We start from the raw sequence: 230,686 nt of genomic DNA on the forward strand, positions 1-230,686 counted from the left end.
AAGGTGCGGTGGCTGGCCCATGGGGAGCTGGAGTTCCTCGGCCGCATCGACTTCCAGGTGAAGCTGCGCGGCTTCCGGATTGAGTTGGGCGAAATCGAAGCCGCGCTGGAGCAGGTGCCTCACGTCAGCCGCGCCGTGGTGCTCGCGCGCGAGGACGTGCCCGGCAATCCGCGCCTCGTCGCGTACCTCGTCACGCCCGAGGGGCGCGCGCTCGATACGGCGGAGCTTCGCACCGCACTGCTGCGCTCGTTGCCCGAGTACATGGTGCCCTCTGCCTTCGTCTTCCTGGAGGCCCTGCCCCTCAACACCCACGACAAGCTGGACCGCAAGGCCCTGCCCGCCCCCGAAACGGAAGCCAGCGCCACCTTCGTCGCCCCGCGTTCTCCCACCGAGACGCAGCTGGCTGCCATCTGGGCCGAGGTGCTGCATCTGGAAGCGGTCGGCGTCACCGATGACTTCTTCACCCTCGGTGGCCACTCACTGCTGGCCACGCAGGTCGTCTCCCGCATGCGCCGCGCCTTCGAGGTGGAGCTTCCCGTGCGCGCCCTCTTCGAAGCGCCCACCATTGCGGCCCTCGCCCCACGCGTAGAGGCCGCCCGGCAGTCGCGCGCAGGCGAGCAGTTCCCGCCGCTGATGCCCGTGCCACGCACCGGGCCGCTGCCGCTGTCCTTCGCCCAGCAGCGCCTCTGGTTCCTCGACCAGCTCCAGCCCGGCAGTGCTTCCTACAACCTGCCCACCGCGGTGCGCCTGACGGGAGCCCTGGACCTCACCGCGCTGGAGCGCGGCCTCGGCGCACTCATCGAGCGTCAGGAGTCCCTGCGCACCACCTTCACCCTGCGCGGCGAGGAGCCGGTCCAGGTCATCCACCCGGCCTGCGACTTCCCGCTGCCCCTGGTGGACCTGCGCGAGGTGGCGGAGGACCTGCGTGAGTCCGAGGCTCGCCGGCTGGCGGAAGCCGAGGCAGTGCGGCCGTTCGACCTGGACCACGGGCCGCTCCTCCGCGCCACGCTGTTGCGGCTGACACCCGACGAACACGTCCTGCTGCTGACGATGCACCACATCGTCTCCGACGGCTGGTCCATGGGCGTGCTCGTCCGCGAGCTGGCCGCCCTGTACCAGGCCGCCGCATCCGGTGAGCGCCCCCGCCTCACGCCGCTGCCCATCCAGTACGCCGACTACACCGCGTGGCAGCGGAGCTGGCTGCGCGGAGACGTGCTCGACACGTGGCTCGGCTACTGGAAGCAACAGCTCGCCGGGGCGCCCCACGCCCTGGAGCTGCCCACTGACAGGCCGCGTCCCGCCGTGCAGACCTTCCACGGCGCGACACACGATTTCTCGCTCTCGCCCGAGCTGTCCCGCGGCCTCGAAGCCCTCGCCCGCGAGCACCAGGCCACCCTCTTCATGGTGCTGCTGGCGGGCTTCAAGGCCCTGCTGCACCGGTACTCGGGCCAGGAAGACATCGTCGTCGGCTCTCCCATCGCCGGCCGCAACCGCGCCGAGACGGAGGGGCTCATCGGCTTCTTCGTCAACACCCTTGCCCTGCGCTCCCGCGTCTCCGGCACGGACTCGTTCGCCTCGCTGCTGGAGCAGGTGAAGGCGGCCACCCTGGGTGCCTACGAGCACCAGACGTGCCCTTCGAGAAGCTGGTGGAGGTGCTCCGCCCGGAGCGCGACCTGAGCCGCACGCCGCTCTTCCAGGTCGTCTTCACCCTGCAGAACCTGCCCGACACCCGGCTGTCGCTGCCGGGGCTCACGCTCTCCACGCTGGAGACAGGAGGCGATGTCGCCAAGTTCGACCTCATGCTGTCCATGCAGCATGGCGCCGAGGGCCTGCAAGGAGCGCTGAACTACAACACCGACCTGTTCAACACAGCCACCGTCGCCCGGATGTCGCACCACCTGCGCACGCTGCTGGAGGCTGTCTCCCGTCGCCCGGCCCAGCCCCTCTCCGCGCTGCCGCTGATGGACGCGGCCGAGCAGCGACGGGTGCTCGTGGAGTGGAACGACACCGCCTCGGACTTCCCTGGGGACGCCAGCCTCCACGGGCTCTTCGAGGCCCAGGCACGCCGCACTCCGGACGCCGTGGCCCTGCGCTTCGGCCAGGACTCCCTGAGCTACCGCGAGCTGGACGCTCGGGCCAATCAACTCGCTCACCACCTGCGCGCGCTGGACGTGCGTCCGGGCGCGTGCGTCGGCCTGTGCGTGGAGCGCTCGCTGGAGCTCGTCGTCGGCATGCTCGGCATCCTCAAGGCCGGCGCCGCCTACGTGCCGGTGGAGGCGCACCAACCGCCGGAGCGCCTCGCCTGGATGCTGCGCGAGACGGGCGCTCGCGTGCTCCTCACCCAGCAGTCCCTGCCGAGCGCGACGTTCGAGGGACACCGCGTCCCGCTGGACGCGGAGTGGAGCGCCATCGCCTCGCGGCCCACCACGCCCCTCGCCGAGGAGCCCGGTGCGGACACGCTGGCGTACGTCATGTTCACCTCGGGTAGCACCGGCCGTCCCAAGGGCGTCTGCGTGCCCCACCGGGGCGTGACGCGGCTGGTGCGCGGCAGCGACTTCATGCGCTTCGGCTCGGACGAAGTCATTCTCCAGCTCGCCCCAGCGGCCTTCGACGCCTCCACGCTGGAGGTCTGGGGCGCGCTGCTTCATGGCGCGACGCTGGTGCTCGCTCCTCCGGGGGCCCTCTCCCTCGACGAAATCGGTGAGCTGCTGTCGCGCGAGCGCATCACCACCCTGTGGCTCACGGCGGCCCTCTTCGAGCAGATGGTGCTGCACCAGGGCAGCGCACTGGCCCGCGTCCGACAGGTGCTCGCGGGCGGCGACGTGCTGCCCGTGCAGCGCGTGCGTGAGCACCTCTCGCGGCTGCCTCCAGGCGCCGTGCTCATCAACGGCTACGGCCCCACCGAGAACACCACCTTCTCCGCCACCCACACCCTGCGGGCCGGAGAGGAGCCGGGCCGCTCGGTGCCCATCGGCCGGCCACTGTCCAACTCCACCGCGTACGTACTGGACGCTTCGCTCCAGCCGGTGCCGCCGGGCGTTCCCGGTGAGCTGTACGTGGGCGGAGCCGGCCTCGCCTGGGGCTACCTCCACCGCGCGGACCTCACGGCCGAGCGCTTCGTGCCCCACCCCTTCTCCTCCACCCCCGGCGCGCGGCTGTACCGCACCGGTGACAAGGTGCGCTGGAGCGAGGACGGCACCCTCGAGTTCCTCGGCCGCATCGACTTCCAGGTGAAGCTGCGCGGCTTCCGAATTGAGCCGGGCGAGGTGGAGTCGGTGCTGCGCCACGCCCCGGGCGTCGAGGAAGCCGTGGTGGTGGTGCGCGAGGACGCTCCCGGCGACAAGCGCCTGGTGGCGTACGTGGCGGCCGCACCCGGCAGCCTGGACGCCGCGGGCCTGCGCGCCTCCACCCAGCGGACGCTGCCCGACTACATGGTGCCTTCCGCCTTCGTGGTACTGGACGCCCTGCCCCTCAACGCCAACGGCAAGGTGGACCGCAAGGCGCTGCCCGCGCCGGACGCGCCCGCGTCCACCTCCGAGTACGTGGCCCCGCGCACCCCGTTGGAGATGCAGCTCGCGGAGGGCTTCGCCAGCGTCCTGCGCGTGCCTCGCGTGGGCCTCACCGATGACTTCTTCGCGCTGGGCGGCCACTCCCTGCTGGCCGTCCAACTGGTGGCGCGCCTCCGCGAGAGCACCGGCGTCGCGGTGCCGGTGTCCGCCCTCTTCCAGGGCTCCACCGTGGAGCGGCTGGCCCGGTGGCTGGAGCAGCGGCACGACGGCACGACGCTCCCGACACCCAACCTGATGAGGCTGGACTCGAACGGCTCCACCCGGCGCCCCCTCTTCCTCATCCATGGCGGCGGAGGCGGGGTGCTGGGCTACGCGGAGCTGGTCCGCCACTGTGGCGCGGAGCGGCCCGTGTACGGACTGCAAGCCTCGGGACTGGAGGGTGGAGAACTACCTCCCGCGTCCGTCGAGACCCTCGCGACCTGGTACCTGACCCAGGTGCGCGCCGTGCAACCTCACGGACCCTACCTGCTGGGAGGCTGGTCCTTCGGCGGACTCGTGGCCTACGAGATGGCACGCCAGCTCCAGGCCGCGGGGGAGCGGGTGGAGCTGCTCGCGCTGCTCGACACCGCAGCCCCCGCGCTCCAGCCGCCACCGGATTCCCTCACCGAGCTGGCCACCTTCGGCGCCGTGCTGGGCCTGCCATGGCAGGAGCTGCCGCTGGACCGGGAGCGGCTCCTCCACCTCCAAGGTCGTGAGCAGCGGGCCTACCTGTTGGAACAGGTGCGGCGCTGGAGGCCGGGCGCGCTGGAGCTGGGCCTCGAGGCCCTGGAGCGGCTCTTCGCCGTCTTCCAGCGACTCTTCGAGGCACGCCGCACCTACCTGCCAGGTCCCTATGCGGGGCCCACGCTCCTCGTCCGGGCCGCCATGTCCTCCCAGGGTGGACCTCGCGCCGTGGACCTGGGTTGGGGCCCCTGGCTCACCGGTGAAATCACGGTGGTTGAAACACCAGGAGACCATTTCTCGCTGCTCAATTCCTCTCACGCACCCTACGTGGCGGAGCGGCTGATTCACTGGCTGAGAAATCTGGAACGCGGTGCCGCGTAACAAGCCCGTGGCCCAATCTCACGGGGAGTGCTGGCAGGCGAGCGTGGGGGGGATGTTGTAGAGGCCTTTGTGTCTACGTCATATGGCCGTTGGAGTACCGGACAGGGTACTTCCCACGCGCCCGCACGATAATTTTCCAAGCTCGCGCTGACTTCTGGATTCGGAGTACCGCAATGGCGCTCACCCCTGAGCAAAAGCGCGCACGGCTCGCCGAGCTGCTGCGCGACAAGGCCCGTCACTCCCGACGGGCGCCGGTGTCCTTCTCGCAGGAGCGCATGTGGCTCCAAGAGCGGCTGGAGCCGGGAAGCGCCGCCCTCAACATCCCCACCGCCGTGCGCCTGTCCGGCGAGCTGGATGTGGACGCCCTCCGCAACGCCCTCCAGGAACTGGTGCACCGCCACGAGGCGCTGCGCACCACCTTCGTCGAACAGCAGGGCCGGGTGCTCCAGCAGATCGTCCCCTCGCTGGACGTCGGGCTGCCCGTCGTCGCCGTCCATGACGGCCGGGAAGCGGAGGCGTGGCGCCGGCTGCACGCGGACGCGAGGCAGCCCTTCGATTTGGAGCAGGGCCCGCTGCTGCGCGCCGTGCTGTACCGCTGGGACACGCGCGAGCACCTGCTGCTGCTCAACCTGCACCACATCGTCTCCGACGGGTGGACGATGGGCGTGCTGGTGAAGGAGCTGGGCGCGCTCTACCCCGCGCTCGCGTCGGGCCAGCCGGCGTCGCTGCCGCCGCTGCCGTTGCAGTACGCGGACTTCGCCTCCTGGCAGCGGGACTGGCTGCGGGGCGAGACGCTGGACACGCAGCTCGGCTACTGGCGGCAGCAGCTGGACCCGAGCGCCGTGCTGGAGCTGCCCACGGACAGGCCGCGCACCGCGGACACCAGCACGCGAGGCGCACGGCAGACCCGGCTGCTGCCGCCGGAGCTGCTCGAGTCGCTCCAGGCGCTCGCGCTGCGCGAGGGCCGCACCCTCTTCACGCTGCTCCTGTCGGCCTGGCAGGTGCTGCTGTCGCGCTACAGCGGGCAGGACGACGTGGTGGTGGGCTCGCCCGTGGCCGGCCGCAACCGCGCGGAGCTGGAGGGACTGGTCGGCCTGTTCGTCAACACCGTGGCCCTGCGCGCGGACCTGTCCGGCGACCCGTCCTTCCTGGAGCTGATGGGCCGTGTCCACGAGAAGGTGCTGGGCGCCTTCGCGCACCAGGACCTGCCCTTCGAGAAGGTGGTGGAGGCGCTGAAGCCGGGGCGGCAGCTCGGTGTCTCGCCCCTCTTCCAGGTGCTGTTCGCCCTGCAGAACGCCCCCCTGGCCCCGCTGCACGTGCCCGGCCTGTCGATGGAGACCCACCCGGTGGACAGCGGCGCGGCCCAGGTGGACCTGACGCTGCTGGCCACCGAGCTGCCGCAGGGCCTGCGCACCGCCGTCGTCTACCGCACGGACCTCTTCGACGACGCGACGGTGACGCGGCTGCTGGCGCACTTCCACACGCTGCTGGAAGGCCTCGCCGCCCACCCGGAGCGCCGCCTGTCCGCGCTGCCCATGCTCTCCGGCGCCGAGCGCCAGCAGGTGCTGGTGGACTGGAACGTCACCACCGCCGGGTACCCGCGCGCCTCCACCCTGCCCGAGGTCTTCGCACGGGTGGTGGCCCGCTTCCCCGACAAGGTGGCGGTGGAGTCCGGTGAAGCGCGGCTCACCTACCGGGAGCTGGACGCGCGCGCCAATCAGCTCGCGTGGCATCTGCGCGAGCTGGGGGTGACGACCGACTCGCGCGTGGCCATCGCCGTGGAGCGCTCGCTGGAGCTGGTGGTGGCGCTGGTGGCCATCCTCAAGGCCGGCGCGGCCTACGTGCCGTTGGACCCGTCGTACCCGCGCGAGCGCCTGGTGGCCATGATGGAGGACGCCCGCCCGGGCGTGCTCGTCACCACCCGTGCACAGGTGGAGCGCCTCCCCGCCGAGGGCCTGTCCACCGTGGTGCTGGAGGACGTGTCGATCTCCTCGCGGCCGGCCACGCACCCGCCTCCGGCCGCGCTGCCGGACAGCCTCGCGTACATCGACTTCACCTCCGGCTCCACGGGCCGTCCCAAGGGCGTGGGCACGCCGCACGTGGCCGTGCTGCGCACGGTGTTCGGCGTCGACTTCGCCCGCTTCGGGCCGGAGGAGACCTTCCTCCTCCTCGCCCCCATCTCGTTCGACGCGTCCACGCTGGAGCTGTGGGGCGCGCTGCTGCATGGCTCGCGACTGGTGGTGATGCCGCCCCAGGCGCCCTCGCTGGAGGAGCTGGGGCAGGTGCTCCAGCGCACCGGCGTGACGACGCTGTGGCTCACCGCGGGCCTCTTCACGCAGATGGTGGACGGACACCTGGAGGGCCTGCGCACGGTGAAGCAGTTGCTCACCGGCGGCGACGTCGTCTCCGCCCCGCATGCCCGCCGCGTGCTCGAGACGTTGCACATCCCTGTCACCAACGGCTACGGGCCCACGGAGAGCACCGTCTTCGCCACCACCTTCCGCATGACGGACGCGGCGCAGGCAGGCGCGTCGCTTCCCATCGGCAGGCCGCTGGGCAACACGCGCGTCTACGTGCTGGACGCGCACGGCCAGCCCCTGCCCGTGGGTGTCCCGGGAGAGCTGTTCATCGGAGGCGACGGCCTCGCCCGGGGCTACGTGGAGCAGCCCGCGCTCACCGCCGAGCGCTTCGTCCCCGACGCCTTCTCCGGCCTCCCCGGCGCGCGCCTGTACCGCACGGGCGACCGGGTCCGCTGGAGCGCGGACGGCACGCTGGAGTTCCTCGGCCGTCTGGACGCGCAGGTGAAGCTGCGCGGCTTCCGCATCGAGCTGCCCGAAATCGAGGCGGCGCTGCTGAGCCACGCGGACGTGCGCGAGGCCGTGGCCCTGGTGCGCGAGGACGTGCCCGGTGACAAGCGCCTCGTCGGCTACGTCGTGGCCCCCGAGCCGCTCGACGTCGCCGCCCTGCGCACACACCTCAAGCAACGGCTGCCGGACTACATGGTGCCCTCCGCCCTGGTGCGGCTGGACGCCTTCCCGCTGACGGCCAACGCCAAGGTGAACCGGAAGGCCCTGCCCGCGCCGGACGCGGCGGCGTCCGGCCAGGACAAGGTCTACGTCGCGCCGCGCACCCCCACCGAGGAAGGGCTCGCCGCGCTCTGGACGGAGGTGCTGCGGGTGCCGCGCGTGGGCGCGCACGACAACTTCTTCGAGCTGGGCGGCCACTCGCTGCTGGCCACGCAGGTGGCGTCCCGCATCCGCTCCACCTTCGGCGTGGAGCTGTCCCTGCGCACGCTGTTCGCCGAGCCCACCCTGGAGGCGCTCGCCGCGCGCATCGACTCCGTGCGGGGCTCCACGACGGGGAGCCAGGCTCCCGCCATCGTCCCGGTGCCACGCACCGGACCCCTGCCGCTGTCCTTCGCGCAGCAGCGCCTCTGGTTCATCGACCAGTTGGAGCCCGGCAGCGCCACCTACAACATGCCCACCTTCGTGCGGCTGGAGGGGGCGCTGGACGTGGCCGCGCTCCAGCACGGCCTCACGGAGCTGGTGGCGCGCCACGAGGCGCTGCGCACCGTCTTCCGTCAGGAAGAGGGCCAGCCGCTCCAGCTCATCCTCCCGAGCGTGGAGCTGCCGCTGAACGTGGTGGACCTGAGCGGCCTGACGCCAGACGCCGCCCGGGAAGCGCTGGAGCAGCAGCTCCGCGAGGACACGCTGCGGTCCTTCGACCTCGCCACGGGTCCGCTCATCCGCGCGGGCCTCTGGAGGCTGGGCGCCTCCGAGCACGTGCTCGCCCTCAACATGCACCACATCGTCTCGGACGGCTGGTCCATGGGCGTGCTGGTGCGTGAAGTCGCGGCGCTCTACGAGGCATCCCTCCAGGGCCGTCCCGCCCCGCTGCCGCCCCTGCCGCTCCAGTACGCGGACTACGCCGTCTGGCAGCGCCAGTGGCTGCGGGGGCCGGTGCTCGCCGAGCAGCTCGCGTGGTGGCGCCAGCAGCTCGCCGGAGCGCCCCATGCGCTGGAAATGCCCACGGACAAGCCGCGCCCGGCCGTGCCGGTCTACCGCGGCGCCCAGGTGTCCGTCGTCCTCCCGGCCGAGGTCTCCAGCCGGCTCAAGGCGCTGAGCCAGCAGGAGGGCGCCACGCCCTTCATGGTGCTGCTGGCCGCCTTCCAGGTGCTGCTGTCGCGCTACTCGCGGCAGGACGACGTCATGGTGGGCTCGCCCATCGCCGGCCGCCAGCGGGGTGAGCTGGAGGGCCTCATCGGCTTCTTCGTCAACACGCTGGTGATGCGCGCGAAGGTGGAGGGACGCGCCTCCTTCCGCGAGCTGCTCCGCCAGGTGAAGGAGATGTCGCTGGGCGCCTACGCCCACCAGGACGTCCCCTTCGAGCGGTTGGTGGAAGAGCTGCAGCCCGCGCGGGACTTGAGCCGCACGCCGCTGTTCCAGGCGCTCTTCGCCCTGCAGAACGCGCCCGCGTCCTCTCCCCGCATGGAGGGGCTGGCCCTGCACACGCTGGAGGTGGAGCTCTCCACCGCCAAGTTCGAGCTGGAGCTCATCCTCACCGAGACGGCGGACGGCTACCGGGGAACCCTGCGGTATGACACCGGCCTCTTCGAGGCCGCCACCGTCCGGCGCATGGCGGAGAACTTCCGCGCGCTGGTGACGGGCCTGGTCGCCCGGCCCGAGGCCCCGCTGACCTCCGTCTCGCTGCTCTCCAGCGGCGAGCGCCGGCAGGTACTGGTGGACTGGAACGCCACCACCGTCGCGTACCCGCGCGACTCCACGCTGCCGGAGGTCTTCGCCTCCGTGGTGGCCCGCTTCCCCGACAAGGTCGCCGTCGAGTTCGAGGGAGCGAAGCTGACCTACCGCGAGCTCGACGCGCGCGCCAACCAGCTCGCGCACCACCTGCGCGGCCTGGGCGTGTCCACCGACTCGCGCGTGGCCACGTGCGTCGAGCGCTCGCTGGAGCTGATGGTGACGCTGGTCGCCGTCCTCAAGGCCGGCGGCGCCTACGTGCCGCTGGATTCGGCGTACCCGCGCGAGCGCCTGGCCGCCATGGTGGAGGATGCCCGCCCGCGCGTGCTCGTCACCACGCGGGCGCTGCTGCGGAAGCTGCCGCTGGAGGGCCTGACGCCGGTGGTGCTGGAGGACGCGCCGCTCTCCACGCAGCCCACCACCGCGCCATCTCCGGCCGCCCTGCCGGACAGCCTCGCGTACATCGACTTCACCTCCGGCAGCACCGGCCGTCCCAAGGGCGTCTCCATTCCACACCGCGGGGTGCTGCGCACCGTGTTCGGCGTGGACTACGCGCACCTCGGCCCGGACGAGACGCTGCTCCAGCTCGCCCCCATCTCCTTCGACGCCTCCACCTTCGAGGTCTGGGGCGCGCTGCTGCACGGTGCCCGCCTCGTCGTCTTCCCGCCGCACCCGCCCTCGGTGGAGGAACTGGGCCGGGTGGTGCGCGACGCACACGTCACCACGCTGTGGCTGACGGCCGGCCTGTTCACCCAGGTGGTGGAGTCCGGCCTGGAGGCGCTGCGCCCGCTGAAGCAGCTCCTGACGGGTGGAGACGTGGTGCCAGCGCCCCACGCGCGCCGCGTCCTGGAGGAGCTGGGCATCTCCGTCACCAACGGCTACGGCCCCACGGAGAGTACCGTCTTCGCCACCACCTTCCGGATGACGGACGCCTCGCAGCCGGGCACCTCGGTGCCCATCGGCGGGCCGCTGGCCAACACGTGCGTCTACGTGCTGGACGCGCACGGCCAGCCGGTGCCCGTGGGCGTCACCGGTGAGCTGTTCATCGGCGGTGACGGCCTCGCCCGGGGCTACGTGGAGCAGCCCGCGCTCACCGCCGAGCGCTTCGTCCCCGACGCCTTCAGCGGCGTGCCCGGCGCGCGCCTCTACCGCACCGGAGACCTGGTGCGCTGGCGGAGGGACGGCCTGCTCGACTTCGTGGGCCGCGCGGACGCGCAGGTGAAGGTGCGCGGCTACCGCATTGAACTGGCCGAAATCGAGACCGCCCTGCTGGCCTGGCCCGGCGTGGGCGAAGCGGTGGCCCTGGCGCGCGAGGACCGGCCCGGCGACAAGCGCCTGGTGGCCTACGTGGTGCCCGCGCCCGCGGACGGGGATGCGCCCCGGGCCCTGGACACCGCCGCGCTGCGCGCCTTCGTGGCGGGGCGGCTGCCGGACTACATGGTGCCGTCGGCGCTGGTGGTGCTGGACGCGCTGCCGCTGTCCGCCAACGGCAAGGTGGACCGCAAGGCCCTGCCCGCGCCGGACCTGATGGTGCTGTCCGCGGAGCACGTGTACGTCGCCCCGCGCACGCTCACCGAGGAGCTGCTCGCCGCCCTCTGGGCGCAGGTGCTGGGCGTCCCGCGCGTGGGCGCGGAGGACGACTTCTTCGCGCTGGGTGGCCACTCGCTGCTGGCCACGCAGGTGGTCTCCCGCATCCGCTCCACGTTCGGTGTGGCGCTGCCGCTGCGCGAGCTGTTCAAGGCGCCGGTCCTCTCCGCGCTGGCCCGGACGGTGGACGCGGCGCGCCTGGCGAGCCAGGGCCTGGAGGTTCCGGAGCTCGTCCCCGCGCCGCGCACGGGGGCGCTGCCGCTGTCCTTCGCGCAGCAGCGGCTGTGGTTCATCGACCAGCTCGATCCGGGCACGGTGACCTACAACATGCCCTTCGCGCTGCGCCTGGAGGGCGTGCCGGATGTGGCCGGCCTCCAGCAGTCCCTCTCCGAGGTGGTGCGGCGCCATGAGTCGCTGCGCACCACCTTCGCCTCGCGCGACGGCGAGCCCGTGCAGCTCATCCACGCCCCCGTCCCCCTGCCGCTCCCGGTGGTGGACCTGGGCGCCCTGCCCGCATCCGAGCGCCAGGCCGAGGCCCGGCGGCTGGCCGCCGAAGAGGCCCTGCGCCCCTTCGATTTGTCGAAGGGCCCGCTGCTGCGCACGGTGCTGCTGAGCCTGGGCGAGAAGGAGCACCTGCTGCTCCTGACGATGCACCACATCGTCTCGGATGGCTGGTCCATGGGCGTGCTGGTGCGCGAGCTGGGCTCGCTGTACGCGGCGCATGTCAACGGCACGGAGGCCAACGTGCCGCCGCCGCCCGTGCAGTACGCCGACTTCGCCGTGTGGCAGTTGGGCTGGCTGCGCGGGGAAGCGCTGGAGACGCGGCTGGACTACTGGAAGCAGCAGCTCGCGGGAGCGCCCGCGTTGCTGGAGCTGCCCACGGACAGGCCCCGTCCTTCTGTGCCGAAGTACCACGGCGCCCGGAAGCCCTTCGCCCTGGGCGCGCAGCTCTCCGAGGGCCTCAAGGCCCTCTCACGTCGCGAGGGCGTCACGCCCTTCATGACGCTGCTGGCGGCGTTCCAGGTGCTGCTGGCGCGCTACTCGGGCCAGGACGACATCGTGGTGGGCTCACCCATCGCGGGCCGCAACCGCGCGGAGACCGAGGGGCTCATCGGCTTCTTCGCCAACACGCTGGCCCTGCGCTCGCGCATCGACCCGCGCGCCTCCTTCGCCACCCTGCTGCATGGCGTGAAGGAGACCACGCTGGCGGCGTACGAGCACCAGGACGTCCCCTTCGAGAAGCTGGTGGAGGAGCTCAAGCCCGAGCGCAGCCTCAGCTATTCGCCCATCTTCCAGGTGATGTTCGCCCTGCGGAACATGCCCATGGGCCGGCTGGAGCTGCCGGGGCTGCACCTGCAATCCGTTCCCGAGGAGAACATCCACGCGCGGTTCGACCTGGACCTCTTCATGACGGACGGGCCCACGGGCTTCGTGGGCGCGCTCGACTACGACACCGGCCTGTTCGACGCCGCCACCGCCGCGCGTCTGGTGGAGCACTACCAGGTGCTGCTGGAGGGACTGCTGGCGCGCGCCGAGCAGCCCATCGAGTCCATTCCGCTGCTCACCCCCGAGGAGCGCCACCGGCTGCTGGTGGAGTTCAACGACACGCGCACCGTCCTCCAGCGCTCCATCGTCCCCCACCTCGTCTCCGCGCAGGTGGCCCGCACTCCCGACGCCACCGCTCTCGTCGTCGGCACCGAGCGCTTCACCTACTCGCAGCTCGATGCGCGGGCCAACCGCCTCGCCCATTACCTCCAGTCCCTCGGCGTCGGCCCCGAGGTGCGCGTCGCCGTCTGCATGGAGCGCACCGCCGACCTCGTCGTCTCCCTCCTCGCCGTCCTCAAGTCCGGCGGCGCCTACGTCCCCCTCGACCCGGCCTACCCTCGCGGCCGCCTCGACTACACCCTCTCCGACTCCGGCGCTCAGCTCCTGCTGTCCCACCAGCGCCTGCTCGCCTCGCTCCAGCTCGACACCCAGGGCCTGCGCACCGTCTGCCTGGATGCGCTGCCGGAAGGCTTCTCCCAGTGGCCCGCGTCCGCCCCGGCCTGCCATGCCGTGCCGGAGAATCTCTCCCACGTCATCTACACCTCGGGCTCGACAGGCAGGCCCAAGGGCGTGGCCATCACCCACGCCAGCTCCACCGCCTTCCTCGACTGGTCCCTGCGCACCTTCTCCGTGAGCAGCTCGCGGGCACCCTCGCCGCCACCTCCATCTGCTTCGACCTCTCCGTCTTCGAGCTCTTCGCGCCCCTCTCCTGCGGCGGCACCGTGCTGCTCGCCGCCAACGCGCTGGAGCTCGCCTCCCTGCCCGCCGCCTCCGAGGTGACGCTCGTCAACACCGTCCCCTCCGCCGTCGCCGAGTTGCTGCGGATGGGCGCCATTCCCCCCTCCGTCACCACCGTCAACCTCGCCGGCGAAGCCCTCCCCGGCACCCTCGTGCGCGGCCTCTACGCCACCGGCACCGTCCAGCACGTCTTCAACCTCTACGGCCCCACCGAGGACACCACCTACTCCACCTTCACCCGCGTCCCCGAGGGCCCGGGTGAGCCCACCATCGGCGTCCCCCTCCCCGAAACCTCCGGCTACATCCTCACCCCCAGCCTCCAGCTCCAGCCCATCGGCGTCCCCGGAGAGCTGTACTTGGCTGGCGCAGGCCTCGCCCGTGGCTACCTCGGCAGGCCCGACCTCTCCGCCGAGCGCTTCATGGCGGACCCCTTCAGCACCACTCCCGGCGCGCGCATGTACCGCACCGGTGACCTGGTGCGCTGGCGCGCCGACGGCCAGCTCGACTACCTGGGCCGCATCGACCACCAGGTGAAGGTGCGCGGCTTCCGCATCGAGCTGGGTGAAATCGAGTCCGGCCTGCGTCAGCACCCCACCGTGCGGGGCGCCGTCGTCATGGCGCGCCAGGACTCGCCCGGTGGCGACAAGCGCTTGGTGGCGTACGTCGTCCCAGCCGAGGGCGCGAAGATTGAAGTGGACGCGCTGCGCCGCCACCTGCGTCAGCACGTCCCCGAGTTCATGGTGCCCTCGGCCTTCGTCTCCCTGGACGCCTTCCCCCTCAACCCCAACGGCAAGGTCGACCGAAAGCTCCTTCCCGCTCCGGAGCAGGACACCGCGGGCAAGAACTACGTCGCGCCTCACAATCCCATCGAGGAGCGGCTGGCCGAGCTCTTCCAGCAGGTCCTGGGCCTGGAGCGCGTGGGAGTCACCGACAGCTTCTTCGAACTGGGTGGCCACTCACTGCTCGCCACGCAGCTCGTGTCCCGCGTGCGCACCGCGTTTGACGTGGAGCTGCCGCTGCGCGTCCTCTTCGAGGCGCCCACCGTGGCCAAACTCGCCGCGCGCATCGGGTCCGCCACGAACGGGCAGGGCTCCGAGGCCCCCTCGCTGGTGCCGGTACCTCGGACCGGCGGGATGCCGCTGTCCTTCGCACAGCAGCGGTTGTGGTTCATCGACCAGCTCGAGCCCGGCAGCGCCACCTACAACATGCCCACCTTCGTGCGGTTGGAGGGGGAACTGGACGTGGCCGCGCTCCAGCGGGGCCTCGTGGAACTGGTACAGCGACACGAGGCGTTGCGCACCGTCTTCACCCAGCGGGAAGGCCAGCCGCTCCAGATCGTCCTTCCGCCCGCCACGCTGCCGCTGAACACGGTGGACCTGGGTGACCTGACGCCGGAAGCCGCCCGGGAAGCGCTGGAGCAACAGCTCCGCGAGGACGCACTGCGTCCCTTCAATCTCGCCGCCGGCCCGCTCATCCGCGCGGGGCTGTGGAAGCTGGGCGCCACCGAGCACGTGCTCGCGCTCAACCTGCACCACATCGTCTCGGACGGCTGGTCCATGGGCGTGCTGGTGCGTGAAGTCGCCGCACTCTACGAGGCGTTCTCCCAGGGCCGTCCCTCGCCGCTGCCGGCACTGCCGCTCCAGTACGCGGACTACGCCGTCTGGCAGCGCAAGTGGCTGCAGGGCGCGGTGCTCGAAGGGCAGCTCACGTGGTGGCGCCAGCACCTGGCGGGCCTCTCCACGCTGGAGCTGCCCACGGACAGGCCTCGCCCGCCCGTGCAGACCTATCGCGGCGCCGAGATTCCCGTGGCCCTCTCCCGACCGGTCGCCGAGTCGGTGAAGGCCCTGTGCCAGCAGGAAGGCGTCACGCCCTTCATGGTCCTGCTGGCCGCCTTCCAGGTGCTGATGTCGCGCTACTCGGGGCAGGACGACGTCACCGTCGGCTCGCCCATCGCCGGCCGCCAGCGCGGTGAGCTCGAAGGCCTCATCGGCTTCTTCGTCAACACCCTGGCTCTGCGCGCGAAGCTGGACGGCAGGGCCTCGTTCCTCCACCTGCTGCGACAGGTGAAGGAGACGTCACTGGGCGCCTACGAGCACCAGGACGTCCCCTTCGAGCGCCTGGTGGAGGAGCTCCAGCCCACGCGGGACATGAGCCGCAGTCCCCTCTTCCAGGTGTTCTTCGTCCTGCAGAACGCGCCCGTGGCCGAGGCGCGCGTCTCGGGACTGGCGCTGCGCCCGCAGGAAGTGGAGAGCGCCACGGCGAAGTTCGAGCTGTCACTGACGCTGGGAGAGTCGCCGGACGGCTTCCGGGGCACCCTGCTCTACAACTCGGACCTCTTCGAGCAGGGCACGGCCGCACGCATCGCGGAGCATTACCGGGTGCTGCTGGAGGGACTGCTGGCGCGCGCCGAGCAGCCCATCGAGTCCATTCCGCTGCTCACCCCCGAGGAGCGCCACCGGCTGCTGGTGGAGTTCAACGACACGCGCACCGTCCTCCAGCGCTCCATCGTCCCCCACCTCGTCTCCGCGCAGGTGGCCCGCACTCCCGACGCCACCGCTCTCGTCGTCGGCACCGAGCGCTTCACCTACTCGCAGCTCGATGCGCGGGCCAACCGCCTCGCCCATTACCTCCAGTCCCTCGGCGTCGGCCCCGAGGTGCGCGTCGCCGTCTGCATGGAGCGCACCGCCGACCTCGTCGTCTCCCTCCTCGCCGTCCTCAAGTCCGGCGGCGCCTACGTCCCCCTCGACCCGGCCTACCCTCGCGGCCGCCTCGACTACACCCTCTCCGACTCCGGCGCTCAGCTCCTGCTCTCCCACCAGAGCCTGCTCGCCTCGCTCCAGCTCGACACCCAGGGCCTGCGCACCGTCTGCCTCGACGCGCTGCCGGAGAGCTTCTCCCAGTGGCCCGCGTCCGCCCCCACCTGCCATGCCGTGCCAGAGAATCTCTCGCACGTCATCTACACCTCGGGCTCGACGGGCAGGCCCAAGGGCGTGGCCATCACCCACGCCAGCTCCACCGCCTTCCTCGACTGGTCCCTGCGCACCTTCTCCCGTGAGCAGCTCGCGGGCACCCTCGCCGCCACCTCCATCTGCTTCGACCTCTCCGTCTTCGAGCTCTTCGCGCCCCTCTCCTGCGGCGGCACCGTGCTGCTCGCCGCCAACGCGCTCGAGCTCGCCTCCCTGCCCGCCGCCTCCGAGGTGACGCTCGTCAACACCGTCCCCTCCGCCGTCGCCGAGCTGCTGCGGATGGGCGCCATTCCCCCCTCCGTCACCACCGTCAACCTCGCCGGCGAAGCCCTGCCCGGTACCCTCGTGCGCGGCCTCTACGCCACCGGCACCGTCCAGCACGTCTTCAACCTCTACGGCCCCACCGAGGACACCACCTACTCCACCTTCACCCGCGTCCCCGAGGGCCCGGGTGAGCCCACCATCGGCGTCCCCCTCCCCGAAACCTCCGGCTACATCCTCACCCCCAGCCTCCAGCTCCAGCCCATCGGCGTCCCCGGAGAGCTGTACCTGGCTGGCGCAGGCCTCGCCCGTGGCTACCTCGGCAGGCCCGACCTCTCCGCCGAGCGCTTCATGGCGGACCCCTTCAGCACCACTCCCGGCGCGCGCATGTACCGCACCGGTGACCTGGTGCGCTGGCGCGCCGACGGCCAGCTCGACTACCTGGGCCGCATCGACCACCAGGTGAAGGTGCGTGGCTTCCGCATCGAGCTGGGTGAAATCGAGTCCGGCCTGCGTCAGCACCCCACCGTGCAGGGCGCCGTCGTCATGGCGCGCCAGGACTCACCCAGTGGCGACAAGCGCCTCGTGGCTTACGTCGTCCCAGCCGAGGGCGCGAAGATTGAAGTGGACGCGCTGCGCCGCCACCTGCGTCAGCACGTCCCCGAGTTCATGGTGCCCTCGGCCTTCGTCTCCCTGGACGCCTTCCCCCTCAACCCCAACGGCAAGGTCGACCGAAAGCTCCTTCCCGCTCCGGAGTCGGCGTCCTCCACTTCCGACGAGGCCTACGTCGCTCCGCGCACGCCCACCGAGGAGCAGTTGGCCGGCCTCTTCGCCCAGGTGCTTCGCGTGCAGCGAGTGGGCGCCACCGACAACTTCTTCGCACTGGGTGGCCACTCGCTGCTCGCCACCCAGCTCATCTCCCGCATCCGCTCCACCCTCGGCGCGGAGCTGCCCCTGCGTGCGCTCTTCGATGCGCCCACGGTGGCCGCGCTCGCGGAGCGCGTCCTGGCCTCCCGGAACGCGCACGGCACGAAGGCGCCCACCCTCGCCGCCGTGGGCCGCGACGGAGAGTGGCCGCTGTCGTTCGCACAGCAGCGGCTCTGGCTCATCACGCAGCTCGACCCCGACAGTCCCGCCTATGCGCTCCCCGCCGTCCTGCGCATCCGCGGCGTGCTGGCGGTGCCCGCCCTGTCCCGGGCCTTCACCGCGCTCGTCGAGCGCCACGAGTCGCTGCGCACCGTCTTCACCTCGCGCGACGGCGAGCCGATGCAGCGCATCCTCATGGCCTCGGACTTCACGCTGCCCGTGGTGGACATGGGCGGAGTGCCGGCGGGAGAGCGGGAGGCCCGGGCCCGAAAGCTGATCGCCGAGGAGACGCTGCGCCCGTTCGACCTGTCACGCGGACCGTTGCTGCGCGCGCTGCTGTTCCGGCTGGACGCGCGGGAACACCTGCTGATGGTGTCGATGCACCACATCATCTCGGACCGCTGGTCTCTCGGCGTGCTGATTCGGGAGGTCGCCACGCTGTACGGCGCCTTCGGCTCCGGGCTCGAGCCCCAGTTGCCCCCGCTGCCCCTGCAGTACCCGGACTTCGCCCTCTGGCAGCGCAAGTGGCTGCAGGGCGAGGTACTGGAGAAGCAGCTCGGGTACTGGCGCGAGCAGCTCTCCGGCGCGCCTCCGGTGCTGGAACTGCCCACGGACAAGCCCCGTCCCCCACGCCAGACGTTCCGGGGCTCGTACGTGCCGGTCCGCGTGCCGAAGCCGCGGTTCGACGCGCTCCTGGAGCTGAGCCAGCGCGAGGGGGGCACCCCCTTCATGACGCTGCTCGCCGCGTGGCAGGTGCTGCTCGCGCGCTACTCCAGGCAGGACGACATCGTGGTGGGCTCGCCGATTGCCGGCCGCACCCGCGCGGAGACGGAGGGCCTCATCGGCTTCTTCGTCAATACGCTGGTGCTGCGCACGCGCATCCGGCCCCAGGCCACCTTCCGTGAGCTGCTTGCCCAGGTGCGCGCCACCACCCTGGGCGCCTATGAGTACCAGGACATCCCCTTCGAGAAGCTGGTGGAGGAGCTGCAGCCGCAGCGCAGCTTGAGCCACTCGCCCCTGTTCCAGGTGATGTTCGGCCTGCAGAACACGCCGGACGCACCCGTGGAGATTCCCGCTGGACCGGGAGGCTCCGCGCCGCTGGAGCTGCGCGCGCTGAACATGGACTTCGACTCGGCGAAGTTCGACCTGAGTCTGGACCTGGCCCAGACTCCCGAGGGGCTGACCGGCGTACTCGTCTACAACACGGACCTGTTCGAGCCATCCACCGTCACGCGCATGGTGGAGCACTTCCTGGTGCTGCTGGAGGGACTGCTGGCCCGGCCCGACCAGCCCGTCGACGCACTCTCCCTGCTCACCTCCGAGGAGCGCCACCAGCTCCTGGTGGACTTCCAGGGCAGGCCCGAGGCGTACCCGCGCGACGTCTGCCTGCACACCCTCATCGAAGCCCAGGTGCGCCGCACTCCCGACGCAGAGGCCGTGCGCTTCGAGGACCAGGCCCTCTCCTACGCCCAGCTCGACGCCCGCGCCGACCAGCTCGCCGCCTACCTGCGCTCCCTCGGCGTCGGCCCCGAGATGCTCGTCGGCGTCTGCCTCGAGCGCTCCCTCGACATGATGGTGGCCCTGCTCGCCATCCTGAAGTCTGGCGCCGCCTACGTCCCGCTGGACCCGGCCTACCCGCGCGAGCGGCTGGCCGGAATGCTGGAGGACGCCGCCGCCCCGGTGCTCCTCACCCACCGGCGCTTCGTGGACGTGCTGCCTCCCCACGCCTCCCGCACCGTCTGCCTCGATGAGGATTGGGCCTCCTCCATTCCTCCCGCGTCCAAGCTTCCCGCGCCTGCCTCCAGCCCCGACGCGCTCGCCTACGTCATCTTCACCTCCGGCTCCACCGGCAGGCCCAAGGGCGCCACCAACGCCCACACCGGCATCGTCAACCGCCTCCTCTGGATGCAGCAGGAGTACGGCCTCACGCCCGCGGACACCGTGCTTCAGAAGACGCCCTTCTCCTTCGACGTCTCCGTCTGGGAGTTCTTCTGGCCCCTCATGACGGGCGCACGCCTCGTCTTCGCGAAGCCCGGCGGCCACCAGGACCCGGCCTACCTCGCGAAGCTCATGGCCGACGAGCGCGTCACCACCGTCCACTTCGTCCCCTCCATGCTCCAGGCCTTCGTCGAGGAGCCCGGCCTGGAAGCCCTCACCCACCTGCGCCGCCTCATCTGCAGCGGCGAAGCCCTGCCCGCTGAGCTGGTGCGCCGCGCCCACCAGCGCCTGCCCTCCACCGAGGTGCACAACCTCTACGGCCCCACCGAGGCCGCCGTCGACGTCACCTATTACGCCTGCCCTCGCGACGAGCTGGCCCGGGGCGTGCCCATCGGCCGTCCCGTCGCCAACACGCAAATCCACATCCTCGACGGCAGGGGCCAGCCGGTGCCGGTGGGCGTCGCCGGTGAGCTCTTCATCGCCGGCATCCAGGTGGGCCGCGGCTACTGGCGCAGGCCGGAGCTGACGGCCGAGCGCTTCACTCCGGACCCCTTCAGCACCACCCCGGGCGCGCGCATGTACCGCACCGGCGACGTGGCCCGCTGGAGGCTGGACGGCACGGTGGAGTACCTGGGCCGCGCCGACTTCCAGGTGAAGGTGCGCGGCCTGCGCATCGAGCTGGGCGAAATCGAGTCCGCCCTGCGCCAGCAGCCGCAGGTGCACGACACGGTGGTGGTGGCACGCGAGGACGTGCCCGGTGACAAGCGACTGGTGGCCTACGTCGTGGCCCGCGAGGGAAGCACCGTGGACACGGCGGCGCTGCGCTCCGCCCTGCTCAAGACGCTGCCCGAGTTCATGGTGCCCACCGCCATGGTGGTGCTGCCCGTACTGCCGCTCAACCCCAGCGGCAAGGTGGACCGCAGGGCCCTTCCCGCACCGGATGTCCGCGCCGGCGTGGCCACGCCCTGGGTGGCTCCGCGCACTCCGTCCGAGCAGCTGATTGCGGGAATCATGAGCCAGCTCCTGCGCGTCGAGCGCGTGGGCGCGGACGACAGCTTCTTCGCCCTCGGGGGGCATTCGCTGCTCGCCACCCAGCTCGCCTCCCGCCTCCGCTCCGCCTTCTCCGTGGAGCTGCCCCTGCGCGCCCTCTTCGAGGAGCTCACGCCCGCGGGGATGGCCCGGCGCATCGAGGCCCTCCAGCAGCAGAAGCGGTCCGACGTCCCCGCCCTCGTCCCGGTGCCGCGCACGGGCCCGCTGCCGCTGTCCTTCGCGCAGCAGCGGCTGTGGTTCATCGACCAGTTGGAGCCCGGCAGCGCCAACTACAACATGCCCGCCTTCGTGCGGCTGGAAGGGACGCTGGACGTCGCCGCGCTCCAGCGGGTGCTCACCGAGCTGGTGCAGCGACATGAGGCGTTGCGCACCCTCTTCATCCAGCAGGAGGGCGAGCCGCTCCAGTTCATCCTCCCCTATGCCGAGCTGCCGCTGAACGTGGTGGACCTGAGCGGCCTGACGCCGGAGGCCGCCCGCGAAGCGCTGGAGCCGCAGCTCCTCGAGGACGCGCTGCGCCCCTTCAACCTCGCCACCGGCCCGCTCATCCGCGCGGGGCTGTGGAAGCTGGGCCCCACCGAGCATGTGCTCGCGCTCAACCTGCACCACATCGTCTCGGACGGCTGGTCCAACGGGGTGCTGGTGCGCGAGGTCGCCGCCCTCTACGAGGCGTTCCTGCACGGCCGTCCCTCACCGCTGCCGCCCCTGCCGCTGCAGTACGCGGACTACGCCGTCTGGCAGCGCTCGTGGATGCAGGGGGCCGTCCTGAAGGAGAACCTCGCGTGGTGGCGCCAGGGGCTCGAGGGTGCGCCCCGCGCGCTGGAGCTGCCCACGGACAAGCCACGCCCGGCGGTGCAGACCTTCCGAGGCGCGGAGGTGCCGGTCTTCCTCCCGGCGGACGTCTCCAGCCGGCTCAAGGCGTTGAGCCAGCAGGAGGGCGTCACGCCCTTCATGCTCCTGCTGGCCGTGTTCCAGGTGCTCCTCTCCCGCTACTCGGGACAGGACGACATCACCGTCGGCTCGCCCATCGCCGGCCGCCAGCGCGGTGAGCTCGAAGGCCTCATCGGCTTCTTCGTCAATACCCTGGCCCTGCGCGCGAAGCTGGACGGCAGGGCCTCGTTCCTCCACCTGCTGCGACAGGTGAAGGAGACCTCACTGGGCGCCTACGAGCACCAGGACGTCCCCTTCGAACGACTGGTGGAGGAGCTGCAGCCCACGCGGGACATGAGCCGCGGCCCCCTCTTCCAGGTGCTCTTCGTCCTGCAGAACGCGCCCGTGTCCGCGGCGCGCGTCTCGGGACTGGCGCTGCGCCCGCAAGAAGTGGAGAGCGTCACGGCGAAGTTCGAGCTCGAGCTGGGGCTGGGAGAGGCGCCGGACGGCTTCCGCGGCATGCTGCAATACAACACGGACCTCTTCGAGCAGGACACCATCCTGCGCATGGCGGAGCACCTGCGCACCCTGCTCCGCGCGGCCGTGGACCATCCGGAGCTCCCCCTCTCCGCGTTGCCGCTGATGGACGAGGCCGAGCAGCGCCGGGTGCTGGTGGAGTGGAACGCCACCGCCGCGGACTTCCCCGCCGACGCCTGCATCCACCACCTCTTCTCCGCCCAGGCCGCGCGCACGCCGGACGCGGTTGCCGTCCTCTCCGATGCGGGCTCGCTCACGTACGCGGAGCTCGACGCACGCTCCGGCCTGCTGGCCGCGCACCTGCGCCAGCTCGGCGTGCGCCCGGACACCCTCGTGGCGCTCTGCATGGAGCGCGCGCTGGACCGGTCAGTCGCCGTGCTCGGAGTGCTCAAGGCCGGCGGCGCCTACGTCCCGCTGGACCCGGCCTACCCGCGCGAGCGACTGGCCTTCATGCTCCAGGACACCGCGGCCCCGGTGCTGATCACCCAGCAGCACCTGCGCGGACTGATGCCCGAGGGCCCCGCCGCCGTGGTGTGCGTCGACTCCGATTGGGCCGTCATCTCGCGCGAGGGAGCGACCCCGGTGAGCGTCCCGGTGCCGCCGGAGAGCGCCGCCTACGCCATCTACACCTCGGGCAGCACCGGCACGCCCAAGGGCGTCGTCATCTCCCACCGCTCGCTCGCCAACCATGCCGGGTGGATGCGCACCACGTTCGACCTGGGCCCCGGAGAGCGGGCGCTCCAGCTCGCGTCGCTGAGCTTCGACACCTCCGTCGCGGAGCTCTTCTCCGCCATCCTCTCCGGAACCACGCTCGTGCTGGCGCCGCCGGACGCGCAGCGCGACCCGGGCATCCTGCTCGACTGCCTCGTACGCCACGGCATCACCGTGCTCCAGTTGGTGCCTTCGCTGCTGCGCGTGCTGCTGGACGAGCCCGGCCTGAGCACCGCCACGCGGCTGCGCTGCCTCATCTCGGGAGGAGAGGCGCTCCCCCCGGAGTTGCCGTCACGCGTGCGCAAGGCCCTGCCCCAGGTCCGCCTGACCAACAGCTACGGCCCCACCGAGTCCACCATCGACGCCACCGTCTGGAGCGTGGAGGGCGACGTATCCGGACCGGTGGTCCCCATTGGCCGGCCCATCGCGAACACCCGGGCCTACGTGCTGGACGCGCACCTGCGGCCCGTCCCCACGGGCGTGCCCGGTGAGCTGTACGTGGGCGGCGAGGGCCTGGCGCGCGGCTACCTGAACCGCCCGCACCTCACCGCCGAGCGCTTCATCCCGGACGCCTTCGGCACCGAGCCCGGCGCGCGCCTGTACCGCACCGGCGACAAGGTGCGGTGGAAGGCCGACGGCACGCTCGACTACCTGGGCCGCATCGACTTCCAGGTGAAGCTGCGCGGCCAGCGCATCGAGCTGGGCGAAATCGAGGCCGCCCTCAAGCAGCAGCCCGGCGTGCGCGACGCCACCGTGCTGGTGCGCGAGGACGTGCCCGGCAACCAGCGCCTCGTCGGCTACGTCGTCCCCGCCGCCGCGGGCCAGGTGCTGGACGCGGGCGCCCTGCGCGCCGCCCTCCAGAAGAGCCTGCCCGAGTACATGGTGCCCGCCTCCTTCGTCACCCTGGAGGCCCTGCCCCTCACTCCCAACGGCAAGCTGGACCGCAAGGCCCTGCCCGTCCCGGAGTCGGGCGCCACCTCCGAGGCCTTCCTGGCTCCGCGCACGCCTACCGAGAAGGTGCTCGCGGACCTCATGGCCGCGCTGCTGAAGGTGGAGCGCGTGGGTGTGAACGACAGCTTCTTCTCCCTGGGTGGCCACTCGCTGCTGGCCACACAGCTCGTCTCGCGCATCCGCGCCACCTTCCGCGTCGAGCTGCCGCTGCGCGCCGTGTTCGAGGCGCCCACCCTCTCCGGACTGTCGCAACAGATTGCCTCGCTCCAGCAGGTCAGCGCGCCGAAGCACGAGGCGCCTCCCCTGCTGCCCGTGCCGCGCACCCAGGCCATTCCGCTCTCCTTCGCGCAGCAGCGCCTGTGGTTCATCGACCAGCTGGAGTCCGGCAGCTCCGCCTACAACGTGCCCACCGCCGTGCGCATGTCCGGCACGCTGGACGTGCCCGCCCTGGAGCGCGCCCTCAATGCGCTCATCGAGCGTCACGAGTCGCTGCGCACCACCTTCGCCGCGCGGGACGGCGAGGCCGGGCAGCGCATCCACCCCGCCTCCGCGGCGACGCTGCCGGTGGTGGACCTGAGCACCCTGCCCGCCGAGGCCCGTGAAGCCGGCGCCCGGCGGCTGGCCGTCTCCGAGGCGGGAGAGCCGTTCGACCTCGTCCGGGGGCCCCTCTTCCGCTTCACCCTGGCGCGGCTCACGCCCGACGAGCACGTGCTGCTGCTGACGATGCACCACATCGTCTCCGACGGCTGGTCCATGGGCGTGCTCGTCCGCGAGCTGGCCGCCCTGTACCACTCGGCCGCGTCCGGAACGGCGCCCCGCCTCGCGCCCCTCCCCGTCCAGTACGCCGACTACACGGTGTGGCAGCGCGACTGGCTGCGCGGAGAGGTGCTCGACGCCTGGCTCGGCTACTGGAAGCAGCAGCTCGGCGGGGCGCCGCACGCCCTGGAGCTGCCCACCGACCGGCCGCGTCCCGCCGTGCAGACGTTCCACGGCGCGTCGCACCCCTTCACCCTGTCACCCGAGCTGTCCAGGCAGCTCGAGGCGCTCGGCCAGGAGCACCACGCCACCCTCTTCATGGTGCTGCTCGCCGCGTGGCAGACGCTGCTCTCCCGGTACTCGGGACAGGACGACGTCGTCGTCGGCTCGCCCATCGCCGGCCGCAACCGCGCGGAGACGGAAGGGCTCATCGGCTTCTTCGTCAACACGCTCGCCCTGCGCTCCCGGTTCTCCGGCGAGGACACCTTCGTGTCCCTCCTGGAGCGTGTGCGCGAGACGACGCTGGGCGCCTATGCCCACCAGGAGGTGCCATTCGAGAAGCTGGTGGAGGTGCTCCAGCCGGAGCGGAACCTGAGCCGCCCGCCGCTCTTCCAGGTGATGTTCGTCCTGCAGAACCTGCCGGACTCGGAGCTGCACCTGCCCGGCTTGAAGCTCTCCATGCTGGAAGCGGAGAACAGCACCGCCAAGTTCGAGCTGACGCTGGCGATGATGAACACCGCCCAGGGGCTGGCCGGCACGCTGGAGTACAACACCGACCTGTTCAACGCCTCCACCGCGGCGCGCCTCGTCGAGCACTTCCGCACGCTGCTGGGAGCCATCATCACCCGCCCGCGTCAGAGCCTCTCGGCGCTGCCGCTGATGAGTGGGACGGAACAGCGCAAGCTGCTGCGGGAGTGGAGCACCACCGCGTCCAGCTACCCGCGCGAGTCCACGCTGCCCGAGGTCTTCGCCGGCGTGGTAGCGCGCTTCCCGGACCACGTCGCCGTGGAGTTCGGCGACTCGCGCCTCACCTACCGCCAGCTCGACGAGCGCTCCAACCCGCTCGCGCACCACCTGCGCCGCCTCGGCGTGGGGGCCGACTCCCGCGTCGCCCTCGCCGTCGAGCGTTCGCTGGAGCTGATTGTCTCGTTGGTGGCCATCCTCAAGGCCGGCGGCGCCTACGTCCCCCTGGACCCGTCCTACCCGCGTGAGCGGCTGGCCGGCATGGTGGAGGACACCGCTCCCCAGGCCCTCGTCACCACGCGCGCGCTGCTGGCGCGCCTCCCCGTGGACGGGCTCGCCACCGTCGTGCTGGAGGACGCCGCGCTCGCTTCCGAGCCGACGCATGCGCCGTCACCGATGGCGCTGCCCAATTCGCTCGCCTACGTGGACTTCACCTCCGGCTCCACCGGCAGGCCCAAGGGCGTGGGCACCACCCATCGCAACGTGTTGCGCACGTTGCTGGACGTGGACTTCGCCCACTTCGGCCCCGAGGAGACACTGCTGCAACTGGCCCCCATCTCCTTCGACGCGTCCACGCTCGAAATCTGGGGTGCGCTGCTGCACGGCGCCCGCCTCGTCGTCATGCCACCCCAGACTCCCTCCCTGGAGGAGCTGGGCCAGGTGCTGCGCGACGCTCGCGTCACCACCCTCTGGCTGACGGCCGGCCTCTTCGCGCAGGTGGTGGAAGGCAACCTGGACGTGCTGCGCCCCGTGAAGCAGCTCCTCGCGGGTGGCGACGTCGTGCCGGCGTCCCATGCGCGCCGCGTGCTCGAAGAGCTGCGCATCCCCGTCACCAACGGCTATGGCCCCACGGAGACCACCGTCTTCGCCGCCTGCTTCCGCATGACGGACCCGGCCCAGGTGGACGCTTCCGTCCCCATCGGCCGACCCATCGGCAGCACACGGCTGTACGTGCTCGACGCGCAGGGCCGGCCCGTGCCCGAGGGAATCATCGGGGAGCTGTTCGTGGGCGGAGACGGCCTGGCCCGTGGCTACATCGGCCAGCCCGCGCTCACCGCGGAGCGCTTCATTCCCGACGCCTTCAGCAGCGTCCCCGGCGCGCGCCTCTACCGCACCGGAGATCTGGTGCGCTGGCTGGAGGACGGCACGCTCGACTTCATCGGCCGCGCCGATGCGCAGGTGAAGCTGCGCGGCTTCCGCATCGAGCTCGGTGAAGTGCGCGCCGTCCTCGCCAGCCACCCCGAGGTCCAGGAGGCCGTCGTCCTCGTCCGCGAGGACCGGCCCGGAGACAAGCGCCTCGTCGGCTACATCGCTGCCCCCGAGTCCCTCGACCTGGCCGCCCTGCGCGACCTCCTCAAGCAGCGGCTGCCCGAGTACATGGTGCCCTCCGCGCTGGTGCGGCTGGACGCCCTGCCCCTCACGCCCAACGGCAAGGTGAACCGCAAGGCCTTGCCCGTCCCGGACGCCTCCGCCACCACCGCGGGCCAGTACGTCGCTCCGCGCACGCCCGCCGAGGAACAGCTCGCGGCGCTCTGGGCCGACGTGCTCGGCCTGCCGCGCGTGGGCGCCAAGGACAACTTCTTCGACCTGGGCGGCCACTCCCTCCTGGCGGCGCGCATGGTGTCCCGCCTCCAGAAGGACGTCCGGACGCACGTGTCGCTGGCCACGCTCTTCCAGCACCCCACCGTCGCGGCCCTGGCCGCCGTCCTGGACGCGCGGCGGGACGACGGGGCGGCCGCATCCAACCTGGTGCGCCTCAAGCAGGGACAGGACGGGCGCCGGCCGCTGTTCCTCGTGCACGGCGGTGGCGGCGGCGTGGCTGCCTACGCCGACCTGGCCCGGTTCCTCCCCGCGGACCGGCCCCTCTACGCCTTCCGCGCGTCCGGACTGGACGGTGGGGCGCTGCCTCCCTCCTCCGTCGAAACCCTGGCCGCGCACTACCTCCCGCAGCTCCGCGCGGTACAGCCTCACGGCCCTTACCTGCTGGGAGGGTGGTCCTTCGGCGGCCTCGTCGCCCACGAAATGGCCCGCCTGCTCCAGGCGAAGGGAGAAGCGGTAGAGCTGCTGGTGATGCTCGACACGCCCGCGCCCGAAGCCCGGCCCGCGCCGGAGCCGGACCTACTGGGTGAGCTCGCCACCTTCGGCCAGCTCCTCAAGCTGCCCTGGCGCGCCCTCACGCTGGACGTGGCGAAGCTCAAGCAGCTCGAGGGCCGGGAGCGCCTGGCCTGGCTGCTGGAGCAGGTCCGGCGACTGCCCACGGGCGCGCCCGACCTGGACCTGGATGAGACGGAGCGCCTCTTCCACGTCTTTCAGCGGCTGTCCGCGGCCATGCGGCACCACCGCCCGGGCCGCTTCACCGGCCCCACCGTGCTCGTCACGGCCACCGAGGGACTCACCCCCTCGGTCACCTCGGGTTGGACGGCGTGGCTTACCCAGGAGCCCCGGGTGCTGCCGGTGCCGGGCGACCACTTCACGATGCTCCAGTCGCCCCACCTTTCCGCCGTGGCGGAACGGCTCGCGGAGCTGCTGCGGGCCCTGGAACGCGACGCAGCCTGATCGCTCACAGGGGCAGTAACAGGACCAACCTGAATTGACTGAAAGAGGGCGTGAGCGCGACAGCTCCGCCCCTCTGTCTCCGTCAGACGGGATTGGAGAAAGGCTCGCGTCCAGGGCTATTCTCGCAATCGCGTAGTTATTTCGTTTCACTGTCCCCCTGCTGGAGATTCTCGTGGTTTCGCGTTCAGGCCGGCCTGGCTGGTGTCGCTTGCTGTCGAGCAGACGCCCCGAGGCCGGCACGCGCGACTCCCTGGAATACGCATAGCCCTATGGCGCTGACCCCTGAACAGAAGCGCGCGCGGCTCGCGGAGCTGCTGCGCGAGAAGAACCGTCAGTCTCGTCGTGCGCCGGTGTCCTTCGCGCAAGAACGGATGTGGTTCCAGGAGCGGCTCAACCCGGGCAGCGCGGCCTTCAACGTTCCCATCGCCGTGCGCCTGTCCGGCGAGCTGAACGTCGACGCCCTCCGCCGCGCGCTCCAGGAATTGGTGCAGCGCCACGAAGCGCTGCGCACCACCTTCGTGGAGCAGGACGGGCGCGTGTTGCAGCACATCGCCCCCTCGCTCGACGTCGCGCTGCCCGTCATCGAGGTGAAGGACGGCACGCCGTCCGAGCGCGAGGCCGAGGCGTGGCGCTGCCTGCATGCCGACGCGCAGCACCCCTTCGACGTGGAGAAGGGCCCGCTGCTGCGCACGGTGCTCTACCGCTGGGGCCCCAGCGAGCACCTGCTGCTGCTCGACGTGCACCACATCGTCTCCGACGGCTGGTCCCTGGGCGTGCTGGTGCGCGAGCTGGGCGCGCTCTACCCCGCGCTCGCCGCGGGTCAGCCCTCCCCGCTGCCCCCGCTGCGCATGCAGTACGCCGAGTTCGCCACCTGGCAGCGCGACTGGCTCAAGGGGGAGACGCTGGACGCGCAGCTTGCGTACTGGCGCAAGCAGTTGAATCCCAACGCCGTCCTGGAACTGCCCACCGACAAGCCGCGCCCCTCCATTGCCAGTACGCGCGGCGCCCGTCTCACGGTGATGCTGCCCCCCGCGCTGCTCCAGTCCCTCAAGGAGCTGGCCCGGCGCGAGGGCCGCACGCTGTTCCCCCTGCTGGTCGCCGCGTACCAGGTGCTCCTGTCGCGTTACAGCGGCCAGGACGACGTCGTGGTCGGCACGCCCGTGGCCGGCCGCAACCGCTCCGAGCTGGAAGGCCTCATCGGCCTGTTCGTCAACACGCTCGCCCTGCGCGCGGACCTGTCCGGGGACCCCACCTTCCTGGAGCTGATGACGCGCGTGCATGAGGCGTCGCTCGGCGCCTTCGCCCACCAGGAAGTGCCTTTCGAGAAGCTGGTGGAGGCGCTCCAACCCGAGCGCAGCCTGAGCACCTCGCCGCTGTTCCAGGTCAGCTTCACGCTGCAGAACGCGCCCCTGCCGCCGCTGCACGTGCCCGGACTGGTGTTGGAGGCCCAGCCAGTGGACAGCGGCACCAGCCAGGTGGACCTGTCGCTGCTCGCCACCGAACTGCCCCAGGGCCTGCGCCTCGTCACGCTGTACCGCACGGACCTCTTCGAGGAGCGCACGGTGCGGCGGGTGCTGGCGCACTTCCAGACCCTGCTGGAGTCCATCGCCGCGCACCCGGAAACGCGCCTGTCCGAGCTGCCGCTGATGGACGACGCCGAGCGCCGGCGCATGCTGGTGGACTGGAACGCCACCGCGACGGACGCCCCACCTGACGCGTGCATCCACCAGCGCTTCGAGCGGCAGGCCACGCTCACTCCCGACGCCACGGCGCTGGAGTTCGGGGACCAGCGCCTCACCTACGCGCAGCTCGACGCGCGGGCGAACCAGCTCGCGCACCACCTGCGTTCGCTGGGCGTGGGCCTGGACACCCTCGTCGCGCTCCATCTGGAGCGCTCCATGGACCTCGTCGTCGCCATGCTCGGCGTGCTCAAGGCTGGCGGCGCCTTCGTCCCGCTGGACCCGAGCTACCCCGCCGACCGCCTGGGCTACATGCTCACCGACGCGGCCGTCCCGGTCATCATCACCCTGGACCACCTCGCGGATGAGCTTCCCTCGCGCGGCGAGCAACTCGTGCTGATGGACGCGGACGCGCGCCAGCTCGAGCGGCAGCCCCGTACGCCGCCCGCGGCGGGAACGCTCGCGGACCACCTTGCCTACGTCATCTACACCTCCGGCAGCACCGGACGGCCCAAGGGCGTCACGGTGACGCATCGGGGCGTGCCCAACCTGGTGCAAAGCCAGGTGGCGCCCCAGGGCCTGGGGCCGGGCACCCGCGTGCTCCAGTTCGCCTCGCCCAGCTTCGACGCCGCCGTCTGGGAGGTCTTCACCGCCCTGCTGTCGGGCTCCACGCTGTGCCTGCCGACGAGCGAGGAGCGGATGCCCGGCTCCGCGCTGGCGGCGCTGCTGCGCACCCGTCAAATCAACGTCGCCACGCTGCCCCCCACCGCGCTCTCCGTCATGGAGCCCGAGGGCCTGGAGTGCCTGCGCACCCTCGTCTCCGCCGGTGAAGCCTGCTCCGCCGAACTGGTCGCGAAGTGGGCCCCGGGGCGCCGCTTCATCAATGCCTATGGCCCCACCGAGGCCACCGTCTGCGCCTCCATGGCCCTCTGCGCGCCGGATGGACAGAAGCCCTCCATCGGCGGGCCCCTGGCCAACATGCGCCTCTACGTGCTGGACGCTCACCTGCGCCCGGTGCCCACCGGCGTGCCCGGAGAGCTCTTCATCGGCGGCGTGGGCCTGGCGCGTGGCTACCTGCGCCGCCCGGAGCTCACCGCCGAGCGCTTCGTGCCCGACGCCTTCTCCGGCGTCCCCGGTGAGCGCCTCTACCGCACGGGAGACCTCGTGCGCTGGAAGCCCGACGGCACGCTGGACTACCTGGGCCGCACCGACTTCCAGGTGAAGCTGCGCGGCTTCCGCATCGAGCTGGGCGAAATCGAGTCCGCCCTCCGCTCCCACCCCTCCGTCGAGGACGCCGTGGCCGTGGTGCGAGAAGACGGAGCCGCCGGCCCCAGGCTCGTCGCCTATGTCGTGTCGCCCTACGGGGAGGACGAGGGCCCCGCACCGGACGCCCAGGTGCTGCGCACCTTCCTCACCGGGCGGCTGCCCGAGTTCATGGTGCCCTCGGCCTTCGTCGTCCTGAAGGCCCTGCCACTGACTCCCAACGGCAAGGTGGACCGCAAGGCCCTGCCCGCACCGGAGGCGGCGAGCCTGGAGCGCCAGGAGTACGTGGCGCCGAGGACGCCACTGGAGGAGCGCATCGCCGCGCTCTTCTCCGAGCTGCTGGGCACGCCGCGCGTGGGCGCCACCGACAACTTCTTCGACCTCGGGGGACACTCGCTGCTTGCCACGCAGCTCGCCTCCCGGCTGAACGCCGCGTTCCGCGTGGACCTGCCCCTGCGCGAGGTGTTCGAAGGCCCCACGGTGGAGGCCCTCGCCCGCCGTGTCGACACCGCCACCCGGGCGGGAGCCGTCGCCGCGCCCCCGCCCCTGGTGCGCGTGTCCCGCGAGCAGAAGCTGCCCGTCTCGTACTCGCAGCAGCGCGTGTGGTTCCTGTACCAGCTCGAGCCCGACAGCACCGCCTTCAACATCCCCGTCACGCTGGAGCTGGCCGGCATGCTGGACGTGGAGGCCCTGCGCCGCAGCCTGGAAGCCCTGGTTCACCGCCACGAAGCCCTGCGCACCACCTTCCGAGCCGAGGCCGACGGCGCCGTGCAGGTCATCCAGCCGCCTGCCCCGCTGGCGCTGCCCCTCATCGACCTGAGCAACCTCCCGCCCGAGCAGCGCAAGGAGGAGGCGCGGCGCCGCGTCTCCGACGAGGCCCTGTGCCCGTTCGACCTGCACACCGGCCCGTTGCTGCGCGTCTCACTGCTGAAGGTGGACGAGCACGAGCACCTGCTGCTCCTGACGATGCACCACATCGTCTCCGATGGCTGGTCCGCCAGCGTCCTGATGCGCGAGCTGACCGCGCTCTACCCGGCCTTCATCGCCGGGCACCCTTCCCCCCTGCCCGAGCTGCCGTTGCAGTACGCGGACTACGCGGCGTGGCAGCGCCAGTGGCTGGATGGCGAGGCACTGGAGCAGCAGCTCACCTGGTGGCGGAGCCAGCTCGACGGCGCGCCGCAAGACCTGGAGCTGCCCACTGACAGGCCGCGCAACTCCGACCCCAAACCCCCGGGCAGCAGGGCAACCGTGGTGCTGCCGCACGAACTGGCACGCGCGGTGGAAACGTTCTGCAACCGTGAAGGTGTCACGCCCTTCATGCTCCTGCTCTCCGCCTTCCAGGTGCTGCTGTCGCGCTACTCGGGGCAGGACGACATCTCCGTCGGCTCACCCGTGGCGGGACGCAACCAGGCCGAGCTGGAGGGGCTCGTCGGCTTCTTCCTCAACACCCTGGTGATGCGCACCCGCCTGGACGGCGACCCCACCGTGCGCGAGCTGCTGGGCCGCGTGCGCGACATGGCCCTGGGTGCGTATGCGCACCAGAACCTGCCCTTCGAGCAGCTGCGGCCCATGCGTGATTTGCACCAGGCGCCGCTGTTCCGGGTGATGTTCATCCTGCAGAACATGCCGCCCGCGAAGCTTGCCCTGCCAGGGCTCGCGATGCGCAGCCTTCCGGTGGAGGACGTCGCCGCGAAGTTCGACCTGACGCTCGCGCTGACGCGCACGAGCGAGGGGTTCGTAGGCGACCTGGACTATCGCGCCGACCTCTTCGACGCCTCCACGGCGGAGCGCATGGTGCGCCACCTGCACACGCTGGTGGAGGCCATGGTGGCCGATGCAGGCCGCCGCCTGTCCTCGCTGTCCATGCTCTCTGGCGAGGAGCGTCAGCGCATCCTCGGGGATTGGAGCGCCAACCCCGCGCCCTTCCCGGACGTGTGTCTGCACTCGCTCTTCGAGGACCAGGTGCGCCGCGCGCCGGACGCGCTCGCTGCCTCCTTCGAGGGGCAGCACCTCACCTACGCGCAGCTCGATGCGAAGGCCAACCAGCTCGCTCACGCCCTGCGCCGCCAGGGCGTCGGGCCCGAGGTGCGCGTCGCGCTCAGCGTGGAGCGCTCGCTGGACATCGTCGTCGGCCTCTTCGGCATCCTCAAGGCCGGCGGCGCCTGGGTGCCCGTGGATCCGCTGCTGCCGCGCGAGCGCCTGGCCTTCATGCTGGAGGACAGCGGCGCGGTGATGCTGGTGACGCAGTCTCCGCTGCTGGAGCGCTTCCCCGCGTCCTTTCATGCAAGAGCGCTCTGCCTGGACACCGGGCGGGAGGCGTTGTCACGCGAGAGCACCGAGGCACCGGTGACGGGCGTGGCTCCGTACCACCTGGCCTACCTGCTCTACACGTCCGGCAGCACCGGCACGCCCAAGGGCACCGCCGTCGAGCACCGCAGCGTGGCCAACCTCGTCACGCAGGAGATGGGCGTCTACGAGATTGGCCCGGGCAGCCGCGTGTTGCAGTTCGCCAGCCTCTCCTTCGACCTGTCGGTGGAGGAAATCTTCACCACGCTGTGCTCCGGAGGCGCGCTGGTGCTGGCGCCCATGGAGAAGCTGATGCCGGGCGCGCCGCTGCAGAAGCTGATGCGCGACGAGGCGCTCACCGTCATCAGCGTCACCCCGGCCACGCTGGCGGCCACGCCCGCCGAAGGCTACCCCGCCCTGCGCACCGTCATCTCCGGCGGTGAGGCCCTCTCCGCCGAAGTGGTGGCGCGCTGGGCGCCGGGCCGCACGTTCCACAACGGCTACGGCCCCACGGAGACGACGGTGGTGGTCACGCTGACCGTCTGCGAGCCAGACGGACGCGTGCCCTCCATCGGCCGTCCCATCGGAAACCTGCGCACGTACGTGCTGGACGCGCGCGGCGAGCCGGTCGCCGTGGGCGTGAAGGGCGAGCTTTACGTGGGTGGCGTGGGCGTGGCGCGCGGCTACGCGGGCCGGCCGGCCCTCACCGCCGAGCGCTTCCTCCCGGACGCCCTCTCCGGAGTGCCCGGCGCCCGCCTGTACCGCACGGGTGACGTGGTGCGCTGGCGGGAGGACGGCTCGCTGGAGTTCGTCGGCCGCGCGGACGCGCAGGTGAAGGTGCGCGGCTTCCGCATCGAGCTGGGCGAGGTGGAGTCCGCCCTGGCGAAGCTGCCCGCGGTGCGCGAGGCCGTCGTCGTCGCACGTGAGGACGGCCCCGCTGGCAAGCGGCTGGTCGGCTACGTGGTGGCGCACGAGGGCGCCCAGGTGGACGGTGCCACGCTGCGCGCGGCCCTCAAGGAGGCCCTGCCCGAGTACATGGTGCCCTCCGCCGTGGTGGTGCTGCCGGCGCTGCCGCTCACGTCCAACGGCAAGGTGGACCGCAAGGCCCTGCCCGCTCCGGACTTCACGAGCGACGCGAAGGACCACGTCGCGCCCCGCACGCCCACCGAGCAGCGCCTCGCGGAGCAGTGGTGCCAGCTCCTCGGCCTCGAGCGCGTGGGCGCCACCGACAGCTTCTTCGAGTTGGGTGGCCACTCGCTGCTGGCCACCCAGGCCATCAGTCGCATCCGCGCTGCCTTCAACGTGGAGCTGCCCCTGCGCGAGCTGTTCGTGGGCCCCACCCTCGAAGGAGTGGCCCAGCTGATTGACGCCGCTCTCGCGGGCGGGAGCACGCCCACGGCGCCCCGGCAGCGCGAGTCCCTTGCGCTGTCACTGCCGGTCCTCCCCCTGGAAGAAGTCGCCGCGCGCGAGCAGGCGCGTCCGCGTTCCGAGGCGCAGGTCAGCGACGCCACCGGGAGCCCCGAGCTCTCCGTCGAGGAGCGCCAGCGGGTGCTGGTGGAGTGGAACGCCACCGCCTCCGAGTACCCGCGCGGCTCCACCCTGCCCGAGGTCTTCGCGCAGGTGGTGGCCCGCTTCCCCGACAAGGTCGCCGTCGAGTTCGGAGACTCTCGTCTCACGTATCGCGAGCTCGACGCGCGCGCCAACCCACTCGCCTGGCACCTGCGCGGCCTGGGCGTGTCCACCGACTCCCGCGTGGCCCTCGCCGTGGACCGCTCGCTGGAGCTGGTGGTGGCACTGGTCGCCATCCTCAAGGCTGGTGGTGCGTACGTGCCGCTGGACTCGTCGTACCCGCGTGAGCGCCTGGCCGCCATGCTGGAGGACTCGGCACCGAGCGTGCTCGTCACCACCCGCGCGCTGCTGCCGAAGCTGCCCGCCCAGGGCCTCGCAACGGTGGTGCTGGAGGACGTGGCGCTCTCCGGCCTCCCCTCCCACGCGCCGCCCTCCACGGCCCTGCCCGACAGCCTCGCCTACATCGACTTCACCTCCGGCTCCACCGGCAGGCCCAAGGGCGTCGGCACTCTCCAGTCCGCCGTGCTGCGCACCGTCTTCGGCAACGACTACGCGCACCTCGGGCCGGACGAAACCTTCCTCCTCCTCGCCCCCATCTCCTTCGACGCCTCCACCCTGGAGCTCTGGGGCCCGCTGCTTCATGGCGCACGGCTGGCCGTCTTCCCGCCCCACTCCCCCTCGGACGTCTTCGAGTTGGAGCAGGTGCTGCAAAAGCACGCCGTCACCACCCTTCACCTCACCGCCGGCCTCTTCACCCAGGTGGTGGACAGCAACCTCTCCGCCCTGCGCAACGTGAAGCAGCTCCTCACCGGCGGCGACGTGGTGAGTGCCCCCCACGTCCGCCGCGTGCTGGAAGGAATGTTCATTCCGGTGACGGCCTGCTACGGCCCCACCGAGGGCACCCTCTTCACCTCCTGCCACCGCATGACGGACGTCGCCCACGTGGGCTCCTCCGTCCCCATCGGCCGGCCCATCGGCAACACCCAGGTGTACGTGCTCGACGCCTCCGGCCACCTCGTGGCCCCGGGCGCCATTGGCGAGCTGTTCATCGGCGGCGACGGCCTCGCCCGCGGCTACGTCGGCCAGCCCTCCCTCACCGCCGAGCGCTTCGTTCCCAACCCCTTCGCCTCTACTCCCGGCGCGCGCCTGTACCGCACCGGAGATTTGGCCCGTTGGCGGCAGGACGGCGTGCTGGAGTTCCTCGGCCGTGCGGACGCACAGGTGAAGGTGCGCGGCTACCGCATCGAGCTCGCAGAAGTCGAAGCCGCACTGCTCGCCTTCCCCGAGGTGCGCGAGGCCGTCGTGGTGGCCCGCGAGGACTCCCCCGGCGACAAGCGCCTCGTCGGCTACGTCGTCGCGACTCCTTCGCTGGACATGCATGCCCTGCGCGCCGCCCTCAAGGAGCGGCTCCCCGAGTACATGGTGCCCTCCGTCCTGGGGCGCCTGGACGCGCTGCCTCTCACCACCAACGGCAAGGTGGACCGCAAGGCGCTCCCCGCCCCCTCGGCATTCCAGGACCGCGTCACCACCCGCGCGCCCCGCACCGACTGCGAGCGCGAATTGGCGGCGCTCTGGGCCCGCGTCCTCCACCTGGACACCATCGGCGCGGAGGACGACTTCTTCGAGCTGGGCGGTCACTCGCTGACGGCCACGCAGGTGCTCTCGCGCATCCGCCAGCACTTCGGCGTGGAGCTGTCCTTCCGCGACTTCTTCGCCGCCCCCACCATCGCAGCCCTTGCCACGCGCATCGAGGCACTGGCCGACTCGCGACCCGCTTCGTCCCAGCCGCTTCTCCGGCCCCGAACGGAGGCCCGTCCACCGCCGCTCTCCTTCGCGCAGCAGCGCCTGTGGTTCTTCGCGAAGCTCGACCCCGAGAGCACCGCCTACAACCTTCCCTTCGCCGTGCGCCTGGAAGGCGCGCTCGACGTGCCCGCGCTCGCCACCAGCCTGCGCAAGCTGCTCCAGCGCCACGAGTCCCTGCGCACCACCTTCCACGAGCACGAGCACCAGCCCGTGCAGGTCATCAACCCCAGCCCCACCCTGCCCGCGGGCTTCGTGGACCTGGAAGCCCTGCCCGAGGCCTCGCTCCAGCGCGTCCTCGAGCACGAGGCCGGGCAGACCTTCAATCTGGAAACGGGCCCGCTCTGGCGCGTGCTCCTGGTGCGCCTGTCCGCGGAGCAGCACGTGCTGCTGCTCACCCTGCACCACATCATCGCGGACGGCTGGTCCATGGGCGTGCTCGTCCAGGAGCTCGCCACGCTCTACACGGCCCACGCCGAGGGCCGCCACGCGCGCCTGGAGCCGCTGCCGGTGCAGTACGCAGACTTCTCGCTCTGGCAGCGCGACTGGCTGCGCGACGAAGCGCTAGAGGCCCAGCTCGGCTGGTGGAGGCAGCAACTCCAAGGCGCGCCCCGCGCCCTCGCCCTGCCCACCGACAAGCCGCGTCCCACCACGCAGTCGACTCGCGGCGCAGGGCACCCGTTCCACTTCCCGCGTGAGCTGTCGGATGCGCTCGAAGCACTGTGCCGTCAGGAAGGGGCCACGCCGTCCATGGTGGTGCTCGCCGCCTTCCAGGCACTGCTGGCCCGCTACTCCGGCCAGGACGACGTCACCGTCGGCATGCCCATCGCCGGCCGCACGCACGCGGAGCTCGAGGGCCTCATCGGCTTCTTCGTCAACACGCTGGTGCTGCGCACGAAGCTGGATGGAGACCCCAGCTTCCGCGCGCTGCTCGGCCGCGTGCGCGACATGACGCTCGGCGCCTATGCCCACCAGGACGTGCCCTTCGAGAAGCTGGTGGAGGCGCTGCGCCCCGAGCGCGAGGCCGGACGCACCCCTCTCTTCCAGGTCATGCTCGCGTTCCAGAACGCGCCCATGCCCGAGATGATGGGCGCGGGGCTGAAGCTGAGCCCCCTCATGGCCGAGCACCGCTCGGCGAAGTTCGACCTCACCCTCGCCCTCACCGACCGGGGCGAGGGGCTCAAGGGCCAGCTCGAATACAGCACCGACCTGTTCAACGCCGCGACGGCAGCGCGGATGGTGGGGCACCTGCGCGCGCTGCTGGAAGGCGCGCTGGCGAATCCGGACCGCCCGCTCTCCCGCGTGTCCTTCCTCACCGAAGACGAGCGGCACCTGCTGTTCCACGCCTGGAGGCAGCCGGACGCCGCCACGGCCGCGGACGCCAGCCTGCACCGGCTCGTCCAGGCACAGGCGCGTCTCACGCCCGACGCGGTGGCCGCGGAGCATGACGGCCAGACGCTCACCTGGCACGAGCTGCACCAGCGCGCCCGCGAGGTCCACCGGGGCCTGCTCGCGCGCGGACTGGCGGAGCTGCCCGAGCCGCCTCCGCTCACGCCCGTCTCGCGCACGGGGCCGCTGCCGCTGTCCTTCGCCCAGCAGCGACTGTGGTTCATCGACCAGCTCGAGCCCGGCACGCCCGCGTACAACATCCCCATCGGCGTGAGGCTGGAAGGCGTGCTCCACGTGGACGCGCTCCAGCGCGCCCTCACCGAGCTCGTGCGCCGCCACGAGTCGCTGCGCACCACCTTCCGCGAGCACGAGGGCCAGCCCGTCCAGCACCTCGCCCCGGCGTACGAACTGCCCCTGCCCGTGGTGGACCTGAGCGCCCACGGGGAGGCCGCCTCTAACGAGGCGAAGCGCCTGCTGGCCCGTGAAAGCGCCCACCGCTTCGACCTGGGCACCGGCCCGCTGCTGCACACCCTGCTGCTACGGCTGGCTCCAGCCGAGCACGTGCTGGTGCTCAACCTGCACCACATCGTCTCGGACGGCTGGTCCATGGCCGTGCTGGTGCGCGAGGTGGCCGCGCTCTACGTCGCCTTCCGCCACGGCCGACCCTCACCACTGCCCGAGCTGTCCGTGCAGTACGCCGACTACGCCGTCTGGCAACGCGAGTGGCTCAAGGCGGAGGTGCTCGAAGCCCAGCTCGGCTACTGGCGCCGCCACCTCGCGGGCGCCGCGACGCTGCAGCTGCCCGCCGACAAGCCCCGCCCACCGGTGCAGTCCTTCCGGGGCGGCCAGCTTCCCGTCCACCTGCCGCGTGCCCTGGCCCAGACACTCAAGGCCCTCTGCCAGCGCGAAGGCGTCACCCCGTTCATGCTGCTGCTGGCCGCATGGCAGGCCCTGCTCGCGCGCTACTCCGGGCAGGAGGACATCAGCGTCGGCTCGCCGATTGCCGGCCGCAACCGCGCGGAGACGGAGGGCCTCATCGGCTTCTTCGTCAACACGCTGGTGCTGCGCACCCAGGTGCGCGGCGACACGTCCTTCCGCCACCTGCTCCAACAGGTGAAGGAGACGGCCCTGGGCGCCTACGCCCACCAGGACGTGCCCTTCGAGAGACTGGTGGAGGAACTGCGCCCCGAGCGGGACAGGAGCCGCGCTCCGCTCTTCCAGGTCCTCTTCACGTTGCAGAACGTCCAGGCCGCCGCAGCCCCTCAGCAGCTTCCCGAACTCGCCCTGCGCCCGGTGGAGGTGGAAGGCCGCGCCGTCAAGTTCGACCTGGAGCTGGGCCTGACGGAATCCCCGGAGGGCTACCAGGGTGAGCTGGGCTACAACACCGACCTCTTCGAGCCGGCGACCATCGACCGGATGGCGGAGCACTTCCGCACGCTCGTGGAAGCGCTCGTTGCCAGGCCCGAGGCGCCCCTCGCCTCCGTGTCCCTGCTGTCCGAGGCCGAGCGACACCAGGTCTTGGTGGAGTGGAATGCCACTGCCACCGACTACCCGCGCGGCTCCACCCTGCCCGAGGTCTTCGCACAGGTGGTGGCCCGCTTCCCGGACCATGTCGCCGTCGAGTTCGGGAACTCGAAGCTGACGTACCGGCAGTTGGATGAGCGGGCCAACCCGCTCGCGCACCACCTGCGGGGACTGGGTGTGTCCACCGATTCGCGCGTGGCCCTGTCCCTGGACCGCTCGCTGGAGCTGATTGTCTCCCTCCTCGCCATCCTCAAGGCCGGCGGCGCCTACGTGCCGCTGGACCCGTCCTACCCGCGTGAGCGCCTCACCGCCATGGTGGAGGACGCTCGCCCCACCGTGCTCATCACCTCGCGCGAGCTGCTCGCGAAGCTGCCCTCCGAGGGCCTGTCCACCGTCGTGCTGGGAGAGGTGTCCCTGGAAAGCCAGCCGACTTCGGCACCTCCTCTGGCCGCCCTGCCCCAGAGCCTCGCGTACATCGACTTCACCTCCGGCTCCACCGGTAGGCCCAAGGGCGTTGGCACTCCGCAGTCCGCCGTGCTGCGCACCGTCTTCGGCAACGACTACGCGCACCTGGGCCCCGATGAGACCTTCCTCCTCATCGCCCCCGTTTCCTTCGACGCCTCCACCCTGGAGCTGTGGGGCCCCCTGCTCCATGGCGCCCGTCTCGTCGTCTTCCCGCCCCACTCCCCTTCTGACTTGAAGGAGCTGGAGTCGGTGCTGGTGAAGCACGGCGTCACCACGCTGCACCTCACCTCGGGCCTCTTCACCCAGGTGGTGGACCACAACCTCGCAGCGCTGAGGAACGTGAAGCAGCTCCTCACGGGAGGTGACGTGGTGAGCGCCCCCCACGTCCGGCGAGTGGTGGAAGGAATGTTCATTCCGGTGACGGCCTGCTACGGCCCCACCGAGAGCACCCTCTTCGCCTCAACCCACCGGATGACTTCGGTGGAGCACGTCGGCACCTCCGTGCCCATTGGCAAGCCCATCGGCAACACGCGCGTGTACCTGCTGGATGCCTCTGGCCAGCCGGTGCCCGTCGGCGTCGTCGGTGAGCTGTTCATCGGCGGCGACGGCGTGGCCCGGGGCTACGTCGGCCAGCCCGCACTCACCGCAGAGCGCTTCGTTCCCGACTCCTTCTCCGACATCCCCGGCGCCCGCCTCTACCGCACGGGCGACCTGGCCCGTTGGCGCAACGACGGCGTGCTGGAGTTCCTCGGCCGCGCCGACGCCCAGGTGAAGGTGCGCGGCTACCGCATCGAGCTCGCAGAAGTCGAAGCCTCGCTGCTCGCCTTCTCCGACGTGGCCCAGGCCGTGGCCCTGGTGCGTGAGGACGTGCCCGGCGACAAGCGTCTCGTCGGCTATGTCGCCGCGCCTGACTCCCTCGACATGGCCGCCCTGCGCACCGCCCTCAAGCAGCGGCTGCCCGAGTACATGGTGCCCTCCGCACTCGTGCGCCTGGACTCCCTTCCCCTTACCTCCAACGCCAAGGTCGACCGCAAGGCCCTCCCCGCACCGGACGCCGCGCTCACCTCCACCGAGGACTTCGTCGCTCCTCGCACTCCCTCCGAGGAGAAGCTCGCCGAGCTGTTCGCGGCCGTCCTCCGGCTGCCCACGGTGAGCGTCACCGGCAACTTCTTCGAGCTGGGCGGCCACTCGCTGCTGGCCACGCAGCTCGTCTCCCGCATCCGCTCCACCCTCGGCGTGGAGCTGCCCCTGCGCGCCCTCTTCGAGGCGCCCACCGTCGCCGCACTCGCCCAGCGCTTCAGCGCCGCGGGGGCCTCCACCCAAGGGGCGGCGCCACCGCTCGTCCCGGTGCCGCGCACGGCCCCACTGCCGCTGTCCTTCGCGCAGCAGCGCCTGTGGTTCATCGACCAGCTCGAGCCGGGCAGCGCCTCCTACAACATGCCCACCTTCGTGCGCCTGGAGGGCACGCTCGACACGGACGCGCTGCGCCGCGCCCTCGCGGAGCTGGCGAGCCGCCACGAAGCCCTGCGCACCATCTTCACCCAGCAGGAGGGCCAGCCCTTCCAGCTCATCGCTCCTCACGGTGAGCTGCCGCTGGAGCGCATGGACCTCAGTGGCCTGGAGCCCCTGGCCGCCCGCGCCGAGCTGGAGCGACGGCTGCGTGAGGAGGCCCTGCGCCCCTTCAACCTCGCCACCGGTCCGCTGGTGCGCGCGCAGTTGCTGAAGCTGGGAGCTACCGAGCACGTGCTCGCCCTCGACATGCACCACATCGTCTCGGACGGCTGGTCCATGGGCGTGCTGGTACGCGAGGTCGCCGCGCTCTACGAAGCCTTCACCCAGGGCCAGCCTTCGCCGCTGTCGCCGTTGCCCATCCAGTACGCCGACTACGCCGCATGGCAGCGCCAGTGGTTGCAGGGCGCGGTGCTCGAGGAGCAGCTCGGTTACTGGAAGCATCAGCTCTCCGGTCTCACCCCGCTGGAGTTGCCCACCGACAAGCCGCGCCCGCCCGTGCAGACCTTCCACGGCGCCCACCTGCCGGTGGTCCTGTCGCGCTCCGCGTCCGAGGCCTTCAAGGCGCTCAGCCAGCAAGAGGGCGCCACGCCCTTCATGGCCCTGCTGGGCGCGTTTCAGGTCCTTCTCTCCCGCTACTCCGGACAGCAGGACATCGCCGTCGGCTCGCCCATCGCGGGACGCCAGCGCGGCGAACTGGAAGGGCTCATCGGCTTCTTCGTCAACACGCTGGTGCTCCGCACCCACGTGAAGGACGGCGCTTCCTTCGTCCACCTGCTGCGGCAGGTGAAGGAGTCCTCACTGGGCGCCTATGCCCATCAGGACGTGCCCTTCGAGCGACTGGTGGAAGAACTGCAGCCCACGCGCGACATGAGTCGCAGTCCGCTCTTCCAGGTCATCTTCTCCCTGCAGAACGCGCCCATGCCCGAGCTGCGCAGGCAGGGGCTGGCGCTGAGCGCGGTGGAGGTGGAGAACCCCACCACCAAGTTCGAGCTGCAGCTCAACCTCTCGGAGTCCCCGGAGGGCTACCGGGGCTTGCTGAGCTACAACACCGACCTCTACGAGCACGCCACCGCGCTACGCATGGCGAGCCACTTCCAGGTACTGGTGGAGGCGCTCGTCGCCCGTCCAGAAGCGCCCCTCTCCTCCGTCTCCCTGCTATCTCCGCTGGAGCGACAGCAGGTGCTGCGCGACTGGAGCGTCAGGTCCGCCGCCTACCCGCGCGAGTCCACCCTGCCCGAGGTCTTCGCCCAGGTGGCAGCGCGCTTCCCGGACCATGTCGCCGTGGAGTTCGGCTCCTCGCGCCTCACCTATCGCCAGCTCGATGAGCGCTCCAATCAGCTCGCGCACCACCTGCGGCGCCTGGGAGTCGGCGTGGATACGAGCGTCGCGCTCGCCGTCGAGCGCTCGCTGGAGCTCATCGTCTCCCTCGTCGCCATCCTCAAGGCCGGCGGCGCCTACGTGCCGCTGGACCCGTCCTACCCGCGTCAGCGACTGGCCGGCATGGTGGAGGACACCGGTCCCCAGGCACTTGTCACCACGCGCGCCTTCCTCTCCAAGCTGCCCGTGGACGGTCTCTCCACCGTGGTGCTGGAGGACGCCGCGCTCGACTCCGAGCCGACGCATGCGCCGTCGCCGGTAGCCCTGCCCGACTCGCTGGCCTACGTGGACTTCACCTCCGGCTCCACCGGACGGCCCAAGGGCGTGGGCACCACCCACCGCGGCGTGCTGCGCACCCTCCTCGGCGTCGACTACGCCCGCTTCGGGCCCGATGAAGTCCTGCTCCAGTTCGCGCCCATCCACTTCGACGCCTCCACCTTCGAAATCTGGGGCGCGCTGCTGCACGGTGCGCGCCTGGTGGTGATGCCGCCGCAGGCCGCGTCGTTGGAAGAACTGGGCCGCGTCATCCAGTCCTCGGGCATCACCACGCTGTGGGCCACCATTGGCCTCTTCACCCAGTTGGTGGACAACCCGCCTCCGGGCCTGAATACGCTGAAGCACGTCATGACGGGCGGCGACGTCGTGTCGCCCGCACACGTACGCCGCGCCGTGGACGGGCTGCGCCTGCCCGTCACCGCCTTCTACGGCCCCACCGAAACGACGGTGTTCGCCACGTCCTGGCCCGTGACACGCGCGGAGCAGGTGGGCAGCACCGTGCCCATCGGCCGTCCGACGCCAGGAACGCGGTTGTACGTCCTGGATGCGCACGGCCAGCCCGTGCCCGTGGGCGTCACCGGAGAGCTGTTCATCGGTGGCGACGGCGTGGCGCGAGGCTACGTCGGCCAGCCCGCGCTCACTGCCGAGCGCTTCATTCCCGATGCCTTCGGTAGCGAGCCCGGCGCCCGCCTCTACCGCACCGGCGACCTGGTCCGGTGGCGCAGTGACGGCGCGCTGGACTTCGTCGGCCGTGCCGACGCGCAGGTGAAGCTGCGTGGCTTCCGCATCGAGCTCGGCGAAGTCGAAGCAGCCCTCCTTGCGTTCCCTCAGGTGCGCGAGGCCGTAGCGCTGGTGCGCGAGGACGTGCCCGGCGACAAGCGCCTCGTCGGCTATGTCGCCGCTCCCGAGTCCCTCGACCTGGCCGCCCTGCGCACCGCCCTCAAGCAGCGGCTGCCCGAGTACATGGTGCCCTCCGCCCTCGTGCGCCTGGACGCCCTGCCCCTCTCTGCCAACGCCAAGCTGGACCGCAGGGCCCTGCCCGCTCCCGACTCGGCACTGATGTCGCCCGCCGAGACGTATGTCGCCCCGCGCACTCCCACCGAGGAGAAACTGGCGGAGCTGTTCGCGGGCGTCCTGCGCCTGCCCAGGGTGAGCGTCACCGGGAACTTCTTCGAGCTGGGCGGCCACTCCTTGCTGGCCACGCAGCTCATCTCCCGCATCCGCACCGCCTTCGGCATCGAGCTCCCCCTGCGGGCCCTCTTCGAGGCATCCACTGTGGCTGCCCTCGCGCAGCGCATCAGCGCCGCGGGAGCCTCCACCCAAGGGGCGGCGCCACCGCTCGTCCCGGTGCCGCGCACCGGTGAGCTGCCGCTGTCCTTCGCGCAGCAGCGCCTGTGGTTCATCGACCAGCTCGAGCCGGGGGGTGCCACCTACAGCATCCCCTCCTTCGTCCGCATGAAGGGGACGCTCGACGCGGACGCCCTGCGCCTCTCGCTTTCCGAGCTGGCGAGCCGCCACGAAACCCTGCGCACCACCTTCACCCAGCAGGAGGGCCAGCCCTTCCAGCGCATCTCCCCTCACGGTGAGCTGCCGCTGGAGCTCGTGGACCTCAGCGACCTGGAGCCCCACGCCGCCCACGCCGAGCTGGAGCGACGGCTGCGAGCCGAGCTCCTCCGCCCCTTCAACCTCGCCACCGGTCCGCTGGTGCGCGCGCGGTTGCTGAAGCTGGGCCCCACCGAGCACGTGTTCGCCCTCAACATGCACCACATCGTCTCGGACGGCTGGTCCATGGGCGTGCTGGTGCGGGAAGTCGCCGCCCTCTACGAGGCCTTCTCCCAGGGCCGGCCTTCGCCCCTGCCGCCACTGCCCGTGCAGTACGCCGACTACGCCGCGTGGCAGCGCCAGTGGCTCCAGGGCGCGGTGCTGGAGGAGCAGCTCGGTTACTGGAAGCGGCACCTCTCCGGCGTCTCCATCCTGGAGATGCCCACCGACAAGCCGCGCCCACCCGTGCAGACGTTCCACGGCGCCCACCTGCCAGTGGCCCTGTCGCGGTCCACGTCCGAGGCGCTCAAGGTGCTCTGCCAGCGCGAGGAGGCCACGCCCTTCATGGCGTTGCTGGCGCTCTGGCAGGTGCTGCTGGCCCGCTACTCTGGCCAGGACGACATCAGCGTCGGCTCGCCCATTGCTGGCCGCACCCGCGGGGAGACGGAGGGCCTCATCGGCTTCTTCGTCAACACGCTGGTGCTGCGCACCCACGTGGACTCGCGCGCCACCTTCCGCGAGTTGCTCACCCAGGTGCGTGCCACCACGCTGGGCGCGTACGAACACCAGGACGTCCCCTTCGAGAAGCTCGTCGAGGAACTGCGGCCCCAGCGCAGCCTCAGCCACTCGCCCCTCTTCCAGGTGATGCTCGTCCTGCAGAACGCGCCGACGACCACCCTGGAGGTGAAGGGCGGTGCGGAGGAGGGCAGCACGCCCCTGCGCCTGGAGCCTTTCGAATCCGGCACCCAGGCCACCAAGTTCGACCTGACGCTGTCCCTGGGAGAAACGCCGGCAGGGCTATCCGGCACGCTGAGCTACCGCACGGACCTCTTCGAGCCGGGCACCATTGCCCGCATGGTGGAGCACTTCTCCACGCTGGTGCAGGCCGCCGTGTCCGCGCCGGAAACCCGCGTGGGTGAGTTGCCGCTCCTTTCCTCCGCCGAGCGCACACTGCTGCTCGAGTCCTTCAACGCCACGGCGACGGGTCCCGCGCCCCAGGTCTCCGTGCCCGCCCTCTTCGAGGCCCAGGCCGCGCTTCACCCCTCTCGGCCCGCCGTCGCTTGCGAAGGGGAAGTCCTCACGTACGCGCAACTGGAGGCCCGCGCCAACCAGTTGGCCTGGCACCTGCGCTCGCTGGGCGTGGGGGCCGACACCTGCGTCGCCCTCTGCCTGGAGCGCGGCGTGGACATGGTGGTTGCCCTGCTCGCCGTCTGGAAGGCCGGAGGGGCCTACGTTCCGATGGACTCGGCCCAGCCCGCGCTGCGCCTCCAGGCGCTGGTACAGGAAGTCGCCGCTCCCGTGGTGGTGACGCATGCGCGGCATGCCGCCTCCTTCGCCGCCCTTCCCGTCGCGGTGGTGCGCCTGGACGAGGACGCCCCCATGCTGGAGCGACTGAGCACCAGCGCGCCCGCATGCGCGCCGCACCCGCAGCACCTGGCCTACGTCCTCTTCACCTCCGGCAGCACCGGCAGGCCCAAGGGCGTCGCCGTGGCCCATGGCCACCTGCTCACCTACGTCCACTCCGTCACCGACAGACTCGGCCTCGCCGACTGCTCCAGCTTCGCCCTCGTCTCCACCTTCGCCGCCGACCTGGGCAACACCGTCCTCTTCCCCGCCTTGTGCACCGGTGGCCTGCTCCACATCCTCACGCAGGAGCGCGTCGGCAGCCCCACCGACTTCGCCGAGTACTTCCGGCGGCACCCCATCGACTGCGTCAAGATCGTCCCCTCCCACCTGGCCGCCCTGCTGACTGCGGCAGAGCCCCACCTCGTGCTGCCTCGCAAGCGACTGGTGCTCGGCGGTGAGTCCTCCACACCCGCTCTGCTGGAAACGGTCCGCACGCTGGCGCCCGGGTGCGAAATCCACAACCACTACGGCCCCACCGAGACGACGGTGGGCGTGCTCGCAGGTCGCCTGCATGGGCCCGCCTCCGGCGATGTCTCTGCGTCGACCTCCAGCGCCGCACCTGCCTCGGCACCGCTGGGTCGGCCCCTGGCCCATACGCGCCTGTACGTGCTGGACGAGGCCCTGCAGCCCGTGCCTCTCGGCGTCCCCGGAGAGCTGTACGTCGGCGGCGCCCAGGTGACGCGCGGCTACCTGCACCGGCCCGACTTGACGGCGGAGCGCTACCTCCCCGACGCCTTCTCCCCTCTCCCCGGCGCCCGCATGTACCGCACCGGAGACCGCGTGCGCTGGCTGGCTGACGGCCGTGTCGACTTCCTGGGCCGCGCCGACTTCCAGGTGAAGGTGCGTGGCTTCCGTATCGAGCCGGGCGAAGTCGCCGCCGTCCTGCGTGAGCACCCGTCCGTGCACGAAGCCCTCGTCGTCGCTCGCGAGGACGTGCCCGGTGACAAGCGACTGGTCGCCTACGTCACTGCCGCGGCCGGCCCTCGCCCCGAAGCCGAGCCCTTGCGCTCCTTCCTCCAGCAGCGGCTGCCCGCGTACATGGTGCCTTCCGCCTTCGTCGTCCTGGAGGCGCTGCCCCTCACCCCCAATGGCAAGGTGGACAGAAAGGCGCTCCCCGTCCCGGACGCCGCCGCGCCGCGGGACGGCTACCTCGCCCCCCGCTCCTCCGTCGAGGAGCAGCTCGCCTCGCTGTGGGCCGAAGTCCTCCGCGTGCCTCGCGTGGGCGTGTCCGACAACTTCTTCGAGCTGGGCGGCCACTCGCTGCTGGCCACGCAGCTCGTCTCCCGCGTCCGCTCCACCTTCGGTGTGGAGCTGCCCCTTCGCGCCCTCTTCGAAGCCCCTACTCTGGAGGCCCTCGCCACTCGCATCGAGTCCGCCCAGCTGACGGGGCTTCCAAGCCAGGCGCCCGGCCTCGTCGCACTCTCGCGCGAGGGCGCTCTGCCCGTGTCCTTCGCCCAGCAGCGCCTGTGGCTCATCGACCAGCTCCAGCCCGGCAGCCCCGCCTACAACATGCCCGTCTTCGTGCGCATGGACGGCCTGCTCGACGTGGCCGCACTCCAGCGGAGCTTCGACGAGCTGGTGCACCGCCACGAAGCCCTGCGCACCTCCTTCACCCAGCAGGAGGGCCAGCCCTTCCAGCTCATCGCTCCCCACGGTGAGCTGCCGCTGAAGCTCGTGGACCTCAGTGGCCTGGAGCCCCACGCCGTCAGCGCCGAGCTGGAGCGCCGGTTGCGCGAGGAGGCCCTGCGCCCCTTCCACCTCGCCACCGGTCCGCTGATGCGCGCGCACCTGCTGAAGCTGAGCGCCACCGAGCACGTGCTCGCCCTCAACATGCACCACATCGTCTCGGACGGCTGGTCCATGGGCGTACTGGTGCGTGAAGTCGCCGCACTCTACGAGGCCTTCTCGCAGGGCCGGCCCTCGCCCCTGCCGCCGCTACCCATCCAATACGCCGACTACGCCGCATGGCAGCGCCAGTGGCTCCAGGGCGCGGTGCTGGACGAGCAACTCGACTACTGGAAGCGGCACCTCTCCGGCGTCCCCATCTTGGAGATGCCCACCGACAAGCCACGCCCGCCCGTCCAGACGTTCAACGGCGCGGACGTACCCGTTGCGCTCTCGCTCGCCGCCTCCGAGCAGCTCAAGGCGCTGTGCCAGCAAGAAGGCGCCACGCCCTTCATGGCGTTGCTCGCCGCCTTCCAGGTCCTTCTCTCCCGCTACTCCGGGCAACGGGACATCACTGTCGGCTCGCCCATCGCCGGCCGTCAGCGCGGCGAGCTGGAAGGCCTCATCGGCTTCTTCGTCAACACGCTGGTGCTGCGCACTCACGTGGAGGACGGCGCGTCCTTCGTCCACCTGCTGCGGCAGGTGAAGGAGTCCTCGCTGGGCGCGTACGCCCACCAGGATGTGCCCTTCGAGCGGCTGGTGGAGGAGCTCCAGTCCACCCGTGACATGAGCCGCAGCCCCCTCTTCCAGGTCATCTTCTCCTTGCGGAACACGCCCACGGCCTCGGCCCGGGGCAAGGGGCTGGCACTGCGTCCGCTGGAAGTCGACAACCCCACCATCAAGTTCGAGCTGCAGCTCACCCTCTCGGAGTCTCCGGAGGGCTACCAAGGCTTGCTGGGCTACAACACCGACCTCTTCGAGCGCGCCACCGCACTGCGCATGGCGAGCCACTTCCAGGTGCTGGTGGAGGCGCTCGCCTCACAACCCGAAGCGGCCCTCGCATCCATCTCCCTGCTGTCTCCGGTGGAGCGCCGACAGGTGCTGGTGGAGTGGAATGCCACCGCCGCCGATTACCCGCGCGGCTCTACCCTGCCCGAGGTCTTCTCGCAGGTGGTGGCCCGGTACGCAGACAAGGTCGCCGTCGAGTTCGGTGACTCGAAGCTCACCTACCGGCAGCTCGATGAGCACTCCAACCAGCTCGCGCACCACCTGCGGGGACTGGGCGTGTCCACCGACTCGCGCGTGGCCCTGGCCCTGGACCGCTCGCTGGAGTTGATTGTCTCCCTGCTCGCCATCCTCAAGGCCGGCGGCGCCTACGTCCCTCTGGACCCGTCCTACCCGCGCGAGCGCCTCACCGCCATGGTGGAGGACGCTCGCCCCACCGTGCTCATCACCTCGCGCGAGCTGCTCCCGAAACTGCCCGCCGAGGGCCTGTCCACCGTCGTGCTGGGAGAGGTGTCCCTGGAAAGCCAGCCGACTTCGGCACCTCCTCTGGCCGTCCTGCCCCTGAGCCTCGCGTACATCGACTTCACCTCCGGCTCCACCGGTAGGCCCAAGGGCGTCGGCACCCCTCAGGCCGCCGTGCTGCGCACCGTCTTCGGCAACGACTACGCGCACCTGGGCCCCGATGAGACCTTCCTCCTCATCGCCCCCGTTTCCTTCGACGCCTCCACCCTGGAGCTGTGGGGCCCGCTGCTCCATGGCGCCCGTCTCGTCGTCTTCCCGCCCCACTCTCCTTCTGACTTGAAGGAGCTGGAGTCCGTGCTGGTGAAGCATGGCGTCACCACCCTTCACCTCACCGCCGGCCTCTTCACCCAGGTGGTGGACCACAACTTCCCCGCCCTTCGTGGGGTGAAGCAGTTGCTCACCGGTGGTGACGTGGTGAGCGCGCCGCACGTGCGCCGTGTCCTCGAAGAGCTGCGCATTCCGGTGACGGCTTGCTACGGCCCCACGGAGACGACGCTCTTCGCGTCCACTCACCGAATGACTTCGGTGGAGCACGTGGGCACCTCCGTGCCCATTGGCAAGCCCATCGGCAACACTCACGTGTACCTGCTGGATGCCTCTGGCCAGCCGGTGCCCGTCGGCGTCGTCGGTGAGCTGTTCATCGGCGGCGACGGCGTGGCCCGGGGCTACGTCGGCCAGCCCTCCCTCACCGCAGAGCGCTTCGTTCCCGACTCCTTCTCCGGCATCCCTGGCGCCCGCCTCTACCGCACGGGTGACCTGGCCCGCTGGCGCAACGACGGCGTGCTGGAGTTCCTCGGCCGCGCCGACGCCCAGGTGAAGGTGCGCGGCTACCGCATCGAACTGGCAGAAGTCGAAGCCTCGCTGCTCGCCTTCCCCGCCGTGGCCCAGGCCGTCGCCCTGGTGCGCGAGGATGTCCCCGGCGACAAGCGCCTCGTCGGCTATGTCGCCGCGCCTGAGTCGCTCGACATGACCGCCCTGCGCACCGCACTCAAGCAGCGGCTGCCCGAGTACATGGTGCCCTCCGCCCTGGTGCGCCTGGACTCCCTTCCCCTTACCTCCAACGCCAAGGTCGACCGCAAGGCCCTCCCCGCACCGGACGCCGCGCTCACCTCCACCGAGGACTTCGTCGCTCCTCGCACTCCCTCCGAGGAGAAGCTCGCCGAGCTGTTCGCGGCCGTCCTCCGGCTGCCCAGGGTGAGCGTCACCGGCAACTTCTTCGAGCTGGGCGGCCACTCCCTGCTGGCCACGCAGCTCGTCTCCCGCATCCGCTCCACCCTCGGCGTGGAGCTGCCCCTGCGCGCTCTCTTCGAGGCGCCCACCGTCGCCGCACTCGCCTCTCGCATCGAGTCCGTCCGGCAGTCCGCGCCCGGCACCCCGGCGCTCGCCATCGTCCCCGTGCCTCGCACCGGGCCGCTGCCGCTCTCCTTCGCTCAGCAGCGCCTGTGGTTCATCGACCAGCTCCAGCCCGGTAGCGCCTCCTACAACATGCCCACCTTCGTGCGCCTGGAGGGCATGCTCGACGTCGAGGCCCTGCGCCGCGGCTTCGAGGCCCTCGTGCACCGGCATGAGGCCCTGCGCACCACCTTCACCCAGCAGGAGGGCCAGCCCCTCCAGCTCATCTCGCCCCAGGGTCATCTGCCCCTGGAGGTGACGAACCTCAGCAGCCTGGAGCCCCAGGCCGCGCGCGCCGAGCTGGAGCGCCGCCTGCGCGAGGAGTTGTTGACGCCCTTCAACCTCTCCACAGGCCCGCTGATGCGCGCCCGACTGCTGAAGCTGGGGCCTACGGACCACGTGCTCGCACTCAACATGCACCACATCGTCTCGGACGGTTGGTCCATGGGCGTGCTGGTGCGGGAAGTCGCGGCGCTCTACGACGCCTTCTCGCAGGGCCGTCCTTCGCCCCTGCCGCCGCTGCCGCTCCAGTACGCGGACTACGCCGTCTGGCAGCGCGAGTGGCTCCAGGGCGCGGTGCTCGATGAGCAACTCGGCTGGTGGCGCAAGCAGCTCTCCGGCCTCTCGACGTTGGAGCTGCCCACCGACAAGCCGCGTCCGCCCGTGCAGACCTTCCGTGGTGCGCACGTGCCGGTGGCGTTGTCCCGGGCCGCGTCGGAGAAGCTCAAGGCACTGTGCCAGCAGGAGGGCCTCACGCCCTTCATGGCCCTGCTCGCTGCGTTCCAGGTGCTGCTGTCCCGTTACTCCGGTCAGCCGGACGTCTCCGTCGGCTCGCCCATCGCTGGCCGCCAGCGTGGAGAACTGGAGGGCCTCATCGGCTTCTTCATCAACACGCTGGTGATGCGGGCCCGGGTGGATGACCAGTCCTCGTACCTGCACCTGCTGCGCGGGGTGAAGGAGACGGCGCTTGGCGCGTACGCCCATCAGGACGTGCCTTTCGAGCGACTGGTGGAAGAGCTCCAGACTGCTCGCGACATGAGCCGCAGCCCGCTGTTCCAGGTCCTCTTCGCCCTGCAGAACGCGCCCACGGCAGCGTCGATGCAAGGCCCGGAGCAGGCCCAGAAGTCCACACTGGCGCTGCGCCCGCTGGACGAGGTGAACAACCCCTCGATCCGGTTCGAGCTGGAGCTGAGCCTTTCCGAGACGTCTGAGGGCTTCCAGGGCCCCCTGCGGTACAACACCGACCTGTTCGAGCCCGCCACCGCCGCGCGGATGGCAGAGCACTTCCGCGTGCTGGTGGAGGCCCTCGTCGCCCGGCCGAACGCGCCCCTGGCCTCCATCTCCATGCTCACCACGGCCGAGCGCCGGCAGGTGTTGGTGGAGTGGAATGCCACCGCCACCGACTACCCGCGCGGCTCCACCCTGCCCGAGGTCTTCTCGCAGGTGGTGGCTCGGTACGCGGACAAGGTCGCCGTCGAGTTCGGTGACTCGAAGCTGACGTACCGGCAGTTGGATGAGCACTCCAACCAGCTCGCGCACCACCTGCGGGGACTGGGCGTGTCCACCGACTCGCGCGTGGCCCTGGCCCTGGACCGCTCGCTGGAGCTGATTGTCTCCCTCCTCGCCATCCTCAAGGCCGGCGGCGCCTACGTCCCTCTGGACCCGTCCTACCCACGTGAGCGCCTCGCCGCCATGGTGGAGGACGCTCGCCCCACCGTGCTCATCACCTCGCGCGAGCTGCTCCCGAAGCTGCCCTCCGAGGGCCTGTCCACCGTCGTGCTGGGAGAGGTGCCCCTGGAAAGCCAGCCGACTTCGGCACCTCCCGTGGCCGCCCTGCCCCAGAGCCTCGCGTACATCGACTTCACCTCCGGCTCCACCGGTAGGCCCAAGGGCGTCGGCACTCCGCAGTCCGCCGTGCTGCGCACCGTCTTCGGCAACGACTACGCGCACCTGGGCCCCGATGAGACCTTCCTCCTCATCGCCCCCGTTTCCTTCGACGCCTCCACCCTGGAGCTGTGGGGCCCCCTGCTCCATGGCGCCCGTCTCGTCGTCTTCCCGCCCCACTCTCCCTCTGACTTGAAGGAGCTGGAGTCGGTGCTGGTGAAGCACGGCGTCACCACCCTTCACCTCACCTCCGGCCTCTTCACCCAGGTGGTGGACCACAACTTCCCCGCCCTTCGTGGGGTGAAGCAGTTGCTCACCGGTGGTGACGTGGTGAGCGCGCCGCACGTGCGCCGTGTCCTCGAAGAGCTGCGCATTCCGGTGACGGCTTGCTACGGCCCCACGGAGACGACGCTCTTCGCCTCAACCCACCGAATGACTTCGGTGGAGCACGTGGGCACCTCCGTGCCCATCGGCAAACCCATCGGCAACACTCACGTGTACCTGCTGGATGCCTCTGGCCAGCCGGTGCCCGTCGGCGTCGTCGGTGAGCTGTTCATCGGCGGCGACGGCGTGGCCCGGGGCTACGTCGGCCAGCCCTCCCTCACCGCAGAGCGCTTCGTCCCGGACTCCTTCTCCGACATCCCCGGCGCCCGCCTCTACCGCACGGGGGACCTGGCCCGCTGGCGCAACGACGGCGTGCTGGAGTTCCTCGGCCGCGCCGACGCCCAGGTGAAGGTGCGCGGCTACCGCATCGAACTGGCAGAAGTCGAAGCCTCGCTGCTCGCCTTCCCCGATGTGGCCCAGGCCGTGGCCCTGGTGCGTGAAGACGTGCCCGGAGACAAGCGCCTCGTCGGCTATGTCGCCGCGCCCGAGTCCCTCGACATGACCGCCCTGCGCACCGCCCTCAAGCAGCGACTGCCTGAGTACATGGTGCCCTCCGCCCTGGTGCGCCTGGACTCCCTTCCCCTCACCTCCAACGCCAAGGTCGACCGCAAGGCCCTGCCCGCTCCCGACTCGGCGCTGCTCTCAAAGGCGGAGTCCTTCGTCGCGCCTCGCAATCCCACCGAGGAGCAGCTCGCCGCGCTCTGGACCCAGGTGCTCCGCGTGCAGCGCATCGGCGTCCACGACAACTTCTTCGAGCTCGGCGGCCATTCGCTGGTGGCCACACAGGTCATCTCGCGCATTCGCTCGACTTTCGAAGTGGAGCTGCCGCTGCGTGCCCTCTTCGAGGCGCCCACCGTGGCGGCCCTCGCCTCTCGCATCGAGTCCGTCCGGCAGTCCGCGCCCGGCACTCAGGCGCTCGCCATCATCCCCGTGCCTCGCACCGGGCCGCTGCCACTCTCCTTCGCTCAGCAGCGCCTGTGGTTCATCGACCAGCTCCAGCCCGGCAGCTCCGCCTACAACATGCCCTCTCCGGTGCGCCTCACCGGCACGCTGGACGTTGCGGCTCTGGAGCGCAGCCTCGGTGCACTCGTCGAGCGTCACGAGTCACTGCGCACCACCTTCGCTGCCAGCAATGGCGAGCCCGTGCAGGTCATCCACCCCGTCTCGGCCTTCCATCTGCCCGTGGTGGACCTGGGCGCGCTGACCACCGACGCGCGCGAGACCGAGGCCCGGCGTCTGGCCACCGAGGAGGGCGTCCGCCCGTTCGACCTCTCCGAGGGCCCGCTGTTCCGCGCCTCGCTGCTGAGGCTCGCGTCCGAAGAGCATGTGCTGCTCCTCAACCTGCACCACATCATCTCCGACGGCTGGTCGCTCGGCGTGCTCGTGCGCGAGCTGGCAGCCCTGTACCAGGCTCACGCCTCGGGCCAGCCGCCGAGGCTCGCGCCGCTGCCGACGCAGTACGCCGACTACGCGGTGTGGCAGCGGAGCTGGCTGAGCGGCGAGGTGCTGGAAGCGCAGCTCGGATACTGGAAGCAGCAGCTCGGCGGCGCTCCGCAGGCGATGGAGCTGCCCACCGACAGGCCCCGTCCGCCCATGCAGACGTTCCACGGGGCGACGCACCCCTTCGCGCTCCCCGCGGAGCTGGGGCAGCAACTGGAGGCGCTCGCCCGCCAGCACGACTCCACCCTCTTCATGGTGCTGCTCGCCGCCTGGCAGACGCTGCTCTCCCGGTACTCCGGACAGGACGACGTCGTCGTCGGCTCGCCCATCGCCGGCCGCAACCGCACGGAGACGGAGGGCCTCATCGGCTTCTTCGTCAACTCGCTCGCGCTGCGCGCCCGCGTGTCCGACGAGGACACCTTCGCGTCCCTGCTGGGACGGGTGCGTGAGTCCACGCTGGGCGCGTATGCCCACCAGGAGGTGCCCTTCGAGAAGCTGGTGGAAGTGCTCCAGCACGAGCGCGACCTGAGCCGCTCGCCGCTCTTCCAGGTCATGTTCTCACTGCAGAACCTGCCCGACTCCTCCATCTCCCTGCCGGGCCTGAAGTTGTCCACCGTGGAAGCTCCCACCCACGTCGCCAAGTTCGAGCTGACGCTGACGGTGACGCCGGGCCCGCAGGGGCTGTACGGCTCGCTGAACTACAACACCGACCTCTTCGACGCCTCCACCGTCGCGCGCCTGGCGGGCCACCTCCACACCCTGCTGGAGGCCATCACTGCCAACCCGCGCCAGCGCCTGTCCGAGCTGCCGCTGATGCGCGAGGACGAGCGCCGCCAGGTCGTCGAGCAGTGGAACGACACGGCCGCGCCCTTCGCGGACGGCGCCCGCTTCCACGAGATGTTCGAGGCCCAGGTGCAGCGCACGCCCGACGCCTCGGCCCTCCGCTTCGGCGAGCGCACGCTGAGCTACCGCGAGCTGGACGCGCGGGCCAACCAGCTCGCCCATGAGCTGCGCGCCCGGGGCGTGCGCCCCGACACACGGGTGGCGCTGTGCCTGGAGCGCTCGTTCGACGTGGTGGTGGGGCTGCTGGGTGTGCTCAAGGCCGGCGGCGCCTACGTGCCCATGGACCCGGCCTACCCCCGCGAGCGCCTGGACTTCATGCTCCAGGACTGCGGCGCGTCGGTGCTCCTCACCCACGCACGCCTGGGCGACATGCTCCCCTCCTTCTCGGGTGACGTGCTCGCGCTCGATGTCCTCGGGCCCGTCCTCTCGCGCCACCCGGTCACCGCACCGGCACGCGTCGGCACGGCGGACGACCTGGCGTACGTCATCTACACCTCGGGCAGCACCGGGCGTCCCAAGGGCGTCATGGTGAGCCACCGCGGCGTGCCCAACCTCGCGGCGGACATCGCCCGCGTCACGAGCCTGCGTGCGGGCCAGCGCGTGCTCCAGTTCGCGTCCTCCAGCTTCGACGCCTCCGTGTACGAGGTGACGCTGGCCCTGTTCCACGGTGCCACCCTGGTGATGGCATCGCGCGAAGACCTGATGCCCGGCCAGCCCCTGATGGAGGTGCTGCGCGGCCAGGCCATCGACCAGGTGCTGCTGCCACCCTCCGTGCTGGCCGTCATGCCGACCCAGGGGCTGGAGACGCTGGGCACCATCCTCTCTGGCGGCGAGGCCTGCTCGGCCGAACTGGTGGAGAAGTGGGCTTCCGGCCGACGGTTCTTCAATGCGTACGGCCCCACGGAGGGCACCGTCATCGCCAACATGCACCTCTGCGTCGCGGACGGACAGCGTCCGCCGCTGGGCCAGGGCCTCGCCAACACGCGGCAATACGTGCTGGATCGCCACCTGCGCCCGGTACCCGTGGGCGTGGCCGGCGAGCTGTGCATCGGTGGCGTGGGCCTCGCTCGCGGCTACCTCAACCGGCCGGAGCTGACGGCCGAGAAGTTCGTGCCGGACCCGTTCGCCACCGAGCCCGGTGGTCGCCTCTACCGCACGGGAGACCTCGTGCGCTGGAGGGCGGACGGCACGCTGGACTACGTCGGTCGCATCGACTTCCAGGTGAAGCTGCGCGGCTTCCGCATCGAGTTGGGTGAAATCGAAGCCGTGTTGACCTCGCACTCCGGCGTGCGGCAGGCACTGGTACTGGTGCGCGAGGACCGCCCTGGCGACAAGCGCCTGGTGGCCTACGCAGTCCCTGCTCCCGGCGTCTCCCTGGACGCGGAGGCGCTCCGGGCTACCGCGAAGCAGCAACTGCCCGAGCACATGGTGCCCTCGGCCTTCATGGTGCTGGAGGCGCTGCCGCTGACGCCCAACGGAAAGGTGGACCGCAAGGCCCTGCCCGTGCCCGAGGCTCGGACGTCCACGGCGGAGCACGTCGCCCCGCGCACCCCCACCGAGGAGCTGCTCGCGGGGCTGTGGGCCCAGGTGCTGGGCCTGGAGCGCGTAGGCGCGGAGGCGCAGTTCTTCGAGCTGGGAGGCCACTCGCTGCTGGCCACGCAGGTCATCTCGCGCATCCGCTCCACCTTCGGCGTGGAACTGCCCCTACGTGCCCTCTTCGAGGCGCCCATCCTCTCCGCGCTCGCGAAGCGGGTGGACGCGGCGGTGCACTCGCGCACCGTCCAGGCTCCGCCCCTGGTGCCCGTGCCGCGCACCGGTGAGTTGCCGCTCTCCTTCGCTCAGCAGCGCCTCTGGTTCATCGACCAGCTCCAGCCCGGCAGCTCCGCGTACAACATCCCCACCGCGCTGCGCATGCGCGGGCCTCTGGACGTGAGCGCGCTGGAGAAGGCCTTTGTTTCACTCGTCGAGCGGCACGAGGCACTGCGCACCACCTTCGGCGTCCATGACGGCGAGCCCGTGCAGGTCATCCACCCGCTGCCTCACTTCCCGCTGCCGGTGGTGGACCTGAGCGCACTGCCCGCCTCCGAGTGCGAGGCCGAGGCCCGCAGGCTGGCCGCGCAGGAAGCCCAGCGCCCCTTCGACCTGGCGCGCGGCCCCGTCTTCCGCGCCCTCCTGCTGCGCCTGGGCGAGCAGGACCATGTCCTCATCGGGACGATGCACCACATCGTCTCCGACGGCTGGTCCATGGGCGTGCTGGTGCGTGAGTTGACGGAGTTGTACGCGTCGCACTCCTTGGGCCGTGAGCCTCGACTGCCCGCCCTGCCGGTGCAGTACGCGGACTTCGCCGCCTGGCAGCGCGCGTGGCTGCGGGGTGAGGCCCTGGAGAAGCAACTGGGGTACTGGCGCCAGCAACTCTCCGGTGCGGCCCCCGTACTGGAGCTGCCCACTGACAAGCCTCGGCCCGCCGTCCAGTCCCACCGCGGCGCGTCGCAGCCCGTGCAGCTGTCCGCCCCCGTCACCGAGGCACTCCTGGCCCTGTGTCAGCGCGTGGGCGCCACGCCCTTCATGGCCCTGCTCGCCCTCTGGCAGGTGTTGCTGGCCCGCTACTCCGGACAGGACGACATCTCCGTCGGCTCTCCCATCGCCGGCCGCACCCGTGGGGAGACGGAGGGCCTCATCGGATTCTTCGTCAACACGCTGGTGCTGCGCACCCAGGTGGACGCACGCGCAACCTTCCGCGAGCTGCTCGCCCACGTGCGCACCACCACGCTCGGCGCCTACGAGCACCAGGACGTCCCCTTCGAGAAGCTCGTCGAGGAGCTGCGACCGCAGCGCAGCCTCAGTCACTCACCGCTATTCCAGGCGATGCTCGTCCTGCAGAACGCTCCGACGACCTCCATGGAGGTAAAGGGCGGTGCGAAGGACAGCACCCCGCTGGGCGTGGAGTCCTTCGAGTCCGGCGCGCAGGCCACGAAGTTCGACCTGACGCTCTCGCTGACCCAGCGGACCGAGGGTCTCGGCGGCGCCCTGAGCTACCGCACAGACCTGTTCGAGCAGGGCACCATCGCCCGCATGGTGGAGCACTTCACCACGCTGGTGCAGGCCGCCGTGTCCGCGCCCGAGACGCGAGTGGGAGAGTTGCCCCTGCTGCCCGCGTCCGAGCGCCAGCAGGTACTGATGCGCTGGAATGACACGCGCCAGGAATCGCACTGGGAAGGCGCCCTGCATGAGCGCTTCGAGCAGCAGGCGACTCGTACGCCGGATGCCGTCGCGGTGCTCGATGACTCCGCCTCGTTGTCCTTCGCTCAGGTCAACAGCCGCGCCAACCAGCTCGCTCATGTCCTGCGCCAGCGCGGCGTGGGGCCCGAGGTGCGCGTCGCCCTCTGCATGGAGCGCGGCGTCGACATGGTGGTGGCCGTCCTCGCCATCCTCAAGGCCGGTGGCGCCTACGTCCCCATGGACCCCGCCTACCCGCGCGAGCGTCTGGCCTTCATGCTCCAGGACTGCGGCGCACGGCTCGCACTCACCCAGCGCCACCTGAAGCCGCAGCTCGAGGGTGCCTCCGTGGAGGCGGTGTATCTGGACGACACTTCCACCACGCTGTCGCTCTCGCGCGAGTCCGAGGCCAACCCGCCTCGCGTCACCTCGCCCGAGCATCTCGCCTACGTCATCTACACCTCCGGCTCCACCGGCCGCCCCAAGGGCGTCATGGTTCAGCACGCCTCCGTGATGAACCTGCGCACCGCACTGGCCTCGGCTGTGTATGCCGGAGCGGAAGGCGCGCTGCGCGTCAGCCTCAACGCTCCTCTCGCCTTCGACGCCTCCGTGAAGCAACTCATCCAGGTGGCCGACGGCCATGCCCTCTGCGTCGTGCCACAGGCCGCACGTGAGGACGTAGCGCTGCTCAAGGTGTGGGTGGAGAAGCACCAACTCGACGTCCTCGACTGCTCGCCCTCCCACCTGCGCCTGCTGCTGGAAGAGGGCCTCGCGGCTTCCAGGCCGCTGCGCGTGTTGGTGGGCGGCGAGGCCGTGGACGAAGCCCTCTGGGCGAAGCTGTCCGCCCACCCCTTCATCCACTGCTTCAACGTCTACGGCCCCACCGAGTGCACCGTCGACACCACCGCCCGCTCCATTCGCGGCGCCTCCAGGCCCACCCTGGGCGGCCCGCTGGCCAACGTGCAGGTGTACGTCCTCGACGAGCGCATGCAGCCCGTCCCCACAGGCGTCCCCGGCGAGCTCTTCATCGGCGGCGCGGGTGTCGCTCGCGGCTACCTCGGCAGGCCCGAGCTCTCCGCGGAGAAGTTCGTCCCGGACCCGTTCGGTACGGTGGCCGGTGGCCGCCTCTACCGCACCGGCGACAAGGTGCGCTGGCTCGCCAACGGCGAGCTGGACTACCTGGGCCGCATCGACTTCCAGGTGAAGCTGCGCGGCTTCCGGATTGAGTTGGGCGAAATCGAAGCCGCCCTGGAGCAGGAGTCCACCGTCAGTCGTGCCGTCGTGCTCTCTCGCGAGGACGTCCCCGGCAACCCTCGCCTCGTCGCCTACCTCGTCACGCCTGAGGGAGGCGCTCTCGATACGGCCGCGCTCCGCACCTCGCTGCTGCGCTCGCTGCCCGAGTACATGGTGCCTTCCGCCTTCGTCTTCCTGGCGGCACTGCCCCTCAACACCCACGGCAAGGTCGACCGCAAGGCCCTGCCCACCCCCGACGCCTCCACCACCAGCGCCGCCTACGTCGCCCCGCGCACTCCCACCGAGGAGGCCGTGGCCGCCGTCTGGGCCGAAGTGCTCCACGTCGAGAAGGTCGGCGCCACCGACGACTTCTTCTCCCTCGGCGGCCACTCCCTCCTCGCCGTGCGCCTCATGGCACGACTCCGCGAGCGCATCGGAGTCGCACTGCCCGTGTCGGCCCTCTTCCAGGGCGCCACCGTGGAGCGCCTCGCACGGCGGCTGGAGCAGCGCGACGACGCCTCCACCTCCACCTCCAACCTCGTCCGCCTGGACGCAGGCACCGCCACCGGCCGTCCCCTCTTCCTCGTCCACGGAGGAGGCGGCAGCGTGCTGGGCTACACCGAGCTCGTCCGCCTGCTCGGCAGCAACAGGCCCATCTACGGCCTGTCCGCCTCCGGTATCGACGGGGGTGAGCTGCCCGCCGCCTCCATCGAAGTCCTCGCTCGCGACTACCTCGCCCAGCTCCGCGCCGTGCAGCCCCAGGGGCCCTACCTCCTGGGTGGCTGGTCCTTCGGTGGAATCGTCGCCTACGAGATGGCCCGGCTCCTCCAGCAGGCAGGCGAGCAGGTGGAGTTGCTCGCCCTCCTCGACAGCCACGCGCCCCAGGCGCAGCCCCGGCCTGACCCGGACGCCCTCACGCAACTGGCCGGCTTCGGCCGGGTGCTCGGGATTCCGTGGCAGTCACTGCCCCTGGACGTGGAGCACCTGCGGCGGCTCGACGTGCGCGGCGCACTCGCCTACGTGCTGGAACTGGCGCAGCGCGCACCCTCGGGCGGGCCCGCGCTGGACCTCGACGCGGCCGAGCGCCTCTTCCGCGTGTATCAGCGGCTCAGTCATGCCCAGCGCAACTACGTGCCCGCCAGCGTCTACACGGGGCCGGCCGTCCTCCTCCGGGCCGCCACGCCCCCGAACGGGGCGCCTCGCGCCGAGGACCTGGGCTGGAGTGCGTGGCTCCCGGGCGCACTCACCGTGCACGAAGTACCCGGCGACCACTTCACCTTGCTGACCGCACCCCACGTCACTTCGGTGGTGGAGCGGCTGGCCCACCACCTGCGGCTGCTGGAGCAAGACGCCGCATGACCGCTCCGGGCAGCGCACGCTGACGCTTGCACGCCGGAAGAAGCCCCCGCCGCGGGAGGGTCGCGCCACAGCGGGCGCGGCCCACCCATCAAATCGGGCCCTGGCGAAAATCCAGTGAGCGGCACCAGGCTGTTGCACCACGCCTGCATGCGCGCGTCCCGTCTTGGCCGGGCGGCTCGTGGAGCTTCCGCGGGGCCCTGGAACGCGACGCAGCCTGATCGCCCGCGGGGGTAACAACAGGAGCAACTTGAATTGCCGGAAAGAGGGAGTGAGCGCGTCAGCTCCGCCCCTCTGTCTCCACCGGACAGGGATTGGAGAATGGCTCGCCTCCGGGGCTATTCTCGCAACCGCGTAGTTGTTTCGTCTCACTGTCCCCCTGCTGGAGATTCCCGTGGTTTCGCGTTCAGGCCGGATTGGCTGGTGTCGCTTGCTGTGGAGCAGACGCCCCGAGGCCGGCACGCACGACTCCCTGGAATACGCATAGCCCTATGTCGCTGACCCCAGATCAGAAGCGCGCGCGGCTCGCGGAGCTGCTGCGCGAGAAGAACCGTCAGTCTCGTCGTGCGCCGGTGTCCTTCGCGCAAGAACGGATGTGGTTCCAGGAGCGGCTCAACCCGGGCAGCGCGGCCTTCAACGTCCCCATCGCCGTGCGCCTGTCCGGTGAGCTGAACGTCGACGCCCTCCGTCGCGCGCTCCAGGAATTGGTGCAGCGTCATGAGGCCCTGCGCACCACCTTCGTGGAGCAGGACGGGCGCGTGTTGCAGCACATCGCCGCCTCCGTCGACGTCGCGCTGCCCGTGGTGGACGTGACGGACGGAACGGCTTCGGAGCGTGAGGCCGCGGCCTGGAGCCTCCTGCACGCCGACGCACGGAAGCCCTTCGACGTGGAGAAGGGCCCGCTGCTGCGCACGGTGCTCTACCGCTGGGGGCCGGGCGAGTTCCTGCTGCTGCTCAACGTGCACCACATCGTCTCCGACGGGTGGACGATGGGCGTGCTGGTGCGGGAGTTGGGCGCGCTCTATCCCGCGCTCGCCGCGGGACAGGCTGCTCCGCTGCCCGCGCTGCCCATGCAGTACGCGGACTTCGCCACGTGGCAGCGCGACTGGCTCAAGGGCGAGACGCTGGACACGCAGCTCGGCTACTGGCGCAAGCAGCTGGACGCCGATGCCATGCTGGAGCTGCCCACGGACAAGCCCCGTCCTTCCGTGGCCAGCACCGACGGTGCCCGCCTCACGGTGATGCTGCCCCCGGCGCTGCTCCAGTCGCTGAAGGCGCTGGCCGGACGCGAGGGCCGCACCTTCTTCACCCTCCTGCTGTCCGCGTACCAGGTGCTGCTGTCGCGCTACAGCGGCCAGGAGGACGTCGTCGTCGGCACGCCCATCGCCGGCCGCAACCGCTCCGAGCTGGAGGGCCTCATCGGCCTGTTCGTCAACACGCTCGCCCTGCGTGCGGACCTGTCCGGAGACCCGTCCTTCCTGGCGTTGATGGCCCGGGTGCATGAGGCGTCGCTCGGCGCCTTCGCGCACCAGGACGTGCCCTTCGAGAAGCTGGTGGAGGCGCTCCAACCCGAGCGCAACCTGAGCACCACGCCGCTGTTCCAGGTGATGTTCGCCCTGCAGAACGCGCCCCTGCCGCCACTGCGGGTACCGGGGCTGTTGCTGGAGATGCAGCCGGTGGACAGTGGCACCAGTCAGGTCGACCTGACAGTGCTGGCCACCGAGCTGCCCCAGGGCCTGCGCCTCGCCGCGGTGTACCGCACGGACCTCTTCGAGGAGCCAACGGTGCGCCGGCTGCTGGCGCACTTCCAGACGCTGCTGGAGGGCATCGCCGCGCACCCGGAAGCGCGCCTGTCCGAGCTGCCGCTGATGGACGAAGCCGAGCAGCGACAGGTGCTGCGGGAGTGGAACGCCACCGCTTCCGACTACCCGCGCGAGTCCACCCTGCCCGAGGTCTTCTCGCAGGTCGTGGCCCGCCTCCCGGACCACGTCGCCGTGGATTTCGGCTCCACTCGCCTCACCTACCGGCAGCTCGATGAGCGCTCCAATCAGCTCGCGCACCACCTGCGCCGCCTCGGCGTAGGCGCGGACTCCCGCGTCGCGCTCTCTGTCGAGCGCTCGCTGGAGCTCATCGTCTCCCTCGTCGCCATCCTCAAGGCTGGCGGCGCCTACGTGCCGCTGGACCCGTCCTATCCGCGCGAGCGCCTGGCTGGCATGGTGGAGGACACCGCTCCCCAGGCCCTCGTCACCACGCGCGCGTTGTTACCGCGTCTGCCCGTGGACGGGCTCTCCACTGTCGTATTGGACGACGCCGCGCTCGCCTCCGAGCCGACGCATGCGCTGTCCCCGGCGGCCATGCCCGACTCGCTCGCCTACGTGGACTTCACCTCCGGCTCTACCGGCAGGCCCAAGGGCGTGGGCACCACCCACCGCAACGTCCTGCGCACGCTGCTGGACGTGGACTTCGCCCGCTTCGGCCCCGAAGAGACGCTGCTGCAACTGGCGCCCATCTCCTTCGACGCCTCCACCCTCGAAGTCTGGGGTGCGCTGCTGCACGGAGCCCGCCTCGTCGTCATGCCTCCCCAGCCGCCCTCGCTGGAGGAACTGGGCCAGGTGCTCCGCGATTCGAAGGTGACGACGCTCTGGCTGACCGCAGGCCTCTTCACCCAGGTCGTGGAGTCCCACCTCCAGGCACTCCGCCCAGTGAAGCAGCTCCTCGCGGGCGGCGACGTGGTGCCTCCCGCGCACGCACGCCGCGTGCTCGAAGAACTGGGCATCTCCCTCACCAACGGCTACGGCCCCACGGAGACCACCGTCTTCGCCGCCTGCTTCCGCATGACGGACGCGGCACAGGTGGGGGCCTCCGTGCCCATCGGCCGGCCCATCGGCAGCACGCGGCTGTACGTGCTGGACACGCACGGCCAGCCCGTCCCCGTGGGCGCCACCGGCGAGCTGTTCATCGGCGGCGATGGCCTCAGTCGCGGCTACATCGGCCAGCCCGCGCTCACCGCTGAGCGCTTCGTCCCCGACGCCTTCAGCGGCGTGCCGGGTGCCCGCCTCTATCGCACGGGAGACCGGGCGCGCTGGCGGGCGGACGGGCTGATGGACTTCCTCGGCCGCGCCGACTCCCAGGTGAAGCTGCGCGGCTTCCGCATCGAGCCGGGTGAAATCGAGTCCGCGCTCTCCGCGTACCCCGGCGTGTTGCAGGCCCTGGTGCTCGTGCGCGAGGACTCCCCTGGCGACAAGCGGCTGGTGGCCTACGTGGTGCCCGCCCCGGGTCAGTCGGTGAACACCGAGGCGCTCCGGGACGCCCTCAAGCAGCGACTGCCCGACTACATGGTGCCCTCGGCGTTCGTCTCGCTGGCGGTGCTTCCCCTCACGGCCAACGGCAAGGTGGACCGCAAGGCCCTGCCCGTTCCCGAGCTGGGCTCTGCCCCTGACCGGTACGTCGCCCCGCGCACTCCCACCGAGGAGAAGCTCGCGGCGCTCTGGGTCGAAGTGCTCCGCGTGCCACGCGTGGGCGCCGAGGACAACTTCTTCGAGCTGGGCGGCCACTCCCTTCTTGCCACCCAGGTGGTCTCCCGCATCCGCGTCAGCCTGGGCCTGGAGCTGCCCCTGCGCGAGCTGTTCCGGCTCCCGGTCCTCTCCGCGTTGGCTCGTCACGTGGACTCGGCGCTCCAGGGCCGGCAGCATGCGCGGCCCACCCCCGAAGTCCTCGTCGCGACTCCCGAGGACGCACCGCCCCTGTCCTTCGCACAGCAGCGGCTGTGGTTCATCGACCAGCTCGAGCCCGGCGGCACCGTCTACAACATGCCCTTCGCGCTGCGGCTGGAGGGCTCGCTGGACGTGGGCGCGCTGGAAGCGTCGCTGACCGAGGTGGTGGCCCGCCACGAGTCGCTGCGCACCACCTTCACCACGCGCGAAGGCCGGCCCGTGCAGCACATCCACCCGCCCGCGCCCTTCCGCCTGTCCCTGGTGGACCTGCGGGACGCGCCCGCCTCCGAGCGTCAGCCCGAGGCCCGCCGCCAGGCTGTCACCGAGGCCGCCCGTCCCTTCGACCTGGGGAAGGGGCCGCTGCTGCGCGCGGTGCTGCTGCGGCTCGATGACTCCGAGCACATCCTGCTGCTGACCCTGCACCACATCGTCTCCGATGGCTGGTCCATGGGCGTCCTCGTGCGGGAGATGGGAGCCCTGTACGCGGCGCGCATCTCCGGAGTGCCCGCGGCCCTGCCGCCCCTGCCCATGCAGTACGCCGGCTTCGCGAGCTGGCAGCGCAACTGGCTCCAGGGCGACGTGCTCTCGCGGCAGCTCGACTACTGGAAGCAGCAGCTCACCGGGGCGCCCTCCCTGCTGGAGCTGCCCACCGACAGGCCGCGTCCCTCCGTGCCGACGTACCGCGGCGCGAAGCAGTCCCTTTTCATCCCAGCGGACCTCACCGGCGCCATCAAGGCGCTGTCGAAGCGCCACGGCGTGACGCCGTTCATGACGCTGCTGGCGGCCTTCCAGGCGCTGCTTCATCGGTACTCGGGACAGGACGACGTCGTCGTCGGCTCCCCCATCGCTGGCCGCAACCGCGCGGAGACCGAGGGGCTCATCGGCTTCTTCGTCAACACGCTGGTCCTGCGCGCGCGGGTGACTCCGAGCACCACCTTCGCCCAGTTGCTGGAGCAGGTGAAGGAGACCACCCTGGGGGCCTATGAGCACCAGGACGTGCCCTTCGAGAAGCTCGTCGAGGAGCTGCGTCCCGCGCGCGATGCGAGCTACTCGCCCCTCTTCCAGGTCATCTTCGCCTTGCAGAACATGCCCATGGGGGCGCTGGAGTTGCCGCGGCTGCGCCTGGAGCCGCTCGACGCGGGCGAGGCTGGCTCCAAGTTCGACCTGGAGCTCAACTTCACGGAGACGCCCCAGGGCTATCAGGGCGCGCTCCGGTACAGCACGGACCTGTTCGACGACGCGACGGCGACGCGACTGCTGGCCCACTTCCAGACGCTGCTGAAGGACATCGCCGCGCACCCGGAGCAGCGCCTGTCCGAGCTGCCGCTGATGGACGACGCCGAGCAGCGACAGGTACTGCGAGAGTGGAGCGCCACCCCCTCCGACTACCCACGCGAGTCCACCCTGCCCGAGGTCTTCTCGCAGGTCGTGGCCCGCTTCCCGGACCACGTCGCCGTGGAGTTCGGCGATTCACGCCTCACGTACCGGCAGCTCGATGAGCGCGCCAATCAGCTCGCGCAGCACCTGCGCCGACTCGGCGTGGGGGCCGACTCTCGCGTTGCGCTCGCCGTCGAGCGCTCGCTGGAGCTGATTGTCTCGTTGGTGGCCATCCTCAAGGCCGGCGGCGCCTACGTCCCCCTGGACCCGTCCTACCCGCGTGAGCGCCTGGCCGGCATGGTGGAGGACACCGCTCCCCAGGCCCTCGTCACCACGCGCGCGCTGCTGGCGCGTCTGCCCGTGCAGGGGCTCGCAACCGTCGTGCTGGAGGACGCAGCACTCGCTTCCGAACCGACGCACGCGCCGGCCCCCGTCTCCCTTCCTGACTCGCTCGCCTACGTGGACTTCACCTCCGGGTCCACCGGACGGCCCAAGGGCGTCGGCACCACCCACCGCAACGTCCTGCGCACCCTCCTCGGCGCCGACTACGCCCGCTTCGGGCCCGACGAGGTCCTCCTCCAGTTCGCCCCCATCTCCTTCGACGCCTCCACCTTCGAAATCTGGGCCGCGCTGCTGCACGGCGCTCGCCTCGTCGTCATGCCTCCGCAGGCCGCGTCGCTGGAGGAACTGGGCCACGTCATCCAGTCCTCGGGCGTCACCACGGTGTGGGCCACCAGTGGTCTGTTCACCCAACTGGTGGACAACCCGCCTCCGGGGCTGAGCACCGTGAAGCACGTCATGACGGGTGGCGACGTGGTGTCGCCCGCCCACGTGCGTCGTGCCGTGGAGGGCCTGCGTGTCCCCGTCACCGCCATGTACGGCCCCACCGAGACGACGGTGTTCGCCACGTCCTGGCCGGTGACTCGCGCGGAGCAGGTGGGCACCTCCGTCCCCATCGGCCGTCCCATTGGCGGCACGCAACTGTACGTGCTGGACGCGCACGGCCAGCCGGTGCCCGTGGGTGTCATCGGAGAGCTGTACATCGGCGGCGACGGCCTCGCGCGCGGCTACCTGGGCCAGCCCTCGCTCACCGCCGAGCGCTTCGTCCCCGACGCCTTCAGCGACGTTCCCGGAGCCCGCCTCTACCGCACCGGCGACCTGGTCCGCTGGCTCGCGGGAGGCGTGCTCGACTTCGTCGGCCGCGCGGACACCCAGGTCAAGGTGCGCGGCTTCCGCATCGAGCTGGGCGAAGTGCAGGCCGTCATCTCCACCTTCCCGAGCGTCCGCGAGGCCGTGGTGGTGAGCCGCGCGGACGTGCACGGCGGCAAGCGCCTCGTCGGCTACCTCGCCGCCCCCGAGTCGCTGGACGTCGCCGCGCTGCGCGCGTTCCTGGTGGAGCGACTGCCCGAGTACATGGTGCCGTCCGTCATGGTGCGGCTGGACGCCCTGCCCCTCACCGCCAACGGCAAGGTGGACCGCAAGGCCCTGCCCGCCCCCGAGTCGATGGCCGCGCTCGCCTCGGCGGCCTACGTCGCTCCGCGCACTTCCACCGAAGAGCGGCTCGCGGTGCTGTGGGCCGAGGTGCTCGGTCTGCCGCGCGTGGGCGCCGAGGACAACTTCTTCGAGGTGGGCGGCCACTCCCTGCTGGCCACCCGCGTCGTTTCCCGCATCCGCGCGTCCTTTGGCGTGGAGCTTCCGCTGCGCGACCTCTTCCGGGTGCCCACCGTCGCCACGCTCGCCGCGCGCATCGATGCGGCCGTGAGCGCCGGTGAAGCCGGAACACTCCCGCCCATCGAGCGCGTGCAGCGCGCGCAGAAGCTGCCCCTCTCGTACTCGCAGCAGCGAGTGTGGTTCCTGGATCAGCTCGAGCCCGGCAGCGCGGCCTTCAACATGCCGTTCACCCTGGAGATGGCCGGCACCCTCGACACCGAGGCAATGCGGCGGGCCCTGGAAGCCCTGGTGCACCGCCACGAGTCCCTGCGCACCACGTTCCACGGCGAGGCCGAGGGCCCCGTGCAGCGCATCAACGCGCCCGCTCCGCTGGAGATGGCCCTCGTCGACCTGAGTGGCCTGCCTCCGGAGCAGCGCCAGGTGGAGGCGCGGCGGCGCATCAACGCGGATTCGCTGCGTCCCTTCGACCTCCAGGCCGGCCCGCTGCTGCGCGCCATGCTCCTGAAGCTCGGAGAGCAGTCGCACGTGCTGCTGCTCAACGTCCACCACATCGCGGCGGACGGCTGGTCCATGAGCGTCCTGGTGCGGGAGCTCGGCGTCGTCTACCCCGCGCTCACCGCGGGTCTGCCCTTCGTCCTGCCGGCGCTCCCGCTCCAGTACGCGGACTACGCCGCCTGGCAGCGCAAGTGGCTGGAAGGTGCGGAGCTGGAGAAGCAGCTCACGTGGTGGCGGCGCCAGCTCGACGGAGCGGCGCAGGACTTGGAGCTGCCCACCGACAGGCCGCGCAACCACGACGCCTCGCCTCCGGGGGCCCTGGCGCCCGTACAGCTCCCGCGCGAGCTGGCGGCGGCGGTGGAGTCCTTCTGCAACCGCGAGGGCCTCACGCCCTTCATGCTCTTCCTGGCGGCCTTCCAGCTCCTGCTGGCGCGCTACTCCGGCCAGGACGACATCTCCGTCGGCTCGCCCGTGGCCGGCCGCAACCGCGTCGAGCTGGAGGGCCTCGTCGGCTTCTTCCTCAACACCCTGGTGATGCGCACCCGCCTGGACGGCGACCCCACCGTGCGCGAGCTGCTGGGCCGCGCGCGTGAGATGGCACTGGGCGCCTACGCCCACCAGCACGTCCCCTTCGAGCGGCTCCAGCCGATGCGTGATTTGCGCCAGGCGCCGCTGTTCCGGGTGATGTTCATCCTGCAGAACATGCCGACCACGGAGCTGGCACTGCCAGGGCTCGCGATGCGCAGCGCGCCCCTGGGAGACCACACCGCCAAGTTCGACCTGACGCTGACGCTGACGCGCAGCGAGGAGGGCTTCGATGGTGCGCTGGACTACCGCGCCGACCTGTTCGAGGCGTCCACCGTGGAGCGGATGTCACGCCACCTGCGCACGCTCGTGGAGGCCATGGTGGCCGCTCCCGGGAAGCGCCTGTCCGAGCTGTCGCTGCTCGCCAGCGAGGAGCGGCAGCGGCTGCTGGTGGACTGGAACGCTACCCGGGCGGACTTCCCGGAGGCGTGCGTCCACTCGCTCTTCGAGGCCCAGGCGCGCCGCGCGCCAGATGCACGGGCGGCCTCTTTCGAGGGACAGCACCTGAGCTATGCGCAGCTCGACGCGAAGGCCAACCAGCTTGCGCATGCGCTGCGCCGCCAGGGCGTCGGGCCCGAGGTGCGCGTGGCGCTCAGCGTGGAGCGCTCGCTGGACATCGTCGTGGGCCTGCTCGGCATCCTCAAGGCCGGCGGCGCCTGGGTGCCCGTGGATCCGCTGCTGCCGCGTGAGCGCCTGGCCTTCATGCTGGAGGACAGCGGCGCGGCGGTGCTGGTGACGCAGTCCGCGCTGGTGGAGCGCTTCTCCGAGGCGCACCACGCCCGCGCGTTCTGTCTCGACTCCGAGAAGGACGCGCTCGCGCGTGAGAGCACCGAAGCGCCGGTGACGGGCGTGGCTCCGTACCACCTGGCCTACCTGCTCTACACGTCCGGCAGCACCGGCACGCCCAAGGGCACCGCCGTCGAGCACCGCAGCGTGGCCAACCTCGTCACCCACGAGGCGGTGGCGTACGGCATCGGCCCGGGCAGCCGCGTGTTGCAGTTCGCCAGCCTGTCGTTCGACCTGTCGGTGGAGGAGATCTTCACCACGCTGTGCTCCGGGGCCTCGCTGGTGCTCTCTCCCCTGGAGAAGCTGATGCCGGGCGCGCCGCTGCAGAGGCTGCTGCGTGATGAAGCCCTCACCGTCATCAGCCTCACGCCCGCGGCGCTGGCCGCCACGTCAGCGGAAGGACTGCCCGCGCTGCGCACCGTCATCTCCGGTGGCGAAGCCCTGCCCGCCGACGTGGTGGCGCGCTGGGCCCCGGGCCGACGCCTGCTCAACACCTACGGCCCGACCGAGGCCACGGTGATTGCGACGCTCACCGAGTGCGTCGCGGACGGGAGAGTCCCGTCCATCGGCCGACCCCTGGCCAACGTGCGCGCGTACGTGCTGGACGTGCGCGGAGAGCCGGTGCCCGTGGGCGTGAAGGGCGAGCTGTACGTGGGCGGCGTGGGCGTGGCGCGAGGCTACGCGGGCCGCCCCGCCCTCACCGCCGAGCGCTTCATGCCGGACCGCTTCTCCGGCGAGGCGGGTGCGCGCCTGTATCGCACGGGCGACGTGGTGCGCTGGCGCGAGGACGGCACGCTCGACTTCGTCGGCCGCGCGGACGCCCAGGTCAAGGTGCGTGGCTTCCGCATCGAGCTGGGTGAAGTGGAGTCCGCCCTGGCGAAGCTGCCGGGGGTGCGCGAGGCCGTCGTCGTCGCACGTGAGGACGGCCCCGCTGGCAAGCGGTTGGTGGGCTACGCCGTGGCGCACGAGGGCGTGCAGACGGACGGCGCCGCACTGCGCGCGGCCCTCAAGGAGGCGCTGCCCGAGTACATGGTGCCCTCCGCCGTGGTGGTGCTGCCGGCGCTGCCGCTCACGTCCAACGGCAAGGTGGACCGCAAGGCCCTGCCCGCCCCGGACTTCGCGAGCGACGCGAAGGACCATGTCGCTCCCCGCACGCCCACCGAGCAGCGCCTCGCGGAGCAGTGGTGCCAGCTCCTCGGCCTCGAGCGCGTGGGCGCTACCGACAACTTCTTCGACCTCGGCGGCCACTCCCTGCTGGCCACCCAGGCCATCAGCCGCATCCGACAGGGCTTCGGCGTGGAGCTGCCGCTTCGCGAGCTGTTCGTGGCCCCCACCCTCGAAGGGGTGGCCCGCCTGATTGACGCCGCCGTCGCGGGAGGCAGTACGCCCACCGCGCCCCGGCAGCGTGCGGCCCTCGCGCTGTCACTGCCCATCCTCCCCCTGGAGGAAGTCGCGGCACGGGAGAAGGCGCGCTCCCTTCCCGAGACCCTGGCCGTGCTCTCCACCGAGGAGCGCCAGCGCGTGCTGGTGGAGTGGAACGCCACCGCCTCCGAGTACCCCCGCGGCTCCACCCTGCCCGAGGTCTTCACTCGAGTCGTGGAGCGGTACGGCGACAAGGTCGCCGTCGAGTTCGGCGACGCGAAGCTCACCTACAGGCAGCTCGATGAGCGCGCCAACCCACTCGCCTGGCACCTTCGCGGCCTGGGCGTTTCCACCGACTCCCGCGTGGCCCTCGCCGTGGACCGCTCGCTGGAGCTGGTGGTGGCGCTGGTCGCCATCCTCAAGGCCGGTGGTGCGTACGTGCCGCTGGACTCGTCGTACCCGCGTGAGCGCCTTGCCGCCATGCTGGAGGACTCCGCCCCGAGCGTGCTCGTCACCACGCGCGCGCTGCTGCCGAAGCTGCCCGCCCAGGGCCTCGCAACGGTGGTGCTGGAGGACGTGGCGCTCTCCGGCCTCCCCTCCCACGCGCCGCCCTCCACGGCCCTGCCCGACAGCCTCGCCTACATCGACTTCACCTCCGGCTCCACCGGCAGGCCCAAGGGCGTCGGCACCCTCCAGTCCGCCGTGCTGCGCACCGTCTTCGGCAACGACTACGCCCACCTCGGGCCGGACGAAACCTTCCTCCTCCTCGCCCCCATCTCCTTCGACGCCTCCACCCTGGAGCTCTGGGGTCCGCTGCTTCATGGCGCACGGTTGGCCGTCTTCCCGCCCCACTCCCCCTCGGACGTCTTCGAGCTGGAGGCGGTGCTGCAGAAGCACTCCGTCACCACCCTGCACCTCACCGCCGGCCTCTTCACCCAGGTGGTGGACAGCAACCTCTCCGCCCTGCGCAACGTGAAGCAACTCCTCACCGGCGGCGACGTGGTGAGTGCCCCCCATGTCCGCCGCGTGCTGGAAGGAATGTTCATTCCGGTGACGGCCTGCTACGGGCCCACCGAGGGCACCCTCTTCACCTCCTGCCACCGCATGACGGACGTCGCCCACGTGGGCTCCTCCGTCCCCATCGGCCGCCCCATCGGCAACACCCAGGTGTACGTGCTCGACGCCTCCGGCCACCCCGTGGCCCCGGGCGCCATTGGCGAGCTGTTCATCGGCGGCGACGGCCTCGCCCGCGGCTACTTCGGCCAGCCCTCCCTCACCGCCGAGCGTTTCGTTCCCAACCCCTTCGCCTCTACTCCCGGCGCGCGCCTCTACCGCACCGGAGACCTCGCCCGCTGGCGGCAGGACGGCGTGCTGGAGTTCCTCGGCCGCGCCGACGCCCAGGTGAAGGTGCGCGGCTACCGCATCGAGTTGGCCGAAGTGGAAGCGGCCCTGCTCGCATTCCCCGACGTGCGCGAGGCCGTCGTGGTGGCGCGTGAGGACTCCCCCGGCGACAAGCGCCTCGTCGGCTACGTCGTCGCGACTCCTTCGCTGGACATGCATGCCCTGCGCGCCGCCCTCAAGGAGCGGCTCCCCGAGTACATGGTGCCCTCCGTCCTGGGACGCCTGGACGCGCTGCCTCTCACCGCCAACGGCAAGGTGGACCGCAAGGCGCTCCCGGCTCCCTCGGCATTCCAGGACCGCGTCACCACCCGCGCGCCTCGCACCGACTGCGAGCGCGAATTGGCGGCGCTCTGGGCCCGCGTCCTCCACCTGGACACCATCGGCGCGGAGGATGACTTCTTCGAGCTGGGCGGTCACTCGCTGACGGCCACGCAGGTGCTCTCACGCATCCGCCAGCACTTCGGCGTGGAGCTGTCCTTCCGCGACTTCTTCGCCGCCCCCACCATCGCAGCCCTGGCGGAACGCATCGAAGCCCTGGCCGGCTCGCGTCCCGCTTCATCCCAACCGCTGCTCCGGCCCCGGACGCAGAGTGGCCCGGCGCCTCTCTCCTTCGCGCAGCAGCGCCTGTGGTTCTTCGCGAAGCTCGACCCGGACAGCCCCGCCTACGACCTTCCCTTCGCCGTGCGCCTGGAAGGCGCGCTCGACGTGCCCGCGCTCGCCACCAGCCTGCGTGAGTTGCTCCAGCGCCACGAGTCCCTGCGCACCACCTTCCACGAGCACGAGCACCAGCCCGTGCAGGTCATCAACGCCAGCCCCGCCCTGCCCGCGGGGTGGCTGGACCTGGAGGCCCTGCCGGAGACAGAGCGCGAAGCCGCGCTCAAGCGCGCCCTCGACTACGAGGCCGGCCAGCCCTTCAACCTGGAAACGGGCCCGCTCTGGCGCGTCCTCCTCGTGCGCCTGTCGACGGAGCAGCACGTGCTGCTGCTCACCCTCCACCACGTCATCGCGGACGGCTGGTCCATGGGCGTGCTCGTCCAGGAACTGGCCACGCTCTACACGGCCCACTCCGAGGGCCGGACCGCGCGCCTGGAGCCGCTGCCGGTGCAGTACGCCGACTTCGCGCTCTGGCAGCGTGACTGGCTGCGCGACGACGCCCTGGAGGCCCAGCTCGGCTGGTGGAGGCAGCAACTCCAAGGCGCGCCCCGCGCCCTCGCCCTGCCCACCGACAAGCCGCGTCCCACCACGCAGTCGACTCGCGGCGCCGGGCACCCGTTCCACTTCCCGCGCGAGCTGTCGGATGCGCTCGAAGCACTGTGCCGTCAGGAAGGGGCCACGCCTTCCATGGTGGTGCTCGCCGCCTTCCAGGCACTGCTGGCCCGCTACTCCGGCCAGGACGACGTCGCCGTCGGCATGCCCATCGCCGGCCGCACGCACGCGGAGCTCGAGGGCCTCATCGGCTTCTTCGTCAACACGCTGGTGCTTCGCACGAAGCTGGACGGAGACCCCAGCTTCCGCGCGCTGCTCGGCCGCGTGCGCGACGTGACGCTCGGCGCCTATGCCCATCAGGACGTGCCCTTCGAGAAGCTCGTCGAAGCGCTGCGCCCCGAGCGCGAGGCCGGACGCACCCCTCTCTTCCAGGTCATGCTCGCGTTCCAGAATGCACCCATGCCGGAGATGATGGGTGCGGGACTGAGGCTGAGTCCCCTCAGGGCCGAGCACCGCTCGGCGAAGTTCGACCTCACCCTGGCCCTCACCGACCGGGGCGAGGGCATCAAGGGCCAGCTCGAGTACAGCACCGACCTGTTCAGCGCCGCGACGGCAGCGCGGATGGTGGGGCACCTGCGCGCGCTGCTGGAAGGCGCGCTGGCGAATCCGGACCGCCCGCTCTCCCGAGTGTCCTTCCTCACTGAAGACGAGCGGCACCTGCTGTTCCACGCCTGGAGGCAGCCGGACGCCGCCACGGCCGCGGACGCCAGCCTGCACCGGCTCGTCCAGGCACAGGCGCGTCTCACGCCCGACGCGGTGGCCGCGGAGCATGACGGCCAGACACTCACCTGGCGCGAGCTGCACCAGCGCGCCCGCGAGGTCCACCGGGCGCTGTTCAAGCGCGGGCTGGCCGAGCTGCCCGAGCCGCCTCCGCTGGTGCCAGTGCCACGCACCGCGCCCCTGCCGCTGTCCTTCGCCCAGCAGCGGCTGTGGTTCATCGACCAGCTCGAGCCCGGCACGCCCGCGTACAACATCCCCATCGGAGTGAGGCTGGAGGGCGTGCTCCACGTGGACGCGCTCCAGCACGCGCTCTCCGAACTGGTGCGCCGCCACGAGTCGCTGCGCACCACCTTCCGCGAGCACGAGGGCCATCCCGTCCAGCACATCGCCCCCGCGTACGAGCTGCCGCTGTCCGTGGTCGACCTGGCCACTCACGGCCCGGCCGCCCTCGACGAGGCGAAGCGCCTCGTGGCCCGGGAAGGCGCCCACCGCTTCGACCTGGCCACGGGGCCGCTGCTGCGCGCACTGCTGCTGCGGCTGGCTCCGGCCGAGCACGTGCTGGTGCTCAACCTGCACCACATCGTCTCGGACGGCTGGTCCATGGGCGTGCTGGTGCGTGAGGTCGCCGCCAACTACGAAGCCTTCCGCCAGGGCCGGGCCGCACCACTGCCCGTGCTGCCGGTGCAGTACGCCGACTACGCCGTCTGGCAGCGCGAGTGGCTCCAGGCGGAGGTGCTCGAAGCGCAGCTCGGCTACTGGCGCCGCCACCTCGCGGGCGCCGCGACGCTGCAGCTCCCCACCGACAAGCCCCGCCCGCCGGTGCAGACCTTCCATGGCGGCCAGCTTCCCGTCCACCTGCCGCGGGCCCTGACCCAGACGCTCAAGGCGCTCTGCCAGCGCGAGGGCGTCACCCCGTTCATGCTCCTGCTGGCCTCCTGGCAAGCCCTGCTCGCGCGCTACTCGGGTCAGGAGGACGTCAGCGTCGGCTCGCCCATCGCGGGTCGTCAGCGTGGCGAGCTGGAGGGCCTCATCGGCTTCTTCGTCAACACGCTGGTGCTGCGCACCCAGGTGCGCGGCGGTGAGTCCTTCCGCCACCTGCTCCAACAGGTGAGGGAGACGGCCCTGGGCGCCTACGCCCACCAGGACGTGCCCTTCGAGCGACTGGTGGAGGAGCTGCGCCCCGAGCGCGACAGGAGCCGCGCTCCGCTCTTCCAGATCAGCTTCGCGTTGCAGAACGCCGTGGCCGCCAGCTCCCAGCCGCATTCCGAGCTCGCCCTGCGTCCGTTGGAGGTGGAAGGCCGCGCCGTCAAGTTCGACCTGGAGCTGAGCCTGGCGGAGTTCCCGGATGGCTACCGGGGTGAGCTCGGCTACAACACCGACCTGTTCGACGGTGCCACCATCGAACGGTTGGCCGAGCACTTCCGCGTGCTGGTGGAGGCCCTGGTCTCCCGGCCCGAGGCCCCGCTGGATTCCGTCTCCCTGCTGACGGAGGCCGAACGGCACCAGGTTCTGGTGGAGTGGAATGCCACCGCCACGGACTTCCCCGGCGACACGTGCGTCCACCAGCGCATCGAGGCGCAGGCGCGGCGCACCCCGGACGCGCTCGCCGTGGAGTCCGACGACGCGCGCCTCACCTACCGCCAGCTGGACTCGCGCGCCAACCAGCTCGCGCATGCGCTGCGTGCCCGAGGCGTTCGCACGGGCGACCGCGTCGCGCTGTGCGTACAGCGCTCCCCCGACATGGTGGTGGGCCTGCTGGGCATCCTCAAGGCCGGCGCCGCCTACGTGCCCCTGGCTCCGGACTACCCGCGCGAGCGCCTGGCCTTCATGCTCCAGGACTGCGGCGCTCGCGTGCTGCTCACCCAGCAGTCCCTGCTCGGCCTGCTGCCCGAGGGCACGGACGTCCTGTGCCTCGACTCCGGCGGGGACACCTTCTCGCGCGAGGACACCGGTGCACCGGCCGTCACCGTCACCTCCGACGACGCGGCCTACGTCATCTACACCTCAGGCAGCACGGGCCAGCCCAAGGGCGTCGTCATCCCCCATGGCGCCCTCGTCAACCACATGGCGTGGTTCCTCTCCGCCTTCGGCCTCACCGCCGAGGACAGGGTGCTGCAGAAGACGCCGCTGAGCTTCGACGCCTCCGTCTGGGAGTGCTGGGCCTCGCTCATGGTGGGCGCGCCGCTCGTGCTCGCTCCACCCGAGGCCCATCGCGACCCGGCCGCACTGGTGGCCTGCGTCGTGCGCCAGCGCATCACCGTGCTCCAGGTCGTGCCCTCCATGCTGCGCTTCATGCTGGAGGAGCAAGGGCTGCGCGGCGCCACGCACCTGCGCTGGCTGTTCTGCGGCGGTGAGGCCCTGGCCTCCGAGCTGGCCCCGCGCCTGCGGGCGCTGCTCCCGCGGACGCGGCTCGTCAACCTGTACGGCCCCACCGAAACCACCATCGACGCCACGTCCGCGCTCGCCACGGGCCAGGAGCGCGGCACCACCGTGCCCATTGGCCGGCCGGTGGCCAATACCCGCCTCTACGTGCTCGACGGCCACCTGCGGCCCGTGCCTCCGGGCGTCCCGGGAGAGCTGTTCATCGGCGGCGCGCAGCTCGCCCAGGGCTACCTCGACCGGCCCGCGCTCACCGCCGAGCGCTTCGTGCCCGATGCGTTCGCCTCCACGCCGGGCGCACGCCTGTACCGCACCGGTGACCAGGTGCGCTGGCTGCGCGACGGCTCGCTGGAGTACCTCGGCCGCGCCGATTCGCAGGTGAAGCTGCGCGGCTTCCGCATCGAGCCGGGCGAAGTCGAAGCTGCCCTGCTCTCCTTCCCCGAGGTGACCCAGGCCGTGGCCCTGGTGCGCGAGGACGTCGCTGGCAACCAGCGACTCGTCGGCTACGTCGCCGCGCCCGCGTCGCTCGACCTGGCCGCGCTGCGTACCTTCCTCGTGCAGCGGCTGCCCGAGTACATGGTGCCCTCCGCCTTCATGGTGCTGGAGGCGCTGCCGCTGACGCCCAATGGCAAGGTGGACCGGAAGGCCCTGCCCGTCCCCGACGCGGCCTCGTCCGCCGAGTCCTTCATCGCTCCGCGCACTCCCACCGAGGAGAAGCTGGCGTCGGTCTTCGCGGCCATCCTCCGGCTTCCCCAGGTCAGCGTCACCGGGAACTTCTTCGAGCTGGGTGGCCACTCGCTGCTCGCCACGCAGGTCATCTCCCGCATCCGCTCCACCTTCGGCGTGGAGCTGCCCCTGCGCGTCTTCTTCGAGGCGCCCACCATCGCCGCCCTCGCCGAGCGCATCGACTCCACGGGAGCCTCCCACCCGGAGACGGCGCCCGCCCTCGTCCCCGTGCCGCGCACGGGCCCGCTGCCGCTCTCCTTCGCGCAGCAGCGCCTGTGGTTCCTGGACCAGTTCCAGCCCGGCAGCTCCACGTACAGCATGCCGGCCTTCGTGCGCATGGAGGGACAGCTCGACACGGATGCCCTGCGCCGTGCGCTTTCCGAGCTGGCCCACCGCCACGAAGCCCTGCGCACCACCTTCGCCCAGCAGGAGGACCAGCCCTTCCAGCGCGTCTCTCCTCACGGCGAGCTGCCGCTGGAGACGGTGGACCTCAGCGCCGTTCAACCCGAAGCCGCCCGCCCCGAGCTGGAGCGGCGGCTGCGGGACGAAGCCCTCCGTCCCTTCGACCTCGCCACCGGCCCGCTGGTCCGCGCCTTGTTGTTGAAGCTGGGGGCCACCGAGCACGTGTTCGCCCTCAACATGCACCACATCGTCTCGGACGGCTGGTCCATGGGCGTACTGGTGCGGGAAGTCGCCGCACTCTACGAGGCCTTCTCCCAGGGCCGGCCCTCGCCCCTGCCACCGCTGCCCATCCAGTACGCCGACTACGCCGTCTGGCAGCGCCAGTGGCTCCAGGGCGCGGTGCTCGACGCGCAGCTCGCCTGGTGGAAGCAGCACCTCTCCGGCGTCTCCACCCTGGAGCTGCCCACCGACAAGCCCCGCCCGCCCGTGCAGACCTTCCACGGCGCGCACGTGCCCGTGGGCCTGTCGCGGTCCACGTCCGAGCAGCTCAAGGCGCTCTGCCAGCAACAGGGCGCCACGCCCTTCATGGCCCTGCTCGCCGCCTTCCAGGTGCTGCTGTCCCGCTACTCGGGCCAGCAGGACATCTCCGTCGGATCGCCCATCGCGGGCCGTCAGCGCGGAGAGCTGGAAGGCCTCATCGGCTTCTTCGTCAACACCCTGGTCCTGCGCTCCCGCGTGGAGGCCCCGTCCTCCTTCGTCCACCTGCTGCGCCAGGTGAAGGAGTCGGCGCTCGGTGCCTACGCCCATCAGGACGTGCCCTTCGAACGGCTGGTGGAAGAATTGAAGCTCGTGCGGGACACGAGCCGCAGTCCGCTATTCCAGGTGTTCTTCGCCCTGCAGAACACGCCCACTGCCTCGGCTCAGGGCAGGGGGCTGACGCTGCGTCCGGTCGAGGTGGACAACCCGACCATCAAGTTCGAGCTGCAGCTCGACCTGTTGGAGTCCACGGAGGGCTACCAGGGGGCGCTGAGCTACAACACCGACCTGTTCGAGCCGGCGACCATCGGCCGGATGGCGGGGCACTTCCGCGCACTCGTGGAGGCGCTCGTCGCCCGGCCCGACGCCCCTCTCGCCTCCGTGTCCATGCTGTCCGAGGCCGAGCGCCGGCAGGTGCTGGTGCAGTGGAATGCCACCGCCTCCGACTACCCGCGCGACTCCACCCTGTCCGAGGTCTTCTCGCAGGTGGTGGCCCGTCACGCCGACAAGGTCGCCGTCGAGTTCGGTGAGGAGAAGCTCACCTACCGGCAGCTCGACGCTCGCGCCAACCAACTCGCCTGGCACCTGCGTGGCCTGGGCGTGTCCACCGACTCCCGCGTGGCCATTGCCCTGGACCGCTCGCTGGAGCTCATCGTCTCCCTCGTCGCCATCCTCAAGGCTGGCGGCGCCTACGTCCCGCTGGACCCGACGTATCCGCGTGAGCGCCTCGCCGCCATGGTGGAGGACGCGCGTCCTGGCGTGCTCATCACCTCGCACGCGCTGCTGGCGAAACTGCCCGCTGAGGGTCTGTCCACCGTGGTGCTGGGAGACGTGTCCCTGGAGGCCTGCCCGAAGTCGACGCCTCCGATGGCCGCACTGCCTCAGAGCCTCGCGTACATCGACTTCACCTCCGGCACCACGGGCCGGCCCAAGGGTGTCGGCACTCCGCAGGCCGCCGTGCTCCGCACCGTCTTCGGCAACGACTACGCGCACCTGGGCCCGGATGAGACGTTCCTCCTCATCGCGCCCGTCTCCTTCGATGCCTCCACCCTGGAGCTGTGGGGCCCGCTGCTCCACGGTGCCCGCCTCGTCGTCTTCCCGCCGCACTCGCCTTCTGACTTGAAGGAGCTGGAGTCGGTGCTCGTGAAGCACGGCGTGACGACGCTGCACCTCACCGCCGGCCTCTTCACCCAGGTGGTGGACCACAACTTCTTCAGCTTGCGCTCCCTCCGCCAGGTGCTGACGGGGGGGGACGTGGTGAGCGCGCCGCACGTGCGCCGCGTGCTCGAAGAGCTGCGCATCCCCGTCACGGCCTGCTACGGCCCGACCGAGACGACGCTCTTCGCCTCGACCCACCGCATGACGGACGTGGCACAGGTGGGCACCTCCGTTCCCATCGGCCGTCCCATCGGCAATACGCAGGTGTATCTGCTGGATGCCTTCGGTCAGCCGGTCCCGGTGGGAGTCGTGGGAGAGCTGTTCATCGGCGGCGACGGCGTGGCCCGGGGTTACGTCGGCCAGCCCGCCCTCACCGCTGAGCGCTTCATCCCCGACCCCTTCTCCGGCGTGCCCGGAGCCCGCCTCTACCGCGCGGGCGACCTGGCCCGTTGGCGCAACGACGGCGTGCTGGAGTTCCTCGGCCGTGCCGACGCGCAGGTGAAGGTGCGCGGCTTCCGCGTCGAACTGGCCGAAGTCGAAGCCGCGCTGCTTGCCTTCCCCGAGGTGGGTCAGGCCGTGGCCCTGGTGCGCGAGGACGTCCCTGGAGACAAGCGCATCGTCGGCTACGTCGCCGCGCCCGAGTCGCTCGACGTCACCGCGCTGCGTGCACAGCTGAAGCAACGGCTGCCCGAGTACATGGTGCCCTCCGCCCTGGTGCGGCTGGACGCCTTCCCACTGACGGCGAACGCGAAGGTGGACCGCAAGGCCCTGCCCGCCCCGGAGGCAGTGTCGTCCGCTCCGGACGCGGCCTACGTGGCCCCGAGGACACCCACCGAGGAGCTGCTGGCCGGGCTCTTCGCCCAGGTGCTGCGTGTGCCACGCGTGGGCGTGAACGACGGTTTCTTCGAGCTGGGTGGACACTCGCTGCTGGCCACGCAGCTCATCTCGCGCGTGCGCGCCACCTTCGACGTGGAGCTGCCCCTGCGCGTGCTCTTCGAGGCGCCAACGCTCGAGGCACTGGCCGCTCGTGTCGATTCGGCACGGGAGTCCGCTTCGGGGAACCTGGCGCCCGCCATCGTCCCCGTGCCCCGCACGGGCGCACTGACCCTGTCCTTCGCGCAGCAGCGGCTGTGGTTCATCGACCAGCTCGAGCCCGGCAGCCCCGCCTACAACATGCCCGCCTTCGTGCGCATGGACGGGCCGCTCGACGTGGCGGCCCTCCAGCGCGGCTTCGATGAACTGGTGCACCGCCACGAAGCCCTGCGCACCTCCTTCGCCCATCAGGAGGGCCAGCCCTTCCAGCTCATCTCTCCTCTCGGTGAGCTGCCGCTGGAGTTCGTGGACCTCAGCGACCTGGAAGCCCAGGCCGCCCACGCCGCGCTGGAGCGCCACCTGCGCGAGGAAACCCAGCGCCCCTTCAACCTCGCCACCGGTCCGCTGGTCCGCGCACGGTTGCTGAAGCTGAGCGCCACCGAGCACGTGCTCGCCCTCAACATGCACCACATCGTCTCGGACGGCTGGTCCATGGGCGTGCTGGTGCGTGAAGTCGCCGCCCTCTACGAGGCCTTCTCCCAGGGCCGGCCTTCGCCCCTGCCTCCACTGCCCATCCAGTACGCCGACTACGCCGCCTGGCAGCGCCAGTGGCTCCAGGGCGCCGTGCTGGAGGAGCAGCTCGGCTACTGGAAGCAGCACCTCTCCAGCCTCACCACCCTGGAGCTGCCCACCGACAAGCCCCGCCCGCCCGTGCAGACCTTCAACGGCGCGGACGTGCCCGTTGCGCTCTCTCTCGCCGCCTCCGAGCGACTCAAGGCCCTGTGCCAGCAGGAGGGCGCCACGCCCTTCATGGCGCTGCTTGCCGCCTTCCAGGTGCTCCTCTCCCGCTACTCCAGGCAGCAGGACATCACCGTCGGCTCGCCCATCGCCGGCCGTCAGCGCGGAGAGCTGGAGGGTCTCATCGGCTTCTTCGTCAACACCCTGGTGCTGCGCACGAACGTGGAGGCAGGCGCGTCCTTCATCCACCTGCTGCGTCAGGTGAAGGAATCCTCCCTGGGCGCCTACGCCCACCAGGACGTGCCCTTCGAGCGACTGGTGGAAGAGCTCCAGTCCACCCGCGACATGAGTCGCAGTCCGCTCTTCCAGGTGTTCTTCGCCCTGCAGAACGCGCCCACCGCCTCGGCTCAGGGCAAGGGGCTGACGCTGCGTCCGGTCGAAGTGGGCAATCCGGCCATCAAGTTCGACCTGGAGCTGGGCCTGACGGACTCGCCGGAGGGCTACCAGGGCTCGCTCGGCTACAACACCGACCTGTTCGAGCCGGCGACCATCGGCCGGATGGCGGGGCACTTCCACGCGCTCGTGGAGGCGCTCGTCGCCCGACCCGACGTCCCACTCGCCTCCGCGTCCATGCTGTCCGACGCCGAGCGCCGGCAGGTGCTGGTGCAGTGGAACGCCACCGCCACCGACTACCCGCGCGGCGCCACCCTGTCCGAGGTCTTCTCCCAGGTGGTGGCTCGTCACGCCGACAAGGTCGCCGTCGAGTTCGGTGAGGAGAAGCTCACCTACCGGCAGCTCGACGCTCGCGCCAACCAGCTCGCCTGGCACCTGCGTGGCCTGGGCGTTTCCACCGACTCGCGCGTGGCCATTGCCCTGGACCGCTCGCTGGAGCTCATCGTCTCCCTCGTCGCCATCCTCAAGGCCGGCGGCGCCTACGTCCCGCTGGACCCGACGTATCCGCGGGAGCGCCTCGCAGCCATGCTGGAGGACGCCCAGCCGCGCGTGCTCATCACCTCGCGCGAGCTGCTGGCGAAGCTGCCCGCCGAGGGCCTGTCCACCGTGGTGCTGGAAGACATGTCCCTGGACGGCCAGCCGACGCATGCGCCGCCTCGGGCCGCACTGCCTCAGAGCCTCGCGTACATCGACTTCACCTCCGGCACCACGGGCCGGCCCAAGGGTGTCGGCACTCCGCAGTCCGCTGTGCTCCGCACCGTCTTCGGCAACGACTACGCGCACCTGGGCCCGGATGAGACCTTCCTCCTCATCGCGCCCGTTTCCTTCGACGCCTCCACCCTGGAGCTGTGGGGCCCGCTGCTCCACGGTGCCCGCCTCGTCGTCTTCCCGCCGTACTCGCCTTCCGACTTGAAGGAACTGGAGTCGGTGCTGGTGAAGCACGGCGTCACCACGCTCCACCTCACCGCCGGCCTCTTCACCCAGGTGGTGGACCACAACTTCTCCGCCCTGCGCAACGTGAAGCAGTTGCTCACGGGTGGCGATGTGGTGAGCGCGCCGCACGTGCGCCGCGTGCTCGAAGAGCTCCGCATCCCCGTCACGGCCTGCTACGGCCCCACGGAGACGACACTCTTCGCCTCGACCCACCGAATGACTTCGGTGGAGCACGTCGGCACGGCCGTGCCCATCGGCAGGCCCATCGGGAACACGCAGGTGTACCTGCTGGATGCCTCCGGTCAGCCGATCCCCGTGGGAGTCGTGGGAGAGCTGTTCATCGGTGGCGACGGCGTGGCCCGGGGCTACGTCGGCCAGCCCGCCCTCACCGCAGAGCGCTTCGTCCCAGACGCCTTCTCCGGTGTCCCGGGTGCCCGCCTCTACCGCACGGGCGACCTGGCCCGTTGGCGCAACGACGGCGTGCTGGAGTTCCTCGGCCGTGCCGACGCGCAGGTGAAGGTGCGCGGCTACCGCATCGAGCTGGCCGAGGTCGAAGCCGCGTTGCTTGCCTTCCCCGAGGTGGGTCAGGCCGTGGCCCTGGTGCGCGAGGACGTCCCCGGCGACAAGCGCCTCGTCGGCTACGTCGCCGCGCCCGAGTCGCTCGACACGGCCGCCCTGCGTGCCGCGCTCAAGGAGCGACTGCCCGAGTACATGGTGCCCTCCGCCCTGGTGCGTCTGGACTCCCTTCCCCTCACCTCCAACGCAAAGGTCGACCGCAAGGCCCTGCCTGTCCCCGACCAGGCACTGCTGTCGTCCGCCGAGACGCACGTCGCGCCTCGCACCCCCACCGAGGAGAAGCTGGCGTCGGTCTTCGCGGCCATCCTCCGGCTTCCCCAGGTGAGCGTCACCGGCAGCTTCTTCGAGCTCGGCGGTCACTCGCTGCTGGCCACGCAGGTCATCTCCCGCATCCGCTCCACCTTCGACGTGGAGCTACCCCTGCGCGCCCTCTTCGAGGCGCCCACCGTCGCCGCACTCGCCCAGCGCATCGACTCCACGGGAGCCTCCCACCGGGGAACGGCGCCGCCGCTCCTTCCCGTGCCGCGCACGGGGCCGCTGCCGCTGTCCTTCGCGCAGCAGCGCCTGTGGGTCATCGACCAGCTCGAGCCGGGGGGTGTCACCTACAGCATGCCCACCTTCGTGCGCATGGAGGGGACGCTCGACGCGGACGCCCTGCGCCGCGCGCTCTCCGAGCTGGCCCACCGCCACGAAGCCCTGCGCACCACCTTCACCCAGCAGGAGGGTCAGCCCTTCCAGAGCATCTCCCCTCTCGGCGAGCTGCCGCTGCACCTGGCGGACCTCAGCGGCCTGGAGCCGCGGGCCGCCCGCGCCGAGCTGGAGCGCCACCTGCGCGAGGAAGCCCTCCGTCCCTTCAACCTCGCCACCGGCCCGCTGGTCCGCGCCCGGCTGCTGAAGTTGAGCGCCACCGAGCACGTGTTCGCCCTCAACATGCACCACATCGTCTCGGACGGCTGGTCCATGGGCGTGCTGGTGCGTGAGGTCGCCGCCCTCTACGGAGCCTTCGTCCAGGGCAGGCCCTCGCCGCTGCCGCCCCTTCCCATCCAGTACGCCGACTACGCCGTCTGGCAGCGCCAGTGGCTCCAGGGCGCGGTGCTCGACGCGCAGCTCGACTACTGGAAGCAGCAGCTCTCTGGCGTCTCCACCCTGGAGCTGCCCACCGACAGGCCCCGCCCGCCCGTGCAGACCTTCCACGGCGCACGCGTGCCCGTGGTCCTCTCCCGGACGGCCTCCGAGCAGCTCGAGGCCCTCTGCCAGCGGGAGGGCGCCACGCCCTTCATGGCGCTGCTCGCCCTCTGGCAGGTGTTGCTGTCCCGCTACTCGGGCCAGGACGACATCTCCGTTGGCTCGCCCATTGCCGGCCGCACCCGCGGGGAAACCGAAGGCCTCATCGGCTTCTTCCTCAACACGCTCGTGCTGCGCACCCAGGTGGACGCACGCGCCACCTTCCGCGAGCTGCTCGCCCAGGTGCGCGCCACCACCCTGGGCGCCTATGAGCACCAGGACGTCCCCTTCGAGAAGCTCGTCGAGGAATTGCGGCCCGAGCGCAGCCTCAGCCACTCGCCCCTCTTCCAGGTGATGCTCGTCCTGCAGAACGCTCCGACGGGCGCCCTGGAGGTGCAGCAGGGGGCCGAAGGCAGCACCCCGCTGAAGCTGGAGGGGTTCGACCCCGGCGCCCAGGCCACCAAGTTCGACCTGACGCTGTCGCTGGGCCAGTCGCCGGAAGGACTGTCCGGCACGCTGAGCTACCGCACGGACCTCTTCGAGCCGGGCACCATTGCCCGCATGGTGGAGCACTTCTCCACGCTGGTGCAGGCCGCCGTGTCCGCGCCGGAAACCCGCGTGGGTGAATTGCCGCTCCTGTCCTCCGCCGAGCGCACACTGCTGCTCGAGTCCTTCAACGCCACGGCGACGGGGCCCGCGCCCCATATCTCCGTGCCCGCCCTCTTCGAGACCCAGGCCGCGCTTCACCCCTCTCGGCCCGCCATCGCTTGCGAAGGGGAAGTCCTCACGTACGCGCAACTGGAGGCCCGCGCCAACCAGTTGGCCTGGCACCTGCGCTCGCTGGGCGTGGGGGCCGACACCTGCGTCGCCCTCTGCCTGGAGCGCGGCGTGGACATGGTGGTTGCCCTGCTCGCCGTCTGGAAGGCCGGAGGGGCCTACGTCCCGATGGACTCGGCCCAGCCCGCACTGCGCCTCCAGGCGCTGGTACAGGAAGTGGCCGCGCCCGTGGTGGTGACGCATGCGCGGCATGCCGCCTCCTTCGCCGCCCTTCCCGTCGCGGTGGTGCGCCTGGACGAGGACGCCCCCATGCTGGAGCGACTGAGCACCAGCGCGCCCGCATGCGCGCCGCACCCGGAGCACCTGGCCTACGTCCTCTTCACCTCCGGCAGCACCGGCAGGCCCAAGGGCGTCGCCGTGGCCCATGGCCACCTGCTCACCTACGTCCACTCCGTCACCGACAGACTCGGCCTCGCCGACTGCTCCAGCTTCGCCCTCGTCTCCACCTTCGCCGCCGACCTGGGCAACACCGTCCTCTTCCCCGCCTTGTGCACCGGTGGCCTGCTCCACATCCTCACGCAGGAGCGCGTCGGCAGTCCCACCGGCGTCGCCGAGTACTTCCGGCGGCACCCCATCGACTGCGTCAAGATCGTCCCCTCCCACCTGGCCGCCCTGCTGACTGCGGCAGAGCCCCACCTCGTGCTGCCTCGCAAGCGCCTGGTGCTCGGCGGCGAGTCCTCCACGCCCGCGATGCTGCAGACGGTGCGCACGCTGGCGCCCGGGTGCGAAATCCACAACCACTACGGCCCCACCGAGACGACGGTGGGCGTCCTCGCAGGCCGGCTGGAATGGGCCGCGGCTGGCGCGGCTCCTGCCTCGGCGCCGCTGGGTCGGCCCCTGGCCCATACGCGCCTGTACGTGCTGGACGAGGCCCTGCAGCCCGTACCCCTCGGCGTGCCCGGAGAGCTGTACGTCGGCGGCGCCCAGGTGACGCGCGGCTACCTGCGCCGGCCCGACTTGACGGCGGAGCGCTACCTCCCCGACGCCTTCTCCCCTCTCCCCGGCGCCCGCATGTACCGCACCGGAGACCGCGTGCGCTGGCTGGCCGATGGCCGCGTGGACTTCCTCGGCCGCGCCGACTTCCAGGTGAAGGTGCGTGGCTTCCGCGTCGAGCCCGCCGAAGTCGCCGCCGTCCTGCGCGAGCACCCCTCCGTGCACGAAGCCCTCGTCGTCGCTCGCGAGGACGTGCCCGGTGACAAGCGACTGGTCGCATACGTCACCCCGGCTTCCGGCCCGCGCCCCGAGGCGGAGCCCCTGCGCTCCTTCCTCCAGCAGCGGCTGCCCGCGTACATGGTGCCCTCCGCCTTCGTTGTCCTGGAGGCGCTGCCCCTCACCTCCAATGGCAAGGTGGACAGGAAGGCCCTCCCCGCCCCGGACGCCGCCGCGCCTCGGGACGGCTACGTCGCCCCCCGCTCCCCCGTCGAGGAGCAGCTCGCCTCCCTCTGGGCCGAAGTCCTCCGCGTGCCTCGAGTGGGCGTGTCCGACAACTTCTTCGAGCTGGGCGGCCACTCGCTGCTGGCCACGCAGCTCGTCTCCCGCATCCGCTCCACCTTCGGTGTGGAGCTGCCCCTGCGCACCCTCTTCGAGGCCCCGACCCTGGAGGCCCTCGCCACGCGCATCGAGTCCGGACGGCTGACGGGACTTCCAAGCCAGGCGCCCGGCCTCGTCGCCCTGTCGCGCACGGGCGCCCTGCCCGTGTCCTTCGCGCAGCAGCGGCTGTGGTTCATCGACCAGCTCCAGCCCGGCAGCCCCGCCTACAACATGCCCATCTTCGCGCGCATGGACGGGCCGCTCGACGTGGCCGCACTCCAGCGAGGCTTCGATGAGCTGGTGCACCGCCACGAAGCCCTGCGCACCTCCTTCACCCAGCAGGAGGGCCAGCCCTTCCAGCTCATCTCTCCTCTCGGTGAGCTGCCGCTGGAGCTCGTGGACCTCAGTGCCCTGGAAACCCAGGCAGCCCACGCCGCGCAGGAGCGCCACCTGCGCGAGGAAGCCCTGCGTCCCTTCAACCTCGCCACCGGTCCGCTGGTCCGCGCACGGTTGCTGAAGTTGAGCGCCACCGAGCACGTGCTCGCCCTCAACATGCACCACATCGTCTCCGACGGCTGGTCCCTCGGTGTGCTGGTGCGCGAAGTCGCCGCCCTCTACGAGGCCTTCTCCCAGGGCCGGCCTTCGCCCCTGCCGCCCCTGCCCATCCAGTACGCCGACTACGCCGCCTGGCAGCGCCAGTGGCTCCAGGGCGCCGTGCTGGAGGAGCAGCTCGGCTACTGGAAGCAGCACCTCTCCAGCCTCACCACCCTGGAGCTGCCCACCGACAAGCCCCGCCCGCCCGTGCAGACCTTCAACGGCGCGGACGTGCCCGTCTCGCTCTCTCTCGCCGCCTCCGAGCGACTCAAGGCCCTGTGCCAGCAGGAGGGCGCCACGCCCTTCATGGCGCTGCTTGCCGCCTTCCAGGTGCTCCTCTCTCGCTACTCCGGGCAGCAGGACATTGCCGTCGGCTCGCCCATCGCCGGCCGTCAGCGGGGAGAGCTGGAAGGCCTCATCGGCTTCTTCGTCAACACCCTCGTGCTGCGCTCCCAGGTGGAGGACTCCGCCTCCTTCACCCACCTGCTGCGTCAGGTGAAGGAGTCGGCACTCGGTGCCTACGCCCATCAGGACGTGCCCTTCGAGCGACTGGTGGAGGAGCTCCAGTCCACCCGCGACATGAGCCGCAGCCCGCTCTTCCAGGTCCTCTTCTCCTTGCGGACCACACCCACGGCATCGGCCCAGGGCAAGGGGCTGGCACTGCGCCCGCTGGAGATCGACAACCCGACCATCAAGTTCGAGCTGCAGCTCCACCTGGCAGAGACCTCGGAGGGCTACCAGGGGGCTCTGGGCTACAACACCGACCTCTTCGAGCGTGCCACCGCGCTGCGCATGGCGAGCCACTTCCAGGTATTGGTGGAGGCCCTCGCCGCCCGGCCCGAAGCGCTCCTCTCCTCGGTGTCCCTGCTGTCTCCGATGGAGCGCCAGCAAGTGCTACGCGACTGGAGCGCCACCGCTTCCAACTACCCGCGTGAGTCCACGCTGCCTGAGGTCTTCTCGCACGTCGTGGCCCGCTTCCCGGACCACGTCGCCGTGGAGTTCGGCGACTCGCGCCTCACCTACCGCCAGCTCGATGAGCACTCCAATCAGCTCGCGCACCACCTGCGCGGACTGGGCGTGGGTGCCGACTCTCGCGTCGCCCTCGCCGTCGAGCGCTCGCTGGAGCTGATTGTCTCGTTGGTGGCCATCCTCAAGGCCGGTGGCGCCTACGTCCCCCTGGACCCGTCCTATCCACGTGAGCGACTGGCCGGCATGGTGGAGGACACCGCTCCCCAGGCCCTCGTCACCACACGCGCGCTGCTGGCGCGTCTGCCCGTGGACGTGCTCTCCACCGTCGTGCTGGAGGACGCAGCACTCGCTTCCGAGCCGACGCACGCGCCGGCCCCCGTCTCCCTGCCCGACTCGCTCGCCTACGTGGACTTCACCTCCGGCTCCACCGGCCGCCCCAAGGGCGTCGGCACCACCCACCGCGGCGTGCTTCGCACCCTCCTCGGCACCGACTACGCCCGCTTCGGGCCCGACGAAGTCCTCCTCCAGTTCGCTCCCATCTCCTTCGACGCCTCCACCTTCGAAATCTGGGCCGCGCTGCTGCACGGTGCTCGCCTCGTCGTCATGCCTCCGCAGGCCGCGTCGCTGGAGGAACTCGGCCACGTCATCCAGTCCTCGGGCGTCACCACGCTGTGGGCCACCATTGGCCTCTTCACCCAACTGGTGGACAACCCGCCTCCGGGGCTGAGCACCGTGAAGCACGTCATGACGGGCGGCGACGTGGTGTCGCCCGCCCACGTGCGTCGTGCCGTGGAGGGCCTGCGCATCCCCGTCACCGCCATGTACGGCCCCACCGAGACGACGGTGTTCGCCACAGCCTGGCCGGTGACTCACGCGCAGCAGGTGGGCTCCTCCGTCCCCATCGGCCGTCCCATTGCCGCCACTCAACTGTACGTGCTGGACGCGCACGGCCAGCCGGTGCCCGTGGGTGTCATCGGAGAGCTGTACATCGGCGGCGACGGCCTCGCGCGCGGCTACCTGGGCCAGCCGTCGCTCACCGCCGAGCGCTTCGTCCCCGACGCCTTCAGCGACGTTCCCGGAGCCCGCCTCTACCGCACCGGCGACCTGGTCCGCTGGCTCGCCGGAGGCGTGCTCGACTTCGTCGGCCGCGCCGACGCTCAGGTGAAACTGCGCGGCTTCCGCATCGAGCTCGGCGAAGTCGAATCCGCCCTGCTCACCCACCCCGAGGTCGCCCAGGCCGTCGCCCTGGTGCGCGAAGACGTTCCCGGCGACAAGCGCCTCGTCGGCTACGTCGCCGCTCCCGAGTCCCTCGACATCGCCGCCCTGCGCACCGCCCTCAAGCAGCGGCTGCCCGAGTACATGGTGCCCTCCGCCCTCGTGCGTCTGGACTCCCTGCCCCTCACCAGCAACGCCAAGGTCGACCGCAAGGCCCTTCCCCCGCCGGATGCGGCGCTGTCCTCCACCGGGGACTTCGTTGCCCCACGCACTCCCACCGAGGAGAAGCTCGCGGAGCTGTTCGCGGCCGTACTGCGCGTGCCCCAGGTGAGCGCCACCAGCAACTTCTTCGAGCTGGGCGGCCACTCCCTGCTGGCCACGCAGGTCATCTCCCGCATCCGCTCCACCTTCGACGTGGAGCTGCCCCTGCGCGCCCTCTTCGAGGCGTCCACCGTCGCCGCACTCGCCGAGCGCATCGAGTCCACTCGCCTGACGGGTGGCTCGCTCCAGGCGCCCGCTATCGTCCCCGTTCCCCGCACGGGCGCCCTGCCTGTGTCCTTCGCGCAGCAGCGGCTGTGGTTCATCGACCAGCTCCAGCCCGGCAGCCCCGCCTACAACATGCCCATCTTCGTGCGCATGGACGGGCCGCTCGACGTGGCCGCACTCCAGCGAGGCTTCGATGAGCTGGTGCACCGCCACGAAGCCCTGCGCACCTCCTTCACCCAGCAGGAGGGCCAGCCCTTCCAGCTCATCTCTCCTCTCGGTGAGCTGCCGCTGGAGCTCGTGGACCTCAGTGGCCTGGAAGCCCAGGCCGCCCACGCCGCGCTGGAGCGCCACCTGCGTGAGGAAGCCCTGCGTCCCTTCAACCTCGCCACCGGTCCGCTGGTCCGCGCGCGGTTGCTGAAGTTGAGCGCCACCGAGCACGTGCTCGCCCTCAACATGCACCACATCGTCTCCGACGGCTGGTCCCTCGGTGTGCTGGTGCGCGAAGTCGCCGCCCTCTACGAGGCCTTCTCCCAGGGCCGGCCTTCGCCCCTGCCTCCACTGCCCATCCAGTACGCCGACTACGCCGCCTGGCAGCGCCAGTGGCTCCAGGGCGCCGTGCTGGAGGAGCAGCTCGGCTACTGGAAGCAGCACCTATCCGGCATCTCCACCCTGGAGCTGCCCACCGACAAGCCCCGCCCGCCCGTGCAGACCTTCAACGGCGCGGACGTGCCCGTCTCGCTCTCTCTCGCCGCCTCCGAGCAGCTCAAGGCCCTGTGCCAGCAGGAGGGCGCCACGCCCTTCATGGCGCTGCTCGCCGCCTTCCAGGTGCTCCTCTCCCGCTACTCCGGCCAGCAGGACATTGCCGTCGGCTCCCCCATCGCGGGCCGTCAGCGCGGAGAGCTGGAGGGCCTCATCGGCTTCTTCGTCAACACCCTGGTACTGCGCACAAACGTGGAGGCAGGCGCGTCCTTCATCCACCTGCTGCGTCAGGTGAAGGAGTCGGCGCTCGGTGCCTACGCCCACCAGGACGTGCCCTTCGAGCGACTGGTGGAAGAGCTCCAGTCCACCCGCGACATGAGCCGTGGCTCGCTCTTCCAGATCCTCTTCTCCCTGCTGAACACGCCCACGCCGTCGGCCCAGGGCAAGGGGCTGGCACTGCGCCCGCTGGACGTCGACAAACCCACCATCAAGTCCGAGCTGCAGCTCACCCTGTCGGAGACCCCGGAGGGCTACCAGGGGGTACTGGGCTACAACACCGACCTCTTCGAGCGTGCCACCGCGCTGCGCATGGCGAGCCACTTCCAGGTGCTGGTGGAGGCCCTCGTCGCCCGGCCCGAAGCGCCCCTCTCCTCCGTGCCCCTGCTCTCCGAGGCCGAGCGCCAGCAGGTGCTGCGCGACTGGAGCGCCACCGCTTCCAACTACCCGCGCGAGTCCACCCTGCCCGAGGTCTTCACCCAGGTGGCGGCCCGCTTCCCGGACCACGTCGCCGTCGAGTTCGGCTCCGAGCGCCTCACCTACAGCCAGCTCGATGAGCGCTCCAACCAGCTCGCGCACCACCTGCGCCGGCTTGGCGTGAGTGCCGACTCTCGCGTCGCGCTCGCCGTCGAGCGCTCGCTGGAGCTCATCGTCTCCCTCGTCGCCATCCTCAAGGCTGGCGGCGCCTACGTCCCCCTGGACCCGTCCTACCCGCGCGAACGACTGGCCGGCATGGTGGAAGACACCGCTCCCCAGGCCCTCGTCACCACGCGCGCACTGTTGCCCCGCCTGCCCGTGGAGGGACTTTCCACCGTCGTGCTCGAGGATGCCGCGCTCAGCTCCGAGCCGACGCATGCGCCGACACCCGTCGCCCTGCCCGATTCGCTGGCCTACGTGGACTTCACCTCCGGCTCCACCGGCCGCCCCAAGGGCGTGGGTACCACCCACCGTAACGTCCTGCGCACCCTCCTCGGCGCCGACTACGCCCGCTTCGGGCCCGACGAAGTCCTCCTCCAGTTCGCTCCCATTTCCTTCGACGCCTCCACCTTCGAAATCTGGGCCGCGCTGCTGCATGGTGCTCGCCTCGTCGTCATGCCTCCGCAGGCCGCGTCGCTGGAGGAACTCGGCCACGTCATCCAGTCCTCGGGCGTCACCACGCTGTGGGCCACCATTGGCCTCTTCACCCAACTGGTGGACAACCCGCCTCCGGGGCTGAGCACCGTGAAGCACGTCATGACGGGCGGCGACGTGGTGTCGCCCGCCCACGTGCGTCGTGCCGTGGAGGGCCTGCGTGTCCCCGTCACCGCCATGTACGGCCCTACCGAGACGACGGTGTTCGCCACCGCCTGGCCAGTGACTCACGCGGAGCAGGTGGGCACCTCCGTCCCCATCGGCCGTCCCATTGCCGCCACTCAACTGTACGTGCTGGACGCGCACGGCCAGCCGGTGCCTGTAGGTGTCATCGGGGAGCTCTACATCGGCGGCGATGGCCTCGCGCGCGGCTACCTGGGCCAGCCCTCGCTCACCGCCGAGCGCTTCCTCCCTGACGCCTTCAGCCACGTCCCCGGCGCCCGCCTCTACCGCACCGGCGATCTGGTCCGCTGGCTCGCCGGAGGCGTGCTCGACTTCGTCGGCCGCGCCGACGCCCAGGTGAAGCTGCGCGGCTTCCGCATCGAGCTCGGCGAAGTCGAATCCGCCCTGCTCTCCTTCCCCGAGGTCGCCCAGGCCGTCGCCCTCGTGCGCGAGGACGTCCCCGGTGACAAGCGCCTCGTCGGCTACGTCGCCGCGCCTGAGTCCCTCGACACCGCGGCCCTGCGCACCGCCCTCAAGCAGCGGCTGCCCGAGTACATGGTGCCCTCCGCCCTCGTGCGTCTGGACTCCCTGCCCCTCACCAGCAACGCCAAGGTCGACCGCAAGGCCCTCCCCCCGCCGGATGCGGCGCTGTCCTCCACCGAGGACTTCGTCCCCCCGCGCACTCCCACCGAGGAGAAGCTGGCGGAGCTGTTCGCGGCCGTCCTGCGCGTGCCCCAGGTGAGTGTCACCAGCAACTTCTTCGAGCTGGGCGGCCACTCACTACTCGCCACGCAGGTCATCTCCCGCATCCGCTCCACCTTCGACGTGGAGCTGCCCCTGCGCGCCCTCTTCGAGGCGTCCACCGTCGCGGCACTCGCCGAGCGCATCGAGTCCACTCGCCTGACGGGTGGCGCACTCCAGGCGCCCGCCATCGTCCCCGTGCCCCGCGAGAGCTCACGGCCCGTGTCCTTCGCGCAGCAGCGGCTGTGGTTCATCGACCAACTCCAACCTGGCAGCCCCGCCTACAACATGCCCGCCTTCGTGCGCATGGACGGCCCGCTCGACGTGGCCGCACTCCAGCTCAGCTTCGACGAGCTGGTGCACCGCCACGAAGCCCTGCGCACCTCCTTCACCCAGCAGGAGGGCCAGCCCTTCCAGCTCATCGCGCCCCGCGGTGTGCTGCCGCTGCAGCAGGTGGACCTCAGCAGCATGAAGCCCGAGGCCGCCCGCGTCGAGCTGGAGCGCCACCTGCGCGAGGAAGCCCTGCGTCCCTTCAACCTCGCCACCGGTCCGCTGGTCCGCGCACAGGTGCTGAAGCTGGGCGCCACCGAGCACGTGCTCGCCCTCAACATGCACCACATCGTCTCCGACGGCTGGTCCATGGGCGTGCTGGTGCGTGAAGTCGCCGCACTCTACGAAGCCTTCTCGCAGGGCCGGCCTTCGCCCCTGACGCCCCTGCCCATCCAGTACGCCGACTACGCCGCCTGGCAACGCCAGTGGCTCCAGGGCGCCGTGCTGGAGGAGCAGCTCGGCTACTGGAAGCGGCACCTCTCCGGCGTCTCCACCCTGGAGTTGCCCACCGACAAGCCTCGTCCTCCCGTGCAGACCTTCAACGGCGCGGACGTGCCCGTTGCGCTCTCGCTCGCCGCCTCCGAGCAGCTCAAGGCACTGTGCCAGCAAGAGGGCGCCACGCCCTTCATGGCACTGCTTGCCGCCTTCCAGGTGCTGCTCTCCCGCTACTCCGGGCAGAGGGACATCTCCGTCGGCTCCCCCATCGCGGGCCGTCAGCGCGGCGAGCTGGAAGGCCTCATCGGCTTCTTCGTCAACACCCTCGTGCTGCGCTCCCAGGTAGAGGACTCCGCGTCCTTCATCCACTTGCTGCGTCAGGTGAAGGAATCCTCGCTGGGCGCCTATGCCCACCAGGACGTGCCCTTCGAGCGACTGGTGGAAGAGCTCCAGTCCACCCGCGACATGAGCCGCAGCCCGCTCTTCCAGGTTCTCTTCTCCCTGGTGAATACGCCCACGCCGTCGGCCCAGGGCAAGGGGCTGGCACTGCGCCCGCTGGACGTCGACAAACCCACCATCAAGTCCGAGCTGCAGCTCACCCTGTCGGAGACCCCGAACGGCTACCAGGGGAAGCTGGGCTACAACACCGACCTCTTCGAGCACGCCACCGCGCTGCGCATGGCGAGCCACTTCCGGGTGCTGGTGGAGGCCCTCGTCGCCCGGCCCGAAGCATCCCTCTCGGCTATCTCCTTGTTGTCCGATGTGGAGCGCCAGCAGGTGCTGGGGGAGTGGAACGCCACCTCGTCCACCTACCCGCGCGAGTCCACGCTGCCTGAGGTCTTCTCGCACGTCGTGGCCCGCTTCCCGGACCACGTCGCCGTGGAGTTCGGCGACTCGCGCCTCACCTACCGCCAGCTCGATGAGCGCTCCAACCAGCTCGCGCACCACCTGCGCCGGCTTGGCGTGGGTGCCGACTCTCGCGTCGCCCTCGCCGTCGAGCGCTCGCTGGAGCTGATTGTCTCGCTGCTGGCCATCCTCAAGGCTGGCGGCGCCTACGTCCCCCTGGACCCGTCCTATCCGCGTGAGCGACTGGCCGGCATGGTGGAGGACACCGCTCCCCAGGCCCTCGTCACCACACGCGCGCTGCTCGCGCGTCTGCCCGTGGACGTGCTCTCCACCGTCGTGCTGGAGGACGCAGCACTCGCTTCCGAGCCGACGCACGCGCCGGCCCCCGTCTCCCTGCCCGACTCGCTCGCCTACGTGGACTTCACCTCCGGCTCCACCGGCCGCCCCAAGGGCGTCGGCACCACCCACCGCGGCGTGCTTCGCACCCTCCTCGGCACCGACTACGCCCGCTTCGGGCCCGACGAAGTCCTCCTCCAGTTCGCTCCCATCTCCTTCGACGCCTCCACCTTCGAAATCTGGGCCGCGCTGCTGCACGGTGCTCGCCTCGTCGTCATGCCTCCGCAGGCCGCGTCGCTGGAGGAACTCGGCCACGTCATCCAGTCCTCGGGCGTCACCACGCTGTGGGCCACCATTGGCCTCTTCACCCAACTGGTGGACAACCCGCCTCCGGGGCTGAGCACCGTGAAGCACGTCATGACGGGCGGCGACGTGGTGTCGCCCGCCCACGTGCGTCGTGCCGTGGAGGGCCTGCGCATCCCCGTCACCGCCATGTACGGCCCCACCGAGACGACGGTGTTCGCCACAGCCTGGCCGGTGACTCACGCGCAGCAGGTGGGCTCCTCCGTCCCCATCGGCCGTCCCATTGCCGCCACTCAACTGTACGTGCTCGACTCTCACGGCCAGCCCGCTCCCGTGGGTGTCGTCGGGGAGTTGTTCATCGGCGGCGACGGACTGGCTCGCGGCTACATCGGCCAGCCCGCCCTCACCGCCGAGCGCTTCGTCCCTGACGTCTTCTCCGGCATCCCCGGCGCTCGCCTCTACCGCACCGGCGACCTGGTCCGCTGGCTCGCCGGAGGCGTGCTCGACTTCGTCGGCCGCGCCGACGCTCAGGTGAAACTGCGCGGCTTCCGCATCGAGCTGGGCGAAGTCGAATCCGCCCTGCTCTCCTTCCCCGAGGTCGCCCAGGCCGTCGCCCTGGTGCGCGAGGACGTCCCCGGCGACAAGCGCCTCGTCGGCTACGTCGCCGCTCCCGAGTCCCTCGACATCGCCGCCCTGCGCACCGCCCTCAAGCAGCGGCTGCCCGAGTACATGGTGCCCTCCGCCCTCGTGCGCCTGGACTCCCTGCCCCTCACCAGCAACGGCAAGGTCGACCGCAAGGCCCTTCCCCCGCCGGATGCGGCGCTGTCCTCCACCGAGGACTTCGTCGCCCCGCGCACTCCCACCGAGGAGAAGCTGGCGGAGCTGTTCGCGGCCGTCCTGCGCGTGCCCCAGGTGAGCGTCACCAGCAACTTCTTCGAGCTCGGCGGCCACTCGCTGCTGGCCACGCAGGTCATCTCCCGCATCCGCTCCACCTTCGACGTGGAGCTGCCCCTGCGGGCCCTCTTCGAGGCGCCCACCGTCGCCGCACTCGCCGAGCGCATCGAATCCGCTCGCCTGACAGGAGGCTCGCTTCAGGCGCCCGCCCTCGTGCGCCGGGCAGCGTTCTCCGATTCGCTGCCGCTGTCCTTCGCACAGCAGCGCCTGTGGTTCATCGACCAACTCCAGCCCGGCAGCTCCGCCTACAACATGCCCTCGCCGGTGCGCCTCACCGGAGCCCTGGACCTCGCCGCCCTGGAGCGCAGCCTCGGTGCACTCGTCGAGCGTCACGAGTCACTGCGCACCACCTTCGCTGCCAGCAATGGCGAGCCCGTGCAGGTCATCCGCCCCGTCTCGGCCTTCCATCTGCCCGTGGTGGACCTGGGCGAACTGTCCACCGAGCAGCGCGAGTCCGAGGCCCGGCGTCTGGCCACCGAGGACGGCGTCCGCCCGTTCGACCTCTCCCAGGGGCCGCTGTTCCGTGCCTCGCTGCTGAGGCTCGCGTCCGAAGAGCATGTGCTGCTCCTCAACCTGCACCACATCATCTCCGACGGCTGGTCGCTCAGCGTGCTCGTGCGCGAGCTGGCAGCCCTGTACCAGGCTCACGCCTCGGGCCAGCCGCCGAGGCTCGCGCCGCTGCCGACGCAGTACGCCGACTACGCGGTGTGGCAGCGAAACTGGCTGAGTGGCGAGGTGCTGGAGGCGCAGCTCGGCTACTGGAAGCAGCAGCTCGGTAGCGCCCCGAAGGCGCTGGAGCTACCCACCGACAGGCCCCGCCCGCCCGTCCAGACGTTCCACGGGGCGACGCATCCCTTCGCGCTCCCCGCGGGGCTGGGGCAGCAACTGGAGGCGCTCGCCCGTCAGCACAACGCCACCCTCTTCATGGTGTTGCTCGCCAGCTGGCAGACGCTGCTCTCCCGGTACTCGGGACAGGACGACGTCGTCGTCGGCTCGCCCATCGCTGGCCGCAACCGCACGGAGACGGAGGGCCTCATCGGCTTCTTCGTCAACTCGCTTGCCCTGCGCGCCCACGTGACTGACGAGGACACCTTCGCGTCCCTGCTGGAGCGGGTGCGTGAGTCCACACTGGGCGCGTATGCCCACCAGGAGGTGCCCTTCGAGAAGCTGGTGGAGGTGCTCCAGCACGAGCGCGACCTGAGCCGCTCGCCGCTCTTCCAGGTCATGTTCTCACTGCAGAACCTGCCCGACTCCTCCATCTCCCTGTCGGGCCTGAAGCTGTCCACCGTGGAGGCGCCCACCCACGTCGCCAAGTTCGAGCTGACGCTCACGGTGACGCCGAGCCCGCAGGGGCTGTACGGCTCGCTGAACTACAACACCGACCTGTTCGATGCCTCCACCATCGTGCGCATGGCCGGCCACCTCCACACCCTGCTGGAGGCCATCGCCGCCAACCCGCGCCAGCGCCTGTCCGACATCCAGCTGATGCGCGAGGACGAGCGCCGCCAGGTCGTCGAGCAATGGAATGACACGGCCGCTCCCTTCGCGGACGGCGCCCGCTTCCACGAGATGTTCGAAGCCCAGGTGCAGCGCACGCCCGACGCCGCGGCCCTCCGCTTCGGCGAGCGCACGCTGAGCTACCGTGAGCTGGACGCGCGGGCCAACCAGCTCGCACACGAGCTGCGCACCCTGGGGGTTCGTCCCGACATCCTGGTTGCGCTATGCGTGGAGCGCTCGTTCGACCTGGTGGTGGGTCTGCTCGGCGTGCTCAAGGCCGGCGGCGCCTACGTGCCCATGGACCCGGCCTACCCCCGTGAGCGCCTGGACTTCATGCTCCAGGACTGCGGCGCGTCGGTGCTCCTCACCCACTCGCACCTGCGCGACACGCTGCCCTCCTTCTCGGGCGACGTGCTGAATCTCGACACCGCCGAGTCCTTCCTTTCGCGCCACCCGGTCTCCGCGCCGGCGCGCGTCGGCACGGCGGACGACCTGGCGTACGTCATCTACACCTCCGGCAGCACCGGCCGTCCCAAGGGCGTCATGGTGAGCCACCGCGGCGTGCCCAACCTCGCGGCGGACATCGCCCGCGTCACGGGCCTGCGCGCTGGGCAGCGCGTACTCCAGTTCGCGTCCTTCAGCTTCGACGCCGCCGTGTACGAGGTGACGCTGGCGCTGTTCCACGGCGCCACCCTGGTGATGGCATCGCGCGAGGACCTGATGCCCGGCCAGCCGCTGATGGACGTGCTGCGCGGCCAGGCCATCGACCAGGTGCTGCTGCCGCCCTCCGTCCTGGCACTGCTACCCACTGATGGATTGGAGACGCTGGGCACCATCCTCTCTGGCGGCGAGGCCTGCTCGGCCGAGCTGGTGGAGAAGTGGGCTCCTGGCCGGCGCTTCTTCAATGCGTACGGCCCCACCGAGGGCACCGTCATCGCCAACGTGCACCTCTGCGTCCCGGACGGACAGCGTCCGCCGCTGGGCCAGGGCCTCGCCAACACGCGGCAATACGTGCTGGATCGCCACCTGCGCCCGGTACCCGTGGGCGTGGCCGGCGAGCTGTGCATCGGTGGCGTGGGCCTCGCTCGCGGCTACCTCAACCGGCCGGAGCTGACGGCCGAGAAGTTCGTGCCGGACCCGTTCGCCACCGAGCCCGGTGGACGCCTCTACCGCACGGGAGACCTCGTGCGCTGGAGGGCAAATGGCACGCTTGACTACGTCGGCCGCATCGACTTCCAGGTGAAGCTGCGTGGCTTCCGCATCGAGCTGGGTGAAATCGAAGCCGTGCTGGCCTCGCACGCCAACGTGCGGCAGGCGCTGGTGCTGGTGCGTGAGGACCGCCCCGGCGACAAGCGCCTGGTGGCCTACACAGTCCCTGCTCCCGGCGTCTCCCTGGACGCGGAGGCTCTCCGGGCCACCGCGAAGCAACGGCTGCCCGAGCACATGGTGCCCTCGGCCTTCGTCGTGCTGGAGGCGCTGCCACTCACGCCCAACGGCAAGGTGGACCGCAAGGCCCTGCCCGTGCCCGAGGCGCCGGCTTCCACGGTGGAGCACGTCGCCCCGCGCACCCCCACCGAGGAGCTGCTCGCGGGCCTGTGGGCCCAGGTGCTGGGCCTGGAGCGCGTGGGCGCGGAGGCGCAGTTCTTCGAACTGGGCGGCCACTCGCTGCTGGCCACGCAGGTCATCTCGCGCATCCGCTCCACCTTCGGCGTGGAACTGCCCCTACGTGCCCTCTTCGAGGCGCCCACCGTCGCTGCACTCGCGAGGCGGGTGGACATGGCGGTGCACTCGCGCACCGTCCAGGCTCCGCCCCTGGTGCCCGTGCCGCGCACCGGTGAGCTGCCGGTGTCCTTCGCGCAGCAGCGACTGTGGTTCATCGACCAGCTCCAGCCCGGCAGTTCCGCGTACAACATCCCCTCCGCGCTGCGCATGCGTGGGCCCCTGGACGTGGGTGCGCTGGAGAAAGCCTTCGTCTCACTCGCCGAGCGGCACGAGGCGCTGCGCACCACCTTCGGCGTCCATGACGGCGAGCCCGTGCAGGTCATCCACCCCGTGCCGCACTTCCCGCTGCCGGTGGTGGACCTGAGCGCGCTGCCCGCCTCCGAGTGCGAGGCCGAGGCCCGCAGGCTGGCCGCGCAGGAAGCCCAGCGCCCCTTCGACCTGGCGCGAGGCCCCGTCTTCCGCGCCCTGCTGCTGCGCCTGGGCGAGCAGGACCACGTCCTCATCGGGACGATGCACCACATCGTCTCCGATGGCTGGTCCATGGGAGTGCTGGTGCGCGAGCTGGCGGAGTTCTACTCGGCGCATGCCATGGGCCGTGAAGCGCGTCTGCCCGCCCTCCCGGTGCAGTATGCGGACTTCGCCGCATGGCAGCGCTCGTGGCTGCGGGGTGAGGCGCTGGAGAAGCAACTGGGGTACTGGCGCGAGCAGCTCTCCGGTGCGGCGCCCGTGCTGGAACTGCCCACCGACAAGCCTCGTCCCGCCGTCCAGTCCCACCGCGGCGCGTGGCAACCGGTACAGCTCTCCGCATCCGTCACCGAGGCGCTCCTGGCCCTGTGCCAGCGCGAAGGCACCACGCCCTTCATGGCGCTGCTGACCCTCTGGCAGATGCTGATGGCGCGCTACTCCGGACAGGACGACATCTCCGTCGGCTCCCCCATCGCCGGCCGCACCCGTGGGGAGACGGAGGGCCTCATCGGCTTCTTCGTCAACACGCTGGTGCTGCGCACCCAGGTGGACGCACGCGCAACCTTCCGCGAGCTGCTCGCGAAGGTGCGCACCACAACGCTGGGGGCCTACGAGCACCAGGACGTGCCCTTCGAGAAGCTCGTCGAGGAGTTGCGGCCCCAGCGCAGCCTGAGTCACTCGCCGCTGTTCCAGGTGATGCTCGTTCTACAGAACGCTCCGACGACCTCCATGGAGGTGAAGGGCGGTGCGAAGGACAGCACCCCGCTGCGCCTGGAGTCCTTCGAGTCGGGCGCGCAGACCACGAAGTTCGACCTGACGCTCTCACTGTCCCAGCGACCCGAGGGCTTCGGCGGCACACTGAGCTACCGCACGGACCTGTTCGAGCAGGGCACCATCGCCCGCATGGTGGAGCACTTCTCCACGCTGGTGCAGGCCGCCGTGTTCGCGCCGGAAACGCGCGTGGGTGAATTGCCTCTGCTGCCCGCCTCCGAGCGTCAGCAGTTGCTCACGAGCTGGAATGACACCCGCCAGGAGGCCAGTTGGGACGGCGCGCTGCATGAGCGCTTCGAGGTGCAGGCTGCGCGTACTCCGGACGCCGTCGCGGTGCTCGATGACTCCGCCTCGTTGTCCTTCTCGCAGGTCAACCGCCGCGCCAACCAGCTCGCGCAGGTCCTGCGTCAGCGGGGTGTCGGGCCCGAGGTGCGCGTCGCCCTCTGCATGGAGCGTGGCGTGGACATGGTGGTGGCCGTCCTCGCCATCCTCAAGGCCGGTGGTGCCTACGTCCCCATGGACCCCGCCTACCCGCGCGAGCGCCTGGCCTTCATGCTCCAGGACTGCGGTGCGCGACTGGCCCTCACCCAGCGCCATCTGGCCGAGCGCATGGAGGGCTCCGGCGTGGAGCCCCTCTACCTGGACGATGCCTCCGTTGCTCAGGTGCTCGCGCGCGAGTCCGAGGCCAACCCGCCTCGCGTCACCTCGCCCGAGCATCTCGCCTACGTCATCTACACCTCCGGCTCCACCGGCCGCCCCAAGGGCGTCATGGTTCAGCACTCCTCCGTGATGAACCTGCGCGCCGCACTCGCTTCGGCCGTGTATGCCGGAGCCGAGGGCGCGCTGCGCGTCAGCCTCAACGCTCCGCTCGCCTTCGACGCCTCCGTGAAGCAACTCATCCAGGTGGCCGACGGCCATGCCCTCTGCCTCGTGCCCCAGGCCGCTCGCGAGGACGTCGCGCTGCTCAAGGCGTGGGTGGAGAAGCACCAGCTCGACGTCCTCGACTGCTCGCCCTCTCACCTGCGCCTGCTGCTGGAGGAGGGACTCGCGGCTTCCAGGCCACTGCGCGTGCTGGTGGGCGGTGAGGCCGTGGACGAAGCGCTGTGGGCGAAGCTGTCCGCCCACCCGTTCATCCACTGCTTCAACGTCTACGGCCCCACCGAGTGCACCGTCGACACCACCGCTCGCGCCATTCGTGGCTCCTCCAGGCCCACCCTGGGCGGCCCGCTCGCCAACGTGCAGGTGTATGTCCTCGACGAGCGCATGCAGCCGGTGCCCACCGGCGTCCCCGGCGAGCTCTTCATCGGCGGCGCGGGTGTCGCTCGTGGCTACCTCGGCAGGCCCGAGCTCTCCGCCGAGAAGTTCGTTCCGGACCCGTTCGGCGCAGCGGCCGGTGGCCGCCTCTACCGCACCGGCGACAAGGTGCGCTGGCTCGCCAATGGCGAGCTCGACTACCTGGGCCGCATCGACTTCCAGGTGAAGCTGCGCGGCTTCCGGATTGAATTGGGCGAAATCGAAGCCGCCCTGGAGCAGGAGCCCACCGTCAGTCGCGCCGTCGTGCTTGCTCGCGAGGACGTGCCTGGCAACCAGCGCCTCGTCGCGTACGTGGTGCCCGTCTCCATGGACAACACGCCGTCCACCACGGAGCTGCGTGCCGCCATCGGCAAGAACCTGCCCGAGTACATGGTGCCCTCCGCCTTCGTCTTCCTGGCGGCACTGCCCCTCAACACCCACGGAAAGGTCGACCGCAAGGCCCTGCCCGCGCCGGATGCGTCCTCCACGGGAGTCGCCTACGTCGCCCCGCGCACGCCCACCGAGGAAGCCATCGCCGCCGTCTGGGCCGAAGTGCTCCACGTCGAGAAGGTCGGCGTCACCGACGACTTCTTCGCCCTCGGCGGCCACTCCCTCCTCGCCGTGCGCCTCATGACCCGACTGCGCGAGCGCACCGGAGTCGCACTGCCTGTGTCATCCCTCTTCCAGGGCGCCACCGTGGAGCGCCTGGCTCAGCGGCTGGAGCAGCGCGACGAGTCCTCCCGCTCCTCCTCCAACCTCGTCCGGCTGGATGCGGGCACCGCCACCGGCCGCCCCCTCTTCCTCGTCCACGGCGGCGGCGGCAGCGTGTTGGGCTACACCGAGCTCGTCCGCCACCTGGGCACCGACAGGCCCCTCTACGGCCTGTCCGCCTCCGGCCTCGACGGAGGCGAACTGCCCGAAGCCTCCATCGAAGTCCTCGCCCGCGACTACCTCACCCAGCTGCGCGCCGTGCAGCCCCAGGGGCCCTATCTCCTGGGTGGCTGGTCCTTCGGCGGACTCGTCGCCTACGAAATGGCCCGCCTGCTCCAGGCCGCGGGGGAGAAGGTGGAGTTGCTGGCCCTCCTCGACAGCCACGCGCCTCAAACGCAGCCCCGGCCCGAGCCGATGCCCTCACGCAACTGGCCGGCTTCGGCCGGGTGCTCGGGCTGCCGTGGCAGTCACTGCCCCTGGACGTGGAGCACCTGCGGCGGCTCGACGTGCGGGGCGCACTCGGCTACGTGCTGGAGCTGGCGCGGCGCTCACCCTCGGGCGGGCCCGCGCTGGACCTCGACGCGGCCGAGCGCCTCTTCCGCGTGTATCAGCGGCTCAGCCACGCCCAACGCACCTACGTACCCGCCAGCGTCTACACGGGCCCGGCCGTCCTCCTCCGGGCCGCCACACCCCCGAGCGGGGCGCCTCGCGCCGAGGACCTGGGCTGGAGCGCGTGGCTCCCCGGCGCACTCACTGTGCACGAGGTACCCGGTGACCACTTCACCTTGCTGACCGCGCCCCACGTCACCTCGGTGGTGGAGCGGCTGACCCACCACCTGCGGCTGCTGGAGCAAGACGCCGAATGAGCACCACGAGCAGCGCACGCTGACGCTCGAACGCCGGAAGAAGCCCCCGCCGCGGGCGGGTCGCGACACACCGAAACGCGACCTCGCCTGCTCGCCCGCACGGGGGGCGACCAGACCTTCCTGATTTGCTTGCTTGGGGCGAGGGCGCATCCGCTTCGCCCTCGTAACTCCAGTGAACGGGGATTGGAGAAAGGCTCGCTTCCGGGGCTATTCTCGCATTCGCGGGCCTGTTTCATCCCCACTGTCCGCTGGAGATTCTCGTGGTTTCGCGTTCAAGCCGGATTGGCTGGTGTCGCTTGCAGTGGAGCAGACGCCCCGACGCCGGCATGCGCGACTCCCTGGAATACGCATAGCCCTATGGCGCTGACCCCAGATCAGAAGCGCGCGCGGCTCGCGGAGCTGCTGCGCGAGAAGAGCCGTCAGTCTCGTCGTGCGCCGGTGTCCTTCGCGCAAGAGCGGATGTGGTTCCAGGAGCGGCTCAACCCGGGCAGCGCCGCCTTCAACGTCCCCATCGCCGTGCGCCTGTCCGGCGAGCTGAACGTCGACGCCCTCCGCCGCGCACTCCAGGAGCTGGTGCAGCGCCACGAGGCCCTGCGCACCACCTTCGTGGAGCAGGACGGGCGCGTGGCCCAGCACATCGCCGCCTCCGTCGACGTCGCCCTGCCCGTCGTGGACGTGACGGACGTCACGGCCCCGGAGCGCGAGGCCGAGGCCTGGCACCGCCTGCACCTCCAGGCGCAACAGCCCTTCGACGTGGAGAAGGGCCCGCTGCTGCGCACGGTGCTCTACCGCTGGGGCCCCAGCGAGCACCTGCTGCTCGTCGACGTGCACCACATCGTCTCCGACGGCTGGTCCCTGGGCGTGCTGGTGAAGGAGCTGAGCGCGCTCTACCCCGCGCTCGCCGCGGGTCAGCCTTCCCCGCTGCCCCCGCTGCGCATGCAGTACGCCGAGTTCGCCACCTGGCAGCGTGACTGGCTCAAGGGTGAAACGCTGGATGCGCAGCTCGCGTACTGGCGCAAGCAGCTCGACCCCAACGCCGTGCTGGAGCTGCCCACCGACAAGCCGCGCCCCTCCATCGCCAGCACGCGCGGCGCACGCCTGACGGTGATGCTGCCCCCCGCGCTGCTCCAGTCCCTCAAGGACCTGGCCCGGCGCGAGGGCCGCACCCTCTTCCCGCTGTTGCTCGCCGCGTTCCAGGTGTTGCTGTCGCGCTACAGCGGACAGGACGACGTCGTCGTCGGCACCCCGGTGGCGGGCCGCAACCGCTCCGAGCTCGAAGACCTCATCGGACTGTTCGTCAACACGCTCGCCCTGCGCGCGGACCTGTCCGGCGACCCGACCTTCCTGGAGCTGATGACGCGGGTGCATGAGACGTCGCTGGGCGCCTTCGCGCACCAGGACATGCCCTTCGAGAAGCTGGTGGAGGCACTCCAGCCGGAGCGCAGCCTGAGCACCGCGCCGCTCTACCAGGTCAGCTTCACGCTGCAGAACGCGCCCCTGCCTCCACTACAGGTGCCCGGCATGCGGCTGGAGGCGCAGCCGGTGGACAGCGGCACCAGTCAGGCGGACCTGTCGTTCTTCGCCGCCGAGCTGTCGCAGGGCCTGCGCCTCGTCATGCTGTACCGCACGGACCTCTTCGTGGAGTCCACGGTGCGGCGGCTGATAGGGCACTTCCAGACGCTGCTGGAGGGCATCGTCGCGCACCCGGAAGCGCGCCTGTCCGAGCTGCCGCTGATGGACGACGCCGAGCGCCAGCGCGTGCTGGTGGAGTGGAACGGCAAGCGCATGCCCTTCCCGGACGGCGTCACCGTCCACGCGTGCATCGAGGCCCAGACCCGAAGCACTCCCGAGGCCACCGCCCTCCTCTACGGCGACACGTCGCTCACGTTTGGCGAGCTGGACGCGCGCGCCAACCAGCTCGCCTGGCACCTGCGCTCGCTGGACATCGGCCCTGAGACGCTGGTCGGTATCCACCTGGAGCGCTCCGTGGAGCTCGTCGTCGCCATGCTCGGCGTGCTCAAGGCTGGCGGCGCCTTCGTCCCCCTGGACCCCGGCTATCCGGCGGACCGGCTGGGCTACATGCTCGAAGACTCGGCCGCCCGGGTGGTCATCACCCTGAAGCCCCTGGCGGACAAGCTGCCCTCGCGCGGCGAGCAATTCGTGCTCATGGACGCGGACGCGGCACTGCTCGCGCGGCAGCCCCGCACGCCGCCCGCTTCTTCTGGCGTGTTGGCCGAGAACCTCGCCTACGTCATCTACACGTCCGGCAGCACCGGGCGTCCCAAGGGCGTGGCGGTGGCGCACCGGGGCATGCCCAACCTCGCGCTGGCCGAGGCGCGCACCATGGACATCGGGCCCGGCACCCGCGTCCTCCAGTTCGCCTCCCCCAGCTTCGACGCCGCCATCGCCGAGGTCTTCGACACCCTCCTCGTCGGCGGCACGCTGTACCTCCCGTCGAGCGAGGAGCGGATGCCCGGCCCCGCGCTGGCGGAGATGCTGCGCACCCGTCGAATCAACGTCGCCACGCTGCCGCCCACCGCGCTCGCCATCCTGGAGCCCGAGGGCCTGGAGTGCCTGCACACCATCGTCTCCGCGGGCGAGGCGTGCTCTGCGGAGCTGGTGTCGAAGTGGGCCCCGGGGCGCCGTTTCGTCAACGCCTATGGCCCCACCGAGGCCACCGTGTGCGCCTCCATGGCCACCTGCGCGCCCGACGGCCAGAAACCCTCCATCGGCGAGCCCCTGGCCAACTTTCGCCTCTACATCCTCGACGCGCACCTGCGCCCGGTGCCCACCGGCGTGCCCGGGGAGCTGTTCATCGGCGGCGTGGGTCTGGCCCGCGGCTACCTCGGCCGTCCGGAGCTCACCGCCGAGCGCTTCATCCCGGACGCCTTCAGCGGCGTGCCCGGGGAGCGCCTCTACCGCACCGGCGACAAGGTGCGGTGGCTGGCCAACGGCGAGCTGGACTACCTGGGCCGCATCGACTTCCAGGTGAAGCTGCGTGGCTTCCGCATCGAGCTGGGCGAAGTCGAGTCCGCCCTGCGCGCCCACCCGTCCGTCGAGGACGCAGTGGCCGTGGTGCGCACGGACGGCCCTTCCGGTTCGCGCCTCGTGGCCTACGTCGTCTCTTCAGCGGAGCAGGAGGGCCCACCGCCGGAGCTGCGCGCCTTCCTCACCGAGCGGCTGCCCGAGTTCATGGTGCCCTCGGCCTTCGTCGTCCTGAAGGCCCTGCCGCTGACGCCCAACGGCAAGGTGAACCGCAAGGCCCTGCCCGCGCCGGACGCAACGGACCTGCAGCGCCGGGAGTATGTGGCTCCGAGGACGCCGCTGGAGGAGCGGGTCGCGGCAGTCTTCTCCGAGGTGCTGGGCGTGCCGCGCGTGGGCGCCACCGACAACTTCTTCGAGATGGGGGGACACTCGCTGCTGGCCACGCAGGTCGTCTCCCGGCTGAACGCCGCGTTCCGCGTGAGCCTGGCACTGCGTGAGCTGTTCCAGGCCCCCACGGTGGAAGCCCTCGCCGGGCGAGTCGACATCGCTACCCGGGCGGGAGCGGTCGCCGCGGCCCCGCCCCTCGTGCGCGTGTCCCGCGAGCAGAAGCTGCCTCTCTCGTACTCGCAGCAGCGCGTGTGGTTCCTGTACCAGCTCGAGCCCGACAGCACCGCCTTCAACATCCCCGTCATGCTGGAGCTGTCCGGCACGCTGGACGTGGAGGCCCTGCGCCGCAGCCTGGAAGCCCAGGTTCACCGCCACGAAGCCCTGCGCACCACCTTCCGGGGCGAGACCGACGGCCCCGTGCAGGTCGTCCACCCGCCCGCCCCGCTGGTGCTGCCCCTCATCGACCTCAGCGACCTCCCGCCCGAGCAGCGGAAGGAGGAGACGCGGCGCCGCGCCTCCGCCGAGTCCCAGTGCCCGTTCGACCTGCACACCGGCCCGCTGCTGCGCGCCTCACTGCTGAAGGTGGACGAGCGCGAGCACCTGCTGCTGCTGACGATGCACCACATCATCTCCGACGGCTGGTCCGCGAGCGTCCTGGTGCGGGAGCTGAGTGCGCTCTACCCGGCCTTCATCGCCGGACGACCCTCCCCCCTGCCCGAGCTGCCGTTGCAGTACGCGGACTACGCGGCGTGGCAGCGGAAGTGGCTGGACGGGGCGGAACTGGAGCAGCAGCTCACCTGGTGGCGGAGCCAGCTCGACGGCGCGCCGCAGGATTTGGAGCTGCCCACCGACAGGCCACGCAACTCCGACCCCAAGCCCCCGGGCATCCGGGCGCCCCTGGTGCTGCCGCACGCGCTGGCCCGCGCGGTGGAGACGTTCTGCAACCGTGAAGGTGTCACGCCCTTCATGCTCCTGCTCTCCGCCTTCCAGGTGCTGCTGTCGCGCTACTCGGGGCAGGACGACATCTCCGTCGGCACGCCGGTGGCCGGCCGCAACCAGGCCGAGCTGGAGGGGCTCGTCGGCTTCTTCCTCAACACCCTGGTGATGCGCACCCGCCTGGACGGCGACCCTACCGTGCGCGAGCTGCTCGGCCGCGTGCGCGACATGGCCCTGGGCGCGTATGCGCACCAGAACCTGCCCTTCGAGCAGCTGCGGCCCATGCGTGATTTGCACCAGGCGCCGCCGTTCCGGGTGATGTTCATCCTCCAGAACACGCCTCGTTCGGACCTGTCGCTCCCCGGACTGACGATGCGCAGCCTCCCGCTGGAGGACTACACCGCCAAGTTCGACCTGACGCTGACGCTGACGCGCACGAACGAGGGCTTCGTCGGCGACCTGGAATATCGCGCCGACCTCTTCGACGCCTCCACGACGGAGCGCATGGTGCGCCACCTGCACACGCTGGTGGAGGCCATGGTGGCCGATGCAGGCCGCCGCCTGTCCTCGCTGTCCATGCTCTCCAGCGAGGAGCGTCAGCGCATCCTCGGGGACTGGAGCGCCAACCCCGCGCCCTTCCCGGACGTGTGCCTGCACTCGCTCTTCGAGGACCAGGTGCGCCGCGCGCCCGACGCGCTCGCCGCCTCCTTCGAGGGACAGCACCTCACCTACGCTCAGCTCGATGCGAAGGCCAACCAGCTCGCCCACGCCCTGCGCCGCCAGGGCGTCGGGCCCGAGGTGCGCGTCGCGCTCAGTGTGGAGCGCTCGCTGGACATCGTCGTGGGCCTCTTCGGCATCCTCAAGGCCGGCGGCGCCTGGGTGCCCGTGGATCCGCTCCTGCCCCGTGAGCGCCTAGCCTTCATGCTGGAGGACAGCGGCGCGGTGATGCTGGTGACGCAGGCTCCGCTGCTGGAGCGCTTCCCCGCGTCGTTCCACGCGCGCGCGCTGTGCCTGGACACCGGGAGGGAGTCGCTGTCGCGCGAGAGCACCGAGGCACCGGTGACGGGCGTGGCGCCGTATCACCTGGCCTACCTGCTCTACACCTCCGGCAGCACCGGCACGCCCAAGGGCACCGCCGTGGAGCACCGCAGCGTGGCCAACCTCGTCACCCAGGAGAAGGGCGTCTACGAGATTGGCCCGGGCAGCCGCGTGTTGCAGTTCGCCAGCCTCTCCTTCGACCTGTCGGTGGAGGAAATCTTCACCACCCTGTGCTCCGGAGGCGCGCTGGTGCTGGCGCCCATGGAGAAGCTGATGCCGGGCGCGCCGCTGCAGAAGCTGATGCGCGACGAGGCACTCACCGTCATCAGCGTCACCCCGGCCACGCTGGCGGCCACGCCCGCCGAAGGCTACCCCGCCCTGCGCACCGTCATCTCCGGCGGTGAGGCCGTCTCCGCCGAGGTGGTGGGCCGCTGGGCACCGGGCCGCACGTTCCACAACGGCTACGGCCCCACGGAGACGACGGTGGTGGCCACGCTGGCCATCTGCAAGCCGGACGGGAGCGCGCCCACCATCGGCCGCCCCATGGGCAACATGCTCACGTACGTGCTGGACGCGCGCGGCGAGCCGGTGCCCGTGGGCGTGAAGGGCGAGCTTTACGTGGGTGGCGTCGGCGTGGCGCGAGGCTACGCGGGCCGGCCGGCCCTCACGGCCGAGCGTTTCCTGCCGGACCCGTTCTCCGGAGTGCCCGGCGCCCGGCTCTACCGCACCGGCGACGTGGTGCGCTGGCTGGCCAATGGCGAGCTGGACTACCTCGGCCGCGCCGACGCCCAGGTCAAGGTGCGCGGCTTCCGCATCGAGCTGGGCGAGGTGGAGTCCGCGCTGGCGAAGCTGCCCGCCGTACGCGAGACCGTGGTGGTGGTGCGCGAGGACGGCCCCGGTGGCAAACGCCTCGTGGGCTACGTGGTCGCACACGAGGGCGTCCAGGTTGAAGGGGCCACGCTGCGCGCGGCCCTCAAGGAGGCCCTGCCGGAGTACATGGTGCCCTCCGCCGTGGTGGTGCTGCCGGCGCTGCCGCTCACGTCCAACGGCAAGGTGGACCGCAAGGCCCTGCCCGCCCCGGACTTCGCGAGCGACGCGAAGGACCATGTCGCTCCCCGTACGCCCACCGAGCAGCGCCTCGCGGAGCAGTGGTGCCAGCTCCTCGGCCTCGAGCGCGCGGGCGCTACCGACAACTTCTTCGACCTCGGCGGCCACTCCCTGCTGGCCACCCAGGCCATCAGTCGCATCCGCGCTGCCTTCGGCGTGGAGTTGCCCCTGCGCGACCTGTTCGTGGCCCCCACCCTCGAAGGAGTGGCGCGACTGATTGATGCCGCCGTCGCGGGAGGCAGTACACCCGCGGCGCCCCGGCAGCGCGAGGCCCTCGCACTGTCACTGCCGATCCTCCCCCTGGAGGAAGTCGCCGCACGGGAGAAGGCGCGGCCTCCTCCCGAGACGCAGGCCGTGCTCTCCGCCGAGGAGCGCCAGCGGGTGCTGGTGGAGTGGAACGACACCGCCACCGAGTACCCCCGCGGCTCCACCCTGCCCGAGGTCTTCACGCGAGTCGTGGAGCGGTACGGCGACAAGGTCGCCGTCGAGTTCGGCGACTCGAAGCTCACCTACCGGCAGCTCGATGAGCGGGCCAACCCACTCGCCTGGCACCTTCGCGGCCTGGGCGTTTCCACCGACTCCCGCGTGGCCCTCGCCGTGGACCGCTCGCTGGAGCTGGTGGTGGCGCTGGTCGCCATCCTCAAGGCCGGTGGTGCGTACGTGCCGCTGGACTCGTCGTACCCGCGTGAGCGCCTTGCCGCCATGCTGGAGGACTCCGCCCCGAGCGTGCTCGTCACCACGCGCGCGCTGCTGCCGAAGCTGCCCGCCCAGGGCCTCGCAACGGTGGTGCTGGAGGACGTGGCGCTCTCCGGCCTCCCCTCCCACGCGCCGCCCTCCACGGCCCTGCCCGACAGCCTCGCCTACATCGACTTCACCTCCGGCTCCACCGGCAGGCCCAAGGGCGTCGGCACCCTCCAGTCCGCCGTGCTGCGCACCGTCTTCGGCAACGACTACGCCCACCTCGGGCCGGACGAAACCTTCCTCCTCCTCGCCCCCATCTCCTTCGACGCCTCCACCCTGGAGCTCTGGGGTCCGCTGCTTCATGGCGCACGGCTGGCCCTCTTCCCGCCCCACTCCCCCTCGGACGTCTTCGAGCTGGAGCAGGTGCTGCAAAAGCACGCCGTCACCACCCTTCACCTCACCGCCGGCCTCTTCACCCAGGTGGTGGACAGCAACCTCTCCGCCCTGCGCAACGTGAAGCAGCTCCTCACCGGCGGCGACGTCGTCAGCGCCCCCCATGTCCGCCGCGTGCTGGAAGGAATGTTCATTCCGGTGACGGCCTGCTACGGCCCCACCGAGGGCACCCTCTTCACCTCCTGCCACCGCATGACGGACGTCGCCCACGTGGGCTCCTCCGTCCCCATCGGCCGGCCCATCGGCAACACCCAGGTGTACGTTCTCGACGCCTCCGGCCACCCCGTGGCCCCGGGCGCCATTGGCGAGCTGTTCATCGGCGGCGACGGCCTCGCCCGCGGCTACGTGGGCCAGCCCTCCCTCACCGCCGAGCGCTTCGTCCCCAACCCCTTCTCCTCCGTCCCCGGCTCACGCCTCTACCGCACCGGAGATTTGGCCCGTTGGCGGCAGGACGGCGTGCTGGAGTTCCTCGGCCGCGCCGACGCCCAGGTGAAGGTGCGCGGCTACCGCATCGAGTTGGCCGAAGTGGAAGCGGCCCTGCTCGCCTTCCCCGACGTGCGCGAGGCCGTCGTGGTAGCGCGCGAGGACTCCCCCGGCGACAAGCGCCTCGTCGGCTACGTCGTCGCGACCCCTTCGCTGGACATGCACGCACTGCGCTCGGCCCTCAAGGAGCGGCTCCCCGAGTACATGGTGCCCTCCGTCCTGGGACGCCTGGACGCACTACCTCTCACCGCCAACGGCAAGGTGGACCGCAAGGCGCTCCCGGCTCCCTCGGCCTTCCAGGACCGCGTCACCACCCGCGCGCCCCGCACCGACTGCGAGCGCGAATTGGCGGCGCTCTGGGCCCGCGTCCTCCATCTCGACACGGTCGGCGCCGAGGATGACTTCTTCGAGCTGGGCGGTCACTCACTGACGGCCACGCAGGTGCTCTCACGCATCCGCCAGCACTTCGGCGTGGAGTTCTCGTTCCGCGACTTCTTCGCCGCCCCCACCATCGCGGCCCTGGCGGAACGCATCGAGGCGCAGGCGGGCACGCGGACCTCCACCTCCCAGCCCCTGCTCCGTCCTCGCAAGGACGGTGGCCCCCTGCCGCTCTCCTTCGCGCAGCAGCGCCTGTGGTTCTTCGCGAAGCTCGACCCCGAGAGCGCCGCCTACAACCTCCCCTTCGCCGTGCGCCTGGAGGGTGCGCTCGACGTGCCCGCGCTCGCCACCAGCCTGCGTGAGCTGCTCCAGCGCCACGAGTCCCTGCGCACCACCTTCCACGAGCACGAGCACCAGCCCGTGCAGGTCATCGACGATGGGGCCGTGCTGCCCGCGGGATGGGTGGACCTGGGGGCCCTGCCCGAGGACGAGCGCGAGGCCTCGCTGCGGCACGCCTTGGAGCACGAGGCCGGCCAGCCCTTCAACCTGGAGACGGGCCCGCTCTGGCGCGTCCTCCTGGTGCGCCTGTCGGCGGAGCAGCACGTGCTGCTGCTCACCCTCCACCACGTCATCGCGGACGGCTGGTCCATGGGCGTGCTCGTCCAGGAGCTCGCCACGCTCTACACGGCCCACGCCGAGGGCCGCCCCGCGCGCCTGGAGCCGCTGCCGGTGCAGTACGCCGACTTCGCCCTGTGGCAGCGCGACTGGCTGCGCGACGAAGCGCTGGAGGCCCAGCTCGGCTGGTGGCGCGAGCAACTCCAAGGCGCGCCCCGAGCCCTCGCACTACCCACCGACAAGCCGCGTCCCACGACACAGTCGACTCGCGGCGCCGGACACCCGTTCCACTTCCCGCGCGAGCTGTCGGAGGCGCTCGAAGCACTGTGCCGCCAGGAAGGGGCCACACCGTCCATGGTGGTGCTCGCCACCTTCCAGGCGCTGCTGGCCCGCTACTCCGGCCAGGACGATGTCACCATCGGCATGCCCATCGCCGGCCGCACGCACGCGGAGCTCGAGGGCCTCATCGGCTTCTTCGTCAACACGCTGGTGCTTCGCACGAAGCTGGATGGAGACCCCAGCTTCCGCGTGCTGCTCGGCCGCGTGCGGGACATGACGCTCGGCGCCTATGCCCACCAGGACGTGCCCTTCGAGAAGCTCGTCGAAGCGCTGCGCCCCGAGCGCGAGGCAGGACGCACTCCGCTCTTCCAGGTCATGCTCGCGTTCCAGAACGCGCCCATGCCGGAGATGATGGGCGCGGGGATGAAACTCAGTCCCCTCATGGCCGAGCACCGCACCGCGAAGTTCGACCTCACCCTGGCCCTCACCGACCGGGGCGACGGACTCAGGGGGCAGCTCGAGTACAGCACCGACCTGTTCAACGCGACCACCGCAGCGCGGATGGTGGGGCACCTGCGCGCGCTGCTGGAAGGCGCGCTGGCGAATCCGGACCGCCCGCTCTCTCGCGTGTCCTTCCTCACCGAAGACGAGCGGCACCTGCTGTTCCACGCCTGGAAGGCGCCAGACGCGGGCACGGCCGCGGACGCCAGCCTGCACCGGCTCGTCCAGGAGCAGGCCCGCCTGACGCCCGACACAGTGGCCGCGGAGCATGACGGCCAGACACTCACCTGGCGTGAGCTGTACCAGCGCGCCCGCGAGGTCTACCGCGCCCTGCTCGCGCGCGGGCTGGCGGAGCTGCCACCTCCTCCTCCGCTCGTGCCCGTGCCGCGCACGGGGCCGCTGCCGCTGTCCTTCGCCCAGCAGCGACTGTGGTTCATCGACCAGCTCGAGCCCGGCAGCTCCGCGTACAGCATCCCCATCGCACTGCGCGTCCAGGGGGCGCTGGATACCGAGGCCCTGCGCCGGAGCCTCGAAGCCCTCGTGCACCGTCACGAGTCCCTGCGCACCACCTTCCGGGAGGACGCGGGGAGCGCGGTCCAGTTCATCTCGCCGCCCGCTGACCTGGGACTCGAGGTCGTCGACCTGCGCTCCGTCGCCGCCGAGCAGCGTGAGTCGGAGGCGCATCGGCTCGTGTCCGCCGAGGCGATGAAGCCCTTCGACCTCGCCTCGGGCCCGCTGCTGCGCGCCTCGTTGCTGGTGCTCGATGCACGGGAGCACGTGCTGCTGCTGACGGTGCACCACATCGTCTCGGATGGTTGGTCCACCGGCGTGCTGGTGGGGGAGTTGGTCTCCTTCTACGCGGCCTTCGCCTCGGGCCAGCCGCCCCACCTGGCGGCCCTGCCCATCCAGTACGCGGACTTCGCCGCGTGGCAGCGTGCGTGGCTGCAGGACGAGGTCCTCCAGAGCCAGGTCGACTACTGGAAGCAGCAGCTCTCGGGTGCGCCCGCGCTGCTGGAGCTGGCCACCGACAGGCCTCGCCCCGCCGTCCAGTCCCAGCGGGGCGCCTTGCTTCCCGTCCAGTTGTCGCCTTCGCTGGACGCGCCGCTCGCCGCCTTCTGCCAGCGCGAGGGCGTGACGCCCTTCATGGCCCTGCTGGCTGTGTGGCAGGTGTTGCTGGCGCGCTACGCCGGGCAGGAGGACGTCAGCGTCGGCTCGCCCACGCGGGACGAACCCGCGAGGAGACCGAGGGACTCATCGGCCTCTTCGTCAACACGCTGGTGCTGCGCTCGCGCGTGCGGCCTCGGGCCACCTTCCGCGAGCTGGTTGCGCAGGTGCGCACCACCACGCTGGCCGCGTACGAGCACCAGCATGTTCCCTTCGAGAAGCTCGTGGAGGAGCTGCAGCCGCAGCGGAGCCTCAGCCACTCGCCCCTCTTCCAGGTCATGCTGGTGGTCAACAACGCCCCCACGGCCGCGGTGTCGCTGCCGGGACTGTCCTTCGTCGGGCTGGAGCGTGAGAGCGAAGCAACGAAGTTCGACCTGAGCCTGTCGCTGGGACAGACGCGAGAGGGACTGTCCGGAACGCTGAGCTACCGCACGGACCTGTTCGAGCGGAGCACCATCTCCCGGATGGTGGAACACCTGAGCACGCTCCTGGAGGCCGCGGTCTCCACGCCGGATGCGCGCGTGGGTGAGTTGCCCCTGCAGCCCGCGTCCGAGCGCCAGCAGGTGCTGGTGCGCTGGAATGACACGCGCCAGGAGGCCAGCTGGGACGGCGCGCTGCACGAGCGCTTCGAAATGCAGGCTGCGCGTACGCCTGACGCCGTCGCGGTGCTCGATGACTCCGCTTCGCTGTCCTTCTCACAGGTCAACCGCCGCGCCAACCAGCTTGCCCGCTGGCTGCGCTCCCGCGGTGTCGGCCCCGAGGTGCGCGTCGCCCTCTGCATGGAGCGCGGCGTCGACATGGTGGTTGCGGTCCTCGCCATCCTCAAGGCCGGTGGTGCCTACGTCCCCATGGACCCCGCCTACCCCCGCGAGCGCCTGGCCTTCATGCTCCAGGACTGCGGCGCACGGCTCGCCCTCACCCAGCGCCACCTGAAGCCGCAGCTCGAAGGCGCTTCCGTGGAAGCGATGTCTCTGGACGACGCTTCCACCACGCAGACGCTCTCGCGCGAGTCCGGGGCCAACCCGCCTCGCGTCACCTCGCCCGAGCACCTCGCCTACGTCATCTACACCTCCGGCTCCACCGGCCGCCCCAAGGGCGTCATGGTTCAGCACTCCTCCGTGATGAACCTGCGCGCCGCACTGGCCTCGGCTGTGTATGCCGGAGCCGAAGGCGCGCTGCGCGTCAGCCTCAACGCGCCTCTCGCCTTCGACGCCTCCGTGAAGCAGCTCATCCAGGTGGCCGACGGCCATGCCCTCTGCGTCGTGCCCCAGGCCGCACGTGAGGACGTCTCGCTGCTCAAGGCGTGGGTGGAGAAGCACCAGCTCGACGTCCTCGACTGCTCACCCTCCCACCTGCGCCTGCTGCTGGAAGAGGGCCTCGCGGCTTCCAGGCCGCTGCGCGTGCTGGTGGGCGGCGAGGCCGTGGACGAAGCCCTCTGGGCAAAGCTATCCGCCCACCCCTTCATCCACTGCTTCAACGTCTACGGCCCCACCGAGTGCACCGTCGACACCACCGCTCGCGCCATTCGCGGCGCCTCCAGGCCCACCCTGGGCGGCCCGCTCGCCAACGTGCAGGTGTATGTCCTCGACGAGCGCATGCAGCCGGTGCCCACCGGCGTCCCCGGGGAGCTCTTCATCGGCGGCGCGGGTGTCGCTCGTGGCTACCTCGGCAGGCCCGAGCTCTCCGCCGAGAAGTTCGTTCCGGACCCGTTCGGCGCAGCGGCCGGTGGCCGCCTCTACCGCACCGGCGACAAGGTGCGCTGGCTCGCCAATGGCGAGCTCGACTACCTGGGCCGCATCGACTTCCAGGTGAAGCTGCGCGGCTTCCGGATTGAATTGGGCGAAATCGAAGCCGCCCTGGAGCAGGAGCCCACCGTCAGTCGCGCCGTCGTGCTTGCTCGCGAGGACGTGCCCGGCAACCCGCGCCTCGTCGCCTACCTCGTCACGCCCGAGGGCCGCACTCTCGACACGGCCGGGCTGCGCACCTCGCTGCTCCGCTCGCTGCCCGAGTACATGGTGCCTTCCGCCTTTGTCTTCCTGGCGGCACTGCCCCTCAACACCCACGGAAAGGTCGACCGCAAGGCCCTGCCCGCACCCGAGGCGGAAGTCAGCGCCTCCTTCGTCGCACCGCGCACCCCCACCGAGACTCAGCTCGCCTCCATCTGGGCCGAGGTTCTTCATCTGCAAGCGGTCGGCGTCACCGACGACTTCTTCTCCCTCGGCGGCCACTCCCTTCTGGCCACCCAGGTCATCTCCCGCGTCCGCAAGGCCTTCGAAGTAGAGCTGCCCATCCGTGCCCTCTTCGAGGCGCCCACCGTCGCCGCCCTCGCCGAGCGCATCGTTTCAGCGAGTGGCTCCAGCCGGGGAACGGCGCCCGCGCTCGTCCCCGTGCCGCGCACCGAACCGCTGCCGCTGTCCTTCGCCCAGCAGCGCCTCTGGTTCCTCGACCAACTCCAGCCCGGCAGCGCGTTCTACAGCATGCCCGCCTTCGTGCGCATGGAGGGGCCGCTCAATGCAGACGCTCTTCGCAGCGCTCTCTCGGAGCTGGCCAGCCGCCACGAGGCCCTGCGCACCACCTTCACTCAGCAGCGAGACCAGCCGCTTCAGCGCATCGCCGCGCACGGCGAGCTGCCGCTGGACGTCGTGGACCTCAGCGGCCTGGAGCCTCAGGCCGCCCGCGCCGACCTGGAGCGACGGCTGCGAGAGGAAGCCCTCCGTCCCTTCAACCTCGCCACCGGCCCCCTGGTGCGTGCGCAGTTGCTGAAGCTGGGCGCCACTGAACACGTGCTCGCCCTCAACATGCACCACATCGTCTCGGACGGCTGGTCCATGGGCGTGCTGGTGCGTGAAGTCGCCGACCTCTACGAAGCCTTCGTTCAGGGCCGGCCCTCGCCCCTGTCGCCCCTGCCCATCCAGTACGCCGACTACGCCGTCTGGCAGCGCCAGTGGCTCCAGGGCGAAGTGCTCGACGCACAGCTCGGTTTCTGGAAGCAGCGCCTCTCCGGCCTCACCACGCTGGAGCTGCCCACCGACAAGCCCCGCCCACCCGTCCAGACGTTCAACGGCGCCCACCTGCCCGTGGTCCTGTCTCGCTCGACGTCCGAGGCACTCGAGGCGCTCTGCCGGCAGGAGGGCGCCACGCCCTTCATGGCGCTGCTTGCCGCCTTCCAGGTGCTGCTGTCGCGCTACTCAGGCCAGCCGGACATCGCCGTCGGCTCGCCCATCGCCGGCCGCCAGCGGGGTGAGCTGGAGCGCCTCATCGGCTTCTTCGTCAACACGCTGGTGCTGCGCTCTCACGTGGAGGACGGCGCCTCCTTCGTCCACCTGCTGCGCCAGGTGAAGGAGTCTTCGCTGGGCGCCTTCGCCCATCAGGACGTGCCGTTCGAGCGCCTGGTGGAGGAGCTCCAGCCCACTCGCGACATGAGCCGCAGCCCGCTCTTCCAGGTCATCTTCTCTCTGCAGAACACGCCCACGGCCTCGGCCCAGGGTAGGGGACTGGTGCTGAGCGCGGTGGAGGTGGACAACCCCATCTCCAAGTTCGAGCTGCAGCTCACCTTGTCGGAGTCCGTGGACGGCTACCAGGGTGCGCTGAGCTACAACACCGACCTGTTCGAGCACACCACCGCGCTGCGCATGGCGAGCCACTTCCAGGTGCTGGTGGAAGCCCTTGTCGCTCGGCCCGAAGTGCCGCTCACGGCGGTCTCCCTGTTGTCCGCGGTGGAACGCCGGCAGGTGCTGGTGGAGTGGAACGCCACCGCCACCGAGTACCCGCGCGGCGCCACGCTGGCCGAGGTCTTCGCGCAGGTCGTCTCCCGCTTCCCCGACAAGGTCGCCGTCGAGTTCGGCGACTCGCGCCTCACCTACCGCCAGCTCGATGAGCGCTCCAACCCGCTCGCCTGGCATCTGCGCGGCCTGGGTGTGTCCGCGGACTCGCGCGTGGGCATTGCGCTGGACCGCTCGCTGGAGCTCATCGTCTCCCTCGTTGCCATCCTCAAGGCTGGCGGCGCCTACGTCCCGCTGGACCCGAGCTACCCGCGCGAGCGCCTCGCCGCCATGGTGGAGGATGCCCGTCCCGGCGTCCTCGTCACGTCGCGTGAGCTGCTGGCGAAGCTGCCCACGGAGGGCCTGTCCACCGTGGTGCTGGGAGACGTGTCGCTCGCGGGTCGGCCGACGTCAGCACCTCCGCTGACCGCGCTGCCCCAGAGCCTCGCGTACATCGACTTCACCTCCGGCTCCACCGGCCGGCCCAAGGGCGTCGGCACTCCGCAGGCCGCCGTGCTTCGCACCGTCTTCGGCGTCGACTACGCGCACCTCGGACCGGATGAGACCTTCCTCCTCATCGCGCCCGTTTCCTTCGACGCTTCCACCCTGGAGCTGTGGGCTCCGCTGCTCCATGGCGCGCGGCTCGTCGTCTTCCCGCCCCACTCGCCTTCCGACCTGAAGGAGCTGGAGTCGGTGCTGGTGAAGCACGGCGTCACCACGCTTCACCTCACCGCCGGTCTCTTCACCCAGGTGGTGGACCACAACCTCGCCGCACTGAGGAACGTGAAGCAGCTCCTCACCGGTGGCGATGTGGTCAGCGCCTCGCATGTGCGCCGCGTCCTCGAAGAGCTGCGCATCCCCGTCACGGCCTGCTACGGCCCCACCGAGAGCACCCTCTTCGCCTCCACGCATCGCATGACGGACGCGTCCCGGGTGGGCACCTCCGTGCCCATCGGCCGTCCCATCGGCAATACACAGGTGTACCTGCTGGATGCCTCCGGTCAGCCCGTGCCCGTCGGCGTCGTGGGCGAGCTGTTCATCGGTGGCGACGGCGTGGCCCGGGGCTACGTCGAGCAGCCCGCCCTCACCGCCGAGCGCTTCATCCCCGACTCCTTCTCCGGCGTGCCTGGCGCCCGCCTCTACCGCACGGGGGACCTCGCCCGCTGGCGCAACGACGGCGTGCTGGAGTTCCTCGGCCGCGCCGACGCTCAGGTGAAGGTGCGCGGCTACCGCATCGAGCTCGCAGAAGTCGAGGCCGCCCTGCTCGCCTTCCCCGATGTGGCCCAGGCCGTGGCCCTGGTGCGTGAGGACGTGCCCGGAGACAAGCGGCTCGTCGGCTACGTCGCCGCGCCCGAGTCCCTCGATACGGCCGCGCTGCGTGCCTCGCTCAAGCAGCGACTGCCCGAGTACATGGTGCCCTCCGCCCTGGTGCGGCTGGATGCCCTGCCCCTCACGGCCAACGCCAAGGTCGACCGCAAGGCCCTGCCCGCTCCCGACTCCGAGCTGATGTCGTCCGCCGCGACGTATGTCGCCCCACGCAACGCCAGCGAGGAGAAGCTGGCCGAGCTGTTCGCGGCCGTCCTGCACCTGCAGAAGGTGAGCGTCACGGGCAACTTCTTCGAGCTGGGCGGCCACTCGCTGCTGGCCACACAGCTCGTCTCCCGCATCCGCTCCGCGCTGGGTGTGGAGCTGCCCTTGCGCGCCTTCTTCGAGACGCCCACCGTGGCAGCGCTCGCCGAGCGCATCAGCTCCGAGGGAGCCTCCGTCCAGGGGACGGTGCCTGCGATCGTCCCGGTGCCGCGCACGGAGCCACTGCCGCTGTCCTTCGCCCAGCAGCGCCTGTGGTTCCTCGACCAGCTCGAGCCGGGCAGCGCCTCCTACAGCATGCCCACCTTCGTGCGCATGGAGGGGGCGCTCGACGCGGACGCCCTGCGCCGTGCCCTCGCGGAGCTGGCAAGCCGCCACGAAGCCCTGCGCACCACCTTCACCCAGCAGGGAGACCAGCCGCTCCAGCTCATCGCCCCTCATGGTGAGCTGCCGCTGGAGCTCGTGGATCTCAGCGGCCTGGAAGCCCCGGCCGCCCACGCCGCGCTGGAGCGACAGCTGCGCGAGGAAGCCCTCCGGCCCTTCGACCTCTCCACCGGTCCGCTGGTGCGCGCACGGTTGCTGAAGCTGAGCGCCACCGAGCACGTGCTGGCACTCAACCTCCACCACATCGTCTCGGACGGCTGGTCCATGGGCGTGCTGGTGCGTGAAGTCACCGCCCTCTACGAGGCTTTTGCCCAGGGCCGGCCCTCGCCCCTCCCGCCCCTGCCCATCCAGTACGCCGACTACGCCGTCTGGCAGCGCCAGTGGCTCCAGGGCGCCGTGCTGGAGGAGCAACTCGGCTATTGGAAGCAGCAGCTCTCTGGCGCCTCCACCCTGGAGCTCCCCACCGACAAGCCCCGCCCGCCCGTGCAGACCTTCAACGGCTCGCACGTGCCCGTCTCGCTGTCGCTCGCCACTTCGGAGCAGCTCAAGGCGCTCGGCCAGAAAGAGGGCGCCACGCCCTTCATGGCGTTGCTCGCCGCCTTCCAGGTGCTCCTCTCCCGCTACTCCAGACAGCAGGACATTTCCGTCGGCTCGCCCATCGCCGGCCGCCAGCGCGGCGAACTGGAAGGCCTCATCGGCTTCTTCGTCAACACGCTGGTGATGCGCGCGCAGGTGGAAGACGACGCGTCCTTCGTCCACCTGCTGCACCAGGTGAAGGAGTCCTCGCTGGGCGCCTACGCCCACCAGGACGTGCCCTTCGAGCGGCTGGTGGAGGCGGTGCAGTCCGCCCGCGACCTGAGCCGCAGCCCGCTCTTCCAGGTCCTCTTCGCCCTGCAGAACGCGCCCATGCCCGCGGTGAGGCAACAGGGCCTGTCGCTGAGCACGGTGGAGGTGGACAACCCCATCTCCAAGTTCGAGCTGCAGCTCAACCTCGCGGAGACGCCGGACGGCTACCAGGGCTCGCTGGGCTACAACACCGACCTCTTCGAGCACGCCACCGCGCTACGCATGGCGAGCCACTTCCAGGTCCTGGTGGAGGCAATCGCCTCGAGGCCCGAGGCGTCTCTCGGTTCGTTCTCCCTGCTGTCCTCCATGGAGCGCCGGCAGGTGCTGGTGGAGTGGAACGCTACCGCCGCCGAGTACCCGCGCGGCTCCACCCTGGCGGGGGTCTTCTCGCAGGTCGTCGCCCGTCATGCCGACAAGATCGCCGTCGAGTTCGGCGACGCGAAGCTCACCTACCGTCAACTCGATGAGCGCGCCAACCTGCTCGCCTGGCATCTGCGTGGGCTGGGCGTGTCCACCGACTCCCGCGTGGCGATTGCGCTGGACCGCTCGCTGGAGCTCATCGTCTCCCTCGTCGCCATCCTCAAGGCCGGTGGCGCCTACGTGCCGCTCGACCCCTCGTATCCGCGCGAGCGTCTCGCCGCCATGGTGGAGGATGCGCGTCCGAGCGTCCTCGTAACCTCCCGTGAGCTGCTGGCGAAGCTGCCGGTGGAGGGCCTGTCCACCGTGGTGCTGGAAGACGTGTCGCTCGCGGGTCGGCCGACGTCAGCACCTCCGCTGACCGCGCTGCCCCAGAGCCTCGCGTACATCGACTTCACCTCTGGCTCCACCGGCCGGCCCAAGGGTGTCGGCACTCCGCAGGCCGCCGTGCTGCGCACCATCTTCGGCGTCGACTACGCGCACCTCGGACCAGATGAGACCTTCCTCCTCATCGCGCCCGTTTCCTTCGACGCTTCCACCCTGGAGCTATGGGCTCCGCTGCTCCATGGCGCGCGGCTCGTCGTCTTCCCGCCCCACTCGCCTTCCGACCTGAAGGAGCTGGAGTCGGTGCTGGTGAAGCACGGCGTCACCACACTGCATCTCACCGCCGGCCTCTTCACCCAGGTGGTGGACCACAACTTCCCCGCCCTGCGCAACGTGAGGCAGTTGCTCACCGGTGGCGACGTGGTCAGCGCGCCTCATGTCCGCCGTGTCCTCGAAGAGCTGCGCATTCCGGTGACGGCTTGCTACGGCCCGACGGAAACCACGCTCTTCGCGTCGACCCACCGAATGACCTCGGTGGAGCACGTCGGCACGTCCGTGCCCATCGGCAAGCCCATCGGCAATACACGGGTGTACCTGCTGGATGCCTCCGGTCAGCCCGTGCCCGTCGGCGTCGTGGGCGAGTTGTTCATCGGTGGCGACGGCGTGGCCCGGGGCTACGTCGAGCAGCCCGCCCTCACCGCCGAGCACTTCGTCCCCGACTCCTTCTCCGGCGTGCCCGGCGCCCGCCTCTACCGCACGGGCGACATGGCCCGCTGGCGCAACGACGGCGTGCTGGAGTTCCTCGGCCGCGCCGACGCTCAGGTGAAGGTGCGCGGCTACCGCATCGAGCTGGCAGAAGTCGAAGCCGCCCTGCTCGCCTTCCCCGACGTGGCCCAGGCCGTGGCCCTGGTGCGTGAGGACGTCCCCGGCGACAAGCGTCTTGTCGGCTACGTCGCCGCTCCCGAGTCCCTCGATACGGCCGCGCTGCGTGCCTCGCTCAAGCAGCGACTGCCCGAGTACATGGTGCCCTCCGCCCTGGTGCGGCTGGATGCCCTGCCCCTCACGGCCAACGCCAAGGTCGACCGCAAGGCCCTGCCCGCTCCCGACTCCGCGCTGATGTCGTCCACCGAGGCGTACGTCGCCCCGCGCAACGCCACCGAGGCGAAACTGGCCGAGCTGTTCGCGGCCGTCCTGCGCGTGCCCCAGGTGAGCGTCACGGGCAACTTCTTCGAGCTGGGCGGCCACTCGCTGCTGGCCACGCAGCTCGTCTCCCGCATCCGCTCCGCGCTGGGCAGGGAACTGCCCCTTCGCATCCTCTTCGAAGCCCCCACCGTCGCGGGCCTCTCGGAGCGAATCCTCTCCGCGAGTGGCTCCACTCCGGGAGCGGCGCCCGCGATCGTTCCGGTGCCGCGCACCGAGCCTCTGCCGCTCTCCTTCGCGCAGCAGCGCCTGTGGTTCATCGACCAGCTCGACCCGAGTGGCGCCTCCTACAGCATGCCCACCTTCGTGCGCATGGAGGGGGCGCTCGACGCGAACGCCCTGCGCCGTGCCCTCGCGGAGCTGGCGAGCCGCCACGAAGCCCTGCGCACCACCTTCACCCAGCGGGAGAATCAACCCCTTCAGCTCATCTCCCCTCACGGCGACCTGCCGCTGGACTTCGTCGACCTCAGTTCCCTGGAGCCCCAGGCCGCCCACGCCGAGCTGGAGCGACAACTGCGCGCCGAGATGCTCCGGCCCTTCAACCTCGCCACCGGCCCCCTGGTGCGTGCGCAGTTGCTGAAGCTGGGCGCCACTGAACACGTGCTCGCCCTCAACATGCACCACATCGTCTCGGACGGCTGGTCCATGGGCGTGCTGGTGCGTGAAGTCGCCGCCCTCTACGAAGCCTTCGCCCAGGGCCGGCCCTCGCCCCTGTCGCCCCTGCCCATCCAGTACGCCGACTACGCCGTCTGGCAGCGCCAGTGGCTCCAGGGTGAAGTGCTCGACGCGCAGCTCGGCTACTGGAAGCAGCAGCTCTCCGGCCTCACCACGCTGGAGCTGCCCACCGACAAGCCCCGCCCGCCCGTCCAGACGTTCAACGGTGCCCACCTCCCGGTGGCCCTGTCGCGCTCGGCGTCCGAGGCACTCAAGGTGCTCAGCCGGCAAGCAGGCGCCACGCCCTTCATGGCGCTGCTTGCCTCATTCCAGGTGTTGCTGTCGCGCTACTCCGGCCAGCAGGACATCTCCGTCGGCTCGCCCATCGCGGGCCGTCAGCGTGGAGAGCTGGAAGGCCTCATCGGCTTCTTCGTCAACACACTGGTGCTGCGCTCCCACGTGGAGGACGGCGCGTCCTTCCTCCACCTGCTGCGGCAGGTGAAGGAGTCCTCGTTGGGCGCCTTCGCCCATCAGGACGTGCCCTTCGAGCGCCTGGTGGAGGCAGTGCAGCCCACGCGTGACATGAGCCGCAGCCCGCTCTTCCAGGTCATCTTCTCCCTGCAGAACGCGCCCACGGCCTCGGCCCAGGGCAGGGGGCTGGTACTGAGCGCGGTGGAGGTGGACAACCCCACGACCAAGTTCGAGCTGCAGCTCAACCTCGCGGAGACTCCGGACGGCTACCAGGGCGCTCTGAGCTACAACACCGACCTCTTCGAACACGCCACCGCCCTGCGCATGGCTGGCCACTTCCAGGTCCTGGTGGAGGCGCTCGCCTCACGGCCCGAGGCGCCGCTCGCCTCCGTCTCCATGCTGTCTCCGGTGGAGCGCCAGCAGGTGCTGCGCGACTGGAGCACCAAGGGCTCCGACCATCCGCGTGAGTCCACGATGCCCGAGGTCTTCTCGCAGGTCGTGGCCCGCTTCCCGGACCACATCGCCGTCGAGTTCGGCTCCTCGCGCCTCACCTACCGCCAGCTCGATGAGCGCTCCAACCAGCTCGCGCACCACCTGCGCCGGCTGGGCGTGGGTACCGACTCCCGCGTCGCGCTCGCCGTCGAGCGCTCGCTGGAGCTCATCGTCTCCCTCGTCGCCATCCTCAAGGCCGGCGGCGCCTACGTGCCGTTGGACCCGTCCTACCCGCGCGAGCGGCTGGCCGGCATGGTGGAGGACACGACTGCCCAGGCCCTCATCACCACCCGCGCCAATCTCTCCAAGCTGCCTGCTGACGGACTCTCCACTGTCGTGCTGGAGGACGCCGCACTCGACTCCGAGCCGACGCAGGCGCTGTCCCTCGCGGCCCTGCCCGAGTCACTGGCCTATGTGGACTTCACCTCTGGCTCCACCGGCCGTCCCAAGGGCGTGGGCACCACCCACCGCGGCGTGCTGCGCACCCTCCTCGGTGCCGACTACGCCCGCTTCGCGTCCGACGAGGTCCTCCTCCAGTTCGCGCCCATCCACTTCGACGCTTCCACCTTCGAAATCTGGGCCGCGCTGCTGCACGGCGCTCGCCTCGTCGTCATGCCTCCTCAGGCCGCATCCCTGGAGGAGTTGGGCCACGTCATCCAGACTTCGGGCGTCACCACGCTGTGGGCCACCATTGGCCTGTTCACCCAATTGGTGGACAACCCGCCCCCGGGCCTGACCGCGGGCACGGTGAAGCACGTCATGACGGGCGGCGACATCGTGTCGCCTGCCCACGTGCGCCGCGCCGTGGACGTCCTGCGCCTGCCCGTCACCTCCTTCTACGGCCCCACCGAGACCACCGTCTTCGCCACGTCCTATCCGGTGACTCGCCCGGAGCAGGTCGGTACCACCGTGCCCATCGGCGGGCCCATCGGCGGCACCCGGCTGTACGTACTGGACGCTCACGGCCAGCCCGTCCCCGTCGGTGTCGTGGGTGAGCTGTTCATCGGCGGCGACGGCGTGGCCCGGGGCTACCTCGGCCAGCCCGCGCTCACCGCAGAGCGCTTCATCCCCGACGCCTTCGGTGACGCGCCTGGTGCCCGCCTCTACCGCACCGGAGACCTCGTCCGCTGGCGCGATGACGGCGTGCTGGACTTCGTCGGCCGCGCCGACGCCCAGGTGAAGCTGCGCGGCTTCCGCATCGAACTGGGTGAAGTCGAAACGGCCCTGCGCGCGCACCCGGACGTCACCCAGGCCGTGGCCCTGGTGCGCGAGGACGTCCCTGGAGACAGGCGGCTCGTCGGCTACGTCGCCGCGCCCGAGTCGCTCGACCTGGCCGCGCTGCGCACCTCGCTCAAGCAGCGGCTGCCCGAGTACATGGTGCCCTCCGCCCTGGTGCGCCTGGACGCCGTGCCCCTCACACGCAACGGCAAGCTGGACCGCAAGGCCCTGCCCGTCCCCGATGCGGCACAACTGGCCTCAGCCGGGACCTACGTCGCGCCCTCCAGCCCCACCGAGATTGCGCTCGCGGCGCTCTGGGCCGACGTCCTGCGCGTCTCGCGCGTGGGCGCGTCCGACAACTTCTTCGAGCTGGGTGGCCACTCCCTGCTGGCCACACAGGTCATTTCCCGCATCCGCGCCACCTTTGGCGTGGAGTTGCCCTTGCGCGCCCTCTTCGAGGCGCCCACCATCGCCGCCCTCGCCACGCGCATCGAGGCCGGTCGGCTCAAGGGGCCATCACGCCAGGCGCCCGAGCTCGTCGCCAGGTCTCGCGAGGGTGCGCTGCCCGTGTCCTTCGCACAGCAGCGCCTCTGGTTCCTCGACCAGCTCGAGCCCGGCAGCGCCTCCTACAACATGCCCATCTTCGTGCGCATGGACGGTGTGCTCGACATCGCGGCCCTGCAGCGGGGCTTCGATGAGCTGGTGCGACGTCACGAGGCCCTGCGCACCACCTTCACCCAGCAGGAGGGCCAGCCCCTCCAGCTCATCGCACCCACGGGCCACCTGCCCCTGGAGACGACGGACCTCAGCGGCCTGGAGCCGCAAGCCGCCCACGCCGAGCTGGAACGACGGCTGCGCGCCGAGCTGCTCCGGCCCTTCAACCTCGCCACCGGCCCGCTGGTGCGTGCGCAACTGCTGAAGCTGGGCGCCACCGAGCACGTGCTCGCCCTCGACATGCACCACATCGTCTCGGACGGCTGGTCCCTGGGCGTGCTGGTGCGGGAAGTGGCGGCCCTCTACGACGCCTTCTCGCACGGCCGGCCTTCGCCCCTGCCGCCCCTGCCCATCCAGTACGCCGACTACGCCGCCTGGCAGCGCCAGTGGCTCCAGGGCGCCGTGCTGGAGGAGCAGCTCGACTATTGGAAGCAGCAGCTCTCTGGAGCGTCCGCCCTGGAGCTGCCCACCGACAAGCCCCGCCCGCCCGTGCAGACCTTCAACGGCTCGCACGTGCCCGTCTCGCTGTCGCCCGCCACCTCGGAGCAGCTCAAGGCACTCAGCCAGCAGGAGGGCGCCACGCCCTTCATGGCCCTGCTCGCCGCCTTCCAGGTACTCCTCTCCCGCTACTCCAGGCAGCAGGACATCACCGTCGGCTCGCCCATCGCCGGCCGTCAGCGCGGAGAGCTGGAAGGCCTCATCGGCTTCTTCGTCAACACCCTGGTGCTGCGCACAAACGTGGAGGACGGCGCGTCCTTCCTCCAGTTGCTCCGTCAGGTGAAGGAGTCCTCGCTGGGTGCCTTCGCCCACCAGGACGTGCCCTTCGAGCGGCTGGTGGAGGAGCTGCAGCCCACGCGTGACATGAGCCGCAGCCCGCTCTTCCAGGTCATCTTCTCCCTGCAGAACACGCCCGCGGCCTCGGCCCAGGGCAAGGGGTTGGCGCTTCGTCCGCTGGAAGTCGACAACCCCACCATCAAGTTCGAGCTGCAGCTCACCCTCTCGGAGACGCCGGACGGCTACCAGGGCTCTCTGGGCTACAACACCGACCTCTTCGAGCACACCACCGCGCTACGCATGGCGAGCCACTTCCAGGTCCTGGTGGAGGCGCTCGCCGCACGGCCCGAAGTGCTCGTCTCTTCGGCCTCCCTGCTGTCCGTGGCGGAACGCCGGCAGGTGTTGGGAGACTGGAGCGCCCGGGCTTCGGACTACCCGCGTGAGGCCACGCTGCCCGAGGTCTTCTCGCAGGTGGTCGCCCGCTTCCCGGACCACATCGCCGTCGAGTTCGGCTCCTCGCGCCTCACCTACCGCCAGCTCGACGAGCGTTCCAATCAGCTCGCGCACCACCTGCGCCGACTCGGTGTGGGCGCGGATACGTGCGTTGCCCTCGCCGTCGAGCGCTCGCTGGAGCTCATCGTCTCCCTCGTCGCCATCCTCAAGGCCGGCGGCGCCTACGTCCCGCTCGACCCGTCCTACCCGCGCGAGCGACTGGCCGGCATGGTGGAGGACACGTCGCCACGGGCCCTCATCACCACGCGGGCCTTCCTCTCCAAGCTGCCTTCCGACGGGCTCTCCATCGTCGTGTTGGAGGATGCCGCGCTCGCCTCCGAGCCGACGCATGCGCCGACACCCGTCGCCCTGCCCGATTCGCTGGCCTACGTGGATTTCACCTCCGGCTCCACCGGCAGGCCCAAGGGCGTGGGCACCACCCACCGCGGAGTGCTTCGCACCCTCCTCGGCGCCGACTACGCCCGCTTCGGCCCCGATGAGACGCTGCTGCAACTGGCCCCCATCTCCTTCGACGCCTCCACCTTCGAAATCTGGGGTGCGCTGTTGCATGGCGCCCGCCTCGTCGTCATGCCTCCCCAGATTCCTTCTCTGGAGGAGCTGGGCCAGGTGCTCCTCGATTCGAAGGTGACGACGCTCTGGCTGACCGCCGGCCTCTTCACCCAGGTCGTGGAGTCCCACCTCCAGTCCTTGGGCCCGGTGAAGCAGCTCCTCACTGGTGGCGACGTGGTGCCCCCCGCGCACGCGCGCCGCGTGCTCGAAGCGCTGGGCATCTCCCTCACCAACGCCTACGGCCCCACCGAGACCACCGTCTTCGCCTCCTGCTTCCGCATGACGGACCCGACCCAGGTCGGCACCTCCGTGCCCATTGGCCGGCCCATCGGCAGCACGCGCCTGTACGTGCTCGACGCTCACGGCCAGCCCGTGCCCGTGGGTGTCGTCGGGGAGTTGTTCATCGGCGGAGACGGACTGGCTCGTGGCTACATCGGCCAGCCCTCGCTCACCGCCGAGCGCTTCGTCCCCGACGCCTTCAGCGACGTCCCCGGCGCACGCCTCTACCGCACCGGCGACCTGGTCCGCTGGACGGGTGACGGCGTGCTGGACTTCGTCGGCCGCGCCGATTCCCAGGTGAAGCTGCGCGGCTTCCGTGTGGAGCTGGGTGAAGTCGAAGCCGCCCTGCTCACCCACCCCGACATCGCCCAGGCCGTGGCGCTGGTGCGCGAGGACGCCCCCGGTGACAAGCGCCTCGTCGGCTACGTCGTCGCTCCCGAGTCGATGGACGCGGCTGCCCTGCGCGCCTGGCTCAAGCAGCGGCTGCCCGAGCACATGGTGCCCTCCGCGCTGGTGCGGCTGGATGCCCTGCCGCTCACCGCCAACGGCAAGCTGGACCGCAAGGCCCTGCCCGCGCCGGACGCGGTGGCCCCGGTCCGGAGCGAGGCCCATGTCGCTCCCCGCACCTCCACCGAGGAGAAGCTGGCGGAGCTGTTCGCCACCATCCTGCGGCTTCCCCAGGTGAGCATCACCGGCAACTTCTTCGAGCTGGGCGGCCACTCCCTGCTGGCCACGCAGGTCATCTCCCGCATCCGCTCCAACCTGGGCGTGGAGCTGCCCCTGCGCGCCCTCTTCGAGGCGCCCACCGTCGCGGCCCTCGCCGAGCGCATCAGCTCCATGGGAGCCTCCGGCCAGGGGACGGCGCCCGCGCTCGTCCCGGCACCGCGCACGGGGCCGCTGCCGCTGTCGTTCGCGCAGCAGCGCCTCTGGTTCATCGACCAGTTCGAGCCCGGCAGCCCCGCGTACAACATCCCCACCGCGCTGCGCATGCGCGGACCGCTGGACGTGGACGCGCTGGAGAAGTCCTTCGCCTCGCTCACCGAGCGGCACGAGGCGCTGCGCACCACCTTCGGCGTCCATGACGGCGAGCCCGTGCAGGTCATCCACCCGCTGCCGCACTTCCCGCTGCCCGTGGTGGACCTGAGCACCCTGCCCGCCTCCGAGTGCGAAGCCGAGGCCCGCCGGCTGGCCGCGCAGGAAGCCCAGCGCCCCTTCGACCTGGCTCGCGGCCCCGTCTTCCGCGCCCTCCTGCTGCGCCTGGGCGCGCAGGACCACGTCCTCATCGGGACGATGCACCACATCGTCTCCGACGGCTGGTCCATGGACGTGCTGGTGCGCGAGCTGGCGGAGCTCTACTCGGCGCACTCCAGCGGTCGTGAGGCGCGGCTGAATCCCCTGCCGGTGCAGTACGCGGACTTCGCCGCGTGGCAGCGCTCGTGGCTGAGGGGTGAGGCGCTGGAGAAGCAGCTTGGGTACTGGCGCGAGCAGCTCTCCGGTGCGGCCCCCGTACTGGAGCTGCCCACCGACAAGCCTCGGCCCGCCGTCCAGTCCCACCGTGGCGCGTGGCTGCCCGTGCAGCTCTCCACACCCGTTACCGAGGCGCTCCTGGCCCTGTGCCAGCGTGAGGGCACCACGCCCTTCATGGCCCTGCTCGCCCTCTGGCAGGTGTTGTTGTCGCGCTACTCCGGTCAGGACGACATCTCTGTCGGCTCCCCCATCGCCGGCCGCACTCGCTCGGAGACGGAGGGCCTCATCGGCTTCTTCGTCAACACGCTCGTGCTGCGCACCCAGATGGACCCGCGCGCCACCTTCCGCGACCTGCTCTCCAAGGTGCGGGCCACCACGCTGGGCGCCTACGAGCACCAGGACGTCCCCTTCGAGAAGCTCGTCGAGGAATTGCGGCCCCAGCGCAGCCTGAGTCACTCGCCCTTGTTCCAGGTGATGCTCGTCCTGCAGAACGCTCCGACGACCACTCTGGAGGTGAAGGGCGGTGCGCAGGACAGCGCCCCGCTGCGCCTGGAGTCCTTCGAGTCCGGCGCGCAGGCCACCAAGTTCGACCTGAACCTCTCGCTGTCCCAGCGGGCCGAGGGGCTCGGCGGTGCGCTGGCCTACCGCACGGACCTGTTCGAGCGGGGCACCATCGCCCGCATGGTGGAGCACTTCACCACACTGGTGGAATCCGCCGTGTCCGCGCCCGAGACGCGCGTGGGTGAGTTGCCCCTGTTGCCCGCGTCCGAGCGCCAGCAGGTGCTGGTGCGCTGGAATGACACGCGCCAGGAGGCCAGCTGGGACGGCGCGCTGCACGAGCGCTTCGAGATGCAGGCTGCGCGTACGCCTGACGCCGTCGCGGTGCTCGATGACTCCTCTTCGCTGTCCTTCTCGCAGGTCAACCGCCGCGCCAACCAGCTTGCCCGCTGGCTGCGCTCCCACGGTGTCGGCCCCGAGGTGCGCGTCGCCCTCTGCATGGAGCGCGGCGTGGACATGGTGGTCGCCGTCCTCGCCATCCTCAAGGCCGGTGGTGCCTACGTCCCCATGGACCCCGCCTACCCCCGCGAGCGCCTGGCCTTCATGCTCCAGGACTGCGGCGCACGGCTCGCACTCACCCAGCGCCACCTGAAGCCGCAGCTCGAAGGCGCTTCCGTGGAAGCGATGTCTCTGGACGACGCTTCCACCACGCAGACGCTCTCGCGCGAGTCCGGGGCCAACCCGCCTCGCGTCACCTCGCCCGAGCACCTCGCCTACGTCATCTACACCTCCGGCTCCACCGGCCGCCCCAAGGGCGTCATGGTTCAGCACTCCTCCGTGATGAACCTGCGCGCCGCACTCGCTTCGGCCGTGTATGCCGGAGCCGAAGGCGCGCTGCGCGTCAGCCTCAACGCGCCTCTCGCCTTCGACGCCTCCGTGAAGCAACTCATCCAGGTGGCCGACGGCCATGCCCTCTGCGTCGTGCCCCAGGCCGCACGTGAGGACGTCTCGCTGCTCAAGGCGTGGGTGGAGAAGCACCAGCTCGACGTCCTCGACTGCTCGCCCTCCCACCTGCGCCTGCTGCTGGAAGAGGGCCTCGCGGCTTCCAGGCCACTGCGCGTGCTGGTGGGCGGCGAGGCCGTGGACGAAGCCCTCTGGGCAAAGCTATCCGCCCACCCCTTCATCCACTGCTTCAACGTCTACGGCCCCACCGAGTGCACCGTCGACACCACCGCTCGCGCCATTCGCGGCGCCTCCAGGCCCACCCTGGGCGGCCCGCTGGCCAACGTGCAGGTGTATGTCCTCGATGAGCGCATGCAGCCGGTGCCCACCGGCGTCCCCGGCGAGCTCTTCATCGGCGGCGCGGGTGTCGCTCGTGGCTACCTCGGCAGGCCCGAGCTCTCCGCCGAGAAGTTCGTTCCGGACCCGTTCGGTACGGTGGCCGGTGGCCGCCTCTACCGCACCGGCGACAAGGTGCGCTGGCTCGCCAACGGCGAGCTCGACTACCTGGGCCGCATCGACTTCCAGGTGAAGCTGCGCGGCTTCCGCATTGAATTGGGCGAAATCGAAGCCGCCCTGGAGCAGGAGCCCACCGTCAGTCGCGCCGTCGTGCTTGCCCGCGAGGACGTCCCCGGCAACCCGCGCCTCGTCGCCTACCTCGTCACGCCTGAGGGAGACGCTCTCGATACGGCCGCGCTCCGCACCGCGCTGCTCCGCTCGCTGCCCGAGTACATGGTGCCCTCCGCCTTCGTCTTCCTGGCGGCACTGCCCCTCAACACCCACGGAAAGGTCGACCGCAAGGCCCTGCCCGCCCCCGAAGCGGAAGTCAGCGCCTCCTTCGTCGCCCCCCGCACCCCCACCGAGACTCAGCTCGCCTCCATCTGGGCCGAGGTTCTTCATCTGCAAGCGGTCGGCGTCACCGACGACTTCTTCTCCCTCGGCGGCCACTCCCTTCTGGCCACCCAGGTCATCTCCCGCGTCCGCAAGGCCTTCGAAGTAGAGCTGCCCATCCGTGCCCTCTTCGAGGCGCCCACCGTGGCGAGCCTCGCGACCCATCTGGACTCCGCACGGCGCGTCCGTGACGGCGTGCAGCTTCCCCCGCTGGTGCCCGTGTCCCACGCCGGGCCGCTGCCGCTGTCCTTCGCCCAGCAGCGCCTCTGGTTCCTCGACCAGCTCCAGCCCGGCAGCGCCTTCTACAACATCCCCACCGCGCTCCAGCTCGCGGGGCCGCTCGAGGTCTCCGTGTTGGAGCGCTCGCTCCAGGAGCTCGTCCGCCGGCATGGCGCCCTGCGCACCCGCTTCAGCACCAGCGCGGACGGAGAGCCCGTGCAGTACGTCCAGGAGGATGCCGGGCTGTCCCTGCGGGTCGTGGACCTGAGCCACCTGCCAGAGGCGGAAAGAGACGCGGAGGCCCTGCGACGGGCCGCCGCGGAAGCCCAGACGCCCTTCGACCTGACGCGAGCGCCGCTGCTGCGCGCCGCCCTGCTGCGCCTGTCCGAGCAGCGACACGTGTTGCTCGTCACCGTGCACCACATCGTCTCGGACGGCTGGTCCAACGGCATCCTCATGCACGAGGTGGACGCCCTCTACAGTGCCTTCTCGCGCAAGGTGCCTTCGCCGCTCGCGCCCCTGCGGCTCCAGTACGCCGACTACGCCGTCTGGCAGCGCGGCTGGCTGAAGGACGACGTGCTGGCCCAGCAGGTGGGCTGGTGGAAGCAGCACCTCGCTGGCGCCCCGCACGCGCTGGAGCTGCCCACCGACAGGCCCCGCCCCCCGGTGCAGACCTTCCGTGGCGCCAGCCTCCCGGTGCACCTGGACTCGCGGCTCACGTCCGCCCTCGTCGCACTGTGCCGCAAGGAAGGTGTCACGCCGTTCATGGTGTTGCTGTCCGCCTACGACCTGCTGCTGTCCCGCTATTCGGGCCAGGACGACCTCGTGGTGGGCTCGCCCATCGCCAACCGCCAGCAGACGGAGCTGGAGGGCATCGTCGGCTTCTTCGTCAACACCCTGGCGTTCCGCACCCGACTGACGCCCGGCCTCACCTTCCGTGGGCTGCTCGCCCAGGTGAGGGAGACCACCCTGGGGGCCTATGCTCACCAGGACGTCCCCTTCGAGAGATTGGTGGACGAGCTCCAGCCCGGGCGCGACCCGAGCCGCTCGCCGTTGTTCCAGGTGATGCTCGCCCTGCAGAACACCCCGCGGCAGCAGGCCCGTGAGGAGGGTGCCCCCAACGGCGGTGCCCTCACCTCGAGTGGACTGAAGGTGGACAGCACTACCGCCAAGTTCGACCTGTCACTGCTGCTCAACGACCACGGCGGAGAGATTTCCGGTCAGCTCGAGTACAACACCGACCTCTTCGACGCGCGGACGGTCCGGCGCATGGCGGGCCATCTGACGCGGCTGCTGGAAGCCGCCGTAGAGGACCCGGGCCAACTGCTCTCCTCTCTGCCGCTGATGGACGCGGCCGAGCAGCGGCGGGTGCTCGTGGAGTGGAACGACACCGCCTCGGACTTCCCCGGGGACGCCAGCCTCCACGGGCTCTTCGAGGCCCAGGCACGCCGCACTCCGGACGCCGTGGCCCTGCGCTTCGGACAGGACTCCCTGAGCTACCGCGAGCTGGACGCTCGGGCCAATCAACTCGCTCACCACCTGCGTGCGCTGGACGTGCGTCCGGGCGCGTGCGTCGGCCTGTGCGTGGAGCGCTCGCTGGAGCTCGTCGTCGGCATGCTCGGCATCCTCAAGGCCGGCGCCGCCTACGTGCCGGTGGAGGCGAACCAGCCCGCGGAGCGTCTCGCCTGGATGCTGCGCGAAACGGGCGCTCGCGTGCTCCTCACCCAGCAGTCCCTGCCGAGCGCGACGTTCGAGGGACACCGCGTCCCGCTGGACGCGGAGTGGAGCACCATCGCCTCGCGGCCCACCACGCCCCTCGCCGTGGAGCCCGGTGCGGACGCGCTGGCGTACGTCATGTTCACCTCGGGCAGCACCGGCCGTCCCAAGGGCGTCTGCGTGCCCCACCGGGGCGTGACGCGGCTGGTGCGCGGCAGCGACTTCATGCGCTTCGGCTCGGACGAAGTCATTCTCCAGCTCGCCCCGGCGGCCTTCGACGCCTCCACGCTGGAGGTCTGGGGCGCGCTGCTCCATGGCGCGACGCTGGTGCTCGCTCCTCCGGGGGCCCTCTCCCTCGACGAAATCGGTGAGCTGCTGTCGCGCGAGGGCATCACCACCCTGTGGCTCACAGCGGCCCTCTTCGAGCAGATGGTGCTGCACCAGGGCAGCGCACTGGCCCGCGTCCGACAGGTGCTCGCGGGCGGCGACGTGCTGCCCGTGCAGCGCGTGCGTGAGCACCTCTCGCGGCTGCCTCCAGGCGCCGTGCTCATCAACGGCTACGGCCCCACGGAGAACACCACCTTCTCCGCCACCCACACCCTGCGGGCCGGAGAGGAGCCGGGCCGCTCGGTGCCCATCGGCCGGCCGCTGTCCAACTCCACCGCCCACGTGCTGGACGCTTCGCTCCAGCCGGTGCCGCCGGGCGTTCCCGGTGAGCTGTACGTGGGCGGAGCCGGCCTCGCCTGGGGCTACCTCCACCGCGCGGACCTCACGGCCGAGCGCTTCGTGCCCCACCCCTTCTCCTCCACCCCCGGCGCGCGGCTGTACCGCACCGGCGACAAGGTGCGCTGGAGCGAGGACGGCACCCTCGAGTTCCTCGGCCGCATCGACTTCCAGGTGAAGCTGCGCGGCTTCCGAATTGAGCCGGGCGAGGTGGAGTCGGTGCTGCGCCAGGCCCCGGGCGTCGAGGAAGCCGTGGTGGTGGTGCGCGAGGACTCTCCCGGCGACAAGCGCCTGGTGGCATACGTGGCGGCCGCACCCGGCAGCCTGGACGCCGCGGGCCTGCGCGCCTCCGCCCAGCGGACACTGCCCGACTACATGGTGCCCTCCGCCTTCGTGGTGCTGGACGCCCTGCCCCTCAACGCCAACGGCAAGGTGGACCGCAAGGCGCTGCCCACGCCGGACGCGCCCGTGTCCACCTCCGAGTACGTGGCCCCGCGCACCCCGTTGGAGATGCAGCTCGCGGAGGGCTTCGCCAGCGTCCTGCGCGTGCCCCGCGTGGGCCTCACCGATGACTTCTTCGCGCTGGGCGGCCACTCCCTGCTGGCCGTGCGGCTGATGGTCCGCATCCGTGAGCTCACGGGGCTCTCCCTCCCCGTGTCGGCACTCTTCCAGGCCTCCACCGTGGAGCGGCTCGCGGAGCTGGCCACGCGCGGGCAGGACGCGGCCCGCGCGACGCCCAACCTGGTGCGGCTGGACGCGGGCACCTCCACCGGACGGCCCCTGTTCCTGGTCCATGGTGGTGGTGGCAGCGTGCTGGGCTACACCGAGCTGGTCCGCCAGCTCGGAAGCGACAGGCCCCTCTACGGCCTGCATGCCTCCGGCCTGGAGGGCGGCGAGCTGCCTCCCGCATCCGTGGAAGCGCTCGCACGCGACTACCTCGCCCAGGTGCGCGCGGTGCAGCCCCAGGGCCCCTACCTGCTGAGTGGGTGGTCCTTCGGTGGACTCGTGGCCTACGAGATGGCACGCCAGCTCCAGGCCGCGGGGGAGACGGTGGACCTGCTCGCCATGCTGGACACCACCGCTCCCACGGATGTGCCGCCTCCCGAGCCCGACGCACTCGGACTGCTGGCCACCTTCGGACGGGTGATCGGCCTGCCCTGGCACTCCCTGCCGCTGGAGCCGGACACGCTGCGGGCCCTGAGCGGCCGCGAGCAACTGGCCCGCGTGCTCGAAGCGGCGCGGCGCGGCGCGCCTGGCGCCGTGGAGCTGGACCTCGACACCGCCGAGCGCCTCTTCGCGCTCTTCCGCCGCCTCTACGAGGCCCAGCGTGGCTACCGGCCCGGTGGCACCTGGGCGGGCCCCACCCTGCTCTTCCGCGCGGCCTCCTCCGCCACGGGTCGGACCCGCGCCGAGGACCTGGGCTGGAGTGCATGGCTTCCCGGCGAGCTCACGGTGTACGAGGCGCCCGGCGACCACTACTCGTTGCTGAACGCCCCCAATGCCGCCTCGGTGGCGGAGCGGCTTGCCCACCACCTGCGGCTGCTGGAGCGGGACGCGGCCTGACGTCGCGGGAAGCACCTCTGATACTGGGAATTCCCGGGCGTGATTCGCCCGGGAATTCTCGTCTTCTTGGCAATTTCGTGGCCAATCCAATGCCACTGGATTGCGCCTGCTTGCCCGTTGCCCCTGCGTGGCGACGGACAGAGGAGGCAAGTTCGAGACGGGTCGGCCTGTGGAGGTAGGATCTCCCCCTACGAGGGCCTCTCTGCTCACTCGACCTTTGACGAAAAACCTCTCGAGGCCGCGGCCTGTCCAGCAGCCCGGTTTCCCCTCGCTCCTGGAGCGTTCCTCCTCCCCTCCAGTTCGGACCGGCGGGAAGCAGGATCGCCAGTTAGGAAGCAGGCCCGTCTCTCCAGGCTCCCAGGAGCACGCCTGACCATGTCGCTGACCCCTGAACAGAAGCGCGCGCGGCTCGCGGAGCTGCTGCGCGAGAAGAACCGTCAGTCCCGTCGTGCGCCGGTGTCCTTCGCGCAAGAGCGGATGTGGTTCCAGGAGCGGCTCAACCCGGGCAGCGCCGCCTTCAACGTCCCCATCGCCGTGCGCCTGTCCGGCGAGCTGAACGTCGACGCCCTCCGCCGCGCACTCCAGGAGTTGGTGCAACGCCACGAGGCGCTGCGCACCACCTTCGTGGAGCAGGACGGGCGCGTGGCCCAGCACATCGCCGCCTCCGTCGACGTCGCCCTGCCCGTGGTGGATGTGGCGGACGGCACGGCTTCCGAGCGCGAGGCCGAGGCGTGGCGCCGCCTGCACCTCCAGGCGCAGCAGCCCTTCGACGTGGAGAAGGGCCCGCTGCTGCGCACGATGCTCTACCGCTGGGGCCCCAGCGAGCACCTGTTGCTGCTCGACGTGCACCACATCGTCTCCGACGGCTGGTCCCTGGGCGTGCTGGTGCGGGAGTTGGGCGCGCTCTACCCCGCGCTCGCCGCGGGCCAGCCTTCCCCGCTGCCTCCGCTGCGCATGCAGTACGCCGAGTTCGCTACCTGGCAGCGTGACTGGCTCAAGGGCGAGACGCTGGATGCGCAGCTCGCGTATTGGCGCAAGCAGCTCGACCCCAACGCCGTGCTGGAGCTGCCCACCGACAAGCCTCGTCCTTCCGTGGCCAGCACGCGCGGCGCCCGCCTCACGGTGATGCTGCCTCCCGAACTGCTCCAGTCCCTCAAGGACCTGGCCCGGCGCGAGGGCCGCACGCTCTTCCCTCTGCTGGTCGCCGCCTACCAGGCGCTCCTGTCGCGCTACAGCGGCCAGGACGACGTCGTCATCGGCACTCCGGTGGCGGGCCGCAACCGCTCCGAGCTGGAGGGCCTCATCGGCCTCTTCGTCAACACGCTCGCCCTGCGCGCGGACCTGTCCGGAGACCCGACCTTCCTGGAGCTGATGACGCGCGTGCATGAGGCGTCGCTGGGTGCCTTCGCCCACCAGGACGTGCCCTTCGAGAAGCTGGTGGAGGCGCTCGAGCCCGAGCGCAGCCTGAGCACCTCGCCGCTGTTCCAGGTCAGCTTCACGCTGCAGAACGCGCCCCTGCCCCCGCTGCACGTGCCCGGGCTGGTGCTGGAGGCGCAGCCGGTGGACAGCGGCACCAGCCAGGTGGACCTGTCGCTGCTCGCCACCGAGCTGCCGCAGGGCCTGCGCCTCGTCACGCTGTACCGCACCGACCTCTTCGAGGAGTCCTCGGTGCGGCGGCTGCTGGCGCACTTCCAGACGCTGCTGGAGGCCATCGCCGAGCAACCGGAGCGGCGCCTGTCCGAGCTGCCGTTGATGGACGACGTCGAGCGCCAGCGCGTGCTGGTGCAGTGGAACGGCCAGCCCGCGGCCTTCCCCGACGGCGCCACCGTCCACGCGCGCTTCGAGGCCCAGGCCGGCACGACGCCCGACGCCACGGCGATCTTCCACGGCGACACCTCGCTCACGTTTGGCGAGCTCGATGGGCGCGCCAACCAGCTCGCGCACCACCTGCGCATGCTGGGCGTGGGCCCCGACACCCTCGTCGCGCTCCACCTGGAGCGCTCCGTGGACCTCGTCGTCGCCATGCTCGGCGTCCTCAAGGCCGGCGGCGCCTTCGTCCCCCTGGACCCGAGCTACCCCGCCGACCGGCTGGGCTACATGCTCACCGACTCCGCCGTCCCGGTCATCATCACCCTCGAGCAGCTCGCGGACGAGCTGCCCTCGCGCGGTGAGCAGCTCGTGCTGCTGGACGCGGATGCGCGCCACCTCGAGCGACAGCCCCGTACGCCGCCCGCTTCGGGCGTGCTGGCCGAGCACCTCGCCTACGTCATCTACACCTCCGGCAGCACCGGACGGCCCAAGGGCGTGGCGGTGACGCACCGGGGCGTGCCCAATCTGGCCCAGGCCCAGTCGCGCGCCATGGGCATCGAGCCGGGCACGCGCGTGCTCCAGTTCGCCTCCCCCAGCTTCGACGCCGCCGTCTCCGAGGTGTTCGTCACCCTCCTCTCCGGCGGCACGCTGTGCCTGCCCACGAGCGAGGAGCGCATGCCCGGCCCCGCGCTGGCGGCGCTGCTGCGCACCCGCGAAATCCACGTCGCCACGCTGCCTCCCACCGCGCTCTTCGTCATGGAGCCCGAGGGCCTGGAGTGCCTGCGCACCCTCGTCTCCGCCGGTGAAGCCTGCTCCGCCGAGCTGGTGGCGAAGTGGGCCCCGGGGCGCCGCTTCATCAACGCCTATGGCCCCACCGAGGCCACCGTCTGCGCCTCCATGGCCATCTGCGCGCCCGATGGACAGAAGCCCTCCATCGGCGGGCCCCTGGCCAACATGCGCCTCTACGTGCTGGACGCGCACCTGCGCCCGGTGCCCACCGGCGTGCCCGGGGAGCTGTTCATCGGCGGCGTGGGCCTGGCGCGTGGCTACCTGCGCCGTCCGGAACTCACCGCCGAGCGCTTCGTGCCCGACGCCTTCTCCGGCGTCCCTGGTGAGCGGCTGTACCGCACGGGAGACCTCGTGCGCTGGAAGCCCGACGGCACGCTCGACTACCTGGGCCGCACCGACTTCCAGGTGAAGCTGCGCGGCTTCCGCATCGAGCTGGGCGAAATCGAGTCCGCCCTTCGCGCCCACCCCTCCGTCGAGGACGCCGTGGCCGTGGTGCGCGCGGACGGGCCCTCCGGCTCGCGCCTCGTCGCCTACGTCGTGTCTCCGTACGAGGAGGACGAAGGCCCCGCGCCGGACGTCCAGGTGCTGCGCACCTTCCTCGCCGAGCGGCTGCCGGAGTACATGGTGCCCGCCGCCTTCGCCGTCCTGAAGGCCCTGCCGCTGACGCCCAACGGCAAGGTGGACCGCAAGGCCCTGCCCGCACCGGAGGCCCAGCAGCGCGACACCGCGACTTTCGAGGAGCCGCGCACCGCCGAGGAGAAGGCCCTGGCCGCCGTCTGGGCCGAGCTGCTCGGCGTGCCCCGCGTCGGGCTGCACGACAACTTCTTCGAGCTGGGAGGTGACTCCATCCTCTCCATCCAGCTCGTCTCCCGCGCGCGGCAGGCCGGCCTGCACCTGGCCGCCAACCACATCTTCCAGCACCAGACGCTGGAAGCCCTGGCGCGCGTGGCGAAGCGCGAGGGACACGTCCAGGCCGAGCAGGGCCTGGTGCGCGGCACCGTGCCGCTCACGCCCATCCAGCGCGCCTTCTTCGAGCAGCCGCCCGCGCTGCCCCACCACTACAACCAGGCCGTCCTCCTCGCCGCGCGCGGAGAGGTGGACGTGCCCGCGCTGGAGAAGGCCCTCCAGGCGCTGGTGGCCCACCACGACTCGTTGCGCCTGCGCTTCACGCGCGGGGCGGACGGCGCGTGGCAGCAGGAAATCGCTGGCGCCGAGGCTCCCGTGCGACTGACGCGGGTGGACCTGAGCTCCACGCCCGAGGCCGCTCAGGCCCAGGCGATGGAGGCCGAGGCCACGCGCCTCCAGGGAAGCCTGAGCCTGGAGGAGGGGCTCCTTCTGCGCGCCGGCCTGTTCCAATCTGGCTCGAATCGCGCGCCTCGCCTGCTCCTGGTGGTGCACCACCTCGCGGTGGACGGCGTCTCGTGGCGCACGCTGCTGGAGGACCTGGCCACGGCCTACGCGCAGCTCCAGCGCGGCCAGCCGGTGGCGCTGCCGCCCAAGTCCACCTCCTTCAAGGCGTGGGCGGAGAAGCTGCACACCTTCGCTCGCTCCGAGGAACTGGCGCGCGAGCTGCCCTACTGGGTAGAGCAGGGCCGTGCCCAGGTGCCCGCGCTTCCCGTCGACCTGACGGGCGCGGCGAACACGCTGGCCTCCGCCCGCGTGGTGCAGGTGTCGCTGGACGCGGAGGAGACGCGCCTGCTGTTGCAGGAGACTCCAGCCGCCTGGCGCGCGCACATCAACGACGTGTTGCTGGCGGCACTGGCCGACAGCCTGACGCAGTGGACGGGCCAGCCCCGGCTGCGCGTGGAGCTGGAGGGCCACGGACGTGAGGCCCTCTTCGAGGACGTGGACCTGTCCCGCACCGTGGGCTGGTTCACCGCCACGTACCCGGTGGTGCTGGATGTCTCCGGCGCCTCCACGCTGGGAGACCGGCTGCGCGCCGTGCGCGACTCGCTGCGACGGCTGCCCCGGCGCGGCATCGGCCATGGGCTGCTGCGCCACCTCGCGGGCGAGGCACAGGCGCGTGCGCTGAAGGAGGCGCCTCGCGCGCAGGTGCTGTTCAACTACCTGGGCCAGTTCGACCAGGTGGGCGGCACGCAGGGTGCGGCGCTGCCCTTCGCGCCGACGCGCGAGCCCACCGGCGCGCTGTGGAGCCCCGAGGGCGAGCGGAGCCACCTGCTGGAGGTCAACGGCTACGTCTTCGAAGGCCGGCTCACGCTGGGCTGGACGTACAGCGAGGCCGTGCACCGCCCGGAGACGGTCCAGGCCCTGGCCGCGCAGTGCCTCTCCGCGCTGCGGCAGCTCATCTCCACCCGCACGTCCGCGGACGCGCGCCGGTACACGCCGGCCGACTTCCCGCTGGCGAAGGTGGACCAGGCCACGCTGGAGCGCGTGCTGCCCGCGGGCCTCGTAGTGGAGGACCTCTACCCGCTGTCGCCGCTGCAGCAGGGCATGCTCTTCCACACGCTGGCGGAGCCGGGGACGGGCATCTACACCTCGCAGCTCGCGTGGACGTTCAGCGGCACGGTGGACCTCGGCACCTTCCGCCGCGCGGTGGACGCCGTGGCCGAGCGCCACGCGCCGCTGCGCACCTCGTTCCTCTGGGACGGGTTGGAGGAGCCGTTGCAGGTCGTGCACCCGGGCGCGTCCGTGCCCTGGGAGGAGCAGGACTGGCGCGGCGTGCCCGAGGCAGAGCAGCGGGCCCGCCTCGACGCGCTGATGACCGGGGACAGCAAGCGCGGCTTCGACCCGCGCCAGGCGCCGCTGACGCGCGTGACGGTGGTGCGCCTGGAGGACCGGGTGCACCGCGTCCTCTGGACGCACCACCACCTGCTGCTGGACGGCTGGGGCCTGGGCGCCATCCTTCAGGAGTTGTTCGCCGCCTACGACGAGCTGCGCGCGGGCCGCACGCCGCAGAAGGGCGGCGCCTCGATGCCGTTCCGCGACTACATCGCCTGGCTCCAGCGCCAGCCGATGGAGCGCACCGAGGCCTTCTGGCGCCAGGCGCTGCGCGGCTTCACCGCCCCCACGCCGCTGCCGGGCATGCAGCCCGAGAAGCCCGGTGTCCCGCACGCGTACTCGCAGCTGCGCTCGACGCTGTCCGCCGAGCTGACCTCGGCGGCCCAGGCCTTCGCACGCCAGCACCAGCTCACGACCAACGCGGTGGTGCAGGCGGCGTGGGCGCTCGCGCTGGCGCGGCACACGGGTGAGCGCGACATCGTCTACGGCGCCACTGTCTCGGGCCGCTCGGCGGAGCTGCCGGGCATCGACCGCGCGGTGGGCCTGTTCATCAACTCGCTGCCCGTGCGCGTCCGCATGGACGAGGACACGCGTGTCCTTGCGTGGATGAAGGCGCTGAACACGCAGCTCGCGGAGCAGCGCAACCACGAGCACTCCCCGCTGGTGCGCATCCAGGGCTGGAGCGACGTGCCTCGCGGCACTCCGCTGTTCCACTCGCTGTTCGTGTTCGAGAACTACCCCGTCGACGCCGCCGTGAAGTCTGCCCGCGCCGACCTGGGCCTCCGGGATGTCGTCTCGCAGGAGATGGCGGAGCTGCCGCTGGGCGCCGTCATCCTGCCCGGCACCCGGATGGAGCTGCGCCTGACGTACGACGTGACGCGCTTCGAGGTGTATCGCCTGGAAGCGCTGCTGAAGCACTGGGCCGTCGCGCTGGAGGCCCTGGTGTCCCGGCCCGACAGCCGGCTGGGCGACGTGTCCCTCCTCTCCGAGGAGGAGCGGCGCCAGGTGCTGGTGCAGTGGAGCGGCAGGTCCGAGGCCTTCCCCGACGGTGCCACCGTGCATGCGCGCTTCGAGGTCCAGGCCCGGAGCACGCCTGACGCCACCGCGCTCGTCCTCGGAGACACGTCGCTCACCTACGGCGAGCTGGATGCGCGCGCCAACCAGCTCGCGCATCACCTGCGCATGCTGGGCGTGGGGCCCGATACGCTCGTCGCGCTCCACCTGGAGCGCTCGGTGGACCTCGTCGTCTCCATGCTCGGCGTGCTCAAGGCCGGCGGCGCCTTCGTCCCGCTCGACCCGAGCTATCCCGCGGACCGGCTGGGCTTCATGCTGGGTGACTCCGCCGTGCCGGTGGTCATCACCCTGGAAGACCTCGCGGATGAGCTGCCCTCGCGCGGTGAGCAGTTCGTCCTGCTCGACGCCGATGAGCGTCACCTGCGGCGCCAGCCCACGACGCCGCCCGCGTCGGATGTCCAGGCCGAGCACCTCGCGTACGTCATCTACACCTCGGGCAGCACCGGCCGCCCCAAGGGCGTGACGGTGACGCACCGGGGCGTGCCCAACCTGGCGCAGGCCCAGGCGCGCGCCATGGGCATCGAGCCCGGCACCCGCGTGCTCCAGTTCGCCTCCCCCAGCTTCGACGCCGCAGTCTCCGAGGTCTTCGTCACCCTCCTCTCCGGAGGCACCCTGTGCCTGCCGTCGAGCGAGGAGCGCATGCCCGGCCCCGCGCTGGCGCAGTGGCTGCGTGCGCAGGAAGTCCAGGTCGCCACGCTTCCTCCCTCCGCGCTCTCCGTCATGGAGCCCGAGGGCCTGGAGTGCCTGCGCACCCTCGTCTCCGCCGGTGAGGCCTGCTCCGCGGAGCTGGTCGCGAAGTGGGCGCCGGGCCGACGCTTCATCAACGCCTACGGCCCCACCGAGGCCACCGTCTGCGCCTCCCTGGCCATCTGCGAGCCCGATGGCCAGAAGCCCTCCATCGGTGGCCCCCTGGCCAACACGCGCCTGTACGTCCTCGATGCGCAGCTGCGCCCCGTGCCCACCGGCGTACCCGGGGAGCTCTTCATCGGCGGCGTGGGACTGGCCCGAGGCTACCTGCGCCGTCCCGAGCTCACCGCCGAGCGCTTCATCCCCGACGCCTTCAGCGGCGTGCCCGGGGAGCGCCTCTACCGCACCGGCGACCTCGTGCGCTGGCTGCCCGACGGCACGCTCGACTACCTGGGCCGCACCGACTTCCAGGTGAAGCTGCGCGGCTTCCGCATCGAGCTGGGTGAAGTCGAGTCCGCGCTGCGCGCCCACCCGTCCGTCGAGGACGCGGTGGCCGTGGTGCGCAATGACGGCCCCGCTGGCGAGCGTCTCGTCGCCTACGTCGTCTCCCCGATGGACGAAGCGAACGTCGAGGTGCTGCGGACGTTCCTCGCCGAGCGGCTCCCCGAGTACATGGTGCCCTCGGCCTTCGTCGTCATGGACGTCCTGCCGCTGACGCCCAACGGCAAGGTGGACCGCAAGGCGCTGCCAGCGCCGGAAGCACAGCAGCGCGGCGCCGTGGCCTTCGTGGCCCCGCGCACGCCGCTGGAGCAGAAGGTGGCGGACGCGTTCGCCCAGGTGCTGGGCGTGGAGCGCGTGAGCGCCAACGACGACTTCTTCGCCCTCGGTGGCCATTCGCTCCTGGCGACCCGTGTGGCCTCGCACCTGAACGCCTCGCTGGGCGTGGAGCTGTCGCTGCGGACCCTGTTCGAGGCGTCCACCGTCTCCGCGCTCGCCGCCCTCCTCGGCGAAGCAGACGCGTCCACTCCCGTCCCCGCCATCGTCCCGGTGCCGCGCACCGGCACGCTGCCGCTGTCCTTCGCGCAGCAGCGCCTGTGGCTCATCGACCAGCTCGAGCCCGGAAGCTCCGCGTACAACATGCCCGCCTTCGTGCACCTGGCGGGCACGCTCGACGTGGGCGCCCTGCGCCGCGCCTTGGACGAACTGGTCCACAGGCATGAAGCCCTGCGCACGCACTTCGCCCAGCAGGAGGGCGAGCCGCTCCAGGTCATCAACCCCCAGGGCCGGCTACCGCTGGAGACGGTGGACCTGAGCGGGCTGGAGCCGCAGACCGCCCGGGCCGAGCAGGAGCGCCACCTCCGCGAGACGCTGCTCCAGCCGTTCACCCTCACCGCGGGCCCGCTGCTGCGCGTGCGGCTCCTGAAGCTGGGCGCCACCGAGCACGTGCTCGCGCTCAGCATGCACCACATCGTCTCGGACGGCTGGTCCATGGGCGTGCTGGTGCGTGAAGTCGCCGCCCTCTACGAGGCCTTCTCCCAGGGCAGGCCGTCGCCCCTGCCGCCGCTGCCCATCCAGTACGCCGACTACGCCGTGTGGCAGCGCAACTGGCTGCAGGGCGCGGCGCTGGAAGCGCAGCTCGGCTACTGGAAGCAGCAGCTCTCCGGTGGCGCCACGCTGGAGCTGCCCACCGACAAGCCGCGTCCGCCCGTGCAGACCTTCCGCGGGGCGTACGTGCCCGTCGTGCTGTCACGCACCACGGCCGCCAGGCTCGACGCGCTCTGCCTCCGCGAGGGGCTCACGCCCTTCATGGTGCTGATGGCGTCCTTCCAGGTGCTGCTCTCCCGTCACGCGGGCCAGGAGGATGTCTCCGTCGGCTCGCCCATCGCCGGACGCCAGCGCGGGGAGCTCGAGGGCCTCATCGGCTTCTTCGTCAACACCCTGGTGCTCCGCGCCCGGGTGGAGGGGCGGTCCTCGTTCCTCCAACTGCTGCGGCAGGTGAAGGAGGCGGCCCTGGGCGCCTACGCCCATCAGGACGTGCCCTTCGAGCGGCTGGTGGAAGAGCTCCAGTCCTCGCGCGACCTGAGCCGCTCACCGCTGTTCCAGGCGCTCTTCGCGCTCCAGAACGCGCCCATGCCGTCGCTCCAGGCGCCGGGCCTGGAGATGGCGCCGCTGACGGTGGCGAACCCCACCATCAAGTTCGAGCTGGAGCTCAGCCTCGCGGAGTCCGTGGACGGCTACCGGGGCACGCTCGGCTACAACACCGACCTGTTCAACGCCACCACCGTCGAGCGCATGGCGAGCCACTTCCAGGCGCTCATCGAGGCGCTGGTGGAGCGGCCCGAAGCGTCCCTCGACTCCATCTCCATGTTGGCTCCGACGGAGCGCCAGCAGGTGCTGGTGGACTGGAGCACCGCTGCTCCGAACCATCCGCGCGAGTCCACCCTGCCCGACGTCTTCGCCCAGGTGGTGGCCCGCTTCCCGGACCACATCGCCGTCGAGTTCGGTGACACGCGTCTCACCTACCGACAACTGGATGAACGCTCCAACCTGCTTGCGCACCACCTGCGCCGGCTGGGTGTGGGTGCCGACTCCCGCGTCGCGCTCGCCGTGGAGCGCTCGCTGGAGCTCATCGTCTCCCTCGTCGCCATCCTCAAGGCCGGCGGCGCCTACGTGCCGCTGGACCCGTCCTATCCGCGTGAGCGACTGGCCGGCATGGTGGAGGACACCCGGCCCCAGGCGCTCATCACCACCCGCGACTTCGTCTCCAGGCTGCCCGCGGAGGGACTCACCACCGTGGTGCTGGAGGACGCCGCGCTCGCTTCCGAGCCGACGCATGCGCCTTCACCCGTCGCCCTGCCCGACTCGCTGGCCTACGTGGACTTCACTTCCGGCTCCACCGGACGGCCCAAGGGCGTCGGCACCACCCACCACAACGTCCTGCGCACCCTCCTCGGCGTCGACTACGCCCGCTTCGGGCCCGACGAGGTCCTCCTCCAGTTCGCCCCCATCCACTTCGACGCCTCCACCTTCGAAATCTGGGGCGCGCTGCTGCACGGCGGCCGCCTCGTCGTCATGCCGCCGCAGGCCGCGTCGCTGGAGGAACTGGGCCGCGTCATCCAGTCCTCGGGCGTCACCACGATGTGGGCCACCAGTGGCCTCTTCACCCAGTTGGTGGACACCCCGCCTCCGGGACTGAGCACGCTGAAGCACGTCATGACAGGCGGCGACGTCGTGTCGCCCGCACACGTACGCCGCGCCGTGGACGGGCTGCGCCTGCCCGTCACCGCCTTCTACGGCCCCACCGAAACGACGGTGTTCGCCACGTCCTGGCCCGTGACACGCGCGGAGCAGGTGGGCAACACCGTGCCCATCGGCCGTCCGACGCCAGGAACACGGCTCTACGTCCTGGACGCGCACGGCCAGCCCGCGCCCGTGGGCGTCACCGGGGAGCTGTTCATCGGTGGCGACGGCGTGGCCCGTGGCTACGTCGGCCAGCCCGCGCTCACCGCCGAGCGCTTCATCCCCGACTCGTTCGGAGACGAGCCCGGTGCCCGCCTCTACCGCACGGGAGACCTCGTCCGCTGGCGCAATGACGGCGCGCTGGACTTCGTCGGCCGTGCCGACACGCAGGTGAAGCTGCGCGGCTTCCGCATCGAGCTCGCCGAAGTCGAGGCAGCCCTGCGGGCGCACCCCGAGGTGGCCCAGGCCGTAGCGCTGGTGCGCGAGGACGTGCCCGGCGACAAGCGCCTCGTCGGCTACGTCGCCGCGCCCGAGTCGCTCGACCTGGCCTCGCTGCGCGCGTCCCTCAAGCAGCGGCTGCCCGAGTACATGGTGCCCTCCGCCTTCGTGCGCCTGGACGCCCTGCCCCTCACCGCCAACGCCAAGGTGGACCGCAAGGCCCTGCCCGCTCCCGACGCCGCGTTGCTGTCGTCCACCAAGGCGTACGTCGCCCCGCGGGGCCCCACCGAGGAGCTGCTGGCGGGCATCTTCGCCCAGGTGCTGGGCCTGACGCGTGTCGGCGCCAACGATGACTTCTTCGAGCTGGGCGGACACTCGTTGCTGGCCACGCGGGTCGTCTCGCGCATCCGCACGGCCTTCGACGTGGACCTCGCCCTGCGCGAGCTGTTCCAGGCGCCCACCATCGCCACCCTCGCCGAGCGCATCGACACGGCGGTACGGACCGGGCAGATCGGCGTGCTTCCGGCCATCGCGCGAGTGCCGCGCACGGAGAAGCTGCCACTCTCGTTCACCCAGCAGCGGCTGTGGTTCCTGGACCAGCTCGAGCCCGGCAGCCCGGCCTACAACATGCCCGTGGTGCTGGAGCTGTCCGGCGAACTCAACGTCGATGCCCTGCGCGAGAGCCTCTCCACGCTCGTGCGCCGGCACGAGGCCCTGCGCACCACGTTCCACGCGGGCGCCGAGGGCCCCGTCCAGCGCACCTCCGAGCCCGCGCCGCTGGACCTGCCCGTCATCGACCTGAGCCCCCTGCCGCCCGAGCAGCGCAAGGAGGAGGCACGGCGGCGCGTCACCCGGGAAGCGATGAGCCCGTTCGACCTCGCCACGGGCCCCCTCATCCGCGCCCTCCTGCTGCGCCTGGACGCGCGCGAGCACGTGCTCCAGCTCAACATCCATCACATCGTCTCGGACGGCTGGTCCATGACCGTGCTGGTGCGGGAGCTGACCGCGCTCTATCCGGCCTTCGCCTCCGGCCAGCCCTCGCCGCTGCCAGAGCTGCCGCTCCAGTACGCGGACTACGCCGCATGGCAGCGCCGGTGGATGGATGACGCGGAGCTGGAGAAGCAGCTCACGTGGTGGCGGCGTCAGCTCGACGGGGCGCCGCAGGACCTGGAGCTGCCCACCGACAGGCCGCGCGTCCACCACCCCGCCCCACCGGGCGCGCTGCTGAACATGAAGCTCCCCCGCGAGCTGTCGGAGGCCGTGGAAGCCCTCTGCATCCGCGAGGGCATCACGCCCTTCATGTTCTTCCTGGCCGCCTTCCAGGTGTTGCTGTCGCGCTACTCCGGCCAGGACGACATCTCCGTCGGAACGCCGGTGGCGGGCCGCAACCGCACCGAGCTCGAGGGGCTCGTCGGCTTCTTCCTCAACACCCTGGTGATGCGCACCCGCCTGGACGGCGAGCCCACCGTGCGCGAGCTGCTCGGCCGCGCGCGGGAGACGGCGCTTGGCGCCTACGCGCACCAGCATGTCCCCTTCGAACAGTTGCAGCCGATGCGTGATTTGCGCCAGGCGCCGATGTTCCGGGTGATGCTGCTCCTGCAGAACCTCCCGGAGTCGGAGCTGGCGCTGCCGGGGCTGAGCGTGCGCGTCGCCGTCCCCGAGCGGCGCATCTCCAAGTTCGACCTGTCGCTGTCCCTGACACGCACGAACGAGGGGTTCGTCGGCGAGCTGGAGTACGCCACCGACCTGTTCGACACGTCCACCGCCGAGCGCATGGCCCGGCACCTGCGCACGCTGGTGGAGGCCATGGTCGGCGACACGAGCCGCCCCGTGTCCGGACTGTCCATGCTCTCTGGGGAGGAGCGCCAGCGCATCCTCGGGGACTGGAGCGCCAACCCCGCCCCCTTCCCCGACGTGTGCCTGCACTCGCTCTTCGAGGACCAGGTGCGCCGCGCGCCAGACGCGCTCGCCGCCTCCTTCGAGGGGCAGCACCTCACCTACGCGCAGCTCGATGCGAAGGCCAATCAGCTCGCTCACGCCCTGCGCCGCCAGGGCGTCGGGCCCGAGGTGCGCGTGGCGCTCAGTGTGGAGCGCTCGCTCGACATCGTCGTGGGCCTGTTCGGCATCCTCAAGGCCGGCGGCGCCTGGGTGCCCGTGGATCCGCTCCTGCCCCGTGAGCGCCTGGCCTTCATGCTGGAGGACAGCGGCGCGGTGATGCTGGTGACCCAGGCTCCGCTCCTGGAGCGCTTCCCGGCGTCGTTCCACGCGCGCGCTCTCTGCCTGGACACCGGGCGGGAGGCGCTGTCGCGCGAGAGCACCGAAGCACCGGTGACGGGCGTGGCGCCGTATCACCTGGCCTACCTGCTCTACACCTCCGGCAGCACCGGCACACCCAAGGGCACCGCCGTGGAGCACCGGAGCGTGGCCAACCTCGTCACCCAGGAGAAGGGCGTCTACGAGATTGGCCCTGGCAGCCGCGTGTTGCAGTTCGCCAGCCTCTCCTTCGACCTGTCGGTGGAGGAGATCTTCACCACGCTGTGCTCCGGAGGCGCGCTGGTGCTGGCGCCGATGGAGAAGCTGATGCCGGGCGCACCGCTGCAGAAGTTGATGCGCGACGAGGCCCTCACCGTCATCAGCGTCACCCCGGCCACGCTGGCGGCCACGCCCGCAGAGAACTACCCCGCCCTGCGCACCGTCATCTCCGGCGGTGAGGCCGTCTCCGCCGAGGTGGTGGCGCGCTGGGCGCCGGGCCGCACGTTCCACAACGGCTATGGCCCCACGGAGGCCACGGTAGTGGTCACGCTGACCGTCTGCGAGCCGGACGGGCGCGTACCCTCCATCGGCCGTCCCATCGGCAACCTGCGCACGTACGTGCTGGACGCGCGCGGCGAGCCGGTCGCCGTGGGCGTGAAGGGCGAGCTGTACGTGGGTGGCGTGGGCGTGGCGCGTGGCTACGCGGGCCGACCCTCACTCACCGCCGAGCGGTTCCTCCCGGACGCCCTCTCCGGAGTGCCCGGCGCCCGCCTGTACCGCACGGGTGACGTGGTGCGCTGGCGGGAGGACGGCTCGCTGGAGTTCGTCGGCCGCGCGGACGCGCAGGTGAAGGTGCGCGGCTTCCGCATCGAGCTGGGCGAGGTGGAGTCCGCCCTGGCGAAGCTGCCCGCGGTGCGTGAGTCGGCAGTGCTGGCGCGCGAGGACGGGCCCGGTGGAAAGCGCCTGGTGGGCTACGTGGTGGCGCACGAGGGCTTCCAGACGGACAGCGCCGCGCTGCGCGCCGCCCTGAAGGAAACGTTGCCCGAGTACATGGTGCCCTCGGCCGTGGTGGTGCTGGACGCGATGCCGCTCACGTCCAACGGCAAGGTGGACCGCAAGGCCCTGCCCGCGCCGGACCTCACCGCCGCCAGTGGACGTCCGGACTTCGTCGCCCCGCGCACGGAGACGGAGACGCTGCTGGCCGGCATCTGGAGCGCCGTGCTCGGCGTGGAACCGGTGGGCCTGTCCGACAACTTCTTCGAGCTGGGCGGACACTCCCTGCTGGCCACCCAGGCCATCAGTCGCATGCGCGCCGCGTTCAACGTGGAACTGCCGCTGCGCGACCTGTTCGACGCCGCGACGCTCACCGAGCTGGCGGTGCGGGTGGACCGGGCAGTGCAGGCCGGCCAGGGCGCGCAGGTGCCGCCGCTGGTGCCGGTGCCGCGCACGGGCGACCTGCCGGTGTCGATGGCGCAGCATCGCCTGTGGTTCCTGGACCAGCTCGACCCGGACAGCCCCCTCTACAACCTGCCGTCCGCCCTCGGGCTGGAAGGCGCGGTGGACACGGGTGCCCTGGAGCGAGCGCTGACGGAGCTGGTGCGCAGGCAGGAGGCGCTGAGGACCACGTTCCGCGACAGCGCGAATGGCCCCGTCCAGGTCATCCACCCGGCCGCGCCCGTGCCGGTGCAGGTGATGGACCTGACCGCGGTACCCGAGGCCCAGCGGCGGCAGGAGGCACGGCAGCGCGTGCGTGAAGAGGCGCTCCGTCCCTTCAGCCTGTCCCGAGGCCCACTGCTGCGCGCGGCGCTGCTGAAGCTCTCCGAGCGCGAGCACGTGCTGGTCATCACCGTGCACCACGTCGTCTCCGACGGCTGGTCGCTGGGGGTGATGGTGCGCGAGCTGGCCGCGCTCTACGTGGCCTTCTCGGGGGGCCAGCCCTCTCCTCTGCCCGAGCTGCCGTTGCAGTACGCCGACTTCGCGGCCTGGCAGCGCGGCTGGCTGCGGGACGAGGTGCTGGAGGGTCAACTCGGCTGGTGGCGCGAGCAACTGGCCGGCGTGCCGCGCACGCTCGAGCTGCCCACGGACCGGCCCCGGCCGGCGGTGCAGACGTCACGCGGTGCCTCGACGATGGTGCAGCTCCCGGCGTCCCTGGCCGAGGCGCTGGAGGCCCTCTGCCGTCGTGAGGGCGTGACGCCCTTCATGGCGCTGCTCAGCGCCTTCCAGTTCCTGATGGGCCGCTACACGGGCCAGTCGGAGGTCATCGTCGGCTCGGTCGTGGCCGGAAGAGACCGGGGAGAGCTGGAGTCGCTCGTCGGCTTCTTCATCAATACGCTGCCCCTGCGGGCGCGGTTGTCCCCCACGGACAGCTACCGCTCGCTGCTGGCCCAGGTGCGGGACACGACACTCGGCGCCTTCGCCCATCAGTCCGTGCCCTTCGAGCGCGTGGTGGAGGCGCTCCGGATGGAGCGCGACCTGAGCCGCCCGCCGCTGGTGCAGGTGATGTTCGCGCTGCAGAACGCGCCCATGCCGACCCTGCGGCTGCCGGGCCTGTCCCTGAGCGCGATGCCGGTGGAGAACAGGCCGGTCAAGTTCGAGCTGGAGCTGAACCTGTTCCGCACGGCCGATGGCTACTCCGGCCCGCTCGAATACAACACCGACCTGTTCGAGCCGGCGACCATCGACCGGATGGCAGAGCACTTCCGTGGGCTCGTGGAAGCGCTCGTCGCCCGGCCCGAGGCGCCCCTCGCGTCCGTGTCCATGCTGACGCAGGCGGAGCGCCGGCAGGTGCTGGTGGAGTGGAATACCACCGCCTCCGAGTACCCGCGCGGCTCCACCGTCGCGGAGGTCTTCGCGCAGGTGGTGGCCCGTCATGCCGACAAGGTCGCCGTCGAGTTCGGCGACTCGAAGCTCACCTACCGTCAGCTCGATGAGCGCGCCAACCTGCTTGCGCATCACCTGCGCGGCCTGGGTGTGTCCACCGACTCCCGCGTGGCCATCTCGCTGGAGCGTTCGCTGGAGCTGATTGTCTCCCTCGTCGCCATCCTCAAGGCCGGTGGCGCCTACGTCCCGCTCGACCCCTCGTATCCGCGCGAGCGTCTCGCCGCCATGGTGGAGGATGCGCGTCCCGGCGTCCTCGTCACCTCGCGCGAGCTCCTCGCGAAGCTGCCGGTGGAAGGACTGGCCACCGTGGTGCTGGAGGAGACCCCGCTCTCCAGCCAGCCCACGTCCGCGCCGGCCCTGCTCGCTCAACCCAACAGCCTCGCGTACATCGACTTCACCTCCGGCTCCACCGGCCGGCCCAAGGGCGTCGGCACTCCGCAGGCCGCCGTGCTTCGCACCGTCTTCGGCAACGACTACGCGCACCTGGGTCCGGACGAGACGTTCCTGCTCATCGCACCTGTCTCCTTCGACGCCTCCACCCTGGAGCTGTGGGGCCCGTTGCTCCATGGCGCGCGGCTCGTCGTCTTCCCGCCCCACTCGCCTTCTGACTTGAAGGAACTGGAGTCGGTGCTGACGAAGCACGCCGTCACCACGCTGCACCTCACCGCCGGCCTCTTCACCCAGGTGGTGGACAACAACCTCGCGGCGCTTCGTGGGGTGAAGCAGTTGCTCACCGGTGGCGACGTGGTGAGTGCCCCGCACGTGCGCCGCGTCCTCGAAGAGCTGCGCATCCCGGTGACGGCCTGCTACGGCCCCACCGAGAGCACCCTCTTCGCCTCCACCCACCGCATGACGGACGCGGCCCAGCCAGGCACGGCCGTGCCCATCGGCCGCCCCATCGGCAACACGCAGGTGTACCTGCTGGAGGCCTCCGGTCAGCCGGTGCCCGTCGGTGTCATGGGTGAGCTGTTCATCGGAGGCGACGGCCTCGCGCGCGGCTACGTGGAGCAGCCCGCGCTCACCGCCGAGCGCTTCGTCCCCGATGCATTCTCCGGCACGCCTGGCGCCCGCCTCTACCGCACGGGCGACCTCGCCCGCTGGCGGGGTGACGGCGTGCTGGAGTTCCTCGGCCGCGCCGACGCCCAGGTGAAGGTGCGTGGCTTCCGCATCGAACTGGCCGAGGTCGAAGAGGCGCTGCGGGCCCATCCCGGCGTGGCCCAGGCCGTGGTGCTGGCACGTGAGGACGTGCCCGGCGACAAGCGCCTGGTGGCCTACGTCGTGGCCGTGCCCCAGGCGGGGGACTCCGCGAGCGCCGCGGAGCTGCGCGCCTTCCTGGCGAAGCGCCTGCCCGAGTACATGGTGCCCTCCGCCGTGGTGCGGCTGGACGCCCTGCCCCTCACGGCCAACGCCAAGGTGGACCGCAAGGCCCTGCCCGCGCCGGATGCGGACAGCCTGCGCGGCGAGGCCCCCTTCATCGCGCCTCGCACCCCGTTGGAGCAGACGCTGGCGGAGCACTTCGCCCAGGTGCTCGGCGTACAGCGCGTGAGCGTCACCGACGACTTCTTCGCCATGGGCGGCCACTCGCTGATGGCCACCCGGCTCGCGACCAGCCTCCGCGAGGCGCTGGGCGTCGACCTCCCCCTGCGAATCTTCTTCGAGTCCCCCACTGTGGAAGCGCTCGCGGCACGTCTCGAGAAGGCCCGGCAGGCCGCACTGCCCGCCGCGGCCGTCGCACCGAAGGCCGAACCGAAGCCGTGGTCTCCGCTCGTGCCCCTGCGCGCGGGTGAAGGCGCACGCCGGCCGCTCTACCTCGTCCATCCGATGGACGGTCGCCTGCACTGCTACGCCGGGCTGGTGGAGCACGCGCCGAAGGGGCAACCCATCCTCGGCATCCAGGCGCGAGGCCTCGACGACGGCCGCGCGCCCCTGGAGTCCGTGGACGCCATGGCCGCGTTCTACGTGGAGGCCCTCCGCGCGGCACAGCCCGAAGGCCCGTACCTGCTGGCCGGCTGGGCCCTGGGCGGTGTCGTGGCCTGGGAGATGGCGCAACAGCTCCAGCGCGAGGGGCTGGAGGCGAAGGTGGTGCTCATCGAGCCCGCGCCCACCTCGCCGGACGCCGCCACCAAGGCCAACGCCGCGGCGGCCCAGGCCGCCCTGTTCGCCCGCGAGCTGGCCCGGCAGGCCGGCGTGGACGAGCTCCCGCTGCCCGCGAGCCTCACCACGGGCAAGGACCCCGAGCCGCTGCTCCAGCACCTGCACGCCGAGGGCGTGAAGGCAGGGCTGCTGCCCGAGGGACTCTCCCTGGATGAGCTGCGTGCGCGGTTCAAGATGTTCGCCAGCCACCTGCGCGCGGCGCGGCGCTACGTGCCGGAGCCGTACTCCGGCCCGGTGCGCCTGGTGCGCGCCGCCGAGGCGCCTGACGTGGAGGACGGCGAGGCGGACCGCGGCTGGGGCGAGCTCGCCGAGGCCGGCGTCGAGGTGGAGCAGACGCCGGGCGACGGCTACTCCCTGCTGCGCGACCCGCACGTGAAGGCCCTGGCGGAGCTGCTGTTCGGCGCTCCTGGCTCGGAGCCGACGACTCCGGGCGGAGGCGGCGACGGCAAGCCGCTGTCCTTCGCCCAGCAGCGCCTGTGGTTCATCGACCAGTTCCAGCCCGGCAGCGCCGCCTACAACATCTTCTACGGGCTGCGCTTCACCGGGCCCATGAACGCCGACGTGCTGGAGCGCGCCTTCGCGGAGCTGGTGCGCCGCCACCACGCGCTGCGCACGCACTTCCGTGACACCGAGAGCGGCCCCGTACAGGTCGTCACCGAGCCCGGGCCGTTCTCCATTCCCCACGAGGACCTGCGCGCCCTCCCCGTCGAGCAACGGGAGGCAGAGGCCCGACGGCGGGCGGAGGCGGATGCGCGGCAGCCCTTCGAGCTCGCGAAGGGCCCGCTGCTGCGCGCCCGGCTGCTGACGCTGGATGCGCAGGACCATGTGCTGGTGCTGGTCATCCACCACATCGTCTCGGACGGCTGGTCCATGAGCATCCTGGTCCAGGAGATGACGGCGCTGTACCTGTCGTTCCTGATGGGCGAGCCCTCGCCGCTGCCCGAGTTGCCGGTGCAGTACCCGGACTACGCGGTGTGGCAGCGCGGGTGGCTCCAGGGCGAGGTGCTGGAGAAGCAGCTCGCGTACTGGCGCCAGCAGCTCGCGGGCGCGCCCGAGGCGCTGGAGCTGCCCACGGACAAGCCGCGTCCGGCGGTGCAGACGAACAACGGAGCCCTGCGCGTCATCAAGCTGTCCCGGACGCTGTCCGACGCCGTCAACGCGCTCTGCCGCCGCGAGGGCACCACGCCCTTCATGGCGCTGCTGGCCGCGTTCCAGGTGCTCCTGTCCCGCTACTCGCGGCAGGACGACGTGGTGGTGGGCTCGCCCATCGCCGGCCGCTCGAAGCGCGAGCACGAGGGCCTCATCGGCTTCTTCGTCAACACGCTGGTGATGCGCGCGCGGCTGGAGGGACGGCTCTCCTACCGTGACTTGCTGAAGCAGGTGAAGGAGTCGGCGCTCGGTGCCTTCGCCCACCAGGACGTGCCGTTCGAGAAGCTGGTGGACGAGCTGAAGCTCACGCGCGACACGAGCCGCAGCCCGCTGTTCCAGGTCATCTTCGCCCTGCAGAACGCGCCCACCGCGGGCGTGAAGATGCCGGGGCTGGCGCTGCGCCCGCTGGAGGTGACCAACGCCACGGTGAAGCTCGAGCTGGAGCTGAACCTCTCGGACTCGCCGGAGGGCTACCAGGGCTCGCTGGGCTACAACACGGACCTGTTCGAGCCGGCGACCATCGACCGGATGGCCGAGCACTTCCGCACGCTCCTGGAAGCGCTCGTGGCCTGGCCCGACGCGCCCCTCGCGTCCGTGTCCATGCTGACGCAGGCGGAGCGTCGTCAGGTGTTGGTGAAGTGGAATGACACCGCCACCGAGTACCCGCGCGCCTCCACCCTGCCCGAGGTGTTCGAGCAGGCCGTGGCCCGTCATGCCGACAAGGTGGCGGTTGAATCCGGTGAGGCGAAGCTGACGTACCGGCAGTTGGATGAACGGGCCAACCCGCTCGCGCACCACCTGCGCGGACTGGGCGTGTCCACCGACTCGCGCGTGGCCATTGCCCTGGAGCGTTCGCTGGACCTGATTGTCTCCCTCGTCGCCATCCTCAAGGCCGGCGGCGCCTACGTCCCGCTGGACCCGTCGTACCCGCGTGAGCGCCTCGCCGCCATGGTGGAGGACGCGCGTCCCTCCGTGCTCATCACCTCGCGCGCGCTGCTCGCGAAGCTGCCCACCGAGGGCCTGTCCACCGTGGTGCTGGAAGAGGTGTCACTGGAGGCGCAGCCGACGTCGGCGCCGCCCCTGACAGCCCAGCCGCACAGCCTCGCGTACATCGACTTCACCTCCGGCTCCACCGGCAGGCCCAAGGGTGTCGGCACTCCGCAGGCCGCCGTGCTTCGCACCCTCTTCGGCAACGACTACGCGCACCTCGGTCCGGATGAGACCTTCCTCCTCATCGCGCCTGTCTCCTTCGACGCCTCCACGCTGGAGCTGTGGGGGCCGCTGCTCCATGGCGCGCGGCTCGTCGTCTTCCCGCCCCACTCTCCTTCTGACTTGAAGGAGCTGGAGTCGGTGCTGGTGAAGCACGGCGTCACCACGCTGCACCTCACCGCGGGCCTCTTCACCCAGGTGGTGGACCACAACCTCCCCGCCCTTCGTGGCGTCAAGCAACTGCTCACCGGTGGTGACGTGGTGAGCGCGCCGCACGTGCGCCGTGTCCTCGAAGAGCTGCGCATCCCCGTGACGGCCTGCTACGGCCCCACGGAGAGCACGCTCTTCGCGTCCACCCACCGGATGACCTCGGTGGAGCACGTGGGCACGTCCGTGCCCATCGGCAAGCCCCTCGGGAATACGCGGGTGTACCTGCTGGATGCCTCCAGCCGGCCGGTGCCCATCGGCGTCGTGGGCGAGCTGTTCATCGGCGGCGACGGCGTGGCTCGGGGCTACGTCGGCCAGCCTTCCCTCACCGCCGAGCGCTTCGTCCCCGACACCTTCTCCAGCGTTCCGGGTGCGCGCCTGTACCGCACGGGCGACCTGGCCCGGTGGCGCAATGACGGCGTGCTGGAGTTCCTCGGCCGCGCCGACGCACAGGTGAAGGTGCGCGGCTACCGCATCGAGCTCGCCGAAGTCGAAGCCGCCCTCCTCGCCTTCCCCGACGTGGCCCAGGCCGTGGCCCTGGTTCGTGAGGACGTCCCCGGCGACAAGCGCCTCGTCGGCTACGTCGCCGCTCCCGAGTCTCTCGACGTGTCCGCGCTGCGCGCCGCCCTCAAGCAGCGGCTGCCCGAGTACATGGTGCCCTCCGCCCTCGTGCGTTTGGACGCCCTGCCCCTCACCGCCAACGCCAAGGTGGACCGCAAGGCCCTGCCCGCGCCGGACGCCGCGCTGACCTCCGCCGAGGACTTCGTGGCTCCGCGCAACCCCACCGAGGAGAGGCTCGCGGAGCTGTTCGCAGGCGTCCTGCGCGCACAGAAGGTGAGCGTCACCGGCAACTTCTTCGAGCTGGGTGGCCACTCGCTGCTCGCCACGCAGATTGTCTCCCGCGTGCGCAAGGCCTTCGAGGTGGAGCTGCCCCTGCGTGCGCTCTTCGAAGCGCCCACCGTCGCCGCCCTCGCCGAGCGCATCCTCTCCACGAGCGGCTCCAGCCTGGTAACCGCGCCCGCGCTCGTCCCCGTGCCGCGCACCGAGCCGCTGCCGCTCTCCTTCGCCCAGCAGCGCCTGTGGTTCATCGACCAGCTCGAGCCGGGCAGCGCCTCCTACAGCATGCCCACCTTCGTGCGCCTGGAAGGGGAGCTCCACACCGAGGCCCTGCGCCGTGCTCTCACGGAGCTGGCGAGCCGCCACGAAGCCCTGCGCACCACCTTCACCCAGCAGGGAGACCAGCCCCTCCAGGTCATCGCCTCGCAAGGCGAGCTGCCGCTGGACTTCGTGGACCTCAGCGCCCTGGAGCCCGAGGCCGCCCGCGCCGAGCTGGAGCGGCACCTGCGCGCCGAGTTGCTCCGTCCCTTCAACCTCGCCACCGGTCCACTGGTGCGCGCTCGGTTGCTGAAGGTCCGTTCCACCGAGCACGTGCTGGCGCTCAACCTCCACCACATCGTCTCGGACGGCTGGTCCATGGGCGTGCTGGTGCGCGAAGTCGCCGCCCTCTACGACGCCTTCGCCCAGGGCCGGCCCTCTCCGCTGCCGCCTCTGCCCATCCAGTACGCCGACTACGCCGTCTGGCAGCGCCAGTGGCTCCAGGGCGCGGTGCTCGACGCGCAGCTCGGCTGGTGGCGAGAGCGCCTCTCCGGCCTCACCACCCTGGAGCTGCCCACCGACAAGCCCCGCCCGCCCGTCCAGACGTTCAACGGCGCCCACCTGCCCGTGACCCTGTCGCGCTCAGCGTCCGAGGCCATCAAGGTGCTTTGCCAGAAGGAGGGCGCCACGCCCTTCATGGCCCTGCTGGGTGCCTTCCAGGTGCTGCTGTCGCGCTACTCCGGCCAGCAGGACGTCGCCGTCGGCTCGCCCATCGCCGGCCGCCAGCGGGGTGAGCTGGAGGGCCTCATCGGCTTCTTCGTCAACACGCTGGTGCTGCGCTCCCACGTGGAGGACCACGCCTCCTTCGTCCACCTGCTGCGCCAGGTGAAGGAATCCTCGCTGGGCGCCTTCGCCCACCAGGACGTGCCCTTCGAGCGACTGGTGGAGGAGCTCCAGCCCGCGCGCGACATGAGTCGCAGCCCCCTCTTCCAGGTCATCTTCTCGCTGCAGAACGCGCCCATGCCCGCGCTGCGGAAGCAGGACCTGGCGCTGAGCATGGTGGAGGTGGACAACCCCACCATCAAGTTCGAGCTGCAGCTCAACCTCTCGGAGACGCCCGACGGCTACCAGGGCGCGCTGAGCTACAACACCGACCTCTTCGAGCACGCCACCGCCCTGCGCATGGCAGGCCACTTCCAGGTCCTGGTGGAGGCGCTCGCCGCGCGGCCCGAGGCACCGCTCGCCTCCGTCTCCATGCTGTCTCCGGTGGAGCGCCGGCAGGTGCTGCGCGACTGGAGCGCCAAGGACTCCGACTACCCGCGTGAGGCCACGCTGCCCGAGGTCTTCGCGCAGGTGGTCGCCCGCTTCCCAGGCCACGTCGCCGCCGAGTTCGGTGACTCGCGCCTCACCTACCGGCAGCTCGATGAGCGCTCCAACCAGCTCGCGCACCACCTGCGCCGGCTGGGCGTGGGTACCGACTCCCGCGTCGCGCTCGCCGTCGAGCGCTCGCTGGAGCTCATCGTCTCCCTCGTCGCCATCCTCAAGGCCGGCGGCGCCTACGTGCCGCTGGACCCGTCCTACCCGCGCGAGCGGCTGACCGGCATGGTGGAGGACACCGCTCCCCAGGTCCTCGTCACCACGCGCGCCAATCTCTCCAAGCTGCCCGCTGACGGACTCTCCACCGTCGTGCTGGAGGACGCCGCACTCGACTCCGAGCCGACTCACGCGCCGTCACTGGTGGCCCTGCCCGACTCGCTGGCCTACGTGGACTTCACCTCTGGCTCCACGGGCCGCCCGAAAGGCGTGGGCACCACCCACCGCGGCGTGCTGCGCACCCTCCTCGCCGCCGACTACGCCCGCTTCGGGCCCGACGAGGTCCTCCTCCAGTTCGCGCCCATCCACTTCGATGCCTCCGTCTTCGAAATCTGGGGCGCGTTGCTGCACGGCGCCCGCCTGGTAGTGATGCCCCCGCACGCGGCCTCATTGGAAGAACTGGGCCACGTCATCCAGTCCTCGGGCATCACCACGCTGTGGGCCACCATTGGCCTGTTCACCCAATTGGTGGACAACCCGCCGCCGGGCCTGACCGCGGGCACGGTGAAGCACGTCATGACAGGCGGCGACATCGTGTCGCCTGCCCACGTGCGCCGCGCCGTGGAGGGGCTGCGCCTGCCCGTCACCTCTTTCTACGGCCCCACCGAGACCACCGTCTTCGCCACGTCCTATCCGGTGACGCGCGCGGACCAGGTGGGCTCCACCGTGCCCATCGGCGGGCCCATCGGCGGCACCCGGCTGTACGTGTTGGACGCTCACGGCCAGCCCGTCCCCGTCGGTGTCGTGGGTGAGCTGTTCATCGGCGGCGACGGCGTGGCCCGGGGCTACCTCGGCCAGCCTGCGCTCACCGCCGAGCGCTTCATCCCCGACGCCTTCGGTGACGCGCCTGGTGCCCGCCTCTACCGCACCGGAGACCTCGTCCGCTGGCGCGATGACGGCGTGCTGGACTTCGTCGGCCGCGCCGACGCACAGGTGAAGCTGCGCGGCTTCCGCATCGAGCTGGGTGAAGTCGAAGCGGCCCTGCGCGCACACCCGGACGTCACCCAGGCCGTGGCCCTGGTGCGCGAGGACGTCCCCGGCGACAAGCGCCTCGTCGGCTACGTCGCCGCGCCCGAGTCGCTCGACCTGGGCGCCCTGCGCACCACCCTTAAGCAGCGGCTGCCCGAGTACATGGTGCCCTCCGCCCTGGTGCGCCTGGACGCCCTGCCCCTCACGCGTAACGGCAAGCTGGACCGCAAGGCCCTGCCCGTCCCCGACGCCGCGCTGCTCGCCTCCGCGGGGGCCTACGTCGCCCCCTCCAATCCCACCGAGAAGGCACTCGCCGCGCTCTGGGCCGACGTCCTTCGCGTCCCGCTCGTGGGCGCGCACGACAACTTCTTCGAGCTGGGTGGCCACTCCCTGCTGGCCACGCAGGTCATCTCGCGCATCCGCTCCACCTTCGGCGTGGAACTGCCCCTGCGCGCCCTCTTCGAGGCGCCCACCATCGCCGCCCTCGCCACGCGCATCGAGGCCGGCCGACTGACGGGACAGTCGCGGCAGGCGCCCGAGCTCGTCACCCTGTCGCGCGAGGGTGCGCTGCCCGTGTCCTTCGCGCAGCAGCGTCTGTGGTTCATCGACCAGCTCGAGCCCGGCAGCCCCGCCTACAACATGCCCGCCTTCGTGCGCATGGACGGCGTGCTCGACATCGCGGCCCTGCAGCGGGGCTTCGATGAACTGGTGCGCCGTCACGAAGCCCTGCGCACCACCTTCACCCAGCAGGAGGGACAGCCCCTCCAGCTCATTGCGCCCCAGGGCGAGCTGCCGCTGGTATTCGTGGACCTGGGTGGCCTGGAGCCCCAGGCCGCCCGCGCCGAGCTGGAGCGACGGCTGCGCGAGGACACCCTGCGCCCCTTCGACCTCGCCACCGGTCCGCTGGTGCGCGCGCAACTGCTGAAGCTGGGCGCCACCGAGCACGTGCTCGCCCTCAACATGCACCACATCGTCTCGGACGGCTGGTCCATGGGCGTGCTGGTGCGTGAAGTCGCCGCCCTCTACGAGGCCTTCTCGCACGGCCGGCCCTCGCCGCTGCCTCCGCTGCCTCTCCAATACCCGGACTACGCCGTCTGGCAGCGCGAGTGGTTGCAAGGTGCGGTGCTGGACAACCAGCTCGGCTACTGGAAGCAGCAGCTCTCCGGTGTCTCCACCCTGGACCTGCCCACCGACAAGCCTCGTCCTCCCGTGCAGACGTTCCACGGGGCGGACGTGCCCGTCTCGCTGTCGCTCGGCACCTCGAAGACGCTCAAGGCGCTGTGCCAGAAAGAGGGCGCCACGCCCTTCATGGCCCTGCTCGCCGCCTTCCAGGTGCTGCTGTCGCGCTACTCCGGTCAGCAGGACATCGCCGTCGGCTCGCCCATTGCCGGCCGCCCACGAGGGTCGCTGGAAGGGCTCATCGGCTTCTTCGTCAACACGCTGGTGCTGCGCTCGCAGGTGGAGGACGGCGCGTCCTTCCTCCAACTGCTGCGTCAGGTGAAGGAGTCCTCGCTGGGAGCCTACGCCCACCAGGACGTGCCTTTCGATCGGCTGGTGGAGGAGGTGCACTCCACCCGTGACATGAGCCGCAGTCCGCTCTTCCAGGTGACGTTCTCGCTGCAGAACACGCCCACGGCCTCCGCCCAGGGCAAGGGGCTGGCACTCCGCCCGCTGGAAGTCGAGAACCCCACCATCAAGTTCGAGCTGGAGCTCATCCTCGCGGAGACACCCGAGGGTGTGCGCGGCACGCTGCGGTACAACACCGACCTGTTCGAGAGCGCCACCGCCGCGCGGATGGCGGAGCACTTCCGCGTGCTGGTGGAGGCCCTGGTCTCCCGGCCCGAGGCCCCGCTGGATTCCGTCTCCCTGCTGACGGAGGCAGAGCGGCACCAGGTCCTGGTGGAGTGGAATGCCACCGCCACGGACTTCCCCGGCGACACGTGCGTCCACCAGCGCATCGAGGCGCAGGCGCGGCGCACCCCGGACGCACTCGCCGTGGAGTCCGACGACGCGCGCCTCACCTACCGCCAGCTGGATGCGCGCGCCAACCAGCTCGCGCATGCGCTGCGTGCCCGAGGCGTTCGCACGGGCGACCGCGTCGCGCTGTGCGTACAGCGCTCCCCCGACATGGTGGTGGGCCTGCTGGGCATCCTCAAGGCCGGCGCCGCCTACGTGCCCCTGGCTCCGGACTACCCGCGCGAGCGCCTGGCCTTCATGCTCCAGGACTGCGGCGCTCGCGTGCTGCTCACTCAGCAGTCCCTGCTCGGCCTGCTGCCCGCGGGCACGGACGTCCTGTGCCTCGACTCCGGCGGGGACACCTTCTCGCGCGAGGACACCGGTGCACCGGCCGTCACCGTCACCTCCGACGACGCGGCCTACGTCATCTACACCTCAGGCAGCACGGGGCAGCCCAAGGGCGTCGTCATCCCCCATGGCGCCCTCTTCAACCACATGGCGTGGTTCCTCTCCGCCTTCGGCCTCACCGCCGAGGACAGGGTGCTGCAGAAGACGCCGCTGAGCTTCGACGCCTCCGTCTGGGAGTGCTGGGCCTCGCTCATGGTGGGCGCGCCGCTCGTGCTCGCTCCACCCGAGGCCCATCGCGACCCGGCCGCACTGGTGGCCTGCGTCGTGCGCCAGCGCATCACCGTTCTCCAGGTCGTGCCCTCCATGCTGCGCTTCATGCTGGAGGAGCAAGGGCTGCGCGGCGCCACGCACCTGCGCTGGCTGTTCTGCGGCGGTGAGGCCCTGGCCTCCGAGCTGGCCCCGCGCCTGCGGGCGCTGCTCCCGCGGACGCGGCTCGTCAACCTGTACGGCCCCACCGAAACCACCATCGACGCCACGTCCGCGCTCGCCACGGGCCAGGAGCGCGGCACCACCGTGCCCATCGGCCGGCCGGTGGCCAACACCCGCCTCTACGTGCTCGACGGCCACCTGCGGCCCGTGCCTCCGGGCGTCCCGGGAGAGCTGTTCATCGGCGGCGCGCAGCTTGCCCACGGCTACCTCGACCGGCCCGCGCTCACCGCCGAGCGCTTCGTGCCCGATGCGTTCGCCTCCACGCCGGGCGCACGCCTGTACCGCACCGGTGACCAGGTGCGCTGGCTGCACGACGGCTCGCTGGAGTACCTGGGCCGCCAGGACTCGCAGGTGAAGGTGCGCGGCTTCCGCATCGAGCCGGGCGAGGTCGAAGCCGCGGTGCGCGCCCACACCGGCGTCCACGACGCGGTCGTGGTGGCCCGCGAGGACGTGCCGGGCCAGAAGCGCCTGGTGGCCTATGTCGTCCCTGTCACGCTGGACGTCGCGGGGCTGCGGGCGTCACTGCGCGAGCGCATGCCCGAGTACATGGTGCCCTCCTCCTTCGTGCCGCTGGAGGCGCTGCCGCTGACGCCCAACGGAAAGGTGGACCGCAAGGCGCTGCCCGCACCGGAGACGGCCCTCGCGAACGAGAGCACCTCGGTGGCGCCGAGGGACCCGACGGAAGAGGTGCTGGCCGGCCTCTTCGCCGGGCTGCTGCGACAGGAGCGCGTGGGCATCCACGACAACTTCTTCGAGCTGGGTGGTCACTCGCTGCTCGTCACGCAGCTGGCCTCCCGCGTGCGCACCGCCTTTGGAGTGGAGCTGCCACTGCGCGCCTACTTCGAGGCGCCCACCGTGGCCACGCTCGCCCTGCGCATCGCGACCGTCCGGAGCGAGAACAACCCCGCGGCGCCCCCGCTGCTCCCGGTGCCGCGCACGGACACGCTGCCACTGTCCTTCGCGCAGCAGCGCCTGTGGGTCATCGACCAGCTCGAGCCCGGCAACACGGCATACAACCTCCCCACCGTCCTGCGCATCCGCGGGGCTCTGGACGTAGCCGCGCTGGAGAAGTCCTTCACCGCGCTCGTCGAGCGGCATGAGTCGCTGCGCACCGTCTTCATCTCCCTCGAGGACGCGCCCATGCAGCGCATCCTCCCGCCAGCCGCCTTCCCGCTGACGGTGATGGACCTGAGCACCCTGCCGGCGGGTGAGCGTGAGGCCCGGGCCGAGCAACTGGCCATCGCGGAGACCCAGCGTCCGTTCGACCTGGCGCGGGGGCCGCTGCTGCGCGCCCTGCTGCTCCGGCTGGACACGGGGGAGCACGTGCTCGCGGCGACGATGCACCACATCGTCTCGGACGGCTGGTCCATGGGGGTGCTGGTGCGAGAGGTCGCCGCGTTCTACGGCGCCTTCGCCACCGGGCGCGAGCCGAGGCTTCCGCCCCTGCCGGTGCAGTACGCCGACTTCGCGGCCTGGCAGCACGGGTACCTGCGCGGCGAGGTGCTGGAGAAGCAGCTCGGCTACTGGCGCCAGCAGCTCAAGGGCGCGGCGCCCGTGCTGGAGCTGCCGACCGACAAGCCCCGTCCGGCCGTGCAGTCCATCCGTGGCGTCCACCTGCCGGTCCACGTGCCCGCGGGGCTGATGAGGCGCCTGGAGGCGCTGTGCCAGCACGAGGGTGTCACGCCATTCATGGCCCTGCTCGCCGTGTGGCAGGTGCTGCTGGCCCGCTACTCCGGCCAGGACGATATCGTCGTGGGCTCGCCCATCGCGGGCCGCACGCGCGCGGAGACCGAAGGCCTCATCGGCTTCTTCGTCAATACGTTGGTGCTGCGCACCCGGGTGGACCCGCGCGCCACCTTCCGCGAGCTGCTCTCCACGGTGCGGGCCACCACCCTGGGCGCCTATGAGCACCAGGACGTGCCCTTCGAGAAGCTCGTCGAGGAGCTGCGGCCCCAGCGCAGCCTGAGTCACTCGCCGCTGTTCCAGGTGATGCTCGTCCTGCAGAACACTCCGGCGGCCACCCTGGAGGTCCCGGGCGGAGCAGGGGGCGCGTCATCGCTGGAGCTACGCACGGTGGATGCGGAGATCCAGACGGCGAAGTTCGACCTCACGCTGTCACTGGGCCAGACACCGGACGGACTGTCGGGCACGCTGAGCTTCCGCACCGACCTGTTCGAGCGCCCCACCATCTCCCGGATGGTGGAGCACCTGGGCACGCTCCTGGAGGCCGCGGTCTCCACGCCGGATACGCTCGTGGGTGAATTGCCCCTGCTGTCCGCGTCCGAGCGCCAACAGGTGCTGGTGCGCTGGAACGACACGAGCCACGCGTCGGACTGGGACGGCGCGCTGCATGAGCGCTTCGAGGTGCAGGCCGCGCGTACTCCGGACGCCGTCGCGGTGCTCGACGACTCCGCTTCGCTGTCCTTCTCGCAGGTCAACCGCCGCGCCAATCAACTGGCGCAGGTCCTGCGCTCGCGCGGTGTCGGCCCCGAGGTGCGCGTCGCACTCTGCATGGAGCGTGGCGTAGACATGGTGGTGGCTGTCCTCGCCATCCTCAAGGCCGGTGGTGCCTACGTCCCCATGGACCCCGCCTACCCCCGCGAGCGCCTGGCCTTCATGCTCCAGGACTGCGGTGCTCGACTGGCTCTCACCCAGCGCCACCTGACCGAGCGTATGGAGGGCTCCGGTGTGGAGCCTCTCTACCTGGACGATGCTTCCACCACGCAGACGCTCTCGCGCGAGTCCGAGGCCAACCCGCCTCGCGTCACCTCGCCCGAGCACCTCGCCTACGTCATCTACACCTCCGGCTCCACCGGCCGCCCCAAGGGCGTCATGGTTCAGCACTCCTCCGTGATGAACCTGCGCGCCGCCCTCGCTTCGGCTGTGTATGCCGGAGCCGATGGCGCACTGCGTGTCAGCCTCAACGCGCCTCTCGCCTTCGACGCCTCGGTGAAGCAACTCATCCAGGTGGCCGACGGCCATGCCCTCTGCGTCGTGCCCCAGGCCGCACGTGAGGACGTCTCGCTGCTCAAGGCGTGGGTGGAGAAGCACCAACTCGACGTCCTCGACTGCTCTCCCTCCCACCTGCGCCTGCTGCTGGAAGAGGGGCTCGCGGCTTCCAGGCCACTGCGCGTGCTGGTGGGTGGTGAGGCCGTGGACGAAGCCCTCTGGGCGAAGCTGTCCGCCCACCCCTTCATCCACTGCTTCAACGTCTACGGCCCCACCGAGTGCACCGTCGACACCACCGCTCGCTCCATTCGTGGCTCCTCCAGGCCCACCCTGGGCGGCCCGCTGGCCAACGTGCAGGTCTACGTCCTCGACGAGCGCATGCAGCCGGTGCCCACCGGCGTCCCCGGCGAGCTCTTCATCGGCGGCGCGGGTGTCGCTCGCGGCTACCTCGGCCGCCCCGAGCTCTCCGCCGAGAAGTTCGTTCCAGACCCGTTCGGTACGGTGGCCGGTGGCCGCCTCTACCGCACCGGCGACAAGGTGCGCTGGCTCGCCAACGGCGAGCTCGACTACCTGGGCCGCATCGACTTCCAGGTGAAGCTGCGCGGCTTCCGGATTGAATTGGGCGAAATCGAAGCCGCCCTGGAGCTGGAGCCCACCGTCAGTCACGCCGTCGTGCTTGCTCGCGAGGACGTCCCCGGCAACCCGCGCCTCGTCGCCTACCTCGTCACGCCTGAGGGAGGCGCTCTCGATACGGCCGCGCTCCGCACCGCGCTGCTCCGCTCGCTGCCCGAGTACATGGTGCCCTCCGCCTTCGTCTTCCTGGCGGCACTGCCCCTCAACACCCACGGAAAGGTCGACCGCAAGGCCCTGCCCGCCCCCGAGGCCAGCAGCGAAACCAGCGTCACCTACGTGGCCCCTCGCACTCCTACGGAGACGCAGCTCGCCGGCATCTGGGCGGAGGTGCTGCACCTGGAAAAGGTGGGCGTCACCGACGACTTCTTCTCCCTTGGCGGTCACTCGCTGCTGGCGACGCAGGTCGTTTCCCGCATGCGCCGGGCCTTCGAAGTGGAGCTGCCCGTACGCGCCCTCTTCGAGGCGCCCACCATCGCCGCGCTCGCGCCTCGGGTGGAGTCCTCTCGCCAGTCCCATGGCGGCGAGAAGCTCCCGCCGCTGGTGCCAGTGCCGCGCACCGGCCCGCTGCCACTGTCCTTCGCCCAGCAGCGCCTCTGGTTCCTCGACAGGCTCCAGCCAGGCAGCGCCTTCTACAACATCCCCTTCGCCGCGCGGATTGACGGCCCGCTGCACCGCGAGGCGCTCACCCGCACCCTCCAGGAGCTGGTCCGCCGCCATGAGGCGCTCCGCACCACCTTCCACACCCAGGACGAGGGCGAGCCCGTCCAGCAGGTCCACCCGGACGCGGAGCTGACGCTGTCCTTCGTGGACCTGGGCAACCTCCCCGAGGCCCGCCGTGACGAGGAGGCCCGGCGTCAGGCGTACGCGGAGGCGCAGAAGCCCTTCGACCTGACGCTCGCGCCGCTGCTGCGCGCCACGCTGGTGCGGCTGTCGGACGAGTCCCACGTGCTGCTCGTCACCGTGCACCACATCGTCTCCGACGGCTGGTCCAACGGCATCCTCATGCGCGAAGTGGGGGCGCTCTACCCGGCCTTCTCGCGCGGGCTGCCGTCTCCACTGCCGCCGCTGCCGCTCCAGTACGCGGACTACGCGGCCTGGCAGCGCGGCTGGCTCCGCGACGAGGCGCTGGCGCGGCAGGTGGCGTGGTGGCGCAACAACCTCCACGGCGTGCCGCACGCGCTGGAGCTGCCCACCGACAGGCCCCGCCCGCCCGTGCAGACGGACCGCGGTGGCGTCGTCCACGTGAGACTGGGGGAGACGCTTTCGGCCGCGCTCCAGCAGTTGTGCGAGCGCGAGGGCGTCACACCCTTCATGGCCCTGCTGGCGGGCTTCCAGGTGCTGCTGTCGCGCTACTCGGGCCAGGACGACATCGTGGTGGGCTCGCCCATCGCCAACCGCCAGCGCACCGAGCTGGAGGGCATCGTCGGCTTCTTCGTCAACACCCTCGCCCTGCGCGGGCGGCTGGCGCCCGAGATGCGCTTCCGCGAGCTGCTCGCCCAGGTGAAGGAGACCACGCTCGGCGCGTACTCGCACCAGGACGTCCCCTTCGAGAAGCTGGTGGACGAGCTGAAGCTGGAGCGCGACCTGAGCCGCTCTCCGCTGTTCCAGGTGATGCTCGCGCTGCAGAACACTCCGCGCCAGCAGTCACGGGAAGGCGGCGGCGGTGCGGGCACCCTGCGCCCGCTGGAGGTGGACAGCGGCACGGCCAAGTTCGACCTGGCGCTGCTGCTCGCGAGCACGGAGGGCGAAATCTCCGGAGGGCTCGAGTACAACGCCGACCTCTTCGACGAGGCGACGGCGCGGCGCATGGGCAGCCACCTGGTGCGGCTGCTGGAGTCGGCCGTGGCCGATGCGGGTCAGCCCATCTCCCGCCTGAAGCTGCTCGGCGAGGACGAGCGGCGCCAACTCGTGGAGGAGTTCAACGACACCTCGCGCGAGCAACACACGCCCGTGCTGGTGCATCGCCCGGTGGAGGCCCAGGCCCGGCGTACGCCGCATGCCATCGCCGTCAGCGACGGCACGCGCTCGCTCACCTACGCGGAACTGGACGCGCGCGCCAACCAGCTCGCGCACCACCTGGTGGAGCTGGGCGTACCCGCCGGAGGCACGGTGGGCATCTGCGTGGACAAGAGCCTGGACATGGCCGTCGCCGTGCTCGCCACGCACAAGGCCGGCGCCGCGTACCTGCCGCTGGACCCCACCTACCCCGCCGACCGGCTCGCCTTCATGCTGGACGACGCGAAGGCCCCGGTCGTCCTCACGCAGTCGCACCTGCTCTCCGCGGTGCCGGCCAACACGGGCGCGCTCCGAGTGTGCGTGGACACCGAAGCAGAGGCGATCTCGCGCCGGCCAACGTTTGCGCCGGACCGCGACGTGTCGCCGGAGTCCAACTGCTACTTCATCTACACGTCGGGCAGCACGGGCCGGCCCAAGGGCATCGTCATGCCCCACCGGGCGATCAGCTACATGCTGCTGTGGCAGAACCGGCAGTCCGTCCACCCGGCGGGCGTCACGCTGCAGTTCGCCTCGCTCAACTTCGACGTGTCCGTCCAGGAGCTTTTCAGCACCTGGTGGATGGGCGGCACGGTGCTGCTGCCCACGGGCGGCCTGCGCCAGGACATCCCCGCGCTGCTGGCGTTCATGGACCGGCACGCGGTGGAACGACTGTTCCTTCCGTTCGTCGCGCTCCAGGCCATGGCGGACGCCGTCTCGCACGGGGCCGTGCTGCCGCGCGCGCTCATCGAGGTGGTGACGGCGGGAGAGCAGCTCCAGGTGACGCCGGCCCTGGTGGCCTTCTTCGAGAAGCTGCCCGGGTGCGTGCTGGAGAATCAGTACGGTCCGTCGGAGGCGCACGTCGTCTCCGCGTACCGGCTGGAGGGGCCGCCGTCCACGTGGCCGCGGCTGCCGTGCATCGGCACGACGCTGGCGCACACGCAGCTCTACGTGTTGGACATGCATGGGCAGCCCTGCCCGGTGGGAGTGCCCGGTGAGCTGTTCGTCGGCGGCTCGCACCTGGCGCACGGCTACCTGGACCGCCCTGACCTGACGGCGAAGGCCTTCGTGCCGAACCCGTTCAGCGCCGAGCCCGGCGCGCGGCTGTACCGCACCGGCGACGCGGCGAAGTGGAGGGCGGACGGCGCACTGGACTTCCTCGGCCGCCTGGATGGACAGGTGAAGCTGCGCGGCTACCGCGTGGAGCTGGGCGAGGTGGAGTCCGTCCTGCGCGCCGCGGCTGGCGTGCGCGACGCGGCCGTCGTGGTGCGCGAGGTGGCGGGCGACAAGCGATTGGTGGCCTACGTGGTCCCCACGGGCCCGGTGGAAGCCGAGAGCCTGCGCGGCTTCCTCCAGCAGCGGCTGCCCGAGTACATGGTGCCCTCCGCTTTCGTCATGCTGGAGGTGCTGCCGCTGACGCCCAGCGGGAAGCTGGCGCGCAACCTGCTCCCCGCGCCCGACGCGGAGAGCCTGCGTGGCGATGCGCCCTTCACCGCCCCGCGCAATCCGATGGAGGAGAAGCTCGCGGAGCTGTTCTCCACCATCCTCCGCCTGCCCCAGGTGAGCGTCACCGACAGCTTCTTCGAGCTGGGCGGTCACTCACTACTGGCCACGCAGGTCATCTCGCGCATCCGCTCGGTGCTCGGAGTGGAGCTGCCGCTGCGCGCCCTCTTCGAGGCGCCCACCGTGGCCGCCCTCGCCACCCGTATCGAGTCCGCACGGCAGTCCGCCACTGGCACCCAGGCGCCCACCATCGTCCCCGTGCCTCGCACCGGGCCGCTGCCGCTTTCCTTCGCCCAGCAGCGCCTGTGGTTCATCGACCAGCTCCAGCCCGGCAGTGCCTCCTACAACATGCCCACCTTCGTGCGCATGGAGGGGGTGCTCGACGTCGAAGCCCTGCGCCGCGGCTTCGAGGCCCTCGTGCACCGTCATGAGGCCCTGCGCACCACCTTCACCCAGCAGGAGGGACAGCCCCTTCAGCTCATCACCCCTCTCGGTGAGCTGCCCCTGGACGTGACGGACCTCAGTGGCCTGGAGCCCTCCGCCGCCCGCGCCGAGCTGGAGCGCCGCCTGCGCGAGGAGCTGCTGACGCCCTTCGACCTCTCCACAGGCCCGCTGATGCGCGCCCGGCTGCTGAAGCTGGGGCCCACGGACCACGTGCTCGCCCTCAACATGCACCACATCGTCTCCGACGGTTGGTCCATGGGCGTGCTGGTGCGTGAAGTCGCTGCCCTCTACGACGCCTTCTCGCAGGGCCGGCCCTCGCCCCTGCCGCCGCTGTCACTCCAGTACGCGGACTACGCCGTCTGGCAGCGCCAGTGGCTCCAGGGCGAGGTGCTCGATGAGCAGCTCGGTTACTGGAAGCAGCACCTCTCCGGCGCCGCCACGCTGGAGCTGCCCACCGACAAGCCCCGTCCGCCCGTGCAGACCTTCCGTGGCGCGCACGTACCCCTGGCGCTGTCGAAGGCCGCGTCCGAGCAGCTCAATGCGCTGTGCCAACAGGAGGGCGCCACGCCCTTCATGGCCCTGACGGCCGCGTTCCAGGTGCTGCTATCCCGTTACTCGGGCCAGCAGGACATCTCCGTCGGCTCGCCCATCGCCGGGCGCAACCGGGGTGAGTTGGAAGGGCTCATCGGCTTCTTCGTCAACACGCTCGTGCTGCGGACGCAGCTGGATGCTCGCCACTCCTTCCGCGACGTGCTGCGACAGGTCAAGGAAGCGGCCCTGGGCGCCTATGCGCACCAGGACGTGCCCTTCGAGCGACTGGTGGAGGAGCTGCAGCGGACTCGCGACATGAGCCGCAGCCCGCTGTTCCAGGTGTTCATCGCCCTGCAGAACACGCCCATGCCCCAGGGGCCGGCCCAGAAGATGGCCCTGACTCTGCGCCCGCTGGAGATGGTGGAGAATCCCACCATCAAGTTCGAGCTCCAGCTCAACCTGTCGGAGACCCCTGACGGCTACCAGGGCTCGCTGGGCTACAACACCGACCTGTTCGAGAGCACGACGGCCCAGCGGATGGCCGAGCACTTCCGGGTGCTGATGGAGGCCCTCGTCAGCCGGTCCGAGACGCCCCTGTCGTCCCTGTCCATGCTGACGCAGGCGGAGCGCCAGCAGGTGCTGGTGGAGTGGAACGCCACCGCCTCCGAGTACCCGCGCGGCTCCACCCTGCCCGAGGTCTTCTCGCAAGTCGTAGCCCGGTACGCGGACAAGGTCGCCGTCGAGTTCAGTGACTCGAAGCTCACCTACCGGCAGTTGGACGAGCGGGCGAATCAGTTCGCCTGGCATCTGCGTGGCCTGGGCGTTTCCACCGACTCCCGCGTGGCCATTGCCCTGGACCGCTCGCTGGAGCTGATTGTCTCCCTCGTCGCCATCCTCAAGGCTGGCGGCGCCTACGTCCCGTTGGACCCGTCGTATCCGCGCGAGCGCCTCGCCGCCATGGTGGAGGACTCGCGTCCCACCGTGCTCATCACCTCGAATGAGCTGAGGGCGAAGCTGCCCACCGAGGGCCTGGCCACCGTGGTGTTGGGAGAGGTGTCCCTGGAGGCACAGCCGACTTCGGCGCCTCCGATGGCCGCGCTGCCCCAGAGCCTGGCGTACATCGACTTCACCTCCGGCTCCACGGGCCGCCCGAAGGGCGTTGGCACTCCACAGGCCGCTGTCCTGCGCACCGTCTTCGGCAACGACTACGCGCACCTCGGTCCGGATGAGACCTTCCTCCTCATCGCGCCTGTCTCCTTCGATGCATCCACCCTGGAGCTGTGGGGGCCGCTGCTCCATGGCGCACGGCTCGTCGTCTTCCCACCGCACTCACCTTCTGACCTGAAGGAACTGGAGTCGGTGCTGCTGAAGCACGGCGTGACGACGCTGCACCTCACCGCCGGCCTCTTCACCCAGGTGGTGGACCACAACTTCTTCAGCCTGCGCTCCGTCCGTCAGGTGCTGACGGGCGGTGACGTGGTGAGCGCGCCGCACGTCCGCCGCGTGCTGGAAGAGCTGCGCATCCCCGTCACCGCCTGCTACGGCCCCACGGAGACCACGCTCTTCGCCTCCACCCACCGCATGACGGACGTCGAGCAGGTCGGCACCTCCGTGCCCATCGGCAAGCCCATCGGGAACACTCGCGTGTATCTGGTGGACGCGTCCGGTCAGCCCGTGCCCGTCGGCGTGGTGGGTGAGCTGCTCATCGGCGGCGACGGCGTGGCCCGGGGCTACGTGGAGCAGCCCGCCCTCACCGCCGAGCGCTTCGTACCGGACTCCTTCTCCGGTGTCCCGGGTGCTCGCCTCTACCGCACTGGCGACCTGGCCCGCTGGCGCACGGATGGCGTGCTCGAGTTCCTCGGCCGCGCCGACGCCCAGGTGAAGGTGCGCGGCTACCGCATCGAGCTCGCAGAAGTCGAAGCCGCCCTGCTCGCCTTCCCCGACGTCGGTCAGGCCGTGGCCCTCGTGCGCGAGGACGTCCCCGGAGACAAGCGCCTCGTCGGCTACCTCGCCGCTCCCGAGTCCCTCGACATGGCCGCGCTGCGTGCCGCGCTCAAGCAGCGGCTGCCCGAGTACATGGTGCCCTCCGCCCTCGTGCGCCTGGACTCCCTGCCCCTCACTTCCAACGCCAAGGTCGACCGCAAGGCCCTGCCCGCTCCCGACTCCGCGCTGATGTCCAAGGCGGAGTCCTTCGTCGCGCCTCGCAACCCCACCGAGGAGCAGCTCGCCGCGCTCTGGACCCAGGTGCTCCGCGTGCAGCGCATCGGCGTCCACGACAACTTCTTCGAGCTCGGCGGCCATTCGCTGGTGGCCACGCAGGTCATCTCCCGCATCCGCTCGACGTTCGAAGTGGAGCTGCCGCTACGCGCCCTCTTCGAGGCGCCCACCGTGGCCGCCCTCGCCTCCCGCATCGAGTCCGCACGGCAGTCCGCCACTGGCACCCAGGCGCCCGCCATCGTCCCCGTGCCCCGCACCGGGCCGCTGCCCCTCTCCTTCGCTCAGCAGCGCCTGTGGTTCATCGACCAGCTCCAGCCCGGCAGTGCCTCCTACAACATGCCCACCTTCGTGCGCATGGACGGGCCTCTCGACGTCGAAGCCCTGCGCCGCGGCTTCGAGGCCCTCGTGCACCGGCATGAGGCCCTGCGCACCACCTTCACCCAGCAGGAGGGCCAACCCCTTCAGCTCATCGCTCCTCTCGGTGAGCTGCCCCTGGACGCGACGGACCTCAGTGGCCTGGAGCCTTCCGCCGCCCGCGCCGAGCTGGAGCGCCGCCTGCGCGAGGAGTTGCTGACGCCCTTCAACCTCTCCACCGGCCCGCTGATGCGCGCCCGGCTGCTGAAGCTGGGGCCCACGGACCACGTGCTCGCCCTCAACATGCACCACATCGTCTCCGACGGTTGGTCCATGGGCGTGCTGGTGCGCGAAGTCTCTGCCCTCTACGAAGCCTTCTCCCAGGGCCGTCCTTCGCCCCTGCCGCCGCTGCCGCTCCAATACGCGGACTACGCCGTGTGGCAGCGCGAGTGGCTCCAGGGCGCGGTGCTCGACGAGCAACTCGGCTGGTGGCGCAAGCAGCTCTCCGGCCTCTCGACGTTGGAGCTGCCCACCAACAAGCCGCGTCCGCCCGTGCAGACCTTCCGTGGTGCGCACGTGCCGGTGGCGTTGTCCCGGGCCGCGTCCGAGCAGCTCAATGCGCTGTGCCAACAGGAGGGCGCCACGCCCTTCATGGCCCTGCTCGCTGCGTTCCAGGTGCTGCTGTCCCGTTACTCCGGCCAACCGGACGTCACCGTCGGCTCTCCCATCGCGGGCCGTCAGCGTGGAGAGCTGGAGGGCCTCATCGGCTTCTTCATCAACACGCTGGTGATGCGGGCCCAGGTGGATGACCGGTCCTCGTTCCTGCACCTGCTACGCCGGGTGAAGGAGACGGCGCTGGGTGCGTACGCCCACCAGGACGTGCCTTTCGAGCGGCTGGTGGAAGAGCTCCAGCCTGCTCGCGACATGAGTCGCAGCCCGCTGTTCCAGGTCCTCTTCGCCCTGCAGAACGCGCCCACGGCCGCGTCGATGCAAGGCCCGGAGCAGGCCCGGAAGCCGGCACTGGCGCTGCGCCCGCTGGACGAGGTGAACAACCCCACGGTCCGCTTCGAGCTGGAGCTGAGCCTGTCCGAGACGTCGGAAGGCTTCCAGGGCCCCCTGCGCTACAACACCGACCTGTTCGAGCCCGCCACCGCCGCGCGCATGGCGGAGCACTTCCAGATTCTGGTGGAGGCGCTCGTCACCCGGCCGAGCGCGCCCCTGGCCTCCCTGTCCATGCTCACCGAGGCGGAGCGCCGGCAGGTGCTGGTGCAGTGGAACGCCACCGCCTCCGAATACCCGCGCGGCTCCACCCTGCCCGAGGTCTTCTCGCAGGTCGTAGCCCGGTACGCGGACAAGGTCGCCGTCGAGTTCGGTGAGGAGAAGCTCACCTACCGGCAGTTGGACGCGCGTGCGAACCAGCTTGCGCACCATCTGCGTGGCCTGGGCGTGTCCACCGACTCGCGCGTGGCCATTGCCCTGGACCGCTCGCTGGAACTGATTGTTTCCCTCGTCGCCATCCTCAAGGCTGGCGGCGCCTACGTCCCGCTCGACCCCTCGTATCCGCGCGAGCGCCTCGCCGCCATGGTGGAGGACTCGCGCCCGCGCGTGCTCGTCACCTCGCGCGAGCTGCTCCCGAAGCTGCCCACGAAGGGGCTCGTCACTCTGGTGATGGAGGACGTGCCCGTGGAAGCGCAGACCGTGCACGCGCCGCCTTCCACGGCACGCCCCGAGAGCCTGGCGTACATCGACTTCACCTCCGGCTCCACGGGCCGGCCCAAGGGCGTCGGTACTCCGCAGGCCGCCGTGCTGCGCACCCTCTTCGGCAACGACTACGCGCACCTCGGCCCGGATGAGACCTTCCTCCTCATCGCGCCTGTCTCCTTCGATGCCTCCACCCTGGAGCTGTGGGGTCCGCTGCTCCATGGCGCACGGCTCGTCGTCTTCCCGCCACACTCGCCTTCCGACCTGAAGGAACTGGAGGCCATCCTCACGAAGCATGGCGTGACGACGCTGCACCTCACCGCCGGCCTCTTCACCCAGGTGGTGGACAACAACTTCCCGGCCCTGCGCAACGTGAGGCAGTTGCTCACGGGTGGTGACGTGGTGAGCGCGCCGCATGTCCGCCGCGTGCTGGAAGAGCTGCGCATCCCCGTCACCGCCTGCTACGGCCCCACGGAAACCACGCTCTTCGCCTCCACCCACCGCATGACGTCGGTGGAGCACGTGGGCTCCTCCGTGCCCATCGGCCGTCCCATCGGCAATACGCAGGTGTACGTGCTGGATGCGCACGGCCAGCCGGTGCCTGTTGGAGTCGTCGGTGAGCTGTTCATCGGCGGCGACGGCGTGGCCCGGGGCTACGTCGAGCAGCCCGCCCTCACCGCCGAGCGCTTCGTCCCGGACGCATTCTCCGGTGTCCCGGGGGCTCGCCTCTACCGTACAGGCGACCTGGCTCGTCGGAGGAATGATGGCGTGCTGGAGTTCCTCGGCCGCGCCGATGCCCAGGTGAAGGTGCGCGGCTACCGCATCGAGTTGGCCGAGGTCGAAGCCGCCCTGCTCGCCTTCCCCGACGTCGGTCAGGCCGTGGCCCTGGTGCGCGAGGACGCCCCCGGCGACAAGCGCCTCGTCGGCTACGTCGCCGCTCCCGAGTCCCTCGACACCGCCGCGCTGCGTGCGGCGCTCAAGGAGCGACTGCCCGAGTACATGGTGCCCTCCGCCCTCGTGCGTCTGGACACCCTGCCCCTCACCGCCAACGCCAAGGTCGACCGCAAGGCCCTGCCCGCTCCGGACGCCATCCAGGGCTCGCCCACCGAAGCCTTCGTCGCACCGCGGACTCCCGTTGAAGAGAAGCTCGCGGAGCTGTTCGCGGCCGTCCTGCGCGTGCCCCGGGTGAGCATCACCGGCAGCTTCTTCGAGCTGGGCGGCCACTCCCTGCTCGCCACGCAGGTCATCTCCCGCATCCGCTCCGAGCTCGGCGTGGAGCTGCCCCTGCGCACCCTCTTCGAGGCGTCCACCGTCGCCGCCCTCGCCGAGCGCATCGAGTCCATGCGCCTGGCGGGAGGCTCTCTCCAGGCGCCCGCCCTCGTGCGCCGGGGTTCCTCCGACGCACTGCCGCTCTCCTTCGCTCAGCAGCGCCTGTGGTTCATCGACCAGCTCCAGCCCGGTAGCTCCGCCTACAACATGCCCTCGCCGGTGCGCCTCACCGGCACGCTGGACGTTGCGGCTCTGGAGCGCAGCCTGGGCGCGCTCGTCGAGCGTCACGAGTCACTGCGCACCACCTTCGCCGCCAGCAATGGCGAGCCCGTGCAGGTCATCCACCCCGTCACGGACTTCCAGCTGCCCGTGGTGGACCTGGGCGCGCTGCCCACCGAGCAGCGCGAGGCCGAGGCCCGGCGTCTGGCCACCGAGGACGGCGTCCGCCCGTTCGACCTCTCCCGGGGGCCGCTCTTCCGTGCCTCGCTGCTGAGGCTTGCGCCCGAGGAGCATGTGCTGCTCCTCAACCTGCACCACATCGTCTCCGACGGCTGGTCGCTCAGCGTGCTCGTGCGCGAGCTGGCAGCCCTGTACCAGGCCCACGCATCGGGTCAGCCACCACGCCTCGCGCCGCTGCCGTTGCAGTACGCCGACTACGCGGTGTGGCAGCGCAACTGGCTGAGTGGCGAGGTGCTGGAGGCGCAGCTCGGCTACTGGAAGCAGCAGCTCGGTAGCGCCCCGAAGGCGCTGGAGCTACCCACCGACAGGCCCCGCCCGCCCGTCCAGACGTTCCACGGGGAGACGCACCCCTTCGCGCTCCCCGCGGGGCTGGGGCAGCAACTGGAGGCGCTCGCCCGTCAGCACAACGCCACCCTCTTCATGGTGTTGCTCGCCAGCTGGCAGACGCTGCTCTCCCGGTACTCGGGACAGGACGACGTCGTCGTCGGCTCGCCCATCGCTGGCCGCAACCGCACGGAGACGGAGGGCCTCATCGGATTCTTCGTCAACTCACTCGCCCTGCGCGCCCACGTGACTGACGAGGACACCTTCGCGTCCCTGCTGGGACGGGTGCGTGAGTCCACGCTGGGCGCGTTTGCCCACCAGGAGGTGCCCTTCGAGAAGCTGGTGGAAGTGCTCCAGCACGAGCGCGACCTGAGCCGCTCGCCGCTCTTCCAGGTCATGTTCTCGCTGCAGAACCTGCCTGCCTCCTCCATCTCCCTGCCGGGGCTGAAGCTGTCCACCGTGGAGGCGCCCACCCATGTCGCCAAGTTCGAGCTGACGCTGACGATGACGCCGGGCCCACAGGGGCTGTACGGCTCGCTGAACTACAACACCGACCTGTTCGACGCCTCCACCGTCGCGCGCATGGCGGGCCACCTCCACACCCTGTTGGAGGCCATCGCCACCAACCCACGCCAGCGCCTGTCCGGCATCCAGTTGATGCGCGAGGACGAGCGCCGCCAGGTCATCGAGCAGTGGAACGACACGTCCGCTCCCTTCGCGGACGGCGCCCGCTTCCACGAGCAGTTCGAAGCCCAGGTGCTGCGCACGCCCGACGCGGAGGCCCTCCGCTTCGGCGAGCGCACCCTGAGCTACCGCGAGCTGGATGCGCGGGCCAACCAGCTTGCCCATGAACTGCGCGCCAGGGGCGTGCGCTCCGAAATGCGCGTAGCGCTGTGCGTGGAGCGTTCGTTCGATGTGGTGGTGGGGCTGCTCGGCGTGCTCAAGGCCGGCGGTGCCTACGTGCCCATGGACCCGGCCTACCCCCGCGAGCGCCTGGACTTCATGCTCCAGGACTGCGGCGCGTCGGTGCTCCTCACCCACTCGCACCTGACAGACACGCTGCCCTCCTTCTCGGGCGACGTGCTGACGCTCGACACCGCCGAGTCCTTCCTCTCGCGCCGCCCGGTCTCCGCGCCGGCGCGCGTCGGCACGGCGGACGACCTGGCGTACGTCATCTACACCTCGGGCAGCACCGGTCGCCCCAAGGGCGTCATGGTGAGCCACCGCGGCGTGCCCAACCTCGCGGCGGACATCGCCCGCGTCACGGGCCTGCGTGCGGGCCAGCGCGTGCTCCAGTTCGCGTCCTCCAGCTTCGACGCCTCCGTGTACGAGGTGACGCTGGCGCTGTTCCACGGCGCCACCCTGGTGATGGCGTCGCGCGAGGACGTGATGCCCGGTCAGCCCCTGGTGGACGTGTTGCGCGGCCAGGCCATCGACCAGGTGCTACTGCCGCCCTCGGTGTTGGCCATCCTGCCCACCCAGGGGCTCGAGACGCTGGGCACCATCCTCTCTGGCGGCGAGGCCTGCTCGGCCGAACTGGTGGAGAAGTGGGCTCCTGGCCGACGGTTCTTCAACGCGTATGGGCCCACCGAGACCACCGTCATCGCCAACCTGCACCTCTGCGTCCCGGACGGGCAGCGTCCGCCGCTGGGCCGAGGCCTCGCCAACACGCGGCTCTACGTGCTGGACCGGCATCTGCGCCCGGTGCCCATCGGCGTTGCCGGCGAGCTGTGCATCGGCGGCATGGGCGTGACGCGCGGCTACCTCGGCCGTCCCGAGCTGACCGCCGAGAAGTTCGTGCCCGACCCGTTCGCCACCGAGCCCGGTGGACGCCTCTACCGCACGGGAGACCTCGTGCGCTGGAGGGCGGACGGCACGATGGACTACGTCGGCCGTATCGACTTCCAGGTGAAGCTGCGCGGCTTCCGCATCGAACTGGGTGAAATCGAGGCCGTGCTGGCCTCGCACTCCGGCGTGCGGCAGGCGCTGGTGCTGGTGCGTGAGGACCGCCCCGGAGACAAGCGCCTGGCGGCGTACGTGGTCCCCGCCTCTGGCATGTCCGTGGACGTCGAGTCACTCCGGGCCACCGCCAGGCAGCGGCTGCCCGAGCACATGGTGCCCTCGGCCCTCGTGGCGCTGGAGGCGCTGCCACTCACGCCCAACGGCAAGGTGGACCGCAAGGCCCTGCCCGTGCCCGAGGCACCTGGCTCCACGTCGGAGCACGTCGCCCCGCGCACCCCCACCGAGGAGCTGCTCGCGGGCCTGTGGGCCCAGGTGCTGGGCCTGGAGCGCGTAGGCGCGGAGGCGCAGTTCTTCGAACTGGGCGGCCACTCGCTGCTGGCCACGCAGGTCATCTCCCGCATCCGCTCCACCTTCGGCGTGGAGCTGCCCCTGCGTGCCCTCTTCGAGGCGCCCGTCCTCTCCGCGCTCGCGAAGCGGGTGGACGCGGCGGTGCACTCGCGCACCGTCCAGGCGCCGCCCCTGGTGCCCGTGCCGCGCACCGGTGAGCTGCCGCTCTCCTTCGCTCAGCAGCGACTGTGGGTCATCGACCAGCTCGAGCCCGGCGGCTCCGCGTACAACATCCCCACTGCGCTGCGCATGCGCGGACCGCTGGACGTGGGCGCGCTGGAGAAGTCCTTCGCCTCGCTCACCGAGCGGCATGAGGCGCTGCGCACCACCTTCGGCGTCCATGACGGCGAGCCCGTGCAGGTCATCCACCCCGTGCCGCACTTCCCGCTGCCGGTGGTGGACCTGAGCGCACTGTCCGCCGAGGAGTGCGAGGCCGAGGCCCGCCGCCTGGCCGCGCAGGAGGCCCAGCGTCCCTTCGACCTGGCTCGCGGCCCCGTCTTCCGCGCCCTGCTGCTGCGCCTGGGCGCGCAGGACCACGTCCTCATCGGGACGATGCACCACATCGTCTCCGACGGCTGGTCCATGGGCGTGCTGGTGCGCGAGCTGACGGAGCTCTACGCGGCGCACTCCAGCGGCCGTGAGCCGCGGCTGAATCCCCTGCCGGTGCAGTACGCGGACTTCGCCGCATGGCAGCGCTCGTGGCTGCGGGGTGAGGCGCTGGAGAAGCAGCTTGGGTACTGGCGCGGGCAGCTCTCCGGTGCGGCGCCCGTGCTGGAGTTGCCCACCGACAAGCCTCGTCCCGCCGTCCAGTCCCACCGTGGCGCGTGGCTGCCCGTGCAGCTCTCCACGCCCGTCACCGAGGCGCTCCTGGCCCTGTGCCAGCGCGAGGGCACCACGCCCTTCATGGCCCTGCTCGCCCTCTGGCAGGTGTTGCTGGCCCGCTACTCGGGACAGGACGACATCTCCGTCGGCTCCCCCATCGCCGGCCGTACCCGCGCGGAGACAGAGGGCCTCATCGGCTTCTTCGTCAACACGCTCGTGCTGCGCACCCAGGTGGACCCGCGCGCCACCTTCGGCGAGCTGCTCGCGAAGGTGCGTGCCACCACGCTGGGCGCCTACGAGCACCAGGACGTGCCCTTCGAGAAGCTTGTCGAGGAACTGCGGCCCCAGCGCAGCCTGAGTCACTCGCCGCTGTTCCAGGTGATGCTCGTCCTGCAGAACGCTCCGACGGCCACCCTGGAGGTGAAGGGCGGTGCGCAGGACAGCAGCCCGCTGAGCGTGGAGTCCTTCGAGTCCGGTGCGCTGGCCACCAAGTTCGACCTGACGCTCTCGCTATCCCAGGGCCCCGAGGGCCTCGGGGGCACACTGAGCTACCGCACCGACCTGTTCGAGCAGGGCACCATCACCCGCATGGTGGAGCACTTCACCACGCTGGTGCAGGCCGCCGTGTCCGCGCCCGAGACGCACGTGGGTGAATTGTCCCTGCTGCCCGCTTCCGAGCGTCAGCAGGTGCTGGTGCGCTGGAATGACACGCGCCAGGAGGCCAGCTGGGAGGGCGCGCTGCACGAGCGCTTCGAGGACCAGGCCGTACGCACGCCGGATGCGATGGCTGTCCTCGATGACTCCGCTTCGCTGTCCTTCTCGCAGGTCAACCGCCGCGCCAATCAACTGGCGCAGGTCCTGCGCTCGCGCGGTGTCGGCCCCGAGGTGCGCGTCGCCCTCTGCATGGAGCGCGGCGTCGACATGGTGGTGGCTGTCCTCGCCGTCCTCAAGGCCGGTGGTGCCTACGTCCCCATGGACCCGGCATACCCGCGCGAGCGCCTGGCCTTCATGCTCCAGGACTGCGGCGCACGGCTCTCCCTCACCCAGCGCCACCTGAAGCCGCAGCTCGAAGGCGCTTCCGTGGAAGCGATGTCTCTGGACGACGCTTCCACCACGCTGTCGCTCTCGCGCGAGTCCGGGGCCAACCCGCCTCGCGTCACCTCGCCCGAGCACCTCGCCTACGTCATCTACACCTCCGGCTCCACCGGCCGCCCCAAGGGCGTCATGGTTCAGCACGCATCCGTGATGAACCTGCGCACCGCACTGGCCTCGGCTGTGTATGCCGGAGCCGAAGGCGCGCTGCGCGTCAGCCTCAACGCGCCTCTCGCCTTCGACGCCTCCGTGAAGCAACTCATCCAGGTGGCCGACGGCCATGCCCTCTGCGTCGTGCCCCAGGCCGCACGTGAGGACGTAGCGCTGCTCAAGGCGTGGGTGGAGAAGCACCAACTCGACGTCCTCGACTGCTCTCCCTCCCACCTGCGCCTGCTGCTGGAAGAGGGACTCGCTGCTTCGCGTCCGCTGCGCGTGCTCGTGGGCGGTGAGGCCGTGGACGAAGCGCTGTGGGCGAAGCTGTCCGCCCACCCCTTCATCCACTGCTTCAACGTCTACGGCCCCACCGAGTGCACCGTCGACACCACTGCCCGCGCCATTCGCGGCGCCTCCAGACCCACGCTGGGCGGCCCGCTGGCCAACGTGCAGGTCTACGTCCTCGACGAGCGCATGCAGCCTGTCCCCACCGGCGTCCCCGGGGAGCTCTTCATCGGCGGCGCGGGTGTCGCTCGTGGCTACCTCGGCAGGCCCGAGCTCTCCGCAGAGAAGTTCGTTTCGGACCCGTTCGGCGCAGTGGCCGGTGGCCGCCTCTACCGCACCGGCGACAAGGTGCGCTGGCTTGCCAACGGCGAGCTCGACTACCTGGGCCGCATCGACTTCCAGGTGAAGCTGCGCGGCTTCCGCATTGAATTGGGCGAAATCGAAGCCGCCCTGGAGCAGGAGCCCACCGTCAGTCGCGCCGTCGTGCTCTCCCGCGAGGACGTCCCCGGCAACCCGCGCCTCGTCGCCTACCTCGTCACGCCCGAGGGAGGCGCTCTCGATACGGCCGCGCTCCGCACCGCGCTGCTGCGCTCGCTGCCCGAGTACATGGTGCCTTCCGCCTTCGTCTTCCTGGCGGCACTGCCCCTCAACACCCACGGAAAGGTCGACCGCAAGGCCCTGCCCGCACCCGACGCCTCCACCACCAGCGCCGCCTACGTCGCCCCGCGCACTCCCACCGAGGAGGCCGTGGCCGCCGTCTGGGCCGAGGTGCTCCACGTCGAGAAGGTCGGCGCCACCGACGACTTCTTCTCCCTCGGCGGCCACTCCCTCCTCGCCGTGCGCCTCATGGCACGACTCCGCGAGCGCATCGGAGTCGCACTGCCCGTGTCGGCCCTCTTCCAGGGCGCCACCGTCGAGCGCCTCGCACGGCGGCTGGAGCAGCGCGACGACTCCCCCACCTCCAACCTCGTCCGCCTGGACGCAGGCACCGCCACCGGCCGTCCCCTCTTCCTCGTCCACGGCGGCGGCGGCAGCGTGCTGGGCTACACCGAGCTCGTCCGCCTGCTCGGCAGCAACAGGCCCATCTACGGCCTGTCCGCCTCCGGTATCGACGGAGGCGAGCTGTCTGCCGCCTCCATCGAAGTCCTCGCCCGCGACTACCTCGCCCAGCTCCGCGCCGTGCAGCCCCAGGGGCCCTACCTCCTGGGTGGCTGGTCCTTCGGTGGAATCGTCGCCTACGAGATGGCCCGGCTCCTCCAGCAGGCAGGCGAGCAGGTGGAGTTGCTCGCCCTCCTCGACAGCCTCGCCCCAGAGGTCCAACCTCGCCCCGAGCCGGACGCCCTCATGCAACTGGCCGGCTTCGGCCGGGTGCTCGGGCTGCCGTGGCAGGAGCTGCCTCTGGACGTGGAGCACCTGCGGCGGCTGGACGTCCGCGGCGCGCTGGCCTACGTGCTGGAGCTGGCGCGGCGCTCACCTTCGGGCGGGCCCGCGCTGGACCTCGACGCGGCCGAGCGCCTCTTCCGCGTGTATCAGCGGCTCAGCCACGCTCAGCGCACCTACGTGCCCGCGGGGGCCTACATGGGCCCGGCACTCCTCCTCCGGGCCGCCACGCCCCCGAGCGGGGCGCCTCGCACCCAGGACCTGGGCTGGAGTGCGTGGCTCGGCGGCACTCTCACGGTGTATGAAGTGCCGGGCGACCATTACACCCTGCTAACCGCGCCCAACGCCCCTCGTGTGGCGGAGCGGCTCGTCAAACACCTGGATTCTCTGGAGCGCGACGCCTCATGACACCCCAAGCCCCTCCTTCACCGGGCTACTCGATGCGGACCTTCGGAACGGTCTGGGTCGGGCAGTTCCTCTCCATGCTGGGCTCGTCGCTGACGTCGTTCGCGCTCGGGGCGTACGTCTACCAGACGTCCGGCTCTGTCACCGGCTTCGCCCTCGTCGGCTTCTTCAGCTCGCTGCCCCTGGTGCTGCTGTCGCCCCTGGCGGGCGTGCTCGCGGACCGGTGGGACCGGCGCAAGCTCATGCTCGTGGGCGACCTGGGCGCGGCCCTGGGCATCTTCCTCATCTGGGGCCTGTTCGCCGGCGAGAGCGCGGGGTGGTGGACCATCAAGGTCTGGTACTTCTACGGCCCGCTCCTGCTCGGCTCGGCCTTCTCCACGATGTGCTTTCCGGCATGGACCTCCACCGTGCCGCTGCTCGTCCCCCGCAAGCACCTGGGTCGCGCCAGCGGGATGACCGAGCTGAGCGCCGCCATCTCCCAGATTGCCGGCCCGCTCATCGCCAGCGCGCTGCTGGGTGCCATCGGCCTGCGCGGCATCCTCCTCGTGGATGCCATCTCCTACATCTTCGCCATCGGGGCGCTCATCGTCGTCCGCTTCCCCGTGCCGCCCCGCGGCGCCACGAAGCAGGCCGGTCAGCGCTCCCTGAAGGCGGACCTGGTGGAGGGCTGGCAGTTCATCCGTGAGCGCAGGGGCCTGTTCGGCCTGATGGTCTTCATCACCACCGGCGGCTTCGTCGTCAGCATGGTGATGCTGCTCATCAACCCGCTGGTGCTGGCCTTCACGGACATCGACCACCTGAAGTGGATTGCCTCCATCGCCGGCATGGGCGCGCTGGCGGGCGGCCTCATCACCAGCATCTGGGGCGGCCCCCAGCGCCGCATCCTCGGCATCGCGGGCTTCTCCCTCCTGGCCGCGCTCATCCTCCCGCTGGCGGCCCTGCCGCCCAGCGTGCCGCTCATCGCCGTGTCGGCCGCCATCTTCGTGTTCACCTTCCCGCTCACCTCGGCCTGCAACCAGTTCATCTGGCAGACCAAGGTGCCGCCCGAGCTGCAGGGGCGCGTCGCCGCCCTGCGCCGGGTGGTGTTCCAGGCCATGGGGCTGGCGGTGACCCTGTTGGGCGGCGTCCTGGCGGACCAGGTCTTCGAGCCGCTGATGGCCAGGGACGGCGCGCTCGCCTCCAGCGTCGGACAGGTGATTGGCACCGGCCAGGGCCGAGGCGTCGCGCTCATGTTCGTCATGCTCAGCGTGATGATGCTGACGAACGTCGTCGTGCTGTGGCTGTCGCCCCGCACGCGCAACGTGGAGTCCGAGCTGCCGGACGCCCTGCCCACCCAACCGCGTCATCCCCAAGTGCCCACGCCCATGCCCGCGGACCTCGCGGCTGACGTCGGGACCGCACCGCGCCTCGCCACCACTGGGAGCACCGAGACATGAGCACCTTCAACCGCTGGCTCCAGTTGCTTCGCAAGCTGCCCCCCGTGCTGGCCCTCGCCACGCCCGGCCTGGGCCCCTGGCTCGCCCGCCGCCGCTGGCCCCGCGCGCAGGGCGCGTTCCAGGTGGACGGGCTGCACGGCCCGGTGGAAATCATCCGCGACACCTGGGGCACCCCGCACATCTACGCGCAGGACGAGCATGACCTGTTCTTCGCCCAGGGCTACGTGCACGCGCAGGACCGGATGTGGCAGCTCGAGTTCGGCCGCCTCACCGGCAACGGCCTGCTGGGCTCCGTGCTCGGCCCCGCGGTCGTCCCCATGGACCACATCATGCGCACGCTGGGACTGCGCCGGATGGCGGAGAAGACGCTGCCCCAGGTGACGGCGGAGTCGCGCGCCATCCTGGACGCATACTGCGCGGGCGTGAATGCGCGCATCGCCAACGAGCCGCTGCCGCTGGAGTACACCATCCTGGGGACCACCCCGGCCCCGTGGACGCCGCTGGACACGCTGGTGCGCGGCAACCTGCTGTCGATGATGCTGGGCGGCAACCACCGGCTGGAAATCCTGCGGGCCCGGCTGGTGGCCGAGGCGGGCGAGGAAATCGCCGCGCTGCTGCTGCCCGTGCACGCGCCGCAGACGCCGCTCATCGTCCCCCCGGGGGCGATGTACAAGGGCCTGCGCGGCGTGAAGACGATGGAGGGGCTGGACGCCACGGACGCGGTGCTCGGCGACCCGAACATCGTCACCGGCAGCAACAACTGGGTGGTGCACGGCCAGCGCACCGCCAGCGGCAAGCCGCTGCTCGCCAACGACATCCACATGGGCCTGGGCATGCCGTCGCCCTGGTACGAGAACGGCCTGCACGGCGGCCGCTTCAACCACGTGGGCTTCTCGCTGCCGGGCGTGCCGCTGGTGGTCATCGGCCACAACGGCAAGGCCGCCTGGGGCATGTCCAACCTGGGACCGGACACCCAGGACTTCTACCTCGAGAAGCTGGACGACCCGAAGGCGCCCAAGCGCTACGAGTACCAGGGCACCTGGCATGACCTGGAGGTCATCCGCGAGGAGTTCCCCGTGCGCGGTGGCCCGAACGGGGCGGTGGTCATCCGCAGCACCCGGCACGGGCCGCTGCTCAACAAGGTGATGAGCCGCGCGCTCGGGGACTTCGAGCCGCTGGCGCTGCGGTGGGCCCACGCGGAGAGCCGGCCGCTCATCGACGCGCTGGTGAGCATGAACCTGGCGAAGAGCTGGGACGAGTTCCGCGCCGCCTGCAAGCTGTGGGAGAGCCCGGGGCAGAACTTCGTGTACGCGGACTCGGACGGCAACGTGGGCTACCAGTCCACGGGCCGCATCCCCATCCGCGCCCCGGGGCACCAGGGCACGGTGCCGGTGCCGGGCTGGACGGGCGAGTACGAGTGGCAGGGCTACATCCCCTTCGAGGACCTGCCCTCCTCGCTCAACCCGCCCGCGGGCTTCGCCGCCACGGCCAACAACAAGATTACGTCCGACGACTACCCGTACGTCATCGCCCACAACTGGTTCCCGGGCTACCGCGCCCGGCGGATTACGGACCTGCTGGAGGCGGGCACGAAGCACACGGTGGAGGACATGCGCCGCATCCAGGCGGAGACGTACTCCATCCCCGCCGAGCTGATGCGCCCGCACCTGCTGGCGATGAAGCCCGCGGACGACGCGCAGGCGAAGGCGCTGGCGGAGCTGGCCGCGTGGGACCTGCGCTTCGAGGTGGACCGCGTGGGCGCCACCGTCTTCCACGCCTGGTACATCCAGGTGCTGCGCGCCCTGCTGCGCCACAAGCTGGGGCCGAAGCTGGTGGAGCGCTACCTGGACAGCGACTACGAGCGGCACGGCAGCATGCACATGCCACTCGTCGTCGACTTGATGGGCAAGCCCGAGGACGCGTGGTGGGACGACCCGACGACGCCGGAGCGCGAGACGCGCGACGACATCCTCCGGCGCTCGCTCACGGCGGCGCTGCAGTGGCTGACCGAGCGCTTCGGCCCCGAGCTGAAGGGCTGGACCTGGGGCCGCGTCCACACGGTGACGTACCAGCACGTGGTGCTGGGCGGGCCGGGCAGCCCGAAGTCGCTGCGCAATGCCTTCAACACCCGGGCGCTGCCGGCGCGCGGGGATACCTACTCGGTGGACGGCGCCTCCTTCATCTGGAGCCGGCCCTTCGACGTGGTCCATGGCACCGCGCTGCGCGTGGTCATCGACCTGGGAGATTTGACGAAGTCAGTGGCCATTCACGCGCCCGGGCAGTCTGAGCACCTGGGCCACCCGCACCGTGATGACCTGATGGACATGAGTCAGAAGGTCGAGTGCCACCCGCTGCTGTACACGCGGGAGGCCGTGGAGTCGCAGGCGAAGAGCACGCTGACGCTCCAGCCCACGACGAAGCGCCTGGGATGAACCGATACCCCTGAGCCGTTTCGCCGTTGTTGCGCCAGTTTCAACTTCGAGTTGTCGTACTTCGTGAGCGCGCGCAGCGGACCGCCGGCCGGCAACGGCCGTGCCGTGGCCGTGTGTGCTCGCGCAGTGAAAGGTAGTCGGTCATGGCCCTGACCTCCGAACAGAAGCGCGCGCGGCTCGCGGAGCTGCTGCGCGACAAGGCCCGTCCGTCGCGGCGCGCTCCGCTGTCCTTCGCGCAGGAGCGGATGTGGTTCCAGGAGCGGCTCAATCCCGGAAGCGCCGCCTTCAACATCCCCACCGCCGTGCGCCTGTCCGGCGAGCTGAACGTCGACGCCCTCCGTCGTGCGCTCCAGGAGCTGGTGAGGCGTCATGAGGCCCTGCGCACCACCTTCGTGGAGCAGGACGGGCAGGTGCTCCAGCACGTCGCCGTGTCGCTCGACGTCGCGCTGCCCGTGGTGGACGCGGAGGGCGGCGAGCCGTCCGAGCGTGAGGCCGGGGCCTGGCGCCTGCTGCATGCCGACGCGCGAAAGCCCTTCGACATGGAGAAGGGCCCGCTGCTGCGCACGGTGCTCTACCGTTGGGACGTCAGCGAGCACCTGCTGCTGCTCAACGTGCACCACATCGTCTCCGACGGTTGGACGATGGGCGTGCTGGTACGGGAGTTGGGTGCGCTCTACCCCGCGCTCGCCGCGGGACAGGCCGCTCCGCTGCCCGCGCTGCCCATGCAGTATGCGGACTTCGCGACGTGGCAGCGCGGCTGGCTCCAGGGCGAGACGCTGGACACGCAGCTCGGCTACTGGCGCAGGCAGTTGGACGCCGATGCCATGCTGGAGCTGCCCACGGACAAGCCCCGTCCTTCCGTGGCCAGCACCGACGGTGCCCGCCTCACGGTGATGCTGCCCCCGGCGCTGCTCCAGTCGCTGAAGGCGCTGGCCGGGCGCGAGGGCCGCACCCTCTTCACCCTCCTGCTGTCCGCGTACCAGGTGCTGCTGTCGCGCTACAGCGGCCAGGAGGACGTCGTCGTCGGCACGCCCATCGCCGGCCGCAACCGCTCCGAGCTGGAGGGCCTCATCGGCCTGTTCGTCAACACGCTCGCCCTGCGTGCGGACCTGTCCGGAGACCCGTCCTTCCTGGCGTTGATGGCCCGGGTGCACGAGGCGTCTCTTGGCGCCTTCGCGCACCAGGACGTGCCCTTCGAGAAACTGGTGGAGGTACTCCAGCCCGAGCGCAAGCTGAGCAGCACGCCGCTGTTCCAGGTGATGTTCGCCTTGCAGAACGCGCCCCTGCCGCCACTGCGGGTGCCGGGACTGACGCTGGAAGTGCAGCCGGTGGACAGCGGCACCAGCCAGGTGGACCTCACGCTGCTGGCCACCGAGGTGCCCCAGGGCCTGCGGCTCGCGGCGGTCTACCGCACGGACCTCTTCGAGGAGCCGACGGTGCGCCGGCTGCTGGCGCACTTCCAGACGCTGCTGGAGGGCATCGCCGCGCACCCGGAAGCGCGCCTGTCCGAGCTGCCACTGATGGACGAGGCCGAGCAGCGACAGGTGCTGCGGGAGTGGAGCGCCACCGCCTCCGACTACCCGCGCGAGTCCACGCTGCCTGACGTCTTCGCCCAGGTGGTGGCCCGCTTCCCGGACCACATCGCCGTGGAGTCCAGCTCGTCGCGCCTCACCTACCGGCAGCTCGACGAGCGTTCCAATCAGCTCTCACACCACCTGCGCGGACTGGGCGTGGGTGCCGACTCCCGCGTCGCCCTCGCCGTCGAGCGCTCGCTGGAGCTGATGGTCTCGCTGCTGGCCATCCTCAAGGCCGGTGGCGCCTACGTCCCCCTGGACGCGTCCTACCCGCGTGAGCGCCTGGCCGGCATGGTGGAGGACGCGGCTCCCCATGCGCTCATCACCACACGCGCACTACTGCCCCGCCTCCCGGTGGAGGGACTCTCCACCTTGGTTTTGGAGGACGCCGCGCTCGCTTCCGAGCCGACGCATGCGCCGTCACCGATGGCGCTGCCCGACTCGCTCGCCTACGTGGACTTCACCTCCGGCTCCACCGGCCGCCCCAAGGGCGTGGGCACCACCCACCGCAACGTCCTGCGCACCCTCCTCGGCGCCGACTACGCCCGCTTCGGGCCCGACGAAGTCCTCCTCCAGTTCGCCCCCATCTCCTTCGACGCCTCCACCTTCGAAATCTGGGCGGCGCTACTGCACGGCGCTCGCCTCGTCGTCATGCCTCCGCAGGCCGCGTCGCTGGAGGAACTGGGCCACGTCATCCAGTCCTCGGGCGTCACCACGATGTGGGCCACCAGTGGTCTGTTCACCCAACTGGTGGACAACCCGCCTCCGGGGCTGAGCACCGTGAAGCACGTCATGACGGGCGGCGACGTGGTGTCGCCCACTCACGTGCGCCGCGCCGTGGAGGAGCTGCGCATCCCCGTCACCAACCTCTACGGCCCCACCGAGACGACGGTATTCGCCACGTCCTGGCCGGTGACTCGCGCGGAGCAGGTGGGCACCTCCGTCCCCATCGGCCGTCCCATTGGCGGCACGCAAGTGTACGTGCTCGACTCTCACGGCCAGCCGGTGCCCGTGGGTGTCATCGGAGAGCTGTACATCGGCGGCGACGGCCTCGCGCGCGGCTACCTGGGCCAGCCCTCGCTCACCGCCGAGCGCTTCGTCCCTGACTCCTTCTCCGGCATCCCCGGAGCCCGCCTCTACCGCACCGGCGACCGGGTGCGCTGGCTCGCCGGACGCGTGCTGGACTTCGTCGGCCGCGCTGACACCCAGGTCAAGGTGCGCGGCTTCCGCATCGAGCCGGACGAAGTGCAGGCCGTCATCTCCACCTTCCCCGGCGTCCGAGCAGCCGTGGTGGTGACCCGCGAGGACGCGCACGGCGGCAAGCGCCTCGTCGGGTACGTCGCGGCGCCCGAGTCGCTGGACGTCGCCGCGCTGCGCACCTTCCTGGTGGAGCGACTGCCCGAGTACATGGTGCCCTCCGCCCTGGTGCGGCTGGACGCCCTGCCCCTCACCGCCAACGGCAAGGTGGACCGCAAGGCCCTGCCCGCCCCCGAGTCGATGGCCCTGGCCGCCACGGCGGACTACGTCGCTCCGCGCACCTCCACCGAAGAAAACCTCGCGGCGCTCTGGGCCGAGCTGCTGGGCCTGCCGCGCGTGGGAACCGGTGACCACTTCTTCGAGCTGGGCGGCCACTCGCTGCTGGCCACCCGGGTGGTCTCCCGCATTCGCGCGTCCTTCGGCGTGGAGCTTCCGCTGCGCGAGCTGTTCCAGGCGCCCACCGTCGCCGCGCTCGCCGCGCGCATCGATGCGGCCGTGAGCGCCGGTGAGGTGGGCATGCTTCCGCCCATCGAGCGCGTACCGCGTACGGAGCGGCTTCCCGTCTCGTACTCGCAGCAGCGCCTGTGGTTCCTGGATCAGCTCGAGCCCGGCAGCGCGGCCTTCAACATGCCGTTCACCCTGGAGCTGGCCGGCACCCTCGACGCAGAGGCGCTGCGGCGGGCCCTGGAGGCCCTGCTGCACCGCCACGAGTCCCTGCGCACCACGTTCCACGGCGAGGCCGAGGGCCCCGTGCAGCGCATCAACGCGCCCGCTCCGCTGGAGATGGCCCTCGTCGACCTGAGTGGCCTGCCCCCGGAGCAGCGTCAGACGGAGTCGCGGCGACGCATCAACGCGGAGTCCCTGCGCCCCTTCGACCTCGCGGTCCGCCCGCTGCTGCGCGCCATGCTCCTGAAGCTGGAGGAGCAGTCGCACGTGCTGCTGCTCAACGTCCATCACATCGTGGCGGACGGATGGTCCACGAGCGTCCTGGTGCGGGAGCTCGGTGTCGTCTACTCCGCGCTCGCCTCGGGCCAGCCCTTCGTCCTGCCGGCGCTTCCGCTCCAGTACGTGGACTACGCGGCGTGGCAGCGGAAGTGGCTGAACGGCGAGGAGTTGGAGAAGCAACTCACGTGGTGGCGGCGCCAGCTCGACGGAGCGGCGCAGGACTTGGAGCTGCCCACCGACAGGCCGCGCACCCACCACCCCTCGCCGCCGGGCGCCCTGGCGCCGGTGCGACTCCCGCGCGAGCTGGCTGCAGCGGTGGAGTCCTTCTGCAACCGCGAGGGCCTCACGCCCTTCATGCTCTTCCTCGCGGCCTTCCAGCTCTTGCTGGCGAGCTACTCCGGCCAGGACGACATCTCCGTGGGCTCTCCCGTGGCCGGCCGCAACCGTGCCGAGCTGGAGGGGCTCGTCGGCTTCTTCCTCAACACCCTGGTGATGCGCACCCGCCTGGACGGCGACCCCACCGTGCGCGAGCTGCTCGGCCGCGTGCGGGAGATGGCGCTCGGCGCCTATGCCCATGAGCACGTCCCCTTCGAACAACTCCAGCCGATGCGCGATTTGCGCCAGGCGCCGCTGTTCCGGGTGATGTTCATCCTCCAGAACACACCGCCCGCGGAGCTGGCCCTACCGGGGCTGGCGATTCGCAGCGCGCCCGTGGGTGACCACGTCGCGAAGTTCGACCTGACGCTGACGCTGACGCGCACCCAGGAGGGCTTCGAGGGCGCACTGGACTACCGCGCCGACCTGTTCGAGGCGTCCACCGTGGAGCGGATGGCACGCCACCTGCGCACGCTCGTGGAGGCAGTCGTGGCCACCCCGGGGAAGCGCCTGTCCGCGCTGTCGCTCCTCTCCGGCGAGGAGCGACAGCGGCTGCTCGTGGACTGGAACGCCACCCGCGCGGACTTCCCCGAGGTGTGCATCCACTCGCTCTTCGAGGCGCAAGTACGGCGCGCGCCCGCCGCGCGGGCGGCCTCCTTCGAGGGACAGCACCTCACCTACGCTCAGCTCGATGCAAAGGCCAACCAGCTCGCGCACGCGCTGCGCCGCCGGGGCGTCGGGCCCGAGGTGCGCGTTGCCCTCAGCGTGGAGCGCTCGCTGGACATCGTCGTGGGCCTGCTCGGAATCCTCAAGGCCGGTGGCGCCTGGGTGCCCGTAGATCCGCTGCTTCCGCGTGAGCGACTGGCCTTCATGCTGGAGGACAGCGGCGCCACGGTGCTGGTGACTCAGGCTCCGCTCCTGGAGCGCTTCTCCGAGGCACACCACGCCCGTGCGTTCTGCCTGGACACCGAGAAGGACGCGCTCTCTCGGGAGAGCACCGATGCACCGGTGACGAGCGTGGCCCCGTACCACCTGGCCTACCTGCTCTACACGTCCGGCAGCACCGGCACGCCCAAGGGCACCGCCGTCGAGCACCGCAGCGTGGCCAACCTCGTCACCCACGAGGCGGTGGCGTACGGCATCGGCCCGGGCAGCCGCGTGTTGCAGTTCGCCAGCCTGTCGTTCGACCTGTCGGTGGAGGAGATCTTCACCACGCTGTGCTCCGGGGCCTCGCTGGTGCTCTCTCCCCTGGAGAAGTTGATGCCGGGCGCGCCGCTGCAGAAGCTGCTGCGCGAGGAGTCCCTCACCGTCATCAGCCTCACGCCCGCGGCGCTGGCCGCCACGTCAGCGGAAGGACTGCCCGCGCTGCGCACCGTCATCTCCGGTGGCGAAGCCCTGCCTTCCGAAGTCGTGGCGCGCTGGGCTCCGGGCCGACGCCTGCTCAACACCTACGGCCCTACAGAAGCCACGGTGATTGCCACCCTCACCGAGTGCGTCGCGGACGGGCGAATCCCGTCCATCGGCCGGCCCCTGGCCAATGTTCGGGTGTACGTGCTGGACGGGCGAGGAGAGCCGGTGCCCGTGGGCGTGAAGGGAGAGTTGTACGTGGGCGGTGTCGGCGTGGCGCGAGGCTACGCGGGCCGCTCCGCCCTCACCGCCGAGCGCTTCGTGCCGGACCGATTCTCGGGCGAGTCGGGCGCGCGCCTGTACCGCACGGGCGACGTGGTGCGCTGGCGCGAGGACGGCACGCTGGACTTCGTCGGCCGCGCGGACGCGCAGGTCAAGGTTCGCGGCTTCCGCATCGAGCTGGGTGAAGTGGAGTCCGCCCTGGCGAAGCTGCCGGGAGTGCGCGAGGCCGTCGTCGTCGCACGTGAGGACGGCCCCGGTGGCAAGCGCCTCGTGGGCTACGTCGTTGCGCACGAGGGCACGCAGGCGGACGGCTCCACCCTGCGCGCCGCGCTGAAGGAAGTCCTGCCCGAGTACATGGTGCCCTCGGCCGTGGTGGTGCTGCCCGCGATGCCGCTCACGTCCAACGGCAAGGTGGACCGCAAGGCCCTGCCCGCCCCGGACCTCGCGGCAGCCAGCGGGCGTCCGGAGTTCATCGCGCCGCGCACCCCGACGGAAACGCTGCTGGCCGGCGTCTGGAGCGCGGTGCTCGGTGTGGAGCAGGTCGGCCTGTCCGACAACTTCTTCGAGCTGGGTGGACACTCCCTGCTGGCCACCCAGGCCATCAGCCGCATGCGCGCCGCCTTTGGCGTGGAATTGCCGCTGCGAGAGTTGTTCGACGCCGCCACGCTGGCCGACCTCGCGGCGCGGGTGGAGTGGGCGGTGCTGGCGGGCCAGGGTCCCCAGCTTCCACCGCTGGTGCCAGTGGCTCGCACGGACGAGCTGCCGGTGTCGCTGTCGCAGCAACGCCTGTGGTTCCTGGACCAGCTCGAGCCGGGCAGTGCCTTCTACAACCTGCCGGGCACGCTCCACCTGGAGGGCGCGCTGGACGTGAACGCCCTGCAACGCGGCCTGACGGAGCTGGTGCGCCGGCACGAAGCGCTGCGCACCACCTTCCGCGAGGGCCAGCGCGGGCCCGTGCAGGTCATCCACCCGGCCGCGCCCATTCCGCTGCCAGTGACGGACCTGTCCGAGCAGCCCGCTGCGCGCCGGAGCATCGCGGGCTGGGTGCGGGACGAAGCACTGCGTCCCTTCGACCTGACACGGGGACCACTGTTGCGGGCCGCCCTGCTCCGGCTCGGGGCCCAGGAGCACGTGCTGGTGCTCACGCAGCACCACATCGTGTCGGACGGATGGTCGATGGGCGTCGTGGTGCGGGAGCTGGCCGCGCTCTATCTCGCCTTCTGCGAGAGCCGGCCCTCACCGCTGCCGGAGCTGTCGGTGCAGTACGCGGACTTCGCGGCGTGGCAACGCGGATGGCTGCGGGACGAGATGATGGAGGGCCAGCTCCGTTGGTGGCGCGAGCGACTCGCCGGTGCGCCCCAGACCCTGGAGCTGCCCACGGACAAGCCGCGTCCGGCGGTGCAGACGTCCCACGGCGCCGCGCACCCGGTACTCCTGCCCGTGCCCCTGGCCGAGGCGCTGGAGGCGTTCTGCCGCCGCGAGGGCGTCACGCCCTTCATGGCGCTGCTCGGCACCTTCCACCTCCTGCTCAGCCGCTACACTGGCCAGGAGGACCTGCTCGTCGGCTCCGTGGTGGCGGGCCGGGACCGCGGTGAGCTGGAGTCGCTCGTCGGCTTCTTCGTCAACACGCTGCCCCTGCGGGCCCGCGTGTCGGGCACGGACACCGGCCGCTCGCTGCTCGCTCAGGAGCGGGAGAGCGTGCTCGGCGCGTTCCCCTACCAGTCCGTGCCCTTCGAGCGGCTGGTCGAGACGCTCAAGGTGGAACGCGACTCGAGCCGCCCGCCGCTGGTGCAGGCGACGTTCGTCCTCCAGAACGCCCCCGTGCCCGAGCTGTCGCTGCCGGGACTGACGCTGCGCGCGCAGCCAGTGGAGGACAGCCCGGTCCGCTTCGAGCTGGAGCTCGGCCTGTGGCGCACCGCCGAGGGCTTCTCCGGCCAGCTCTCCTACAACGCGGACCTCTTCGCACCGGGGACCATCGCCCGGATGGCGGAGCACTTCCGCGTCCTCGCCGAGGGACTCGTCGCCCGCCCCGAAGCGCCGCTGGCATCCCTGTCCATGCTGACGGAGGCCGAGCGTCGCCAGGTCCTGGTGGACTGGAACGCCACCGCCACCGACTACCCGCGCGACACGCCCATCCACGCACTGTTCGCCCGGCAGGCGGCCCTCTCGCCGGACGCGGTGGCTGTCGTCTTCGGAGATGCACAGCTCACCTACGGAGAGCTGGACCGGCGCGCCAACCAACTGGCGAACCACCTGCGAGCCAGCGGCGTGGCGCCAGGCGCGCGCGTGGGCGTGTGCCTGGAACGCTCGCTGGAGCTGGTGGTGGCGCTCGTGGGCGTTCTCAAGGCGGGCGGCGCCTATGTGCCGGTGGACCGCAACCAACCCACCGAGCGCATCACCTTCCTGCTCCAGCAGGCGGGCGTCGGCGTGCTGCTGACGCAGGAGCACGTGGCGGATGAGTTGCCCGCGCTCGGCCAGCTCCTCGTGTGCCTGGACACCGAGTCGACGCAGGTGTCGCGCTGGCCGGAGACCGCGCCGGAGGTAGACGTCTCCGCCGATGCGCTGGCCTACGTCATGTTCACCTCGGGCAGCACCGGCCAGCCCAAGGGCGTCTGCGTGCCGCACCGGGCCGTGGTGCGCCTGGTGCGCGGCTCCACCTTCATCGACTTCGGCCCGGAGCACACCTTCGCGCAGCTCGCACCGGTGGCCTTCGACGCCTCCACGCTGGAAATGTGGGGCGCGCTGCTCAACGGCGGCCGGCTGGTGTTGGCCCCACCGCACAAGGTGTCGCTGGAGGAACTGGGTGCGCTGCTCGTCAGCCAGGGTGTCACCACGCTGTGGCTGACGGCGGCCCTCTTCGAACAGATGGTGCTGCACCAGGGCGAGGCCCTGGCCCGCGTGCGGCAGGTGCTCGCGGGAGGTGACGTGCTGCCCGCCGAGCGCGTGCGCCAGCACCTGGAGCGGCTCCCCGAGGGCGCCGTCCTCGTCAACGGCTACGGCCCCACCGAGAACACGACGTTCTCCGCCACGCACACGCTGCGGCGCGGGGACGCTCCAGGCACGTCGGTGCCCATCGGCCGTCCCCTGTCCAATTCCAGCGCGTACGTGCTGGACGCGGCGCTGCAACCGGTGCCCGTGGGCGTGCCCGGTGGGCTGTACGCCGGCGGTGATGGCCTGGCCTGGGGCTACCTGGGCCGCCCGGAGCTGACCGCGGAGCGCTTCGTCCCGCATCCCTTCAGCACCGAGCCCGGGGCGCGCCTCTACCGCACCGGAGACCGGGTGCGCTGGAAGCCCGACGGCACGCTGGAGTTCCTCGGCCGCACCGACTTCCAGGTGAAGGTGCGCGGCTTCCGAATTGAGCCAGGCGAGGTGGAGGCCGTGGTGCGCCGCTTCGCTGGCGTACGCGAGGCCGTGGTGGTGGTGCGCGAGGATGTCCCGGGCGACAAGCGCCTGGTGGCCTACGTCGTGGCCGAAGAGGAGGAGATGCTGGAGGCCCAGGCCGTGCGCGCCTTCCTCCAGCAGAAGCTGCCCGAGTACATGGTCCCCTCCGCCGTGGTGGTGCTGCCGGCGCTGCCGCTGTCGCCCAACGGCAAGGTGGACCGCAAGGCGCTGCCCGCCCCGGGGGCGCCGGGCGGCGGCGACGGCGTGGAGTACGTCGAGCCCCGCACGGAGACAGAGCGCCAGCTCGCGCTGTTCTTCTCGGAACTGCTCCACGCCGAACGCGTGGGAGCGCACGAGAACTTCTTCGACCTGGGCGGCCACTCGCTGCTGGCCACGCAGCTCGTGTCGCGGGTGCGCACGACGTTCGGCTTCGACATGCCCCTGCGGGACCTCTTCGAGGCGCCCACCGTGGCCGAGCTGGCCGGTCGCATCGACGCCGCGCGGAGTACAGAGGCCGGCCCGACCCGTCCACCGCTGGTGCCCGTGCCGCGCACCGGACCGCTGCCGCTGTCCTTCGCTCAGCAGCGCCTGTGGTTCCTCGACCAGCTCGAGCCCGGCAGCGCCTTCTACAACATCCCCGCCGCCGTCCGGCTCGAAGGCCCCCTGGACGTGGGCTCGCTGGAGCGGGCTCTCCAGGAGCTCGTCCGCCGACATGAGGTACTGCGCACCACGTTCCGCCAGGACGCGGGCGGCGCCGTGCAGGTCATCGCGCCCGTCGCGGAATTGCCGCTGCGCGGGGTGGACCTGAGCGGGCTCGACGGCGACGCCGCCGAGGCGGAGACCCGGCGACTGTGGACGAGGACGCGCGGCGCCCGTTCTCCCTGGGCACGGGCCCACTGATTCGCGCGCTGCTGATGAAGCTCGGCGCCGCGGACCATGTGCTGCTGCTCAACCTGCACCACATCGTCACGGACGGCTGGTCCTCCGGGGTGCTCGTCCGTGAGGTGGCAGCACTCTACGAGGCCTTCTCGGACGGCCGTCCCTCGCCCCTGCCCGAGCTGCCGGTGCAGTACGCCGACTACGCCGTGTGGCAGCGCGGGTGGCTGCAGGGCGAGACGCTGGACGCGCAGCTCGGTTACTGGCGCCAGCAACTCGAGGGTGCCCCCAGCGCGCTGGAACTTCCCACCGACAAGCCGCGCCCGCCCGCGCAGTTGTTCCGTGGCGGCGTGCAGCAACGCATGTGGGAAAAGTCCCTCTGGGACGGCGCGAAGGCCCTGGCGCAACAGGAAGGAGCCACACCCTTCATGGTGCTGCTGGCGGCGTACCAGGCAGTGCTCGCGCGCCACGCGGGACAGGAGGACATCTCCGTCGGCTCGCCCATCGCCGGACGCACGCACGCGGAGACGGAGGGCCTCATCGGTTTCTTCGTCAATACGCTGGTGCTGCGCGCGCACGTCTCGCCCCAGGCCACCTTCCGCGAGCTGCTGGCGCAGGTGCGCGAGGTGACGCTCGGGGCGTACGCGCACCAGGACGTCCCCTTCGAGAAGCTGGTGGAGGAGCTGCAACCCCGGCGTGACTTGAGCCGCAATCCCCTCTTCCAGGTGGCGCTGACGTTGCAGAACACCCCGATGACGGAGGTGAAGCTGCGGCAGGGGCTGGCGCTGAAGGGTATGGAGGCCGGCAACCTCACCTCGAAGTTCGACCTGTCCCTGCTGGTGTGGGAGACGGCCGAGGGTGCCTCCGCGGTGCTCAACTACGACAGTGACCTGTTCGAGCCGGACTCGGCCGGGCGGCTGCTGGAGCACGTGAGGGTCCTGCTGGAGGCCGCTGTCGCCGAGCCCGGGAAGCGGCTGCGCGAGCTGCCGCTCATGGGCGAGGAGGAACGGCGTCGGCTGGTGGAGCAGTGGAGCGGGACGGCCGCGAAGTACCCGCGCGAGGCGTCGCTGCCGGAGCTGTTCGAGGCGCAGGCGCTCAGGACGCCGCATTCGGTGGCCGTCGAGTACGAAGGCCAGAGACTGACGTACGACGCGCTGAACCGCCGCGCCAACCAACTGGCGCACCACCTGAGGACCCTGGGCGTGGGCCCGGAGGTACGGGTCGCCCTGTGCGTGGAGCGGTCGCTGGAGCTGGTGGTCAGCATCCTGGGCATCCTCAAGGCCGGTGGCGCGTACGTGCCGCTGGACGCCAACTACCCGCTGGAGCGGCAACGGTGGATGAAGCGCGAGGCCGACGTCTCGTTGCTCGTCGCGCAGGAGAAGCTGTCCGGGACGGTGGCCGAGGCCGGCGAAACGGTGGTGCTCGTCGACGCCGGGCGGAGCGAGCTCGCGCGCCAGCCGGAGAGCAATCCGTCGGTCCTTATCGGCGGCGGCCACCTGGCGTACGTCATGTTCACGTCGGGCAGCACGGGCAAGCCCAAGGGCGTGGGCGTTCCGCACCGGGCGGTGTCGCGCCTCGTGCTGGAGACGGACTTCGCGCGCTTCGGACCAGATGAGGTGTGGCTGCAGCTCGCGCCCATCTCCTTCGATGCCTCGACGCTGGAGCTGTGGGGCGCGCTGCTGCACGGCTCGAAGCTGGTGGTGCTCCCGGCGGGCGCGCCGTCGCTGGAGGAGCTGGGCCGCACGCTGGTGGCCTCCGGCATCACCTCGCTGTGGATCACCACGGCCCTCTTCGACCAGATGCAGGCCCGGCAGCCGGAGGCCCTGGCCCGGGTGCCGCAGGTGCTGACCGGGGGTGAGGTCCTCCCCATGGGGCGAGCCCGCGAACGGCTCGCCTCGGGGCGCACGCTCATCAACGCCTACGGCCCGACGGAGAACACCACGTTCTCCACCTGCCACCGGCTGGAGCGGCTGGAACAGGTGGGTGCCCGCTCGGTGCCCATCGGCCGGCCCATCCGCAACACGACGACCTACGTGTTGGACGAGGCGATGCAGCCCGTCCCGGTGGGAGTCCCGGGCGAGCTGTACGTGGGCGGCGACGGCCTGGCGGTGGGCTATCTCGGCCGGCCGGACCTGACGGCGGAGCGCTTCGTCCCGCATCCCTTCGGAAACGGAGAGCGCCTGTACCGCACGGGCGACGGGGCGCGTTGGCTCGCGGACGGGACGCTCGAGTTCCTCGGCCGCAAGGATGGCCAGGTGAAGCTGCGTGGCTTCCGCATCGAGCTGGAAGAGATCGAAGCGGCCCTGAGGCAACACCCCCAGGTGAAGGAGGCCGTGGCGCTGGTGCGCGAGGACACGGCTGGCGACAGACGGCTGGTGGCCTATGTCGTGGCACAGGGCGTGGAGGCCCAGGCACTCAAGGAGTTCCTGCGCACGAAGCTGCCCGAGTACATGGTGCCCTCGGTGCTGGTGCCGATGGACACGCTGCCGCTGACGCCTGCCGGCAAGGTGGACCGGCGCGCCCTGCCCGCTCCGACCGACTTCAGCCCCGCACAGCGTGAGTACGTCGCCCCCCGCACGGAGACGGAACAGCGCCTGGCGGTCCTCTGGGGCGAAGTGCTGGGCCACGTGCAGGTCGGTGCCGGCGACGACTTCTTCGAGCTGGGCGGCCACTCGCTGCTCGCCACGCAGCTCGTGTCCCATGTCCGTGCGTCCTTCGGCGTGGAGCTGCCGCTTCGCGCGCTGTTCGAGGCATCCACGCTCGAAGCACTCGCCCTGCGTGTCGAGGCCGCGCGGCGCGACGGCGCGGCGCCCGAGGCTCCTCCTCCCGTTCCCGTGTCCCGTGACGGCGCGCTCCCGCTGTCCTTCGCCCAGCAGCGCCTGTGGTTCATCGACCAGCTCGAACCCGGGAGCGCCGCCTACAACATCCCCGTCGTCCTGCGCATCGAGGGCGCCCTCCACGTGAACGCGCTCCAGCGGGCCTTCTCCGCCCTCGTCGAGCGCCATGAGGCCCTGCGCACCACCTTCGCCTCTCGCGAGGGCCAGCCCACCCAGGTCATCCACCCGCCCTCGGACTTCGCGCTCGGCGTGGAAGACCTGTCCGCGATGCCGGAATCCGAGCGCTGGGAAGAGGCCCGCCGCCGTGCGATGCGCGAGGCGGCGATTCCCTTCGCGCTCGGAGCCGGCCCGCTGCTGCGTGCCACGCTGCTGCGGCTGGCGTCCGAAGAGCATGTGCTGGTGCTGGTGATGCACCACATCGTCTCCGACGGCTGGTCCATGGGCGTGCTCGTGCGCGACATGGAAGCGCTGTACTCGGCATTCTCCGAGGGCCAGCCGCCCGCGCTGCCAACGCTACCGGTGCAGTACGCGGACTACGCCGTCTGGCAGCGCCAGTGGCTGAGCGGTGAGACGCTGGAGGCGCAACTGGGCTGGTGGAAGCGACACCTGGCCGGAGCGCCCTCGCACCTCGAACTGCCCACGGACAAGCCCCGGCCCGCGGTGCTCTCGCACCAGGGCGGCGCGGTGCCGGTACGGCTCTCACCGGAGCTTGGCGAGTCGCTGGAAGCCCTCGCGAAGCGGGAGGGGGCCACCCCCTTCATGCTCCTGCTCGCGGCCTTCCAGGTGCTGATGTCTCGCTACTCGGGCCAGGATGACGTGCTGGTGGGCTCGCCCATCGCGGGCCGCCGGTATGCGGAGACGGAAGGGCTCATCGGCTTCTTCGTCAACACGCTGGTGCTGCGCAGCCGGGTGAATTCGCGCACCTCCTTCCGGACGCTGCTGGCCCAGGTGCGGGAGACGACGCTGGGCAGCTATGCCCACCAGGACGTGCCCTTCGAGAAGCTGGTGGAGGAACTGCGGCTGGAGCGGGACCTCAGCCGCCCCGCACTCTTCCAGGTCCTCTTCGCCCTGCAAAACGCGACCCGGGTGACGCCGCGGAAGTCCTCATTGGGCTTACGGCAGGTGGAGTTGGACAACCCCACCAACCGGTTCGAGCTGGAGCTCAACCTCGCGCAGTCGGGTCAGGGCTACGAAGGCGTGCTGAGCTACAACACGGGCCTGTTCGAGGCCGGTACCGCTCAACGGATGGCGGAGCACTTCCGCCTGCTGGTGGATGCGCTCGTGGCCCGGCCCGAGGTGCCCCTCGCGTCCGTGTCCATGCTGTCCGAGGCGGAACGCCGGCAGGTGCTCGTGGAGTGGAATGCCACCGCGCAGGTGGCGACCCGGTACGGGGACCAGGTCGCCGTCGAGCCTGGCAACACGCGCGTGTACCTGCTGGAGTCCTCCGGTCAGCCGGTGCCCGTGAATGTCACCGGTGAGCTGTTCATCGGCGGCGACAGCGTGGCGCGTGGCTCCGTGGAGCAGCCCGCTCTCACCGCGGAGCGCTTCGTCCCCGATGCGTTCTCCGGTGTCCCCGGTGCGCGTCTGTACCGCACGGGAGACCTCGCGCGTTGGCGCCATGACGGCGTGCTGGAGTTCCTGGGCCGTGCCGATGCGCCGGTGAAGGTGCGCGGCTACCGCATCGGCCTCGCCGAAGGCGAAGCAGCGCTGGCCTCCACTGCGGACTTCGTTGCTCCACGCACGCCGACCGAGGAGAAGCTGACGGAGCTGTTCACCGAAGTCCTGCGCCTGCGAAGGGTGAGCGTCACCGGCAGCTTCTTCGAGCTGGGCGGCCACTCGCTGCTGGCCACCCAGCTCATCTCGCGCATCCGCTCCACGTTCGAGGTGGAGTTGCCCCTGCGCGCCCTCTTCGAGGCGCCCACCGCGGCCGCCCTCGCCGCTCGCATCGAGTCCGCCCGTCAGTCCACTTCGGGCCCTCGGGCGCCCGCCATCGTTCCCGTGCCTCGCACGGACGCCCTGCCACTGTCCTTCGCCCAGCAGCGCCTGTGGTTCACCGACCAGCTCGAGCCCGGCAATGCCTCCTACAACATGCCCACCTTCGTGCGCATGGAGGGGCAGCTCGACGTGGGCGCCTTGCGGCACGCCTTCGACGAGCTGGTCCGCCGGCATGAAGCCCTGCGCACCACCTTCGTCCAGCACGAGGGCGAGCCCGTCCAGCATGTCTCTCCCACGGGCACGCTACCGCTGGACACCCCCGACCTCAGCGCGCTGGAGCCCCAGGCCGCGCGCGAGGAACTGGAGCGACACCTCCGCGCGGACATGCTGCGCCCGTTCGACCTCACCACGGGCCCGCTGCTGCGCGCACAACTGCTGAAGCTGAGCCCCACCGAGCACGTGCTGTCGCTCAACATGCACCACATCGTCTCGGACGGCTGGTCCCTGGGCGTACTGGTGCGGGAAGTGGCGGCCCTCTACGACGCCTTCTCGCAAGGCCGGCCTTCGCCCCTGCCGCCCCTGTCCATCCAGTACCCCGACTACGCCGTCTGGCAGCGACAGTGGCTCCAGGGCGCGGTGCTGGACGAGCAGCTCGGCTGGTGGCGCCGTCAGCTCTCGGGCCGCACCACGCTGGAGCTGCCCACCGACAAGCCCCGCCCGCCGGTGCAGACCTTCCGTGGCGCGCAGGTGCCGGTGGCCCTGTCGCCCTCGACGTCCGAGGCGCTCAAGGCACTGTGCCAGCAGGAGGGCGCCACGCCCTTCATGGCGCTGCTCGCCGCATTCCAGGTGCTCCTGTCCCGCTACTCCGGGCAGCAGGACGTCTCCGTCGGCTCGCCCATCGCGGGCCGCCAGCGCGGGGAGACGGAAGGCCTCATCGGCTTCTTCGTCAACACCCTGGTGCTGCGCTCCCAGGTGGACCCGAACACCTCCTTCTTCCACCTGCTGCGTCAGGTGCGCGAGACGGCGCTGGGTGCGTACGCACATCAGGACGTGCCCTTCGAGCGACTGGTGGAAGAGCTCCAGTCCACGCGCGACCTGAGCCGCGGCCCGCTGTTCCAAGTGCTCTTCGCCTTGCAGAACACGTTCATGCCCTCGCTCGACATGAACGGGCTGAAGCTGCGCCCGCTGGAGGTGGACAATCCCTCGGCCCGCTTCGAGCTGGAGCTGAACCTGGGCGAGACGGCGAAGGGCGTCCAGGGCTCGCTGACCTACAACACCGACCTCTTCAATTCCGCCACGGCCAACCGCCTCGCGGAGCACTTCCGGGTGCTGGTGGAGGCGCTCGTCGCCCGGCCCGAGGTGCCCCTCGCCTCCGTGTCCATGCTGTCCGAGGAGGAACGCCGCAAGGTGCTGGTGGAGTGGAATGCCACCGCCACCGAGTACCCGCGCGCCTCCACCCTGCCCGAGGTCTTCTCGCAGGTCGTGGCGCGGTACGACAACAAGGTCGCCGTGGAGTCTGGCGAGGAGAATCTCACCTACCGGCAGCTCGACGCGCGCGCGAATCAGCTCGCCTGGCATCTGCGCGGGCTGGGCGTGGCCACCGACTCCCGCGTGGCCATTGCCCTGGACCGCTCGCTGGAGCTGATTGTCTCCCTCGTCGCCATCCTCAAGGCCGGTGGCGCCTACGTCCCGCTGGACCCGTCGTATCCCCGTGAGCGCCTCGCCGCCATGGTGGAGGACGCGCGTCCTGGCGTGCTCATCACCTCGCGCGCGTTGCTGGCGAAACTGCCTGGCGAAGGCCTGTCCACCGTGGTGCTGGACGAGGTGTCCCTGGCCGGCCAGCCGACGTCGACGCCTCCCGTGGCGGCCCTCCCGCAGAGCCTTGCGTATATCGACTTCACCTCCGGCTCCACGGGCCGGCCCAAAGGTGTCGGGACTCCTCAGGCCGCCGTGTTGCGCACCGTCTTCGGCAACGACTACGCGCACCTCGGCCCGGACGAGACGTTCCTCCTCATCGCTCCCGTCTCCTTCGATGCCTCCACGCTGGAGCTGTGGGGCCCGTTGCTCCATGGTGCGCGGCTCGTCGTCTTCCCGCCGCACTCGCCTTCCGACTTGAAGGAGCTGGAGTCGGTCCTGGTGAAACATGGCGTGACGACGCTTCACCTCACGGCGGGTCTCTTCACCCAGGTGGTGGACAACAACTTCCAGGCCCTGCGCAACGTGAAGCAGTTGCTCACGGGCGGCGATGTGGTGAGCGCGCCGCACGTGCGCCGTGTTCTCGAAGAGCTGCGCATCCCCGTCACCGCCTGCTACGGCCCGACCGAGACGACGCTCTTCGCCTCGACCCACCGCATGACGGATGTGGCTCAGGTCGGCACGGCCGTGCCCATCGGCAAGCCCATGGGCAACACGTGCGTGTACCTGCTGGATGTCTCCGGTCAGCCGGTGCCCGTGGGGGTCGTGGGTGAGTTGTTCATCGGCGGCGACGGCGTGGCGCGCGGCTATGTGGAGCAGCCCGCCCTCACCGCCGAGCGCTTCGTCCCCGATGCGTTCTCCGGTGTCCCGGGTGCCCGCCTCTACCGCACGGGGGACCTCGCGCGTTGGCGCCCGGACGGAGTGCTGGGGTTCCTCGGCCGTGCCGACGCGCAGGTGAAGGTCCGTGGCTATCGCATCGAGCTCGCGGAAGTCGAAGCCGCCCTGCTCGCCTTCCCCGACGTGGCCCAGGCCGTGGCCCTGGTGCGTGAGGACGTGCCCGGTGACAAGCGCCTTGTCGGCTACGTCGCCGCTCCCGAGTCGCTCGACACGGCCGCCCTGCGCTCGGCCCTCAAGCAGCGGCTGCCCGAGTACATGGTGCCCTCCGCCCTGGTGCGGCTGGACGCCCTGCCGCTCACCGCCAACGCCAAGGTCGACCGCAAGGCCCTGCCCGCGCCCAACTCCAACGCCGCCTCGCGAGGTGAAACGTATGTCGCCCCGCGCACGCCCACCGAGCAACGACTGGCCGAGCTCTTCTCCCAGGTGCTGCGCGTGCAGCGCGTGGGCGTCCAGGACGACTTCTTCGAGCTGGGAGGCCACTCGCTGCTGGCCACGCAGGTCATCTCCCGCATCCGCGCCACCCTCGGCGTGGAGTTGCCCCTGCGCGCCCTCTTCGAGGCTCCCTCTGTCGCCGCGCTCGCGGCGCGAGTGGAGACTCCTGTCTCTTCGCGTGCCCTCCAGGCGCCATCCCTGCTGCCCGTGTCCCGTTCGGGCCCGCTGCCGCTGTCCTTCGCGCAGCAGCGCCTGTGGTTCATCGACCAGCTCGATCCGGGTGGCACCGCGTACAACATGCCCACCGTGCTGCGGCTGCATGGGCCCCTGGACGTGCCCGCGCTGGAGAAGTCCTTCACCGCGCTCGTCGAGCGGCACGAGTCGCTCCGCACCAGCTTTGGCGTGCTCGATGGCGAGCCCGTCCAGGTCATCGGCTCCCAGGCACGTTTCCCACTGTCGGTGGTGAACCTGAGCGCGCTGCCCGCCGAGGAGCGCGAGGCCGAGGCCTTGCGCCAGACACGGCTCGAGACGCAGCGTCCCTTCGACCTTGCACGAGGGCCCGTGTTCCGCGCCCTCCTGCTGCGCCTGGGCGCGCAGGACCACGTCCTCATCGGGACGATGCACCACATCGTCTCCGACGGCTGGTCCATGGGCGTCATGGTGCGCGAGCTGGCGGAGCTCTACGCCGCGCACTCCCTCGGCCGTGAGGCCCGCCTGCCCGCCCTGCCGGTGCAGTATGCGGACTTCGCCGCGTGGCAGCGCTCGTGGCTGCGGGGTGAATCACTGGAGAAGCAGCTGGGGTACTGGCGCGAGCAGCTCTCCGGCGCGGCCCCCGTGCTGGAGCTGCCCACCGACAGGCCACGGCCTTCGGTCCAGTCCTCGCGCGGTGCCTGGCTCCCCGTCCACCTGTCTCGTGAGCTGACCGAACGACTGATGGCGCTGTGCCAGCAGGAAGGCACCACACCCTTCATGGCCCTGCTCGCCGTGTGGCAGGTGCTGCTGTCGCGCTACTCGGGTCAGGACGACATCTCCGTCGGCTCGCCCATCGCCGGCCGCACCCGCGCGGAGACGGAAGGGCTCATCGGTTTCTTCGTCAACACGCTCGTACTCCGCACCCAGCTGGACGCACGCGCCACCTTCCGGGAGCTGCTCTCCAAGGTGCGGGCCACCACGCTCGGCGCCTACGAACATCAGGACGTCCCCTTCGAGAAGCTCGTCGAGGAGCTGCAACCCCAGCGCAGCATCAGCCACTCGCCCCTGTTCCAGGTGATGCTCGTCCTGCAGAACACGCCCGTGGCTTCACTGGAGGTGGCCGGCGTCCCTGGAGGCGCCGCGCCGCTGCGGATGCAGCCGGTGGATGTCGAGCTCCAGGCCGTGAAATTCGACCTCACGCTGTCACTGGCACAAACACCGGACGGACTGTCCGGCACGCTGAGCTACCGCACGGACCTGTTCGAGCGGTCCACCATCTCCCGCATGGCGGAGCACCTCGCCACCCTGCTGGAGTCCGCGGTGTCCTCGCCCGGGAGTCGCGTCGGAGAGCTGCCCCTGCTGCGCGACACCGAGCGCCACCAGGTGCTGGAGGCCTTCAATGCCTCACCGGCACCCTTTGTCGCCGAAGGCCCCCTGCACGCACTCATCGAGGCACAGGCCGCGCGCCACCCGTCCAGGCCCGCGGTGGCCTGTGAGGGACTGGTGCTCACCTACGGGGAGCTGGACAGGCGGGCCAACCAGCTCGCCTGGCACCTGCGCTCGCTGGGCGTGGGGCCCGAGACGTGTGTGGCCCTGTGTCTGGAGCGCTCCGTGGACACGGTGGTGGCGCTGCTGGGCATCTGGAAGGCGGGCGGCGCCTACGTCCCGTTGGACCCGGCACAGCCCGCCCTGCGCCTGCGGACGCTGGTGGAAGAAGTCCTGGCCCCGGTGGTGGTAACCCAGTCGCGCAATGCGGACGCCTTCGTGGGCGCTTCCGTCCAGCCGGTGTTACTGGACACGCAGGCCGAACAGCTCGCGGCCGGGCGAGTGGATGCACCACCGTGCGAGGTGTCCGCGGACCACCTGGCCTACGTCCTCTTCACCTCGGGTAGCACTGGCCGGCCCAAAGGCGTGGCCGTGGCCCACGGGCAACTCGTCCACTACGTGCGTGCCGCCACCGAGCGGCTCGGCCTGGCCGACTGCGACAGCTTCGCCCTGGTGTCCACCTTCGTCGCCGACCTGGGCAACACCGTGCTCTTCCCCGCCCTGTGCACCGGCGGCCTGCTGCATGTCCTCACCCAGGAGCGCGCCAGCAGTCCAGAGGGCGTGGCCGAGTACTTCCAGCGCCATGCGGTGGAGTGCGTGAAGCTCGTTCCCTCTCACCTGTCCGCGCTGCTCACGGCCGCCGAGCCCAGGCACGTACTGCCTCGCAAGAAGCTGGTGCTCGGCGGTGAGTCCTCCACCTGGGCCCTCATGGAGCAGGTGCGCGCGCTGGCGCCTGACTGCGAGGTGTTCAACCACTACGGCCCCACGGAGACCACCGTGGGCGTGCTCGCCGGCCCGGTGGAGACGCCGGCCCCGGGCTCCGCGCCGGTGGCGGTGCCGCTGGGCCGGCCCCTGGACTGCTCGCGACTGTACGTGCTCGACGCGGCCTTCCAGCCCGTGCCCGTGGGCGTGCCTGGCGAGCTGTACATCGGCGGCGCTCAGGTGACGCGCGGCTACCTGCACCGGCCGGAATTGACGGCGGAGCGCTACCTGCCCGACCCCTATTCGCCCGTGCCGGGCGCGCGCATGTACCGCAGCGGAGACCGGGTGCGCTGGCGCGAGGACGGGCGCGTGGAGTTCATCGGCCGCGCGGACTTCCAGGTGAAGGTGCGTGGTTTCCGCGTGGAGCCGGGGGAAGTCGCCACCGTGCTGCGCGAGCACCCCGAAGTGCGCGACGCGGTGGTGCTGGCTCGCGAGGACGTCCCCGGCGACAAGCGCCTGGTGGCCTACGTCAGCCCCACCCTGGACGTCTCGGGCCTGCGCGCCTGGATGCGCGAGCGTCTGCCCGAGCACATGGTGCCCTCCGCCTTCGTGCCTCTGGAGGCGCTGCCGCTGACGCCCAACGGCAAGGTGGACCGCAAGGCCCTGCCCGCCCCCGTGATGAGCACGGACGCGAGCGCCACCTTCGTGGCCCCGCGTACGCCCACGGAGACGCAGCTCGCCGCCATCTGGGCCGAGGTGCTGCATCTGGAAACGGTCGGAGCCACCGACGACTTCTTCAACCTCGGCGGCCACTCGCTGCTGGCAACGCAGGTCGTCTCCCGCGTGCGCCGCGCCTTCGGAGTGGAGCTGCCCGTGCGCGCCCTCTTCGAGGCGACCACCCTCGCCACGCTCGCCTCGCGCGTGGAGTCCGCACGGCCGTCGCACGCCGCCGAGCAGCTCCCTCCGCTGGTGTCCGTGCCGCGCACGGGCCCGCTGCCCCTGTCCTTCTCGCAGCAGCGCGTCTGGTTCCTCGACCAACTCCAGCCCGGCAGCGCCTTCTACAACATCCCCTTCGCCGTGAGCATCGACGGCCCCCTGCACCGCGAGGCGCTCACCCGCACCCTCCAGGAACTCGTCCGTCGCCATGAGGTGCTCCGCACCAGCTTCCACACCCTGGAGGATGGCGAGCCCTTCCAGCGCGTCCACCCGGACGCGGAGCTCACGCTGTCCTTCGTGGACCTGGGCCAGCTTCCCGAGTCGCAGCTCGACGAGGCGGCCCGGCGCGAGGCGCTCGCGGAGGCCCAGAAGCCCTTCGACCTGAAGCAGGCGCCGCTGCTGCGTGCCACGCTGGTGCGGCTGACGGACGAGCGCCACGTGCTGCTCGTCACCGTCCACCACATCGTCTCGGACGGCTGGACCAGCGGCATCCTCTTGCGCGAAGTGGGGGTGCTCTACCCGGTCTTCGTCCGCGGGTTGCCTTCGCCGCTGCCGCCGCTGCCGTTCCAGTACGCGGACTACGCGGCCTGGCAACGCGGCTGGCTGCGTGACGAGACGCTGGAGCGGCAGGTGGCCTGGTGGCGCCACCAGCTCCATGGCGTGCCCCATGCGCTGGAGCTGCCCACCGACAGGCCTCGCCCGCCCGTGCAGACGGACCGCGGCGCCACGGTGCCGGTGCGCCTGGGGGCGACCCTCACGGCCACCTTCAAGCAGTGGTGCGAGCGCGAGGGCGTCACGCCCTTCATGGGCCTGCTCGCCGTGTGGCAGGTGCTGCTGTCGCGCTACTCGGGTCAGGACGACATCGTGGTGGGCTCGCCCATCGCCAACCGCCAGCACACGGAGCTGGAGGGCATCGTCGGCTTCTTCGTCAACACCCTCGCCCTGCGCGGACGGCTGGCGCCCGGGATGAGCCTGCGCGAGCTGCTCGCCCAGGTGAAGGAGACCACGCTGGGTGCCTATGCCCACCAGGATGTTCCCTTCGAAAAGCTGGTGGACGCGCTGAAGCTGGAGCGGGACTTGAGCCGCACCCCGCTGTTCCAGGTGATGCTCGGGCTGACGAACACCCCGCACCAGCGGACGCCAGAAGCCGACGGCGACGGTGCCGGCGTCGTGCGGCCGCTGGAGGTGGACAGCGGTACGTCCAAGTTCGACCTGGCGCTGCTGCTCGCGGACCTCGAGGACGGCATCTCCGGATGGCTCGAGTACAGCACCGACCTCTTCGACGAGGCGACGGCGCGGCGCATGGGCAGCCACCTGGTGCGGCTGCTGGAATCGGCCGTGGCCGACGCGGGCCAGCCCATCTCCCGCCTGAAGCTGCTGGGTGAGGACGAGCAGCGCCAGGTCCTGGTGGACTTCAACGACACCTCGCGCGCGCCCTACACGCCCGTGCTGGTGCACCGCCCGGTGGAGGCCCAGGCCCGGCGTACGCCGCAGGCAGTCGCCGTCAGTGACGGCACGCGCTCGTTCACCTACGCGGAGCTGGACGCGCGCGCCAACCAGGTGGCGCACTACCTGGTCGAGCTGGGTGTGCCCGCCGGAGGCACGGTGGGCATCTGCCTGGACAAGAGCCTGGACATGGCCGTCGCCGTCCTGGCCACGCTCAAGGCCGGCGCCGCCTACCTGCCACTGGACCCGAGCTACCCCGCCGACCGGCTCGCCTTCATGCTGGAGGACGCGCAGGCCCCGGTCCTCCTCACGCAGTCGCACCTGCTCTCCGCGGTGCCCGCCAACACGGGCGCGCTCCGCGTGTGCCTGGACACCGAGGCCGAGCTGCTCTCGCGCCAGCCGTCGCACGCGCCGGACCGCGACGTGTCGCCGGAGTCCAACTGCTACTTCATCTACACGTCAGGCAGCACGGGCCGGCCCAAGGGCATCGTCATGCCCCACCGAGCGATCAGCTCTCTGCTGGCGTGGCAGAACCCGCGCTCCGTGGTGCGCCCGGAGGGCGTCACGCTGCAGTTCGCCTCGCTCAACTTCGACGTGTCCCTCCAGGAACTGTTCGGCGCGTGGTGGTGCGGGGGCTCGGTGCTGCTGCCCACGGGCGGCCTGCGCCAGGACATCCCCGCGCTGCTCGAGTTCATGGACACGCACGCGGTGGAACGACTGTTCCTTCCGTTCGTCGCGCTCCAGGCCATGGCGGACGCCGTGTCCCATGGCGCTCCGGTGCCGCACGCGCTCGTCGAGGTGGTGACGGCGGGTGAGCAACTCCAGGTGACACCGGCCCTGGTGGCCTTCTTCGAGAAGCTGCCCGGGTGCATACTGGAGAACCAGTACGGCCCGTCGGAGGCACACGTCGTCTCCGCGTACCGGCTGGAGGGCCTCCCGTCCGCGTGGCCGAAGCTGCCGTGCATCGGCGCACCGGTGGGTCATACGCAGCTCTACGTGCTGGACGCGCACGGGCAGCCCTGCCCGGTGGGCGTGCCCGGTGAGGTGTTCGTCGGCGGCACGCATCTGGCGCACGGCTACCTGGCGCGACCTGACCTGACGGCGAAGGCCTTCGTGCCGGACCCGTTCAGCACCGAGCCGGGAGCGCGGCTGTACCGCACCGGCGACGCGGCGAAGTGGAGGACGGACGGCACGCTCGAATTCCTCGGCCGCCTGGATGGACAGGTGAAGCTGCGCGGCTACCGCGTGGAGCCAGGCGAGGTGGAGTCCGTCCTGCGCGCCGCGCCCGGAGTCCGCGACGCGGCCGCCGTGGTGCGCGAAGTGGTGGCGGGCGACAAGCGACTGGTGGCCTACGTCGTCGCGGAGGGCGCGGTGGATGCGGAGGCCCTGCGCGGTTTCCTCCAGCAGCGGCTGCCCGAGTACATGATGCCCTCCGCCTTCGTCATGATGGAGGCCCTGCCGCTGACGCCCAGCGGCAAACTGGCGCGCAACCTGCTCCCCGCGCCCGACGCGGAGAGCCTGCGTGGCGACGCGCCCTTCACCGCCCCGCGCAACCCGTTGGAGGAGAAGCTCGCGGAGCTGTTCTCCACCATCCTGCGCCTGCCGCAGGTGAGCATCACCGACAGCTTCTTCGAGCTGGGTGGACACTCGCTGCTGGCCACGCAGGTCATCTCGCGCATCCGCTCCCAGCTCGGAGTGGAGCTGCCGCTACGTGTCCTCTTCGAGGCGCCCACCGTCGAGCGGCTTGCCGCGCGCATCGAGTCGGCGCGTCAGTCCGCTTCTGGCACGCGAGCGCCGGCCATCGTCCCCGTGCCGCGCACCGGGCCGCTGCCCCTCTCCTTCGCCCAGCAGCGCCTGTGGTTCATCGACCAGCTCCAGCCCGGCAGTGCCTCCTACAACATGCCCACCTTCGTGCGCATGGAGGGGGTGCTCGACGTGGCCGCGCTTCAGCGCAGCTTCGAGGAACTGGTGCGTCGGCATGAGGCCCTGCGCACGACCTTCACCCAGCAGGAGGGCCAGCCGCTCCAGCTCATCACCCCCACCGGGCGCCTGCCGCTGGAGGTTACGGACCTCAGTGGCCTGGGGCCCGTCGCCGGCCGCACCGAGCTGGAGCGTCGCCTGCGCGAGGAACTGCTGACCCCGTTCCACCTCTCCACCGGCCCGCTCATTCGTGCCCGGCTCCTGAAGCTGGGGGCGACGGACCACGTGCTCGCCCTCAACATGCACCACATCGTCTCCGACGGTTGGTCCATGGGCGTGCTGGTGCGCGAAGTCGCGGCCCTCTACGACGCCTTCTCGCAGGGCCGGCCGTCGCCGCTGCCGCCGTTGCCGCTCCAGTACGCGGACTTCGCCGTGTGGCAGCGCGAGTGGCTGCAGGGCGCGGTACTCGATGAGCAGATTGCGTATTGGAAGCAGCACCTCTCCGGAGCCGCCACCCTGGAGCTGCCCACCGACAAGCCGCGTCCGCCCGTGCAGACCTTCCACGGCGGAACGGTCCCCGTCGAGCTGTCGCTGGAGGTCTCCCACCGACTGGATGCGCTGTGCCAGCAAGAGGGCGCCACGCCCTTCATGGCCCTGACGGCCGCGTTCCAGGTGCTGCTCTCCCGTTACTCGGGCCAGCAGGACATCTCCGTCGGCTCGCCCATCGCCGGACGCAATAGGGGCGAGCTGGAAGGGCTCATCGGCTTCTTCGTCAACACGCTCGTGCTGCGGACGCAGCTGGATGCTCGCCACTCCTTCCGCGACGTGTTGCGACAGGTCAAGGAAGCGGCCCTGGGCGCCTATGCGCACCAGGACGTGCCCTTCGAGCGACTGGTGGAGGAGCTGCAGCGGACTCGCGACATGAGCCGCAGCCCGCTGTTCCAGGTGTTCTTCGCCCTGCAGAACACGCCCATGCCCCAGGGGCAGGGGCAGAAGACGGCCCTGACGCTGCGCCCGGTGGAGAGAGTGGACAACCCCACCATCAAGTTCGAGCTCCAGCTCAGCCTCACGGAGACCCCGAACGGCTACCAGGGCTCGCTGGGCTACAACACCGACCTGTTCGAGAGCACGACGGCCCAGCGGATGGTGGAGCACTTCCGAGTGCTGGTGGAGGCCCTCGTCACCCAGCCTCGGGCGCCGCTCGCGTCCCTGTCCATGCTGACGCAGGCAGAGCGCCAGCAGGTGCTCGTGGAGTGGAACGCCACCGCCTCCGAGTACCCGCGCGGCTCCACCCTGCCCGAGGTCTTCTCGCAGGTCGTTGCCCGGTACGGCGACAAGGTCGCCGTGGAGTCTGGCGAGGAGAAGCTCACCTACCGGCAGCTCGACGAGCGTGCGAACCAGCTTGCCTGGCATCTGCGGGGCCTGGGTGTGTCCACCGACTCGCGAGTAGCGCTTGCCCTGGACCGCTCGCTGGAGCTGATTGTCTCCCTCGTCGCCATCCTCAAGGCCGGCGGCGCCTACGTCCCGCTGGACCCGTCGTATCCCCGTGAGCGCCTCTCCGCCATGGTGGAGGACGCACGTCCCGGCGTGCTCATCACCTCGCGCGAGCTGCTCGCGAAGCTGCCCACGGAAGGCCTGTCCACAGTGGTGCCAGGCGAGGTGTCCCTGGAGGGCCAGCCCACGTCGGCCCTTCCCGTGGCCGCGCTGCCCCAGAGCCTCGCGTACATCGACTTCACCTCCGGCTCCACCGGCCGGCCCAAGGGCGTCGGCACTCCGCAGGCCGCCGTGCTCCGCACCCTCTTCGGCAACGACTACGCCCACCTCGGCCCTGAGGAGACGTTCCTCCTCATCGCGCCCGTTTCCTTCGACGCCTCCACCCTGGAGCTATGGGGCCCGCTGCTCCACGGCGCGCGGCTCGTCGTCTTCCCGCCGCACTCGCCTTCCGACTTGAAGGAGCTGGAGTCCGTGCTGGTGAAGCACGGCGTCACCACGCTCCACCTTACCGCCGGCCTCTTCACCCAGGTGGTGGACAATCAGCCCTCCGCCCTGCGCCACGTGAAGCAACTGCTCACGGGTGGCGATGTGGTGAGCGCTCCCCACGTGCGGCGCGTGCTGGAAGGAATGTTCATTCCGGTGACGGCCTGCTACGGCCCCACCGAGACGACGCTCTTCGCCTCCACCCACCGCATGACTTCGGTGGAGCACGTCGGCACGTCCGTTCCCATTGGCAAGCCGCTCGGGAACACGCGCATCTATCTGCTGGATGCCTCCAGTCAGCCCGTGCCCGTCGGCGTCGTGGGCGAGCTGTTCATCGGCGGCGACGGCGTGGCCCGGGGCTACGTCGGCCAGCCCGCCCTCACCGCAGAGCGCTTCGTCCCCGACTCCTTCTCCAGTGTTCCGGGTGCGCGCCTGTACCGCACGGGCGACCTGGCCCGGTGGCGCAACGACGGCGTGCTGGAGTTCCTCGGCCGCGCCGACGCACAGGTGAAGGTGCGCGGCTACCGCATCGAGCTCGCCGAAGTCGAAGCCGCCCTCCTCGCCTTCCCCGACGTGGCCCAGGCCGTGGCCCTGGTCCGCGAAGACGTCCCTGGCGACAAGCGCCTCGTTGGTTACGTCGCTGCTCCAGAGTCCCTCGACACGGCCACTCTGCGTGCCTCGCTCAAGCAGCGGCTGCCTGAGTACATGGTGCCCTCCTCCCTCGTGCGCCTGGACTCCCTGCCACTCACCGCCAACGCGAAGCTCGACCGCAAGGCTCTGCCTCCTCCGGACGCGGGGGTCTCCACCGAAGCCCTCGTCGCTCCGCGTACGCCGACCGAGGAGAAGCTCGCGGAGCTGTTCGCGGCCGTGCTGCGCGTGCAGAAGGTGAGCGTCGCCGGCAACTTCTTCGAGTTGGGTGGCCACTCGCTGCTGGCCACGCAGCTCGTCTCCCGCATCCGCGCCACCTTTGGCGTGGAGCTCCCCCTGCGCGCCCTCTTCGAGGCCTCCACCGTGGCCGCCCTCGCCACGCGCATCGAGTCCGCGTCCGGGCCCCAGGCGCCCGCCATCGTCCCCGTTCCCCGCACCGGGCCACTGCTGCTGTCCTTCGCGCAGCAACGCCTGTGGTTCATCGACCAGCTCCAGCCCGGCAGCGCCTCCTACAACATGCCCACCTTCGTGCGCATGGACGGGCCGCTCGACACGGCCGCACTGCAGCGCGCGTTCGAGGAGCTGGTGCACCGGCACGAGGCCCTGCGCACCTCCTTCACCCAGCAGGAGGGCCAGCCCCTTCAGCTCATCGCTTCTCTCGGTGCGCTGCCCCTGGACGTGACGGACCTCAGTGGCCTGGAGCCTTCCGCCGCCCGCGCCGAACTGGAGCGCCGCCTGCGCGAAGAGCTGCTGACGCCCTTCAACCTCTCCTCCGGTCCGCTGATGCGCGCCCGGCTGCTGAAGCTGGGACCCACGGACCACGTGCTCGCACTCAACATGCACCACATCGTCTCCGACGGTTGGTCCATGGGCGTGCTGGTGCGGGAGGTCTCTGCCCTCTACGACGCCTTCGTCCAGGGACGCCCGTCGCCGCTGCCGCCCCTGCCCATCCAGTACGCCGACTACGCCACCTGGCAGCGTCAGTGGCTCCAGGGCGAGGTGCTGGAGGCGCAGCTCGACTGGTGGCGCAAGCAGCTCTCCGGCCTCTCGACGCTGGAACTGCCCACCGACAAGCCGCGCCCGCCCGTGCAGACCTTCCGCGGCGCACACGTGCCCGTGGCGTTGTCCCAGGCCGCGTCGGAGAAGCTCAAGGCGCTCTGCCAGCAGGAGGGCCTCACGCCCTTCATGGCCCTGCTCGCCGCGTTCCAGGTGCTGCTGTCCCGTTACTCCGGGCAGCAGGACATCTCCGTCGGCTCGCCCATCGCCGGCCGTCAGCGCGGAGAACTGGAGGGCCTCATCGGCTTCTTCGTCAACACACTGGTGATGCGGGCCCAGGTGGATGACCGGTCCTCGTTCCTGCACCTGCTACGCCGGGTGAAGGAGACGGCGCTGGGCGCGTACGCCCACCAGGACGTGCCCTTCGAGCGGCTGGTGGAAGAACTCCAGCCCGCTCGCGACATGAGCCGCAGCCCGCTGTTCCAGGTCATCTTCGCCCTGCAGAACGCGCCCACGGTCGCGTCGATGCAAGGCCCGGAGCAGGCCCGGAAGCCGGCGCTGGCGCTGCGCCCGCTGGACGAGGTGAACAACCCCACCGTCCGCTTCGAGCTGGAGCTGAGCCTGTCCGAGACGTCGGAAGGCTTCCAGGGCCCCTTGCGCTACAACACCGACCTGTTCGAGCCCGCCACCGCCGCGCGCATGGCGGAGCACTTCCAGATTCTGGTGGAGGCGCTCGTCACCCGGGCCGACGCGCCCCTGGCGTCCATCTCCTTGCTCACCGAGACGGAGCGGAAGCAGGTGCTGGTGGACTGGAATGCCACCGCCTCCGAGTACCCGCGCGGCTCCACCCTGCCCGAGGTCTTCTCGCAGGTCGTTGCCCGGTACGGCGACAAGGTCGCCGTGGAGTTTGGCGAGGAGAAGCTCACCTACCGGCAGTTGGACGCGCGTGCGAGCCAGCTTGCGCACCATCTGCGTGGCCTGGGCGTGTCTACCGACTCCCGCGTGGCCATTGTCCTGGACCGCTCGCTGGAGCTGATTGTCTCGCTGGTCGCCATCCTCAAGGCCGGCGGCGCCTACGTCCCGCTCGACCCCTCGTATCCGCGTGAGCGCCTCAACTCCATGGTGGAGGACTCGCGCCCACGCGTGCTCGTCACTTCGCGCGAGATGCTCCCGAAGCTGTCCACGAAGGGGCTCGTCACGCTGCTGCTGGAGGACGTGCCCGTGGAAGAGCAGGCCGTGCACGCGCCGCCTTCCACTGCGTGCTCCGAGAGCCTCGCGTACATCGACTTCACCTCCGGCTCCACGGGCCGGCCCAAGGGCGTGGGCACCACCCATCGCAACATCCTGCGCACGCTGCTGGGCGTCGACTTCGCTCACTTCGGTCCCGAGGAGACGCTGCTCCAGCTCGCCCCCATCTCCTTCGATGCCTCAACGCTCGAGGTCTGGGGCGCGCTGCTGCACGGCGCCCGTCTCGTCGTCATGCCTCCTCAGCCACCTTCGTTGGAGCAACTGGAACAGGTGCTCCGCGACGCACGCGTCACCACGCTCTGGCTGACAGCAGGGCTCTTCACCCAGGTGGTGGACTCCCACCTCCAGGCGCTTCGCCCGCTGAAGCAACTCCTCGCCGGCGGTGACGTGGTGCCGCCTGCACATGCGCGCCGAGTCCTCGAAGAGCTGGGCATTCCCCTCACCAACGGCTACGGCCCCACCGAGACCACGGTCTTCGCCGCCTGCTTCCGCATGACGGACCCGGCCCACGTCGGCGCGTCCGTTCCCATCGGTCGTCCCATCGGGAGCACACGCGTGTTCCTGCTGGATGCTTCCGGTCAGCCCGTGCCCGTCGGTGTCGTGGGCGAGCTGTTCATCGGCGGCGACGGCGTGGCCCGGGGCTACGTCGGCCAGCCCGCCCTCACCGCCGAGCGCTTCGTCCCCGACTCCTTCTCCAGTGTTCCCGGCGCACGCCTCTACCGCTCGGGTGACCTCGCCCGCTGGCGCACGGATGGCGTGTTGGAGTTCCTCGGCCGCGCCGACGCTCAGGTGAAGGTGCGCGGCTACCGCATCGAGCTCGCCGAAGTCGAAGCCGCACTGCTCGCCTTCCCCGACGTGGCCCAGGCCGTGGCCCTGGTGCGCGAAGACGTCCCTGGCGACAGGCGCCTCGTTGGTTACGTCGCTGCTCCAGAGTCCCTCGACACGGCCACTCTGCGTGCCTCGCTCAAGCAGCGGCTGCCTGAGTACATGGTGCCCTCCTCCCTCGTGCGCCTGGACTCCCTGCCACTCACCGCCAACGCGAAGCTCGACCGCAAGGCTCTGCCCGCGCCCGACGCTTCCACCACCAGCGCGGCCTACGTCGCCCCGCGCACTCCCACTGAGGAGGCCGTGGCCGCCGTCTGGGCCGAGGTGCTCCACGTCGAGAACGTCGGCGCCACCGACGACTTCTTCTCCCTCGGCGGCCACTCCCTCCTCGCCGTGCGCCTCATGGCACGACTCCGCGAGCGCATCGGAGTCGCACTGCCCGTGTCGGCCCTCTTCCAGGGCGCCACCGTGGAGCGCCTCGCACGGCGGCTGGAGCAGCGCGACGACTCCCCCACCTCCAACCTCGTCCGCCTGGACTCAGGCACCGCCACCGGCCGGCCCCTCTTCCTCGTCCACGGCGGCGGCGGCAGCGTGTTGGGCTACACCGAGCTCGTCCGCCTGCTCGGCAATCACAGGCCCATCTACGGCCTGTCCGCCTCCGGTATCGACGGAGGCGAGCTGTCTGCCGCCTCCATCGAAGTCCTCGCCCGCGACTACCTCGCCCAGCTCCGCGCCGTGCAGCCCCAGGGGCCCTACCTCCTGGGTGGCTGGTCCTTCGGTGGAATCGTCGCCTACGAGATGGCCCGGCTCCTCCAGCAGGCAGGCGAGCAGGTGGAGTTGCTCGCCCTCCTCGACAGCCTCGCCCCAGAGGTCCAACCTCGCCCCGAGCCGGACGCCCTCATGCAACTGGCCGGCTTCGGCCGGGTGCTCGGGCTGCCGTGGCAGGAGCTGCCTCTGGACGTGGAGCACCTGCGGCGGCTCGACGTCCGCGGCGCGCTGGCCTACGTGCTGGAGCTGGCGCGGCGCTCACCTTCGGGCGGGCCCGCGCTGGACCTCGACGCGGCCGAGCGCCTCTTCCGCGTGTATCAGCGGCTCAGCCACGCCCAGCGCACCTACGTGCCCGCGGGAGCCTACAAGGGCCCGGCGCTTCTCCTCCGGGCCGCCACGCCCCCGAGCGGGGTGCCTCGCACCCAGGACCTGGGCTGGAGTGCGTGGCTCGACGGCACGCTCACGGTGTATGACGTTCCGGGCGACCACTACACCTTGCTCAGCGCGCCCAACGCCCCTCGTGTGGCGGAGCGGCTCGTCAATCACCTGGATTCTCTGGAGCGCGACGCCTCATGACACCCCAAGCCCCTCCCTCACCGGGCTACTCGATGCGGACCTTCGGGTTCCGTCGTCGTTCCCGCGATTCCAACTTCGAGTAGTCGTTCTTCGTGAGCGCGCGCAGCGGACCGCCGGCCGATGACGGCCGTGCAGTGGCCGAGTGCGCGCGCAGGGAAAGGTAGTCGGTCATGGCCCTGACCTCCGAACAGAAGCGCGCACGGCTCGCCGAGCTGCTGCGAGACAAAGCCCGTCAGTCCCGGCGCGCTCCGCTGTCCTTCGCGCAGGAGCGCCTGTGGTTCCTCGACCAGCTCGAGCCCGGGAGCCCGGCCTTCAACATGCCGTTCACGCTGGAGCTGACCGGCGACATTGACGCCGAAGCCCTGCGCCGCGGCCTGGAAGCGCTCGTGCACCGCCACGAGACGCTCCGCACCACGTTCCACGGTGAGCCCGAGGGCCCGGTGCAGCGCATCTCCGCGCCCGCCCCGCTGGAGCTTCCCGTCATCGACCTGCGCGACGTCGCGTCCGAGCAGCGACAGTCCGAGGCGCGCCGTCGGCTGCAAACGGAGGCCCTGCGCCCGTTCAACCTCGCCACCGGCCCGCTGCTGCGCGTCCTGCTGCTGAAGCTCGACACCCGGGAACACGTGCTGCTGCTCAACGTGCACCACATCGTCTCGGACGGCTGGTCCATGACGGTGCTGGTGCGGGAGCTGACCGCGCTCTACCAGGCCTTCGCCGCGGGCCAGGCTCCTGAGCTGCCGCCGCTGCCACTCCAGTACGCGGACTATGCGGAGTGGCAGCGGAAGTGGCTGAACGGCGAGGAGTTGGAGAAGCAGCTCACGTGGTGGCGGCAGCAGCTCGACGGCGCGCCGCAGGATTTGGAGCTGCCCACCGACAGGCCGCGCAATCTCCAGGCTTCGCCCCCAGGGGACCTGGCGCCCGTCCTGCTCTCCCAGGAGCTGACGGAGGCAGTGGAGACCTTCTGCCTCCGTGAAGGTGTCACGCCGTTCATGCTGTTCCTGGCGGCCTTCCAGGTGCTGCTGTCGCGCTACTCGGGACAGGACGACATCTCCGTCGGCTCGCCGGTGGCGGGACGCAACCGCGCCGACCTGGAGGGGCTCGTCGGCTTCTTCCTCAACACCCTGGTGATGCGCACCCGCCTGGACGGCGACCCCACCGTGCGCGAACTGCTCGGCCGCGTGCGGGAGATGGCGCTCGGCGCCTATGCCCATGAGCACGTCCCCTTCGAGCGCCTCCAGCCCATGCGGGACTTGCGCGAGGCGCCGCTGTTCCGGGTGATGTTCATCCTCCAGAACATGCCGCCCCCCGAGCTGTCGCTGCCGGGGCTGACGATGCGCGGTGCGCCCCTGGCGGACTCCGTCGCGAAGTTCGACCTGACGCTGACGCTGAGGCGCACGGGGGACGGTTACAAGGGCCGGCTCGACTACCGCGCGGACCTGTTCGAAGCGTCCACGGCCGAGCGCATGGTGCGGCACCTGCGCACGCTGGTGGAGGCCCTGGTGGCCTCGCCCGACACGCGCCTGTCCGCGCTCGCGCTGCTCTCGGACGAGGAGCGGAGCCGTGTCCTCGTGGACTGGAATGCCACCCGCGCGGACTTCCCAGAGGCGTGCGTCCACTCGCTCTTCGAGGCGCAGGTACGGTGCGCGCCCGATGCGCGTGCCGCCTCTTTCGAGGGACAGCACCTCACCTACGCGCAGCTCGATGCGAAGGCCAACCAGCTCGCGCACGCGCTGAGCCGCCGGGGCGTCGGGCCCGAGGTGCGCGTCGCGCTCAGCGTGGAGCGCTCGCTGGATGTCGTCGTGGGCCTGCTCGGCATCCTCAAGGCCGGCGGCGCCTGGGTGCCCGTGGATCCGCTGCTGCCGCGTGAGCGCCTGGCCTTCATGCTGGAGGACAGCGGTGCTTCGGTGCTGCTGACGCAGTCGGTGCTGCTGGAGCGCTTCTCCGAGGCACACCACGCCCGTGCGTTCTGCCTCGACACCGAGAAGGACGCGCTCTCTCGGGAGAGCACCGATGCACCGGTGACGAGCGTGGCCCCGTACCACCAGGCCTACCTGCTCTACACCTCCGGCAGCACCGGCACGCCCAAGGGCACCGCCGTCGAGCATCGCAGCGTGGCCAACCTCGTCACCCACGAAGCGGTGGCCTACGGCATCGGCCCCGGTAGCCGCGTGTTGCAGTTCGCCAGCCTCTCCTTCGACCTGTCGGTGGAGGAGATCTTCACCACCCTGTGCTCCGGAGGCGCGCTGGTTCTGGCGCCGCTGGAGAAGTTGATGCCGGGCGCGCCGCTGCAGAAGCTGCTGCGCGAAGAAGCGCTCACCGTCATCAGCCTCACGCCCGCGGCACTGGCGGCCACCTCGGCGGAAGGACTGACCGAGCTGCGCACCGTCATCTCCGGTGGCGAAGCCCTGCCTTCCGAAGTCGTGGCGCGCTGGGCTCCGGGCCGACGCCTGCTCAACACCTACGGCCCGACCGAGGCCACGGTGATTGCCACCCTCACCGAGTGCGTCGCGGACGGACGCGTGCCCTCCATCGGCCGGCCCCTGGCCAATGTGCGGGTGTACGTGCTCGACGGGCGCGGAGAGCCCACGCCCGTGGGCGTGAAGGGCGAGCTGTACGTGGGCGGTGTCGGCGTGGCGCGAGGCTACGCGGGCCGCTCCGCCCTCACCGCCGAGCGCTTCGTGCCGGACCGATTCTCGGGCGAGTCGGGCGCGCGTCTGTACCGCACGGGCGACGTGGTGCGCTGGCGCGAGGACGGCACGCTGGACTTCGTCGGCCGCGCGGACGCGCAGGTCAAGGTTCGCGGCTTCCGCATCGAGTTGGGCGAGGTGGAGTCCGCACTGGCGAAACTGCCCGCGGTGCGCGAGGCCATCGTCGTCGCACGTGAGGACGGCCCCGGTGGCAAGCGCCTCGTGGGCTACGCCGTGGCGCGCGAGGGCATGCAGACGGACGGCGCCGCACTGCGCGCCGCGCTGAAGGGGACCCTGCCCGAGTACATGGTGCCGTCGGCCATCGTGGTGCTGCCCGCGATGCCGCTCACGTCCAATGGCAAGGTGGACCGCAAGGCCCTGCCCACGCCGGACCTCGCCGCTTCCACCGGTCGCCCGGACTTCGTTGCGCCCCGCACTCCGACGGAAACGCAGCTGGCGGGCATCTGGAGCGCCGTGCTCGGCGTGGAGCCGGTGGGCCTGTCCGACAACTTCTTCGAGCTGGGTGGACACTCGCTGCTGGCCACCCAGGCCATCAGTCGCATCCGCGCCGCCTTTGGCGTGGAGTTGCCGCTGCGGGAGTTGTTCGACTCCACCACACTCGCGGACCTCGCGATGAGGGTAGACCGGGCAGTGCTTGCCGGTCAGGGCCCCCAGGCGCCCGCGCTGGTGCCGGTGCCGCGCACGGGCGAGCTGCCGGTGTCGCTGTCGCAGCAGCGCATGTGGTTCCTCGACCAGCTCGAGCCGGGCAGCGCGTTCTACAACCTGCCCGTGGCCCTGAACATGACGGGCGCGCTCGACGTGAGCGCCCTGCAGCGCGGCCTGACGGAGCTGGTGCGCCGGCACGAAATCCTGCGCACCACCTTCCGGGAGGGAGCCAATGGGGCCGTGCAGGTCATCCACCCGGCCGCGCCCGTTCCGCTGCCGGTGACGGACCTGAGCGGGCATCCCGAAGCGCGCCAGGGCATCGGGCGCTGGGTGCGCGAGGAAGGGCTGCGGCCCTTCGACCTGACGCGCGGCCCGCTGCTGCGCGCCGCCCTGCTACGGCTCGGAGCCCAGGAGCACGTGCTGGTGCTCACGCAGCACCACATCGTGTCGGACGGCTGGTCCATGGGCGTCGTGGTGCGGGAGCTGGCCGCGCTCTACCGGGCCTTCATCGAGGACCGCCCCGCGCTGCTTCCAGAGCTGCCGTTGCAGTACGCGGACTTCGCGTCCTGGCAGCGAGGCTGGCTGCGCGGCGATGTGCTGGACGGTCAGCTGCGCTGGTGGCGCGAGCGACTCGCCGGTGCGCCCCTGGCGCTGGAGCTGCCCACGGACAAGCCGCGTCCGGCGGTCCAGACGTCGCGCGGCGCCGCTCGCCCGGTGGTCCTGCCTGTTCCCCTCGCCGAGGGGCTGGAGGCGTTCTGCCGCCGCGAGGGAATCACTACCTTCATGGCCCTGCTGGGCACCTTCCACCTCCTGCTCAGCCGCTACACCGGCCAGGAGGACATGCTCGTCGGTACCGTGCTGGCGGGACGCGAGCGTGGAGAGCTGGAGTCGCTCGTCGGCTTCTTCGTCAACACGCTGCCCCTGCGAGCCCGCGTGTCCGGCTCGGACACCGTCCGCGCGCTCCTGGCCCAGGAGCGCGAGAGCGTGCTCGGAGCCTTCACCTATCAGTCCGTGCCCTTCGAGCGGCTGGTCGAGACGCTCAAGGTGGAGCGCGACTCGAGCCGCCCGCCGCTGGTGCAGGCGACGTTCGTCCTCCAGAACGCCCCCGTGCCCGAGCTGTCGCTGCCGGGGCTGACGCTGCGCCCGCGACCGGTGGAGGAGAGCCCGGTCCGCTTCGAGCTGGAGCTGGGACTGTGGCGCACCGCCGAGGGCTACTCGGGCTATCTCTCCTACAACGCGGACCTCTTCGCGCCGGAGACCATCTCCCGGATGGCGGAGCACTTCCGCGTCCTCGCCGAGGGACTCGTCGCCCACCCCGAAGCGCCGTTGGCGTCCCTGTCCATGCTGACGGAGGCCGAGCGCCGTCAGGTCCTGGTGGACTGGAATGCCACCGCCACCGACTACCCGCGTGACGCGTCCATCCACGCGCTGTTCGCACGGCAGGCCGCCCTCACACCGGACGCGGTGGCCGTCGTCTTCGGAGATGCACAGCTCACCTATGGGGAGCTGGACCGGCGCGCCAACCAGCTCGCGCACCACCTGCGAGCCAGCGGCGTGGCGCCGGGCGCACGCGTGGGCGTGTGCCTGGAACGCTCGCTGGAGTTGGTGGTGGCACTCGTGGGTGTGCTCAAGGCGGGCGGCGCCTATGTGCCGGTGGACCGGAGCTACCCGACGGAGCGCATCACCTTCCTGCTCCAGCAGGCGGGCGTCGGCGTGCTGCTGACGCAGGAGCACGTGGCGGATGATTTGCCCGCGCTCGGCCAGCTCCTCGTATGCCTGGACACGGAATGGGCACAGGTGACGCGCTGGCCGGAGACCGCGCCGGAGGTGGACGTCTCCGCAGACGCGCTGGCCTACGTCATGTTCACCTCGGGCAGCACCGGCCAGCCCAAGGGCGTCAGCGTGCCGCACCGGGCCGTGGTGCGTCTGGTACGCGACTCCACGTTCATCGACTTCGGCCCGGACCACACCTTCGCGCAGCTCGCCCCGGTGGCCTTCGATGCCTCCACGCTGGAGGTGTGGGGCGCGCTGCTCAACGGCGGCCGGCTCGTGGTGGCCCCGCCACACAAGCTGTCACTGGAGGAACTGGGCGCGCTGCTCGTCAGCCAGGGAGTCACCACGCTCTGGCTGACGGCGGCCCTCTTCGAGCAGGTGGTGCTGCACCAGGGTGAGTCCCTGGCTCGCGTGCGGCAGGTGCTCGCGGGCGGTGATGTGCTGCCCGCCGAGCGCGTACGCCAGCACCTGGAGCGCCTCCCCGAGGGCGCCGTCCTCGTCAACGGCTATGGCCCCACGGAGAACACCACGTTCTCCGCCACGCACACGCTGCGCCGTGGCGACACGTTGAGCACGTCGGTGCCCATCGGCCGCCCGTTGTCCAACTCCACCACCTTCGTGCTCGACGCAGCCCTGCAGCCGGTGCCCGTGGGTGTACCCGGCGAGCTGTACGTCGGCGGTGACGGCCTGGCCTGGGGCTACCTGGGCCGCCCGGAGCTGACCGCCGAGCGCTTCGTCCCGAACGCCTTCTCGGGAGTGCCCGGCACTCGCCTCTACCGCACCGGAGACAGGGTGCGCTGGAAGCCGGACGGCACGCTGGAGTTCCTCGGCCGCACCGACTTCCAGGTCAAGGTGCGCGGCTTTCGGATTGAACCCGGCGAAGTGGAGGCCGTGGTGCGCCGCTTCGCTGGCGTGCGCGAGGCCGTGGTGGTGGTGCGCGAGGATGTCCCGGGCGACAAGCGCCTGGTCGCCTACGTCGTGGCAGAAGAGGAGGAGGTGCTGGAGGCCCAGGCCGCGCGCACCTTCCTCCAGCAGAAGCTGCCCGAGTACATGGTCCCCTCCGCCGTGGTGGTGCTGCCGGCACTCCCGCTGTCGCCCAACGGCAAGGTGGACCGCAAGGCGCTGCCAGCCCCGGAGGCTCCGGGCGGCGGTGACGGCGGGGAGTATGTCGAACCGCGCACGGAGACGGAGCGCCAGCTCGCGCTGTTCTTCTCGGAGCTTCTGCACGCCGCGCGAGTGGGGGCTCATGACAACTTCTTCGACCTGGGCGGCCACTCGCTGCTGGCCACGCAGCTCGTGTCGCGGGTGCGCGCGACGTTCGGCTTCGACATGCCCCTGCGGGACCTCTTCGAGGCGCCCACCGTCGCCGAGTTGGCAGGACGCATCGACGCCGCGCGGAGTACCCAGGCAGGCCCCGCGCGTCCACCGCTGGTGCCCGTGCCGCGCACCGACGCGTTGCCCCTGTCCTTCGCGCAGCAGCGCCTGTGGTTCCTCGACCAACTGGAGCCCGGCAGCGCCTTCTACAACATCCCCGCCGCCGTCCGGCTCGAAGGCCCCCTGGACGTGGGCTCGCTGGAGCGGGCTCTCCAGGAGCTCGTCCGCCGGCACGAGGCGCTGCGCACGACCTTCCGTGAGGAGGCAGGTGGCACCGTGCAGGTCATCGCGCCCGTCGCGGAATTGCCGCTGCGCATGGTGGACCTGAGTGGACTCGACGGCGACGCCGCCGAGGCGGAGACCCGGCGCCTGGTGGAGGAGGACGCGCAGCGCCCGTTCTCACTGGGCACGGGCCCACTGATTCGCGCGCTGCTGGTGAAGCTCGGCGCCGCCGACCACGTGCTTCTGCTCAACCTGCACCACATCGTCACGGACGGCTGGTCCTCGGGTGTCCTCGTCCGCGAGGTGGCCGCGCTCTACGAAGCCTATTCCGAGGGCCAGCCCTCGCCCCTGCCCGAGCTGCCAGTGCAGTACGCCGACTACGCCGTGTGGCAGCGCGGGTGGCTGCGGGGCGAGACGCTGGACGCGCAGTTGGGCTACTGGCGCCAGCAGCTCGCGGGCGCTCCCAGCGCGCTGGAACTGCCCACCGACAAGCCGCGTCCGCCCGCGCAGTTGTTCCGCGGTGGCGTGCGGCAGCGCATATGGACGAAGACGCTGTGGGAGGGCGTGAAGACAGCCGCACAGCGCGAGGGGGCCACGCCCTTCATGGTGCTGCTGGCGGCGTACCAGACGGTGCTGGCGCGCCACGCGGGCCAGGAGGACATCTCCGTCGGCTCGCCCATCGCCGGACGCACGCACGCGGAGACGGAGGGACTCATCGGCTTCTTCGTCAACACGCTGGTGCTGCGCGCGCACGTCTCGCCCCAGGCCACCTTCCGCGAGCTGCTGGCGCAGGTGCGCGAGGTGACGCTCGGGGCGTACGCGCACCAGGACGTCCCCTTCGAGAAGCTGGTCGAGGAGCTGCAGCCCCGGCGTGACTTGAGCCGCAATCCCCTCTTCCAGGTGGCGCTGACGCTACAGAACACCCCGATGACGGAGGTGAAGCTGCGGCGGGGGATGACGCTGAAGGGCCTGGAGGCCGGCAACCTTACCTCGAAGTTCGACCTGTCCCTGCTGGTGTGGGAGACGGCCGAGGGCGCCACGGTGTCGCTCAACTACGACAGTGACCTGTTCGAGCCGGACTCGGCCGGGCGGCTGCTGGAGCACGTGGAGGTGCTGCTGGAGGCCGCGGCCGCGGAGCCCGGGAAGCGGCTGCGCGAGCTGCCACTCATGGGCGAGGAGGAGCGGCGCCGGCTGGTGGAGCAGTGGAGCGGGACGGCCGCGAAGTATCCGCGCGAGACGTCGCTGGCGGAGCTGTTCGAGGCCCAGTCGCAGAAGACGCCGCACGCGGTGGCGGTGGAGCACGCGGGCCAGCAGTTGACTTACGACGCGCTGAACCGCCGCGCCAACCAACTGGCGCACCACCTGGGGGCCATGGGAGTCGGCCCCGAGGCGCGGGTGGGCTTGTGCCTGGAGCGCTCGCTGGAGTTGGTGGTGGGCGTGCTGGGCATCCTCAAGGCCGGTGCCGCGTACGTTCCGCTGGACGCCAGCTACCCGCGAGAGCGCTTGCAGTGGATGAAGCGCGAGGCCGGCGTCACGGTGCTCGTCGCGCAGGAGAAGCTGGCGGGAGCGGTGGCCGAGGCCGGCGAAACGGTGGTGCTCGTCGACGCCGGGCGGAATGAGCTCGCGCGCCAGCCAGAGAGCAACCCGCCGGCCCGGGTCGGCGGTGGTCACCTGGCGTACGTGATGTTCACCTCGGGAAGCACGGGCAGGCCGAAGGGCGTGGGCGTGCCGCACCGGGCGGTGTCGCGCCTCGTGCTGGAGACGGACTTCGCGCGCTTCGGACCAGAAGAGGTGTGGCTGCAGCTCGCGCCCATCTCCTTCGATGCCTCGACGCTGGAGTTGTGGGGCGCGCTGCTGCACGGCTCGAAGCTGGTGGTGTACCCGGCGGGTACGCCTTCGCTGGAGGAGTTGGGCCGCACGCTGGTGGCCTCCGGCATCACCTCGCTGTGGCTCACGGCGGCCCTCTTCGAGCAGATGCAGGCCCGGCAGCCGGAGGCCCTGGCCCGCGTGAAGCAGGTGCTGGCCGGAGGGGATGTCCTTCCCGTGGGGCGCGTCCGCGAGCGGCTCGCCGCGGGTGGCACGCTGGTCAACGGCTACGGCCCGACGGAGAACACCACGTTCTCCACCTGCCACCGGATGGAGCGGCTGGACCCGGTGGGCTCCCGCTCGGTGTCCATCGGCCGGCCCATCCGCAATACGACGGCGTATGTGCTGGACGAGGCGATGCAGCCCGTCGCGGTGGGTGTGCCCGGCGAGCTTTACGTGGGCGGAGACGGACTGGCCCTCGGCTACCTCGGCCGGCCGGACCTGACGGCGGAGCGCTTCGTCCCGCATCCCTTCGGAAACGGAGAGCGCCTGTACCGCACGGGCGACGGGGTGCGTTGGCTCGCGGACGGGACGCTCGAGTTCCTCGGCCGCAAGGACGGCCAGGTGAAGCTGCGCGGCTTCCGCATCGAGCCGGGCGAGGTGGAAGCGGCCCTGACGCAGCATCCGCGGGTGAGGGAAGCCGTAGCGGTGGTGCGCGAGGACACGGCCGGTGACAAGCGACTGGTGGCCTACGTCGTGGCACAGGGCGTGGAGGCCCAGGCACTCAAGGAGTTCCTGCGCACGAAGCTGCCCGAGTACATGGTGCCTTCCGTACTGGTGCCGCTGGACGCGCTGCCGCTGACGCCCAACGGCAAGGTGGACCGGCGCGCCCTGCCGGCTCCGGGGGCCCTCGTGTCCGAGCAGCGCGAGTACGTCGCGCCCCGCACGGAAACGGAGCAGCACCTGGCGACGCTCTGGGCAGAGGTCCTGGGCCGGGCCCAGGTCGGCGCCACCGACGACTTCTTCGAGCTGGGCGGCCACTCGCTGCTCGCCACGCGGCTCGTGTCCCAGCTGCGTGCGTCCCTGGGCGTGGAGTTGCCCCTGCGCGCGCTGTTCGAGGCCCCTACGCTCGAAGCGCTCGCCCTGCGCGTCGAGGCCGCGCGGCGCGATGGCGCGGCACCCGAGGCTCCTCCTCCCGTGCCCGTGCCCCGTGACGGTGCGCTGCCGCTGTCCTTCGCCCAGCAGCGCCTGTGGTTCATCGACCAGCTCGAGCCCGGCAGCGCCGCCTACAACATCCCCGTCGTCCTGCGCATCGAAGGCGCCCTCCACGTGGACGCGCTCCAGCGGGCCTTCTCCGCCCTCGTCGCGCGTCACGAGTCGCTGCGCACCACCTTCGCCTCTCGCGAGGGCCAGCCCACCCAGG

The 230,686-nt window shown here is 70.9% G+C and carries 8 protein-coding genes and 9 pseudogenes (2 of these 17 running past the window's edge); 16 read left to right on the forward strand and 1 reads right to left on the reverse strand.

The features are described from left to right. The 15 genes and pseudogenes from OV427_RS50710 to OV427_RS50735 all read left to right on the forward strand — a co-directional run. Positions 1–258 (forward strand): annotated as a pseudogene (locus OV427_RS50710) (non-ribosomal peptide synthetase) (its annotated part extends 2,331 nt beyond the left edge of the window); the annotation flags it as partial. Between the two features lie 152 nt (positions 259–410). Then, positions 411–4,613 (forward strand): annotated as a pseudogene (locus OV427_RS50715) (amino acid adenylation domain-containing protein); the annotation flags it as partial. Positions 4,614–4,786: 173 nt separating this feature from the next. Continuing rightward, positions 4,787–13,279 (forward strand): non-ribosomal peptide synthetase, encoded by an 8,493-nt coding sequence (locus OV427_RS07260; protein ID WP_267855377.1) that lies wholly within the window; start codon positions 4,787–4,789, stop codon positions 13,277–13,279. Beyond that, positions 13,165–27,879, forward strand: coding sequence for a non-ribosomal peptide synthetase (locus tag OV427_RS07265; RefSeq protein WP_267863384.1), 14,715 nt, complete (start codon positions 13,165–13,167; stop codon positions 27,877–27,879). Before OV427_RS07260 ends, OV427_RS07265 begins: the two co-directional genes overlap by 115 nt. 269 nt (positions 27,880–28,148) lie before the next feature. Then, a complete protein-coding gene (locus tag OV427_RS07270) occupies positions 28,149–61,130 on the forward strand; it encodes a non-ribosomal peptide synthase/polyketide synthase (RefSeq protein WP_267855378.1) in 32,982 nt (10,993 codons plus the stop codon). Between the two features lie 488 nt (positions 61,131–61,618). Next, complete coding sequence (locus tag OV427_RS07275; RefSeq protein ID WP_267855379.1) at positions 61,619–103,975, forward strand: non-ribosomal peptide synthetase; 42,357 nt, start codon at positions 61,619–61,621, stop codon at positions 103,973–103,975. A gap of 431 nt (positions 103,976–104,406) precedes the next feature. Continuing rightward, positions 104,407–129,797: pseudogene (locus OV427_RS50720) on the forward strand (amino acid adenylation domain-containing protein); the annotation flags it as partial. 90 nt (positions 129,798–129,887) lie between these two features. After that, a pseudogene (locus OV427_RS50725) lies at positions 129,888–137,315 on the forward strand (amino acid adenylation domain-containing protein); the annotation flags it as partial. A gap of 375 nt (positions 137,316–137,690) precedes the next feature. After that, positions 137,691–185,258 carry a non-ribosomal peptide synthetase gene (locus OV427_RS07290; protein WP_267855381.1) on the forward strand — a complete coding sequence of 15,856 codons (47,568 nt, stop codon included), beginning with the start codon at positions 137,691–137,693 and terminating at the stop codon, positions 185,256–185,258. Next, positions 185,255–186,691, forward strand: coding sequence for an MFS transporter (locus OV427_RS07295; protein WP_267855382.1), 1,437 nt, complete (start codon positions 185,255–185,257; stop codon positions 186,689–186,691). The genes OV427_RS07290 and OV427_RS07295 overlap by 4 nt, the downstream gene beginning before the upstream one ends. Further along, positions 186,688–189,123: a penicillin acylase family protein gene (locus OV427_RS07300; protein WP_267855383.1), complete on the forward strand. Its 2,436-nt coding sequence runs from the start codon at positions 186,688–186,690 to the stop codon at positions 189,121–189,123. Before OV427_RS07295 ends, OV427_RS07300 begins: the two co-directional genes overlap by 4 nt. A 143-nt stretch (positions 189,124–189,266) precedes the next feature. Then, positions 189,267–190,658, forward strand: a pseudogene (locus OV427_RS50730) (condensation domain-containing protein); the annotation flags it as partial. Next, positions 190,644–203,371 (forward strand): annotated as a pseudogene (locus OV427_RS07305) (non-ribosomal peptide synthase/polyketide synthase); the annotation flags it as partial. The pseudogenes OV427_RS50730 and OV427_RS07305, both read left to right, overlap by 15 nt. 99 nt (positions 203,372–203,470) lie before the next feature. Further along, positions 203,471–219,889: pseudogene (locus tag OV427_RS07310) on the forward strand (non-ribosomal peptide synthase/polyketide synthase); the annotation flags it as partial. A 69-nt stretch (positions 219,890–219,958) separates the two neighbouring features. Next, positions 219,959–220,735 (forward strand): annotated as a pseudogene (locus tag OV427_RS50735) (alpha/beta fold hydrolase); the annotation flags it as partial. Between the two features lie 25 nt (positions 220,736–220,760). On the opposite strand, the gene OV427_RS07315 reads toward OV427_RS50735, so the two are convergent. Beyond that, a complete protein-coding gene (locus OV427_RS07315; protein ID WP_267855384.1) occupies positions 220,761–220,907 on the reverse strand; it encodes a hypothetical protein in 147 nt (48 codons plus the stop codon). Here OV427_RS07315 and OV427_RS07320 point away from each other — a divergent pair. Further along, positions 220,906–230,686: pseudogene (locus tag OV427_RS07320) on the forward strand (non-ribosomal peptide synthase/polyketide synthase); its annotated part runs 5,942 nt beyond the window's last position; the annotation flags it as partial. The gene OV427_RS07315 and the pseudogene OV427_RS07320 overlap by 2 nt on opposite strands.

It is taken from the genome of Pyxidicoccus sp. MSG2, assembly GCF_026626705.1.
Lineage (GTDB): Bacteria > Myxococcota > Myxococcia > Myxococcales > Myxococcaceae > Myxococcus.

Bases quoted from the DNA above. Each gene is read 5' to 3' on its own strand.
- OV427_RS07270 (WP_267855378.1), top strand. From the start codon at position 28,149: ATGGCGCTGACCCCTGAACAGAAGCGCGCGCGGCTCGCGGAGCTGCTG.
- OV427_RS07260 (WP_267855377.1), top strand. From the start codon at position 4,787: ATGGCGCTCACCCCTGAGCAAAAGCGCGCACGGCTCGCCGAGCTGCTG.
- OV427_RS07295 (WP_267855382.1), top strand. From the start codon at position 185,255: ATGACACCCCAAGCCCCTCCTTCACCGGGCTACTCGATGCGGACCTTC.
- OV427_RS07290 (WP_267855381.1), top strand. From the start codon at position 137,691: ATGTCGCTGACCCCTGAACAGAAGCGCGCGCGGCTCGCGGAGCTGCTG.
- OV427_RS07315 (WP_267855384.1), bottom strand. From the start codon at position 220,907: ATGACCGACTACCTTTCCCTGCGCGCGCACTCGGCCACTGCACGGCCG.
- OV427_RS07275 (WP_267855379.1), top strand. From the start codon at position 61,619: ATGTCGCTGACCCCAGATCAGAAGCGCGCGCGGCTCGCGGAGCTGCTG.
- OV427_RS07300 (WP_267855383.1), top strand. From the start codon at position 186,688: ATGAGCACCTTCAACCGCTGGCTCCAGTTGCTTCGCAAGCTGCCCCCC.